Genomic DNA, 227366 nt, shown 5'->3' on the forward strand with positions numbered 1-227366 from the left:
GGGAGCCAGCGCCGCGTGCGAGGAACGAGCACGACGAGACGGCGGCTCCCACTCGGGGCAGCAGCCGACCAGTGCGCCAGCGAGGAGCCCCGCGCGGGATGACGGGAGCCAGCGCCGCGTGCGAGAACGAGCACGACGAGACGCCGGCTCCCACTCGGGGCGCGCGCTCCTGCCGACCCGCCGGTGACGCGCCCCGGAGCGAGGACGGCCCCCACGCGCGCACCAGGCCGCGCTCGCTAGCGGCGCGCCTCGTCCTCGACGGTCTCCGACGCCTCGTCGGCCGTGGTCTTCGTCACGTCACCGTCCGCCGCGTCCGCCGCGTCCGACCCGTCCGCCGCGTCGGTCGCGTCGCCGCTGGCCTCCGCCTCGGCCGGCTCGGTGGCCGCCGCGGGCTCCTGCACGAGCGCGCTGAGGGCGGCACCGGAGACCCCGCCGCCGATCGTCGCGAGCATCTGCCGCACGTTGGACAGCTGCGCGGTGATCGCCTCGCGCTGGCTGGCGGCGGCGGCGAGCTCGCGGTCGGACTCGCGCTTGATCTTCTCGGCCGTCTCGCGGGCCTCGCGGACGAGCCGCTCGGCCTCGGCGCGTGCGCCGTCGAGCAGCTGCTGCGCCTCGCGCTCGGAGTCGGCCTTGCGCTCCTCGGCCTCCTTCTCGATCGCGGCGAGCCGCTCCTCGGCCGCCGCGAGCTTCTGGTCGTGCTGAGCGAGCGCGCGGGCGAACTCGGCGGACGCCTGCTCGCGCCGCTCGGCGAGCGTGGTCTCGAACTCGGTCGCGGCGGCCGCGGCCTTGGCGCGCTGCCGCTCGAACACGGCCTCCGCCTCCTCGCGGCGCGCGGCGGCCTCGCGGTCGGCGACGTCGAGGATCTCGTCGGCGCGGCGCTGCGCGTCCGCGAGCCGCTTCGCGACCTCGGCGTCGGTGCGCGAGATCGACTCGTCGGCGTGCGCACGCGCCTGCGCGACCTGACGCTCGGCCTTCTCCTGCGCGTCGCGCAGCAGGGCGTCGGCGTCGGCCTGGGCGCTGCTGCGCAGCTCCTCGGCCTCCTCCTGCGCGAGGCTGAGGATCCGGCCGATCCGTTCCCCCAGGTCGGCGTAGGAGGGCGCGCTGGCCGTCTGCTCCTCGGCGGTCGCCTCGAGCTCGGCGACGCGGGCCTGCAGCCGCTCGAGCTCCTGGGCGGTCTGGCCGCGCTGGGCGCGCTCGCGCTCCAGCTCCACGGTCCGCTCGGCCACCGCCTGCCGGGCGGCCTCGGCCGCCTCCTTCAGAGAGGTGACGTACCGGTCCACCTCGGTCGGCTCGTAGCCGCGCAGAACGGTGCGGAACGTGGCGTCAGACATTCGTTGCTCCTCGGGAGGACGGGTCCGCCGTTTCGGGGACGGACAGGGCTTCGATCACGCCGGCGAGCTCTCCGAGCTCCTCGGCGATGGCTTCACGACGGCGGCGCAGCTCGGCGACCTCGGCACGGGCCTCCTCGAGGATGCGGGTGGCCTCCTCGCGCATCTGCTGGGCGTCTTGCCGTGCGGTGTCGAGCAGCTCGACGGCCTCGGCGCGCGCACGCGCGGTCTCGGCATAGGTCTGCTGCTGCAGCGCCTCCAGGTCGGCGGCGGCGCGCTCGCGCACCATGCGCGCGCCGTCGGCGGCGTCGGCGAGCCGCTGCTCGGCGCGGCGCACCTGGGCGTCGGCCTCGGCCTGCGCCCGGGCGAGCACCGCCTCGGCCTCCTGCTCGGCGCGCTCCCGGGTGGCGGCAGCGTCCTCATCGGCGACCCGCACCAGGGCGAGCGCCCGTGCCTCGGCGTCCTCGGCCGCGGCCCGCGTCTCGGTGAGCTGCTGCCGCATGCGGTGCGAGGAGCGCGCGAGGATGACCGACAGACGGGTGCGGACCCGGCGCGCGTGCGCGGCGAGGTCGGCGGCGGAGCGGCGCCGCATGGCATCGACCTCGGCGTGCGCACCGGCGAGCAGGCCGGCGACCGTGCTCTGCGCCCACGCGAGGTGCTGCTCGGCCTCCGCGATCGTCGTGCGGGCCTCCTCGCGCGCCTGCGCCAGCAGCTCGTCCCGCTCCTGGGTGGCGTCGGCGAGCAGCTGTTCCGCACGCTCCGTGTGCTCGGCCAGCACGGCCTCGGCGGCGGTGACGAGCTTCTCGCGGGTCGCCTCGGCCTCGCCCCGGATCAGGGCCGCCTCGGCCTCGGCCTCCTCGCGGCGGTGCTGCACGCTGCTGACGGTCGCCTGCGCCCAGGCCTCCACCTCGGCGCGGTAGCGCGCGATCTCCTCGTCGTTGTCCCGTACCTGCTGCGCGAGCCGCTGCTCGGTCTCGGCGCGCAGCCGGTCGCGCTCGCCCTCGGCCTGCGTGAGCAGCTGCTCCGCGCGCGCACGGGCGTCCTCGACCAGCCGCGCGGCCTCCTCGCGGGCGGCGGTCACCGCAGCCGCGGCGGTCCGCTCCGCCGTCGCGGTCACGACGGCTGCCTGGTCGGCGGCGTCGTTCAGCGCCTGCCCGGCGTCCTCGCGGGCGGCCGCGAGCTCGCGCGCCGCGGCCTGCCGGTCCTGCTCGGCCTCGCGCCGCGCGGTCTCGATCGCCTGTGTGGCCTCCTGCTGCGCCTGCCGCTCGGCGGCGAGCCGCTCGGCGTGCGCGCGCGCCTCCGCCTCCGCCTCGGCGCGCAGCCTGTCGGCGTGCTCCTGGGCCGTGCGGAGGATCTCGACGGTGTGACGGTGGACGTCACCGACGTCCCCCGAGCCCGCGGATGGCACCACCACGCCCGCCATCGTAGTCGCGGGCTCCTCCGGTGCCCACCGCCCGGTGGTCGTCGCTCATGGCTCAGATCTGACCGACGGGCTCGCGCTTCTCCGCCTGGAACTGGTCCTCCACGCGACCGCGGGCCCAGTAGGCCGAGATCGAGAGCCTGCCGCGGTCGATGCAGCGCTCGTCGGTCAGGTGGCGACGCAGCAGCTTGACCGCGCCGCGCTCCCCGTGGACGAACGCCTGGACGTCGCCGCCGCGCCAGGGCAGGGCCCGCACCGCCTCGACGAGCGCCTCCTCGTCCGCGCCGTGCACCCAGGTGACCTCGAGACCGTCGGGCCGGGCGAGGTCCACGACGTCGGACGGGCTCTCGACCTGCACCACCGCGTGCCCGACGGCGTCGGCCGGCAACGCCTCGAGGGCGGCCGCGATCGCCGGCAGCGCGGCGAGGTCGCCGACGAGCAGGTGCCAGTCCGCGGTGGGGTCGGGGGCGTACGCCCCGCCCGGGCCGCTGAGGACCAGCCGGTCGCCGGGCCGCGCACGGTCGGCCCACGGGCCCGCGAGACCGTCGTCGCCGTGCAGCACGAAGTCGATGGCGAGCTGCTGCGCGGCCTCGTCGACCCAGCGCACCGTGTAGGTGCGTGGCCGCGGCAGCGCCTCGGGACGGTCGCGGCGCAGCGCCTCCAGGTCGTACGGCGGCTCGAGCCCGGCGGCGGGATCGGCGAACAACAGCTTCACGTAGCGGTCGGTGAACGCGTTGTTCTGGAAGGACGCGAAGCCCGGGCCGCCCGCGACGACGCGCACGAGGTGCGGGCCGAGACGCTCGGTGCGGAGCACCTCGAGCACCGTCTGCGGACGGCGTCCCCGCCCGCGCGCTGGCTGCGTCATGTCCCCTCCGATCGGGTCAGCAGCCTAGCCGCCGTCGCGCGGCCGACCGAGCCGCGGCCAGAGTCCGGACGCTGGTCAGCCGACGGCGAGGCTCGCCACGAGGTCGTCGCAGCCGCGCTCGATCACCTCGCGGTCACCGTCCGGCGTCCACTGGCAGTACAGGTGCAGCAGCTGGTCGGAGCTGAACAGCCACCAGCCGGCATAGGAGTAGCGGTCGAGACCGATGTCCTGCCGGATGGCGGGGTGCCCGGCCAGCTCGGTCGTGCGCGCCTCCGACAGCGGTTCGGCGCCGATCTGCTCGCGGTAGCGCGCGAGCTTCTCCTCGACGGCGGCGATTGGCACCCGCCCGCACTCGTCGGCGAGGTCGCCCCAGTCGATGTCGACGTAGACGACGACCTGCACGACGTTGAGCGAGGGCAGCACCGGGTCGGTGGGCACCGCGTACCAGGTCGAGTGGATCCGCTCGACCGGGTTGTCCTCGACGTAGGACGTCGAGACCTCGAAGCCGGGCGGCGTCGCCCACGTCGCCGTCGTCAGGTCGAGGTCCGCGAGCTGCAGCTCCTGGTCCTTGCCGTCGTCGGCGCCGCACTCGAGCAGCCACGAGGGGATCTCGGTGGGTGTCGAGCCCGTGCCGGGGGCCGACGTCGACGCCGTCGGGTCGGATCCCGGTCCGGCGCCCGGGTCGGCGCCGGGCACGCAGCCGGCCAGCGCGGCCGCGAGCAGCAGCGCGCCGCTCGCGACGCGAGCGGCCTCACGCACCAGGCACCTGCACCGACGCCACGAGCTCGTCGCACCCGCTCGTGATCGTCGCCCGGTAGGAGTCGGAGGTCCACTGGCAGTACACGTGCAGCAGCTGGTCGGAGCTGAACAGCCAGTAGCCGACGTAGTCGTAGGAGGCGAGCCCCACCTCCTGGGTGACCGCAGGCAGGCCCGACACCTCGGTCATCGTCGCCTCGCCCATCGGGGTGGCGCCGATCTGGTCGCGGTAGCGCGCGAGCTTCTCCTCGACCGCCGCGAGCGGCACCCGGCCGCACCCGTCGGCCAGGTCGCCCCAGTCGACGTCGGTGTAGAGCACGACGTTGACGACGTTGAGGCTCGGCAGCGGCGGGTCGGCCGGCTCCGCCACCCAGATGCTGTGCAGCGTCTCGACCGGGTTGTCCTCGACGTAACCGCTCGCGCGCTGGAAGCCGGCGGGCATCGCCCAGGTCGCCTGCGTGAGGTCGAGGGTGCTCAGCTGCAGCTCGTCGCGCTCGTCGTCCGAGGAGCCGCACTCCAGCAGCCACGACGGGATCTCGCTCGGCATGGTCGCGGGCTCGCCGGGCGACGACGTCGCGACGTCGTCGGGCTCCTCGTCCCCGGTGCCCGGCAGCATCCCGCAGCCCGCGAGCAGCACAGCGAGCACCGCGCACGCGAGCAGCCGGGCGCTACGCACCCGGCGCCTCGAACGAGGCCAGCAGCTCCTCGCAGCCGGCGAGCACGCGCTCCTGCTCCGCCTCCGAGGTCCACTGGCAGTACAGGTGGACCATCTGGTCGCGCCCGAACACCCAGTAGCCGCGGTAGGAGTAGTCGGGCAGCTCCAGGTCCTGGCGCAGCGCCGGCAGGCCCGCGAGCTCGACCTGCTCCACCTCGGTGAGCGGCTGCGCACCGTTGACCTCGTGGTAGCCGGCGAGCCGCTCGTCGACCGCGCTGATCGGCACCCGGCCGCACTCGTCCGCGTCGCCGCTCCAGTCCATCCGCCCGTACACCACGACCGTGAGGACGTTCAGCGGCACCGGGTCCTCCTCGGGCTCGGCGGCCCAGAACGACTCGATGTGCTCGACCGGCAGGTCCTCGCTGTAGGCGAAGGTCTCGACGAACCCCGACGGCATCTCCCAGGTGACCTGGGTCAGGTCGACCTCGGAGAGCTGCAGCGTCGGGTCGGCGCCGGCGGGGTCGCCGCACTCCAGCAGCGCCGCGTCGATCGGCGTCGGCCGCTCCGCGGCGCTGCCGGAGCCGTCGGCCCCCTCACCGCCGCCGGTCGCGTCGCCGTCGCTGCTGCACCCGGCCAGCGCCAGGACCAGCCCGGCAGCGGCCAGCGCCGTCGCCCGTCGTCTCCCCATGCGCAGAGTTCTAACACAGCCCGGCGGGCGCCCCGCGGCGCGCCGATGGGCAGGAGGACCCGTCAGGAGTGGACGATCTGGTCCCCGATGGCGTGCAGCCGGATCGAGTTCGTGCTGCCCGCGACGCCCGGCGGCAGGCCCGCCACGACGACGACCGGGTCGCCGACGTCGGCCAGCCCGCTGGTCTGCAGCACCTGGTCCATCTGGGCGATCATGTCGTCGGTGTGCTTGACCTGCTCGACGATGAACGCCTGCACGCCCCACGTGAGCGCGAGCTGGTTGCGCACCGCCTCCAGGGGCGTGAACGCCAGCAGCGGGATCGCCGAGCGCAGCCGCGCCATGCGGCGCGCGCTGTCGCCCGACTGCGTGAAGCACGCGACGTAACGGACCTCGAGCGACTCCGCGATCTGCTTGGCCGCGCGGGTCATGACACCGCCACGGGTGTGCGGCGGCGCCGTCACGCGCGTCACCCGCTCCAGGCCGTGCTCCTCGGTGTTCTCGATGATCCGCGCCATCGTGCGGACGCACTCGACCGGGTAGTCGCCCACGCTGGTCTCGCCCGAGAGCATGACCGCGTCGGCGCCGTCGAGGACGGCGTTGGCGCAGTCGGACGCCTCGGCGCGCGTCGGGCGCGGCGCCGAGATCATCGACTCGAGCACCTGGGTGGCGACGATGACCGGCTTGGCGTTGCGCTGCGCGAGCTCGATCGCGGTCTTCTGGACCAGCGGCACCTCCTCGAGCGGCAGCTCGACGCCGAGGTCGCCGCGGGCGACCATGATGCCGTCGAAGGCGTCGATGATCTCCGAGAGGTTCTCGACGGCCTGCGGCTTCTCGATCTTGGCGATGACCGGGACGGTCACGCCCTCCTCGTCCATGATCGCCGCGACGTCGTCGTAGTCGCGCGCCGATCGCACGAACGACAGCGCGATGAAGTCGACCCCGAGCCGCAGCGCCCAGCGCAGGTCCTCGGCGTCCTTCTCGCTCAGCGCCGGCACGTTCACCGCGACACCGGGCAGGTTGAGGCCCTTGTTGTTCGACACCGGGCCGGGGACCTCGACGCGCGTGACCACGCGCGGGCCCTCGACCGAGACCACCCGCACCGCGACGCGACCGTCGTCGATGAGGATGACGTCGCCGGGGTTGACGTCGTCCGGCAGCCCCTTGAACGTCGTCGACACCAGCTCCTTGGTGCCAGGGACGTCCTCGGTGGTGATCGTGAAGGTGTCGCCCTCGGCGAGCTCGTGACGGCCCTCGACGAATCGACCGAGGCGGATCTTCGGGCCCTGGAGGTCGACGAGCACGGCGACCGCACGGCCGGAGGCGGCCGCCGCCGCCCGCACGCGCTCGATGACGACGGCGTGCTGGTCCGCGTCACCGTGGCTGCGGTTGATCCGCGCCACATCCATGCCGGCGTCCACGAGAGCCTGGATCATCTCCGTGCTCTCGGTCGCCGGGCCCAGCGTGCAGACGATCTTGGCTCTACGCATGCATCAACCCTAAGAGAAAGTAGGTAACGAGGAAGTCGGTGGAACTGGTGCCTCAGACGGCCATCTGGACCGTCGTCGGCTCGATCGGGGCCGGCAGCTCGGTGTAGCCCCGCAGGTAGGTGTCGACCGCGGCGGCCGCGGCCCTCCCCTCGGCGATGGCCCACACGATGAGGCTCTGGCCGCGACCGGCGTCGCCGGCGACGAACACGCCGGGCACGCTGGTGGCGAAGTGCTTGTCGCGCACGATGCGACCGCGCGGGTCGACCTCGAGGCCGAGCTGCGACACCACGCCGTCGGTCTCCACACCCGTGAAGCCCATCGCGAGCAGCACCAGCTGCGCCGGGATCGTCCGCTCGGTGCCCTCGACGGGGGTGGGCCGGCCGTCGACGAGCTGGACCTCGTGCACGCGCAGCGCCTGCACGTTGCCGTCCTCGTCGCCCACGAACTCGGCCGTCGAGGTCGCGTACACGCGCTCGCCGCCCTCCTCGTGGGCGCTGGCGACCCGGTAGATCATCGGGTAGGTCGGCCACGGCTGGTGCGGCGGCCGCTCCTCGGAGGGCCGCGGCATGATCTCGAGCTGGGTGACGCTGCGCGCCCCCTGCCGCAGCGCGGTGCCGAGGCAGTCGGCGCCGGTGTCGCCGCCGCCGATGATGATCACGTCCTTGCCCTCGGCGGTGATCTGGTTCTCGACGTGCTGGCCGAGCGCCGCCCGGTTGCCCTGCGGCAGGTACTCCATCGCCTGGTGGATGCCGCCGAGCTCGCGGCCCGGCACCGGCAGGTCCCGGCGCACGGTGGCGCCCGTCGCGAGGACGACCGCGTCGTAGCGCTCCAGCAGGTCCTGCCCGGTGGTGCCCTCGTCGAAGCCGACGCGGACACCCGGGCGGAACCGGGTGCCCTCCTCGGCCATCTGCTCCAGGCGCCGGTCGAGGACGGCCTTCTCCATCTTGAACTCGGGGATGCCGTAGCGCAGCAGCCCGCCGATGGCGTCGTCGCGCTCGTACACCGCCACCGTGTGACCGATCCGGGTCAGCTGCTGGGCCGCCGCGAGACCGGCCGGACCGGAGCCGATGACGGCGACCGTCGAGCCGGTGAGGCGACCGGGCACCTGGGGCGTGACCAGCCCGTCCTCGAACGCCTTGTCGATGATCGACTGCTCGATGAGCTTGATCGTCACCGGCTGCTGGTTGATGCCGAGCACGCAGGAGGTCTCGCACGGCGCGGGGCACAGCCGCCCGGTGAACTCCGGGAAGTTGTTGGTCGCGTGCAGCCGCTCGATCGCGTCCTCCCAGCGCCCCTGGCGGGTGAGGTCGTTCCACTCGGGGATGAGGTTCCCGAGCGGGCAGCCGTTGTGGCAGAACGGGATGCCGCAGTCCATGCAGCGACCGGCCTGCCGCGTCAGCGCCGGGCCGTCCTCGGGACGCTTCTCGTAGACCTCGCGCCAGTCCTGGAGCCGGATCGGCACCGGACGGCGAGCGGGCAGCTCACGCTCCCTCCACTTGAGGAAGCCCTTCGGGTCAGCCATGGGTCGCCTCCAGGACGCGGTTCCAGACGGTGGGCTCGCTGACGTCGACGCCGTCGGCGTCGGCGCGTGCCAGCACCTCGGTCACGCGTGCGTACGCAGGCGGCAGCACGCGCGTGAAGCGCTCGCGGATCGCGTCACGGTCACCCTGCAGCTCGGCCGCGATGCGGGAGTCGGTGTGACGGTGGTGCTCCGCGAGCAGGCGGGCGATGATCGAGACGTCCTCCTCGTCGGGCGCGGACAGGCTGAGCTCGCCGGAGGCGAGCGCCGGGCCGTTGACGAGGGCGGGGTCCAGGTCGAGCACGTAGGCGGTGCCCCCCGACATGCCGGCGCCGAAGTTGCGCCCGGTCGGGCCGAGCACGAGCACGGTGCCGCCGGTCATGTACTCGCAGCCGTGGTCGCCCACGCCCTCGACGACCAGCGTCGCGCCGGAGTTGCGCACCGAGAACCGCTCCCCCACGACGCCGCGCAGGTAGATCTCCCCGGAGGTGGCGCCGTAGGCGATGACGTTGCCGGCGATGACGTTCTCACCGGGCGCGAACACCGCGGACCGCTCCGGGCGCACGATGATCCGCCCGCCCGAGAGGCCCTTGCCGACGTAGTCGTTGGCGTCGCCGAACAGCCGCAGCGTGATCCCCGGCGGCAGGAACGCCCCCAGCGACTGCCCGGCGGAGCCGGTCAGCGTGATGTCGATCGTGCCGTCGGGCAGGCCGGCGGCCTGGTACCGCTTGGTCACCTCGGAGCCGAGCATCGTGCCGACGGTGCGGTTGACGTTGCGCACCCGCGCGCTGATCTGCACCGGCTGCCCGGTCTCGAGCGCGGGCCGGGCCTGCTCGAGCAGCTCGTTGTCGAGCGCGCGGTCGAGGCCGTGGTCCTGCGCCCGGGTCCGGTGCAGCGTCGAGCCGGCCGGCGGCTCGACCTTGGTGAGGATCGGCCGCAGGTCGAGACCGGAGGCCTTCCAGTGCTCGACGGCGGCGCTGGTGTCGAGCATCTCGACGGCGCCGACCGCCTCGTCGATCGAGCGGAACCCGAGCTGGGCGAGGTAGCCGCGGACCTCCTCGGCGATGTACTCGAAGAACGTCACGACGAACTCGGGCTTGCCCGAGAACCGCGCCCGCAGCTCCGGGTTCTGGGTCGCGATGCCCACCGGGCAGGTGTCGAGGTGGCAGACGCGCATCATGATGCAGCCGGACACCACGAGCGGCGCGGTCGCGAACCCGAACTCCTCGGCGCCGAGCAGCGCCGCGATGACGACGTCGCGCCCGGTCTTCAGCTGGCCGTCGGCCTGCACGACGATGCGGTCGCGCAGGTTGTTGAGGACCAGCGTCTGCTGGGTCTCGGCGAGGCCGATCTCCCAGGGCGCGCCCGCGTGCTTGAGCGACGTGAGCGGGCTCGCGCCGGTGCCGCCGTCGTGCCCGGAGATCAGCACGACGTCGGAGTGCGCCTTGGAGACGCCCGCCGCGACCGTGCCGACCCCGACCTCGGAGACCAGCTTGACGTGCACCCGCGCCTGCGGGTTCGCGTTCTTGAGGTCGTGGATCAGCTGGGCGATGTCCTCGATCGAGTAGATGTCGTGGTGCGGCGGCGGCGAGATCAGGCCGACACCAGGCGTGGCGTGCCGGGTCTTGGCGACCCAGGGGTACACCTTGCCGCCGGGCAGCTGGCCGCCCTCACCGGGCTTGGCGCCCTGCGCCATCTTGATCTGCAGGTCGTCGGCGTTGACCAGGTAGTCGGAGGTGACACCGAACCGGCCCGACGCGACCTGCTTGATCGCGCTGCGACGGCGCGGGTCGTGCAGCCGGTCGACGTCCTCACCGCCCTCGCCCGTGTTGGACTTCGCGCCGAGCTGGTTCATCGCGATCGCGAGCGTCTCGTGCGCCTCCTGCGAGATCGAGCCGTAGCTCATCGCACCGGTCGAGAAGCGCTTGACGATCTCCGAGACCGGCTCGACCTCCTCGATCGGCACCGGCTCGCGCACGCCCTCCTTGAACCGGAACAGGCCGCGCAGCGTCATCAGCCGCTCCGACTGCTCGTCGACGCGGCGGGTGTAGTCGCGGAACACGTCGAACCGGCGGTTGCGGGTCGAGTGCTGCAGCCGGAACACCGTCTCGGGGTCGAACAGGTGCGGGTCGCCCTCGCGGCGCCACTGGTACTCGCCGCCGACCTCCAGGCGCCGGTGCGGCGCCGGGTTGCCGCTGCGCGGGTAGGCGGTGGCGTGGCGCGCCGCGACCTCGGCCGCGATGACGTCCAGCCCGACGCCGCCGAGCGGGGTGGGGGTGGCGGTGAAGTACTTGTCGACGAGCTCCTGCGAGAGCCCGACGGCCTGGAACACCTGCGCGCCGCGGTAGGACGCGACGGTCGAGATGCCCATCTTGCTCATCACCTTGAGCACGCCCTTGCCGAGCGCCTTGATGAGGTGCTTGACCGCCTGCTCGGGGGTGACGCCCTCGACGACGCCGGAGTGCACGAGCTCCTCGACGCTCTCCATCGCGAGGTACGGGTTGACGCACGCCGCGCCGTAGCCGATCAGCAGCGCGACGTGGTGCACCTCGCGCACGTCGCCGGCCTCGACCAGCAGCGAGATCCGCGTGCGGGTCTGGCGCCGCAGCGTGTGGTGGTGCACCGCGGAGGTGAGCAGCAGCGACGGGATCGGGGCCCACTCGTGGTCGGACTCGCGGTCGGAGAGCACGATGAAGCTGACGCCGCGCTCCACGGCCTCGTCGACCTCGCGGAAGATCTCCTCGAGTCGCTCCTCGAGCGCCTGGGCACCGCCCGCGACCCGGTACAGACCGCGGATCGTGATCGCGCTGAAGTCCTTGCCCGGCCCGCGGGTGCGGTGGATGTGCTTGATCTTCGCGAGCTGGTCGTTGTCGATCGTCGGGAACGGGATCAGCAGCTTGCGCGCGTGCGCCTCGTCGTCGACGAGCAGGTTCGGCTCCGGGCCGATCGCCCCGCCCAGCGAGGTGACGAGCTCCTCACGGATCGCGTCCAGCGGCGGGTTCGTCACCTGCGCGAACAGCTGCGTGAAGTAGTCGAACAGCAGCCGCGGCCGCGACGACAGCACCGCGACCGGCGTGTCGGTGCCCATCGAGCCGAGCGCCTCGACGCCCTGCTGCGCCATCGGTCGCAGCAGGATCCGCAGCTCCTCCTCGGTGTAGCCGAAGGTCTGCTGGCGGCGCAGCACCGAGCTGCGCGAGTGCGCGACGTGCTCGCGCTCCGGCAGGTCCTCCAGCCGCACGAGGTTGTCCTCGAGCATGCGGGCGTAGGGCAGCCGTGCCGCGAGCTCGGACTTGATCGCGGCGTCCTCCAGGACCCGCCCGACGCCGGTGTCGACGAGGAACATCTTCCCGGGCGCCAGCCGACCCTTGCGGGCGATCTTGTCGGCGGGGATGTCGAGCACGCCGGACTCCGACGCGAGCACGACCAGGCCGTCCTCGGTGATCCAGAACCGGCCGGGGCGCAGCCCGTTGCGGTCGAGCACGGCGCCGATGTAGCGGCCGTCGGTGAAGCACATGGCCGCCGGGCCGTCCCAGGGCTCCATGATCGTGGAGTTGTACTCGTAGAACGCGCGCCGCTCGGGCGACATCGTCTCGTGGTTCTCCCACGCCTCCGGGATCATCATCAGCACCGCGTGCGGCAGCGACCGGCCGCCGAGGTGCAGCAGCTCGAGGACCTCGTCGAAGCTCGCCGAGTCCGACTCCTCCTCGCTGCAGATCGGCAGCAGGTCCTGCACGTCGCCCAGCAGCTCCGAGGCGAGCGTGCCCTGGCGGGCCGCCATCCAGTTGCGGTTGCCGCGCACGGTGTTGATCTCGCCGTTGTGGGCGATCAGCCGGAACGGGTGCGCCAGCGGCCACGACGGGAACGTGTTGGTCGAGAACCGCGAGTGCACGAGCGCGATCTCGGTCGCGAACCGCGGGTCGGACAGGTCCGGGAAGAACGGCTCGAGCTGCGACGTCGTCAGCATGCCCTTGTAGACGAGGGTGCGCGAGGACAGCGACGCGAAGTACACGCCCTGGTCGTGCTCGGCGCGCTTGCGCAGCCGGTAGGTCTTGCGGTCGAGCTCGACGCCGTGCAGCTGCCAGCCCTTGGCCGCGACCACGAGCTGCTTGAACGTCGGCATGCAGGCACGCGCCGTCGGGCCGACGAGCGAGGCGTCGACCGGGACGTCGCGCCACGCGAGGACCTCGAGGCCCTCCTCCGCGGCGATCTCGCCGATGCGGCGCATCGCGACCTCGAGCGCGTCCGCCTCCTGCGGCAGGAAGCACAGGCCGATCGCGTAGTGGCCGGGCGCCGGCAGCTCGGCGGCGACGACGTCGCGCACGAACGCGTCCGGCACCTGGGTGAGGATGCCGGCGCCGTCGCCCGAGTTCTCCTCGGCGCCGACGGCGCCGCGGTGGTCGAGGTTCGCCAGCGCGGTCAGGCCGGCGTCGACGATGTCGCGGCCGGGCGTGCCGCGCAGGGTGGCCACGAAGGCCACGCCGCACGAGTCCTTCTCGGCGGCGGGGTCGTACAGGCCCTGCTTGGGCGGCAGGGCGGAGAAGGCCTGAAAGGCGCTGGGGCTCGCGTGACCGGTAGCCGCACGGGTGCCACGCTGGTCGGAGCTGCGCCCACCGTGTCTGGTGCTCATCGGGTCGTCCTCTCGCCGCGGCGAGTCGCCGCGGCCGTAGTGCTGGCGAGGGACATCGTCGGCCCGGGTGCGGGTCAGGATAGCGACCCGTGCGTCCGAGCCTCGTGATCAGTCCGTGGAGCGGGACTCCTCGGTCGAGGAGCCCGCGGGGGAAGACGTCTCACGCTCGGTCGTTCCGTCGGGGTGAGCCGGGTGGTCGTCCGGCTCCGCATCCTCCAGCGACTCCTCGGCGGAACCGCCGTCCTCGTCCTGCTCGTCCTCACCGGCCGGTTCGCGGCCGGGCAGCCAGATCGGGTCGTCGCGGTGCTTGGTGCGGCGGCCGACGACGACGAACGCGGCGAGCGCGAGCAGCAGCACGATGATCGACGTCCAGACGTTCAGACGCAAGCCGAGCACCATCTCGGCCTCGTCGATGCGCAGCATCTCGATCCACACGCGACCCAGCGTGTAGAGCGCCACGTAGAGCCAGAACACGCGTCCGTGACGCAGCTTCAGGCGCCGGTCGAGGTAGACCAGCAGCGCGGCCATCGCGAGGTTCCACACGAGCTCGTAGAGGAAGGTCGGGTGGAACAGCGTGCCGTCGGGGTAGTCGAGCCCCTGGCTGCGCAGGTGGGCCTGGTCGATCTGCAGGCCCCACGGGAGGGTCGTCGGGGAGCCGAAGAGCTCCTGGTTGAAGTAGTTGCCGAGCCGCCCGATCGCCTGCGCGACCAGCAGCGCGGGCGCCAGCGCGTCGGCGAACGGGGCCATCCGGACACCCGCGCGACGCAACGCGATCCAGGCGCCGAGCGCGCCGGCGGGGATCGCGCCCCAGATGCCGAGGCCGCCCTCCCAGATCCGCAGCGCGTAGACGATGTTGCCGTCCGGGCCGAAGTAGCGGTCGGGAGAGGACAGCACGTGGTAGATCCGCGCACCGACGATGCCGAACGGGACCGCCCACATGACGGCGTCGAGCACGACGCCCTCAGGACCGCCGCGTGCGCGGTAGCGACGGATCGAGATCCAGGCGGCGACGACGATGCCGGCGAGGATCGCGAACGCGTACGCGCGGATGGGCAGCGGCCCCAGGTACCAGGTGCCGACCGGCGGGCTCGGGATCCCGCCCGCCGTGGTCATGCCGCACCCGCTCTCTCGACGCCGGCGCGCAGCCGGCCCACCAGCTCCCCGAGCGCCGCGAGGCCGTCGGGGCCGGGGGCGCTGCCCAGCGCGCGCACCGCGGCGGAGCCGACGATGACGCCGTCGGCGTAGCCGGCCACCTCGGTCGCGTGCTCGGCGGTCGAGACGCCGATGCCCACGCACACGCGCTCGGCTCCCGCGGCGCGCGTGCGCGCCACGAGCTCCGCGGCGCGCTCGCCGACCGTGGCGCGCTCCCCCGTGACGCCCATCGTCGAGGCGGCGTAGACGAACCCGCGGCTCGCGGCCGCGGTCAGCTCCAGCCGCTCGGGTGTCGAGCTCGGAGCGACGAGGAAGACCTTGTCGAGCCCGTGCGCGTCGGCGGCGGCGACCCACTCGCCGGCCTCGTCGGGGATGAGGTCCGGCGTGATCAGGCCCGCTCCCCCGGCAGCCGCGAGGTCGCGCGCGAAGGTCTCGACGCCGTAGCGCAGCACCGGGTTGTAGTAGGTCATGACGAGCGTCGCGGCACCGGTCGCGGCGACCTGCTCGACGGCGTGCAGCACGTCTGCGGTGCGGACGCCGCCGTCGAGCGCCGCCTGGGCGGCGGCCGCGACGACCGGCCCGTCCATGCCCGGGTCGGAGTACGGCAGGCCGAGCTCGACGACGTCGGCACCCGCGGCGACGGCGGTGCGGGCCGCCTCGATCGACGTAGCGACATCGGGGTAGCCGACCGGCAGGTAGACGACGAGAGCCGCGCGGCCCTGCGCGCGGGCGTCGTCGATCGCGGCACCCGAGGTGCGGGTCATCGGTCGGCCTCCTCGTCGGCGCCGCGCAGGCCGGGGCCGCCGCCCTCGGTGAGGCCGAACCACTCGATCGCGGTCTCCACGTCCTTGTCGCCACGCCCCGACAGGCTGACGAGCAGTGTCACGTCCTCCGGTCGGGCACCGCCCTCGACCAGCTCGCGACCGAGCGCGAGCGCGCCGGCCAGGGCGTGCGAGGACTCGATCGCCGGGATGATGCCCTCGGTGCGCGACAGCAGGGCGAACGCCTCCATCGCCTCCGCGTCGGAGATGCCGCGGTAGCTGGCGCGGCCGATGCTCGCGAGCCAGGAGTGCTCGGGCCCGACCCCCGGGTAGTCCAGACCGGCGGAGATCGAGTGCGACTCGATCGTCTGGCCGTCCTCGTCCTGCAGCAGATAGCTCTTCGCGCCGTGCAGCACGCCGGGGGTGCCCTTGCTGATCGTGGCGGCGTGCCGGTCGGTGTCGATGCCGTCGCCGGCCGCCTCGCAGCCCACCAGCGCGACGTCGGGGTCGTCGAGGAAGGCGTGGAAGATCCCGATGGCGTTCGAGCCGCCGCCGACGCACGCGACGACCGCCGTCGGCAGCGTGCCGTAGCGGTCGAGCACCTGCTGCCGCGCCTCCTCGCCGATGATCTTCTGCAGGTCGCGCACCAGCGTCGGGAACGGGTGCGGGCCCGCGACGGTCCCGAACACGTAGCTCGTGGTCTCGACGTTGGTGACCCAGTCCCTGAACGCCTCGTTGATCGCGTCCTTGAGCGTGCGGGAGCCGGCGGTCACCGGCACCACCTCGGCCCCGAGCAGACGCATCCGGGCGACGTTGAGCGCCTGCCGGCGGGTGTCCTCCTCGCCCATGTAGATCGTGCACTCCAGCCCCATGAGGGCGGCGGCGGTGGCGGTCGCGACACCGTGCTGGCCCGCGCCGGTCTCGGCGATGACGCGGGTCTTGCCGATACGGCGAGTGAGCAGCGCCTGGCCGAGCACGTTGTTGATCTTGTGCGAGCCGGTGTGGTTGAGGTCCTCGCGCTTGAGCAGCACCCGCACACCGCCCGCGCTGCGGGCGAACCGCGGCGCCTCGGTGATCGGCGAGGGCCGACCGGTGTAGTCGCGCAGCAGCCCGGACAGCTCCAGGCCGAACGTCGGGTCCTCGCGCGCCTTGTCCCATGCGATCGACAGGTCGTCGAGCGCCGCGATCAGCGCCTCCGGGACGAACCGGCCGCCGAAGTCGCCGAAGTAGGGGCCCTGGGCAGCGCGCAGCCCGGTCACCGGGCTCTCCTCGCTCACGGCCGCACGGCCCGCAGCGCCGGGTGCGCACCGGCGGCCACCATGTCGGCGGTCGCCGAGCGCGGGTCGCCGGTGGTCACCAGCGCCTCGCCGACCAGGACGGCGTGCGCGCCCCAGCGCGCGTAGTCGAGCACGTCGTGCGGACCTCGCACGCCGGACTCCGCGACGATCACGACGCCCGGCGGCACCCGCGGCGCGAGCACCGCGAACGTCTCGCGGTCGACCTCGAGGGTGTGCAGGTTGCGGGCGTTGATGCCGATGACGGTGGCGCCGGCGTCGACGGCGCGGTCCAGCTCCTCGTCGGTGTGCACCTCGACGAGCGGCGTCATGCCGAGCGACTGCACGCGGTCCAGCAGCCCGGTCAGCACCGGCTGCTCGAGCGCGGCGACGATGAGCAGCACGATGTCCGCGCCGTGCGCGCGCGCCTCCCACACCTGGTACGGCGTGACGACGAAGTCCTTGCGGAGCACCGGCACGTCGACGACGGCGCGCACCGCGTCGAGGTCGGCCAGCGAGCCGCCGAAGCGGCGCTCCTCGGTGAGGACGCTGACGGCGGAGGCCCCGCCGTCGGCGTAGGCGCGCGCGAGCGCGGCCGGGTCGTCGATGTCGGCGAGCGCCCCCTTCGACGGGCTCGAGCGCTTGACCTCCGCGATCACGGTCACCGCCTCGTCGCTGCGCAGCGCCGACACCGCGTCCTTCGCGGGCGGCCGGTCCGCCGCCATGGCCCGCAGATCGGCCAGCGGGAGCGCCGCCTCGCGAGCGGCGAGGTCCTCGCGCACTCCGACGAGGATGTCCTCGAGCACCGTCATCGAACAGCTTCCGTCAGGTCCGCCACGCCAGACATGCTAGACGGCCGGGCCGAGCACTCCGTACAGGGCCGGGATGTTGCGCAGCACGGTGAACACCACGACGACGACGGCGAGCGCGACCCACACCCCGACCGGCACCTGCCGCGCGGGTCGGCCGGTCGCGGCGCGCACCAGCCACACCACCCACAGCACGGCGGCGACCGGCATGGCGACGGTCAGCAGCGGGTTCATCGCCCAGGCGCCGGCGAGATCGCCGGTCGCGAGGTCGTGGGCGGCCCGCAGGCCGCCGCAGCCGGCGCACGGCATCCCGGTCAGCGCCAGCACGGGGCACAGCGGGTAGCCGCCCTCGTGCGGGTCGCGGAGGGCGACGAGGAGGGTCGCAGCGGCGACCACCGCACCCAGGACGACGGGCGTGCGCACGTCGCGGCGGGTCCGGGTCGCGGCGGTCATCCCGTGAGGATCGAGGAGAGGTAGCCCAGCGTGCTCAGCGAGCTGAGGGCTGCCCCGACCGCGCCGAGCACGATCCCCGCGGTCGCGACCCCGCGGTTGTCGGCGGTGCCGGCGTCGGCCGCCTTGCGGCCCTGCACGCCCATGAGGATCGCGCCGACGCCCAGGGCGAGCGACAGCAGCGAGCCCACGCAGAAGACGATGCTGAGGATGCCCATGACGAGAGCACCCGTGCCCTTGCCGTTGTCACGGCTGCTGTACCCCCAGCCCGCGTAGCCGGGGGCGCCCGGGTAGCCGCCGGTGGACGCGTAGGGGCCGTAGCCCGCGGGCGGTCCTGCCGTCCCGGCAGGCCCCGCGGGTCCGCCGTAGCTCGAGCCGGGCGGGCCGTAGACCGGTGACGCGGCCGGGCCCGTGGGGGCGGGCGGCGTGCCGTAGGCCGGGCGGTCCTGGGGCGGGGTGCCGTAGGACGGCGTCTGCCACGGCTGCCCGGCTGCGGGCGCCGGGGGCACCGGCGGGACCGCGGGCTGCTCCGGCTCCGGCTCGTCCCCGTAGGGGTTCACGCCGCTGCTGGGCGGCGGGGCGGGCGGGTAGGACACGGCTTCCTCAGGCGACGACGTCGCCGTTCTTCGTGACCCGGGGCTGGCCGTGGCCCATCGCGCGCAGGATCGCACCGAGCGCGAGGCCGAGCACGGTCACCACGACACCGGCGACGATCACGGGCGTGCTCGGGATGATCATGCCGATGGCGACGATCGTCGCGCCCAGCGCGCAGACGTACATGAGGGTCCAGCCGGCCACCGTCTTGCCCTCGTTCGCGTGCGGGGCCGCGTCCGGAAGCACGACCGGCTCCTCGACGGGCTCCGACCCCACCTGACGCACGATGATGCTCTGCTGCTCCACGGCCACAGCCTAGGGCACGCGCGGCGCCGGGCGCGTCATGACGCCGACGGGTCGTCGCCGCGCGACAGCGCGTCCCAGTCGTCCATCGCGCGGGTGCGCGGCGTCCCCGCGGTGGTGGCGTCGGGGCTGGTCGACGGCGCCGCGGCGGCGGTCTCGTACCGGCGCCCCACGCGCTGCCACGACCCCGCGAGCCACGGCAGCGCTGCGCCGACGAGCACGGCGAGGACCGCGACGGCGAGCGCGAGCGTGGGCCACGCCGTCACCTGTGGCTCACCGACCAGCTCGGTCGCGCCGCTCACGGCGCCCGCGGCCTGCCGCAGCGCGGGCTCGGGGTCGGCGAGGAACGCGGCCGCGGAGGCCGCCGCGAGCGCGCCGCCCAGCACGACCCCGAGCACCGCGAGCACGCGCGTGACACGCCCGGACAGCGCGAGCACGAGCCCCGCGACGAGCACGACGAGCGCCGCGCTCGCCACGCCCGGCGCGGCGTCGGCACCGTTGACGGCGACGGCGGCGCTCCCGACGGTCGTCGGCGTCTCGGCCCTCGCCCAGGCCGGCAGCGCGGTGCCGAACAGCGCCAGCCCGAGCACGGCCACGAGGGCGACGGCCGCGCCTCGACCCAGCCGACCCCGCCGACGGGCGCTCATCGTCGCGCTGCCGCGGGGTCGGTGAGGGTGGCGGCGACCTGGATCGCCCGGACGACCGCGGCCGCCTTGTTGCGGGTCTCGACGTACTCGGTCTCGGGGTCGGAGTCGGCGACGAGGCCCGCGCCGGCCTGCACGGTCGCGCGGCCGTCCGCGACGACCGCGGTGCGGATCGCGATCGCGGTGTCCATGTCGCCCGCCAGGTCGAAGTAGCCGACGACACCGCCGTAGACGCCGCGCCGGGCGGGCTCCAGCTCGTCGATCAGCGCGATCGCGCGCGGCTTGGGCGCGCCCGAGAGCGTGCCCGCGGGGAAGGTCGACGTCAGCACCTGCAACGCGGTCGCGTCGGGCCGCAGCTCGCCGGCGACGGTCGAGGACATGTGCATGATGTGGCTGAACCGCTTGATCTCCATGAACTCGACGACCGCCACGGTGCCGGGCACGCACACGCGGCCCAGGTCGTTGCGCGCGAGGTCGACGAGCATGAGGTGCTCGGCGCGCTCCTTGGGGTCGGCGAGCAGCTCCTCGGCGAGCTCCTTGTCGTGCGCCGGGGTGTCGCCTCGTGGGCGCGAGCCCGCGATCGGGAAGCTCGTCACCTGCCGGCCCGCGACCTTGACGAGGGTCTCCGGGCTGGAGCCGACGACGTGGAACTCACCGCGCTCCCCCGGCTCCCCCGGCCGCTCGTGCCGCTCGTGGCCGGGCAGGTGCAGCAGGTACATGTAGGGGCTGGGGTTGATCGTGCGGAGCACCCGGTAGACGTCCAGCGGGTCGGCCGGGCAGTCGAGGTCGAGCCGCTGGCTGAGCACGACCTGGAACACCTCGCCGTCGACGATCGCCTGCTTGGCGGCGCGCACCGCGTCGGTGAACTCCAGGTGCGCGGTGCGCTGCTTGACGTCGGGTGCGGGCGCGCCGCCGTCGAGCGCACCGAGCGTCGGCGGCTCGGGGCGGACGAGCCGCTCGACCATCGCGTCGAGGCGCGCGACGGCGTCCGCGTGCGCCTCGTCGACGCCGTCGTCGGTGTCGTTGCCGTTGATCGCGTTGGCGATCAGCCAGATCGACCCGTCGCGGTGGTCGACGGCGACCATGTCGCCGATCAGCACGAGGCTGACGTCGGGCTGGTCGTGCTCGGCAGGCGCCCGGCGCGGCAGCGTCGGCTCCCAGTGGTGGATGACGTCCCAGCCGAGCGAGCCGACGAAGCCGCTGGTCAGCGGGGGCAGCCCGGGGACCGGCTCGGTGTGCAGCGCCGCGAGCGAGGCACCCAGGACCTCGAGCACGTCGCCCTCGCGCGGCAGCGACACCGGCACGTCGCCCCACCAGGAGGCCGAGCCGTCGGGCGCCGACGTCAGCGCCGCCCGCGCCGAGACGCCGACGAAGGACCACTGGCCCCAGGTGCCGTCGGACTCGGCCGACTCCAGCACGAACGTGCCCAGCCGCCCCTGCGCGAGACGCCGGTACAGACCGACAGGGGTGACGTCGTCGGCCAGCAGCCGGCGCACGACCGGGACGACGCGCCGCTCGCGCGCCAGCGCGCGGAACGTGGGCAGGTCGGGCCAGGTCGCGCCCCACTCCGGGCGCACCGGGGCGGTCACGACGCCTGCCCGCTCACGACCGCGGGCAGCGGGCCGCCCGCGTCGAAGCACGAGCGGGTGCCGGTGTGGCACGCCGGCCCGACCTGCTCGACGCGCACGAGCAGCGCGTCGCCGTCGCAGTCGAGCTCGACGCCGCGCACCAGCTGGATGTGCCCGGAGGTGTCGCCCTTGCGCCAGTACTCCTGGCGCGAGCGCGACCAGAAGGTCACGCGGCCGGTCGTCAGCGTGCGGTGCAGGGCCTCGTCGTCCATCCAGCCCACCATGAGCACCCGGTCGTCGCGGTCGTCCTGGACGACGGCGCAGACCAGGCCGGCGGCGTCGCGGCGGAGGCGGTCGGCGATCGCGGGGTCGAGCGGCACGCGGACGATCCTGCCACGACCGGCGCACCCTCAGCCGCTCTGCACCACCCAGGAGGCGTGCAGCCGCGCGTACCGACCGCCGGCCGCCACCAGCTCGGCGTGCGACCCGACCTCGACCACCCGACCGGCGTCGACGACGACGACCATGTCGGCGGCCTCCGCCGTCGAGAGCCGGTGCGCGATGGCGATCGACGTCCGGCCCTCGGTGAGCCCGGTCAGGGCCCGGTTGATCCGCGACTCGGTCGCGGGGTCGACGGCGGAGGTGGCCTCGTCGAGGACGAGCACGTCGGCGTTCGCCAGGTAGGCGCGCACGATCGCGACCAGCTGCCGCTCCCCCGCCGACAGCGACTCGCCGCGCTGCCCGACGTCGGTGTCCATGCCCTCGGGCAGCGTCGCGAGCCAGTCGAGCAGGCCGAGCTCGGCGAACGCCTGCTCGACCCGCTCGCGCGGGTGGGGGTGGCGGCCGTAGGCGACGTTCGAGGCGATCGTCCCGGTGAACAGGAAGCCCTCCTGCGGGACGACGACGACGCGCTCGCGCAGGTCCTCCAGGGCGGCCTCGCGCACGTCGACGCCGTTGATGCGCACGGTGCCGCGGACGGGGTCGGCGAACCGCGTCACCAGGCGCGCGAGCGTCGTCTTGCCGGAGCCGGTCTCGCCGACGATCGCGACCCGGCAGCCGGCCGGCACGTCGAGCGTGACGTCGGTGAGCACGGGCGGGCCGCCCGGGTAGGCGAAGTGCACGTGCTCGAGCGCGATCGACGCCGGGCCGCGAGGGCCGAGGTCGCGCGGCTCGGCCGGGTCGGCGATGTCGACCGGCGTGTGCACGACCGAGATCACCCGCCGCCAGCCGGCGATCGCGTTCTGCATCTCGTTGAGCACCTCGGTCGCCGCCTGCACCGGTCCGGTGAACAGCTGCACGAGGAAGATGAACGCGAGGAGCCCGCCGACCGAGATCTGCCCGGCGAGCCCCAGGAAGGTGCCGACCGTGATGACCGCGGCGAGCGCGGTGCCGGCGAGCAGCACACCGGTCGCGAACGCGGCCGAGGCGAGCGTCTGGGCGCGCACGCCGGCGTCGCGGTGCTCACGGATCGCGGTGTGGATGCGCCGCAGCACGCGCTGCCCGGAGCCGTAGGCGCGGATGGTCTGCGCGCCGACGACCGCCTCGGAGATCGCCGCGAGCATCGCACCGACGCGGGCGCGCACCTCCCCGTAGGCGCCGTTGAGCATGCGCTGGATGCGCGGTGCCAGCACCATCATCGGCGCGAGCACGACCCAGACGACGAGCGTGAGCTGCCAGGAGTAGAACAGCATCGCGACCGTGGCGCCGAGGATCTGCAGCGTCGACAGGATCAGCATGATCCCGCCCCACTGCACGAACATCGAGATCGTGTCGACGTCGCTGGTCACGCGCGAGACGAGCGACCCGCGGCGCTCGGTGTTCTGGGTGAGCACCGACAGGTCGTGCACGTGCCGGAAGGCGCGGATGCGCAGCTGCGCGAGACCGGCCTCGGTCGCGCTGAACAGTCGCACGTTGACCCACGCGCTGGCGACCGACGTCACCAGCAGCACGCCGGCGGCGATGCCGCACATCCGGACGACGAGGTCGATGTCGACGCCGCCCACGAGCCCGCGGTCGGTCGCCTGCTGCACGGTGAACGGGACGACGAGCCGTCCGAGGGTCGCGACCACGGCCAGCGCGAGCGTGACGCCGAAGCCGCGCCGGATCGCCGGCGACAGCCGCAGCCCCTCCCGCAGCGTGCCGAGGACGCCGAGGTCGGAGGTGGACTCGATGCGCGCGCTCATCGGGCCACCCCGCCGCGGTCGGCGTCGCGCTCGTCCCGCTCGGCACGGTCGCGCGCGTAGGCGGTGACGATGCGGGCGTAGCCGGGGTCGCGCGCGAGCAGCTCCTCGTGGGCGCCGACGTCGACGACTCGGCCCGCCTCCAGGTGCAGCACGCGGTCGGCGAGCGCGATCGTCGCGGTCCGGTAGGCGACGACGACGACCGTGCACTCCTGCCGCCGCAGGTTGGCGAGGATCGCCTGCTCGACCTCGGGGTCGACGGCGGAGGTCGCGTCGTCGAGGACGAGCAGCCGCGGCCGCCGCACGAGCGCGCGGGCGATCGCGATGCGCTGGCGCTGCCCGCCGGACAGCGACGTGCCGCGCTCGCCGACGACGGTGTCCAGGCCGTCGGGCAGCGCGCGCACGAAGTCGTCGGCGCGCGCGAGCCGCAGCGCGTCCCACACCTGCTCGTCGGTGATCGGCGACTCGCTCGGCTCGGCGAGCGTGATGTTGGCGCGCACGGTGTCCTCGAAGACGAACGCCTGCTGGGCGACGAGTGCCGCCGCGCCGGTGCGGGCCTCGTCCGACAGCGCGCGGACGTCGACGCCGTCGTAGCGCACGACGCCGTCGTCGGGGTCGGTCAGCCGCATGAGGACGTCGACGAGGGTCGACTTGCCGGCACCTGTCGAGCCGACGACGGCGAGCGTGCGACCCGGCGCGACGACGAGGTTGACGTCGTCGAGCAGCCGCCGCCGGTCGCGGCCGCGGCCGACGCCGAGCTCGACGTGCTCGACCTCCAGGTGGAGGCCGCCGCCGCCCTGGAGCGGCAGCCGCCCGGGCTCGAGGTAGCCGCGCGCGTCGACGACGCGCGCGACCCGCTCGTGCCCGACGAGCGAGCGCGGCAGGTCGCCGAGCACGAACCCGATCGCGCGGACCGGGAACGTGAGGATCGTCAGCAGGTAGGAGGCGGTCACGACGTCGCCGGTCGCGATGTCGCCGGAGGCGACGCGGTGCGCGCCGACGACGAGCACGGCGAGCGTCGCGAGCGCGGGCAGCAGGTCGATGACGGGGTCGAAGACCGAGCGCACCTTGCCGACCGTGACGTTGGCGCGCCGCAGCCTGTGCGTCGCCTCGGCGAAGCGCTCCTCCTCGAGCGTCTCGGTGCCGAGCGACTTGACGACCGTCGCGGCCTCGAAGCTCTCGTGGGCGACGTCGGAGACCGCGGCGCGCTCCGCCTGCACACGGGTGACCGCGGGCGTCATCCAGCGCCGGTAGACGGCGTTGACGGCCAGCACGAGCGGCAGCACGGTGACGCCGATGAGGCCGAGCACGACGTCGGCCGCGAGCATCGCCGCGGCGGCGCCGATGATCATGACGACGACGCCGAGCGCGAACGGCAGCGGCACGAACACGTAGCCGGCGCTCTCGGCGTCGGAGTTGGCGTTGGAGAGCAGCTGCCCGGTCGGGTGCGCGCGGTGCCACGACATCGGCAGCCGCAGGTACTGCTCGGTGACGCGGCGCCGGTGGCCGGCCTGCACGTCGAGCGCGGCCATGCCGGCCCAGATGCGCCGGCCCGCGACCGAGACCGCCGTGAGCACCGCCAGCGCGAGCAGCAGCAGCCCGGCCCGCAGCACGTCACCGGTGCCGACGTCGGAGTCGGCGCCACCGGTGAGCGCGGGCACGACGACGGTGTCGGTCAGCCGGCCGAGCAGCCAGCCGACACCCACGAACGCGGCGCCCCAGACGGCGCTGGAGCCGATCGCCAGGGCGAACGTGCGCGGCTCCGACCTGATGCCCCGGCCGATGAGGAGCAGGGAGCGGCGCACAGCGCCGCCGGGCAGGGCGTACACGACGGTCGATCGTAGTCGGCGTCGGGAGCGGCTCGACATAGGCTGACGGTCATGGCGAGGTGGGACGAGGTCGAGCGGCAGGCACTGGTGGACGCGCTCCGGGCGGCGTCCCCCGACGCCCCGACGCTGTGCGAGGGCTGGCAGGCGAGGCACCTCGCGACGCACCTGTTCCTGCGTCGGCACGAGCCGTGGCGCGCGTTCCGCGAGCAGGAGGGCAGCCGCTTCGCCGAGCTGGCCGAGCAGGCGGCCGACCCCAGCGTCTACGCCGACGTCGTCGAGCGGTTCGCCGCACCCCCGGCACCGCTCAGCCCGCTCGCGCTGACCGACGGGCCGCTCGGGATGGTCACGAACTTCGCCGAGTACGTCATCCACCACGAGGACCTGCGCCGGGGCGCCGGCGCGGTGCCGCCACGGTCGCTGCCGGCCGAGGAGTCCGACGCGCTGTTCGACGCGCTCGGGCTGATGGCGCGCGCCGGGCTGCGCTCGGTCGCCGTGGGCGTGGTTCTCGTGGTGCCGGGCGGTCGGCGCCGGGTCGTGCGCAAGCGACCGGACTCCGTGGCGGTCGTCGGCGCGCCCGTGGAGCTGGCGCTCGCCGTCAGCGGTCGGCGCGGGGCCGCCGACGTCGAGGTGGTCGGCGAGCCCGAGGCGGTCGCGGCGTTCGAGGCCGCGCTCGCCTGACCCGGCGCGCCGGGCTAGCGGACCTCGAGACCGGCCGCGCGCAGCGCGTCCTTGACCTCGCCGATGCGCATCCACCCGTAGTGGAAGACGCTCGCGGCGAGCACGGCGTCGGCTCCTGCGCGGACCGCCTCGACGAAGTGCTCGGCGTTGCCCGCGCCGCCGCTGGCGATGAGCGGCACGTCGACGGCGGCCCGCACCGCCGCGATGAGGTCGAGGTCGAACCCGCTCTTCGTGCCGTCGGTGTCGATCGAGTTGAGCAGCACCTCGCCCGCGCCGGCCTCGGCCGCGTGCCGCACCCACGCGACGGCGTCGCGGCCGGTGCCGCGGCGACCGCCGTGCGTCGTGACCTCGAACCCCGACGGCGTCGGCGGGTCGCCCGGGCGCACGCGGCGCGCGTCGACCGACAGCACCAGCACCTGGGACCCGAACCGGCGGCTGATCTCCTCGATGAGCGCGGGCCGCTCGACCGCGGCGGTGTTGACGCCGACCTTGTCGGCGCCCGCGCGGAGCAGCCGGGCGACGTCGTCGGCCGAGCGCACGCCGCCGCCGACCGTCAGCGGCACGAACACCTCCTCGGCCGTGCGGCCCACGACCTCCAGCGTCGTGGCGCGGCCGTCGGCGGAGGCGCTGATGTCGAGGAACGTCAGCTCGTCGGCGCCCTCGGCGTCGTAGACGCGCGCCATCTCGACAGGGTCGCCGACGTCGGCGAGGTCGACGAAGTTGACGCCCTTGACCACGCGGCCGGCGTCGACGTCGAGGCACGGGATGACCCGGACCGCCACGCTCATGCTGCACCCATCCCGTCGCTCACCCGGTCCCTTCACCGCTGCCGTCGGCCAGCTGCGTCACCGCCAGCACGTCGACGACGAACACCATCGTGTCCGTGCCGTCGGCCTGCGCCGGCGGCACCACGAGCATCACCTGCGACCCGACCGTGGTGTCGACCAGGCCGTCCTGCAGCCCGGGGATCCGGTCGACCAGCGGGATCGTCATCGGCAGCGCCCCCTCGCCCCACGTGGTGTCGAGGACCTCGCCGGTGCTCCAGGCGACCTGCACGTAGCGCACGGTCACCGACTCCCCCGCCTGCACCTGCGGACCCTCGCCGCGGATGAGCGGCGCGATCGCCAGCGACGTGGGCGGGTCGGCCTCGGGCAGCGTGACGACCGGCGCGCCGTCCTCGTCGCGCTCGACCTGCGGCAGCGACGACGGCACCTCGAGCTCCTCGCCGTACGCCGCGGTGCGCAGGATGTCGTAGACGAGCACGACCGGGTCGGGCCGGGTCATGGAGCCAGGCTCCAGCCGCAGCAGCCGGCTGCCCTCGGTACGGCCGACCAGCTCGTCGTACAGCGGCCCCGCCTCGTCCTCGGTGAGCGGCAGGATCCGCGGCTGCCGACCGTAGGAGTCCTCGACGACCTCGCCGGTGGTCGCGTCGATCGCGAGGTAGGCCAGCATGACGGCGTCGCCGTCGGCCAGCTCGGTGCCGTCGCCGGTGACGAGCTGCTCGGTGACGACATCGGTCACCTGGACCGGCGTGCTCACCTGCACGACCGGTCGGCGACCGACCTCGCCCGCGACCTCGATCTGTGCGAGCGGGTCGTCGGGCTGCTCGGGACGGCAGGCTCCCAGCGCGACCACGAGGGCACCGCCGAGCAGCGTCAGCAGCACGCGGCGGATGATGAGACGGACCCCGGGCACGAGCGAGGAGTCTACGTCGCGCACATGACGGCCGGTCGCCCCGGCCACGGATCAGGGTCCCAGGACCGTGCTCGCACCGAGCGGCTCGGGGCCGTCGAGCGCGGCGATCAGCCGGTCCACGCGCGGGTCGGAGCTGCGGAACGGGTCCTTGCACAGGACCGTGCGGCCCGCCTGGTCGTTGATCTTCAGGTGCACCCAGTCCACCGTGAAGTCCCGACGGCGAGCGGTCGCCGCCCGCACGAAGTCGCCACGGAGCTTGGCGCGGGTGGTCTGCGGCGGGGAGTCGACCGCCTCGGCGATCGCGGCGTCGTCGACGACCGTGGCCGCGAGGCCCCGCGCGACGAGCCGGCTGAACAGCCCGTCGGTCTGTGAGATGTCGTGGTAGGCGAGGTCGAGCCGCCGCACCCGGGGGTCGGACAGCGGCACGTCGTGCGCCGCGCGATAGCGGTCGACCAGCCGCTTCTTGATCACCCAGTCCAGCTCGGTCTCGACACCGGAGAGGTCGCCGCTGGCCAGCGCCGCCAGACCGCGCTGCCACAGGTCGAGCACCCAGGCGTCGTGCGGGCCGCGCTCGTCGGAGCGGTCGACGAAGTCGCGCGCGCGCTCGAGGTAGCTCTCCTGCATCTGCAGCGCGGTCATGCGCCCGCCGCGCGCGAGCGGCACCTCCTTCGTCGCCGTGAGGTCGTGGCTGATCTCCCGGATCGCGCGCACCGGGTTCTCGAGCGTGAAGTCGCGGAACGACAGCCCGGCCTCCAGCATGCGCAGCAGCAGGTCGGTCATGCCGACCTTGAGCATCGTCGTGGCCTGCGACATCGACGAGTCCCCGGAGATCACGTGCAGCCGGCGGTACTCCTCGGCGTCGGCGTGCGGCTCGTCACGGGTGTTGATGATCGGCCGGGACCGTGTGGTCGCGGAGCTGGTGGCCTCCCAGAGGTGGTCGGCGCGCTGGGAGAACGTGTAGAGCGGTCCGCGCGAGGTCACGAGCACGTGTCCCGACCCGGTGAGGATCTGCCGGGTGATGAGGAACGGCACCAGCACCTCGGCGGTGCGCGCGAAGTCGGCCCGGCGTCGGATCAGGTAGTTCTCGTGGCAGCCGTAGGAGTTGCCCGCCGAGTCGAGGTTGTTCTTGAACAGGTGGATGCGCCCCTCGACGCCGTCGGCCTCCAGCCGCGCCTGCGCGTCCTCGGCGAGCCCGACGAGGATGCGCTCGCCCGCCTTGTCGTGCGCGACGAGCTGCGCGAGGTCGTCGCACTCCGCGGTCGCGTACTCCGGGTGCGACCCCACGTCGAGGTAGAGCCGGGACCCGTTGGCGAGGAAGACGTTGCTGGAGCGCCCCCAGGCGACGACCTTGCGGAACAGGTAGCGCGCCACCTCCTCCGCGGAGAGGCCGCGCCCCTCGGGCGCGGCGCAGGTGACCCCGAACTCGGTCTCGAGCCCGAAGATCCGCCGGATCACGACGCGGGGCCGCTGTCGTCGCCGGCGTCCGCGCCGGCGTCGGTCTCGGTGCCGGCGCTCCCGTCGTCGCCCTGGTCGTCGTCCTCGTCGTCGGTCGCGAGCAGCTCGGCGAGCGCCTCGGCGTCGAGACGGCGGAACGCGCGCCGGGTCCGCGTGCGATCGAGCACGGCGGCCTCCAGCGCGGCCGGGTCGATCGCCCGCACGGTGCCGTCCTCCGCGGTGCCGAGCACCGTGACGGCGAGCCGCACCGCCTCCGGCAGCGACAGCCCGGGCCGCCAGGCGTCGGCGGCCAGCCGGCCGAGCCGCTCGGCGTCGCCGCCCATGACGACGTGCCCCGGCTCGTCGGTGACCGAGCCGTCGTAGGCGAGCCGGTAGATCTGGTCGCCGTCCTGGCTGACGCCCACCTCGGTGACGGCGATCTCGACCTCCAGCGGCTTCGACTCGGTCGTGAACACCGCGCCGAGCGTCTGGGCGTAGGCGTTGGCGAGACCGCGCGCCGTCACGTCGGCGCGGTCGTAGGAGTACCCGCGCAGGTCGGCGTAGCGCACCCCCGCGACACGGAGGTTCTCGAACTCGTTGTACTTGCCGACGGCGGCGAAGGCGATCCGGTCGTAGATCTCGCTGATCTTGTGGAGCGCGCGCGAGGGGTTCTCGGTCGCGAACACCAGCCCGCCGTCGTAGCCGAGGACGACGACCGAGCGGCCGCGGGCGATGCCCTTGCGTGCGAAGTCCGCCCGGTCCTTCATCAGCTGCTCGGGCGAGACGTAGAACGGCTGGCTCACGAGGCTCCTCCGCGCTCGGGCCGCGCGGCGCGCTGCGCGGCGATCGCCTCGGTGTGACGGGCGAGCTCGGCCGTGGTGACCTGCTCGTACCCGGCGGCGCTCACCTTGGCGACGATCGGGTAGATGCCGCGGATCGCGTCCGGACCCGCGGTGGCGGCGTCCTCGTCGGCGGCGTCGACCAGCGCGTGCAGGGCGACCTCGATCGCGCGGTCGGCGTCGAGCCCGTGGCTCCACAGCTTCTTGAGCGAGCCGCGCGCGAACACCGAGCCGGAGCCGACGCTGTGGTGGTCCTGCTCCTCGTAGCGGCCGCCGACGACGTCGTAGGAGAAGATCCGGCCGATCCGCCGCTGCAGGTCGTAGCCGCCGAACAGCGGCACCGCTGCGAGCCCCTGGATGGCCAGCCCGAGGTTCGAGCGCACCATGGTGGCGAGCCGGTTGGCCTTGCCCTCCAGCGACAGCCGGGAGCCCTCGATCTTCTCGAAGTGCTCGAGCTCGAGCTGGAACAGCCGCACCAGCTCGACGGCGAGGCCGGCCGTGCCGGCGATCCCGATCGCGGAGAAGTCGTCGGCCGGGAACACCTTCTCGATCTGGCGGTGCGCGATCGTCGTGCCCATGGTGGCGCGCCGGTCGCCCGCCATGATCACGCCGTCGGCGTAGGTGAGCGCGACGATCGTGGTGGCGTGCGCGCCGGCGGTGCCGGCGTCGGGGGCGACGAGCCCCTCGTGGCGGCGCCCGGGCAGCAGCTCGGGCGCGTAGGAGGCGAGGAACTCGGTGAACGAGGCGCTGCCGGGCGTGGTGAAGGCCGGCGGCAGCCGGTCGCCGCGGTCGATGCTCACTGCCCGCCCTTCTGCACGAATCCGCGCACGAACGTCTCGGCGTTGGTCTCCAGCACGTCGTCGATCTCCGCGAGCAGGGAGTCGACCTCGGTGTCGCTGCCGGCAGCGGGCGCGGGGGGCGCGGGCGGGGCCTCGTCCTCCGGCGGCTCGGGCTCGCGACGGTTCTCGAACTGCTGCGACGACACGCTGCTCCTCCTGGTTTCGGACCCGGGTCGATCCTACGTGGCCGACCCCGCCAGCGCGCTCAGCAGCGACCCCGCGTCCGCGTGCGTGCGCAGCAGCTCGCCGACGTGCTCGGCGGTGCCGCGGTACGGGTCGGGCATCGGGACCCGCTGCAGGTTGCGCTCACCGGCGACGTCGAACACGACCGCGTCCCAGCTGGCCGAGCTCACCTCGTCGGGGAACCGTCGGATGCACTCGCCGCGGAAGTAGGCGCGGGTGTCGGTCGGCGCGTGCGCGATCGCGTGCTCGACCTCCTCCTCGGTCACCAGCAGCTCGACGGCGCCGGCCGCGGCGAGCCTGCGGTAGACGCTGCGCTCGGGCCGCAGGTCCGACCACTGCAGGTCGAGGGCCGCGAGCCGGGGGTGGTCCCAGTCGATGCCGTCGCGCCTGCGCATGCCCTCGAGCACCCGCAGCTTGGCCAGCCACTCGACCTCGCGCGCGCAGGAGGCGGGGTCGGTGGCGAGCCGGTCGAGGAGGTCGAGCCAGCGGCGCACGACGTCGGCGGTGATCTCGTCGGGCTGCCCCTGCTGCTCGAGCGCGGCGGCGACGGTCTCGGCGTACACGCGCTGGATCTGCAGGGCCGTCATCGTGCGCCCGTCGGCGAGGTCGAGCGGCTGGCTCAGGTCGAGGTCGTGGCTGACCTGGTGCGCCGCGCGCACCGGGTCGGCCAGGGCGAGCGAGGCGATGTCGACGGGGACGCCGACCTGCTCGAGCAGCCACAGCACCAGCGACGTGGTGCCGAGCTTGAGGTAGGCCGACACCTCCAGCAGGTTGGCGTCGCCGACGATGACGTGCAGCCGGCGGAACCGCTCGGAGTCGGCGTGCGGCTCGTCGCGGGTGTTGACGATCGGGCGTCGCAGCGTCGTCTCCAGCCCGACCTCGGCCTCGAGGAAGTCGGCGCGCTGGGTGAGCTGGAAGCCCGGCCGCTCGCCACGCTGCCCGAGCCCGACCCGCCCGGCGCCGGTGATCACCGGACGGGTGACGAGGAACGACGTCAGCATCGCGACGACGTCGCCGAACGGCACGTCGCGGCTCATGAGGTAGTTCTCGTGGGTGCCGTAGCTGGCGCCCTTGCCGTCGGTGTTGTTCTTGTAGAGCGCGACCTCCGGCATCCCGGGGATCTGCGCCAGCAGCCGCGAGGAGCGCAGCAGGATCTCGTCGCCGGCGCGGTCCCAGACGACGGCGTCGCGGGGGTTGGTGACCTCCGGGCCGGAGTACTCCGGGTGGGCGTGGTCGACGTAGAAGCGCGCCCCGTTGGGGAGGATGACGTTGGAGACCGTGCCCTGCTCGGGGGTGGGAGCGGGCCGCCGCCGCTGGGTGATGCCCCAGCCGTCGGCCTCGGCGAGCTCCTGCTCCCACTCGTCGGTGAGCTGGCTGGGGTGGGCGGCGCCGCGATCGAGCCGCCAGCCGCGCGCGTCGCACAGCGGGTCCTCGTCGGAGTAGTCCCACCGGGCGCGGGCGCCGCCCGCGAGACCCTCGGCGGCGTAGGCGGTGACCACCTGCGCGCTCAGCAGCATCGGGTTGGCGGCGGGGTCGTGCACGGCGAGGATGCCGTACTCGGTCTCGATCCCCATGATCCGTCGGACGCTCACGGATCCACCCTAGAGCGGGCCTCGCCGTCGGGTCCTCGGGGTCAGCGCCCCCGCATCAGCGAGATCCGCATCGGTCCCAGGTCGCCGGCGACCGTGCCGGTCGCCATCGCCGGGTCGGCCCCATGATCGCGTGCGCCGTCGGGCCGCCCGCTACAGGTACTGCCCGGTCGGGTTGAGGTTCTCGATCGTGCGACCGGCCTCGGGCGCGCCGCCCTTGTGCTGGACGATCGTGCGGATGAACACGATCCGCTCGCCCTTCTTGCCCGAGACGCGCGCCCAGTCGTCGGGGTTGGTCGTGTTGGGCAGGTCCTCGTTCTCGTGGAACTCCGCGAGGCAGGCGTCGAGCAGGTGCTCGACCCGGATGCCGCGCACCCCGGTGGCCAGCAGGTCCTTGATCGCGTTCTTCTTCGCGCGGTCCACGATGTTGGCGATCATCGCGCCGGAGGCGAAGTCCTTGAAGTACAGGACCTCCTTGTCGCCCGAGGCGTAGGTGACCTCGAGGAACTGGTTCTCGGCGTCCTCGGCGTACATGCGCCCGACGACCCGCTCGATCATCGCGTCGACGGCGGCCTGCGGGTCGCCGCCGTGCTCGGCGAGGTCGTCCGGGTGGATCGGCAGGTCGGCCGTGAGGTACTTCGCGAAGATGTCCCGCGCCGCCTCGGCGTCGGGCCGCTCGATCTTGATCTTCACGTCGAGGCGGCCGGGCCGCAGGATCGCCGGGTCGATCATGTCCTCGCGGTTCGAGGCGCCGATGACGATGACGTTCTCGAGGCGCTCGACGCCGTCGATCTCGCTGAGCAGCTGCGGCACGATCGTCGTCTCGACGTCGGAGCTGACGCCGGTGCCGCGGGTGCGGAACAGCGACTCCATCTCGTCGAAGAACACGACGACCGGGATCCCCTGCGACGCCTTCTCGCGGGCGCGCGCGAAGATCAGCCGGATGTGCCGCTCGGTCTCGCCGACGAACTTGTTGAGCAGCTCGGGGCCCTTGACGTTGAGGAAGTACGACCGCGGCTTGTGCGGCGTGGCCTCCTCGCCCGACGACGGCTGGGCCGCGCGGGCGGCGGTGGCGGCGAGCGAGGTCGCGACCGCCTTGGCGATCAGCGTCTTGCCGCACCCGGGCGGGCCGTAGAGCAGCAGCCCCTTGGGCGGCTTGAGCCCGTGCTCGCGGAACAGGTCGGGGTGCAGGAAGGGCAGCTCGACGGCGTCGCGGATCTGCTCGATCTGCGCGGCGAGGCCACCGATGTCGGAGTAGTCGACGTCGGGCACCTCCTCGAGCATGAGATCCTCGACGTCGGAGCGCGGGATCCGCTCGAACGTGAAACCGGTGCGGGTGTCGACCGTCAGCGCGTCACCGACGCGCACCGGGGTGTCGGCCAGCCGGCCGGACAGCCGCAGCACGCGCTCCTCGTCGGCGCGGCCGACGGCGAGCACGCGGTCGTCGTCGAGCACCTCCTTGACGGTGACGATCTCGCCGACGGGCTCGTAGCCGCCGACGTCGACGACGGTCATCGCCTCGTTGAGCTGGACCTCCTGCCCGGGGCGCAGCGCGCCGACGTCGACGCTCGGCGCCGTCGCGACCCGCAGCTTGCGCCCGGAGGACATGACGTCGATCGAGCCGTCCGGGTGCGCCTTGACGAACAGCGCGTACGACGCCGGCGGCTTCGACATCTCCTCCAGCTGCGCGCGCAGCTCGACCAGCTGGGTGCGCGCGGCGGTGAGCGCCTGCACGAGCCGCTCGTTCTTCGCCGCGAGGTCGATGAGGCGCTGCTCGGCGTCCCGGGCGCTGCCGCCCGTCGATCCGCCCAGCCTGCCCGGCACCTGCTCCGTCATGCCGTCAACGATAGGTCAGTCGGCCGACGACGGCGGAGGCGTCTCGCCGTCGGCGGCGAGGACGCCCGCACCGCCCTGCGGGTCGCCCTCACGGGCGGCGCGCCGCTCCCGCTCGGCCTCCTGCGAGCGGAGCACGCGGCGGATCTTCTTGGCGGAGACCTCCCGCTCCCCCACGTCGGCCGCCAGCTCGGCGACCTCGAAGTCGTTGACGGGCTCGCTGTAGGCGCCCGGTGCCGGGCGCCGGCGGCGGATCGGGGCGGTGACGCCCGGCGCCATCCGGCGGGTGGTGACGAGGAAGCCGGTGTGCGCGACCATCCGGTGGTCGGGGCGCACCGAGAGGCCCTCGAGGTGCCAGCTGCGCACGAGCGACTCCCACGCGCTGGGCTCGGTCCAGCAGCCCTGGTCCTTGGCGTCCTCGGCGAACCGCGACAGCTGCGTCGTCGTGGCGACGTAGGCCAGCAGCACGCCACCGGGCGCGAGGGCCTGCGCGGCGGCGTCGAGGCACTCCCAGGGCGCGAGCATGTCGAGCACGAGCCGGTCGAGCGTGCCGGGCTCGACGGCGGTGGGCAGCACCTCCTGGAGGTCGCCGACCTCGAGCCGCCAGGCGGGGTGCGGGCCGCCGAAGAAGGTCTCGACGTTGCCGCGGGCGATCGCGGCGAAGTCCTCGCGCCGCTCGATGCTCAGCAGCGAGCCGCTGTCGCCGACGGCGCGCAGCAGCGACAGCGTGAGCGCACCCGACCCCACGCCGGCCTCGGCGACGCGGGCACCCGGGTAGATGTCGGCCATCGTGACGATCTGGGCCGCGTCCTTGGGGTAGATGACGGCGGCGCCGCGCGGCATCGACAGCACGTGGTCGGACAGCAGCGGCCGCAGCGCGAGGTAGGGGACGCCCCCGGTGGTCTCGACGACCGTGCCCTCGGGAGCGCCGATGAGGGCGTCGTGGCCGAAGGAGCCCTTGTGCGTGTGGAACATCGCGCCGGCGCGCAGCGTCAGCGTGGTCGGCCGGCCCTTGGGGTCGGTCAGCTGCACGCGGTCGCCCTCGCGGAAGGGGCCGCGGCGCATCTCCGCTCCGGTGGCGGCGGGCCTGGCGTCCGTGGGCGGCTGGGCTGAGGTCACGGGAGGCCAGCGTAGTGGCGCGCCCCGTGGCCCCCGACCGCGTGGGCGGCGGTCCGCTAGCGCGGCAGCCGGCGGACGGCGTCGGCGACGTCGACCGCGCCCAGCAGGCGGCCGCCGGGCTCGACCAGCACGACGAAGCGGGCACCGGCGCGCGCTGCCCGCGCGAGCCGGGCGACGGCGTCGGGACCGCGGTGGCCGACGACGACCGCCTCGGGAGGCAGGTGCTGGCCGAGGGCCGACAGCGGCGTCGTGCCGCGCACCGCCTCGGGGACCGCCGCGACCGAGTCGGGCTGCACCCAGGCGACCGGGCGCCCGACCTGGTCGCCGAGCACGACGACGGCGCCGGGCGCCGTCCCGGCGAGCCTGCCGGGGAGGGCCGCCACCGGTGCCCGCTCGGGCACCAGCAGCACCGGCACGACCCACTGCGACAGGTCGACGTCGCGGGTGCCGCGGCGGGCGCGCGCGAGCCGCGCGGCCGCGCTCGCTCCCTGCCAGAGCATCGAGGCGATGAGGACGCCCCAGATCACGGTCACCCAGTCCGGCCGGCCGCGGCCGGCACCGAGGTAGAGCGACACGAGGCCGACGAGCACCGCGACCACCTGCCCGACGCGCGCCGCGACGAGCGTGCCGAGGTCGCGGTCGCCGCGTACCCGCCACACGAGCGCCTCGAGCAGCCGGCCGCCGTCCATCGGCAGCGCGGGCAGCGCGTTGAAGACCGCGACGAAGACGTTGGTGAAGGCGACGGCCGCGAGCACGAGCCGTGCGGCGGGCGAGGCGACCGCCTCGCTGGCCCACCAGAACACGGCGGCGAGCACACCGTTGGTCGCCGGGCCGACGACCGCGACCAGCGCGGACGCGCCGGGCCGGTCGATCGCGCTGTGGAACGCGGTGTGCCCGCCCCACAGCGACAGCACGTACTCGCGCACCGTGACGCCCAGCCGCTGCGCGGTGAGCCCGTGCGCGAGCTCGTGGAGCAGCACGCTGAGCGCGAGCAGCAGCGGCACGCCGGCGGCGACGACCGCGGCCGGCACGAGGCCGAGCCCGAGCACGCGCTGCACGGTCGGTGCGAACAGCACCACGAGCACGAGCGCGATGACCGCCCACCCCGAGGTGAGGTAGACGGGGACGCCCCGGATCGAGCCGAGGCGCAGGCCGTTGCTACGCACCGACCACGTCGACGACGGCGCCGCCAGCGATCGCGTCGAGGTCGGCGACACCGACGCCCGCGAGCGTCGTCAGGCGGCTGCGGCCGGGCGCTGCCGGCAGCGGCACGTGCGCCTCGACGGCGAGCACCCGGGCGCCGGAGGCCTCGGCGGAGGCGAGCCCGGGGAGCGAGTCCTCGATCGCCACCGCGCGGGCGATGTCGACGCCGAGCTCGTCGGCCGCGGTCAGGTACGGCTCCGGGTGGGGCTTGCCGCGCGCGACCCGGTCGCCGGTGACGACCGCGCCGAAGGCGCCCTCCGGCAGCTGCTCGAGCACGACGTCGACCATCCGCTGCCAGGACATCGTCACCAGCGCGCACGGCACACCGGCCTCGCCGAGCGCCAGCAGCAGCTCACGGGCGCCGGGCCGCCACGGCACGCCGTCGCGCGCCATCCGGTCGAGGACGCCGTCGATGAGGGTGTCGACGATGACCTGCGGCTCGAGGTCGAGCGCGAACCACTCCCGCAGCAGGTTCGCGCTGCGCATCAGCGCGCTGCCGATCATGTGCGGCAGGATCTCCGGGTTCCACGTGGCGCCCGCGGCCTCGACGAGATCGCGCTCCGCCGCGAGCCAGTAGGGCTCGGAGTCGACGAGGGTGCCGTCCATGTCCCACAGCACGGCCGTGAGCGTGTGGGCTGCTGCAGGCTTCTCACCTGCGGAAACGCTGTGATCGGAGAGGTTCAACGAGACTCCAGGTCTGGCGGACGGCAATGCAGTCGAGGCTAGTCGCATCGGGCGCCGTCCGGCTCGCACGGCTCAACAGGTGGCGATGTCGCACCTTCGTCGTCAGCCCTGACCGCCCAGAGCAGGTGCCAGCGTCGCCCCCACCACTCCCCTCCGCACGGGTCTGGATGATTGCTTCGCATCACGGCCTGCCCGCGCTGCCGGCACTCGCCGCTCTCGGCAGCGCGCTCGCCGAACCGAGCCGACGTCGGAGCCGCTGTGTGTCACTTCCCCCGGGCCGCGGTGGCGATCGCGCCCGAGACCTGGTGCAGCACGTCGTGCACCAGTGACGCAGCGGGGTCGAGGCGCCCGACGTGCGCGAGCAGCATCCCGCGGCCTCGCCACCGCGGGTCCTCCACCGCCACCGCCACCACGCCTGCCGGGAGCGCATCGACGGCCAGGCCGGGCACCGTCGTGATGCCCAGCCCAGCGGCGACATACCCGAAGCGCGACGACCACTCGGAGAGCTCGGCCCCGATGACCGGGCGGGGCAGCGTCGGCCACGCACCGAACTGCGGCTCCCCCCGCACGCCGCGCCCGGCGATCCACACCTCGTCCTCCAGCTCCGCGACCTCGACCCGCCCGGCGCGGGCGAACCGGTGCCCCGCCGCGACGGCGACCATCAGCGGGGCGGACGGCAGTTCCTCGGTCTCGACGCCGGTCAGGTCCCAGTCGGGCAGGCCCTCACCCGCCGCGACGACGGCGAGGTCGAGGCGGCCCGCACGCAGTCGCCGCAGCTGCACCGGCGTGGAGGACTCCACGTAGTCGACCTGCACCGACGGGTGCTCGGCGCGGAGCCGCGCCAACGCGCGCGGGACCAGGACCATCGCCGTCGTCGGGAAGCCGCCGAGAGCGACGCGTCCGCCGACGGGGGCCGGGACTGCGTCGAGCTCGCGGCGGGCGGCGTCGAGCTGATCGATCACCGCTGCTGCCCGACCCGCGAGTCGCAGTCCGGCCGCCGTGGGCTCGATGCCGCGCGAACCCCGGCGGAACAGCTGGACGCCGGCGGCCGACTCCAGCGCGGCGACCTGCTTCGACACCGCTGACTGCGTGAACCCGAGCCGCTCGGACGCGCCGGTGAACGAGCCGGTCTCGATCACCGCCCGCAGCGTGCGCAGGAGCTGGGGGTGGACGTCGAGGCTCATCGCTGACCCTCAGGAACACCTGGCGCGGACGGTGGACACCGATCCATCATGCCCGAGCGGAATGTCGGATGTGCTGAACAGTCGCTGGTGGCATGTGCGTTCCTCTCGGACGATGGAGCCGATCGAGAGGAGATCGACACATGAGCAAGGTGTGGTTCATCACCGGGACCTCGAGCGGCTTCGGCCGACTCTGGGCCGAGGCGGCCCTCGAGCGTGGCGACCGGGTGGTCGCGACGGCGCGCGACGCGGGTGCGCTGGACGACGTGGTCGCGCGGTTCGGCGACTCGGTGCTGCCGCTCGCGCTCGACGTCACGGACCGCGAGCGGGTGTTCGAGAGCATCGACCTGGCGGTGCGGCGGTTCGGCCGCATCGACGTCGTCGTGAACAATGCCGGCTACGGGCACTTCGGCATGGTCGAGGAGCTGACCGAGCGGGAGCTGCGCGACCAGCTGGAGACGAACTTCTTCGGCACCGTGTGGGTGACGCAGGCGGTGCTGCCGGTGCTGCGCGGTCAGGGTGGCGGCCACCTGCTGCAGGTCACCAGCGAGGGCGGCGTACGTGCCTATCCCGGTATCGGCGCCTACCACGCGTCGAAGTGGGCCGTGGAGGCCATCAGCGACTCGCTCGCGCAGGAGGTCGCCGGGTTCGGCATCCATGTCACGTGCGTGGAGCCCGGACCGTACGCCACCGACTGGCTCCCCCGCGGTGCGCGGCGCAGTGCGGAGCTGCCGGCCTACGCGGCCACCCGCGCGGTCGACGCCCCCGAGCTCGTGGTCGGCGACCCCGTCGCCACCACGCCCGCGATCCTCGCGGTCGTCGACGCCGAGCAGCCGCCGCGCCGCATCATCCTGGGACGGGTGCTCCCGGAGATCGAGGAGATCTACGCCGAGCGGCTGCGCGGCTGGAGGGAGTGGCAGCCCGTGTCGCTCGCCGCCTTCGGCACCTCGGCAGCCTGACGTCCCTGACGCACAGCGATCCGGCGGGATCCCTCGACCGGGGTCCGCTGGCTCTCGTGACAACCGCCAGGACCGGCAGCGCAGTCACTGAACCGAGCCGAGGTCGTCACCGCCTCGAGCGACGGCGGCGCGTGAGCGGGAGGCGCTCGCGATCGTGCTGCCGTGGTCGCGGCGCTGCTGGGCCCCGGGGTCACGGGCTCGACGTCGACACCTGGCTGAGCGTCGGCGTGCTGGCGAACCCTGGCGTCCTGTCCGTCGCGCAGCTGGGCTGGCCGGTCGGCCTGGTCCGAGCCGCGCGTCCCACGACGACCGCCGGTCAGTCCACCAGCACCCGCTCCTCGAGCCGTGGCACCACGGCGACGCACCCGATCTCGCCGCGGATGCGCTCGGCCAGCGACTCGGCGGCGCCAGGCTCCCCGTGCACGACGTAGACGGTCTCCGGCGGCTCGGGCATCTGGCGCAGCCACGCCACGAGCTCGCTCGCGTCGGCGTGGACGGAGAACTCCTCGTCCTCGACGACCTCGGCCCGGACCGGGACGTACCTGCCCATCATCTTCAGCTCGCGCGCGCCGTCGAGGAGCGCCCGTCCCCGCGTGCCCACCGCCTGGTAGCCGGTGAGGACCACGCAGTGGCGGCGGTCGGGCAGCAGGTGCCGCAGGTGGTGGACCACGCGCCCGCCCGACGCCATCCCCGAGGCCGAGACGATGATGCAGGGGCGCTCCGGGGAGTTGAGCGCCATCGACTCCTCCGGCGTCCTCGCGGCGTGCAGCGACGGCAGGTCCACCCGCAGCGGGGTGTCCGCACGCATCTCGCCGGCCGCGGCCGGTCCGCGGTAGACGTCGAGCGCAGCGAGCGCCATCGGGCTGTCCACGAAGACGGGCACGACCGGGATCTCACCCGCCCGCATCATCGTGGAGAGCGCGTGCAGCACCAGCTCGGTGCGGTCGACCGCGAACGCCGGCACCAGCACGGAGCCGCCGCGGTCGACGGTGCGCCGGACGGCGTCGGCGAAGGCCGCGTGCGGACGGGAGGTCACGGGGTGCTCGCGGTCGCCGTAGGTGGACTCGATCACGACCGTACGCGCGGCGGGCGGTGCAGGGCGCGGACGCAGCACCGGGTGGTGCGGGCGGCCGAGGTCGCCGGAGAACAGGACGCGGCTCGTGCCGGCGGTCACGAGCACGCTCGCCGACCCCAGGACGTGACCGGCCCGCACCAGCCTGATCGCGACGTCGTCCCCGAGGTCGACATCGGCGTCGAAGCCGACGGGCATGAACCGCTCGACGGCTCGCTCGGCGTCGGCCACGGTGTACAGCGGCAGCGGCGGGTCGTGGCGCGACCACCCCGCGGTCCGGGCGACCTCGGCGTCGCGCTCGTGCAGGTGGCCGCTGTCGCGCAGCACGATGCCGGCGAGCGCAGCGGTGCCCGCGCTCAGCCGCACCGGGCCGTCGAAGCCGTCCCGCACCAGCACCGGCAGGTACCCGCAGTGGTCGAGGTGGCAGTGGCTGAGGACGACGTCGTCGATCGTCTCCGGCGGCACCGGGAACGGAGCCCAGTTGCGTCGTCGCCACGCCCTCCCGCCCTGGTAGAGGCCGCAGTCGACCAGCAGCCGCCGGCTCGCCCTCTCGACGAGGAACCGGCTCCCGGTCACGGTGCCGGCGGCACCCAGGAAGGTGAGTGCGACCGGTATCTGCTCGCCCATCGTCGTCTCCTTCGGCTGCCGTCGGAGCGGACCTCCCCCACGAGTCTGCGCCGTGCGCGGGGCGCTCGACAGGCCCGAAGGACCTAGGACCACCGGCCCTGGTCGGGCTGCCGCGCTCACGACATGCTTGGTCGGTGGAGCTCCTCAGACGCACACGCGCCTACCCCGCGGTCCTCGTGACGCTGGCGGTCGGGACCGTCGCGGGTGTGCTGGAGCTCGCGGGTCATGCGGCACCCGCGCGGGTGCTGGTGTCGGCCTTCGCCGCCCTGGTCATGGTGCGGCAGGCCCGGCACATGGTGCAGACGCTGCGGAAGGGGTCCTACGGCGTCGACGTCCTCGCAGCCACCGCCATCGCGGCCACCGTCCTCGTCGGCGAGCACTGGGCGGCGCTCGTGGTGTGCCTGATGCTCGCCGGCGGCGAGGCCCTCGAGGACTACGCGACGAACCGTGCGGCCCGGGAGCTGGGCGCCCTGCTCGAGCGCGCGCCGCGTCTGGCCCACCTCGCACGGCCCGACGGCAGTGTCGTCGACGTCCCGGTCGACGAGATCCGCGCCGGGGACCGGTTCTGGGTCAAGCCCGGCGAGGTCGTGCCCGTCGACGGCGTCCTGCTCACCGACGACGCGGCGTTCGACGAGGCCTCCCTCACCGGTGAGCCGCTGCCCGTCGAGCGCCGTCGCGGCGACGCCGTGATGTCGGGATCGATCGACACCACGGTTCCCGCGCTCGTCCGCGCGACGACGACGGCCGCCGGGTCGCAGTACCAGGCGATCATCGCGCTGGTCGCGCAGGCGCGGACCTCGAAGGCGCCGTTCGTCCGGCTCGCCGACAGGGTCGCGCTGCCGTTCAGCGTGCTCGCGTACACGATCGGCGCCACGGCCTGGGCTCTCACCGGCGACCCCGTCCGGTTCGCCGAGGTGCTCGTCGTCGCGACCCCCTGCCCGCTCATCATCGCCGCCCCCGTCGCGTTCATGGCGGGCACGTCGCGCGCCGCGCGGTCGGGCATCATCTGCAAGTCGGCGTCGATCCTGGAGCGTCTCGCCCACGTCCGCACGGTCGCCCTCGACAAGACCGGCACGTTGACGCGCGGCCGACCGGAGGTCGTCGAGGTCCGCGCCACGGACCCGTTCGAGCCGAGCGAGGTCCTCCGGCTCGCCGCCGCGGTGGAGCGGTACTCCACCCACCCGCTCGCTGCGGCGATCGTCGCGGCCGCCGAGGGGTCGCCGGTCCCCGCCGCGCACGACGTCGAGGAGCGCACGGCGCACGGCGTCACAGCGACGGTGGACGGGCGTCGCGTCGTGGTGGGCAAGCGCAGCTTCGTGTCGGACGCCGTGGGCGGGGCGGAGCTGGCGCACCCGTCCCCCGGACGCACCGGTGTGCACGTCGCCGTCGACGGCCGCGACGCCGGGGTCATCGGTCTCGCGGACCCCGTGCGCGGCGAGGCCGCGGCGACCGTGGCCGCGCTGCGTGCGACCGGGGTGCGCTCCGTCCTCGTCGTCACCGGCGACACCGGCGACACGGCACGGCACGTCGCCGCCGAGGTCGGCATCGACGACGTCCGCGCCGAGCTGCTGCCGCGGGACAAGGTCGACATCGTCGGGTCGGTGCCCGACCGCCCGGTCATGATGATCGGGGACGGGATCAACGACGCCCCGGTCCTGGCCGTCGCCGACATCGGTGTGGCGATGGGCGCCAAGGGGTCGACGGCGGCCAGCGAGTCGGCCGACGTCGTCGTGATGCTCGACGACCTCTCGCGGACCGTGCAGGCGGTCCGGATCGGGCGACGCACGATGCGGGTGGCGTGGCAGGCCATCGTCATCGGCGTCGGGCTGTCGGTCGTGCTGATGCTGGTCGCCGCCGCCGGCGCGCTCCCGGCGATCGTCGGCGCGTGGCTGCAGGAGGCGGTCGACCTCACGTGCACGCTGTGGGCGCTGCTGGCAGCCCGGCCGGGCGCCGCGGAGCGTGGGGCGCCCACCGCCGGCGAGGGTCCCGGCGCCGCCGCCAGCGCAGCGTCGGCCGTCCTCCCGGCCCGTGTCGTTCACGACCGGACGGACGGCCCCTGACGCTCAAGGCGTCGCGGGGGCCGCCGCTGCGCGCACGAGGGCGGCACCCCAGGAGCGCGCGCGTGCCAGCTCGCCCTTCTGCAGGGGCCCGTCGATGTCCACGACCACGAACCCCTCGGGTTCGACGGCGAGCGCGAAGCCGTGGGCGCGCAGCGCCCTGGCGACGCCTCGGGCGGCACCGCCGGCCATCGCGAACGGCAGCCGGGTGTCGAACGCCGCCGCGCGCTGCCCCGCCCCGGACGCCGGCACGCCGTGCAGCCACTCGCGGACGCCGTCGCCGACGTCACCGTGCGTGCCCACCGTCTGCGGGTGCGCCCAGCCGCGTGTCCGCGGGCGGCTCATGCCCTCCGCGTGCGTCGGTGCCCCGACGACCAGGAGGTCGGCGCCGGCCACCAGGTCGGGCGAGGCGGCGTCGACGGTGACGACGCTCACCGCCGCACCGGCGCTGCGCGCCCCCTCCGCGACCTCGAGGGCGACAGCCCGCGTCTGCCCGAAATGCGTCTCGTACACGACGACGACGTCCATGGCGCTCTGCCTCCAGTCGGCCACGCGGCGGTGGTCAGGCCACCAGTCTGCGCGGCTCCTCGGCGGCGCGGCAGGGTCCTTGGTCCCCGTCGTGCCGCCGGGCAGGTCCGGCGCCGCCGACGACGGCGTCGCGACCCTCCGCCGAGGGCGAACCTCGCAGGGGGTGCCGGGCGCCGCGCGATTAGGCTGGCGTCGTGAGCACTCCCAGGCACGCAGCGGACCGGCCCGAGGTCCCCCCGGCGATCATGATCGCCGCGTTCGAGGGCTGGAACGACGCGGGCTCGGCGGCCTCGGCGGCGGTCGCGACCCTCGCGGAGGCGTGGCGCGCGCGCGAGGTGCGCACGCTCGACCCCGAGCCGTACCACGACTTCCAGGTCAACCGCCCGATGGTCAGCCGCGACGCGGACGGCACCCGCTCGATCCAGTGGCCGGTGACCACGGTCTCGATCGCGCTCAGCCCGGGCCTGGGCCGCAGCGTCGTGCTCGTACAGGGCACCGAGCCGTCGATGCGCTGGCGCACCTACTGCAACGAGCTCCTCGACGCCGCCGAGGAGCTGCGGGTCGGCACCGTCGTCACGGTCGGGGCGTTGCTCGCCGACGCGCCCCACACCCGACCGATCCCGGTGCAGACCTCCTCCGACGACCCGCAGGTGCAGGCGCTGCTGGGCGTCGAGGCCAGCGAGTACGAGGGCCCGACCGGCATCGTCGGCGTGCTCGGTCACATGGCGGCCGAGCGCGGCATGCACACGCTCTCGATCTGGGCCGCCGTGCCGCACTACGTGTCGCAGCCGCCCTCCCCCAAGGCGACGCTCGCACTGCTGTCCGCGCTCGAGGAGGTCCTCGCGGAGCCGATCCCCACCGGCGAGCTGAGCGAGGACGCAGCCGCCTGGCAGCGGGGCGTCGACGAGCTGGCCGCCGAGGACCCCGAGGTCGCCGAGTACGTGCGGCAGCTCGAGGAGGCCAAGGACACCGTCGACCTGCCCGAGGCCAGCGGCGAGGCGATCGCCCGCGAGTTCGAGCGCTACCTGCGCCGCCGCGGCGGCGGGGGCGACGCGGGCTGACCGACCGGCCGGACGGCGTCGGCCGGCTCAGCCGATCTCGACGCCGAGCAGCGCCGCGACCGCCGGCACGATGCCGCGTCCACGGCCCGGGCGGCGGGACCACTCGTCGACGACCGCCAGCGCGGTCGGGGTGTCCAGGTCGTCGGCGACCGCCTCGCGCAGCCGCGCGACCGCGGCCGACTCGTCGGCGTCGCCCGCGAGGTGGGCGGCGTCGCGCCACCGCTGCCAGCGCTGCGCCGCGTCGAACAGCAGGTCGGTCGTGTACTCCCAGTCCGTGCGGTAGTGCTGCCCGAGCAGCACGAGCCGTACGACGTCGGCCGGGACGCCGTCGCCGAGCAGCTCGCTCACGAACACGAGGTTGCCGAGCGACTTGCTCATCTTGTGGCCCTGGTAGCCGACCAGCCCCGTGTGCACGAAGGCGTCGGCCGGGTGGGTGACGCCGGTGCACTCGCGCAGGTGCGCCGTCGACATCTCGTGGTGCGGGTACACCAGGTCGTAGCCGCCGCCCTGCACCGTGAACGGGATCTCCAGCCCGTCACGCGCGATGACGGCGCACTCGATGTGCCAGCCGGGGCGCCCCTCGCCGAGGTCGCCGCCGGGCCAGGAGGGCTCCCCCGGTCGTGCGCCGCGCCACAGCAGCGGGTCGCGCGGGTGCCGCTTGCCCGGGGTGTCCGGGTCGCCGCCGCGCTCGGCGAACAGCGCGTCCATCTCGGCGTCGTCGAGGTGGCTGACCGACCCGACGAGCGGGTCGGAGGCCAGGTCGGCGTAGACGTCGTCGCCGACGACGTAGGCGCTGCCCTGGTGGAGCATGTCCGAGACCGCCGCGGCGACCTTGTCGACCGACTCGACGACGCCGACGTACCGGGTCGGCGGGATGACGCGCAGCGCCTCCATGTCGGAGCGGAAGCGCGCGATCTCGGTCTCGGCCAGCTCGCGCCAGTCCACACCGGTCTCCTCCGCACGCTCGAGCAGCGGGTCGTCGACGTCGGTGACGTTCTGCACGTACGTGACGTTGCGGCCGGCGTCGAGCCACGCCCGCACGAGGGTGTCGAACGCGACGTAGGTGGCCGCGTGGCCCAGGTGGGTGGAGTCGTACGGCGTGATGCCGCAGACGTAGAGGCCGACCCGCCCGCCGGCACCGCTCAGCTCACGGCGCTCGCCCGAGGCGGTGTCGTGGAGCCGTGGGACCGGCCCCTGTCCCTCGACGTCGGGGATCTCGGGGTCGCTCCAGCTCTGCACGGTGCCGAGCCTATCCGGCGGGCAGGGGGTCGACGACACCGGCGACGAGGAGCAGCACGACCACGGCCGCCAGCCCGATCCGGTAGTAGACGAAGCCCCGGTAGGAGTAGGTGGAGACGATCTTCAGGAAGGCGATGATCACGAGATAGCCGACGACGAAGGCCACCAGCGTCGCGACGATCGTCGCCACCGTGCCGGCGTCGCCGCCGGTCCCGCCGCTCTTGACCACCTGGTAGAGGCCGGACCCCATGACGGCGGGGATGGCGAGCAGGAACGAGTAGCGCGCGGCGGCCTCGCGCGTGTAGCCCAGCAGCAACCCGGCGGTGATCGTGCCGCCCGAGCGCGACACGCCCGGCACGAGCGCGAGCGCCTGCGCGAGACCGAAGAGGATGCCGTCGCGCAACGTCAGCTCGCGCAGCGTCTTGGTCTTGGCGCCCACGTGGTCGGCCCAGCCGAGGATGATCGCGAACCCCGCGAGCACCGCCGCGGTGATCCAGAGGTTGCGCAGGGCGTGCTCGATCGCGTCCTGGAACAGCAGCCCGAGCACGACGATCGGGATCGACCCCAGGATGACGTACCAGCCCATCCGCGCGTCCGGGTCGTCGGACGGCACCTGCCGCGCCCACGGACCGACGGGCAGCGACTTGACCCAGCGGCTGACGATGCGGGCGATGTCGCGCCGGAAGTAGAGCAGCACCGCCGCCTCGGTGCCGATCTGCGTGATCGCGCTGAACGCCGCCCCCGGGTCGGCGCCGAGCAGGTCCCCGACGATCCGCAGGTGCGCGCTCGAGGAGATCGGCAGGAACTCCGTCAGGCCCTGGACGAGACCGAGGATCACCGCTTCGAAGAAGGACACGAGGCGCAAGAGTAGTTGGGCGCTGCCGGACCACTAACCTGCCTGCATGGAGTGGCGGCGGTTGGGGCGCACGGGTCTGCGGACCTCGTCGGTGGGGCTCGGCACGATGACGTGGGGGCGCGACACCGACGAGCACGAGGCCGCCGAGCAGCTCAAGGTCTTCCTCGACGCCGGCGGCAGCCTGCTCGACACCGCGGCGACCTACTCCGACGGCGGGGCGCTCGACATCATCGGCGGGCTGCTCCGAGAGGAGGTCGACCGCGACGAGCTCGTGATCGCGGCGCGCTCCGGCGTCGCGCACGGACGGGTCGACGCCTCGCGGGGCGCGCTGCTGCGCTCGCTCGACGAGACGCTGCGGCGCCTCGGCACCGACCACGTCGACGTGTGGCTCGTGCAGGCGCCGGACCCCGGCACGCCCGCGCACGAGACCGCGAGCACGCTCGCCCACGCGGTGCGGTCCGGCCGCGCCCGGTACGTCGGGCTGGCGAACCACCCGGCCTGGCAGGTGGCGCGGCTGGCGACGCTGCTGGAGGGCGACCCGGGTCTGGCGTGCGTGCAGACCGAGATGTCGCTGCTCAACCGCTCTGCCGAGGCCGAGCTGCTGCCGGCCGCCGAGGCGCTGGGCGTCGGCCTGATCGCCTGGTCGCCCCTCGGCCGCGGTGTGCTGTCGGCGAAGTACCGGCACTCGGTGCCCGCCGACTCGCGCGCCGCGTCGCCGCACCTGCGCGGGTTCGTCGAGCCCTACCTGACGGCGGAGGCGCGCCGTGTCGTCGAGGCGGTCGCCACCGCCGCCGACGGGCTGGGGCGTGCGCCCGTGGAGGTCGCGCTCGCCTGGGCGCGCGACGCGCCCGGCGTGAGCAGCGTCGTCGTCGGTGCTCGGACTCCCGCACAGCTGCGCGGCTCGCTCGCCGCCGTCGACCTGGAGCTGCCGGACGAGATCCGCGACGTGCTCGACGAGATCACCACGCCCACGCCGCGCTGAGCCGCGCCGGGCGCTCAGCGCTCGTCGTCGTCCTCGTCCTCGTCGAGGTCGTCGTCCTCGTCGTCGGCGTCCTCGTCGTCGTCCGCGTCGTCGTCATCCTCGTCCGCGTCCTCGTCGTCGAGGTCGTCGAGGTCCTCCAGGTCGTCGTCCTCCTCGTCCGCGTCGTCGTCCTCGTCGTCGTCGTCGAGGTCGTCGTCGTCCAGGTAGAACGGGGTGTCGACGCCGGTGGCGTCGTAGAGCGCCTCGTCGTAGGCGTCGAAGGCGTCGGCCAGGGCCGACGCGGCGTCCAGGACCGCGTCCTCCTCGGGGTCCTGGGCGGTCGTCGCAGCCTCCAGGTGGGCGTGGAGCGCGGCGACGAGTCGGTCGAGAGCTGCACGCGGATCGGTGGCCATAGGCGCAAACGTAGCGGTCCGCGCCGTACCGCGCACAGCGCTATACAGTGATGCGCATGCCGCGTACGAGCGGGTCGCGACCCGCACCCTCCTACGAGGTCAAGGTGCTCACGCTCCCGCGCACCGCGTCACGAGGCGAGGTGCGCCGCATGCTCACCGAGGAGGCGGAGTACGGCAAGTGGGAGCTGGCCCGGCTGCGCCTCTACGTGGGCGGGCACCGCAAGGTGTGGCTGCGGCGTCGGATCATCCGCGTGAGCTCCACGCTCTGACGCGGCCGACCGCACCCACCGGCGGGCCTCAGCAGGTCTGCAGGAACCGCCGCAGCACCCGCACCCCGAACTCCACCGACTCCACGGGCACGCGCTCGTCGACGCCGTGGAACATGCCGGCGAAGTCGAGCTCGGGAGGCAGCCGCAGCGGCGCGAACCCGTAGCCGGTGATGCCGAGCCGCGCGAGCGACTTGTTGTCCGTGCCGCCCGAGAGCATGTAGGGCAGCACCTGGGCGCCCGGGTCCTCGGCGTCGAGCGAGGCGACCATGGCGTCGACGAGGTCGCCCGAGAACGGCACCTCGAGCGCGATGTCGCGGTGGATGTCCTCGACCCGCACACCCTCCCCCGCGAGCTCGCGCACGGTCGCGAGCACGTCCTCCTCGTGACCCGGCAGGAACCGGACGTCGACGGCGGCGCTCGCCTGCCCCGGGACGACGTTGGCCTTGTAGCCGGCGTCGAGCTGGGTCGGGTTGGCGTAGTCGGCCGTGGTGGAGCCGACGAACTTGCTCATCGGGCCGAGCGATGCGACCAGGTCCTCGATGCTCGCGGGGTCCTCGGCGTCGAACCGCTTGCCGAGCAGGTCGGCGACACCGCGCAGGAACGCCGTCACGGTCGGGCCGAGGGTCGTGTCGAACCGGTGCCGCCCGATGCGGGCGACGGCCTCGGCGAGGCGCGTCACCGCGTTGTCGACGTTGACCTGCGAGCCGTGCCCCGCGGTGCCGTCGGCGACCAGCCGCAACCACGCGATGCCCTTCTCCGCGGTCTGCAGCAGGTAGGTGCGGCGCCCGTCGAGCTCGATGCTGAAGCCGCCGACCTCGCTGATCGCCTCGGTGGCGCCCTCGAACCACTCCGGGTGGTTGTCGACGACCCAGCTGGCGCCGAGCTTGCCGCCCGCCTCCTCGTCGGCGAAGAACGCGACGACGAGGTCCCGGGCGGGCTGCCACCCGGTGCGGCGCATGTCGCGCAGGACGGCGAGGATCATCGCGTCCATGTCCTTCATGTCGACGGCGCCACGGCCCCAGATCATGCCGTCCATCTCGTCGCCGCCGAACGGGTCCATCTTCCAGTCCGACGCCTGCGCGGGCACGACGTCGGTGTGGCCGTGCACGACGAGCGCCGGGCGGGTGGGGTCCTGACCCGGGATGCGCAGCAGCACGGTGCCGCGGCGCGGGCGGGACTCCACGTAGGTGGGGTCGTAGCCCACCTCGGTCAGCAGCTCGACGACCTTCTCGGCGACCTCGCGCTCCCCGGGTCCGGAGTCGTCACCGTAGTTGGAGGAGTCGATCCGGATCAGCTCGCGGCAGATCCGGACGGCGTCGACGCCCGGGTCGATCGGGGCGGTGGTCATCGGGAGGTCTCCATCGTGGTCGGGTGCGTGAGGTGGCCGTGGCGCAGCATCGACTCGACGTACTTGGCGAGCACGTCGACCTCGACGTTGACCTCGTCGCCGGGGCGGCGCACGCCCAGCGTGGTCAGCTGCAGGGTGGTCGGGACGAGGCTGACCGCGAACGTGGTGTCGTCGCGCGCCGAGACGGTGAGCGAGACGCCGTCGAGCGCGATCGAGCCCTTGTGCACGACGTAGGGGCGCAGCTGCTCGGGCAGCGCGAGCGTGACGACCTCCCACGCCTCCCCGGGCTCGCGTGCGAGCACGGTCGTCGTGGCGTCGACGTGGCCCTGCACGACGTGGCCGCCGAAGCGGCCGTCGGCGCGCATCGCGCGCTCGAGGTTCACGGGGTCGCCGGTGCGCAGCCGACCGAGCGTCGAGCGTGCGAGCGTCTCGGCCATGACGTCGGCGGTGAAGCCGGAGCCGGTCGCCGAGGTGACCGTGAGGCAGACGCCGTCGACCGCGACCGAGTCGCCGTGCCGCAGGTCGGTCGCGACCGTCGAGGCGTGGACCTCGATCACGCTCGACTCGGCGCCGTCGGTGCGCGCCGCCAGGGTGCCGAGCTCCTCGATGATGCCGGTGAACACGCTCAGCCCTCCCCGGTGAGCCGACGACGGCGCAGCAGCGGCCCGATGTCGGCGTCGCGACCGCGCAGCTCGCGGTAGGAGGCGAGCGGGTCGCGCGAGTGGCCGCGCGCGAGCAGCGCGTCGCGGAAGCGGTCGCCGGCCTGCCGGTTGAGCCCGCCGTCGTCGCCCTGCGCGGCCTCGGTGCGGAACCACTCGACGGTGTCGGCGTCGAGCACCTCGCTCCAGATGTAGGAGTAGTAGCCGGCGTCGTAACCGCCACCGAAGGCGTGGTTGAAGTACGTGGTGCGGTAGCGCGGCGGCACGGTCTCCATCGCCACGCCGGCCTCGGCGAGGGCCCGGGCCTCGAACGCCTCGACGTCGGCGACGTCGGTGGGCACCTCGTCGGGGGCGAGGGTGTGCCAGGCCTGGTCGAGCAGCGCGGCCGCGAGGAACTCGGTGGTGCGGAACCCCTCGCCGCAGGCCTGCGACTCGCGCAGCGCGTCGAGGAGGTGCGCGGGCATGGGCTCGCCGGTCTCGTGGTGGCGCGCGTAGCTGGCGAGGATCTCGGGGTGCCACGCCCACATCTCGTTGACCTGCGAGGGGTACTCGACGAAGTCGCGCGGCACCGCGGTGCCGGACAGCGACGGGTAGTGGACGTCGCTGAGCAGCGCGTGCAGCGCGTGGCCGAACTCGTGGAACGCCGTCGTGACCTCGTCCCAGGTGAGCAGCGTGGGCTCGCCCGGCGCGGGCCGGGTGACGTTGAGGTTGTTGACGACGACGGGCAGCTCGCCGGTCAGCCGTGACGGCTCGGTGAGCTGGTGCATCCAGGCGCCGCCGCGCTTGCCCTCGCGGGCGTAGTAGTCGGCGACGAACAGACCGCCGCGGCTGCCGTCGGGGCGGGTGACCTCGAAGACGCGGACACCGTCGGCGTAGCCGGGCAGGTCGGGTCGCTCGGCGAAGGTGAGCCCGTAGAGCCGCTCGGCGGCGAGGAAGACGCCGCCGAGCAGCACGTTGTCGAGCTCGAGGTAGGGGCGCAGCGCGGCCTCGTCGACCTGGTAGGTCTCCGACCGGACGCGGTCGGCGTAGTAGCCCCAGTCCCAGGGCTGCAGCGTCGCGTCCGGATCGTCGCGTGTCAGCGCTTGCTGCAGCTCGTCGGCCTCGGCGTGCGCGTTGCGCACGGCGGGCCCCGCGAGCTGCGCGAGCATGCCGGCGACGGCGTCGGTCGAACGGGCCGTGCCGCCGGCGGCGACGTACGCCGCGTGGTGGGGGTGGCCGAGCATGACGGCACGTTCGGCGCGCAGACGCGCGAGGCGGAGCACGAGCTCGCGGGTGTCGCTCGCGGGGTCGACGCCGGAGCCGCGCGCCACCGAGGCGCGGTGCACGCGCTCGCGCAGCTCACGGCTCGGGCTCTGCGTGACGATCGGCTGCGCCGTCGGGAGGATGAAGGTGACGAGGGCGCCGTCGGTTCCGCGGTCGGCGGCGGAGCGCCGCAGCCCGGACACGGTCTCGGCGGGCAGCCCGGCGAGCAGGCGCTCGTCCTCGACGTGCACCGCGGCCGCCGCCATGCCCGCGGCTGCGCGCTGCGCGAACTCGGTCTGGGCGGCGCTGATGGCGGTGTTGAGCTCGCGCAGCCGGGCCGCCTCGGCGTCGTCGAGCGCGATGCCGGCGCGCTCGAAGTCCTCGAGGTAGCGGTGCAGCAGCCAGGCCACCTCGGGGTCCGGGTCGACGAGGCCGTCGCGCAGCGTGCGCAGCCGCTCGTAGAGACGCTTGTCGAGGTAGAACGCGTCGCGATGGGCGGCCATCACCGGGGCGAGCTCGCTCTCGGCGGCGCGGGTGGCGTCGTCGGCCGCCGAGCCGGCGAGCGTGTACAGCGCCCAGAAGGCGTGCCGCACGTCGGCGCGGGCCGCCTCGATCCTGTCGAGGGTGTTCGCGACCGTCGGCGGCTCCGGGTCGGTTGCCACCTCGTCCCAGACGGCCCGCTGCGCCGCGGTCGCGGCGAGCACGGCGTCGCGCAGCCGCTCGGGCGTGAGCGCGGGGAAGTCGGGGAGGCCGGCGTCCAGCAGCGGGATCGCCGCCGCTCCCGGGTCCGTCGTCGGGGTGGGCGAGCCGGCCGTCGAGGTCTCCATGCCAGGCATTGTCGCCGATGCCCGGTGCGCATGCGCCCGTGCACCCTGGGCCGGCGGAGGGCCCCGCGCTAGCATGACAGCGGCCGAGAACCCTTCCCGTCCCCCTCGGGAGCTTGAGCACTCGGCCTGCCGCGACCGGTCGTCGGCCCCCCTCCGCACGACCGTCGCGCAGTCGGCCCCGACGCTTCCCGGCGTCGGGGCCGACGTCGTTCGTGGGCACCGATTTTGTGATCGTGTTCACATGATCGTCACATCTCGCCTACATTCTTTTCTCGGAGCGCCTGTCGACGACGCGTGCGCCACCCCCGCGAGATGAGGAGACCCCTTCATGAGTCGACCACTGCAGCGCCGCAGGACGAGACGCGGCGCCATCACCGTCGGGAGCGCGGCCGCGCTGCTGGCAGCCACCATGGTGCCGATCTCCGGTGCCACCGCCGACCCGGCGGACGTCACCGACCTCGGCAGCGCCGACGAGCTGGGGGCCAGCGCGGTCACCGACGCGTTCATGCCGTCGGCCTCCTCCCCCACGGGCGCGTGGTTCGTCCAGCTCGAGGGCGAGCCGACGACGCAGGGCGGCAACGAGGCCGCGATCGCCAGCAGCCAGGAGCAGCTGGAGCAGGAGGCCGAGGAGCTCGACGTGGAGCTCGAGGTCCGGCAGGTGTTCACCGACCTGTGGAACGGCATCGCGATCGACGCGACCGACGAGGACGCAGCGGTGCTCGCGACGGCGAGCAACGTCGTCGCCGTCTACCCGGTGCTCGAGATCGAGGCGCCGACCACGCCGTCGCCGACGGTCCCGGAGATGGTCAGCGCGCTGACGATGACCGGCGCCGACATCGCCCAGAGCGAGCTCGGCTTCACCGGTGCCGGTGTGCGCGTCGGTGTCATCGACACCGGGGTCGACTACGACCACCCCGACCTGGGTGGCTCGGGCGTGGACGACCCGTCGAACTTCCCGAACGAGCGTGTCGTCGCCGGGTGGGACTTCGTGGGCGACGACTTCAACGCCGACGACAGCTCGCCGTCCTATCAGCCGGTGCCGCACCCCGACGCCGACCCGGACGACTGCGAGGGTCACGGCACCCACGTGGCCGGTATCGTCGGCGCCAGCGGCGACCCCGCCGAGGGCGGCGTGCGCGGTGTGGCCCCGGACGCCGAGATCGGCGCCTACCGGGTGTTCGGCTGCGACGGCTCGACGACGGCGGACATCATGCTCGCCGCGATGGAGCGGGCGCTCAACGACGGCATGGACGTCGTCAACCAGTCGATCGGCTCGGCGTTCGCGTCGTGGCCGCAGTACCCGACGGCGGTCGGCAGCGACAACCTGGTCGACGCGGGCGTCGTCATGGTCGCCTCGATCGGCAACTCGGGCGACCTCGGTCTGTTCGCCGCGGGCGCCCCGGGCGTCGGCGAGAAGGTCATCGGCGTCGCCTCGTTCGACAACCTCGAGATCACGGCGAACGCGATCGAGGTCGACGGCGAGCTGATCGTCTACATGCCCGCCAGCGCCTCCCCGGAGGCCCCGACGTCGGGGACGCTGCCGGTGAGCGTGGCGGGCGAGCCGGGCACCGACGCGGGTCGCTCCTGCGGCGGCATCGACGCCGACCTGACGGGCACGATCGCGCTGGTCCAGCGCGGCGCCTGCCCCGACGGCGTCGTGGGCACCAGCTTCTACGAGAAGGCGCTCAACGCCCAGGAGGCCGGCGCGGCCGCGGCGATCATCTACAACAACGCCCCTGGCCTGGTGAACCCCACCGTCGAGGGCGAGGTCGAGATCACGATCCCGGTGATCTTCGTCGGGCTCGACGACGGCCTGGCGATCTACGCCACGGCGACCGACGACGACGGTGCCGAGGTGACCTGGACGGACGAGACCGCGCAGGCGCCGAACCCGACCGGTGGTCTGGTGTCCGACTTCAGCTCGTTCGGCCTCGCCGCCGACCTGTCGCTGAAGCCGGACCTCGGTGCCCCGGGTGGCTCGATCTGGTCGACGCTCCCGCTCGAGGGTGGCGCGTACGGATCGAACTCGGGCACGTCCATGGCCTCGCCGCACGTGGCGGGCGCGGCGGCGCTGTATCTGCAGGCCCATCCGGACGCCGAGCCGCTGCAGGTGCGGGACGCGTTCCAGAACACGGCCGACCCGGCGGTGTGGTCGCTCAACCCGAGCCTCGGCATCCTGGAGCCGACCAACCACCAGGGTGCGGGCCTGCTCGACGTCGACGACGCGATCCTGTCGACGACGACCGTCTCCCCCGGCAAGCTGTCGCTCGGCGAGAGCGAGGGCGGCCCGGTCACGCGGGAGATCACGGTGCGCAACGGCGGCACCGCTCCGGTGACGTACGAGATCTCCTTCGAGGACACGCTGGCGCTGGGCCAGAACGCGGAGTGGGGCGACTCGGCCGACGTGCCGGGCTTCTACTTCGCACCCTCGACGGTGGACCACCCGGCGTCGGTGACGGTCAAGCCGGGCAAGTCGGTCACCTTCGAGGTGACGATCAGCCCGGAGCCGGAGTTCGACCAGGTCCAGTACGGCGGCTTCATCTACCTGATGAACGGCGACGAGCAGATCTCGGTCCCGTACGCGGGCTTCGCCGGTGACTACCAGTCGCTGCCGATGCTCACGCCGGGCGACTACGGGTTCCCGCTGCTCGCCGAGCTGACGGGCTGCGACCGCCTCATCGGTGTCGACTGCACGATGAACGGCGTCTGGGACCTCGTCGAGGGCTCGGGCCACGTGTACTCGATGGCCGACGGCGACGTGCCGACGATCCTCGCCCACCTGGACGCCCCGGTGGACAACCTGCGGATCGACGTCTACAAGGCGAACCCGGACGGCACCCGGGGCGACCCGGTGCACCCGCGGTTCTTCAACTACCTCGATGTCGACCACCTCGGTCGAACGGGTGGCGGGCCGAACGTGTTCATGCCCTACACCTGGGACGGCACCCGGTCGCACAACGACCGGGAGCGCGAGGTGCCGGACGGCGACTACGTGCTCGTGCTGTCGGTGGTGAACGCGCTGGGCGACCGCGCCAACCCCGACGACGTCGAGACCTACGAGACGCCGGCGTTCACGATCGACCGCGACGGCGACGGCAACCCGCCGCCCCCGTCTCCGGGCGACCTGCTCAAGGAGCTGATCAAGCAGCTGGGCAAGCTGCTCGCGAAGATCGTCTGCAAGCTCCTCGGGATCTGCTGACCCGATCCCCACGATGACGACGAGGGCTCGTCCGGCACCGCCGGGCGGGCCCTCGTCGCGTGCGGGAGGCCCCGCAGATCGTGATATCTTTTCCGGCGTTGCCCAGCGGGTCTTGGACCCGCACGGCGCATCCACTCGTCCGGGTGGCGGAATTGGCAGACGCGCTAGCTTGAGGTGCTAGTGCCCGTATAGGGCGTGGGGGTTCAAGTCCCCCCTCGGACACCAGACGACGATGACGTCGAGTCGCATCGAGTGACGTGGAATGGCACGATTTCGCGGTTTCTGGCCGGCAGTCATGACCTGAGGCCGGCATCCAGATGCACGCATCAGCGGCTCTGTTTGGAGCCACAGATGGAGCCACAGGCCCGTACCCGCTCGCGACCGCACATACCGACACCAGGAGCGCGCGTGGCCAGCAAGACCCTGATCGAGCTCATCGACGACCTCGACGGATCCCCCGCCACCCAGACCGTGACGTTCGCCACCGACGGCGTCACCTACGAGATCGACCTCAACGACCCCAACGCCGCACAGCTGCGCGAGGACATCAACCGCTGGACCGAGCACGGCCGCCGCGTCGGCGGGCGCCGCGCACGCCCCGCCAAGACCACCACCACCAGCGCCACGGCCACGACGAGCAGCCGCAAGCGCGACCTGGGCGCCGTGCGCGAGTGGGCCAACGCCAACGGCCACAAGGTCAGCGACCGCGGCCGCGTCCCCCAGCCGGTCCTCGACGCCTACGACGCCGCCCACTGACCGGCCCACCCCAGGGGCGCGACCCACAGAGACCCCCGGCAGGCACCCCAGCCCCGGACGGTCAGCGGCCCGACTGCACCTTCAGCGCATGCGCCGCCGCCGCCGCGCCCTTCAGCACCGGGCCCGGGGCGTCCCGGCCATCCCGCTCACCCCAGCCGCCCTCCGACTCCAGCCGCGACCGCGGCCGGTCACCGTCGGCGAACTCGTCCTCGCCCAGGCGCGGCACCACCCGCTCAACCTGCGCGGCTGTCGGCTCCGGCCGTGTCGTGCACCGCACCCCCAGATCCCGCAGGTGACGGTCGAAGTCGGCGTCCGGCGCGAAGTACGACTTGAACACCACCGGCGCCTGACCCTCGAACTCCGCCACCCCCACACCCCGGGACGCCTTCTCGTCCTCGGCGATGTACTCCGGCACCTCCGGCGCCTTCTCCGGGTTCGCGAACGCGTGCCCGCGCTGCTGCTTCGACGGATTCGCCCCCAGCAGCACACGATTCGGGATGTTCAGCTTGATCGCCGGCGGGATACCCGTGGGTCTGCTGCACGGATAGGTGACATCTGAACTGTGGCGCTGTGAGGCGTCGCTGGAGGATGTGCACCGTGCCCAAGCCGTTCTCCAAGGAGTTCCGCGACGACGTCGTCCGAGTGGCCCGCGACCGTGAGCCGGGACAGACGATCAAGCAGATCGCGGCCGACTTCGGCATCGCCGAGTCGTGTCTGCGCAACTGGCTGCGTCAGGCCGATGTCGAGGAGGGGGGTACGCCGAGCTGCGCGAGGCGAAGAAGCGGACAGGTACGCTGCCGCCCGGAGCAGCACCCTCGTTCTCCTCTTCCAGCAACCGGATCCGCAGGCCAATCTGCCGGGAAATGATGTCAAGCCCGGCACCACGGCGGCGCAGAACGACGGGGTCCCCGCTGATCGGTCACCTTCGGGCCCTGCTCGCGCACGACGTCGGAGATCGCGCTCTCCGCCTGCGTCACCTTGTCCTTGACGGCCGGGAGCTCGAGCGCCGACTTCGCGCTGGCCATGATCTTCTCGAACTGCTCCCGGCCTGCACGGGTGCCGAGCATGTATCCGACGGCGGCGCCGAGGATGAAAGGACGGCCTTGCCCTTCATGGTGAATCTCCCGGTTGTGGGTCCGGCTCCCAGTCGTGCACCCGCTCCGACCGCCGGCGGTGGCAGCGGTCCCCATCGGTTCTCAGCCGGCCTGGCGCACCGCCCGAGCAGCGCTCACCATGTTCTGCAGGCTCGCGATGGTCTCGGGGTAGCCGCGGGTCTTGAGGCCGCAGTCGGGGTTGACCCAGAGCTTGCGCCCGCCGATCGAGGCGCGGGCGGCGGTGAGCAGCTCGGCGATCTCCTGCTCGCTCGGCACGCGCGGGGAGTGGATGTCGTACACGCCCGGGCCGATGCCGCGCTCGAAGCCGGCCTCGGCCACCGCGGGCAGGATCTCCATCCGGGAGCGGGCCGCCTCGATCGAGGTGACGTCCGCGTCGAGGCCGTCGATCGCGCCGATCACCTCGCCGAACTCCGAGTAGCACAGGTGGGTGTGCACCTGGGTGGCGTCGGCCGCACCGCCGGTCGCGACCCTGAACGCGCGCACGGACCAGTCCAGGTACGCGGGCTGCTGGTCGCGGCGCAGCGGCAGCAGCTCGCGCAGCGCGGGCTCGTCGACCTGGATGATCCCGATGCCGGCGGCCTCCAGGTCGGTGATCTCGTCGCGCAGCGCGAGCGCCACCTGGTTCGCGGTCTCGGCGAGCGGGACGTCGTCGCGCACGAACGACCACGCAAGGATCGTCACCGGTCCGGTGAGCATGCCCTTGACCGGCTTGTCGGTCAGCGAGGCTGCGTACCTGGACCAGTCCACCGTGATCGGCGCCGGGCGGGACACGTCGCCCCACAGGATCGACGGTCGCGTGCACCGCGACCCGTAGGACTGCACCCACCCGTTCTGGGTGGTCGCGAACCCGTCGAGGTGCTCGGCGAAGTACTGCACCATGTCGTTGCGCTCCGGCTCGCCGTGCACGAGCACGTCCAGCCCGAGCCGCTCCTGCAGGCCGATCACCTCGCGGATCTCGGCGCGCATCGCCTCGGTGTAGGCGGCGTCGTCGATCTCGCCCTTGCGCAGCCGGGCGCGCGCCTGCCGCAGCTCGGTGGTCTGCGGGAACGACCCGATCGTGGTGGTCGGCAGCGCCGGCAGGTCGAGCACCGCGTCCTGCGCGGCCACCCGGGTGGCGTAGTCGCTGCGGGTCGCGTCGGCGTCGGTCAGTGCCGCCGTGCGCTCGCGCACGCTCGGCACGAGAACGCCGACGGCGTCCCTTCGGCTGGTCACGGCCGTCCGGTTGGTCTGGAACGCCTCGGGTGCCGCCGCCTCGCCGGCGGCGAGCGCCAGCACCTCGCCGACCTTCTCGTCGGCGAACGCGAGCCAGGAGCGCAGGTCGGCGGGCAGGTCGGGCTCGTCGGCGGTGGTGTGCGGCACGTGCAGCAGCGAGGTGGAGGTGGACACCGTGACGCGCGCGGCCCCGACGCTCGACAGCGCCGCCACCTTCGCGGCCGCCGCGTCCAGGTCGGTGCGCCAGATGTTGTGGCCGTCCACGACACCGGCGACCAGCGTCACGTTCTCGATTCCGGCGACGTCCTGCTCCGGTGCCTCGCCCTTGACCAGGTCGACGCCCACCGCCTCGACACCGCTCGCGGCCAGGTCCCGGATCGCACAGCCGAGCCGGTTGTACGGTGCGGCGACGAACAGAGCCGGCCGGCCGCCGTCGGGAATCGAGGCAGCGGTGAGCGCCGAGTAGGCGCGGCGCACGGCCGCCTTGACCTGCTCGCGCGGGGTGTCCCAGGTGTCGGAGACCAGGGCGGGCTCGTCGAGCTGCACCCAGGTGGCTCCGGCCTGCGCGAACGCGGCGAGGAGCTCGGCGTAGACGGCGACCACGTCGTCGAGGCGAGACAGCGGGTCGAAGCCGGCCGGGGCGCCGTCGGCGGCCTTGGACAGCAGCAGGAAGGTGACCGGACCCACGAGCACGGGTCGGGTCAGCACGCCCTCGGCCAGCGCCTCGGCGAAGTGGGTCACGCTCGCGGTCTCGACGAGTCGGAACTCGGTGTCCGGCCCGATCTCGGGCACGAGGTAGTGGTAGTTGGAGTCGAACCACTTGGTCATCTCCAGCGGCGCGAGGTCGCCCTCGCCGCGGGCGACCGTGAAGTGGCCGGCGAGGTCCAGGGCGCCGGTGGCGTCGCGCAGGTGGTCGAACCGGGTCGGGATCGCGCCGATCTGGGCGGCCACCGACCACACCTGGTCGTAGAACGCGAAGTCGGAGGGGATCGAGGCGTCGTCGGGGCGCAGCCCGAGCTCGGCGAGCCTGGTCCGGGTGCGGGCGCGCAGCTCGCGCGCCGTGCTCAGCAGCGTGTCGGCGTCGCTCCTGCCCGACCAGAACGACTCGACCGCGCGCTTGAGCTCGCGGCGCGGGCCGATGCGGGGGTAGCCGAGGATCGTGGCGGCAGGGAAGGGTGCAGGCATGGCTCACTCCAGGTAGGTGGGTACGGCGAACGAAGGCAGGGACCCCGAGGGGTCAGAACGTGGTCGGGACCGCTGCGGGTCAGGAAGTGGTGCGGGCCGGGCAGAGTCCGGCGGCGGCCAGGGTGTCCAGTGCGGGACCGGCAGCGTTGAACGTGTAGACGTGCAGCCCAGGGGCGCCCGCATCGAGGACGCCCCCGATCAGCTCGGCGCCGGCGGCCAGGCCGTGGCGGTACCGCTCCTGCGGGTTGTCGGCGGACTGAAGCAGCTCAAGCAGCGCTGGCGGCACCGGCACCCCGGTCAGCGTCTCCAGGCGGCGCAGCGGGGTGGAGTCGGTGAGCGGGATGATGCCGGGCACGATCGGCAGGTGGATGCCGGCCTCGCGGGCGGTGCGCACGAACGCGGCGTAGCTGTTCGGGTCGAAGAAGACCTGGGTGATCGCGTAGTCGGCGCCCGCATGCTGCTTGGCGCGCAGCGCGGCGATGGCGAGCTCGCGCTGCTCGACCCGACGCAGCAGCCGCACAAGCTCGCTCGCGGTCGTGTAGCCGCGGGGGTGCGGGCGCCAGTCGGGCTCGCCCTCGGGCGGGTCGCCGCGCAGGGCGAGCACGTCGCGCACACCGAGCCTGATCAGCCCGGTGACGATGTCGTCCAGCTCCTCCTCCGAGGCACCCACGCAGGTGAGATGGGCGATCGGGGCGACGTCGGTGTGCTCGACGATGTGGGCGAGCAGCGCGCCGGAGGTCTCGCGGGTGCGGCCGCTGGCGCCGTAGGTGACCGAGAAGAACTGCGGTCCGATCGAGGCGAGCTCTCGGCGACGGTCGCGGGCAGCTTCTCCGCACCCTTCGGGGTGCGCGGCGGGTACAGCTCGAACGAGATCGTCGGGCTCGTGGCGGGCACGGAAAACAGGCTAGCCGTGCTCATCGGGCACGCTCACGAGCAAGACAGAAGGTGGCCATGGAGGACTCCATCGATCCTGGCTTTAGCACCCTTCCCTCGGCAGGCCTGCCACTGGGGGTTGCTGCGGCGTCGACGAGCCAGGACTCTCGGCCGCTCTGGATGGGATGTGGCAACCATACGGGCTGCCCGCAGGCTGGTCACGCCCTCTCACCGTGTGGACCACATGCTGGGACGCGCGATCGGGCGGCGTGCTTGACTGCGGCGATGGAAGACCGTCTCGACGCGGCCTTCGCCGCCGCCCCGCGCGCATGGTTCCTGCCCCGGCGCGCCCGCTGCCGCGCGGCTTCGACGGGCCCATCCACATCGGTCACGAGCAGACCTGCTCCCAGCCGAGCACGGTGCGCGACATGCTCACCCTGCTCGACGTCCGCACCGGTCAGCACGTCCTCGACATCGGCTCCGGGTCGGGATGGGCGACGGCGTTGCTCGCCGCGCTCGTCGGCCCCACCGGGCGGGTGCGTGGGGTGGAGATCATGCCCGAGCCGGTCGAGCAGGGCGCGACCAACCTCGCCCAGGCACCCTGGACCTGGGCGAGCATCGAGCAGGCTCGACCGCACGCCGTCGGGCTCGGCAAGCACGCTCCCTACGACCGGTTCGGCCGCTGCGGTGACGATCTCGTAGAGGACGCGGTAGTCGCCGCGGCGTAGCGCGGTGGAATGCGCTCCACGGGTCACGAGCCGCGCTCGAACAGACCGATCCGCTTCCGGATCGCCTGTCCGTGTGCACGATGCAGCCGACCACGTCACCGCGCCTGGCGACGGCGTGTTGAGCGCCGCGTCTGCCAATCGGGACTTCATCCGCAAGTCGATGCAGTAGCCCACGATCCGGTTGGAGTAGACGTCCTTGAATGCGCCGACATAGAGCTTGCCTTCGCCGATGCGGTGCTCTGTGATGTCGCCGATCCACAGCTCTTTCGGCCTATCGGCTGTGAACTCGTTCCGGATGACGCCGTGCTTGTCGACCACGGCGCATAGGTCGTCGTGGACTGGCGGCCCGGGCTTCTTCGCCTTGCCGCGCTTCGGCTTGCCGAGCGCCGACCACCAGCGGTTGGACGAGCAGTTCCGTCACGCTGTCCGCTCCGCCATCGGCTTACCCGCGTCATGGGCCTCGTCGAGGAGGAAGCGGCAGCCGAACTCGGGGGCGTCGGTGTGGACATCGAACAGCGCGTTCGCGCGGCACGGCTCCTTGAGTTCGGCGTCGGTGACCGGCGCAGCCAGCCAGCGGTAGTAGGGCTGGCGGGCGAGTTTGAGAACCCGGCACGTCACCGTGACGGGGATCCAGTCAGCGGCGACCTCCTTCACGAGCGGGTAGAGCTGAATCGCACCGGGTTTCGTGGAGGCTCGGTTACTTGGTTCCGGCCTCGGTGAGGACCTGGTGCTTACGGTAGTGCTGGTCGGGGTGGGATGCCCAGTGCTGGGCCTCGAACTCGGCTGGTGGGACGAGCCCGATCTCGCCGTGAAGGCGCCTGTGGTTGAACCAGTCGACGTAGGTGGCGACAGCGATCTCGACGTCGCTGACGCTCTTCCAGCCGCCCTTGGGCCGCATGACCGGGTTGCGGATGCACTCAGCCTTGAACAGCGAATTGAGCGCCTCGGCCATGGCGTTGATACTCCTATAGCTGTCAAGCGGCGGCCTGCAGGGGTGGGCGGGCCTGGCGGATGGGTCGCATCGCGGCCCAGAGTTCGCGGGCGAGGAGTCGCTTCAAGCAGCGGATGATTTCAGCCTTGGTCTTGCCCTCGGCGGTGCGTCTGGCGACGTAGGCCTTGGTGGGCTCGTGGTGCTGCATGCGGACGATGACGACGCGGTAGAGCGCGGCGTTGGCTTGCCGGTGACCGCCTCGGTTGAGGCGATGTCGTGTCGTCATTCCCGAGGAAGCCGGGATCGGAGCGACCCCGCACAGCCTGGCGAACGCGGCCTCGGACCTGATGCGTTCGGGGTTGTCGCCGACGACAATGAGCATCTCGGCTGCGGTGTCCGGGCCGACCGCGAACGCAGTCGCCAGGTCTGGCGCGGCAGCGGCGGTTAACTCGGCGAGCAACTTCTCGTGGCCGTTGATCTCGGCGTTGAGTTGCTGCCACCGTCGGGCGATCGCGCAGCGTGTGCTTGGTCGAGGCCTCGATGGTCTTTACCGGTCCTGGACGCAACGAAGCACACCGGTTGATCAGGGCCATCTTCGACAGCGGCTGCAGCTGTTGACGCAGCTCATCGGGAGCGTTGACCAGCACTTGCTTCAGGCTGATCATCGCCGAGGTTCTGGCCTTGACCGCGACGTCCTTGGCGACCTTGATCTGGCGGATCATCTCCACCGAACCGTCCGCGCTCTTGGGGACTGCGGTCGCCAACCCGGCCAGCACGGCCCGGGCGGCGTTCTCGGCATCGAGGGTGTCGGACTTGCCACGTAGACGCCGATCGCGTCGGTCAGTGCGGATCACCTCGACCGCGCCGATGCCGCGGCGGCGGACCGCTGGTCAACCCCACACCGTAGGAGCCGGTGCCCTCGATCCCGAAACTCAGTCGGCCGCCGAAGCTGGTGGCCCAGTCGATTTGAATCGGCCTGACTTTCGTTCCGTTCTTCAAGCAAGGATGGAACACGATGAACAGGAAGTATTCGCCGGAGATGCGTGAGCGGGCGTTGCGGATGCTCGCGGAGACGCGGCCGTCGCACCCGACGATGATGAGCGCGGTCCGGTATGTGGCGGGGTTGCTCGGGATGAGTCCGGAGACGCTGCGGCTCTGGCAGCGTCGCTACGAGGTCGACGCGGGCGTGAAGCCGGGGCTGACGACCGATGCGGCGGCGGAGATCAAGCGGCTGCAGAAGGAGAACGCCGAGCTGCGGAAGGCGAATGAGATCCTCAAGGCTGCGAGCGTGTTTTTCGCGAAGGAGCTCGACCGCCCCTGACCGAGATGATCCGGTTCATCAACGAGCACCGGGATCGTTTCGGGGTCGAGCTCATCTGCCGGGTCCTCCGACCGGCAGTCCAGGGCTTCCTCACCGCGCGGGGCTACCGCGCCGCAGTCGGGCGTGCGCCATCGGCCAGGCAGCTGAAGGACGATCTCCTCGTCCCCGAGGTCGTGCGCCTGCATGCGGAGAACTACGGCGTCTACGGGCGTCGGAAGATGCACGCCCTGATGCGCCGGCAAGGCTGGGAGATCGGGCGGGACCAGACCGAGCGCCTGATGCGTCTGGCCGGGGTCCGCGGCGTGCGCAAGTCGAAGCGGGTCTTCCCACGCGTTCCGACAAGACCACGGCTTTACCCGCGGATCTCGTGAACCGTCGCTTCACCGCGCCGGCGCCGAGGAGACTCTGGGTCTGCGACGTGACCTACGTCGCGACGTGGACCGGGTTTGCCTACGTCGCGTTCGTCACCGACGTCTACTCGAGACGCATCGTGGGCTGGAACGTCGCTTCGACGCTGCGATCGGAGATCCTGCCGATGCAGGCGCTGGATATGGCCGCCTGGGGCGCCGGTGGGCGACTCGACGGGCTGATCCATCACGCCGACCACGGGTCGAACTACACCGCGATGGTCTACACCGAGCGGATCGTCGAACTCGGCGCCGTCCCCTCCACGGGAACGGTCGGCGACAGCTTCGATAATGCGATGGCCGAGGCCGTGAACAACCTTTACAAGACCGAGCTGATCCGCCAACGCGGCCCCTGGCGCACCGTCGAACAGGTCGAACTCGCGACCCTCGAATAGGTCTGGTGGTGGAACAACTCCCGCCTCCACGGCGAGCTCGACATGCGCACCCCCATCGAAGTCGAAAACGCGTACTACGCTGACCTCGAATCAGCCCAACCGGCGTCTGCCAGACAAGGCTCCCGATAGGAACGAAAGTCAGGCCGATTCAGATTCTTGCGGTAGCCGGCCTTGGTGGAGGCGGCGACGCGGTGCCCTTCGACCCACTCGGTCAGGTAGGCGGCGAGGCTGCCGGCGTGCTGGGGGTCGCGGGTGGGCAGGCCGGCCTTGAGCTGGGTGCGGATCTCGGCGGCGCGGTCGCGCGCGGACTGGCGGTCCGGGAAGCCGCGCTCGAGTCGGCGGACCTTCGGGCTGTCGGGATCGTCGGGGTCGCTCGGTTCGTACCAGGAGACCCGGTAGAGGGTCTTGCCGGTGCGGGTGGTGTATTCGTTGACCCCGCCGTCGCCGTGCTCACGGCGCTTGCTCATGCTGCGTTGGCGTCGTCGCCGTGGGTGGTGTCGTCGGCGTCGTCGAGGTGGAGCATCTTGACGATGACCGCCTTCGGGATGAGGCGGAGGCGGCCGACCTTGATCGCCTCGATCTGGCCGTCGTCGATGGCGCCGTAGACGGTGCGCAGGTCGACTCCGAGGACGGCTGCGACCTCCTTCGGCAGGAGGGTGCCCTTGGGTGAGGCGAGCAGGTCGGACACGGACTGGATGGTGGCCTTCATGGTCATGCCCCTGGTGTGTGCGGGTGCTGCGCTGGATGACATGGCATGCCGATAGATGCGGGGGTGCCTGCCCGTGGGGCGTTTGGAGCCACGAATGGAGCCACAGGCCGGTTTCGGCGCGCGTGGATCGCCCGAGATCGTTGGGTTTCTGCGGGTTCAGGGTGCTGTGGGGCGTGGGGGTTCAAGTCCCCCCTCGGACACCGGTGGCACGAGGCCGTCGAGCCGCGGAGACGCGCTCGGCGGCCTTTGTCCTTCGACGCGCACGCACCCGGACCCGGGCCGGCGCCCGCCGACCACCGGGAGCACACCGCACCGCTCCGCGTTGCCCGTCGAGGGACCAGGTGCCACGATGGCACCGACGTGACGACGCCACACGAAGGCAGGCATGCAGGTCAGAGCACGACGGGTCCACGTCGGGCTCCCCGCAGGACGGACCGCGTGAGCACCCAGCGGCCGCTGTCGGCGCACGAGCGGCGCAGGCTGATGCTCGTCAGCCGGCGCTACTACCTCGACGGCAGGTCGAAGGTGCAGATCGCCGCCGAGCTGGGGCTGTCGCGGTTCCAGGTCGCCCGCGCCCTCGCCAAGGCGCGCGAGGTCGGGATCGTCACGATCAGCCTGAGCAGCGGTGTCCCCATGGAGGAGCTGTCCGAGCGGCTCCGGCAGCACCTGCTGCTGCGCCGTGCCCACGTCGTCGAGGCGTACGGCGACGAGAACAGCCTGCGGACCGCCGTCGGGCAGGCCGCCGGGGCCGTGCTCGCCGACGGGCTGACCGACGGCGAGGTGCTCGGCCTCGGGTGGGGTCGCACCCTCAACGCGATGATGGACCGGCTCGACCACCTGCCCGCCGTCGAGGTGCTCCAGCTCTCCGGCCGGTTCGGGGCCGACATCCGCAACGCCGCCGCCGAGCTGACCCGCCGCACGATCGCCCTGACCGGCGGCGCCGCCCACGCGATCCCGGCACCGTTCTTCGTCGACGACGCACGCGCCGTCAACGCGCTGCGACGCCGGAAGGAGGTCGCGTCCGTCGTCGCGGGCTTCGCCCGGATCACGACGGCGGTCGTGGCCGTGGGGGCGGTCCGGCCCCGACCGATCTCGATCGCCTACTCGGGGATCCCGGAGAGGTTCACCGAGCAGGTGCTGCGGTCGGGAGGCGTCGGCGAGGTCTGCGGCAACCTCTTCGCCGAGGACGGCAGCGTCATCGACTCCTCGCTCTGGCGGCACACGCTCGCCATCACCGCCGAGCAGCTGCGCAGGGTGCCGCGCGTCGTGGCCGCGGCCGGTCACCCGGTCAAGGCCGACGCGGTCCGCGCCGTGTGCGCCGCCGGCCTGCCCACGGACCTGGTCGTCGACGTGGAGCTCGCCAACGCGCTGCTGCGGATGCCACCCGTCCTGGAGCACCCCCGCAGCACGCCGACGCCGTCGGCCTCCTGAGCGAGCTCGTGACCGTTTTGTGATCGCTCATATGAGCGATCCGGGCCCCTGGCGCCCGGTGACGTCGCCGGTTCGTGCCAGGGTGGTCACCGCTGCTGCTGAGCACCCAGACCCGAGGTGACCGACCAACGAGGGCGGTCGACGGGCCGTGCCGGCACGATCCCTCGCGCCGCGATGCGGCGTGCCCAGGAACCGACACGCACGAAGGACAACGTTGAGCGTCGCCATCACCGTCAAGGACGTCGTCAAGCGCTACGGCGAGACGACGGTCATCCCCGGTCTCACGACCCACATCGGGCGCGGTGAGTTCTTCACCCTGCTCGGGCCGTCGGGATGCGGGAAGACCACGCTGCTGCGCATGCTCGCTGGCTTCAACACCGTCGAGTCCGGCGACATCTTCTTCAACGACGTGCGCATCAACGACGTCGAGCCGTCGAAGCGGCGGATCGGCATGGTGTTCCAGAATTACGCGATCTTCCCCCACCTCAGCGTGCGCAAGAACGTCGAGTTCGGGCTGCGGAACATGGACGTGCCGCGCAAGGAGGTCCGCTCCCGCGCCGAGGAGTACATCGAGCTCGTCCAGATCGAGCGCTGGGCGGACCAGATGCCCGACCGGCTCTCCGGCGGCCAGCAGCAGCGCGTCGCGCTCGCGCGGGCGCTGGTCACCTCCCCCGAGGTGCTGCTCATGGACGAGCCGCTGTCCAACCTCGACGCCAAGCTCCGCGTCGAGATGCGTGAGGTGGTCCGCGAGATCCAGAAGCGCGTCGGCATCACCACGGTGTACGTCACGCACGACCAGGAGGAGGCGATGGCGGTCTCCGACCGGATCGCCGTCATGAAGGACGGCGTCATCCAGCAGCTGGGGACGCCGCGCGAGCTCTACCACCGACCGGCCAACTTGTTCGTCGGCGGGTTCATCGGACGCACGAACGTCCTCGACGGGCAGCTGCACGTCGAGAACGGCCAGACGCTGGTGACCGTCGCCGGTGCGACCCTGGTCGTGCCCGGCCTCCCCGGCGCCGCCGACGCGGTCGGCCCGGTCAAGGTCGCGGTCCGCCCCGAGGAGTTCGTGCTCGACTCGTCCGCGACCACGGGCATCCCCGCGGTCGTCGACCACGGCGTGTTCCTCGGCATCAACACGCACTACTTCCTGACCCTGCGCGACGGCACCGCGGTCGAGGTGATCCAGGAGTCGGAGTTCGACGAGGTCCTCGAGCCCGGGGCCGAGGTGTTCCTCGACGTCAAGCGGCACAAGATCAACGTCTTCGACCGCGACGGCGCGACCAACCTGCGCACGGGCTCGACGGCGGCACAGCAGCAGGTGCCCGCATGACGACGATCCTGACCACCCCGGAGACGAAGGCACGCCGGTCCCGCCCGCTCGGGCTCGACGTCTGGACCACGGTCTCGCTGGCGCTGCTGCTGCTGTTCGGGCTGTTCCTGCTGTACCCGATGTTCGGCGTCCTCAAGGAGTCGGTCGTCGACCCCGACGGCGGCCTGACCCTCTCCCACTTCGTCCGCTTCCTCGCCAACGACTACTACGTCGGCACGGTGCGGAACAGCTTCGTCGTCAGCATCGCCGTCACGGTCGTGTCGCTCGCCATCGGCGTGCCGTTCTCGTACTTCTACACGTACTACCGGCTGCGCGGCGCGAAGCTGCTGTTCGTCGGCGCCGTGCTGTCCTGCATGTCGGCGCCCTTCATCGGTGCCTACGCGTGGATCCTGCTGCTCGGCAGGAACGGGGTCGCGACCCAGCTGCTGGAGTCCGTGCTCCCGTTCAAGATCGGCAGCATCTACGGGTTCGGCGGCATCGTGCTGGTGCTGAGCCTCAAGCTCTTCCCGCTCGTGTCCGTCTACATGAACGCCGCGTTCCGGAGCATCGACGGCTCGCTGCTCGAGGCCGCCTCCCTCATGGGCAGCACCGGCCTGCGTCGGGTCTGGCAGGTGATGATCCGGCTGACCGTGCCCACCCTGCTTGCGGCGTCGCTGCTGGTCTTCATGCGCGCCTTCGCCGACTTCGGGACGCCGATGCTGATCGGCGAGGGCTACCGGACCTTCACCGTCGAGATCTACAACCAGTACCTCGGCGAGGTCGGCCAGAACCACAACTTCGCGGCTGCGATCGGGATCATCGGCGTCATCGTCACGGCCGCGGTGTTCCTGTTCCAGAAGTTCGCCGCCAACCGCTTCAGCTTCTCGCTCAAGGCCGGCAGCCCGGTCCAGAAGCGCCGCCCGCGCGGCATCGGCGGCGCGCTGATCTACGCCTACATGTACGTGCTGATCGCGCTGGCGATGCTGCCGCAGCTCTACATCGTCTACCTGTCGTTCCGGAACAACAACCAGGTGGTGTTCCTGCCCGGCTACTCCCTCGACAACTACCGGATGGCGATGGGCCGGCTGCTCGGCCGGTCGGTCTACAACACGATCATGTTCGCGGTGGTCGCGCTGGCGATCATCGTGCTGGTCTCGGTGCTGCTGGCCTACCTCGTGGTGCGGCGCGCCAACCCCGTCAACAACTTCGTCGACACGGTGTCGATGCTGCCCTACATCATGCCGGGCGCCGTCATCGGCATCGGGCTCGTCATCGCGTTCAACTCCCCGCCGCTCGCGCTGACCGGCACCGCCGTGGTCATGATCGTCATGCTCGTGATCAGACGGATGCCGTACACGATCCGGTCGGCCACGGCGACGCTCATGCACCTGCCGATGTCGATCGAGGAGGCCGCGCGCAGCCTCGGCGCCTCGAAGCTCAAGGCCTTCTGGCGGATCACGGTGCCGATGATGGGCGCGGGCGTCGCCTCCGGGGCCGTGCTGAGCTTCGTCGCGATCGTCACCGAGATGTCCGCCGGGATCATCCTCTACAACAACCGGACGATCACGCTGACGATGTCCGCCTACGTCGCGATCACCCGGGGCAGCTACGGCCTGGCGTGCGCGTTCTCCGCGATCCTCACCGTCCTCACCGCGGTGCTGCTCGCCATCTACCTCAGGTTCACCCGCGAGGAGGACGTGCGGATGTAGCTGCCGCCGTCCACCTCCACCTCTCCCCCACCCGATCCCCGATGTTGAGGAGCACCCCATGAACCGCAGAACGATCCTGGCCGCGGGTGGCGCCCTCGCCGCCTCCGCGCTGACGCTCGCCGCCTGCAGCGGCGGCGGTGGAGGCAGCGGCGACAGCAACCACCTCGTCCTCTACTCGAGCATGACCGACAACGACCTCAACGTGTTCACCGAGATCGTCACCGAGCAGTTCCCCGACATCGACATCGAGATCGTCAACGGCAGCGCGGGCGAGCTCACCACCCGGATCCAGTCCGAGTCCGGCAACCCGCAGGGCGACATGATGTGGGGCGGTCTGGACACCGCAGACGGCGACCGCTACGCCGACGTCTTCGAGCACTGGCTCTCCGAGCACGAGGAGGACCTGCTGCCCGAGTACCGCTCGCCCAACGGGTTCTACAACGTCGACCACCTGTCGACGGTCGCGTTCGCGGTGAACACCGACATCGAGGCCGAGCTCGGGATCGAGATCAACGGCTACGAGGACCTGCTCGACCCGCGCCTCGAGGGCCGGATCGCCATGGCCGACCCGACGTCGTCGTCCTCGGCCTGGAACAACATCAGCAACATCATGGCCGTCTACGGCTACGACAGCCCCGAGGCGTGGGACTACCTGGAGGCGCTGCTCGACAACGGGCTGGTGATCGTGTCCTCCTCGTCGATCCCGTTCGCCGGCACCGAGGACGGCGAGTACGCCGTCGGCCTCACCTACGAGGACGGCATCGCCGCGCTGCTCAAGAGCGGGGCGTCCCACATCCGGCTCGTCTACCCCGAGGAGGGGACGAGCGCGTCGGCGTTCGGCACCGCTGTCATCGCGGGGGCACCCAACGCCGACCTCGCCAAGGACGTCATCACCTACCTCATGAGCCCCGAGGGCCAGGCGGCCTACGCCGAGCGCAGCGGCACGGTGCGGATGACCACGAGCGCCGACTACACCCTCGAGTACCTGCCGCCCCGGGAGGAGATCACCTGGGTGGAGCGCGACGTCGAGTGGCTCACCGAGAACCGCGAGGCGATCGTCGAGAAGTGGACCGAGCTCTACACCAGCAGGAACGGCGGATGAGCTGATCAGACGTCCGTCCCGGGTCCTCGACCCGGGACGGACCGGCGGCGCCGGCCCTCCCTGGCCGGCACCGCCTCCGGCAAGTCACCAACCGAACGGCATGCGCGACCGACGCCACGCCGGTCGTCGGCGTGCCTGGACAGGAGGCAAAGATGCACACGGACACAGGCGGACGACGGCGGGTGACCGCGGTCGTCGCGGGGGTGGCGATGGCCGCAGCCGGACTGGCGTCGACGTTGCCGGCCGCCGCCGACCCGTCGGCGACCGACCAGGTGATCTTCGAGGAGGACTTCTCCGCGGGTGAGCTGCCGGACGGCTTCGACGCCGTGCTCGGCGACTGGCAGGTCCTCGACGGCCGGCTGGTCTCGACCAGCGGCGAGGAGGCCGCACGGCTCGGGTTCGGTCCGCAGGCGCCGGAGAACTTCCGGCTCGAGGTGACCGCGGAGTTCGTCGAGGTCGAGAACGCCGCGCGCTGGCTCAGCCTCGGGGTCGACTACCACGCCGATGAGCACTGGGGGGCGTGGGTGGGGCTGCGGAGCGAGACGACCGCCGCGAACGGTGTCGAGTTCGTGCAGCGGCCGCGATCCGGCTCCAACGCGCTGAGCGCCTACCCCGGCCCGCTGGACATGGGGGTCGGTGAGCCGCACCGGCTCGTCGTCGAGGTGCGTGGCACCTCGCTCACGCTCACGATCGACGACCAGCTCGCGCTCAGCACCGACGAGCTCACCCGGACCGACGGCGGCTTCGGGTTCCGCTACAGCCGCGCGACGGTCGCGTTCGACGACATCCGGATCACCGAGCTGGCGCCCGGGGCCACCGCGCCCAGCGCGCCGCAGAACGTGCACCTCCAGGAGTCCGGCGACACGGCCACGATCACATGGGACGCCCCGGCCGATCCTGGCCTGGACCACGCCGGCGAGGTCGCGACGATCACCGGTTACGAGGTCGCGGCCGCACCCGTGGGCACGCCCGCGGACCAGCTGGCCTGGGCACCGGCGGCCGACGACGGCGCACACACCTTCACCGGGCTGCCCGGCGACGCCGAGCAGCTCCTCCACGTGCGAGCGACGAACAGTGCCGGGCTGACCGGTCGGGCGGCATCGGTGATCACGCTGCGTGGCGCCGAGACGGTGGCGGGGCTCAAGCTCCGGCTCGAGAACGGGCCGTGGCCGACCTCGCACGTGCAGGGCATCGCCGTCGACACCGAGAAGGGTTTCGTCTACTACTCGTTCACCACGCTGCTGGTGAAGACCGACCTCGCCGGCAACATCGTCGGCACGGTCGGTGGGTTCACCGGGCACCTGGGAGACCTCGACCTCAACACCGAGGACGGTCGCGTCTACGGGTCGCTGGAGTACAAGGACGCCGAGGCCTTCTACATCGCGATCTTCGACGTCGACGAGATCGACGAGGTCGGCATGGACGCGCAGAACTCCGACGTCGTCTCGACCGTCTACCTCGAAGAGGTCGTCGAGGACTACACAGCGGACATGGACGGCGACGGCGTCTTCGACGGCAACACCGGCGACACCGCCGACCACCGCTACGGCTGCAGCGGGATCGACGGCGTGGCCTTCGGCCCGGCGTTCGGCGGGGTCGACGGTCCGCAGTACCTCACGGTCGCCTACGGGATCTACAGCAACACCGAGCGCACGGACAACGACCACCAGGTGCTGCTGCAGTACGACATCAGCGACTGGCCGGCCCTCGAGCGGCCGCTCACCGAGGAGGACCCGCACCACGTCGGTCCCGACGAGGTCGACGGCAAGTACTTCGTCTTCACGGGCAACACGACCTACGGGGTGCAGAACCTTGAGTTCGACCCATGGCTCGACCGGTGGTTCATGGGTGTCTACGTCGGCAAGAAGGCGCAGTTCCCGAACTTCCAGCTGTTCGCCGTCGACGCCGAGACCGCACCGGTGCAGCAGCCGCTCGTCGGTCTCGACGGCGAGGAGGGCCTGCTCATCGAGCTGGCCGAGGACGGTCTGGTCGACGAGACCACCGGGATCCGCGGCTGGTGGCGCGACGCCTCGGTCGGCATCCAGTCGCTCGGAGACGGGCTCTACTACCTGAGCACGCAGACGAGCGCCGGTGGCCAGGGCGCGGTTCTCACCCTGGAGACCTGGACGGGTCGCACGAGCGAGCCGTTCGTGCCCGTCACCGGTGACTTCCAGCCGGTGCCGCGGTGGAGCGCCGACGCGACGTACACCGCCGGGGACATGGTGATGGCCGACCGCACCTGGTGGCTGGCGACGTGGTGGACGCGCGACCAGGAGCCGGGCGACCCGTACGGGCCGTGGCAGGAGATCCGCACCACCGACGACGGCGCCGCCGTGTGGACGCCGTCGCGGATCTTCGAGGCCGGCGACGTCGTCGAGCACGACGGCGTCCGGTACGAGGCCCGCTGGTGGACCCGCAACCAGGAGCCCGGCACGGACGCCCACGGACCGTGGGAGGAGCTGGGCTGATCGGAGTGCCCGGGTCGCCGGCACGCCGTCGGCGACCCGGGCACCTGCCCCGCAGGAGATGAACCGCATGACCACGACCCCGCCGCCGCCCGAGCGGCTCTACGACGCGTACCTGTTCGACCTCGACGGGACGATCTACCTCGGCGAGGAGCTGCTGCCCGGCGCCCGCGAGGTGCTGACGGAGCTGCGGGAGCGCGACATCCCGGTGCGCTTCCTGTCCAACAACCCGACGAAGAGCGCGCACGAGTACTCGGACAAGCTCACCCGGCTCGGGATCCCCACGCCGGTCACGGAGATCACCAGCACGGTGGGCGCCACCACGCGCTGGCTGCTCACCCACCACCCGGGCGCCACCGTGTTCCCCATCGCGGAGCAGCCCCTGATCGACGCGTTCGCGGCGGCGGGCATCGCGACGAGCGAGGACCCCGAGCGGATCGACGTCGTCGTGGCCTCCTACGACCGTGGGTTCGACTACCGCAAGCTCCAGATCGCCTTCGACGCGATCTGGTACCACCGCAGGGCCGTGCTGGTGGCCACCAACCCGGACCGGTACTGCCCCTACCCCGGCGGCCGCGGCGAGCCCGACTGCGCGGCGGTCGTCGCCGCGATCGAGGCCAGCACCGGTGTGCGGTGCAGCCAGGTGATCGGCAAGCCGGACCCGGCGATCGCCGCGCTGGCGCTCGACGGTCTCGACGTCGACCCCGCGCGGTGCGCCATGGTGGGCGACCGGCTCGCCACCGACGTCGCGCTCGGTCGTCGTGCCGGGATGGTGTCGGTCCTCGTGCTCACGGGCGACTCCGACGCCGACGACGTCCGCGCGGCGGCGCCCGAGCAGCGCCCCACCCATGTGGTCGACGGACTCGGCCAGCTGATCCCATCCGGGGTCGGCCACGACCGCATCGGGGCGCTGTGACCCCCGACCCCGTGACGACAGACCGCCCCGCGAGCCGTATCGAGCGTGCGCTGCGCACCGCCGACGAGACCAGGGTCATCGAGTTGGGCAGCGGTGCCATCCGACGCACCGGTCGCGTGTTCGCCGACCTCTTCGACAGCAGCCCCGCCCTGGTGGTCGCCGACGAGAACACCTTCGCCCGCGCAGGCGAGGCGGTGCTCGCGTCGTTGCGTGAGGCGGGCGTCCCGCTGGCCGCCGACCCGCTGGTGCTCCCGGGCCGGCCCACCCTGTACGGCGACTACACCAACGTCACGATCGTGCGGGAACGACTCGCGGCGCTGCCCGGCGCCGTGGCGTGCTCGATCGCGGCCGGCACCCTCAACGACATCACGAAGCTGGCCTCGGGCGAGCTCGGCCGGCCCTACCTGAACGTGTGCACGGCTCCCTCGGTCGACGGCTACAGCGCCTTCGGCGCCGCGATCGCGATCGACGGCTTCAAGATCACCCGGTCCTGCCCGGCCCCCGAGGGTCTGGTCGCCGACCTCGACCTGCTGCGGACCGCGCCGCAGCGACTGACGGCGACCGGGTTCGGCGACCTGTCCGAGAAGATCCCGGCGGGCGCGGACTGGATCCTGGCCGACGAGCTCGGGGTCGAGCCGATCGACCCGGTGGCGTGGTCGCTGGTGCAGGACTCCGCACGCGAGGTACTGCTGCGACCGGAGGCGGTCGCCGCCGCCGACCCGGACGCGATCGAGGCTCTCTCGGAGGCGCTGCTGCTGTCCGGGCTCGCGATGCAGGCGACGAAGTCCTCGCGGCCTGCCTCGGGCGCGGGGCACCAGTTCTCCCACCTGTGGGAGATGGAGGGGCACGGGCTCGATCTCGAGCCGCCGCTGTCCCACGGGTTCAAGGTCGGCATCGGGTCGATCGCGTCCTGCGCCCTCTGGGAGGTGGCCCTGGCTCTCGACGTCGCGGCGATCGACGCCGACGAGGTGGTCTCGCGCGCTCCTGCGCCTGCCGAGCTCGAGCGCAGGGTCCGGCGGGCCGTCTCCCCCGCGTTCGCGGACGAGGCCGTCGTGGCCTCGGAGCGCAAGCAGCTGCGCGGGACGGCGTTGCGGGAGCGTCTCGAGAGGATCCGCCGGGCCTGGCCGACGATCGTCGCCCGGGCCCGCGAGCAGCTGGTCGGACCGGCGCGGATGATGGAGCTGCTGCGCGCCGCCGGCACCCCGCACCACCCGGTGCTGATCGGGATCGACATGGAGCGGTTCCGCGCCTCCCACCACGCCGCGCGCATGATCCGCACGCGCTACACGATCCTCGACGTGCTCGCCGACCTCGGGGCGCTGGACGACGCGATCGACCGCCTGTTCGCACCCGACGGCTTCTGGGGACGGCACCCGGAGCCGTAGCCCTGCCTCGAGCGCCCCGTCCGCGCCCGGGAGGAGGTCAGTCCTTGATCGCGCCGGCCGTCAGCCCGCGCTCGAAGTGGCGCTGGAACGCCACGTAGGTGACCACGATGGGTAGGCACATCAGCGTCAGCGCGGCGAAGATCTTCGGTACGTCGGAGCCGTAGGTGCTCGTGAAGTAGGTCGGGATCTGCGTGACGGCCTGCATGCCCGGATCGGTGAGGAACAGCAGCGGGAGGAAGAACTCGTTCCACGCGTTCAGGAAGGACCAGACGATCACGACCGCCACGATCGCCCTCGACAAGGGCACGACCACGCGGACGAGCGTCGTGAAGCTCGTGGCGCCGTCGATCTTGGCGGCGTCGAGGAGCTCGTCGGGCACGTTGCGCATGTAGTTCCGGGTCAGCAGCACCGTCATCGGGAGGATGATCGCCGACAGCGGCCCGATGACGGCGACGTAGTTGTTGAACAGGCCCAGCTCGCGGATGATGAGGAACATGGGCACCGTCAGCGCGATGCCTGGCAGCATGAGCCCCGCCACGACGGCCATGAACAGCAGCTGCTTGCCCGGCATCTCGAGCTTCGACAGGGCGAAGCCCGCGAGCAGGGTGCACAGCGTGACGGTCACCACCGTGCCGGCCGAGATGATCAGGCTGTTGGTGATGAACTGCAGGAACGGCGTCTGTGTGAAGACCGCTGCGTAGTTGGCGCGCGCACCCTGCCCCTGGAAGCTGACGAGCACGACCCAGAGCAGCGGGAAGGCGAACGGGAGCACGAGGACGGTCGCGAGGACCTGGTAGAGGATGCGTGCGCGGATGGTTGCTCGCCCGAACATCAGCTCTCCCGATCGAGTCGGTACAGGCGCATCTGGACCGCGGTGAGGAGCAGCGCCAGCGCGAGCACGATCATCGAGAGCGCTGCGCCGTAGCCGACGTTGAACTGCATGATCGCCTCCTTGTAGATGTACGTCGTGAGGAACTCGGTGCTCCGCGCCGGACCGCCACCGGTGATCAGGAAGACGATGTCGAAGGTCTTCAGCGACCCGATGACCCCGGTGAGTGCGAGCGTCACGTGCGTCATGCGCAGCTGCGGGACGACGATGCTGCGCACGGTGCGGACCGTTCCGGCGCCGTCGATCTGAGCGGCCTCCAGCTGCGAGGCCTCCACCTGCGAGAGCGCGGCCTGGTACAGCAGGAAGCTGAACCCCGTCCACGAGAAGACGTTGACCGCCATCAGAGCCAGCAGCGCCACCTGGGGGTCTGCGACCCACGCGCGCTGGAGCGCGTCGAGCCCGACAGCGTCCAGCAGCGCGTTGAGCTGCCCGTCCGGGCGGAAGAACTGGCGGAACGCAGCCGAGATCGCAGCCGGCGCGAGCACGACCGGGACGAAGACCACCGCACGGTAGACGCCGCGGCCGTACACCGGGCCGCTGAGCACCAGTGCGATGAGCAGCCCGAGCCCCATCTGGACAAGGATCGTGACGACCCCGAACAGTGCGACGTTCCTCAGGGCCGTCCAGAAGATCGGGTCGGCAAGGAGCCGAGCGTAGTTGCCGCCTCCTACCTGCGTCGGCTCGGGATCCAGGCCGTTCCAGTCGAGCGTGGAGACCCAGCTGTTGTAGACGACGCCGACGTAGATGATGCCGACGATGAGCATCAGGGCGGGGATGACGTAGAGATAGGCCGTCAGGCGAGCGCGTCGGCTGCGGAGCCTGGACCTGCCTGCCGCGGCCGTCGTGGCTGTCGTGGCGGTCATGGTTGTCCAATCCCGGGACGGTGCCGCTGCGGACGGCACCGTCCCAGCCGTCGGATCACTGGAGGGATGCGTCGATGGCCGCCTGCACGGCGGCGGCAGCGTCCTCGGGCGACTGCTGGCCCGAGGCGACCGCCGCCAGCGCGTCGCCGAGAGCCGTCCGCACGTCGGCGCTGTCGATCTCGCGCTGCCCGACCAGGTTCTCGAGCGCGGGGGCCTGCGCCTCCAGTGCCTCCTCCTGCTCCGGTGTCATCACGTCGGACAGGTCCAGCGGCACGCTCACCAGTGCCGGCTGCTGGACGGTCGTCGCCATCAGCTCCTGGCCCTCCTGGCTCGCGGTCAGCCAGAGGACGAGCTCTGCGGCCTCGTCCTTGTGGTTGCTCGACGAGGCGACGGCGAACCCCACGTCCGGGCCGCCGAACATCAGACCGGTCTGACCGCCGGGGACCACCTGCGGGAAGAAGTACGGCATGAACACCGTGCTGGTGTCGAAGGCGTCGCCGTAGGTCTCGGCATACGCCTCCATCGAGGTGGTTGTCGTGTCCGCGTTCTGCCACGAGCCGAAGGCGATCAGTACCGCCTCGCCTCTCCGGAACGCGTCGTTCGCGTCCGGGTACGCAGTGAGCCCCAGAGCGCCCTCGTCGACGATCCCCTCGGTGAAGAACGACTGCCACACCTCGAACGCCTGCACGAACGCCGGCGCGTCGAACGGGGTCTCGCCGGCGAGAGCCGCGTAGAGCTCGCCGGGAGCGATCTGGTTGACGATCGCCTGGTAGACGTCGATGTTGTGCCAGGCGTCCTTGCCGCCGTGCGCCATGCACGTCAGACCCTCCGCACGGACGGCAGCGCAGAACTGGGTCAGCTCCGCGAACGTCGTCGGCACGGTCAGCCCGAGCTCGTCCACGAGGGTCTGGTTTGCCCAGACCAGGCCTCCCCCGGTCACCATCCAGGGCAGTGCGACCTGCTTTTCGTCAGCGCGCAGCTGCGCAGATGACGGCAGCTGGTCAGGCCAGTCCGCGCCGAGAGCCTCCTCGGCGTAGAGCGTGAGGTCCTCCGCGAGCGGCGCGAACTGCGTCGTCAGCGCCCCGACCTGGAGCCCGAAGACGTCCGGCCCCGAGCCCGACTGCAGCGCCAGCTGCGTGGTGTTCACGTAGTCGGAGTACTGGATGAAGCGGTGCTCGACCGTGATGCCCTCGTGCTGCGCCTCGAAGGCGTCGATGTACGTCGCAGCGTTGTCCGCGCTCGGGTTCCACGACCAGAACGTGAGGGTGACGGGACCGTCGCCGCTGTCGGCCTGGTCGCCGTCACCTCCGCATGCTGCGAGAGTGACGGCCGCTGCGGCGGCCAGGGAGAGCAAGGCCGCAGCTCTGCGGCGTGCGTGGTCATTCATGGGTCGTACTCCTTCCGGACGGTGCATCGTGGGCGTGGGTGGTGTCAGCGCCGGCTGGAGGCCCACGGGAAGCCGGTGCGGGAGACGTCGTGCTGGTAATGGTGGAGCCGCCCAGGGCCGGACACGGCCAGGTGCAGCTCGGGAGCGGGGTGCGTGCCGTCGTGCGCCATCTTCACGAGGAGCTCGTTCCAGCCCTCGACGAGCGTGACGGCGGCACCGATGCCGTCGGCAGCCTTCTGGTTGGGGCGGATCCGACGGAACTGGTCGTTGCGCCCGGTCTCGACCCCGTTCAGCCAGTACCGGATCGGCATGCTGGGGTCGACGACCAGGAAGACGTCACGTGCTGTGGGCGAGTGCAGGAAGGCCTGGAGGTAGACGACGCCCCGGCCGCCGTCGAACGCGGACCCGATGTCCTGGCCGTGGCCGTCGGAGTAGATCTCGCGCCAGGCACCCGGCCGGGCGTCGGGAGTCCGACCGTCCCCGCGCTCCGGCTCCAGCTCGATGTCGAGCCACGCGCGCGCATCGCTCCCGTCCACCGCGTACACAGCGGTGAGCCGTGCGGCATGGGCGCCGACCAGGACGACGGGAACCGCGGGCGGAGCTGGGTAGCCGTCAGGCCGGAGCTCGAGAAGCAGCCGGTTCGACGGGAGCACCTGCGCCGTGTCGAGCACGGGCAGCTCCCAGACGAGCTCGACCTCGCGCCCCGGCTGCAGCGTGACCTGCTGGTCGGGCAGCGCAGCCCAGTCGCGAGGCACGTGGAGGGAGGCCGTCACCCTCATCGGGTCGCGTCTCCGGCTGCGCAGGGTGGCGCGCAACGTCCGCGAGCGTCCAGGCCTGACCACCGGGCTGTCTCCGTAGTCCACGGTGACGTCGATGTCGTCGCCGCGGAAGGGCACGTGCATCGGGTCGTGCGCGTGGAGAGCGCGGATGCCGTCGTCGGCGTAGAGGTCTGCGACCGTGCCCGTCACGCGCATGTCGTCGCCGAGCGCGCCGTAGTGACGCAGGACCGACGGGCTGACCCGTCGGATCCGAGCGACGAGGTCTCCCAGGTCGGTGGGGACCGGGTTCTGGCCGTCGGTCATGTGGCGCACCCCGCCCCAGCCCTCGTTGGTGGCGATCCCGTTGCCGAGCGGAGCCACCCAACGCTCGGGAAGCCGGTCGGAGCCGTGGAGGATGCCCAGGTAGCTCCCGATGGCCGCACCGGAGGAGTCGGTGTCGTAGCCGCAGTTCACGGTGATGCACAGCCCGGTCCCGAAGTCCTCGCCGTAGAGCAGGCCGATCACCTGGAAAGCCGTGTTGATCGGGGCGTACTGCGCGTTGTAGTGCGGTGTCGCGGCGAGCACGGCCTTGCGCGCCTCCTGCCACGTGAGGCCGCGTGCGTGGGCGTCGAGAGCCGTCGCGACCGCGACGCGGACCTTGCTCGTCGGGGACACGTACGACAGCGCGATGTCGATGAGCGGCAGCGGGTCCTGCACGACGAACGCCGCGGACTCCAGCGCTGCGTTGAAGAGCTCGCCGTCGACCCCCTCTCCCCCCGCGTGGTCGCAGATGGCGTCCTGGTAGGCGAGCCGTGCCGCGACACGCGGAGCCCCGGGCGCCACGCACGCCCAGATCTCCGACCGGATCGGAGACCCCATGCAGTCGATGAACCAGTTGCTGTGGTGGCCGCTGACCGGGGGCTCCAGACCGAGCCGCAGGTTGAGCTTCGACAGCCCGTACTCGTCGAAGTTGTAGCCGATGTGGTCGAGCCAGTAGCGGGACAGGTCACGCGCGGTCAGACCCGGGCCGATCTCTTCGAGCGCCTTGAGCCAGACGAGCTGCATCTCGAAGTCGTCGTTGGGCAGCCCGCCCTCCTGCAGCTCGGGATACCACCAGACGTCGAAGGGCTCCTCCTGTCCCCAGGCCGTCTCCAGCGGCGTCCCGAGCGTGCCTCCGGCGTTCTTGCCCTTCCAGCAGCCCAGTACCCGGTCGAGGTAGTCGTGGCTGTCGAGGTCGAGCGAGTAGGCCTGGTCGGTCGTGGTCATGCCTGTCCTTCGTCGTCGGTGGTGGGTGGGGATGCTCAGGCGGGTGACGCGCAGGACGCGCGCACGACCAGCTGGCTCTCGAGGCGAACCTCTGTCGGTTCGTCGGCTGCGGTACCGGCGAGCCGCTCGAAGAGCAGCCGGACGGCCTCGGCGCCGAGCTGGGCGATCGGCTGCTTCACCGTCGTCAGGGGGGGAGCCGAGTGCGCGGCGAGGTCGACGTCGTCGTAACCGATCACGGAGAGCTCGTCGGGCACACGCACGCCCTGCTGATGCGCCGCCTGGAGGACCCCGAGCGCGGTCGCGTCGTTGACGGCGAAGATCGCCGTGGGCCGGTCCCGTCGCGCGAGCAGCTCCGTCGTGGCGGTGAAGCCGAACTCCCTGGTGAGCGGGCCGTCCTCGACCAGCGACGTCTGCACCTCGACGCCGGACTCCCCGAGGGCGTCGCGGTAGCCGCGGTAACGGCCGCTGGCCATCGTCGGGCTGCCGAGGAACGCGATGTCGCGATGTCCGAGCCGCAGCAGGTAGTCGACCGCCGTCCTGGCACCCGTGTAGGTGTCGACGGTCACGAGGTCGATCACCATCGGGTCGGTACGCAGGCCGATGCTGACGACCGGGACGTGCTGAAGAGTGGCCCGGATCGCCCGCTCGAGGTCCGGGCTCTCGGGCGGTGTGACGATGATCCCGTCGACGTGGTGGCCACGGAGAAGCTCGATGGCCTCGACGGCGACCTCGGCATCGCCCATGGAGTCCGACAGCACGACGCCGTAGCCGCGCGCCCGCGCGTGCTCGCCGATCGCGGCGGCGACCTCGGCAGTGAAAGGGTTGCGGAGGTCGGAGAGGACGAAGCCGATCAGGCCCGTCTTCTTCGTCTTCAGGCTCGCGGCCGCCCGGTTGTGGACGTATCCCAGCTCGGCCACCGCCGCTGCGATGCGCCGCCTGCTCTCGGCACCGACGTAGCCGTTGCCGGTGAGATAGCGCGAGACGGTGCCGATCGACACCTGCGCCCGCGCTGCGACGTCCTTGGCGGTGACCACTGCTCTCCCTCGAGACTTGTGTTACCGGTTACATATGGAACCGGTTACACCGTAAGACGCACTCCGGGATCCGTCAACCGCACTCGACGGCGGACAGGGTTGACGCGCTCCCCTCGAGCCGGATGCGCGAGACCATGCACACGCTGCACCGGCGACGTCTGCATCAGGCGCCGGCGGTGCCGACACCGGCGCTCAGAGCGGGCCGAGCACCTCCGCGACGTCGGCGTCGAGGTCGAGCGTGGCGAGCACGTCGAGCAGCTGTCGCTCCTCGTAGCGGAAGTGGCTCGCCATGACGGCGCCGACGCCGTCGAGGTGCTGCAGCAGCTCGTCCGGGCCGGCGGCGCGCGCCACCGCCGCCTGCAGCTCGGTGAGGAGGTGCGCGATCATCGAGTGGTCCTGCCGCAGGTACGCCAGGGTCTCCCGGAGCTCGGGGTGCGCGGCGGCCAGCGCCGGGAACAGCGTGCGGTCCTCCCCCTCGTGGTGCCCGGCGAGCGCGGCGCAGAAGCCGTGGCAGAACAGCAGCAGATCGGCGCCGACGGCCCGTGTCGCGTCGCCCGCCACCGCCTGCTCCCGCGTTACCTCCAGGGCCTCTCGCAGCCGCTCGTGGACGGCGCGGAGCTCATCGGCCCAGGCCCGCACCCGGATCGTCTCGGCGTCGGTCACCCGGCGGGCTCCCGGACCTCCGCGATCTCGCCCTTCTCGTCGACGACGACCTCCTCGATGAGGTCGAGGAACGCCTGCACGCCCGGGGTGTCGCCGCCGCGGGCACGAGAGGCCGCGAGGTCGGCGCTGCTGCGCCACTCCACGAGGTCGAGCCAGTCGTCCGCGCCCATCCGGACCAGCCGTGCCCCGAGGAACCCGGGCCGGTGCGCGCGGAACTCCTCCACCATCGCAGCGCGTGCCGCCAGCAACGCCTCGGTGCGCTCGGCGGCCACGCGGAACCTCACGAGCTCGAGCGTCGCCACATCGGTACGATACTCGTCATCAATCTTGATCGTCAATGATCATGACTAGATGGAGCTCCCGTGCGACGCAGCGAGCGCAAGACGACGGACCCCGACCTCGGTGTGCTGACGAGCACGACGCTGTTCGCGCTCCAGAAGGAGCTCTTCCGCACGCTGGCCGAGCAGGGCCACCCCGAGCTGCGGCCGCGGCACGGTGCCGTGCTGGACTACCTCGACGAGGACGGCACGCGCGCGACCGAGCTCGCGGCGCTCTCCGGCCGGCACAAGCAGGTCATCGGCACGCTGGTCGACGAGCTGGTCGACCTGGGCTACGTCGAGCGGCGTCCGGACCCCACCGACCGGCGCGCGAAGCTCGTGGTGCCGACGGCGCGCGGGCGCGACCAGATGGCCCGGTCCGACGCGATCGTCGCCGCGATCGAGCGACGCTGCGCCGATCGGGTCGGCGAGGACGACTACGCGGTGTTCCGACGGGTGTTCCGCGCCGTCGCCGCCACGCTCGCGGCGACGACGTCCGAGCCGGTGGCGTCGTCGCCCGCCAGGCGCTCGGCCAGCCCGACGAGGATGCCCTCCGGCCCGCGGACGTAGCAGAGCCGGTAGACGTCCTCGTACTGCACGACCTCGTCGCTGACGAGCTCGGCGCCGTGCCGGACGATGCGCGCCAGGGTGTCGTCGATGTCGTCGACCTGGAACATCACCCGCAGGTAGCCGAGCGCGTTGACCGGCGCGCGCCGATGGTCGGCCACGACCTCGGGCTGCAGGAACCTCGACAGCTCGACCCGCGAGTGGCCGTCGCGCGTGCGCATCATCGCGACCTCCACGCGCTGCTCGCCGAGCCCCGTGACCTGCCCGGCCCACTCCCCCTCCACCATCGCTCGCCCCTCCAGCTCGAGCCCGAGCTCGGTGAAGAACTCGACGACCGGGGTCAGGTCCTCGACGACGATGCCGACGTTGTCCATCGTGGTGGCCATGGCTCAGCCCTCGCGCGACGTGCTCGACGGCGTCTCGCGGACGGGATACCGCAGGTGCAGCACGCCCCGCCCCTGCACGACGACGTCGGGGTCGCCCAGCAGCACCTGGTCGTCGGTGCAGGCACCGAAGTACCGCTTGCCGCGGCCGAGCACGACGGGGACGTCGTCGATCGCGACGTGGTCGACGAGGCCGAGCTGCAAGGCCTGGCCACCGACCCCGCCGGCGCCGATCCCGATGTCGCCGTCACCCGCGAGCCGGTGGGCCAGCTCGACGGCCTCCGAGACGGAGCCGACGAAGTGGAAGGGTGCCTCGGGGTGCCACCCCTCGGGCTTGGGGCGGTGGGAGACCACGACGACCTGGTCGCTGGCAGCAGGGTGCCCGTCCCAGCCGTTGGTGAGGTCGAACTGGTGATGCCCGATGATCAGCACCGACTGCCCCTCCCACATGCCGCGGACGTATGCCGCCGAGGCCGCAGACACCCGGAACGGGCTGCCGCCGTGGGAGTCGGCGTGGTCGTCGGGCACGATCGGGTGGTCGCCGTCGAAGTACCAGTCGTGCAGCGGGCCGACGTCGTCGTCCTCCCGGGCGATGAAGCCGTCCAGCGAGGCGACCGCGTGCAGGTAGGTGGTGGCCATGGTCCACACCACCACAGCGCGAGCGCCTGCGCGTCGCGCTCCGGGCGGAGATGTGGCTCGGACCGAGGGCAGACTCCGTCGCGCGTTCGCCACCTCGCACCGCCTCCGACACCTCAGCCCCGGTCGCGCCCACCCGGCGCCGGCTCTCGCCACATCGGCAGCAGCGTCGGGCCGCCGTCGGGCAGCGTCCACCCGGGCGCGGTCGGTACGAAGCCGTGACGCTCGTACAGGCGGGCGGTGCGCGGCGTGCTCGCCTCGAGGTGCACACCGAGCCCGGCGCGATCGGCGCGGCGCGTGCCGTGGGTGAGCAGCCGGGTGCCGATCCCCCCGCCCCGGGCGGCGGGGTGCACGGCCAGCAGCTCGAGAACCAGGTGGTCGCGGCCCGCAGGGCGCCGGTCCGCCAGCAACGTGGCATACGCCTGGACCCGTGACGGCGCTCCGCGATCGGGCGGCGCAGGCGTGCCGTCGCCCTCCACTCAGGACCAGACGGCGGCCCCGTGAGGCGTCACGTCGAGCAGACCGGCACGAGATGCCTCGAGCACGACCGGCCGGAACAGCTGCGCCGGCGACAGGGCGAGCCATCGGATCAGCGGGTCGTGCGCCATGCCGGCCACCAGCAGCGAGAGGGCATCGACCTGCGCCTCAGCGGGCATCCTCGGCCTCCGCGTACGCGGCGGCGACGCGCTGCGCCTCCGCGAGCATCCGGTCCAGCTCGGCGCGGTCGAGCAGCCGGCCCCGGCCGACGACGGCACGTACCCGTCGGGTGTGGCGGATGTCGAGGGTGGGGTCGGCGTCCAGGACGACGAGGTCGGCGTCGTACCCGGGCAGCACGGCTCCCACCCTGTGGTCGATGCCGAGGAAGCGCGCCGGCTCGCGCGTGGCCGCCAGCAGCGCCTCGGACGGCGTGAGGCCGGCGTCGACGAGGAGCGCCAGCTCCTCGTGGAGGCTGACGCCGGGTACCAGGCCTGGCGCCGGCGCGTCGGTCCCGGCGAGCAGCCGCACACCCGCGTCGTGCAGGGCACCGACGAGAGCGAGCCGCAGCCCGTACAGGTGACGGTGCCGCGCGGCCTGCGCAGCCGTCCTGCCACCACCGGCGAAGACCTCGTCGCGGACGAGCTCCCACACCGCGGGCGTGTCGGGCGTGAGGTAGTGCAGCCCGTCGCCGTCCAGCCTGATCGTTCCCGGCAGGTCCACCACCCGGTGCATCGCCAGCGTCGGCGTGACCGCCACGTCGTGCTCCACCATCGCCGCCACGACCTCGGCCCCGCCGTCGAGGTCGCGGACGGCCTCCCACTCGACGTCGGTCACCTCGCGGAACCACTGCGCGTACCGGAACCCCGCACCGTCCAGGCGCATCGCCGCCGGGGCCCGCTCATGACGGTCGGCCTCGCGCGCCAGCGCCGGCCACAGGCCGTAGAGGTGCTCGAACGACCGCTGCCCGGCACGGATCTGCTCGAGCAGCGGCACCGCGTCGCTGCGGTGCCCGACGACCTCCAGGCCGCGGTGGCCGGCCTCATCCAGCACCGCCAGGTACGGCTCGCGCTGCAGCCGCGAGTAGACCTTGACGAAGTCGGCGTCGGAGTCGGCGATCTCCGCCACGACCCGGCGCGCCTGCGCCGGTGTCGTGGCCGAGAGGATCGGGCCGTCGACCGGCAGGTCCGACCACAGCGCCGGCTCGCCGTCGACAAGTGGGCTGCCGACCGTGGACCGCGGCCCGAGCGCTGACCCCGACGCGACCCGCTCGCGTCGTTCGTACAGGGCCGCGCGGCCCCACATCTCGCGCACCCGCGTGATGCCGGCGGCCAGCAGGACGGCGGGGACGTGCCGCTCGTCCGTCGCGGAGTCGCTGTGCACGTGCATGTCGACGAGCCCGGGGATCACGAATCGTCCCGTGAGGTCGACGACGCGGATGCCGTCCGGCGGCCGCACGAGCGCCGCCGGTCCGACCATCGTGATCACACCGTCGTCGGCGAGGACCGTCTGGTCCGAGGCGGGCGGTGCACCGGTGCCGTCGACGACAGCACATCCGGAGAGAGCGAGCCGATCGTGGGAGAGAGACATGCGTACAACGTACGAACGGCGGCCATCACCACCAGGCTCGGGTCGTACAGCCGTGAACGTCGGAGCTAAAACCGTCTCACTGACGGGCGTCACGTCGTGGCCGTTCTAGTACGGCGCTCGCGTGGAGCAGCACGGGCAGGACGGGCGGCGTGGCGGGGCAGCACGCGTCGCAGCGATCCTGCGCGACGACATCGCCTACCGGCGGCTGCGCCCGGGCGACAGGCTGCCGTCGACGCGCCAGCTGGTCCACGCGCACGGTGTCGCGATGGCGACGGCGAGCCGGGCGGTCGCGATGCTGCGCGACGAGGGGCTGGTCGTCACGCGTCCCGGTTCGGGCACGACCGTGCGTCCGCTCCCGACCCGGCCCGCGACCGCGCGGCCCTCGCGCGGCAACGCTCGCGCGGAGGTCGTCGAGCGGGCGGTCGCGATCGCCGATCGCGAGGGCCTGCACGCGGTGACGATGCGCCGGCTCGCGGGCGAGCTCGGCATGGCCCCGATGTCGCTGTACCGCCACGTGGCCGGCCGCGAGGACCTCGAGCGGCTCATGCTGCGGGCGGTCTTCGTCGCCTCGCCGCTGCCCTCTCCCCCGCCGGAGTCGCCCCGCGAACGGCTGCTCGGCGTCTACCGCCTGCAGTGGCGGCTCTACCGTCGGCACCGCTGGCTCGCCACGCTCACGGGTGTCACGCGGCCGCCGCTGGTGCCCGAGGCGATGAGCCACACCGAGCGTGCGCTCGGTGCCCTCGCCGACCTCGGCCTGCCCCTCGCCGAGCGAGGCGGGGTCGCGATCGCGCTGACCGCGCTCGTCCGCGGGCTCGCGCTGAGCGTCGCCGAGGAGGTCGAGGCCGAGCACGAGTCGCGCCAGCGGAACGGGCAGTGGTGGAGCCTCGTCGACCCCGAGATCACCGCACTCCTGGCCACGGGCCGGTTCCCACAGCTCGCCGCCCTGGCCGGTGCGGTTCCCACGACCGACGCCGACTACCTCGACGACGTCGTCGAGTCCGCGCTCACGACGCTGGTCGACGGCCTGGCGGGTACGTACCCGCACCCCGAGCCGTCCGCCCCCTGAGGTCGGCGCTCAGGCGGGCGGCCCCGCCGTCTCCCCCGGCTCGAGCTCGACCGGCAGCACCGTCCGCGGCGGCACGTCCTCGCCCCGCAGCAGCGCGGTGACCAGCTCGCCCGCACGTCGGCCGCGCTCCTGCAGCGGCTGCCGGACCGTCGTGAGCCGGCGCCCGAGCCACGGGGCGTCGACGCCGTCGAACCCGGTCACGGTGAGGTCGCCCGGGACCCGCAGGCCAGTCTCGGCCGCCGCGGCCAGCGCGCCGGCGGCGAGCTGGTCGTTCTGCGCGAGCAGCGCCGTCGGTCGGTCCGGCAGCGCCAGCAGCACCCGGGCGGCGGCCGCGCCCGCCTCGGCGTCCCGGCCGCCGGCCTCGACGCGCACCGCGTCGGGGAACACGCCGCGCACGGCCTCGAGGCGGCCGCGGATCGTGCGGTTGGCGATCGTCTCGAGCCCTTCCCCGATCGGCTGGACCGGGCCAGGGGCGCGGGTCCGCCCCGGCCGCGTGGTGCGCATGAGCACACCGACGCGACGGTGCCCGAGCGCCGCGACGTGGCGCGCCATCGCCGCCATGCCGCCGACGTCGTCGACCTCGACCAGCGTCACGCCCTCGGCGTGCGGACCCTCGATCCCGACGACCGGCACCCCGCGGGTGCGCACCAGCGGCAGCAGCTCGTCGAACTCCTCGCCCCGGGTCGCGAACACGACGGCGTCGACCGGCAGCATCCGCAGCGCCTCGGGGCGCTCGTCGCGCGGCTCCGCCCGGCCGGGCAGCAGCAGCTGGCCGAAGCCCTCGCGGTCGAGCACGTCCGACAGGCCGTCCATCGTCGCGACCGCCACCGGGTTCTGGAACGCCTGCCGCACGCGCTCCGCGATCACGATGCCGACGATGCCGCTGCGGCCGCTGCGCAGCGAGCTGGCCACCGGGTGCGGGCCCTCGTAGCCCAGCTCGGCCGCCGCGGCGAGGATCCGGTCGCGGGTGCCGGGCGAGACCCGCTCGCGGCGACGGAACACCAGCGACGCCGTCGACGTGGAGACCCCGGCCGCCGCGGCCACGTCGGCGATCGTGGCGCGACCGTGCCGACCGCGACCCGTCATGGAGCCAGTCCCCTCTCGTCGCGCTCACCGTAGCGTCGATCGCAACGATGCGATACGGTCGACGCCGTCTTCGATCGCAACGTTGCGATGTTTCCTCGCGGCTCGAGGTCCCGTCGTCCGACGTTCACGCGATCGACACCCCGGCAGCCTTCCATGACGTCGGTGCGGCACGCCGTGCCGGACCCCGCGGATCGATCGAAGGGAACCCCCACCGTGGCCACGAAGCGACTCTCAGCGGGACTGGTCGGCGTCGCCGCCCTCGCGCTCGCGACGGCGTGCGGCCCCGTCGCCTCCGGCGGCTCCTCCGCCGACACCGGCGGCTCGGACGACGGCGCCGGCGGCTCCCGTCTCACCGTCTTCATCTCGGGCGACACGAACCTGCAGGACCTGTGGGAGCAAGGCCTCATCCCCGCCTACGAGGAGGCCAACCCCGGCGTGCAGGTCGACGTCGTGCTCGACCTGCACGGCGAGCACGACCAGCAGACCGTCGCCAAGCTCGTCACCTCCACCGAGGCGGGTGACGACCCGGGCTTCGACCTCGTCGACGCCGGCTTCGTCGTCGCCAGCGCGGCCGAGGCGGGTGTGCTGCACGAGGTCGGCCCGGACGTCGTCTCCGGGCTGGCGGACGTGCACGACACGATCCTCACCGCGGGCAAGGGCGTCGGCATCCCCTACCGCGCCTCCTCGGTGCTGCTCGCCTACGACAGCACCGTGGTGGCGGAACCGCCGCAGACGCTCGACGACCTGCTCACCTGGATCGAGGAGAACCCGGGCCAGTTCGCCTACAACTCCCCCGCCACCGGCGGCTCCGGCGGCGCGTTCGTCACGACGGTCCTCGACAGCTACCTCTCGCCCGAGGACCAGGAGGCGCTGCGCACGCGCTACGCCGAGGACGTGCAGGAGGGCTGGCAGCCAGGCTTCGAGCGGCTCGCCGAGCTCGGCCCGTCGATGTACCAGGGCGGCGTCTACCCGAACGGCAACTCGCAGGTCCTCGAGCTGCTGGGGTCGGGCTCGATCGCGATGGCGCCGGTGTGGAGCGACCAGTTCATCACCGCCGTCGAGAACGGGCTGATCTCCGAGGACGTGCACTACACGCAGATCACCGACCCGAGCTTCACCGGCAACGCCTCCTACCTGGGCATCCCGCGCACGAGCGACAACACCGAGGGCGCGATCGACCTCGCGAACTTCGTGCTCAGCCCCGAGGGGCAGACGATCATCGCCGAGCAGATCGCCGGCTACCCGGTGATCCCGCTGGAGATGCTGCCCGAGGGGATCGCGGAGACCTTCGCCGACGCCGACCCCACCGCGCTGCGGCCGTCGTACTTCAGCGAGAACACCGACGACATGAACAACATGTGGGACCAGCTCGTCCCGTGACCGCGCTCGACCACTCCGCCGAGACGGCCCGGCGCCCGCGTGAGGCCCGTCGTCCCGCCCGCCCCGGCGGCGCGGGTCGCCGGGCCGAGCGGCGCCGGGCGGCCGTCGGGTTCTCGATGGCGCTGCCGCCGGTGCTCGTGATCTCGCTGTTCGTGGGGCTGCCGGTGGTGCTGGCGGTCGCGTTCAGCCTCGGCGTGACCGGTGGCCTCAACCGCACCGCCGCCGTCATCGGGCAGGACGTGCACTCCACCGACGGCCTGCTCACCACGGCCGCCTACGAGCAGCTGTTCGCCGACCCCCGGTTCCCTCGCGACCTGGCCGCCACCGTGCTCGTCACGGTCGTCACCACGCTCGTCGTGCTCGGGCTCGCGATCGGCATCGCGGTGCTGCTGCGGCTGCGCGGCGGCTGGGCGGCCACGCTGCTGTCCGGGCTGGCGGTCGTGCCGCTGTTCATCCCGGTCGTCATCGCCTCCTGGGCGATCCTCACCTTCTACTCGGCCGACGGCTTCCTGCGCAGCCTGTTCGCGCAGGTCGGCCTGCAGGCCCCGGTGCTGGGGTTCACGGTGACCGGCGTCATCATCGCCTCGGTCTGGGTCAACCTGCCGTTCGCGCTGCTGATGGCGGCGTCGGGCATGCAGGCGATCCCCGACGCGCTCATCGACGCCGCCCGCGACGCCGGCGCCGGCACGCTGCGGATCGTCACCCGCGTCCTGGTGCCCCTCGCGGGGATCCCGCTGGTCATCGCCGGCACGTTCACCGCAATCGGCGTCCTCGGGCAGTTCACCGTGCCGTACTTCACCGGCCCGAACGCGCCGCAGCAGCTCGGCGTCGACATCAGCAAGTACTTCCAGTCGTTCAACCAGCCGCAGCAGGCGGCCGCGATCGCCGTCGTCGTGTTCGTCATCGCGTCGGGGGTCGCCGCCACCTACGTGTGGGCGAACTTCCGTTCCGCCAAGCAGGAGGGACGCGTCTGATGGCCGCCGGGACCACCCGCCGCAGCACGGGCGGCACGATCCTGCTCACGGTGCTCGTGCTGCTCGTCGCGGTCTTCATCCTGGGACCGCTGCTGTGGCTCGCCGTGCACGCCTTCGCGACCCGCTGGCGCTACCCCAACCTGCTGCCGGACGGCCTCACGCTCGACTGGTGGCGCGTGGTCTTCGCCGAGCCCGAGCTGTTCGGCGCGATGCAGAACACGCTGTTCTTCGCACCGGTGACCGTGCTGCTCTCGGCCGTCATCTGCCTGCCCGCGGCGTACGTTCTCCCGGTTCTCCTTCCCGGGACGGCGGCTCTTCCTCATCGGGCTGTTCGCCACCAACGCGTTCCCCAAGATGGGGCTGTTCGTCGCGATGGCGACCGTGTTCTACGGGCTGCGGCTCATGGAGACCGCGCTGGGCATCGTCATCGTGCACGTCATCGGCACCGTCGTGTTCATGACGTGGATCCCCGCCGCGGCGTTCTCCTCGGTGCCCCGCTCGCTGGAGGAGGCGGCGCGCGACGCCGGTGCCGGACGGCTGCGCGTGTTCCTCACCGTGACGCTGCCGCTCGCGCTCCCCGGCATCCTCGTCGCCGCGGTGATGTCGTTCCTCGCGTCGTTCGACGAGGCCCAGGGCACCTACCTGGTGGGGGCGCCGTCGTACATGACGATGCCGACCGAGATGTACTCGCTCGTCCTCAACTACCCCAAGCAGGTCGCGGCCGTGTTCGCGATCCTGCTGTCCATCCCGTCCGTCGTCCTCCTGCTGCTGACCCGCCGCTACATCATGGGCGGGCACCTGGCGGAGGGCTTCCAGATCCGTTAGGACAGACGTGGCACGCACCTCCACCACCCCGCCCGCGACGGCGGCGGAGCCGGGCACGACGCCCGGGCTGCGGCTCGCCGGGCTCACCAAGGTGCTCGGTGGCCGCACGATCGTCGACGACCTCACGCTCGACATCGCGCCCGGCGAGATGGTCTCCCTGCTCGGGCCCTCCGGCTGCGGCAAGACGACGACGCTGCGCCTCATCGCCGGCTTCCTGCACCCGGACGCCGGGCGGGTCGAGGTCGACGGCGCGGACATCACCGACCTCGGTCCCGAGCGGCGCCCCAGCGCGATGGTGTTCCAGAACTACGCGCTGTGGCCGCACATGACGATCTCCAAGAACGTCGCGTTCCCGCTCAAGGTGGCGAAGGTGCCGCGCGCCGAGATCGCCCGGCGGGTCGCCGAGGTGCTCGAGCTCGTGGGGCTCTCGCACCACGCCGGCTCCCGGCCCGCCCACATCTCCGGCGGCGAGCAGCAGCGCGCCGCGCTCGCACGGGCACTGGTGCAGCGGCCGAAGCTCCTGCTGCTCGACGAGCCGCTCTCCAACCTCGACGCGAAGCTGCGGGTGCGGGTGCGCGAGGAGATCCGCGACATCCAGCAGCGGCTCGGCATCACCACCGTGCTGGTGACGCACGACCAGGAGGAGGCGCTGTCGGTGTCGGACCGGGTCGCCGTCATGAACGAGGGCCGCATCGAGCAGGTCTCGACGCCGGCCGAGCTGTACCGGGCGCCCGCGACCTCGTTCGTGGCGGGCTTCATCGGCTCCAGCAACACCCTCGCCGCCCTCGACCTCGGCGAGGGCGAGCCGGGCGTCACCTGGGTGGTGCGGCCCGAGGACGTCCGGATCGACCCGAGCGGCATGCCCGGCGTGGTGCGCCGTGTGCTGCCGCACGGCCACTACGCCGAGGTGTCGATCACCGTCCGCGACACCGACCTGCGCGCGTTCGTCACCGGCGCCGCGCCCGAGCCCGGCGAGGAGGTGGGCGTGCGGATCGTCAGGGCGCTGCGCTACCGCGACGGCCGCCTCGAGGACGCCCACGTCGAGGTGCCGGCATGAGCGACGGGCTTCCCCGCGTCGTCGCCCACCGCGGTGTGCACGGCGAGCCGGACGGGCCGCGCGAGAACACGCTCGCCGCGGTCCGTGCCGCGCTGGACGCCGGGATCGAGTGGATCGAGATCGACGTCCGCGTGTGCCGCGACGGCGCCGTGGTGCTGCTGCACGACCCGACGCTGGCACGGCTGTGGGGCGACCCGCGAGCCGTCGTGGACGTCCCGTGGGAGGAGGTGCGCACGCTGGGCGGCGGCGACCGGCGCGTGCCGCTGCTGAGGGAGGCGCTCGACCTGGTCGCGGGCACCGGCGCGACGCTCCTCGTCGACGTCGACGACCCCGAGGTGGCGCTTCCTGCCGCCCACGTCGTCGCGCAGGGCCCGGCGGACGCGCGCACGGCCTGGTGCGGTCACCCGGAGTCGATGCGACGCGTCCGGGAGGTCGTCCCGGACGCCGCGATCTGGACGCCCTGGTACGCCGTCGAGCCGCCGACCCCCGAGGAGCTCGACGGCGTCGCGCTCGTCAACGCCCAGCACCTGCTGGTCGGTGAGGCGTTCGTGGCCGCCGTGCACGCGGCGGGCGCGGAGGTCGCGGTGTGGACTGTCGACGACGCCGCGCAGGCGGCACACCTGGCGCGGATCGGCGTCGACTCGATCACGACCAACGACGTGGTGACCGTGCGCCGGGCGCTGCAGGAGGGCACGGTCGACGAGCGCGCTCGGCAGGCGGCCGTCGCGTTCGAGCTCGCCCAGCACGCCGCGGAGGCCACCGCCGCGGCCCGCCGCGACGGCGTGCGCACGGTGGAGACGAAGAGCGGACCGGCCGACCACGTCACCGAGGTCGACCGCGACATCGAGCACTGGGTGCGCGCCGTGCTGACGGCGCAGTTCCCCGACCACGACGTCGTCGGCGAGGAGTTCGGCGGGACCGGCAGCGGCGAGCGGCCGTGCTGGTACCTCGACCCGATCGACGGCACCGCGAACCTGGCGAACGGGTTCCCGTGGACGAGCTTCTCGCTCGCGCTGGTCGAGGGCGGGCGCCCCGTCGTCGGTGTCGTGCTCGACCCGGTCGCCGACGGCGACGCCGGCCCGGTCCCGGTGCTCGCTGTGGCGGGGCGGGGCGTCACACGTGCCGGCCAACCGGTCAGCGCGCCGCCGTCCACCGGCCCGGACCCGCTCGCGGGTGCGATGGCCGTGACCGAGCTGGACGGTGCACGAGCGTGGCAGGGCCTGCACGAGCTGCTCGACGCGCTCGGCCGTCGGCACTGCACGCTGCGCATCCCGGGCTCGGGCACGGCGTCGCTGGCCGGTGTGGCGCTGGGCCGCGGGGTGGCGGCGATCGTGCACCGGTACAGCCCGCTCGACCACGGCGCGGCGGCGCTGGTCGTGGCGGAGGCCGGTGGCACCGTGCTCGACGGCACCGGCCGGCCGAGCCTGCACCCGGTCGGCGGCCCGATCGTCGTCGGTGCGGACGAGCGTGCGGCGCGCGCGCTCTGGCGGGAGTGGTACGAGGCCCGCGCCCTCACGCTCGGCCTGTGAGCCTCAGCGCTGCCCGGCAGGACGCACGACGACCTCGTTGACGTCGACGTCGGCCGGCTGGTCGATCGCGAAGGCGACCGCTCGCGCGACCGCGTCGGCCGGGATCGCGCGACGGCGGTACTCGACCATGAACGCGGCGGCGTCGGGGTCGGTGATGTGGTCGGCCAGCTCCGACTCGGTGACGCCCGGCGAGACGGTCGTGACCCGGATCGAGGGGTCGGACTCCTGTCGCAGCCCCTCCGCGACCGCCCAGGCGGCGAACTTGGTCGCGGAGTAGATCGCCGAGGTGGGCACGACCTCGTGCGCACCGACCGACGCGACGCTCACGAGGTGCCCGCCGCCCTGCGCGCGGAAGTGCGGCAGCGCGGCGGCGACCGCGTGGTAGAGCCCGCGCACGTTGACGTCGAGCATCCGGTCCCACTCCTCCAGCAGCAGCGCGTCCAGCCGGGACAGCAGCATCACGCCCGCGTTGGCGACGACGACGTCGAGCCGGCCGTGCTCGGCGACGACCGCGTCGACCACAGCACCCACGTCCTCCCGACGCGTCACGTCGAGCGTGCGTGCCTCCGCGCCGTGGCCCGCGGCCCGCAGCTCGGCGACGACGGCGTCGAGCCGGTCGGTGCGCCGGGCCGCGAGCACGACGTGGTGGCCCTGCGCGGCGAGCCGGCGCGCGGTGGCCTCGCCGATCCCGCTCGAGGCGCCGGTGACGAGAACGATCTTCCGGGTGGTGTCGGTGTCCATGCCTCGACGCTCCCCCGCACGACCGGCGCCAGGAAGGCCGCGCCGAGCCTGGGTGCGACACACCCTCCCTCGCCGAGGACGCCGTCGTTATCGTCGGTGCGATGACCGAGAACCTGCTCGGGGACTACCTGCGGGCCCGCCGTGCGCGGGTCTCCCCGCAGCAGGCCGGGCTGACGACGCTCGGTCACCGGCGGGTGCCCGGGCTCCGTCGCGAGGAGGTGGCCACGGTCGCCGGCGTCAGCGTCGACTACTACGTCCGCCTCGAGCAGGGCCGCGAGCGCCACCCGTCTCCGCAGGTGCTGGAGGCGCTCGCCCGCGCGCTGCGGCTCGACGCCGACGCCCGCGCGCACCTGTTCCGCCTCGCCGGGATCGGCCCCGCGCCCGCGACCGCCGGCGAGCACGCCGACCCCGAGCTGCTGCGGCTGCTCGAGCAGTGGCCCGAAACCCCGGCGCTCGTGCTGGGCCGTGCGTACGACGTGCTCGCGGCCAACCGCCTCGCCGACGCGCTGTTCGACGGTCTGGCACCGGGGAGCAACCTCATGCACCGGGTCTTCCTCGACCCGCGGGCCCGCTCCTTCTACCTCGACTGGGAGGCCGCCGCCGAGAACGCCGTCGCGGGGTTCCGGGTGCTCCACGGCTCGGCGCCGCGGGACCCGCGCGTGCTCGCCGTGCTGGAGGAGCTGCTCACGGGCAGCCCAGCGTTCGCCCGGCTGTGGGAGCGGCACGACGCGTGGGGCAAGCGCGCCGAGACCAAAGGCTTCCGGCACCCGCAGGTCGGCGAGATCGTGCTGCGCATGACCTCCTTCGACGTGCGGTCCGCGCCCGGTCAGGAGCTCGTCGTCTACCACGCGGAGCCGGGCTCGGAGAGCGCGGACGCGCTGCGTCTGCTCGGCTCCCTCGCGGCGACCCGCCGGGCGGAGCGCGCCGACGACGCGACCAGCGCGGGGAGCTGACCGCACCGGCCCGGCGCCGGCCGCACGGGGCGCGGGCCCCGGTACGGTGGCGCGCGTGCTCGTCACGGTCGTCCTCGTCGCGCTCGCGGCGGCCGTGCTCGCCCGCCGACCCGCGTGGGTGCGGGACCGGATGCCACCACCGGCGTCGACCTCGCTGCTGGCGTGCGGCGGCGTCGTCGCCCTGCTCGTGCTGGCCGACCAGCCGGAGGGGTGGCGACGCAACGTCCTCGCCGCGCTGCTGACCCTGGTGCTGGGCGCGGTCCTCGTGCTGCTGGCGGGGCTGGTCGTGACCCGTGTGCTGCGGCCGCTGCACGCGCGTGCGGTCGAGCGCTACGACCCGTCGCTGCGCGATCGCGTGGTGGCGCGCGCCGACGCGGCGACGCTGCGGGTGCGCGGGTGGAACCTCGCCGCGGTCGGTGTGCGGTCGGTGCTGCGCGCCTCCGACGTCCGCGTCACCGGCCTGGCGGCCGAGATGAGCTACTACGCGCTGATCTCGATCGTGCCGATCGCGACCGCGCTCGGGTCGAGCCTGGGGTTCCTGCGCCGGCTCCTGGGCGACGAGCAGGTCGAGCAGGTGCGGACCTCGATCGTCGAGGCGCTGACGACGATCTTCGCCCAGCAGGTCGCCAGCGACATCCTCGCGCCCCTGGTCGACGGCCTGCTCGACGAGGGGCGCGCCTCGGTCGCGATCGGTGCCGTGCTGGTCACCCTCTACCTCGCGAGCCGGCTGTTCCGCGCCGCGGTGCGCGCGCTCGACGACGCCTACCGCGTGACGGCGCGCCGGCACGTCGTCGCGCAGTACCTGCTCGGGCTGGCGTTCACGGTGGCCGCGCTCGTCACGGTCGTCACGGTCGCGATGCTGGTCGTCGTCGGCCCGCTGCTGGGCGGTGGCGAGGCGCTCGTGGAGTCGCTGGGCGTGAGCGAGGCGGTGCGGGTCGCGTGGGAGGTGCTGCGCTGGCCGGTGGCGTTCGGTCTGGGGCTGACCTTCCTCGTGCTGCTGTACCGCTACGCACCGAACGTGCGCACGCACTGGCGCCGCTGCGTGCCGGGCGCCGTCGTGGGGTCGCTCGGGGTGCTGCTCGTCTCGGGCGGCTTCGCGCTGTACGTGCGGGTGTTCGCGCCGCGCGCCCTCGAGGCCGATGCGAGCAACGCCGCGGTGGTGCAGGCGGCGGCGCAGATGCTGAGCCTGGTGCTCGCCGGGGTGCTGTGGCTGTGGCTCGCCAGCATCGCGGTGCTGCTGGGCGGGATCGTCAACGCCGAGCTGCACGACGAGCGCAGCCAGGGCGTCGGCGGCACCCCCTAGGTTGGCTCCGTGCTCACCACCCTGGCCGTCGCCGGCTACCGGTCGCTGCGCGACGTCGTCGTCGGGCTCGATCGCGTCACGGTCGTGACGGGCGCCAACGGCACCGGCAAGTCGAGCCTGTACCGGGCGCTGCGGCTGCTGGCGGAGTCCGCGCGCGGCGGCGTCGTCGCGGCGCTCGCACGCGAGGGCGGGCTGCCCTCGGCGACGTGGGCAGGGCCCGAGACGATCTCGGGGTCGATGCGCCGCGGCGAGCAGCCCGTGCAGGGCACGCGGCGCACCGGCCCGGTCCGGCTGCAGGTGGGGTTCGCCTCCGACGACCTCGGGTACGCGATGGACCTCGGGCTGCCCAAGCCCGACATGCCCACGGTGTTCGACCTCGACCCGGAGATCAAGGCCGAGCACGTCTGGTCCGGTCCGGCGCCCCGGCCGGCGGCGATGCTGACCCAGCGGCACGGCGCAGTCGCGACCTCGCGGGGCGACGCCGGGTGGCAGGAGCTCAGCCGCACGCTGCGGCCGTACGAGTCGATGCTCGCCGAGACCGGCGACGCCGTCCTCTCCCCCGAGCTCCTCGACCTGCGCGAGCGGATGCGGGGCTGGCGCTTCTACGACCACCTGCGCACCGACGCGCACGCACCCGCGCGCGCCGCCGCCGTCGGGACCCGGACCCCCGTGCTCGCGGGCGACGGCGCCGACCTGGCGGCCGCGATCGCCACCATCCAGGAGATCGGGCGCGCCGACGCGCTGGCCGCCGCGGTCGACGGCGCCTTCGAGGGCTCCACCGTCGGGGTCGACGTCGCCGCGGGCCGCTTCACCCTGTGGTTGCGGCAGCCGGGCATGCTGCGACCGCTGCGCGCCGAGGAGCTCTCCGACGGCACGCTGCGGTTCCTGCTGCTCGCCGCCGCGCTGCTGAGCCCACGACCGCCCGAGCTGTTCGTCCTCAACGAGCCCGAGACCTCGCTGCACCCCGACATGCTCGCGCCGCTGGCGGGCATGATCGCCGCCGCGGCCGAGCACACCCAGATCATCCTCGTCACGCACTCGGCGACCCTGGCCGGTGCCCTGGGCGACGACGTCGCTCGCGTCGAGCTCGTCAAGGAGCTCGGCGAGACCCGTGTCGCCGACCAGGGCGTGCTCGACCGTCCGTCGTGGTCGTGGCCGAAGCGCTGAGGAGCTGAGGAGCCCGCATGTTCCACGTCGTCTTCTACGAGCCGAGGATCCCGCCGAACACCGGCAACGCGATCCGGATGACCGCGACGACCGGGTGCACGCTGCACCTCGTCGAGCCGCTCGGCTTCGACCTCTCCGACGCCAAGCTGCGCCGGGCGGGGCTGGACTACCACGACCTGGCGAACGTCGTCGTGCACCCCGACTGGGAGGCGACCCTGCGGCACCTGCGCGAGCGCGGGACCGGCCGCGTGCACGCGTTCACCGGCCGCGCCACGACCCACTTCCACGAGGTGGCGTACCAGCCCGGTGACGCGTTGCTGTTCGGGCCCGAGCCGGACGGGCTGCCCCCGCACGTGCTCGACGACGAACGGCTCACGGGCCTCGTCCGCATCCCGATGCTGCCGGGCATCCGCTCGCTCAACCTGTCGAACTCGGCGGCCGTCGCGGTGTACGAGGCGTGGCGCCAGCACGGGTACGCCGGGTTAGCCTGACGCGCGTGCAGACGCCCGACGCAGCACCACCGCAGCCGCCGCTGACGTCGCCGTTCCCGGTCCCGCACGCGCTCACCGGGCCAGGTGGCGCCGGGTCGACACCGGCGGGAGCCGCCTGGGTCGCGACGCTCCCGCAGCTCGTCGACCGCGCCGTGCAGCGATGGGGGCTGCGGCTGGGCGCACCCTTCGGCGTGGGCACCGCGTCGTGGACGGCGCCGGGTGTGCTGCCCGACGGCACCCCGGTCGTGCTGAAGATCAGCTTCCCGCACGACGAGGCCCGCTTCGAGGCCGTGGCGCTGGCCGTGTGGCGCGGGTCGGCCGCCGTCGAGCTGCTCGACCACGACGCGCAGGACTGGGCGCTGCTGCTGCGCCGCGCCCACCCCGGCACCCCGCTGCTGGCCTCACCGCTCGGGCCGGAGGAGCGCATCGACGCCTGCACCGGGGTGCTCGCGAACCTGCACCTCGCACCCGAGGCCGACCTCGGCGTCCCGCTCCTGCGCGAGGTGTGCGCCCGCTGGGTGGCGACGGCGTCGGACCGCGCGGCGCGGTGGGCGCCGGTGCTCGGCGACGCCGGCCCGCTCGTCCGTCGCGGCATCGACCAGCTCGCGGCCTTCGCGGCGGACTCCGCGGCCCCGGCGGTGCTGCTGCACGGCGACCTCAACCCGGGCAACCTCATCCTCGACGACCCCGGCACGCCGCACTGGCTCGCGATCGACCCGAAGCCGATGGTCGGCGACCCCGCCTACGAGCTGTGGCCGGTGCTCAGCCAGGTGGACGACCCCTTCGCCCGCGCCGACCCGCTGCCTGTGCTGCTGCCGCGGCTGGAGCGCGCGTGCGCGACGTTGCGGCTGGAGCCGCGGCGGGTCGCGGCGTGGGCGCTCGCGCGGACGGTGGAGTCGGTGCTGTGGCGGCTGGACACCTGGCCGGGCGAGGACACCCGGCCGCAGGCGCTGGCCGGGCTGCGCGAGGCGGCGGTGTGGGCCGCCGTCGCCGAGGGCGGCTGAGGCGCGTCCCGACCCGTCACGGCCCTCACAGGGGGCAGACTGACAGCATGAAGCTGCCGACGATCCTGCGGCGAGCATCGCGCGCGACGCCCAGCACGACCGCGGCACCGCAGCCGCGGCCGCGCCCGGTGGAGCGACCGCGCGCCGCGCTGCGGTCGCCGTCGCGCGGCCCGGTCCACAAGGTGCAGCGGCTCCCGGAGAACCACCTCCGCAAGGACGACAGCGGCGACGACGCACCCCGCTGGATGCGTCGCGCCGCCGGCATCTCGTGGCGGCTGCTGGTCATCCTGGCGGTCGTCGTCGTGCTGGTCTACGCGACCGCGCGGATCCAGCTGGTGTTCGTCGCGGTGTTCCTCGCGCTGGTGTTCACCTCGGTGCTGCGCCCGCTCGTCAACCTGCTCGACCGCTGGATCCCGCGAGGGCTCGCCGTGCTGGCGTCGCTGCTCGCGGCCATCCTGGTCATGGGCGGCATCGTCACGTTCGTCGTGCAGTCGGTGCGCGGCCAGTGGGAGGACCTCTCCGAGGAGTTCAGCGCCGGCATCCAGGACCTGCTGAGCCAGCTCGAGCACCTGCCGTTCGGGCTGTCGGTCACGACCGAGCAGATCCAGGAGTGGATCGCGCAGGGCGAGGAGTGGATCCGCGAGAACCAGGACCGCATCATCGACCAGGCCGCCACCGGCGCCGCGGAGGGAGCCGGCTCCCTGTTCCAGGGGTTCGCCATCCTCGCGCTGGCGACCTTCTGCACGGTGTTCTTCCTGGCGCGCGGCTCCCAGATGTGGGAGTGGTTCGTCAACCAGCTGCCGGCACGGGTGCGCGAGAAGTGGGTCGTCGGCGGCGAGGTCGCCTGGTACACGTTCTCGGGCTTCGCCCGCGGCACCGTGCTGGTCGCGCTCGCCGACGGCATCCTCGCCGCGATCATCCTCACCGTGCTCGGAGTGCCGCTCGCGGCGCCGCTGGCCGTGCTGGTGTTCATCGGCGCCTTCATCCCGCTGGTCGGTGCGCCGGCCGCGATGGTGATCGCGATGATCGTCGCGCTCGCCACGCAGGGTCCGCTCATCGCGATCGTCGTCGGCATCGGGATCGCCCTGATCGGGCAGTTCGAGGGCCACGTGCTGACGCCGCTGATCATGGGCAAGCAGGTCTCGCTGCACCCTGTGGTCGTGGCGCTCTCGGTCACCTCGGGCACGCTGGTCGCGGGCATCCTGGGCGCAGTCATCATCATCCCGATCGTCGCGGTGATCTGGGCGGTCTACGCCAAGCTCCGCAACGTCGACCCCCCGATGAGCACCGACGAGATGTCGGCGATCAAGGCGAAGGTCATCGCCGCACGCGACCACGCGACCGGCAAGGACCGGCCCGCGTGACGACCGTCGCGCACGCGACCTCCCCGCGCGGCGAGGTCGCGCTCACGACCAGGGACGACGGCGCCGTGCTCGAGCTGCGCGTCAACGGCACCTTCGTCATGGACACACACGAGACCTCGAGCGAGCGTGCGCTCGCGCGCGCGGCGCTGGCCGCGGTCGCCGACCCGGCGCGCGTGCTGATCGGTGGTCTCGGGCTGGGCTTCACGACGGCCGAGGTGCTCGCCGACCCGCGCGTGCGCGCCGTCGACGTCGTCGAGATCGAGGAGGCGGTCGTCGGCTGGATGCGCGACGGCACGGTCCCGCACGGGCCCGAGCTGCTGGCCGACCCCCGGGTCACGGTCCACGTGGCCGACGTCCTCGCCCGCCTCGCCTCGGTCCCGCCGGCGGGCTACGACGTCGTGCTCCTCGACGTCGACAACGGCCCCGACCAGCTGGTGCACCTGCGCAACCGCTCGCTGTACGAGCGTGGCGGGCTCGCGCTCGCCCGCCGTGCGCTCGCGACAGGGGGCGCCCTGGTCGTGTGGAGCGCCCACCCGTCACCGGGGTTGGAGACCGAGCTGCGCACGACGGTGGGGTCGGTGCGGGTGCAGCGGGTGCCGGTCGTTCTCGCGGGGCGAGACACCGAGTACTGGGTCTACGCCGCCGTGCGGTAGCCTCGCCGCGTGATCATCCGTCGTTCGTGGCGCTATCGCGTGGTGGCTCTGGAGGGGCCCCTCGCGAGCTGAGCGTCGCGCACGACCCCATCGGAGCCACCGGGCAGGGACCACACGGTCTCTGCCCGTCGCCATGTCAGGCGGGCTCTGAGCGGTCCGCCGGGAAGGACCGTCATGACCGTCACCCCTCTCGTGGAGGGCCGCAGCCGCACCTCCGACGTGCACGTCGTCGAGGTCGAGCCGCTGCCCAGCCCGCGCGAGCTGCTCACCGAGCTGCCCGCCGGCGAGGCGGCGCTCGCCCACGTCGAGCGCTCGCGCGACGCGGTGCGCGCCGCGCTGCTCGGCGTCGACGACCGGCTCGTGGTCGTCGTCGGCCCCTGCTCGATCCACGACCCCGGGGCGGGCCTGGAGTACGCGCACCGGCTCGCCGGTGTCGCGGAGCGGCTGCAGGACCGGCTGCTGGTCGTCATGCGGACCTACTTCGAGAAGCCGCGCACGACCGTCGGCTGGAAGGGGCTCATCAACGACCCGCACCTCGACGGCAGCCACGACATCGCGACCGGGCTGCGGCGCGCGCGCCGGTTCCTGCTCGACGTCGTCGGTACCGGGCTGGCGACCGCGACCGAGTTCCTCGAGCCGGTCAGCCCGCAGTACCTCGCCGACCTCGTCGCCTGGGGCGCGATCGGGGCCCGGACGGCGGAGAGCCAGATCCACCGCCAGCTCGCCTCGGGGCTGTCGATGCCGATCGGGTTCAAGAACGGCACCGACGGCAGCCTCGACGTCGCGATCGACGGCACCGTGGCCGCGGCGTCGGCGCAGTCGTTCCTCGGGATCGACCCCGACGGCCGCGCGGCACTCGTGCGCACCTCGGGCAACCCGGACGCGCACGTCATCCTGCGTGGCAGCAGCAGCGGCCCGAACCACGGGCCGGAGCACGTGCGCCAGGCGGCGGACCGGCTGCGGGCCGCGGGTCTGCCGGCGCGGCTGATGATCGACGCCTCGCACGGCAACAGCGGCAAGGACCACGTGCGGCAGCGCTCGGTCGCGCTGGAGATCGCGGCGCAGGTGCGCGAGCAGCGCGCGCACGGCGAGCCGACGATCGCCGGTGTCATGCTGGAGAGCTTCCTCGTGGGCGGCGCGCAGAAGCTGGACCCGCGGCCCGGGCACCCGGAGCTCACCTACGGTCAGAGCGTCACCGACGCCTGCATGCCCTGGGAGACGACCGAGGAGGTGCTGGAGCACCTGGCGGAGGCCGTCGCGCTCACCTGAAGTCCCGGGACCGGCTGGGCACCCGCAGGCTGAGGGCGTCCAGCCGCTCGGCCATGAGGTTCGTGACGCCGTCGGCGTGCTCGACGGTGCCGCGGACGACGAGCGCCGCGCTCGTGCGCGCGACCTTGCGGTGCCGCGCCCACACCTCGGCGCTGCAGATGACGTTGAGCAGACCGGTCTCGTCCTCCAGCGACAGGAAGGTCACCCCGCGTGCCGTGGCGGGGCGCTGCCGGTGGGTGACGACACCGGCCACCCGCACCCGGCTGCCCGAGCCCGCCCCCGGCACCTGCGCGATCGTCAGCACGCCGTCGGCGGTCAGCTCCTCGCGGCGGAACTGGGTCGGGAAGGAGTCGGTCGACAGGCCGGTGGCCCACACGTCGGCGACCGCGCGCGTGACGTCGTCCATCTCCGGCAGGTCGGGGACGTCGAGCCCGGTCGCGGTGAACGGCAGCGGCTCCTGCACGTAGCCGCGGTGCCGCTGCCCGCTCTCCCCCGCGAGCGCCCCGGCGAGCCACAGCGACTCGCGACGCGACCGGTCGAAGCTCGCCAGCGCCCCCGCGGTGGCGAGCGCCTCGAGCTGGGCGGCCGACAGCCCCACCCGGCGCGAGAGGTCCGCGACGTCGGCGAACGGCGCCCGCTCGCGCGCGGCGACGATCCGCTCGGCGGCCTTCTCCCCGATCGTGCGCACGGGTGCCAGGCCCAGGCGGACCGCGAGGTCGCCGTCGGGCATCCGCTCCACGCACGCCTGCACCTGGGAGGAGGCGACGTCCGCGCGCTCGACGCGCACCCCGTGGCGGGTGGCGTCGGCGACGAGCGACGCGGGCGAGTAGAAGCCCATCGGCTGCGCCGCGAGCAGCCCGGCGTAGAACGCCTCCGGGTGGTGCACCTTGAGCCAGGAGCTGGCGTAGACGAGGTAGGCGAAGGAGAACGCGTGCGACTCGGGGAACCCGAAGTCGGCGAACGCCTTGAGCTTGTCGTAGATCTGCTCGCCGATCTCCGGGCCGATGCCGCGCTCGGCCATGCCGTCGAGCAGCCGCTGGTGCAGAGCCTCCATCCGCTCCGCCGACCGCTTGGAGCCCATCGCCCGGCGCAGCTGGTCGGCCTCGCCGGGGCTGAAGCCCGCGACGTCGATCGCGATCTGCATGAGCTGCTCCTGGAACAGCGGCACGCCGAGGGTCTTCTCCAGCGCGGGCTCGAGCAGCGGGTGCAGGTAGGTGACGGGCTCGCGGCCGTTCTTGCGGTTGATGAACGGGTGCACGCTCTGGCCCTGGATCGGCCCGGGCCGGATGAGCGCGACCTCGACGACGATGTCGTAGAAGCAGCGCGGCCGCAGCCGCGGCAGGGTCGCCATCTGGGCGCGCGACTCCACCTGGAACACGCCGACGGTGTCGGCGGCGCACAGCAGGTCGTAGACCGCCGGGTCCTCCTGCGGGATCGAGTGCAGCCCGACGTCGACGCCCTCGATCTCGTTGACCCACGTGAACGCGAGCCGCAGCGCGGTGAGCATGCCGAGCCCCAGCAGGTCGAACTTCACCAGGCCCGCGTCGGCGCAGTCGTCCTTGTCCCACTGCAGCACGGTGCGGCCGGGCATCGTGGCCCACTCGACGGGGCAGACGTCGATGACGGGACCCGCGCACAGCACCATGCCGCCGGAGTGGATGCCGAGGTGGCGCGGCAGCCGCAGCATCTGCTCGGCCATGTCGACGACGTGGGCGGGGATGTCGTCGGTGTCGCCGTCGGCGGCGGCGTCGACCTCGGCGCTGGGCGTCCAGGGCCCGTCGCGGCGCAGCCGCTCCTGCTCGCTGAGCCGCTCGGTGGCGGGTGGCCGCGGGGTCCGGGTGGGGCGCAGGCTCCCCCACCGCTCGATGCCCTTGGACCAGGCGTCCTGCTGGCCGGTGTCGTACCCGAAGGCCTTGGCGGCGTCCCGGACGGCGGAGCGGGGCCGGTAGGAGATGACGTTGGCGACCTGGGCGGCGTGGCTGCGGCCGTACCGGTCGTAGACGAACTGGATGACCTCCTCCCGACGGCGTGACTCGATGTCGATGTCGATGTCCGGGTAGCCGGCGCGCCCCTCGGAGAGGAACCGCTCGAACAGCAGCCGGTGCTGCACGGCGTCGACGGCGGTGATGCCGAGCGCGTAGCAGACCGCGGAGTTCGCGGCGCTGCCGCGGCCCTGGCAGAGGATGCCGCTGCGGCGGCAGAAGTCGACGATCTCGTGGACGATGAGGAAGTAACCGGGGAAGCCGAGCCGTTCGATGACGCCCAGCTCGTGCTCGATCATCGCGTAGGCGCCGGGGACCCGCTCGGCCTCGCGCGGCCCGTAGCGCTCGCGCGCGCCGACCTCGGTGAGGTGCCGCAGCCAGCTGGCCTCGGTGTGCCCCTCGGGGATCGGGTGCGGCGGCAGGTCGGGCGCGACGAGCTGCAGGTCGAAGGCGCACTCCTGGGCGATCTCCACGCTGGTGGTCAGCGCGTGCGGGTGGCGCCGGTGCACGTGCGCCATCTCCAGCGGCGAGCGGATGTGCGCGGCGACGGGTGGCAGCCAGCCGTCGAGCTCGTCGAGGCTGCTGCGGGCGCGGACCGCCGCGAGGGTGTCGGCGAGCGGCTGGTGACGCGGTGCCGCGCAGTGGACGTTGCCGGTGGCGACCACCCGCACCCGGGCCGCGTGGGCGAGGTCGACGAGCACCTCGCAGCGGGCGGCGTCGAGCGGGGCACCACGGTCGGTGATCTCGACCGCCACGTTGCGGCGACCGAACATCTCGACCAGTCGCTCCAGCTCGGCCCGCGCGGCGGGGACGTCCCACGCGCCCGGCGTCGGCTCCAGCGCGCGCCGGACGGCGCCCTTGCGACACCCGGTGAGGATCGTCCAGTGGTCGCCACCGGGTCCGCCGGCGTGCTCGGCGAGCTCCTCGAGCCGGTAGTCCGCCTCGCCCTTGCGCCCGGTCGCGAGGTGCGCGGTGGCGATCGCGCGCGAGAGGCGCTTGTACCCCTCGGCCCCGCGGGCGAGCACGAGCAGGTGCTCGCCCGCAGGGTCGGGCATCCCGGTGGGCCGCATCGGGGAGTCGAGGCTGAGCTCGGCGCCGAACACGCTCGGCAGCCCCAGGCCGCGTGCCGCCTCGGCGAAGCGCACGACGCCGTAGAGCCCGTCGTGGTCGGTGAGCGCGAGCCCGGACAGACCCCGGCCGACCGCCTCCACCACGAGCTCCTCGGGCTGGCTGGCGCCGTCGAGGAAGCTGAACGCCGAGTGCGCGTGCAGCTCGGCGTACCCGGGGGTGGTCATGCCGCCCGCCAGCGGGAGAGCACCTCGGCGAGCACGGCCTCCGACGGCGAGGGCTCGGGGTCGGGGGCGGCTCGCAGGTGCAGCCCCACCGCGGGTCTGTCCCCCGCACCCGGGCCCGGCGCCCCTCGCGCGAGCCGACCGCCCGGCAGAGCGGGCGCGTCGCCGACGTAGCGGTGACCGGTGGGGGTCCGGGTGACCACCCGGTGCGTCGCGCCCGGGCCCGTCTGCGCCGCGGCCGACCACCCGGGCGCCTGCTTGGCGTAGTTGTGCGCCTCGCACAGCGCCTGCAGGTTGTCGTGACGGGTGGCACCGCCCTCGGCGACCGCGGTGACGTGGTCGACGTGCCGTGCCGGGGCGTCGCACCACGGCATCCGGCACGAACCGCCGTCGCGCAGGCGGACCAGGTCGGCCAGCCCGGGCGGCACCGCTCGCGAGCGCGCGTCCATCCCGACCAGCGCCCCGCTGCGCGGAGCCCGGTACAGACGTCGTACGAACGCTCCCGCCGCGCCTCCGTCACCCTCTGCACCTGGCCCGCGTCGCCCGCCGGCCTCGCTGCCCGCACGTGCGGCGGCGTCGGCGACGATCCGTCGTGCGACATCGGCCGGGACCGGCCCGTACCCGGGCAGCCACCCGGGCTCGTCGCCGCCGTGGAACAGGGTCGTGTCGGTCATGACGAGATCGACGAGCACGCCGGGCGGGGCACCCTCCTCGGCGCCGGTGACACGCGCGACCAGCGCATCGGCCATCACCTGGCCGCGCGAGCGCTCGTCACCAGCCGCGCGTGCGGCGGCGGCCCGCTCGGTGAGCGCGCGGTAGGCGGCCACGCCCTCGGCGACCGGCAGCAGCGCCGTCAGGTAGGCCATCGCATCGGGCGCGGGCCGCAGCGTCACCCGACGCTCCTGCGCCGCGCGCCCCTGGCGCCGCACCACGGCGGCCGGGTCCTCGCGACTCGCCCACGCGCGGGCAGCCGCCCCCACGGCGCGGTCGCCGAGCCCGCTCAGCACCGCGGGGTCGCCGCAGAGGTCCGCATCGAGCCGGCGCCGGTCGGCACCCTCGAGGCAGTCGGACTCCTTGACCAGCAGCATCGCCCGCCACGGCGTCAGCCGGCCCGCGGCCAGCCCGGCGAGCGTGTGCGGCATCTGCGTGCACAGCGCACGTGCGAACCCCAGGAAGGCGCGACCGCGGTAGGCGGACTCCTGGCGCGCCAGGCCCACCTCGGCACCGACGCCGCGCCCGCGACGCTGCGCGGGCACCCCCGCAGCGGCCTCCTGCGCGCGCCGGACACGGTCCAGCTGCACGGCCGCACGCGCCGACACCGCCTCGGCGGCCGCCACCAGTGCGGCGGCCGCGCTCATCAGCTCGACGAGCGAGGTCCCGGGGTCGGCGTCGCCTGCCACCAGCGTGCTCGTGGCCGCGCGACCGAGCACGGACGCCTGCTGGCGCATCCCCGCCACCAGCTCCTCCGGCGTGGGCACGGACGCGCCGAGCACGGTTGCCGCCGCACCCCCACCAGACGCTCGTTCGAACATGTGTACGAGGATAAACCTCGCCACCGACATCCGTCACGGTGACAGGCACAGGGCAGGCACAGGGCAGCGCCGTCCGGCAGCGCCGTCCGCCGTGACGGCGAGAGGCCGCCGCGCGCGGCGGGGGCTCGATTGGGGGCGGGCACGACGGGCGGGTGGCCTCGACGGGGCTCAGCGGGCGCTGTGGGCGCTGCGGGCGCTGCGGGCGCTGCGGGCGCTGTGGGCGCTGCGGGCGCTGTGGGCGCTGTGGGCGCTGTGGGCGCGATACCACCGCCGGCTCAGGACGCCGCCCCGGACTCCGGCGCGCGGTGGGCGCGGCGGTAGGCCAGGGGCGACAGGCCGACCTTGGCGTAGAAGTGCTTGCGCAGCGCGACAGGGTCGCCGAAGCCGCAGGCGGTGGCGACGCGCGCGACGGGCAGCTCGGTGGTCTCCAGGAGCAGGCGCGCGTGCGCGAGCCGCTGCTGCGCCAACCACTTCTGCGGGCTGCTGCCGACCTCGCTGCGGAAGCGGCGCGTGAACGTGCGCACGCTCATGTGCGCGCGCCTCGCCATGTCCTCCAGCGTGATCGGCTGGGCCAGGTTGTCCAGCACCCACTGCCGCGTGGCCGACGTCGAGCGGTCGGTGTCCTGCGGCACCGGGTGCTCGATGAACTGTGCCTGCCCGCCCTCGCGCCACGGCGCGACGACGCACCGACGTGCTGCCGCCGCGGCGACGGCCGCCCCATGGTCCAGGCGAACCAGGTGCAGACACAGGTCGATGCCGGCCGCGCCGCCGGCGGAGGTGAGGATGCGGCCGTTGTCGACGAACAGCACGTTGGGGTCGACCTCGACCTGGGGGAAGAGCCGCGCCAGCCTGTCGCACAGCGCCCAGTGGGTGGTGGCCCGCCGGCCGTCCAGCAGTCCCGCGGCGGCGAGCAGGAAGGCTGAGGTGCACAGGCTGACGATGCGGGCCTGCGGACCGATGCGGTCGAGCGCGGCTGCGACGTCGTCGGGCAGGTCGCCGGTCGCGAGCAGCTGCTCGCTGGGCTCCTGGGTGGCGATCACGACCGTGTCGGCGCTCTCCAGCAGCGACTCGTCGTGGTCGACGACGATCGCGTAGTCCTCGTGGGTGCGCACCGGCCTCCCGCCGATCGAGCAGGTGGCGACCGAGTACAGACGGGTGCCGTCGGGCTCGCAGGCCTCGTTGAGCACGCGGGCCGGGATGCCCAGGTCCAGCGGCAGCACGCCGTCGAGCGCGAGGACGGCGACGCGATGCACCATGGCCGGAATTGTACGGTAGCTGACCCTCCGGCCACTCACTCCGCCACCCGGTTCTCGGCCACTCTCTCGTGCAGCCGGGGACGACGACCCCGGCACCGAACGTGAAGGAGGACATGATGCGAGCCGTCACGATCAGGGAGCTCGGCGGCCCCGAGGTGCTGACCGTGGAGGACGTGGACCGCCCGGAGCCGCTGCCGACCGAGGTCCTGGTGCGCGTGCACGCGGCCGGGGTCAACCCGGTGGACTGGAAGACCCGGGCGGGTCAGGGCATGGCCGCCCTGCAGACCCTCCCGCTGGTCCTCGGCTGGGACGTCTCGGGCGTCGTGGAGAAGGTCGGCTTCGGCGTGCACACGCTCGAGCCCGGCGACGAGGTCTACGGCATGCCGTGGTTCCCCCGCGCGGCCGGCGCGTACGCCGAGTACGTGACGGCGCCGAGCCGCCAGTGGGCCCGCAAGCCGGCCACGCTCGACCACGTGCACGCGGCCGCCGTGCCGCTGGCCGCGCTCACCGCCTGGCAGATCCTGACCGACACCGCCCACGTGCAGGAGGGTCAGCGCGTGCTGGTGCACGCCGCTGCCGGCGGGGTGGGCCACCTCGCCGTCCAGCTCGCCCGCCACCTCGGCGCCCACGTGATCGGCACGGCCCGCGCCGAGCGCCACACCTGGCTGAAGGAGCTCGGCGCCGAGGAGACGATCGACTACACGACCACCCGGTTCGAGGACGTCGTCGACGGCGTGGACGTCGTCGTCGACCTGGTCGGCGACGGTCGGGACCGGACGAGCACACGCTCGCTGCAGACGCTGCGCCCCGGCGGTCTCCTGGTGGCCGTGCCCGGCGGCGTCTCCCCCGAGCTCGCCGAGGCGGCCCGTGACGCCGGGGTGCGCACCAGCGCGTTCCTGGTCGAGCCGGACGGCCCGGCGCTCGCCACGATCGCCGGCCTCGTCGACGCAGGCCACGTCCGGGTCGAGGTGGAGGAGACGTTCCCGCTGGAGCAAGCCGCCGCGGCGCACGAGCGCGGCGAGACCGGCCGCACCCGCGGCAAGCTCGTCCTCACCGTGGACTGACGCGAGCGCGCGCCGCGCACGGGACCGAGCCTCGGTCCCGTGCCGGCCGTCTCACGAACGATCGGCCGCGCGCGGCCTCGTGAGCACTGTCGCCTGCTACTCCTCCACGCCCGCCGCGAGCCGCTCGGCGAGCGCGAGGTCGCCGCCCTCCGGGCTGACGCCGACGCGCCAGGAACCTCCGGCGTAGCGACCCGGCTTCCAGCTCAAACCCGCCCAGCTCATGACGAACTGTGACGTGATCGTGCCGACCTTGGCGTTGAACCAGCGGTTGTACTCGGCCCACATGCTCCCTGGCCGGTAGGCCGCCGCCACGGTCATGCTGCCGTCGGTGGCGACGATGTAGCGGCCGAGGCCCCCGGCGCTCGTCCCCGGTGCGCGGTCGGGGTCGACGTCGTCGCCGACCTGCGGCAGCGCTGTGCCGAGGCTCCACCCGCCCTCCATGACGACGCCGGAGAGCTCGTCGGCGACCTCCCACGCCATCGTCGTGTCGAACCAGTCGGCCGCGAGCGCGAACGTCCAGTCGGCCGTGACCGGTTCGCCCCCGAACGGGATGTCGTGCAGCGTGACCTCACCGCGACGCCGGTCGAGGGTGATGCGCCTGGCCGCACCCGCGCGCGGCGAGTCGCCGTAGCCGCCGACGGCGAGGTACGGGCGGGTGCCGCGGAAGCCGTCGTCGACGAGGTTGGGACCCCCCGGAGTACGCAGCGCGACGACACCGCACCACGGCGAGGCCTGCACGTCGAGCTCGTACGACGGCCCCGCGGCACGGACGCCGGTCCGGGTCTCGGTCGCGTCGAGGTCGAGCTCGGCGAGGTACAGGCCGTTCTGCCCGACGCCGCTGTGCGTCACCCACCAGCGTCCGTCGTGGCGGACGACCTCGGGCGCGTGCACCCGGATCCGCCCCACCCGGTCGTCGCGATCGAAGCGGAACGGGTCGTCGCTCCGGATGACATCGGTGCTGCTGTAGCTGTGGTACCCGCCCTCGTACCCGCCGGTCGGGCCGACGAACAGGTAGTAGGCGCCGTCGTGCTCGACGACGAACGGCGACTCCGTGTCGCCGGCGACGTCACCGTACTGCGGCGCCTCGTAGACGATCCGGCGCTCGCCCCAGCTGCGCAGGTCGGCGCTCGTCCGGCACGCCACGACACGTCGGCTGAACCGCTGGTTCTCGGTGGCGCAGTAGTACATCACCCACTCGTCGCCGACGCGCAGCACCATCGGGTCGCGCGCCTCCCAGCCGTCGGCGAACAACGCGCCGTCGGGATCGCGCTCCCAGTGCCACAGGTCGGTCGAGGTCGCCACGCACATGATCGCGTTGGCGTCGTCCGGTCCGCCGCCCGCGTAGAACATGTACCAGGTGCCCTCGTGCTCGACGACGTGCGGCGCCCACAGGTGGGTCTCGCCGTAGTCGGGGTCGGCGCTGAGGACCGGGGCCTCGGTGACGAACGGTCCGTGCAGCGACGGCGCGGTGGCGTGGCTGAGGAACTGCTCGCCCGTGTGGCCGCTCTCGGGGAAGGCGATGCCGAACATGTGCCAGGTGCCGTCCGGCCCCTCGACGAGAGCGTGGTCGTTGACGTGCCAGGCGACGTGCTGCCCCTGCGCCGCGTCGTAGACGCGCTCGAACCGCCCCGTCCTCACGGTCCGCACCCGCTCCCGGTACTGGGTGACCTCGACGTCGTCGTACTCGAAGCCCTGCCCGGTCGGTAGCCGGGTGGCGACCTCCTCGCGCGGGGCGGCCGCAGCCGTGGACGTCACCGAGGCCGCCGAGGCGGCACCGGCGATCGTGAGGACACGGCGCCGGGTGACGCCGGTCGGTGTCTGCTGCTCGGGCGTCGTCATCGATGCTCCTCGCCTCTCGGCTCGCGGGTCGTCGATCGGGCGCGGCGTCGGCGCCGTCGCCAGTAATCGTTTTCTCGACCCTACGGAGCGTGACGGCGCCGGTCACCACCCGGGCCGAGGCGTGAGCGCCGCTCCGGCGACCTGCACCACCCGCACGGTGTCGCACCGCACCGCACTCCGCGGCCAGGCAGGACCCGACCGCAGCGTTCAGCCGCGCACGGCCTCCGTCAGCACCGAGCCGTCGTCGGCGAGGAACGCCAGCCGGTCGCCGTCGACGACGAGCCAGGCGGCCTGGGCGAGCGCGGCGGCGAGGCTCTCGCCGTCGCACGCCATCAGCGTCTGCATCCCGGTCGTCGCGAGCACGCTGCCGTCGCCCGCGAGCGCCCAGCGGCCCGCGGTGCCGTTGCAGCCGTCGGAGCCGGTGTAGGTCCCGTCGTCGGCGAGCTCGAGGAACGGCTCGGTCTCGTAGGTGGTCGCCGGCACCCAGCGGCCGAGGACCCCGTCGTAGGAGGCGGGTGCGAGGTCGGCCGGCGGCGTCGGCACGGCGTCGAGCTGGGCCACCTGCTCGTCGTCGAGCGCGGGCTGCTGCCGGTAGGCGTCGTCGACGTCGTCCCGGGCAGCGGGCTCGCCGTCGACCGTGAGGGTCACGTGCTCGATCCCGTCGGCGTCGATCAGCGCGATCCCGTCGCCCGCGGGCCCGTAGGCGACCGAGGCCTCGAGCCAGGCGGCCGCGTCCGCGCCGTCGCACGAGCCGGACCACCCGTCCACGGTGGCGAGCAGCGCGCCCGCGCGCGCCGTCCAGGTGCCGTGCAGCACGCCGCAGCCGGCCCACACGGTGACCTCGCCGGGCGAGAACGGCGAGCCGATCTGGACCCAGGTGTCCTCGGTCGGCGCGCCGTCCCCGGTCACCCGCCACAGGCCGACCAGCTCCGACGGCGCGGGCACCTCGGCCGGCATGATGCCGCCCGCCGCCCCGCCGCCCGCTGCACCGCCGCCCGCGCCGTCGTCCGCCACGGCTCCGTCCGCACCGTCGCCCACGCCGTCGTCTCCCCCGCTGCCCGCCGGCGCACCCGCGCACGCAGCGAGCACCGCGACGCTCGCCACCGAGGCGAGGAGTCCGACCGTCCTGGTTCCACGTCTGCTCATGTCCCCTCCATGTGGCGTCCAGGCCCGTCGTTGCGCAGGTCCGCGAGCGCGGCGCAGCGTTCGCCCGCGACGAACACCCGTGCGCCGACGACGTCCGCCGCCTAGGTTGCCGACATGGCGGAGGTGATCCGGTTCCCCGGGACGCGCGAGGTCGTCGCGCCGCGGCGGCTGCTGTGGCGCGAGGCGATCGGTCACGAGCTGCGCCGCGAGAGGCACGCCCAGGAGCGCACGCAGGGCGACGTCGCGGACGCGGCCGGCATCTCGACGCAGTACCTGTCCGAGCTGGAGCGCGGACGCAAGGAACCGTCCTCGGAGATCCTCGAGGCCGCCGCCGGCGCGCTCGGGCTCGACGTCGGCGCGCTCGCCCGTCGTGCCGCCGACGTGATCGCCCCGGTCGTCGACCTCACCGAGGCCGCGGCGCACCGCGCCGCCGGCGACGACGCCGCGCCGGCGGCCCGGCCCGACGGCCCGGTGCTCCTCGCCGCCTGAGCCGGAGTCAGGCGGCGGGCAGCAGCTTGCGGCTCTCGATGACCTCGTCGACGACGCCGTAGGCCTGCGCGGCGTCCGCCGGCAGCACGAGGTCGCGCGCGGTGTCGGCCGCGACCTGCTCGACGTCGCGGCCCGTGTGCCGCGCGAGGATCGTGTCGAGCTGCTCGCGCGTGCGCGCTACCTCCCGCGCCGCCAGCATCAGGTCGGGCAGCGTGCCGCGGCCACCGGACTCCGGCGGGTGCAGCAGCACCCGCGCGTGCGGCAGCATCCCGCGCCGGCCCGGCGCGCCCGCGGCGAGCAGCAGCGCCGCGGTCGAGGCCGCCTGCCCGACGCATATCGTCGAGATCGGCGCGCGCACGAACTGCATGGTGTCGTAGATGGCGAGGCTCGCGGTCACCGAGCCGCCCGGGGAGTTGAGGTAGAGCGCGATCTCGCGGTCCGGGTCGGCGGACTCCAGGTGGATCAGCTGGGCGATGACCGTGTTGGCCACGCCGTCGTCGATCTCGGTGCCGAGGAACACGATGCGGTCGCTCAGCAGCCGCGAGTACACGTCCGCCGCACGCTGACCGGTCGGGGTCGTCTCGACGACGCTCGGGATCGTGTAGGAGCTCATGCGAGCACCCCCGCCCGGCGCCGTGCGCCCAGCCGCAGCACGTCCGGGCCGTCGACGATCGCGTCGACGAACCCGTAGGCGAGCGCCTCCTCGGCGGTGAACCAGCGGTCGCGGTCGGAGTCGCGGCGGATCCGCTCGACCTCCTGGCCGGTGTGCTGTGCCGTCAGCTCGGTCATCACCTTGTTGACGTGCTCGAGGTTCTCCGCCTGGATCGCGATGTCGATCGGCGACCCCTGCAGCCCCGCCGAGCCCTGGTGCATGAGGATCCGCGCGTGCGGCTGGGCGTAGCGCTTGCCCGGTGTGCCGGCCGAGAGCAGGAACTGCCCCATGCTCGCCGCCAGCCCGGTCGCGACCGTGACGACGTCGTTGCCGATCATCTGCATGGTGTCGAAGATGCCCAGCCCGGCCGAGACCGACCCGCCCGGGGAGTTGATGAGCAGCGTGATGTCGGCTCGCGGGTCCTCCGCCGCGAGCAGCAGCAGCTGGCTCGTCAGCCGCCGCCCGATCTCGTCGTCGACCTCCTGCGCCAGCACCAGGATCCGGTGCTGCATGAGGTTCTCGATCAGTCTGTCGTCCAGGTTCGGCACGGTGCCCTCCTCGTCGTCGGGTCACCACCGTGCCCCGCCCGACGGCGTCGGTCACCGGGTCTCTGCCGGGGGCAGATCTGCTGTGGGCAGCACGGCTGCCCCACGAGGGTCGACGAAACGCCGAAGGAGCTGGACGAGCCGAGTCAGCTCTCGGGTCGGCCGGCCCGCCAGTAACCCATGAAGGCGACCGAGCGGCGGTCGACGCCGTGCTCGCGCACGAGCGCGCGGCGCAGCCGCGTCACGACGCCGGCCTCACCGGCGAGCCAGGCGTAGAAGTCGCCCCGCACCGGCTCGGCCGGCACGTCCCACACGATCCCGTCGGGGTCGACGGAGTCGGCGTCGCCGGCCTGCTCCGCGGGCTGCGCCGGGTCGGCACCGAGCCACTGGTCGAGCAGGCCGCGCACGGCGGGCTCGACGAGGCTGCCGTGCGGGAGCCCGTCGCGGCCGAACCAGCGCACCTGCACGCCGGCGGGAGCGGCCACCTCGAGAGCGTCGGCGGCGTGGGGCACCTCGAGCAGCACCGCACCGGTCGCGGTCGCGGGCAGCCCTTCGAGGATCGCCAGCGCCGCGGGGACCGCGGTCTCGTCGGCCACCAGCAGGAACCGGTCGGTGCCCGGCGCGGGACGGAAGCCGGTGCCGCCGTAGGGGCCGCCGTGCACGAGGTTGGGCCCGCACAGCTTGACGCGGTCGCCGATCGAGGCCTGCGCGGCCCAGCGCGAGGCGGGCCCCTCGTCGCCGTGCAGCACGAAGTCGACGTCGAGCTCGCCCTCGTAGGCACGGACCCGCCGCGACGTGTAGGTGCGGACCGGGTTGCGGCGCGCCTCCTCGCGGGCCAGGAGGTCCTGGTACCAGCTGAGCCCGTCGGAGTCGCCGACGTCGAGCGAGCCGTCCGGGGCGGGCAGGATCAGCTTGACGCGCTGGTCGTCGCGGTCGTCGCCGAGGTCGGTGAGGTCCGGCCCGCCGAACGTGACGCGCAGGAAGCTCGGCGACAGCCGTTGCGTGCGGAGGACGGTCGCGTCGAAGAGCCGCCAGGCCTGCACGCTCGGACGCGTCGCTAGCTGAGTCATCGCCAATAAGGTTAGCCGTACCTCACCTAAAGGCGAAACCCGCTCCGCCTACGCTGTCGATGTGACGACGACCACGGGCGCCGTACCCCGATCGATGTGGCTGCTGTCCGACAACCGCCGCTCGACGCTTGCCCTGCTGGCGTGCCTGCCGCTGGCCGCGGGTGCGATCTGGTGGTTGCTCTCCTCGGACGTGCTGGGCGCGGCCGAGGCGAGCGTCGACGGCGTCACGCTGCTCACGGGCGTCACGGCCTGGACCGCGTTCGCGCTCGTGCACGCGCTGCTCACGATCGCGGCGTTCCGCGGTCTGCGCGGCGCCGCGCTGCACCGCGCCCTCACCGTCGACCCGCAGTGGCGGGCGCGCGGGCGAGGCGGGCGGCAGCGGCTGGTGCGGTGGCTGATGGGCACCGGGCCCTGGTCGTGGTCGGTGACGATGTCGCTGTTCGCCCTGGTCGTGGTCGTCGCGATGCTGCTCCAGCCGACGCTGCGCGCCACGACGGTCGCGCCGCTGCTCGCGGTCGCGATGGTCGCGCTGGCCTGGGTCGACGTGGCCCTCACCTACGCCGTCCACCACGCCCGGCTGAACACGACCGGCGAGGTGTACCGCTTCCCCGGCGAGCCGCCGGCCACGCTGCTCGACTACGTCTACATGGCGGTGGCGGTGCAGACGACGTTCGGCACCACCGACGTGCAGGTGATGCACCCGCGCGGCCGCCGGGCGGTCGTCAGCCAGGGCGTGCTCGCGTTCGGCTTCAACACCGTCATCATCGGCCTCGTCATCGCGCTGCTCGTGGGACTGACGTGACGGCACGGCCCTACACGCTCGACCAGCTGCGGCGGCTGACCCTGGCGCGACAGCTGCCGCGCGTGCGCGGTCGTGGCGTCGACGCCGTCGTCGAGACGTTCCGCGCCGTCGGGCCGATGCAGACGCAGACGGCGCGATCGACGTTCCTGGGGCTGGCGGCACGGCTGCCCGGGGTCACCCACGCCACGATCTCCGAGGCCTTCGAGCCGCACGCGCTCGTGCGCGGCAGCACCCTGCGCGGCACGGTGCACACCGCGACACCCGAGCAGCACGTGTGGTTGGACCGCACCACCCGGGTGGGCCAGCGCGCGCACTGGACGCGCGTCCTCGAGCTCGACGGCGTGCCCGTCGAGGACGTCTGGACGGGCATCGAGGCGTTCGCCACACCGTCCTGGCGCTCCGTCGACGAGCTCGCCGAGCACCTGCGCGGCTGGCTCCTCGAGCACGGCGTGCAGCCGACCGACCGGCTCGGGCAGCCGCTGGGCCGCTACCTCGCCTTCGGCCACGGCGGCCTCGTCCGACGGCCGCTCAGCGGCGGCTGGGAGGGTCAGGGCAAGGCTGCCTACCGCTCCGTCGCGGCGGCGCTCGACGACGTCGGTCACCCCGACGCCGCGCGGCTCGCCGCCCTGCGGGCGTCCAGCCACGAGGACGCGATGGACGCCGTCGTGCTGCTCCACCTGCGCAGCCACGGCCCCGCGACACGGCACGACGTGGCGTGGTGGTCCGGCCTGGGTCTGCGCGAGGTCGACGCCGCGCTGGCGCGGCTGGGCGAGAGAGTCACCGCTCGGGGCGGCCCGGACGACCTCACCTACTGGGACGTGGCCGACGGCGTGCCCCGCCCGGTCCGTGACGTCGGTACCCGCCTGCTGGCGGAGTTCGACGCTCTCATGTGCGGCTACGACCCGAAGGGGCGGGGGCGCTTCCTGACGCCGGAGCAGCACGCCACGCTGTGGAACCAGAAGAACGGGCTGGTCAGGCCACCGCTGCTGCACGCCGGTCGCATCGCTGGCTGGTGGCAGGCCGAGGGCAGCGGCCGGCGCCGTCGCCTCGTCGTCACGCCGTTCCCGGACGCACCGGCGCCGACCGAGGCCGACCTCGCCCCCGCCGTGGAGGCGGTCGCGGCGGCGATGGCGTGGGAGGTCACCGAGGTCGAGGTGGCCGACCCGACCCGCGATGTCGGCGCTCGGCCCTAGCCTCGGCGCACGCGAGCCGGAGGAGCAGGGGTGACGGGCACGGACACGAACGACGCGGCCGACGACGCGGCCGGGCCCTGGGTGTGGCCCGCGGAGCCGAAGCTCTCGAACGCCTCGGAGCGGCAGGTCTGGCAGGACCTGGTCGCACAGCTGCCGTCCGGCGCGTTCCTGCTCGGCAACCTGCGGCTGAGCGACCGCAACAAGAACCACGAGATCGACGCGCTCGTGCTGCTGCCGGGGCGCGGCGCCGTCGTGCTCGAGGTCAAAGGCAGCGGCGTCGCGTGGGGCCCGGACGGCTGGACCGTCATGCGTGCCCAGCACCAGGTGCGCGCCGACCCGGTCGACCAGGCCCGCACCGCGATGTACGCGCTGCGCAACCTCGTCGAGCACGACGCGCGGTGGGGCGGCCGGGAGCGGATCCGCTGGGCGCACGCCGTCGTCACGCCGTTCACACGGTTCGGGCCGGACTTCGCGCTGCCGGACCTGCCGCGCTGGATGCTGCACGACAAGGACGACCAGCGGTCCCTGGCGCAGCGGCTCGCCGAGCAGCTCGACCGCACCGAGCACGCCGACGCCCGGCGCCCGCACGAGGGCGACCTGGAGTTGGTCGTGGAGATCCTCACGCGACCCCGCGGGATGGCGGTCGACCGGCTCGCGGAGTCCGACGAGCGCGCTGCGGTCGCCGACCAGCTGACGATGGAGCAGGCCGTGCTGCTCGGCGCGACGCGGCTGCTGCGCCGGGTCGAGGTGCGCGGCGGGGCCGGCAGCGGCAAGACCGTGCTGGCGCTGCAGCAGGCCAAGGACCTCAGCCGCGGCGGCGCGGGCCGCTCGCGCGAGCGCGTGGCGCTGCTGTGCTACTCGATCGGGCTCGCCGAGCACCTCACGCGCGTGGTCTCGACGTGGGGGTGGAAGGAGCGGCCGGCGTTCGTCGGCACCTTCCACGACTTCGGCAGGCAGTGGGGTGCGCCGACCGGCTCCCGCACCGACAGCGCGTTCTGGGAGGAGCGGCTGCCCGCCGAGATGGCGCGGCTGGCCGCGCAGCTCCCGGACGCGCAGCGGTACGACTCGATCATCGTCGACGAGGCGCAGGACTTCGCCGACTCGTGGTGGCAGCCCGTGCTGAACGCGCTGCGCGACGAGCAGACCAGCGGGCTGTACGTCTACAGCGACGAGAACCAGCGACTGTTCGCCCGGTACGGCGAGCCCCCGGTGCCGCTGGTCCCGCTCGTCCTCGACCACAACCTGCGCAACACGCGGCAGATCCTCGACGCGTTCGCACCGCTGGCGCCGTCACGGATGCGACCCCGCGGCAGCGACGGCCCGGACGTGCGGTTCGTGCCCGCCGCGATCGACGACGCCCTCGAGGCCGCCGACGACGCCGTCGAGCGACTGCTCGACGAGGGCTGGCCGCAGCAGCACGTGTGCCTGCTGACGACGGGCAAGCGGCACCCGGTCCAGGTCGAGCGCGCGGCGGGCGACGACCAGGAGGCCTACTGGCGCACGTTCTGGGAGACCGATGACGTCTTCTACGGCCACGTGCTGGGCTGCAAGGGCCTGGAGCGCCGCGTCGTCGTGCTGTGCGTCAACGACGACGGCGCGCGCGAACGCGCCCGGGAGCGCCTCTACGTCGGGATGTCCCGAGCGACCGACGTGCTGGTCGTCGTCGGCGACCCGGAGGTGATCCGGGCGGTGGGCGGCCCGGAGGTCGCCCACCGCCTCGGGATCAGGGAGTCGTCGCGTCCGGACGCAGGTCCAGCCGACGCAGGAGCTGCGCGTTGAGCGCGACGACGATCGTCGACAACGACATGAGGACCGCGCCGGCCGACATCGGCATGACGAACCCGACCGGGGCGAGCACGCCGGCGGCGAGCGGGACCGCGGCGAGGTTGTACCCGGCGGCCCACCACAGGTTCTGCTTCATCTTCCGGTAGGACGCCCGCGAGAGGTCGACGACGGAGAGCACCGATCGCGGGTCGTCGCTGGCCAGGATGACGCCTGCGGAGCCGATCGCGACGTCGGTGCCCGCGCCGATCGCGATCCCGACGTCGGCCTGCGCGAGCGCCGGGGCGTCGTTGACGCCGTCACCGACCATCGCGACCCGGCGGCCCTCCCGCTGCAGCTCGGCGACGCTCGCGGCCTTGTCCTCGGGCCGGACGCCGGCGAAGTACCGATCGATGCCGAGCTCGCCCGCGACCGAGGCCGCCACCGACTCGGCGTCGCCGGTGATCATGACGACCTGGACGCCACGCCCGGCCAGCGCCGCGACGGCGGCCCGGGACTCGGGGCGGATCTCGTCGGCCAGTCGCAGCGCACCGACGACCGCGCCGTCGACGAGGACGTGCAGCACGGTCGCACCCTCGGCGCGCCAGGGCTCGGTCGCGGTGAGCGCGGCGACCCCCACCTGCTCCAGCAGGCGCGGCCCGCCGACCTGCACGGTGCGCTCCCCCACCCGTGCCCGGACGCCGAGGCCGGGCGCGGAGTCGAACCCCTGCGCGGGCTCGACCGTGAGACCGCGCTCACGGGCGGTGCGCACGATCGCCGCGGCGAGCGGGTGCTCGGAGTCGGCCTCCGCGGCCGCCGCGAGAGCGAGCACCGTGTCGGCGTCCTGGCCCTCGGCGGGCTCGACCGCGGTGACCGCCGGGGCGCCCTTGGTGAGCGTGCCGGTCTTGTCGAAGAGCACGGTGTCGACCGTGCGCATGCTCTCGAGCGCGAGCCGGTCCTTGACGAGGACGCCGCCGCGGGCCGCACGCTCGGTCGCGATCGACACGACGAGCGGGATCGCGAGGCCGAGGGCGTGGGGGCAGGCGATCACCAGGACGGTGACGGTCCGGACCACGGCCTGCTCCGGTGCACCCACCACCGACCACACGACGGCGGTGATCGCGGCCGCGCCCAGCGCGAACCAGAAGAGCAGCGCCGCCGCGCGGTCGGCCAGCCGCTGCGCGCGCGAGGACGACGCCTGCGCCTCGGCGACGAGCCGCTGGATCCCGGCCAGCGCGGTGTCACCACCCACCGCGGTCACCTCGACGCGCAGCCCCGAGTCGGTGGCGACGGTGCCGGCGACGACCTGGTCCCCGACCTGTCTGCGCACCGGCTTCGACTCGCCCGTGAGCATCGACTCGTCGACGTGCGCGCCGCCCTGCACGACCCGGCCGTCGGCGGGAACACGTCCACCCGGCCGCACCACGACGACGTCCCCCACGACGAGGTCGCCGGGCGCCACCGTGACGGTCTCCTCGCGCTCGACGCGCTCGGCCTCGTCGGGCAGCAGGGCCGCCAGCGAGTCGAGCGCCGAGGTCGTCTGCTCCAGCGACCGCATCTCCAGCCAGTGGCCGAGCAGCATGATGACGACGAGCAGCGCCAGCTCCCACCAGAACTCGAGCTGCTCGGCGAGCAGCCCGAGGCCGGCTCCCCACGACGCGACGAACGCGACCGTGATCGCGAGACCGATCAGCAGCATCATCCCGGGCTTGCGGGACCGCAGCTCGGACACCGCACCGGTGAGGAACGGGGCACCGCCCCAGGCGTACACGACCGTGCCGAGCACGCGCGGCACCCAGGTGGTGCCCTCGGGCACCGTGTAGCCGATCACCGCTGCGAACATCGGCGACAGCGCGACCACGGGCACCGCGAGCACGAGCATGATCCAGAACAGCCGCCGGAACCGCTCGACACCGCCGTGACCGGCGTGGTCGTGGCCCGCGTGGCCGCCGTGGTCCCCGTGGTCAGGATGATCCGCGTGGTCGTGGCCCGCGTGGCCGCCGTGGTCCGCGTGGTCCGGGTGCGACGAGTCGTCCGCGTGGCCGGTGTGCGCGTGGCTCTCCTCCGACCCGTGCCCGGGCTCGTGCGCACCCTGTGGCCCGTGGCCGGGGTGCCCACGGTGGTCTTGAGGCCCCTGCGACGCGTGCGCGGCGTGAGCATCGTGCTCGGGGTCGACCTGCGGCCCGTGGTCGCCATGAGCGGCGTGGTCGTCACCGGTCTGCGGCCCGTGGTGAGGCTCGTGGGCCCGGTCTGCCTGGTCTGCCCCGTCGGCCTGGGCGGCGTGCGCTGCGTGGGCTGCGTCAGCGCCTGCGCGCTGCCCGTCCTCCGCGACTTGGCCGGTGGCCTCGTGGTCGTGATCGTGGCCGTGTCGCGCGTGCTCGTCGTGCTCGTGGGTCGCGGGCTCGCTCACGTCGCCGCCTCTCTCGCCGCCTGTCGGTGTGGCACCCCGGGTCAACCGTATACCCCCTAGGGGTATTCCAGTGCGGAATCCTGGTCTCGCTGTAGCGTCGAGCCATGGAGCTGGTGGCCGGCGGGCGGGACGCGGACGTCTACCGGCACGGACCCGACCACGTGCTGCGGCGGTACCGCGACGGCCGCTCGGCCGAGGCGGAGGCCGCCCTCCAGCGCGATCTCGCCGGGCTCGGGTTCCCGGTGCCCGCGGTGGTCGCGGCGGACGGGGCCGATCTCGTCATGGAGCGGGTCGATGGGGAGCCGATGGCGACGGCGCTGCTCGGCGGCCGTCTCGACCCGGTGGCCGCGGGGTCCGTGCTGGCGGACCTGCACGCACGCCTGCACGGCCTGGTCTGGCCGGGCGGTCAGCCGTTGCTGCACCTCGACCTGCACCCGTTCAACGTCCTCATGGCCCCCCACGGACCCGTGGTCATCGACTGGTCCAACGCTCGCCCGGGCCCGGCCGGTCTCGACCTCGCGACCACGGCCGTGATCCTCGCCCAGGTCGCCGGCTCCCCCACGATCCTCCTCGAGCACCCCGACGTCGCCCGCTCACCTCTCGGCCACGACGCTGCCGACCTGGCCGCTCGGCTGCGGGCGCTGCTCGCCGCCTTCCTCGCCGCGACCGACGCCGCGTCGCTGGCCGACCACCTCGAGGAGGCGGTCGCCCGCCGTCGTGCGGACCGCTACCAGACGGCGGCCGAGCGCACCCGTCTCGACGGCGCGGCCGCGCTGGCGCGGGAGCTGCTCGCTCAGTCGTAGACGCCCTCCACCCACCACGAGTCCCCCTCGCCGGCGAGGAGCAGCGCGATCTCGCCGCACACGACCTGCACGTAGGTACGCGGACGGCCTCCCGCCCACCACCGCTCGTGCACCGGCCACGGCCCGGCCCACCCGGTGACCTCGTAGCGGCGTCGGTGCACCTCGACGCGGGCGGGCATGCCGTGCAGCACGCCGCGATCGGCGACCACGACCGGCGTGCCGTCGTCGTCGAGCACGCGGGCCGGCACCGGCGTCGCGGGCACGGTGGCCGGCAGCGGCGAGGGGATCTGACCGGGCCACGGGGCCCGGGGGTCGCGCAGCGCGACGGGCTCGTCACCCCAGGCCACCAGCCGCACCCGGTCGCGAGGCGAGCGGCCGCCCTGCAGCACGGGCGCGAGCACGGCGTCGGCGCCGATGAGTCCCTGCACCCGCAGCGCCGCACGACCCGCCTGCGCCTGACCCCGGCCGTGCCGGCCCCACAGCCCGTCGGAGACCGCTGCGGCCGGGCTGACCTCCTCGGCCGCCAGCTCGAGGAAGGTCAGCGGGGCGCTCGGCCGCTGCCCGTTGCGCCCGGACAGCCACCCCTCCAGCTGCCAGCGCACCCGGTCGGTGAGCTCGGCCGCGGTCAGCGCACCGCCGTCGAGGCGCCAGCTGCGCTCGAGCGAGCCGCCGTCCTCGGTGCGAGCGTGCACCCGCAGCCGGGCGCACACGACACCCCGACGCAGCATCGACGTCTGCAGCTCCTCCGCCAGCCGGCGGGCCGCGAACGCGGCCGCGTCGACGCGGTGGGCGGGCGGGTCGAGATCGGCCTGCACCGTGATGTCGGGCTCGGCACGCCGCACCTGCGGCGGCTGCGCGTCCAACCCCTGCGCCAGCCGGTGCGCCTGCAGCCCCAGCGCACCGAATCGCGGCCCCACGTGCGCCGGGCGCAGCCGGGCCACGTCGCCCAGGGTGGCGAGCCCGAGCCGGCGGAACAGGTCGACCAGCTCCACGAGCCGGGCGCGCGAGTCGCGCGTCGTCGTCACGTGCACGAGGTCGCGCACGTCGCGGCGCGCGAGAAACTCCGCCGAGCGCCCCGGTGGCACGTGCACCTGCTCGCGGGCCGCCAGCATCGCCGCCAGCACGCCGTCGGCGAGGCCGACCTGTGCCTCCGCGCCCACCTCGGCGGCCGCGCCCACCAGCGACTCCGCCAGCGCCGCCTCCGAGCCCAGGTAGCGCACCGGGCCCCGCGCCGGCAGCACGGCCACCCCGGGCCGCAGCAGCAGCACGTCCGGGGCGACCTCCTCCAGCGCCTGCATCACCGGCTCGAACGCCCGCACGTCGCGCCCCTCGTCGGCCGCGACCAGCACGAGCTCGGGGCACACGCCCTGCGCGGTGCGACGCCGCATGCCGCGGCGCACGCCCTCCGCCCGCGCCTGCGCCGAGACCGCGACCAGCCCGCGGCCGTCGTGGAGCGCGACCGGCAGGTGCGCCTCGGCGAGCCCCTCGGACACCGCGGCCACGACCGGCCAGTCCGGCACCCAGAGCACCGCCAGCCGGGTGGCCTGCTCCGCCGTCCGCCCCCGCTCCTGCGGCGCCACGGGCGGCATCGAGGTGACGGCGCTCATCAGCCCGCCCTCGCCCAGTCGACCTCGAGGCCCGCGTCCTCCGCGGGCTCGACGGCCCCGCCGGGCACAGCGGGCGCCGGCCGCTCGGCCGGGGCCGGCACCACACCGCCGCCCGCCACCATCCTGACCCGTGCGCTGCGCTGGGTCGCGAGCCCGCGCGCGTAGGAGGTGACGGTCATCTCGCGGCCGGTGAGCACGCCGTGCCCCGCCCCGACCCCGAACCACGACCGCTCGCCGACCTCCAGCACCACCTGCGCCCCCGGCCAGGTGTCGCAGGTGAGCAGCACGGCCTCGCGCGTGCGCAGCCGGGAGGTGGCGGTGCGGCGGTCGGCCACGCTCAGGGCGGCGCACCGGCCGAGCACCACGACATCGAACCCGTCGACGACGGCACCCAGCACCGCCGCCGCCCCGGGACCCGGGCTCGGCACCACCACGGTGCGCTCCAGGTCGAGCCCGGCCTCGGCCGCGGCGGCCAGCCCGACGTCCGGCATCGCCACCACCGCGCACCAGGTGTCCTGCTCACGGCCCCCCGCGGCCGCCGCGGCCAGCGCGAGCAGCAGCGAAGTGGAGCCCGAGACCTGCACCGCGGTGCCGCGGCGCAGCCCGCCCGCGGGGAACAGCCGCTCCAGCCCGGGCGGCACCGGCAGCAGCAGCTCTGCGGGGACGGCGGTCGACGGCGTCGCCTCCGCCCCCACCTCGCCCCCGTCGCCCTCGCCGGACGCCGCGACACGGCCAGAGCCCGAGGCGGTCAGCGTGGTGACCCCCGTGAGGCGCTGCCGCAGACCCGCGCTCGCCTCGGCGGTGGCCAGAGCGCGCTGGGCCGCCGCCAGTCGCGCTGCCCGGCTCTCCTCCCGCACGTCCACCACCTCCCTGCTCCGCTGCCGGTGACGCTAGGAGCGACCACCGACACGACGTCCCCTGTCGCTGTCCCCTGCCGCTCGGACCGTCCTCGAACGGATGTTCTATTGAACTCCGCGGCACCGACGCTGTCAACGCGGCCCGCCCTCACCGGCGCCGCTGCCCCGGTTCGCCTCGGGAGCCAGGGCGAAGGTCCCGACGACGCCGTCGGGGACGCCGTTACGGTGCGCTTCATGACCGTGCCGATCCTGTCGACCTTCCCCGCAGCGACCCCGGTCGCCACCGCGGCGACGTGGCTGTGGCTGGGCATGGTGCTGGCGATCTCGTTCCTCGAGGCACCGCTGAAGTTCCGCGCCCCTGGCATCACGCTGCCGCTCGGTCTCGGCATCGGGCGGCTGGTGTTCCGGGCGCTCAACGCCGTCGAGACGGTGCTCGCCGTCGCGCTGGTCGTCTGCGTGCTGCTCGGCCCCGCCCCGGGCGAGGTCGGCGCTGCCGTCGCGGTGCTGGCCCTGCTCGTGCAGCTGGTCGCGATCCGCCCCCGGCTGACCCGGCGCACCGATGCCGTCCTCGCCGGCGGCCCGACCGACCGGCGCTCCCACGCCCATGTGGCCTACGTCGTCGTCGAGGTCGTCAAGGTGGTCGGGCTCGTCGCGACCGGTGTCGTGCTGCTGCCCTGATATCCGGTGTATCCCGTGCCGCCGCGGGCGCACCGCGTGCGAGGGTGGTCGCATGCCGTTCCCGACCCAGGCCGCCCCGCCGCCCGCACGGCTGGTCGCCGACACCCTGCTGCTGCGCCCGATCGCCGACGCCGACGCCGAGATCGACCACGACGCGCTCATGGAGACCCGCGACTTCCTACGGGTCTGGGAGCAGACCGGCTGGCCCGCGGACGACTTCTCGGTCGAGGACAACCGCGCCGACCTGGCCACGCTCGAGCAGCGGCACGCCGACGGCGTCGCCTACACCTACACGGTGCTCGACCCCACCGGGACCCGCTGCCTGGGCTGCGTGTACGTGATGCCCCGCGACGCGCGGTTCCTCGCGCTCTCGACGATCACGCCGCTCGCCGAGCACCGCTGGGACGACGTCGAGGCGGCCGTCTACCTGTGGGTGCGCGCCTCGGAGCAGGAGCGCGGCACCGACCGGACGCTGCTCGAGCACCTGCGGACGTGGTTCGCGATGGCGTGGGGCCTGCGCCGCGTCGTCCACGTCACCCACGAGGACCTGGCCCAGCAGGTGGCGCTGCTCGCCGACGCCGGCCTGGCGCCGCAGTTCGCGATCGAGGAGCCCGGCAAGCAGGGTCGCTACCTGGCCTACGGCTGACGGCGCTGGGCACCCCTCGCGGGTGCCCTACCGTGGCGACCATGCGACTCGGAACCCTCGACTGGAGCCCCGCGCTCGACCACGTCGACCTGCTGGCCACGCCCGTCGTCGCCCGGCTGCGCGACGCCGTCGAGCAGGGTGGTGAGCACGCGCAGGCGGCCCACGCCGTCCTCGCGACGCCGATCGACCCCGACCTCGCCGACACCGCCGCGATGACCGAGGCCTACGAGCTGCCGCTGGAGATCTCCGGCAACTGCGTGCTCGTCGCGGGCAGCCGGGCCGGCGAGGAACGCGTGGCCGCGTGCGTCGTGCGGGCGACGACGCGCGCCGACGTCAACACGACGGTGCGCAAGCGGCTCGACGTCCGCAAGGCGTCGTTCCTGCCGATGGAGACCGCGGTCGCCGACTCCGGCATGGCCTACGGCGGCATCACGCCGATCGGGCTGCCGGCGCGGTACCGGGTGATGGTCGACGCGAGCCTGGTCGACGCCGAGCACGTGATCATCGGGTCCGGCACCCGCGGCTCGAAGCTCGTGCTGCCGGGGTCGGCCCTCGTGCTGCTCACCGACGCCGAGGTGGTCGAGGGCCTGGGGCGCTGAGCGCTAGACCCGCTCGACCGGCTGCCGCAGGATCGTGCGCAGCTTCTCGGGCGCGGTGCGACGCGCGTCGCTGAGGTAGATCTCGTGGTGCCGGCCGCGCAGGCGCAGCCCCTGCGACGGCACGAACCGCTCGTGGATCTCCGCCAGCACCGGACCCTCCTCGTCGTAGGGACCGATGTGCAGGGTCTGCACGCACAGCCCCTCGTCGAGCTCCTCGAGCCGCACCTGGTCGAGCAGCGGCGCGTCCTTCCCGGCGGCGGCCTCCCGGGCCGCCTCGACGTGCGCCGCGTCGAGCCAGTCGGGGACGACGAGCATGACGGTCCAGTCCCACTGCGTCTTGTCGCGCGCCGTGGTGAACGTCGCCAGGTCCTCGGCCCACCACAGCGCCTCGAGCGGCCCGACGACGTAGTCGCGGTCGAGCTCGCGCCTGCTCAGGAGCTTCAGCGTGTAGGCGAGGGGGTAGATCGAGGCCAGCGCGTCGGCGTAGGCCTGCGAGGTGTTGGGGTCGCCGTGGCCGTCGAGCGCGAGGTAGCGGCGCGGCGGGATGTCGACCAGCGCGAGCTCGCCGCGCCTCGCGGTGTACCCCGCGAGCTCCTTCTTGAGATCGACCTTCACCGCGTGAGCGCCTCCAGCACGCGCCGCACCGAGCTGTCCAGGCCCCAGCGGTCCACCAGCTCCACGAGCGACTCGGGGGCGCGCGGCAGCGGGTGCTCGTCGTCGCCACCGGGCACGACGAGGTCGGTCGTCGTGACGCCGAGGTCGAGGTCGCGGCGCACCGCGACCACCCGCGGCGCGACGTCGAGGTAGTCGGCGGCCGCCTTGATCTTGGCGCGCAGGCCGGCCGCCATCGGCACCGTGGGATCGGCCGCGGCCGCCCGGATCCCGGCCAGGTCGCCGTAGGAGGTCAGCAGCGACGCCGCGGTCTTCTCGCCCACGCCGGCGACGCCCGGCAGGCCGTCGGAGGCGTCGCCGCGCAGCGTCGCGAAGTCGGCGTACTGGCTGCCTGCGACCCCGTACTTGGTACGGACGACGGCGTCGGTCACCTGCTCGTGCTTGCCCACCCCGCGCGCGGTGTAGAGCACCCGGATCTCGAGGTCGTCGTCGACGAGCTGGAACAGGTCGCGGTCGCCGGTGACGACGTCGACCGGCATCCCGGCGTCGGTCGCGAGGGTCCCGATGACGTCGTCGGCCTCCGCGGCGGGCGCGCCGACGACCGCGATGCCGAGGGCCTCGAGGAGCGCGCGGATCACCGGGATCTGGACCTCGAGCGGGTCGGGCACCTCCTCGACGTCGGGCGCGCCCGGCACGACCTCCTCGACGCGGTGCGCCTTGTAGGAGGGCAGCAGGTCGACCCGCCACTGCGGGCGCCAGTCGTCGTCCCAGCAGCACACCAGGTGCGTCGGCCGGTACTCCCCGGTGAGCCGGGCGATGAAGTCGAGCAGCCCGCGCACCGCGTTCACGGGTGTGCCGTCGGGTGCCGTGATCGAGTCCGGGACGCCGAAGAACGCTCGGAAGTACAGGCTCGCGGTGTCGAGCAGCATCAACCGCTGCGGCGCAGGTGAGGTCACGCGCTCACGCTAGCGGGCGGCACCGACGGCTCAGGTGCCGAACGCCGTGATCAGCGCGTCGCCCAGAACGCGACCGCGGCCGCAGCGGCGACGTTGAGCGAGTCGACGCCGCCGGCCATCGGGATCCGCACCACGAGGTCGGCCGCCTCGACCGCGCCACGGGTGAGGCCGTCGCCCTCGGTGCCGAGGACCCAGGCGAGCCGCTCCGGCGGGTCGGCGGCGACGTCGTCGAGCGTGACGGCGTGGTCGGCGAGGGCGAGCGCCGCGACCGTGAAGCCGGCGTCCCGGAGCGTCTCGACGCCGCCGGGCCAGGGGTCGATGCGGGTCCAGGGCACCTGGAACACCGTGCCCATCGACACCCGCACGCTGCGCCGGTAGAGGGGGTCGGCGCAGCGCGGCGTCACCAGCACCGCGTCGACGCCGAGCGCGGCCGCGCTGCGGAAGGCGGCTCCCACGTTGGTGTGGTCGACGACGTCCTCGAGGATCGCGACCCGGCGCGCTCCCGCGACGAGGTCGGCCACCGGCGCCAGCGGCGGCCGGTGCATGGCCGCGAGCGCACCACGGTGCAGGTGGAAGCCCGTGAGGCGCTCGAGCACCTCCTCGTCGGCCACGTAGACCGGCACGTCGCCGTGCTCCCCCGCCCCGACCTCGAGCAGCACGTCGGCCATGCTCTCCAGCCACCGCGGCGCCATGAGGAACGACCGCGGGCGGTGCCCGGCCGCGACCGCCCGCCGGATCACGGTCGAGGACTCCGCGATGTAGAGGCCCTTGCTGGGCTCGTGCCGCGACCGCAGCGCGACGTCGGTCAGCCTCGTGTAGTCGGCGACGGCGGGGTCGTCGGGGTCGGTCAGCGTCACCAGGGGCACCGGGTCACGGTAGCCGCTGCGACGCACCGCCTCAGCGCGTCAGCAGCCGGCGTCGCGGCGCGAGGGTGCCCGCGACGACGTCGCCCGCCGCGAACTCGATCGCGTTGCGGTAGTGCATGGTGATCTGCTCGTTGACGGCGTCCCAGGTGCAGCCCTCGGTCGAGGCGCGCGCGGCGTCGCCCATCTGGCGGCGCAGCCCCGCGTCCTCGACGAGCTGCGCGACGTGACGGCGCATCGCCTGCAGGTCGCCCGGCGCGTAGAGGAAGCCGGTGACGCCGTGCTCCACGAGGTCGATCGGGCCGCCGCGCGCGGGGGCGACCACCGGCACGCCGCTGGCCTTGGCCTCCTGGATCGTCTGGGCGAACGTGTCCATCTCGCCGGTGTGGACGAACACGTCGAGGCTCGCGAGCAGCCGGGTGAGGTCGCTGCCGGCGAGGTGCCCGGTGAAGGTCGCCCTCGGCAGCGCCTTCGCGATGTGCTCGCGCCGGGGCCCGTCGCCCGCGACGATCAGCCGCACCCCCGGCAGCGACTGCAGCCCCGCCAGGTCCTCGACCTGCTTCTCGCGCGCCAGCCGGCCGACGTAGCCCACCAGCACCTCGTCGGGCCCGGCCACCGTCATGCGCAGCGCCTCGTCGCGGTGGCACGGCGAGAAGGCGTCCCGGTCGACGCCGTGCGGCCACACCGCCACCCGGTGCACGCCGCGGTCGATCAGCTGGCGACAGGCGTACGTGCTCGGCGCGAGCGACAGCGTGGCGCGGCGGTGGATGTCGGTCACGCGCTTCCACAGCAGCGGCTCGAGCTGCTTGACCTTGTACCGGCGCGCGTAGGTGGGCGCCTCGGTCTGGTAGACGGCGACGCTCGGCAGCCCCAGCGTCTGCGCGGCGCCGATGGCCTGCCAGCCGAGCACGAACGGGGCCGCCAGGTGCACGACGTCGGGCGAGAAGTAGCGCAGGTGCTCCTCGAGGGTGCGCACCCGCGGGGTCGACAGCCGCATCTCGGCGTACCCGGGCAGCGGCACCGCGCGGAAGCGCCGCACCTCGGCGCCGGCGTAGGAGTCGACCGCGCTCGTGCGGCGCCCCGGCGCCGGTGCGAGCACCAGCACCTCGTCGCCGCGCTCGGCGAGGAAGTCGAGCAGCCGCAGCAGGGTGACGGTGACACCGTTGGCCTGCGGCAGGAACGACTCGGCGACGACCGCGATCCGCACGGCCTCACTCTAGCCGCGCGGGCCCGCGACCACCTGTCGGTCCGCGGGCCCGGGCGGTACGGGCTCAGCCCTGCTGGGGGTCCTGCCAGGGCTGCTGCGCCGGCGGCGGCGGGGTCGGCTGGCCCTCGGGCCGCTGCCCGGCCTCGGCCGCACGCGAGAACGGCATGCCCGACGCGTCGCCCGCGCTGCCGGCCTCGGCCTGCGCCTCGTCGACCTGGCCCCGCGCCTCGCGCAGCGCCTCGGCCGGGTCCTGCAGCGCCGTCTCCGGCAGGTCGATGTCGAGCCCCTCGACCCGCTCCGCCGTCGACTCGCGCTCGCCGGTCGACGGCGAGAAGGCCGGCGAGGGCACCTCGCCGCCGAACGCTCCCGCGATCGACCCGAGCGCCGCGGTGAACTCGGTCGGGATGACCCACAGCTTCGAGGCCGAGCCGTTCGCGATCTGCGGCAGCATCTGCAGGTACTGGTAGGCCAGCAGCTTCGGGTCGGCGTCGCCACGGTGGATCGCGTCGAAGACCTGGAGGATGGCGCGCGACTCACCCTGCGCCTTGAGGATCGCGGCCTGCGCCTGGCCCTCGGCCCGCAGGATCGCCGACTGCTTCTCACCCTCGGCGGTGAGGATCTGCGACTGCTTGACACCCTCGGCCGTGAGGATCGCCGCACGGCGGTCCCGCTCGGCGCGCATCTGCTGCTCCATCGAGCCCTGCACGCTCGCGGGCGGGTCGATCGCCTTGAGCTCGACACGGTTGACGCGGATGCCCCAGCGCCCGGTCGCCTCGTCGAGGACGCCGCGCAGCTGGCCGTTGATCTGGTCGCGGCTGGTCAGCGTCTGCTCCAGGTCCATCGACCCGATGACGTTACGGAGCGTGGTGACCGTCAGCTGCTCGATACCGGTGATGTAGTTCGCGATCTCGTACGTCGCGGCCTTCGGGTCGGTCACCTGGAAGTAGATGACGGTGTCGATGCTCACCACGAGGTTGTCGGAGGTGATCACCGGCTGCGGCGCGAACGAGACGACCTGCTCACGGAGGTCGACGCCGGCCCGGACCCGGTCGATGAACGGGATGAGGAAGTGCAGACCCGCGTAGAGCGTGGTCTGGTAGCGCCCCAGCCGCTCGACGATGAGCGCCACCGCCTGCGGCACGATGCGGACCGCCCGCCGGATCGCGACGACCGCGAAGATGGCGATGAGGATGAGGACGAGAAGGCCGATGACCTGGCCTGGTTCCATGCGAGATCTCCTGAGCTGTGCGTCGTGCGGTCGGTCGGTCCGTCGGTGTGGTCAGGCGGTCGGCGGCACGCCGCCGGCTCGGGGCCGGCGGCCTGTCTCAGTAGCCGGGGCCGGGCTGGCCGTAAGGCTGCTGCGGGGTCTCCTGCGTCTGCGGCGCGACGACGGCGGTCGCGCCCTCGATCCTGGTGACGACGACGGTGGTCCCGGTCGCGAGCACCACGCCCGGGCTCTCGGTGCGCGCCGACCAGACCTCGCCGGCCAGCTTCACGCGGCCCGCGCGCTCGGTGACGTCGGCGACGACGGTCGCGGGGCGACCGACGTGCGCGCGGACGTTGGTCACGGCCTCGGGCGTGCTCCGCTTGAGCTTGTCGACCGCCATCGGGCGCACCAGCACCAGCAGCAGCACCGCCACGACCACCCCGATGACGATCTGCAGCCAGAAGGGCGCGCCGAGCGCACCCGCGAGGCCACCGGCGGCCGCGCCGCCCGCGAGCATGAGGAAGGTCAGGTCGACCGTCAGCAGCTCGATGACGCCGAGCACGAGCGCCAGCCCCAGCCACCACAACCAGCCCATGGGACCCTCCTTCACCTCGTCGTCGTCGACACCAGTGTAATGGTCGCAGGGCTGTAAAGACTCTCTAAAGTCTCCGGGCGTGCGCGCGAGCGGCGTATCGACCCTGCTGACGGGACACGATGAGGTCGAGCCCGAACGTCGCCGAGAGGTTCTGCGGGGTCATCACCCGCTCGAGCTCGCCGGCGGCCACCACCTGCCCCTCACGCAGCAGCAGCGCGTCCGTGAAGCCCGGCGGCACCTCCTCGACGTGATGCGTGATCAGCACCAGCACCGGGGCCTTGGGGTAGTTCGCGAGCTCCGACAGCGCGGCGACCAGCTCCTCGCGACCGCCGAGGTCGAGGCCGGCGGCCGGCTCGTCGAGGATCAGCAGCTCGGGGTCGGTCATGAGCGCCCGCGCGATCTGGACGCGCTTGCGCTCCCCCTCCGACAGGGTGCCGAACATCCGCTCGGCGAACCGCTCCACGCCGAACGCGGCGAGCAGGTCGCGTGCCCGGCTCTCGTCGACCGGGTCGTAGTCCTCGCGCCAGCGGCCGGTGACGCCGTAGGAGGCGGTCAGCACGACGTCGAGCACCCGCTCGCCCCCGGGGATGCGGTCGGCCAGCGCGGCGCTGGCGAGCCCGATCCGCGGGCGCAGCTCGAAGACGTCGACCTTGCCGAGCCGCTCGCCGAGCACGTCGACGGTGCCCGACGTCGGGTGCATGCGCGCCGCCGCCAGCTGCATGAGCGTCGTCTTGCCGGCCCCGTTGGGCCCCAGGACGACCCAGCGCTCGCCCTCCTCGACCGACCAGGACACCTTGTCCAGGATCACCGTCGACCCCCGACGGACGGTCACCTCGGTCATGTCCAGCACGTCGCCCATGAGGGTCAAAACTAGTCGCTCCGACGGCTAGCCTGAGACCCGGTGAGCGTGTCCCTGCCTCGGAGCGTCGTTGCGGCCCTGTGGGTCGGCTCCGCCGACGACGGCGAGAGCTGGCTCACCGATGCCGTCGCGGCGGTCACCGGTACCGACGAGCCGCACCGGACCGACGACGACGCCCCGCTCGCGCTGCTGCTCAGCCGGCTCGCCGAGCACCGCCGTCCGCGTGCGGCGACCTTCGCCGCGCTGCCGGTGCCGCACGAGCCCGTGGGGCTCGCGGGCGCCGCGGGGGTGGCCGCGATGGACGCCGGCGAGTGCGTGGTCGTCGACGGCGGCGTGCTCGGGCAGGCGCTGGTCGCGGTGCCCGACGTGGTGGCGTTCGGGTCGGCCCTGGAGCCCGGCGCGATGGTGCGCTGGCAGCTGCACAGCACGCAGGTGTCGGCGGTGCCGGTCAACCTGGGCGAGGCGCGCCGCATGCTGGCCGAGGCGCTGGTCGTCGCGGTCGACACGCTCGAGGCGATGGACGTCGCCCGGTGGCGGCCGGACGCGGCCGAGGAGATCGCGGAGCTGGCCTCGGCGGTCGTGCCCGAGCAGGTGGCGCGCACGCTGCCGCCCGACCTCGACCCGCGCCGCAGCGACCTGCTGGTGCGGGGCGCACGCCTGGAGGCGATCGCCGAGCTCGCGATGGCCGACGACGGCGCGGCCGTCACGATGTGGGCCGCCGACCAGCGGCACGCCGCGCTGCGGCACGTCGCCACGGCCGCGCGTCACGCGATGTCGGCCGCCAGCACGTTCGTGCGGCAGTGACCCGCCGCTACAACACCCCGCGGTAGACGTCGAGGGTCCGCTCGGCGATCGACTCCCAGGAGAAGTGCTCCTCGGCGCGACGGCGGCCGGCGGCCCCCATCTCCGCGGCGCGGGCCGGGTCGCCGGTCACCCGGGTGAGCGCGTCGGCGAGGTCGGCGACGAACCGCTCGGGGTGCACGGGCGTGCCGGTGCCGTCGTCGACCTGCTCGATCGGGACCAGCAGCCCCGTGACGCCGTCGTCGATCACCTCCGGGATGCCGCCGGTCGCCGAGCCCACCACCGGCACCCCGACCGCCATCGCCTCGAGGTTGACGATGCCCAGCGGCTCGTAGACGCTCGGGCACACGAACACCGTCGACGCCGCGAGCAGCGCGACCACCTGCTCGCGCGGCAGCATCTCCTCGATCCAGATCACCCCGGTGCGCTGCTCGCGCAGGCCGAGGAACGCCGTCGACACCTCGCGCGCGATCTCGGGCGTGTCGGGCGCCCCGGCGCACATGACGAGCTGGACGTCCGCGGGCAGCCGCTGCGCGGCCTGCAGCAGGTACGGAAGGCCCTTCTGCCGGGTGATGCGACCGACGAAGATCACCGTCGGGCGGCTGCGGTCGACGCCGAACCGCTCGGCGACGGCGTCGATCGCCTCCTCGCTCGGCCGCGTCCAGCCCGCGAGGTCGATGCCGTTGTGGACGACGACGACGTCGTCGGGGTCGAGCGAGGGATAGGCGCGCAGGATGTCGGTCCGCATGCCGGCGCTGACCGCGATGACGCGCGCCGCACCCTCGTAGGCGGTGCGCTCGGCCCACGACGAGAGCGCGTAGCCGCCGCCGAGCTGCTCGGCCTTCCAGGGCCGCAACGGCTCCAGGCTGTGCGCGGTGACCACGTGCGGCACGTCGTGCAGCAGGCCGCCGAGGTGGCCCGCCATGTTCGCGTACCAGGTGTGGGAGTGCACGACGTCGGCGCCCTCGACGTCGGCCGCCATCGCGAGGTCGACCCCGAGGGTGCGCAGCGCGGCGTTGGCGTGCGCCAGCCCGGCCGGCTCGTCGTAGCCCTGCACACCGGGCTCGGCGTCGGGACGAGGTCCCTCGAAGCACCGCACCCGGACGTCCGCGTGCGGCCGCAGCACCCGCGCCAGCTCGGCCACGTGCACCCCCGCGCCGCCGTAGACGTGCGGCGGGTACTCGCGGGTGAGCAGGTCGACACGCATCGGTGAACCTCCGTGGTCGTGGTGGCGTTTCCGTGGCTGTTCGCCGTCCAGGCAGCCTAGGGTTGCGCACATGGCCGCACCACGTGTTCTGGCGATCGTCCTGGCGGGCGGCGAGGGCAAGCGACTGATGCCGCTGACGACCGACCGCGCGAAGCCCGCCGTGCCCTTCGGCGGCATCTACCGGCTCGTGGACTTCGCGCTGTCCAACGTGGTCAACGCCGGCTACCTGCGGGTCGTGGTGCTCACGCAGTACAAGTCCCACTCGTTGGACCGGCACATCGCGAAGACGTGGCAGATGTCGCGGATGCTCGGCAACTACGTCGCCCCGGTGCCGGCGCAGCAGCGGGTCGGGAAGAACTGGTTCCTCGGCAGCGCCGACGCGATCTACCAGTCGCTCAACATCCTCCACGACGAGCGGCCCGACATCGTCGTCGTGGTCGGCGCCGACCACGTCTACCGGATGGACTTCTCCCAGATGGTCGAGGCGCACATCGCCTCCGGCGCGGAGATGACGGTCGCGGGCATCCGGCAGCCGATCTCGCTGGCGGACCAGTTCGGCGTCATCGCCGCCCACCCGGACGACCCGACGCGGATCGCGGACTTCCTCGAGAAGCCGAGCGACCCGCAGGGGCTGGCCGACTCCCCCGGCGAGGTGCTCGCCTCGATGGGCAACTACGTCATGAACGCCGACGCGATGATCGACGCCGTCACGCAGGACTCCAGGAACCCGGCGTCCAAGCACGACATGGGCGGCGACATCGTGCCGTTCTTCGTCGCCAAGGGGCAGGCCGGGCTGTACGACTTCATCCACAACGACGTGCCGGGGTCGACCGACCGGGACCGCGACTACTGGCGCGACGTCGGGACGCTGGACTCCTACTACGACGCCAACATGGACCTCATCGCGGTGGAGCCGGTCTTCAACCTCTACAACGACTCCTGGCCGGTGCACACCGGGTACACGGGGCTGCCGCCGGCGAAGTTCGTCCACTCGGTCGGCGACCGCGTGGGGCACGCGACCGACTCGATCATCTCGCCCGGCGTGGTCGTCTCCGGCGGCGAGGTGCGCACGTCGGTGCTCTCCCCCGGTGTGCGCGTGAACTCGTGGGCCGACGTCGAGGGCTCGGTGCTCATGGACGGCACCGAGGTGCACCGGCACGCCCAGGTGCGCAAGGCGATCCTCGACAAGCTGGTCGTCGTCGAGGAGGGTGCGACCGTCGGCGTCGACCGCGAGCTGGACCGCTCGCGCGGGTTCGTCGTCACCGACGGCGGCGTCACGGTCGTCCCCAAGGGCGCGAGGGTCACCAAGGCGTGAGCACGAACGATCGCCGGCGTCTGCTCGTCATGGACGTCGACTCCACCTTCATCACGGCCGAGCAGATCGAGCTGCTCGCCGCCCACGCCGGCACCGAGCAGCTCGTCGCCGCGGTCACCGAGCGCGCGATGCGCGGCGAGCTCGACTTCGCCGCCTCGCTGCACGAGCGGGTCGCGACGCTCGCCGGGCTGCCGGTCGAGACGCTCGACGCCGTCCGCGACGAGATCAGCCTGACCCCGGGCGCCCGCGAGCTCGTCGAGGCGTGCGCCGAGCGAGACTGGCCGGTCGGGCTGGTCTCGGGGGGCTTCCACGAGATCATCGACCCCCTCGTGGCCGAGCTGCCGATCGCGCGCGTGCAGGCCAACCGTCTCGAGGTGGTCGACGGCGAGCTCACCGGGCGGGTGAGCGGCGCCGTCGTCGACCGCGCGGCGAAGGCCGCGTTCCTGCGGTCCTTCGCCGACGAGGCCGGCGTGCCCCTCGCCGACTGCGTCGCGATCGGCGACGGCGCCAACGATCTCGACATGATCGCCGCCGCCGGCCTCGGGGTCGCGTTCGCGGCCTACCCGGTCGTGGCCGCGCAGGCCGACCTCGCGCTCCCCGGGCCGCGGCTCGACGAGGTGCTCGCGCACCTCTGAGGGGTCAGAGTGCGGCGCCGAGCCGCTCGGAGAACTCCACCAGCCGGTGGGAGAAGCCCCACTCGTTGTCGTACCAGCCGTGCACCTTGACGTGCCGGCCGACCGCCTGCGTGAGCGGTGCGTCGAAGATCGACGAGTGCGGGTTGCCGACGATGTCGGCCGAGACCAGCGGCGCCTCCGAGTACTGCAGGTAGCGCTGCAGGCGACCCGACGCGGCCTCGCGGAACGCGGCGTTGACCTCCTCGACGGTCACCTCGCGCGCGAGCACGGCGGTGAGGTCGGTGATCGAGCCCACGGGCACGGGGACCCGCATCGCGGCGCCCGTGAGACGCCCGTCGAGCTCGGGCAGCACCTTGCCGATCGCGCGCGCAGCGCCCGAGGACGCCGGGATGATCGACATCGCAGCGGCGCGGGCGCGCCGCATGTCCGAGTGCGGCGCGTCGTGCAGCCGCTGGTCGGCCGTGTAGGCGTGCACGGTCGTCATCAGCCCGGACTCGACGCCGAACGCCTCGTGCAGCACCGCGACGAGCGGAGCCAGCGAGTTCGTCGTGCACGAGCCGTTGGAGAAGACGTCGTGCGCGCCGGGATCGAGCCGGTCGTCGTTGACGCCGAGCACGAACGTCGGCACGTCGCCCTTCGCGGGTGCCGAGACGACGACCTTCCTGGCGCCGCCGCGCAGGTGCGCCGCCGCGGCCTCGCCGTCGGTGAACCGCCCGGTCGACTCGATGACGACGTCGGCCCCGACCTCGCCCCACGGGATGCTCCCGGGCTCGCGCTCGGCGAGCACGGCGATGCGGCGGTCGCCCACCTGGAGCGCGCCGTCGACCTCCGTGACGCCGTCGAGGTGACCGTTGATCGAGTCCCACTCCAGCAACGTGGCCAGCGTGTGCACGTCGGCGATGTCGTTGACCGCCACCACCTCGACGTCGGCCCCGCTCGCGAGCGCGGCACGCAGGTAGCTGCGCCCGATGCGGCCGAAGCCGTTGATGCCGATGCGAACCGTCATGGTCGTTCCCTCTCCTCGGTGTTCCTGCCAGGTCCGTGGGGCCGCGACGGTGCGGCGGCCCGCAGCAGCGCGAGCGCACCGCTGCAGGCGTCGTCGAAGGGGCGCTGGTCCTGCTGGGCGATCGCGAGCACGTAGCCGCCCTGCAGCACCGCCATCAGCGTCCGCGCAAGCTGCTCGGGGTCGAGGTCGTCACGGAGCTCGCCGGCGGCCACGGCCGCCCGCAGCGCGCGGGCCCAGGCGCCGTGCACCTGCTGGAACGCCCGCGCCACGGGCGCCAGCAGCACCGGGTCCTCGCGCACCTGCGGGTCCTGCGTCATCCGGCCGACCTTGCAGCCCTTGAGCGCGTCGCGCGGACGCATGAGGTAGGCCTCGATCCGGGCCATCGGGCTGCCGGGGCCGTCGAGCTCGGCCGCGGCCGGCAGCAGGTCCACGACGTTGCGCTCGAGCGCGGCCAGGGCGAGGTCCCGCTTGCTCGGGAAGTGGTGGTACATGCTGCCCTGCCCCACGCCCGCGCGCTCCCGCACCTCACGCGGGCTGGTGTCGGCGTAGCCGCGCTCCCACATCAGCTCCGACATCGTCGTGACGAGGCGTTCGCGGGAGTCCATGGCACGAGTGTACATACCTGTAGGTACAGAATGCGCCGACCTTCGCTGCCGCCCGCGGGCGGCGGGTCGCGGGCGGCCTCTCAGACCCCGGGGCTGAGCACCTCGACCAGGCGCGCGGAGCCCGGTGCGAGATCGGCCCAGCCGCCGTCGACCTCGAGCAGCGACAGGCCTGCGGTCGGCACCCCGACCCGCACCTGCGCGAGCGCCGCCGGGTCGGAGCCGGGGCCGGCGAGTCGTGCGGCGGTCTGCGACATCGTCGGCTCGTGCCCGACGACCAGCAGGTCGCCGACCTCGTCGTGGACCTCGGCGACCGCCGCGAGCACGTCGGAGACGTCGGCGAGGTACAGCGCGTCGAGGTAGACCACCTCGGGCTGTCCCTCCCCCAGCGCGTCGGCGACCAGCTGCCACGTCTGCCGGGTGCGGGCCGCGGTCGAGCACAGCACGAGCTGCGGCAGCCGCCCGTGGTCGCGCAGCTGCTCCGCGACGACGGGCGCCTGTCGGCGGCCGCGCGCCGCCAGCACGCGTTCGTGGTCGGGCGAGCCGTCCTGGTCGGACTTGGCGTGCCGCAGCAGCGTCAACCTGCGCGGCTCGGTCCCGGCCATGCCCGGGCCGCCTACTGCCCCATCGCGTGCACGCCGCCGTCGACGTGCACGACCTCACCGGTCGTGGCGGGGAACCAGTCGCTCAGCAGCGCCACGACCGCGCGGGCGCTGGGCTCGGGGTCGTTGACGTCCCAGCCCAGCGGTGCGCGCTCGCTCCACACGCTCTCCATCGTCTCGAAGCCGGGGATCGACTTCGCGGCGGTGCTGCGCACCGGTCCGGCGGAGACGAGGTTGCAGCGGATGCCCTCGGGCCCGAGGTCGCGCGCCAGGTAGCGGCTTGTCGCCTCGAACGCGGCCTTGGCCACGCCCATCCAGTCGTACACCGGCCACGCGTACCGGGCGTCGAAGGTCAGCCCGACGATCGAGGAGCCCTGGCCCATGAGCGGCTTGGCCGCGACCGCGAGCGCCTTGAGCGAGTAGGCGGAGGTCTGCAGCGCGACCGCGACGTCCTCCCACTGCCCGGCGAGGAAGTTGCCACCCATGACGCTCTGCGGTGCGAACCCGATCGAGTGGACGACGCCGTCGAGGCCGCCGACGTGCTCGGAGACCCGCTCGGCGAGCGCGTCCAGGTCCTCGGTCGAGTTGACGTCGAGGTGCACCACGGGCGCCTCGGCCGGCAGCCGGCGCGAGATCACCTGGGTGAGCCGGTACGCCTTGCCGAAGCTGGTGAGCACCACGGTGGCGCCCTCCTGCTGGGCCAGCCTGGCGACGTGGAACGCGAACGAGCTCTCCACGAGCACGCCGGTCACCAGGATGCGCTTGCCTTCGAGCAGCCCCACTCCGGGCTCCTTCCGTTGTTCGTCGGTTCGGTCAGTGCCCCATGCCGAGGCCGCCGTCGACCGGGATGACGGCGCCGCTGATGTAGGCGGCGTCGTCGGACGCGACGAACTCGACGGCTGCCGCGACCTCCTCCGGCTGCGCGAAGCGACCCGCGGGGATGGCGGCGCGGTACTTCTCCTGCGTGGCCTCGGGCAGCGCCTGCGTCATCGCGGTGTCGATGTAGCCGGGCGCGACGACGTTGCACGTGATGCCACGCCCGCCGAGCTCACGGGTGACCGAGCGGGCCATGCCGACCAGCGCCGCCTTCGACGAGGCGTAGTTGACCTGGCCGGGCGAGCCGTACAGCCCGACGACCGAGGAGATGAGCACGATGCGACCGTAGCGGCCGCGCACCATGTTCTTCGTCACCCGACGCACGCACCGGAACGTCCCGGTGAGGTTGACGTCGAGGACGTCGGCGAAGTCCTCGTCCGACATCCGCATGAGCAGCGTGTCCTTGGTGACACCGGCGTTGGCGACCAGCACCTGCACCGGGCCCAGCTCGGCCTCGATCGAGGCGAACGCCGTGTCGACCGCGGCGCTGTCGCGCATGTCGGCGACGGCGCCGAAGACGCCCTCGGGCAGGTCGCCGCTGCGGTAGATCGTCGCGACCTTCTCGCCGGCGGCCACGAAGCGCTCCGCGATCGCGCGCCCGATGCCCCGGTTGGCCCCCGTCACGACGACGACCCGCTGGTCCCGCCCGTTGTCTGCGGCACCGCTCACGTCGGCCCCTTCCCTCGTCGAGTCTCGGCCCGGGCACGCGGCGTCGTCCGCCCCTGCCCGCAGGCCAGGATAGGGGCCCGGACGAGGCGTAGTGTGGACCAGGTGACGGACGTCCACGCGATCACCTCGGCGGGCCGCAGCCAGAGCGACCAGCTGCACGATCGCACGCGCAACTACCTCATCTCGATGAGCATCCGCGCGGCGGCCTTCGTGGCGGCGTTCCTCACCGACGGCTGGGTGCGCTGGGCGTGCGTGCTGCTGGCGTTCGTGCTGCCGGTCGTCGCGGTCATCTTCGCGAACTCCGGGACCGAGCGTCGCAGCGTGCCGAGCAGCTACGTCGACGCGCGGGCGCTGCCGCCGGGCGAGGAGAAGCAGCGGTGAACGAGCTGGTCTGCAGCGCGAAGGGCTGCCGGGAGAACGCGGTCTGGGCGCTGCGGTGGAACAACCCGAAGCTGCACGACGCCGAGCGCCGCAAGACGTGGCTCGCGTGCCCCGACCACCGCCAGCACCTCGAGCACTTCCTCACCGCGCGCTCGTTCCTGCGCGAGACGATCCCGGTCGCGGAGCTGCCCACGGCATGACGGCGCGCTACGCCTTCCTCCGGTCACGACGCTGGGTGGGGATCGCCGTCCTCACGGTGCTCGTCGCGGCCGTGTGCGGCCTGCTCGGGTCCTGGCAGCTGGCCCGGCACGAGTACCGAGCCGAGGCGATCGCGCGGGTCGAGGCCAACCGCGACCAGCCGGCGGTGCCGCTCGCGCAGCTGCTCCCCGACCCAACGACCGAGGTCGGCGACGACCTCGAGTGGCGCACCGTGACCACCACCGGGCGCTACGTCGGCGACCCGGTGGCGCTGCCGCAGCGCGGCGTCGAGGGCGGGCCGGCCGACCACGCGCTGGCGGTGCTCGAGGTGCCCGGCCCGGACGGCGAGCGGTGGCTGCTGGCCGTCGACCGCGGCTGGTACCCGACGGACGCCTTCACCGACCCGACCGACCGCCTCGCGCTGCCCGACGGCGACCTGCAGCTGGTGCTGCGGCTGCGCCCCGCGGAGGAGCCCAGCGACCGCCAGCAGGTGCCCGGCCAGGTGCACCGGATCGCGCCCGAGCAGGTGCTCGCCGCGGCGGGCGCGACCGCCGGGCCCGGCACTCTCGTCACCACCGCCTACGCGTGGGTGGTCGAGGAGACGCCGACGACGGCGAACCCGCCGACGCCGATGACGGTGCCGTCCCCGAACTACCGCTCCAACCTGTCCTACGCGCTGCAGTGGTGGACGTTCGGGCTGCTGGCGTTCCTCGGCTACGCCGTGCTCGCACGCCGCGAGCGTGCGGCGATGGATCGCGACGAGGGCGTGGCACCCGCGCCGCCGCGGCCGCGGTCACGCCGTCGCACCGACGCCGAGATCGAGGACGCCGAGATCGAGGCTCAGGCGAGCGAGACCAGCTCGGCGTAGGAGTCGTTCCAGAGGTCCTCGTCGCCGTCCGGCAGCAGCAGCACGCGCTCCGGCTGCAGGGCCTCGACAGCACCCTCGTCGTGCGTGACGAGCACGACCGCGCCCGTGAACCCGCGCAGCGCGGCCAGGATCTCCTCGCGGCTCGCGGGGTCGAGGTTGTTGGTCGGCTCGTCGAGCAGCAGCACGTTCGCCGCCGAGACGACCAGCACCGCGAGCGCCAGCCGGGTCTTCTCGCCGCCGGAGAGCACCCGCGCGGGCTTCTCGGCGTCGTCGCCCGAGAACAGGAACGACCCGAGCACGCCACGCACCTGGGTGTCGGTGAGGTCGGGGGCGGCGCTGCGCAGGTTCTCCAGGACCGTACGCCCCATGTCGAGCGTCTCGTGCTCCTGGGCGTAGTAGCCGATCTTCAGCCCGTGGCCCGGCAGCACCTCGCCGGTGTCCGGCCGCTCGATGCCCGCGAGGATCCGCAGCAGCGTGGTCTTGCCGGCGCCGTTGAGCCCGAGCACCACGACCTTGCTGCCGCGGTCGATCGCGAGGTCGACGTCGGTGAACACCTCCTGCGAGCCGTAGGACTTGCTCAGCCCCTCGGCGCGCAGCGGCGTGCGCCCGCACGGCGCCGGGTCCGGGAACCGGAGCTTCGCGACGCGGTCGGCCACGCGCACCTCGTCGAGGTCGGTCAGCATCCGCTCGGCGCGCCGCAGCATGTTCTGGGCGGCGACGGCCTTGGTGGCCTTGGCGCGCATCTTCTCCGCCTGGGCCATCAGTGCGGACGCCTTCTTCTCGGCGTTCGCGCGCTCGCGCCGGCGCCGCCGCTCGTCGGTCTCGCGCTGCTGCAGGTAGGCGTCCCAGCCGAGGTTGTAGACGTCGAGCTCGGCGCGGGTCGCGTCCAGGTGGAAGACCGTGTTGACGGTCGCCCGCAGCAGCTCGGTGTCGTGGCTGATGACGACGAACCCGCCCGGGTAGGAGGCGAGGTAGTCGCGCAGCCACAGGATCGAGTCGGCGTCGAGGTGGTTGGTCGGCTCGTCGAGCAGCAGCGTCTCGGCGCCGCTGAAGAGGATGCGCGCGAGCTCGATCCGGCGGCGCTGACCGCCGGAGAGCGTGCGCAGCGGCTGGTCCAGGACCCGCGTGGGCAGCCCGAGGTTGGAGGTGATGCGCGCGGCCTCGCTCTCGGCGGCCCAGCCGCCCTGGGCGGTGAACTCGGCGTCGAGCCGGGCGTAGCGCTCCATCGCCCGGGTGCGCACGGCCTCGTCCTCGCTGGCCATCTGCTGCTCGGCGGTACGGATGCGGCGCATCACCTCGTCGAGCGAGCGGGCGGACAGCACGCGGTCGCGTGCCAGCACGTCGAGGTCGCCGGTGCGGGGGTCCTGCGGCAGGTACCCGACCGACCCGGTGCGGGTGATGGTGCCGCCAGTGGGCTGCGCCTCGCCGGCGAGCGCCTTGGTCAGCGTCGTCTTGCCCGCCCCGTTGCGCCCCACGAGCCCGATCCGCATGCCCGCGTCGATCCGGAACGTCGAGGGCTGCAGCAGCTGTCGGGCGCCGACGCGCAGCTCGACGTCACGGGCGGTGATCACGTGGCACGAGTCTAGGTAGCCACCGTCGCACCGACCCACGTGATAACGCTCGGGTGAGGCATCTCACGCGGCTATCGTGCCCGCATGACGTTCAACGACGACGCCAGGCTCGACGCCAGCCGGGTCCGGCGTGGTGGGCGCGGCGGCACCGGCATCGCCGTCGGCGGCGGCGCCGCGCTCGTGCTGTTCCTGCTGTCGCAGCTGCTCGGTGTCGACCTCACAGGGCTGGCCCCGACGACCGGCGAGCCCGTCGAGCAGGGCACCGACACCAGCCTCGCGGAGGAGTGCCGCACGGGCGCGGACGCGAACGAGAACGTCGACTGCCGGATGGTCGGCGCGTACAACTCGCTGGACGACTACTGGGCGACGGCGTTCCCGCGTCTGGGCGGGCAGTACGTCTCCCCCGGCATGTACCTGGAGAGCGGCCAGTGGCAGACCGGCTGCGGCACCGCGTCGAGCGCGATGGGGCCGTTCTACTGCCCGCCCGACCAGAGCATCTACCTGGACACGGCCTTCTTCGACGTGCTCACCAGCCAGCTCGGCGCCGAGGGCGGCCCGCTGGCCGAGATGTACGTCATCGCCCACGAGTGGGGCCACCACGTCCAGAACCTCTCCGGCACGATGGACAGGCTCGACCGCAGCGAGACCGGGCCGACGTCGGACGGCGTGCGGCTGGAGCTGCAGGCGGACTGCTTCGCCGGTGCGTGGGCGCAGAACGCGCAGGGCACCGAGGACGCCGCCGGCGTGACGCTGCTGGAGGAGTTCACGCAGGCGCAGCTCGCGAGCGCGATGGACGCCGCGGCGGCTGTCGGCGACGACCACATCCAGAGCTCGCAGGGCGGTCGCGTGAACCCCGAGCAGTGGACGCACGGCTCCTCCGAGCAGCGGCAGCGGTGGTTCTGGCAGGGCTACACCGACGGCCCGAGCGCGTGCGACACCTTCGGGGTCCCCGGTGGGGACCTCTGACATCCGCCCCACCTGACGCGCCCCAGGGGCTGCGTGACATGATCGACGCATGACGAACGTGCCGCAGGAGCCCGACGAGTTCCAGACCCGGATGCGCACCCCGCAGCCCGACGACACCCTGGACACCCACCGCGCAGCGGCGAACCGGGGCGCGGGCGAGCAGCCGACGGGCGGGCAGCCCTCGCCGTTCGCGCCGCCGCCGTTCGGCTCGGCCTCGCAGCCTCGTCCCGCTGCCCCGCCGCCGGGGTACGGCCCGTCGGCGCCGCCGCCGCAGCCCGGTCAGGCGCCTGGTCAGGCGCAGCAGCAGTCCTACGGGCAACCGCCGCAGGGCTTCGGCCAGCACAGCCAGCCCGCGTTCGGACAGGGCGCCCAGGGTTACGGCCAGCCCAATCAGCCCGGTCAGCAGCCGGGGTTCGACCAGCAGCCCGGCTTCGGGCAGCAGCCCGGCTACCCGCAGCAGGCGCCGCAGGGCTGGGGGCCGCCGCAGCAGCAGCCGCGCGACCCGAACCCGCTCAAGGCGGCCTTCGACCTCTCGTTCCGCGACTACGCCACGCCCGGCATCGTCAAGGTGCTGTACGTGCTGGGCATCGTGATGGCGGGCCTGTGGTACCTCGGCACGGTCATCGGGGCGTTCGCGGCGTTCGCACCGAGCCGCGACATCGGTTTCGGCGTCGAGGTCCCCGGCACCCCGGTCCCCGGCATCCTGGCGCTGCTGCTGGCCTGGATCCCCGCCGCGTTCTTCGTGCTGCTGCTGCGGATGGCGCTGGAGATGGTGCTCTCGAGCGTGCGCACCGCTGCCGACGTGCGGGTGCTGCGCGAGCGCAGCGACGCCGACGCCGCCGACGACTGACTGTCGGCGGGCGCGGCGCGCTCAGCGGCTCGGCTCAGACGTTGAAGCCGAGCGCGCGCAGCTGCTGGCGGCCGTCCTCGGTGATCTTGTCCGGGCCCCACGGCGGCATCCACACCCAGTTGATGCGCTGACCGTTCGTGATGCCGTCGAGCGCCTGCGCGGCCTGGTCCTCGATGACGTCGGTGAGCGGGCACGCGGCCGACGTGAGGGTCATGTCGATGACCGCCTCGCCGTCGGGCTCCATGTGCACGCCGTAGACGAGGCCGAGGTCGACGACGTTGATGCCCAGCTCTGGGTCGATGACGTCGCGCAACGCCTCCTCGACGTCGGCGACGTCGGCCACGGCGGTCGCGCCCTCCGGGGTGCCCGCAGCCTCGACCGGGGTCGGGGTGGGTTCGGTGCTCTCGGTCATGACCTCATTCTCCCTTGCTCGCCTTGATCAACGCATCCCGCAGCGCCATCCATCCCAGCAGCGCGCACTTGACGCGGGCCGGGTACTTCGACACCCCCGCGAAGGCGGCGGCGTCGCCGAGCCGCTCCTCGGTGGCGGGGTCGAGCGCGGCGCCGCGGCTGTGCATGAGGTCGTCGAACGCCGCGGCGAACGACTCGACGTCCGCGACCCCCGCACCGGTGACGACGTCGGAGAGCACCGACGTCGACGCCTGCGAGATCGAGCAGCCCACGCCCTCCCAGGACACGTCCGCGACCCGCGTGCCGTCGTCGCTCAGCCGCACCCGCAGCCGCACCTCGTCGCCGCACGTCGGGTTGACCTGGAACGACTCCCCCGCGCCCGGCCCGGACGCGTCGCCGCGCAGCCCGTGGCCGTGCCGCTCGCGCGCGTGGTCGAGGATGAGCTGCTGGTAGAGCTGCTCCATGCTCATCGGGCGCCCGCCCCGAAGAACGTCCGCACCCGGCCCAGCGCCTCGACGAAGGCGTCGACGTCGGCCTCGGAGGTGTACACGCCGGCCGACGCGCGCGCCGATGCGGCCACGCCCAGCCGGCGGTGCAGCGGCTGCGCGCAGTGGTGGCCCACCCGGACCGCGACCCCGGCGTCGTCGAGCAGCTGCCCGACGTCGTGCGGGTGCACGCCGTCGACGGCGAACGCGACCGTCGCCAGCCGGTCCTCGGCGGTGCTCGGCCCGAGCACCCGGACCCCCGGGACCTGGGCGACGCCGTCGAGCAGCCGCTGCGCGAGCGCCGCCTCGTGCGCGGCGACCGCGTCCATGCCCAGCTCGCCGAGGTACTCCACGGCGGCGCGCAGCCCGACGGTCTGCGCGACCATCTGGGTGCCGGCCTCGAAGCGCTGCGGCGGCGGCGCGTAGGTGGTCTCGGTCATCGTGACGACCTCGACCATCGAGCCGCCGGTGAGCACGGGGGGCATCGCCTCGAGCAGCTCGCGACGACCGTAGAGCGCCCCCACGCCGGTGGGGCCGAGCATCTTGTGGCCCGAGAAGGCGGCGAAGTCGACGTCGAGCGCGTGCAGGTCGACCGGCAGGTGCGGCACGCTCTGGCAGGCGTCGAGCACCACCAGCGCGCCGACCGCGTGCGCGGCGGCCACGACCTCGGCGACCGGGCTGATCGCGCCCGTGACGTTCGAGGCGTGCGTGAGCGCGACCACGCGCGTGCGCTCGCCGATGACGTCGAGCGTCCCGAGGTCCAGCCGGCCCTCGTCGGTCAGCCCCAGCCAGCGCAGCGTCGCCCCGGTGCGCGCGCACAGCTCCTGCCACGGCACGAGGTTCGCGTGGTGCTCGGCCTCGGTGACGACGACCTCGTCACCCGGGCCGAGCCGGAACCGGCGCGCGGCGTCGCCGCCACGCCCCGCGGTGGCGTTGGAGAACGCGTACGCGACGAGGTTGATCGCCTCGGTGGCGTTCTTCGTCCACACCAGCTCACCGGGTGCGACCCCGACGAAGCCGGCGACGGCGGCCCGGGCGGCCTCGTAGGCCTCGGTCGCCTCCTCCGCGAGCGCGTGCGCGCCGCGGTGCACCGCGGCGTTGCGCCGCTCGTAGAAGTCCTGCTCGGCGTCGAGGACGCACTGGGGCTTCTGCGACGTCGCCGCGGTGTCCAGGTAGACGAGCGGACGGCCGTCGCGCACGGTGCGCGCCAGCAGCGGGAAGTCCGCCCTGACGGCGCTCAGCTCGGCGGCCGTCAGCACGTCAGGCCTTCGCGAGGAACCGGTCGTAGCCCTCGGCCTCGAGCTGCTCGGCGAGCTCGGGACCGCCCTGCTCGGCGACCTTGCCGTCGACGAACACGTGCACGTGGTCGGGCTTGATGTACTGCAGGATCCGCGTGTAGTGCGTGATCAGGAGGACGCCGACATCGGTCGTGCTGCGGGCCTTGTTGACGCCCTCGGACACGATGCGCAGCGCGTCGACGTCGAGGCCGGAGTCGGTCTCGTCGAGGATCGCGAAGCGCGGCTTGAGCAGCTGCATCTGCAGGATCTCGTGGCGCTTCTTCTCACCGCCGGAGAAGCCCTCGTTGACGCTGCGCTCGGCGAACGCCGGGTCGATGCGCAGGTCGTCCATCGCCTCGCGGACCTCGCCGACCCACTGCCGCAGCGCGGGGGCCTTGCCGTCGATGGCGGTGCGCGCGGTGCGCAGGAAGTTCGAGACGCTCACACCCGGCACCTCGACCGGGTACTGCATCGCGAGGAACAGGCCCGCCCGAGCGCGCTCGTCGACGCTCATCTCGAGCACCTCCTCGCCGTCGAGCAGCACCGAGCCCTGGGTCACCTGGTACTTCGGGTGGCCGGCGATCGAGTACGCCAGCGTCGACTTGCCCGAGCCGTTGGGCCCCATGATCGCGTGGGTCTCGCCGCTGTTGATCGTCAGGTCGACACCGCGCAGGATCTGCTTGGGACCCTCCGGGGTCTCCACGGTGACGTGCAGGTCGGAAATCGTCAGGTTCGACATCTGTCGGTTCTTTTCTCTCAGTTCAGGGTCGCGTTGATCTGGACGTCGACGTCGACGAGCACGTCGTCGCCGTCGTACGTGACGGGGTAGGTCGGCACCGGCCGGGTCGCCGGCAGCCCGGTCGGCCGGCCGGTGCGCAGGTCGAAGGTCGAGCCGTGCAGCCAGCACTCGAGCGTGGTGCCCTCGACCTCCCCCTCCGACAGCGAGACCTGACCGTGGGAGCACACGTCGTTGATCGCGTAGTACTCGCCGTCCTCGGCGCGCACGAGCGCCACCTCCACGAGCGAGCCGTCGGGACCGTCGAGCTCCAGCCGCAGGGTCTCGCCGGGCTCGAGGTCCTCGCGCGAGGCGACGACCTGGGCCGTCATGCGTCGACCTCGGCCCCGGCCGTCTGCATGGCGATCTCGAGCTCGGCCTCGATCGCGGCGAGCATGCGCTCACCGACGACGTCGACGCCGATCCGCCCGATCATCTCGGCGAAGAAGCCGCGGAGCACCAGCCGGCGCGCGGCCTCCTCAGGGATGCCGCGAGCGCGCAGGTAGAACAGCTGCTCGTCGTCGAAGCGACCCGTCGCCGAGGCGTGCCCGGCGCCCTCGATCTCACCGGTCTCGATCTCGAGGTTCGGCACCGAGTCCGCGCGGGCGCCGTCGGTCAGCACCAGGTTGCGGTTGAGCTCGTAGGTGTCGATGCCCTCGGCCTCGGGCCGGATGAGGACGTTGCCGATCCACACGCTGTGCGCGCCGTCGCCCTGCAGCGCGCCCTTGTAGAGCACGTCGCTGCGGGTCTTGGGCTCGTTGTGGTCGACGAACAGGCGGTGCTCGATGTGCTGCCCGGCGTCGGCGAAGTAGAGGCCGAGCAGCTCGGCCGACCCGCCGGGGCCGTCGTAGACCGCGGTGGTGTCGTGGCGCACCAGGTCGCCGCCGAAGGACACCGAGACGTGCTTGAGCTCGGCGTCGCGACCGACGACGGCGTGCGCGTTGCTGTGGTGCACCGCGTCGGGCTGCCAGTCCTGGTACGAGACGAACGTCAGCGCCGCACCGTCGCCCAGCACGATCTCGACGTTCTCGGCGTAGGTGGCGCTGCCCTCGAAGAACACGACGACGCTCGCGCGGGCGTTCGCGCCGACGGTCACCAGCAGGTGACCCGCGACCGCCTCGCTGCCGCCGTCACCGGTGAGGGTGACGACCAGCGGCTCGGCGACCTCGGTGCCCGCGGGCACGTCGATCGTCATGACCTTCTCGGTCGCGGCCCAGGCGCGGGCGCTCACGCGGTCGATCGGCACGTAGCCCGACAGCCCGCGACGCGACTCGGCGACCGGCACGATCTGGACCGTCACGCCGTCGACGCCCCTGACGTCGGCGGTCACGCCCTCGCCGCGCAGCGGCGCGTCCTGCAGCAGGCCGCGCAGGCGGCGCAGCGGGGTGAACCGCCACTCCTCCTCGCGCCCGGTCGGCACCTCGAACGCCTCGGGGTCCGTCGAGGCGAACCGGTCGGCGTAGCTGGTGCCCGGCGACGTGCGCACGCCGTGGCTGTGGGCGGCGTCGGCGGACGCGCGCGAGTGATCGGTGGACAGTCCGGTGGTCTCGACCGGGCTGTCCGTGGTGTCGGTGGTCATCAGCCGACGGCCCCTTCCATCTGCAGCTCGATGAGGCGGTTGAGCTCGAGGGCGTACTCCATGGGCAGCTCGCGCGCGATGGGCTCGACGAACCCGCGCACGATCATGGCCATCGCCTCGGTCTCCTCCATGCCTCGGGACATGAGGTAGAACAGCTGGTCCTCGCTCACCTTCGAGACGGTCGCCTCGTGACCCATCTCGACGTCGTCCTCGCGGACGTCGACGTAGGGGTAGGTGTCGGACCGGGAGATCGTGTCCACGAGCAGCGCGTCGCAGAGCACGTTCGACTTGCTCGCCTCGGCGCCCTCGAGCACCTGCACGAGGCCGCGGTAGGAGGCGCGACCACCGCCGCGGGCCACCGACTTCGACACGATCGAGCTCGACGTGCGCGGCGCCATGTGCACCATCTTCGAGCCGGTGTCCTGGTGCTGCCCCTCGCCGGCGAAGGCGATCGAGAGCGTCTCGCCACGGGCGTGCTCGCCCATGAGGTAGACCGCCGGGTACTTCATCGTCACCTTGGAGCCGATGTTGCCGTCGATCCACTCCATGGTGCCGCCCTCGGCGACGGTGGAGCGCTTGGTCACCAGGTTGTAGACGTTGTTCGACCAGTTCTGGATGGTCGTGTAGCGCACGCGGGCGTTCTTCTTCACGACGATCTCGACGACGGCCGAGTGCAGCGAGTCGCTCGAGTAGATCGGCGCCGTGCAGCCCTCGACGTAGTGCACGTAGGAGCCCTCGTCGGCGATGATCAGCGTCCGCTCGAACTGGCCCATGTTCTCGGTGTTGATCCGGAAGTAGGCCTGGAGCGGGATCTCGACGTGCACGCCCGGCGGCACGTAGACGAACGAGCCGCCCGACCACACCGCGGTGTTGAGCGCAGCGAACTTATTGTCGCCCGCCGGGATCACCGAGCCGAAGTACTCCTCGAAGATCTCCGGGTGCTCGCGCAGGCCGGTGTCGGTGTCCATGAAGATGACACCCTGCCGCTCGAGCTCTTCGTTGATCTGGTGGTACACCACCTCGGACTCGTACTGGGCCGCGACGCCGGCCACGAGGCGCTGCTTCTCCGCCTCCGGGATGCCGAGCCTGTCGTAGGTGTTCTTGATGTCCTCCGGAAGCTCCTCCCAGCTGGTGGCCTGCTTCTCGGTGGTGCGGACGAAGTACTTGATCTGATCGAAGTCGATGCCGGAGAGGTCGGCGCCCCAGGTCGGCATCGGCTTGCGCTCGAACATCCGCAGACCCTTGAGGCGCTGGTTGAGCATCCACTCCGACTCGTTCTTGAGCGCGGAGATGTTGCGCACGACCTGCTCGGACAGACCGCGCTCGGCGCTGGCGCCGTAGACGTCGGGGTCGTGCCAGCCGAACGTGTAGTTGCCGATCGAGGCGATCGTCTCGTCCTGCGTCAGCGGCCGGTCGACCGGCTCCGCCGCGGTGGCGGCCTGTGGCTCGACAGTCATTCAGCTGTCCTTCCGGGTCGGGATCTTCAGAGGGATGTGGGTCGTGCAGACGTGCCCGCCGGTGGCCAGGGTGGCCAGCCGTTGGACGTGCACGCCGAGCAGGTCGGAGAAGGCGCGGGTCTCCGCCTCGCACAGCTCGTTGTAGGCCTCGGCGACGTCGAGCACCGGGCAGTGGCCCTGGCACACCTGCACCGCGATGCCACCCGGCATCGGACGCGCGGTGGCAGCGTAGCCGTCCTCGGCGAGCAGTCGCGCCAGCGTCTGGGCACGCGCGGCGAAGTCGTCCCCGGCGGCCTCGATCGCGGGGGCGTAGCGGGCGCGCATCTCCTCCGAGCGCGCCTGCGCGAAGGCGGTGATGCCCTCGGGCCCCAGCGCCTGCTTGATCTGCGCGAGCGCCGCCAGCGCGGCCTGCGCGTAGGCAGTGCCGAGGTGGGAGTGCGCGGAGGCGGCCGCGACGTACTTGCGCGCGGGGCGGCCGCGGCCACGCTTGGTGACCGGGACGTCGTCGCGCGCCTCGACCTGCCCCTCGGTCTCCAGCGTGATGAGGTGGCGACGGACGGCGGCGGAGGTCAGCGTGAGGCGGCGCGCCAGCTCGGCGGCGCTGATCGGGCCGAGCTCGACGATCAGCCGCAGCACCCGGTCGCGCGTGGTCGCCTCGTCGTGGCTCTCGACGCTCTCGGCCGGTGCACGGCCGGTGGCGAGCGCGTCCTCGGTGGCGGTCGGGTTCGGGGCAGCGGTTGGCATCGTCAAGCGCACTCCCTCCTCACGGCTCAGGGGTGGCGACCGACCGGCCGCGACGAGCCCCTGATTTAGACAACATTCTCCGTTGTCTAAATGGTTCCCGCAAGCAAGGCGACCCTAAGTGAGACGCGTCACGCGGCCGCTCGCGCGGCGGCTGCAGGCCGTCGCGCGGGCTACCGTAGGGGGGTGTCGGACGCCCTGCTCCGGCGCCTCACCGGCGCCGCCGTGATCGCCAACCTGGTCGGCCAGGTCCTCATCGTCGTCACAGGCGGTGCCGTGCGGCTGACCGGCTCGGGGCTGGGTTGCTCGACGTGGCCGCAGTGCGAGCCCGGCAGCTTCACGCCGGTGTTCCACGAGGCGATGGGGATGCACGTCTTCGTCGAGTTCGGCAACCGGATGATCGGCGTGCTGCTGGGCCTGGTGGGGATCGCGCTGGCGGTGCTCACGACGCTCGCCGTGCGTCGGCTGGGTCGCTCCGAGGACGTGAGCTGGCTCGCCTACGGCGTGCTGGTCGGTGTCGTGCTGCAGGGCGTCGTCGGCGGCGTCTCGGTGCGGCTGGACCTGCACCCCGGCATCGTCGGCTCGCACTTCCTGCTCTCGGGCGCGCTGCTGGTGCTGTCCACGCTGCTCGCCGTGCGGTGGTTCGAGGGCGACGGCGCCCGTCGGCTGCTCGGCGGTCGCACGCTGCGCTCGGTGGCCGCGGTCGTCGCCCTGCTGGCCGTCCTGGTCGTCGTGCTCGGCGTCGTCGTCACCGGCGCGGGGCCGCACTCGGGCGACGACGAGGTGGGCTACCGGTTCGCCGTCGACCCCTACCTGGTGGCGCGCATGCACGCCGCGGCGGTGTGGCTGCTCCTCGTGACGCAGGTGGCGCTGCTCGTGGCCGCCGCCCGCACCCGCCCGGTGCTGCCGGCGCTGCGCCGCTGGAGCCTGGTGCTGCTCGCGGTCACGCTCGCCCAGGGCCTGATCGGGTACGTGCAGTTCTTCACCGGGCTGCCGGAGCTGCTCGTCGGCGCCCACATGCTCGGCGCGGCCCTCCTCATCGTCGCCACCACCCGCACGGTGCTCACGCTGCGCACGCGCGAGCCGGAGGTCGTCGAGCAGCCGCGCCGGCCGGCGGCCGCGACGGCGGACTGAGCCGGGCGCCGTCGGGTCGGGCTAGCGCACCCAGGCGGCGTCGGCGGGCCGCAGCGGGGCCCAGCCCTGCGCCTGCGCCGCCTGCGCGGCGAGCAGCCCGGCGACCGCGCTCGGGTTGTGCACCGCGCCGCCCAGCACCAGCTGCACCGCGTCGCGCAGCGGCACCCACGCGGTCCGCATGCCCAGCTCCTCCTCCGACCTCGTGTGCCGCGCGTCCTCGGGGACATCGGCGAGGTCGCGCGCGAGGAACACGCGCAGCGCCTCGTCGGAGCCGCCCGGCGAGGTGTAGTAGTCGACGAGGGTGTCCCAGCGCCCCGCGGTGAGGTCGGCCTCCTCGGCGAGCTCGCGGCGAGCAGCGTCGACGAGCGGCTCACCCGGCACGTCGAGCAGCCCGGCGGGCACCTCCCACAGGTAGGCGCGCACGGGGTGGCGGTACTGCCGCAGCAGCAGCACGCGCCCCTGCTCGTCGAGCGCGACGACGGCGACCGCGCCGGGGTGCCGGACGAACTCGCGCGTCACGCGGCCGCCCTCGCCGAGGTCGACCGTCTCGCTCACGAGGTCGAGCACGCGCCCCTCGTGGAGCACGCGGGACTCCGAGACCGGCAGCGCGACCGGCTCGTCGGCGACCGGGGGCTCCCCCGCCGTCACTGCTCGACGGCGTGCGCCGCCGGCGGCACCTCGAGCAGCCGGGACTCGCGCTGGCGCGCGAGCGCCGCGGCGACCAGCCCGTCGAAGAGCGGGTGGGCCCGCGTCGGGCGCGACTTGAACTCCGGGTGCGCCTGCGTGGCGATGTAGTACGGGTGCTGCTCGCGGTCGAGCTCGACGAACTCCACGAGCGAGGAGTCGGGCGAGCGCCCGGAGATCAGCAGCCCGGCCTCGGCGAGCGAGTCGCGATAGGCGTTGTTCACCTCGTAGCGGTGACGGTGCCGCTCGCTGACCTTCTCGGTGCCGTACACCTCGGCCGCGAGCGAGCCCGGCTCGAGGACGGCCTCGTAGCGGCCCAGCCGCATGGTGCCGCCCAGGTCGCCGTCGCCGCCGACGATCGCGAGCTGCTCGGCCATCGTCGCGACCACTGGGTCCGGCGTGTCCGGGTCGAACTCGGTCGAGGACGCCTTCTCCATGCCGAGCACGTTCCGGGCGAACTCGATGACCATGCACTGCAGCCCGAGGCAGATGCCGAGCGTCGGCACCTGCTGCTCGCGCGCCCAGCGCAGCGCGCCCAGCTTGCCCTCGATGCCGCGGACGCCGAAGCCGCCGGGCACCAGCACGCCGTCGACGCCGGCGAGCGCCTTGCGCGCACCCGCCTCGGTGTCGCAGTCGTCGGAGGTCACCCACCGGATCCGCACCCGGGTGTTATTGGCGAAGCCGCCCGCACGCAGGGCCTCGGTCACCGACAGGTAGGCGTCCGGCAGGTCGATGTACTTGCCGACCAGGGCGATCTCCACCTCGTCGGCGGGGTGGTGCACGCGCTCGAGCAGCGTGTGCCAGGTGTCCCACTCGACGTCGCGGAACGGCAGGTCGAGCCGCCGGATCACGTAGGCGTCGAGCCCCTCGGCGTGCAGCACCTTGGGGATCTCGTAGATGCTCGGCGCGTCGACGCAGGTGATGACCGCCTCGCGGTCGACGTCGCACATCGCCGCGATCTTGCCCTTGACGGGCTCGGGGATGTCCCGGTCGGCGCGGCACACGATCGCGTCGGGCTGGATACCGATGCTGCGCAGCGCGGCCACCGAGTGCTGGGTGGGCTTGGTCTTCAGCTCACCGCTCGGGCCCAGGTACGGCACGAGCGAGACGTGCACGAAGAAGACGTTGTCGCGGCCGATGTCCTGGCGCACCTGGCGCGCCGCCTCGAGGAACGGCTGGCTCTCGATGTCGCCGACCGTGCCGCCGATCTCGGTGATGATGACGTCCGGCGCCGGCCCGTTCGCCGGGTTCGCCTGGGCGCGCATGCGCGCCTTGATCTCGTCCGTGATGTGCGGGATCACCTGGACCGTGTCGCCCAGGTACTCGCCGCGGCGCTCCTTGGCGATGACGGTCGAGTACACGACGCCGGTCGTCACGTTCGCGCTCGCGTCGAGGTCGACGTCGAGGAAACGCTCGTAGTGGCCGATGTCGAGGTCGGTCTCGGCGCCGTCCTCGGTGACGAACACCTCACCGTGCTGGAACGGGTTCATCGTCCCGGGGTCGACGTTGAGGTACGGGTCGAGCTTCTGCATCGTGACCCGAAGCCCTCGAGCACGCAGCAGGTGCCCGAGGCTGGAGGCGGTGAGGCCCTTCCCGAGAGACGAGGCGACACCACCCGTCACGAAGATGTGCCGAGGGGAGTGACGGCCGGAACGCCGCTCAGAGGAGGTCACCACGGATTTTCACCCTATCACCGAGCGGTAGACGTCAAGGACCTGGGCCAGTGCGTCGTGCGCGCGCGGCAGCTCGGCGGCGCGCGCCCGGGCCGCCGCCCGCAGCCCCTCGGCGACCGCGGGCTCCCGCAGCACCGAGACGATCTGGGAGCACAGGCGGTCGGGATCGCCGTAGGGCACCAGCCGCGCCGCCGGGCCCGTCACCTCGCGGGTCCCGCCCACGTCGGTGGCGACGACTGCCGCGCCCGCGTGCAGCGCCTCCTGCAGCCACAGCGGCTGGCCCTCCCACTCGGCGGTGCTGACGACGACGTCGGCGCCGGCGAGCAGGTCGGGCACGTCGTCGCGGCGTCCGAGCAGCCGCACCGGGAGCGCCTCGTCGGCCACGGCCCTCTCCAGCTCGGCGCGGCGAGGGCCGTCGCCCGCGACGAGCCACACCGCGTCCGGGACCCGGTCGGCGAGCAGCGCCGCGGTGTCCAGCAGCAGGTCGAGCCCCTTCTGGGGCGCGAGCCGGGCGAGCGTGAGCACCAGCGGCGCGGTGCCGACGTCGAGCGCGTCACGGTCCAGCGGCCCCGGTGCCCGCACCGGCGCGGGCACCAGCGCCCGTGCCACGTGCGCGGCACCCATCCCCCGCATCCGGTCGACGATGTCGCCCGAGACGCCGAGCACCGCGTCCGCACGCGCGGCGACCACCCGCTCCAGCCCGGCGGCCACCGCCTGCACCGCCGGGCCGCCGACCGGGAGGTTGTGCAGCGTCACGACCAGCGGGACCGGCAGCCCGGTGAGGGCGAGCGCGGCGAGCGCGCCGGCGCGCAGCCCGTGGGCGTGCACGACGTCCGCGCGGCGCGCCAGCCCGCGCAGCGCACCGATCACGGCGGCGTCCTGGGCGCGCGGGCGGTCGGTGATGTCGACCACGTGCGAGCGGGCGCCGTGGACCCCGGGGACCACGACCTGCTCGGGACCGGCGAGGATGACGCGGTGGTCGACGGCGAGGCCCGCCGCGAGCTCACGGACGTGCCCGCGCGTGCCGCCGGTCGCCGAGCCGGCGACCTGCAGGACACGCAGCTCGGACGCCGCGGCGGCGTCAGCCATGCGCGCTCCTCATGCTGGCCAGGATCGCACGGTCGAACGTGCGCACCGCAACGAACGTCGTCAGCAGCACGACGAGAGCGCCGAGCGCGGCGGCCATCACCGTCGCGAGCATCGAGCCCTCGCCGAGCGACAGGACCGCGTCGACGCCGAGCCGGCCCACGACGCCGCCGACCGCGGCGCTGCCGGCACCGACGACGAGCGTGCGGAGGAGGCCGCGCGTGAACCCGCTGGGCATGATGCTCCGCAGCACGAGCACGACGACGACGCCGCCGACGGTCATGCCGATCGTGTGCGCGGCGCCGAGGCCGACGAGGGTCGCGACGCCGTCGCCGCCGTCGGGCGCCAGCAGCGCGACCGCGACGACGGCCGCCACGGCGGTCACCAGCCAGGCACCCGCGGTGGCGGCGACCGCGGCGCGGCTGCGGTCGAGCGCGAGCAGCATCCGGCCCGCGTGCAGCAGCAGGCCGAGCCCGACGACGCCGGGCGCCATCCAGGTGAGCGCCTCGGTCATGCCCGGGACGGGGTCGCTGCCCCCGTCGCCGGTCGCGAGCGCCCCGAACGTGGCGTGCGCGGCCGGCGCGAGGGCCACCAGCAGGCCGGCCCCCAGCAGCCCCACCGCGATCACGGTCCGGCTGGAGCGCTCGGCGAGACGCGCGAGCGCGCCCCCGACGCCGTCGGCGGACAGCTCGGCCAGGCGCGGCTGGAAGACCGTGACGAGCGGCACGGCCAGCACCGCGTACGGCAGCAGGTAGACCGCCTGCGCGTACTGGAAGACGTTGAACGTGCCCGCGACACCGCCGGACCGGGCCTGCACCATGACGACGAGCACCGCGACCTGCTGCGCGAGCACGCCGCCGACGCCTGCGGCGGCGAGGTGCCCGAGCCGGCGCGCGACCCCGGGCGGGAACGACAGCCGCGGCCGCAGCCGCACGCCGCACCGCAGCACCGGCACCAGCAGCGGCAGGCTCAGCGCGACGACACCCGCGGTCGTGCCCCACGCCAGCACCGCGAGCGCGGGGTCGGACAGCCCCGCCGGGTCGTTCTGCAGACCCTGCGCCAGCCGGCCGAACACCAGGTAGCTCGCGACCACGACGAGCGTCGAGGCGATCGGGACGATCGCCGGCGCCATGAAGCGCCGGTGCGCCTGCAGCACCCCCGTGAGCACGATGCCGACGCCGTACAGCGGCACCTGCGGCGAGAACACGACGAGGAAGTACGTCGTCAGGTCCTCGACGGCCGCCTGGTCGGCACCGGTCGGGACCGGCAGCAGACCGGCGATCGGGCGCGCCAGCAGCGCGACGGCCAGGCCGAGGGGCACCAGGACCACGAGCACCCACGTGAGCAGCGCCGAGGCGACGTCGTCGACCTCCTCGCGCAGCCGCTTGGCGACGGGCGCCGCGAGCAGCGGCACGACGACGCCTGCGAGCGCACCGCCCGCGACGACCTCGTACAGCACGTTCGGCAGCAGGTTCGCCGCCGCGTAGGCGTCGCCCGTCGCCGTGGGTCCGACGGTCGCCGACTGCACCATCCAGCGCCCGAAGCCGAGCACCCGGGATGCCACCGTGAGCACCGCGATGGCACCCGCCGCCCCGGCGACGCCGCCGAGCAGGCGCCGCAGCCGCGACCCGCTCACCCGATCCGTGCCCAGGCGTCGAGCTCGCGCAGCCCCGGGGTGGTGGCGATGACGCGGGAGAAGCTCACCTTCTCGCTCAGCAGCACGAGACCGACCGCGGTGCCGGTCGCGACCGCACGCGCGCGTGCCGAGCCGAGCAGCGCGAGGGCGGTGCCGGTGAGCGCGCCGAGCGCGTTGGCGCCGGCGTCGCCGAGCATCGTCTCCTCGCCGAGGTCGCCCTCCCACGACGCGACGACGGCGCCCAGCGCGGCGCCCGCGACGCGGCCGCTCGGCCCGGGAGCGGCCGCCGCCAGCGGCGCGCAGACGAGCCCGACGAGCTTGAGCGCGCGACCCGGGCGCAGGTCGAAGAGGTTGACGAGGTTCGCGGTCGCGGCGATCAGCACGCCCGAGCCGGCGACGTCGACGGCTCGCTCGGCCCAGCCCGGCACCGCCTCGGCAGGGGCGCCGCGCCGGCCGAACCCGGTCGCGACCGCGCTCGCCACCAGCGCGGCCGAGGAGATGCCGACCAGCTTGACGAGCCCGGTCGTGACCCGACCCTGCTGCAGTGCGCTCAGGTGCCCGCGCAGGCCCTTGGACGTCGAGTCGACGTCGGCGTCGTCGATCGCACCGAGGAGCCCCGCGGTGGTCGTGACGACCGTCGCCCCCGCGCCCGCGGCGCCGCCGCACGCCAGCGCGCCGGTCGCAGCACCCGCGGCGGTCGCGACCCCGCCGAGCAGGTCGACCTCGCGACCGCGATAGTTCGTGCGCCGCCAGCGCCACGACCCGCCGGGCTGCCGCGCCCGCAGCACCGCAGCCGCACCCGCCGTGGTCGCGGCCGCCAGCAGCGCCGTCGCGAGGCGGTTCACGACGTCGCCCCGGCGCTCGCCTCGGCGTCGTCGGGCGCCTGCGTCCCGTCGGCGTCGTCCGTGCCGCTGCTCTCGTCGCCGTCGGTGCCGTCGGTGCCGGGCTCGTCGCTCTCCTCGCCCGACGGGTCCTCCGGCGGCGGCGGGAGCGCCGGCAGCACGGCCGCCGCGCCGGGCTCGAGCCCGTAGTGGTCGACGCCGACGCCGCGCGCCGTGGCGGCGAGCACCAGCGGAGCGATCACCTGGCCGGTGACGACCTCGATCGAGTCCACGGTCGAGACCGCCTCGGCGGCGTCGGCGTCCGCGCGGACGGCGTCGACCAGGTCGGACGGGAGCGCGTCGGTGCCGGCCAGCACGGCGTTGCGGCCGGCGAACCCGGTGATCGTGTCGACCTCGAGCGCCACGACCGCCGCGACGGCGTCCGCCTCCCCCTCGGCGGGCTCGCTGGAGGCGGGCGCGACGAGCAGCACGACGTCCGCGGGCACCGAGAGCGCCTCGACCTCCTCGACGAGCTGCTCCTCGAGCAGCGTCTCGTAGATCGTGCGGGCCGACGTCGTGAACGAGGAGGAGCTCAGCGGGTCGCGCTCGGTCAGCGAGATCGCGAGCCCCTGCCCGAGCACCTGGGAGGGCGGGGTGTCGTCGGCCGGCGGGATCAGCATCTGCTCGCCGACCGCGACGGCGACCTCGTCCCGCGGGGCGGACTCCGCGGCGTCGGTCCATCGCGGCATCATGCGCACGTGCCCGACCAGCGTGCCGCCGGCCTGCGAGACCCTCTCCAGCAGCGCCTCGACCTGGGAGCCCTGCGCGCCCGGCAGCTCGACGACCGCGACGCCGGTCTCGGCCAGGGCGTCCTGCAGCAGCGTGGGCGCCGCGGCGTCGACGAACTCCACCATGTCCTCGTTGGCGGCGGCCGCCGCCTCGAGCTCGACCCGCAGCGCCTCCTTCTCCTCGCGCAGGGTCTCGATCTGGGCGGTCAGCTGCTCGCCGAGCGAGCCGCGCAGCGGCCCGGCACCCAGCACGACGCCGACGGCGAGCGCCAGGAACACCGCGATGAGCGAGACGATGTGGTAGCGGAAGTCGATCATGGGTCCTCGTACGTGACGGGCGCGGGGGCCGCGCTAGAAGATCGCGTCGAACAGGATGCGGAACCAGGACAGGATGTCGTCGATGCGCGCCAGCACGACGGCGAAGAAGGCGCGTCCCACCGGGGTGACCGCGAGCGCCGCCATCAGGGCCGCCAGCCCCGCGAGGATCAGCAGCGCGACCTGCCGGTTGGAGACGCGGTGCCGGTACAGCCGGGAGACGCCCTTGGCGTCGATGAGCTTGCCGCCCACCCGCAGCCGGGTGAGGAAGGTCGAGGCCATGCCGCTGCGGCCCTTGTCGAGGAACTCCACCAGCGTCTCGTGGGTGCCGACCGCGACGATCAGCTCCGCGCCCTTGTCGTCGGCGAGGAGCATCGCGACGTCCTCGCTGGTACCGGTGGCCGGGAACACCACGTGCGGGACGCCCAGCCGCTCCACGCGGTCCCGCCCGGGCGCGCGCCCGTCGCGGTAGCCGTGCACGACGATCTCGGCGCCCGAGGTCAGCGCCTTGTCGGAGACGGAGTCCATGTCGCCGACGATCATGTCGAGCCGCAGCCCGGCCTCGAGGATCGCGTCGGCGCCGCCGTCGACACCGATGAGCAGCGGCCGGTACTCGCGGATGTACGGCCGCAGCATCGCCAGGTCCTCCTTGTAGGAGTACCCGCGCACGACGATGAGCACGTGCCGGCCGGACATGTCCGTCGTCACGTCCGGGACGCCGATGCCGTCGAGCAGCAGCTCGCGCTCGCGCCGGATGTAGTCCATCGTGTTGGTCGCGAACGCCTCGATCTGCTCCGACAACCCGGCGCGCGCGGCCTCCATCGCCTCGGCGACGGTCTCCGGCGTCTGCCGCGTGCCCTCGGCGATCACCTCGCCGTCGGGCCCCTGCACGACGCCGCCGTCGATGCGCACGCGCGCACCCTCGGTCAGCTCCATGATCGCCGGACCGAGGTCGTCGATGAGCGGGATGCCCGCCTCGACGAGGATCTGCGGACCCACGTTCGGGTAGCGCCCCGACGTCGAGCGGGCGGCGTTGAGCACGGCGGAGGGTCCGATCGAGGCGAGCGCCTCGGCGGAGACTCGGTCGATGTCGACGTGGTCGATCACCGCCACCTCGCCCGGCTGCAGACGCTTCGTCAGCGTCTTGGTCGAGGCGTCGACACGCACGCGCCCGAGCGGGGAGTCCTCCGGCTCGCGGACGCGCTGACGTCTGTTCAGCAGCGGGGCCATCGTCGCTATCGTCGCACGTCGGCGCGTTCCGGCCGCTCGAGCAGCTCGGCCGCGTGCCGGAGCGCGGTCTCGGAGTCCTCGCCCGAGAGCATGCGCGCGAGCTCCCGCTCGCGGTCCTCGCCGGTGACGGCGTGCACGGTGGTCGTGACGCCGTCGTCGTCCGACGAGCGGCTCACGACGAGGTGGGTGTCCGCGAACGCGGCGACCTGCGCGAGATGGGTGACGACGACGACCTGGGTGTGCCGGGCGAGCTCGGCGAGCCGCCGGCCGACCTCGGTCGCGGCGCGGCCACCGATGCCGGCGTCGACCTCGTCGAACACGAAGACGGGCAGCGCGCCGTCGGCGGCGCGCCGGTCGGCCAGCGCGACCTCGAGCGCGAGCATGATGCGCGACAGCTCGCCGCCGGAGGCACCACGGGCGATCGGGCGGGGCGGCACGTCCGGGTGCGGGCTCAGCTGCAGCTCGACGTCCTCGGCGCCGTGCGGGCCGATCTCGGCGCGCGGCGTGAGCTCGACGTGCAGGTGCGCGCCGCGCATCGACAGCCCCTCGAGCTCGGCGTCCACCTGCGCCGACAGCCCCTCCGCCGCGCGGCGGCGGTTCTCGGTGACCTCGGCCGCGGCGACCTGCTCGTCGGCGACCGCCTGCGCGAGCCGCTCCTCGATCGCCTCGCGGCCGCCGCCCGGGGCCGTGAGCTCCCCCACACGGGCCCGGGCACGCTCGGCGAACGCGAGCACACCCGCCAGCGGGTCGGGGTCGTCGGCGGCGGCCTCGGCCCCGAGACCGCGCACGAGGTCGGTCAGCGCGGCGCGGCGCTCGTGCAGCGCCTCGAGCCGCGCGGGGTCGGCCTCCAGCGACGCGGCGTACGAACCGGTCTCGGTGACGACGTCGTTGACGACGTGGATCGCCTCGGTCAGCCGCTCCGCCCACGCTCCCAGCCGGGAGTCGTGGACCGCGCCGCTCTCGAGCGCCCGCCGCGCGGCCTCGAGCGCGGTGAGCGCACCCGGCACGCCGCCCTCGTCGTCGCCGTCGAGCGCGGCGCGCGCGCTGGCCGCTGCGCCGAGCAGCAGCTCGACGTTGCCGAGCCGCTCCGTCTCCTCGCGCAGCGCGTCGATCTCCCCCAGCCGGGGCTCGAGGGCGTCGATGCGCTCCAGGGCGCGCTCCAGCCGGTCGAGCTCGTCGGCACGGGAGCTGGTCTCGGCGTCCCAGCGCTCGAGCTCGGCCGCGAGCTCCCGACGGCGAAGGTGGGCCGCGGCGAGCGCGGCGAGAGCCTCCTGCTGGGCCGGTCCGGCGTAGGCGTCGAGGGCCGCGCGCTGCTCCGCCGGCGCGCGCAGCCGGATCTGGTCGGACTGCCCGTGCACGGCGACGAGCTCCGACCCCATCTCGGCGAGCACGCCGACCGGCACCGAGCGCCCGCCCAGGTGCGCACGGGAGCGCCCCTCGGCGGCGACCGTCCGGACGACGACGAGCTCGCCGTCGTCGAGCATCGCACCGGCGTCCTCGGCGATCCGCAGCGCCTCGCCGTGCACGACCAGGCGGCCCTCGACGGCGGCCTGCCGCGCGCCGGCGCGCACGGCCGAGGAGTCCGCCCGGCCACCCAGCAGGAGGCCGAGCCCGGTGAGCAGCATCGTCTTGCCGGCCCCGGTCTCACCGGTGATCGCCGTCAGACCCTCGCCGAGCTCGATCGTCGCGTCCGCGATCACCCCGAGGTCGAGCAGCCGCAGCTCGCGGATCACGAGTCACCTCGCCAGCCGGAGACGGGCAGGTCGAACTTGCGCACCAGGCGGTCGGTGAACGGCGCGGTGTGCAGGCGGGCGAGCCGGACCGGCTCGGCGCCGCGCACGACCTCGATGTGCGAGCCGGGCGGGGCGTCGATCCGCCGGCGGCCGTCGCACCAGACCTGGGCACCCGAGAAGCTGCGCGCCAGCACCTCGACCGCCATGGTCGACGTCGGCGCGACCACGAGCGGGCGCGCGAACAGCGCGTGAGCGCTCGTCGGCACGAGCAGCATCGCCTCCACGTCGGGCCACACGACCGGCCCGCCCGCGGAGAACGCGTACGCCGTCGAGCCGGTCGGGGTGGCGAGCACGACGCCGTCGCAGCCGAACGTCGACAACCCGCGCCCGTCGATGCCGATCGCGACCTCGATCATGCGGGCGCGCTCGTCCTTCTCGACGCTGGCCTCGTTGATCGCCCAGCTGCGCTCGACCGTGCCGTCGGGGCGCGACACCGTCACGTCGAGGGTCATCCGCTCCTCGACGACGTAGTCCCGCTCGACCGCGCGCCGCACGACGTCGGCGACCTCCTCGACCTCGGACTCCGCCAGGAAGCCGATGTGGCCGAGGTTGACCCCGACGAGCGGTGTGCGGCGCTCGCGCGTCACCTCGGCGGCGCGCAGGATCGTGCCGTCGCCGCCGAGCACGATCGCCAGCTCGACGTCGTGATCGGCGAGGTCGTCCTCGTGGACGGGGGCGATGCCCTGGCGGCGCAGCTCGTTCGCGACGAGCTCGGCGGCCTGCTGGGCCTCGGGGCGGGTCGGGTGCACCTGCAGGAGGATGCTGCGGCTCACGACGCCACTCCTTCCTGGGCCGGTCCGGTCTCGACGGCGTGCCGGACCACCTGGGCGGGGTCCTCGACGCCGGGCCCGCGGCGCAGGTGCACGAAGTACTCGACGTTGCCGCTCGGCCCCGGCAGCGGGCTGGCGACGGCGGCCCGCAGGCCGAGCCCCAGCGCCGCGGCGGCCTCGACGACGCCGAGCACGGCGTCGACGTGCAGCGTGGGGTCGCGCACCACGCCGCCGGCGCCGAGCCGCTCCTTGCCGACCTCGAACTGCGGCTTCACCATGAGCAGCAGGTCGGCGTCGGGGGTCGTGACGGCGGACAGCGCCGGCAGCACCAGCGTGAGCGAGATGAAGGACAGGTCGCCGACGACCAGCTCGACCGGCGGGTCGATCGTCGCCGGGTCGAGGGTGCGGATGTTGGTGCGGTCCATGACGGTGACGCGCGGGTCGTTCTGCAGCGACCACACCAGCTGGCCGTACCCGACGTCGACCGCGACGACGTGGGCGGCGCCGCGGCGCAGCAGCACGTCGGTGAAGCCGCCGGTCGAGGCTCCGGCGTCCAGCGCCCGGCGGCCCGCCACCTGCGGCGCGGCGTCGCCGAGCGCGTCGAGGGCGCCGGCGAGCTTGTGCCCGCCGCGGCTGGCGTACTCCGGGCCCGCCGGGTCGGCCTGCACCTCGACGGGCTGCGCGGGGTCGACCTGGGTGGCGGGCTTGGTCGCCGTCGTCCCGGAGACGGTCACGCGACCGGCCGCGATGAGGTCGGCGGCGTGCTGGCGCGACCGAGCCATCCCGCGACGGACCAGCTCGGCGTCCAGGCGGATTCGTCGTGCCACGCGGCTGTCTCCCCCGCCCCTAGGTGGTCTCGCCCAGCCGTCGCTGCAGCAGCTCGTGCAGGTGCTCGAACGCCGCGACGTGCTCGGTCAGCGGGGCGCCCTCGAGGTTCTCGGCAGCCGTGAGCGCAGCCTCGAGCTCGTCGGGCCGCTCGGGCTGCCGGGTGTCGGTGCTGGTCTCGACGTCCACGTCGCTCACGCTATCGCGCCGACATCCTCCGGGCGGGTGCGCACGCTGATGTCCACACCCGCGTCCGCCAGGGTGGTGGGCAGGCCGGCCTCGTCGCTCGCGGCCCACGCGGCCGCGCACGCGGCGCGCAGCTCGTCGAGGTCGAGCACGACCTCACCCTGCACCCGCCGCTCGCCGTCGCCGGTGCGGAGCACGACGACCGCTTCCCCGGGGGCTCCCTCGACCCAGGCGACGGCGTCCGCGCAGACCCACCGGTCGCCGTCGCGACGCACGGGCGGGTGCGGCACCAGCAGGCCCCGGAGGTCGAGCGCGAGCAGGCTCGGACGCCGCGCCGGCGCGCAGCGGAGCAGCTCCGCGGGGCCGTCGACGCCCGTGAGGACGTGCAGCCCTGGGTACCCGGCCGCGCGGGCGCCCTCGAGGTCGGTGTCGAGCCGGTCGCCGACGACCAGCGGACGCCGGGCACCGGCACGCTGCGCGGCCTGGTGGAAGATCGCGGGCTGCGGCTTGCCGGTGCTGCGCGGGTGCCGCCCGGTGGCGTTGACGAGCGCGGCGACGAGCGAGCCGTTGCCGATGGCGATCCCACGCTCCAGCGGGATGGTGGCGTCGAGGTTGCTCGCGATGTGCTCGGCGCCGCGGTCGATCGCGAGCAGCGCCTCGGAGAGCTGCTGCCAGCCGACGTCGGGCGCGAAGCCCTGCACGACGACCGCCGGGTCGTCGTCGGCGGACTCGACGACCGTCATCCCGACCTCGGTCAGTGCCTCCCGCAGGCCGACGCCGCCGACGACCAGCACCCGGGTGCCTGCCGGGTGCTCGTCGGCGACGAGCCCGGCCGCCGCCTGGGCGGCCGTCGTCACCTCGTGCGGCTCGGTCGGGATGCCGAGCTCGGTGAGGTGGTCGGAGACGGTGGCCGGGGGCCTGCTGGCGTTGTTCGTGACGTACATGACGCCGACGCCGCGCTGCCGCAGCGCCGCGATCGCCTCGGGCGCGTGCGGCACGGCGTGGGCGCCGCGGTACACGACGCCGTCCAGGTCGAGCAGCACCGTGTCGTGCTGGTCGACCAGCGGTTCCGTGCTGCCGGGCTGCTCGGTCACTCCCCCTCCAGGGTGTCCTCGACGGCGACGATGTCGGCGTCGTCGGTGCCGTCGCTCTCGACGGAGGCGTCGGCGGCGGGCTCCTCGCGCGGGGCCGCGCGGCCGAGTCGCACCAGCACCTCGTGCCGCGCCTCCGCGAGCCGCGCGGCGGTGTCGGCGTCCAGGCGTGACTGCTCGGCTCGCTCGAGGACCGACAGGGCGGCCTCCGGCTCGTCGAGGTCCAGCCGCGCGCCGGAGGCGACGATGGCGAGCTCGGCGCGCTCGGAGGCGCTCAGCGTCGCCGGTGCCTCGGCGATGATCGCGAGGGCGCGGTCGGGACGCCCGAGACCGCGCTCGCAGTCGGCCTCGACGGCTCGGTGAGCGTCGACGCCCGAGAGCCGGCGGACGGTCCGCAGCTCGCGCAGCGCCTCGGCGTAGCGGCCGGTGGCGTAGGCGGTGAGCGCGGCGGCCTCGCGCACGACGTCGACACGCCCAGCGCGGCGCACGGCCGCCTGGGCGTGCTCGTAGGCCTGCTCCGGGTCGCCCTCGAGCAGCCGTCCCGCCATGACGAGGTGCTGCGCGACGCGCTCGGCGTTCGGCTTCGACAGGGTGCGCAGCCGGGACCGTGCTGCCCGGTCGAGCTCTGCGGGCTCCACGCCCTCGGGGATCTCCGGCTCCGGGGGCCGGTCGGGACGAGGCGGACGCGGGTGCGCGCCGTCGCGATCGTCCCGTCGCGGCCCGCGATCGCCGTGCCCGAGACCGCCGCCGGCGCGGACGTCACGCGTACGATCGCCACGGGAGCGGTCGTCACCGCGGGGTCCGCGGTCGCCGCCGGGACGCCCACCGCTCGGCCGGTCGTCACGACGGGGACCGCTACGGCGCCCGTCGCTGTCGCTCCCCCGCCGCTCGTCACGATCGCCGGCCCGCGCGGACCCACGGTCGAGTCCCCCGCGGCCCCGGCTGGCACGCTCCCGCTCGGCGCGGCCCTGACCGCGACCGCGCCCACCGGGCTCGTCGTCGCGTTGACGGGCGTCGCGGGAGCGGCCGGTGCCGGCGCCGCGCGAGCGCTCACCGCCACCTGGCGCGTCGCCGCCCTCCCGGTCGCGCCCGCCGCGGGACCGGTCCTCGCGGTCCGGGCTCGGCCGCTGTCCCGAGCGCTGCGACCGTCCACCGGCGGGGCGGCCACGCCCGGCCGCCGGGCGGGAGCTGGGTCCGGGCGCGTCGCCGTCACGGCGGCTCTGCTGCGAGCCGCTGCGGCCGCCGATCTCCTCGTGCGGGGCCGGCGCGCCCGATGCGTCGTGCTGCTCGGGTTCCGACGTCATGTGTGCACTCCTCGTTCGGCGGCGCGGTCGCGCCGGCAAGACAGCCTAGACATACAACAAGGGCCGCCCCGGAACGGGGCGGCCCTTGTCGAAAGGATGTCCGGCGGTGACCTACTCTCCCACGCAGTCTCCCACGCAGTACCATCGGCGCTGAGGGGCTTAGCTTCCGGGTTCGGAATGGATCCGGGCGTTTCCCCCTCGCTATGGCCGCCGTAACTCTATGGAGATGTCAATCGGTGTTCCCGACCGTATCTCGGGAACCGCACAGTGGACGCGTAGCATACATATGAAGTGTGTATGTGGTAAGTCATCGGCATATTAGTACCGGTCAGCTTCACGAGTCTTTCGTCCTCGCTTCCACATCCGGCCTATCAACCCAGTCGTCTACTGGGAGCCTCTCGGGGCAAGCCCCATGGAGATCTCATCTTGAAGCGAGCTTCCCGCTTAGATGCTTTCAGCGGTTATCCCTTCCCAACGTAGCCAACCAGCCGTGCTCTTGGCAGAACAACTGGCACACCAGAGGTTAGTCCGTCCCGGTCCTCTCGTACTAGGGACAGCCCTTCTCAAATCTCCAACGCGCGCAGCGGATAGGGACCGAACTGTCTCACGACGTTCTAAACCCAGCTCGCGTACCGCTTTAATGGGCGAACAGCCCAACCCTTGGGACCAACTCCAGCCCCAGGATGCGACGAGCCGACATCGAGGTGCCAAACCATGCCGTCGATATGGACTCTTGGGCAAGATCAGCCTGTTATCCCCGGGGTACCTTTTATCCGTTGAGCGACGGCGCTTCCACAAGCCACCGTCGGGTCACTAGTTCCGACTTTCGTCCCTGCTTGACTTGTCAGTCTCACAGTCAAGCTCCCTTGTGCACTTACACTCGAAATCTGATTGCCAACCAGATTGAGGGAACCTTTGAGCGCCTCCGTTACATTTTAGGAGGCAACCGCCCCAGTTAAACTACCCACCAGGCAATGTCCCTGATCCGGATTACGGACCGAGGTTAGATGTCCAGAACGACCAGAGTGGTATTTCAACGATGACTCCACAGACACTGGCGTGCCCGCTTCACAGTCTCCCACCTATCCTACACAAGCCGTACCGAACACCAATACCAAGCTATAGTAAAGGTCCCGGGGTCTTTCCGTCCTGCTGCGCGTAACGAGCATCTTTACTCGTAGTGCAATTTCGCCGAGTTCGCGGTTGAGACAGCGGAGAAGTCGTTACGCCATTCGTGCAGGTCGGAACTTACCCGACAAGGAATTTCGCTACCTTAGGATGGTTATAGTTACCACCGCCGTTTACTGGGGCTTAAATTCTGAGCTTCGCCTCTTACGAGGCTGACCCGTCCTCTTAACCTTCCAGCACTGGGCAGGCGTCAGTCCGTATACATCGTCTTGCGACTTCGCACGGACCTGTGTTTTTAGTAAACAGTCGCTTCTCCCTGGTCTCTGCGGCCCTCAAACGCTCCCACAGCAAGTGTGTTCACGCCTCAGGCCCCCCTTCTCCCGAAGTTACGGGGGCATTTTGCCGAGTTCCTTAACCACGATTCTCTCGATCGCCTTGGTATTCTCTACCTGACCACCTGAGTCGGTTTAGGGTACGGGCGGCTAGAACCTCGCGCCGAGGCTTTTCTTGGCAGCATAGGATCACCCAATCATCCAGCATTCGCTGTCACCATCAGTTCTCAGGCTTCATGAGGTGCGGATTTGCCTACACCTCGCCCTACGACCTTGGACGTGCCAAGCCATAAGACACGCTGGGCTACCTTCTTGCGTCACCCCTGTTAATACGCTTACCTACTACCGGTTCGGGTCGCGCGCTCCACTCTCGGTGGTCTCCGAAGAGACCGGTGAGAGCTTCGGGCGCTTAGCATCACCGGATTCGGTATGGGCGGTTCTTCGCCGGTACGGGAATATCAACCCGTTGTCCATCGACTACGCCTGTCGGCCTCGCCTTAGGTCCCGACTTACCCAGGGCGGATTAACCTGGCCCTGGAACCCTTGGTCATTCGGCGGACGGGTTTCTCACCCGTCATTCGCTACTCATGCCTGCATTCTCACTCGTGTGGCGTCCACGGCTGGATCACTCCGCCGCTTCACTCGCCACACGACGCTCCCCTACCCATCCACACGCCTGGATCGCTGGCTCGAGAGCCGGCGACCGAGCAACAGTGTGAATGCCACAACTTCGGCGGTATGCTTGAGCCCCGTTACATTGTCGGCGCAGAATCACTTGACCAGTGAGCTATTACGCACTCTTTCAAGGGTGGCTGCTTCTAAGCCAACCTCCTGGTTGTCTGTGCAACTCCACATCCTTTCCCACTTAGCATACGCTTTGGGGCCTTAGTTGGTGGTCTGGGCTGTTTCCCTCTCGACTACGAAGCTTATCCCCCGCAGTCTCACTGCCACGCTCTCACTTACCGGCATTCGGAGTTTGGTTGACGTCAGTAACCTTGTGGGGCCCATCGGCCATCCAGTAGCTCTACCTCCGGCAAGAAACGCGTGACGCTGCACCTAAATGCATTTCGGGGAGAACCAGCTATCACGGAGTTTGATTGGCCTTTCACCCCTATCCACAGCTCATCCGCCCAGTTTTCAACCTAGGTCGGTTCGGTCCTCCACGCGGTCTTACCCGCGCTTCAACCTGGCCATGGATAGATCACTCCGCTTCGGGTCTAGGGCACGCGACTGTGTCGCCCTGTTCGGACTCGCTTTCGCTACGGCTTCCCCACACGGGTTAACCTCGCCACGTACCGCTAACTCGCAGGCTCATTCTTCAAAAGGCACGCCGTCACCCCTGCTATGGAGGCTCCGACGGATTGTAAGCAATCGGTTTCAGGTACTATTTCACTCCCCTCCCGGGGTACTTTTCACCTTTCCCTCACGGTACTTGTCCGCTATCGGTCATCAGGTAGTATTTAGGCTTACCAAGTGGTCTTGGCAGATTCACACGGGATTTCTCGGGCCCCGTGCTACTTGGGATCCTCATCGAGAGGTCACGCGATTTCGTCTACGGGAGTGGCACCCTCTGTGCTTGGCCTTTCAATGCCATTCGACTATCACGAGACTTTGTAACTCTCTGCATCCGCGGCAGCAGATGCTGATGAGTCCCTCAACCCCACATGCGCAACGCCTGCCGGCTTTGGCACGCACATGGTTTGGCCTGTTCCGCTTTCGCTCGCCACTACTCACGGAATATCTCTTCCTGTGGGTACTGAGATGTTTCACTTCCCCACGTTCCCTCCGCTCGCCCTATGTGTTCAGGCGAGGGTGACTGGAAATGACTCCAGCCGGGTTTCCCCATTCGGAAATCCTCGGATCACGGTCCGCTTGCCGACTCCCCGAGGCTTATCGCAGGCTGCTACGTCCTTCTTCGGCTCCTGATGCCAAGGCATCCACCGATTGCTCTTAATAACTTGACCACAAAAATCAAAGATGCTCGCGTCCACTGTGCAGTTCTCAAGCTACGGGCGGTTCCGTGCGTACCAGCGCCTGCCCCGTCCGGAGCGGTTCGACTGGTCGTGACGGACCGACAGTCCGAGGTTGCCGAGCGTGTGCCCGTTCCCTCAGGACCCAACAGTGTGTCAGGCGATGCTCCCGGCTTCGGCTGTTCCAGACCCCGAAGGGTCGTACTGAGCCGGCGCCGTGGTGCGCCGCCAACTAATCGATGTTCCACCCATGAGCTCCACCGCAGGTCGTTCGCCTGCGTTGTGGGCCTGGACGCTCGAGCGAGCCCGAGCGCCAGATGCTCCTTAGAAAGGAGGTGATCCAGCCGCACCTTCCGGTACGGCTACCTTGTTACGACTTCGTCCCAATCGCCAGTCCCACCTTCGACAGCTCCCTCCCACAAGGGGTTGGGCCACTGGCTTCGGGTGTTACCGACTTTCATGACGTGACGGGCGGTGTGTACAAGGCCCGAGAACGTATTCACCGCAGCGTTGCTGATCTGCGATTACTAGCGACTCCGACTTCATGGGGTCGAGTTGCAGACCCCAATCCGAACTGAGACCGGCTTTTTGGGATTCGCTCCACCTTGCGGTATCGCAGCCCTTTGTACCGGCCATTGTAGCATGCTTGAAGCCCAAGACATAAGGGGCATGATGATTTGACCTCATCCCCACCTTCCTCCGAGTTGACCCCGGCAGTCTCCTATGAGTCCCCGCCATAACGCGCTGGCAACATAGGACGAGGGTTGCGCTCGTTGCGGGACTTAACCCAACATCTCACGACACGAGCTGACGACAACCATGCACCACCTGTATACCGCCCTTGCGGACCCCATGTCTCCATGAGTTTTCGGTATATGTCAAGCCTTGGTAAGGTTCTTCGCGTTGCATCGAATTAATCAGCATGCTCCGCCGCTTGTGCGGGCCCCCGTCAATTCCTTTGAGTTTTAGCCTTGCGGCCGTACTCCCCAGGCGGGGCACTTAATGCGTTTGCTGCGGCACGGAACTCGTGGAACGAGCCCCACACCTAGTGCCCAACGTTTACGGCATGGACTACCAGGGTATCTAATCCTGTTCGCTCCCCATGCTTTCGCTCCTCAGCGTCAGTAGTGGCCCAGAGACCTGCCTTCGCCATCGGTGTTCCTCCTGATATCTGCGCATTCCACCGCTACACCAGGAATTCCAGTCTCCCCTACCACACTCTAGTCTGCCCGTACCCACTGCAGGCCCGAGGTTGAGCCTCGGGATTTCACAGCAGACGCGACAAACCGCCTACGAGCTCTTTACGCCCAATAATTCCGGACAACGCTTGCACCCTACGTATTACCGCGGCTGCTGGCACGTAGTTAGCCGGTGCTTCTTCTGCAGGTACCGTCACTTTCGCTTCTTCCCTGCTGAAAGAGGTTTACAACCCGAAGGCCGTCATCCCTCACGCGGCGTCGCTGCATCAGGCTTGCGCCCATTGTGCAATATTCCCAACTGCTGCCTCCCGTAGGAGTCTGGGCCGTGTCTCAGTCCCAGTGTGGCCGGTCACCCTCTCAGGCCGGCTACCCGTCGTCGCCTTGGTAGGCCGTTACCCCACCAACAAGCTGATAGGCCGCGAGTCCATCCTGGACCGATAAATCTTTCCAGACGCTACAGATGCCTGTGCGTCTCGTATCCGGTATTAGCCTCGGTTTCCCGAGGTTATTCCAGAGTCCAGGGCAGGTTACTCACGTGTTACTCACCCGTTCGCCACTGATCCGCTCAGAGCAAGCTCCGAGCTTCACCGTTCGACTTGCATGTTTTAAGCACGCCGCCAGCGTTCGTCCTGAGCCAGGATCAAACTCTCCGTTGATGTCTTACGAGGCCACCGAGGCGGCTTCGACATTACGAAGCGGCTCCGAGGAGCCGTATCGATCTTGGCAGAACGGAAACTTGGCGTTTCCATTCGTCCAAAAGGAATCCTTCAGGGTCTGACACCGTTCAGCTGATGCTGCGCCGGATGCCATACCCATCGGGGTATTATTTGGCATCGATTTTTGACACACTGTTGAGTTCTCAAGGAGCGGACGCGCACCACCGCCGGCCGCTAGGCCGTTGTCTGGGGCAACCTCTCTACCTTAGATCTTGCTCGCCCGGCTCGTCAACTCGGCGGGATGCGGTCCCGGTCACACCGGGCGCTCCGCCTCGTCCGCTAGCCTGACGGTCAAGCTCTGAGGCTGGATCCTCTGATCCTGGTCGCGCCTCATCGGCGTGATCCTGGACCTTCTGGATCCGATCGCTGCTCCGCTTCGGGGACCGGCCGTGTCCTCGAGATCGAGGCCGTCCGTTCCTCCCCCGTGGGGCGCAACGAGAAGAACATTACGGGGGTCGGGCCGCAGGGTCAAATCGCCCTGCATCTCGGGCGTGTCGCGCCGGGCGCCGCAGTCCAGCCAGCAGCGCCGCAGGCCTCTGACCTGGGCAAATGCCCGATCGGGCCAGGTGGCGTCCTCTCCGGCTTCGGGGCCGTCGGTGCGGCATGGAGGCCGGTGAGCCGCGCAACCCCTGGTGAGACCTGGGTCACTCCCGCACGACGTCTGCCGGTCGTGCCGGTCCCCACCCGCAGCCGGCTCCGTGCCGCGACGGAACAGCACGACGCTCTCCGGTTCTGCGCGACACGCGTTCCGGCTCGGCGTCCATCCGATGCTGCAGTCCTGCGCACGGGTTCGACGAGCCGGCGCCCGCGCCCGCGCCACCGGCCGCAGCCCCGGCCGGCCTCGCTGCTCTCTCGGCGTCGAGCCCGTGCCCTGGCAGGTGCGGGCTGCAGCGGGCGACCTCGACGCCGCGGTGCGAGGCCGACGCTGGTGCAGCACGGGGGTCCGGCGGCACGTAGCGCGGCCGCTCCGGGGCAGGAGCCGTGATCGTCAGGGCGGCGATCGCTACGTACGGCGACGCAGGAGTGCCGGACGGGAGGAGCGAGCGACAGGCGAGCGCGCACCGGGCGGCCCCGCGTACGCGACCGCCGAGGGCAGGACCTGGTGCGCGGGCGCAGGACGACCGAGCGGCAGGGACGGTCTCGCGTACGCCACCAGCCGGGACCAGAGCCGGTGCCCACGAGGCGTCGAGCGACAGGGTGGCCCCACGTGCACCAGCGGTCGAGCGCGCGACGGGCGCGTGACGAACCGCCAGCGACCGAGCCCGAGCCCACACGCTGCCGTCGAGTTCGGACCGTGCCGTCGAGCTCGCACCGTGCACCGTCCGAACTCGGCGCGGCGGCACGAACTCGGCGGGAGGGGGCCCCACGCGCACAGGGACAACACCCACCGGCGACCGTCGTGGACGGCCACCGGCAGGCGCGCGACTCAGCCCTGCGTCGTCGCGACGGCGAGGTTGCGGCGGCCGCGGCGCACGAGGGCGACACCGCCGGCGAGGAGGTCCTCGGCACCGATCACGCGGTCGGGGTCGGTGATCTTCTCGTTGTTGAGGTAGGCGCCGCCGTCGCCGACGGTGCGGCGGGCCTCGCTGCGGCTGCTGGACAGACCGGTGGCGACCAGAGCGTCGACGATCGTCGTCTCGCCGGCGGTCACCCGCCCGCGCGGGACCTCGGCGACCGCGTCGGCCAGCGTGCCCTCGTCGAGCGTGCGGAGGTCACCCCGTCCGAACAGCGCGGCGGAGGCGGCCTCGACGCGCTCGCACGCGTCGGCGCCGTGCACGAGCGTCGTCACCTCGCGGGCGAGGACGCGCTGCGCCTCGCGCGCCTGCGGCCGCTCGGCGACCGCCGCCTCCAGCTCGCCGATCCGCTCGCGGTCGAGGAACGTGAACACCTTGAGGTAGCCCACGACGTCGGCGTCGGCCGTGTTCAGCCAGAACTGGAAGAACGCGTAGGGGCTCATCATGTCCGGCGCGAGCCAGACGGCGCCGCCCTCGGTCTTGCCGAACTTGGTGCCGTCGGCCTTGGTGATGAGCGGCGTCGTCATCGCGTGCACGCGCGCGCCCTCGGCCTTGTGGACGAGGTCGACGCCGGAGAGCAGGTTCCCCCACTGGTCGTTGCCGCCGGTCTGCAGCGTGCAGCCGTACCGCCGGAACAGCTCGCGGAAGTCGTTGCCCTGCAGGATCTGGTAGCTGAACTCGGTGAAAGAGATGCCCTCCTCGGACGCCAGCCGCCGTGCGACGGTCTCCTTGGCGAGCATCGTGCCGAGCCGGTAGTGCTTGCCGATGTCGCGGAGGAAGTCGATCGCCGACAGCTCGGCGGTCCAGTCGAGGTTGTTGACCATCCGGGCTGCGTTGTCGCCCGAGAAGTCGAGGAACCGCTCGATCTGGGCGCGCAGCCGGTCGGTCCAGGCGGCGACGGTCTCCTTGTCGTTGAGCACCCGCTCCCCCGACATGCGGGGGTCGCCGATCATGCCGGTCGCACCACCGACGAGCGCGAGCGGCCGGTGCCCGGCCCTCTGCAGGTGCCGCATGAGCACCAGCTGCACGAGGTGGCCGTGGTGCAGGCTCGGCGCGGTCGGGTCGAAGCCGCAGTAGTACGTGACCGGTCCCGCGGCCAGCGCCTCGGCGAGCGCCTCGGCGTCGGTGGTCTGCGCGATGAGCCCGCGCCAGCGGAGCTCGGACAGGATGTCGGTCACGAGTCGGTCTTCCCTTGCGTCACGGGCGGCAGGCCCGTCGGGCTCCTTGCCCTCGGCGAGCCTAACGAGTCGCGGACACGTGCCGGTCACCGGCGACCCAGAACCGCCACGGCCACGACGCCGCCTCCGCGCCTGCACCGGCGATGCCGACCCGCGGCCCGGTCGCGATCGCGGTGCCCGACGGCGCAGCCTCGATCGTCACGAGCCCGTCGCCACCGGTGCCGACCGCCAGCCCGTCGTGCTCGCGGGTCAGGCCCAGCACGACGGCGAGCCGGGCCGGGCCGCGCGCGAGGTCACGCTCGTGGCGGCACACGCCCGAGGCCAGCCGTCGGCGCCAGGCGACGTCGGCGCCGTCGACCACCTCCGCCGCCCGCAGCAGCACGGCGGACGCCGTGCCCTCGGTGCCGACGACGAGGTTCGCGCAGTGGTGCAGCCCCATGTGCCGGTACACGTACAGGTGCCCGGCCGGCCCGAACATCACCCGGTTGCGGGGCCGCTCGCCCCGGTAGGCGTGCGAGGCCGGGTCGTCGGTGCCCTCGTACGCCTCGACCTCGACGAGCCGGACCGTCACCTGCTCGCCGCCGACCCGCGAGGTCAGGTGCGCGCCGAGCAGCTCGGGTGCCACCTGCAGCGCGCGACGCGTCAGGTCGATCACGACGTCGCCACCAGCCGCCCGGCACCGTCGACGGCGACGTCGGCCCGCGCCCGCGTGCCGACCTCGGCGAACAGCTCGGCCTCCTCGACCATCCAGCGCCGCCAGTGCGGCTCGGCCGCCGCGCCGTCGCGCGCGAGCCCGCGCCGCACCCGCTCCTCGGCATCCGGCTCCTCGACCCAGACGAGCACGCTGACGCAGTCCAGGTGCTCGGTGCGGGCGCTGCCGACGCCCTCGACGACGAGCAGCGCGACCGGCGGCACCGGCACGGTCTCGGCGTAGCGGTCGGCGACCCAGTCGTAGCGGCGGTAGCCCGCCGGGGCGCCGGCGGCGAGGTCGCGCAGCAGCGCCGTCAGCGCCGCGCCGCCCTCGCGCAGCCCCTGCCAGCCCGCGTAGAGGTCGTCCATGTGCACGACCGTGCACCCGGTGCCGCGCTCCCCCGCCGCGTCCTCGAGCGCGGCCGCGAGCGTCGTCTTGCCCGACCCGGCCGGTCCGTCGACGAGCACGACCGTGACGTCGCCGCAGCGCGGGCCGCGCCGGGCGGCGAGGTCCAGCACGGCCTGCGCGGGCGTCATCGCGTCGCGGCGAGCCCCGCGCGCCGCGCCTCGGCCTGCGCGCGCGCCTCGGCCAGCTGCTCGGCCACGCGTGCGGGCGCGGTGCCGCCGACGGCGTCGCGGGAGGCGAGCGACCCGGCGACCGTGAGCACCTCGCGCACCGCGGGCGTCAGGGCCGGGTGGATGGCGGCGAGCTCGTCGTCGCTCAGCTCGTGGAGCTCGATCGGCGGGTCGTGCCGCTCGCACGCCTGCACGCACGCGCCGGCGGCCTCGTGCGCGACCCGGAACGGCACGCCCTGGCGCACCAGCCACTCGGCGACGTCGGTCGCGAGCGAGAACCCCTGCGGCGCCAGCTCGGCCAGCCGGTCGGTGTCGAACCGCAGCGTCGCGACCATGCCGGCCATCGCCGGCAGCACCAGCGAGAGGGTGTCGACGGCGTCGAACACCGGCTCCTTGTCCTCCTGCAGGTCGCGGTTGTAGGCCAGCGGCAGCCCCTTCAGCGTCGCGAGCAGGCCGGCGAGGTCGCCGATCAGGCGACCCGCCTTGCCGCGCGCGAGCTCGGCGACGTCGGGGTTCTTCTTCTGCGGCATGATGCTCGACCCTGTCGAGTAGGCGTCGTCGAGCGTGACGAACGAGAACTCCTTCGTCGCCCAGATCACGACGTCCTCCGCCAGCCGCGACAGGTCGACGCCGATCATCGCCGCCACGAACGCGAACTCGGCGACGACGTCGCGCGCCGCGGTCCCGTCCAGGGAGTTCTGCACCGGGCCGTCGAAGCCCAGCTCGTCCGCGACGGCGGCCGGGTCGAGACCGAGCGAGGAGCCGGCGAGCGCGCCCGACCCGTACGGCGAGCGCGCGGCGCGGACGTCCCAGTCCCGCAGCCGGTCGACGTCGCGCAGCAGCGGCCACGCGTGCGCGAGCAGGGTGTGCGCGAGCAGCACCGGCTGGGCGTGCTGCATGTGGGTGCGGCCCGGCATCGGCGCGTCCGGGTGCGCGGCGGCCTGCTCGCACAGGGCGTCGACGACGTCGAGCACGAGACCGGAGAGCCGGCGCGCCTCCTCGCGCAGGTACATCCGCACGAGGGTGGCGATCTGGTCGTTGCGCGAGCGGCCTGCACGGAGCTTGCCGCCGAGCTCGGGACCGGCGCGCTCGATGAGCCCGCGCTCGAGCGCGGTGTGCACGTCCTCGTCGTCGGGCGCGGGGCCGAAGGCGCCCGAGGCGACGTCGGCGTCGAGCCGGTCGAGCGCGGCGAGCATGCCGTCGAGCTCCTCGTCGCTCAGCAGCCCGGCGCGGTGCAGCACCCGGGCGTGCGCGCGGGATCCCGTGATGTCGTGGCGGGCGAGCCGCCAGTCGAAGTGCGTCGAGACGCTCAGCGCGGCCAGCGCGTCGGCGGGGCCGCCGGCGAACCGGCCGCCCCACAGGCTGACCCGCCCCTGCTCGTTCCCGCTCATGCCTGCTCCCCGTCCTGCCGTCCGTCCTGGTCGCGCTCGCCCTCGGCGAGCGCGAGGAATCGCGCCGCGGTCGCGGCTCCGCCGTCGGGATCGGTCGTGATCACGAGCACGGTGTCGTCGCCCGCGATCGAGCCGAGCACCTGCGGCATCACCGACTCGTCGATCGCCGAGGCGAGGAACTGCGCGGCACCCGGCGGCGTGCGCAGCACGACCATGTTGCCCGACGCCGCCGCGCTCACCAGCAGCTCGGCGCACAGCCGGCCGAGCCGGGCGGCGAGCTGCTCGGCGCCCGGGCTGCTCGCGGGCGCCGTCGTGCCCTCCGCGGGCAGCGCGTACTGGAGCGACCCGTCGGCGGTGCGGACCTTGTGGGCGCGCAGCTCCTCGAGGTCGCGCGACAGCGTCGCCTGCGTGACGGCGACGCCCTCCTGCGCGAGCGCGTCGAGCAGCTCGGCCTGGCTGTGCACCGCGCGGCTGCTGACGACGCGGCGGATGAGTGCGTGCCGCGCCGGCTTGGTCGCGGGCGCGCTCATCGGCGGGTGAGCAGCCACGTGAGGATCGCCTTCTGCGCGTGCAGCCGGTTCTCGGCCTCGTCCCACACGACCGACCGCGGCCCGTCGAGGACCTCGGCGGTGATCTCCTTGCCGCGGTAGGCCGGCAGGCAGTGCAGCACGACCGCCTCGGGTGCGGCGTGCGCGAGCAGGTCGGCGTCGAGCCGGTACGGCAGGAACGGGGTCTCGCGCTCGGCGGCCTGCTCCTCGTGCCCCATCGACACCCAGGTGTCGGTGACGACGGCGGTCACGCCCTGCACGGCCTCCTGGGCGGAACCGGTGATCGTCACACGGCCGCCGGTGCCGGCGGCGATCTCCTCGGCGCGCGCCACGATCCCCGGGGCGGGCCGGTAGCCGTCCGGCGCACCGACGCGGACGTCCATGCCCGCACGCGCGCCCGCGAGCAGGTAGGTGTGGGCCATGTTGTTGGCGCCGTCGCCCACGTAGGCCAGCGAGCGCCCGGCGAGCGCGGGGCCCGACGGCGCGAGCCCGCCGGTGTGCTCGGCGATCGTCAGCAGGTCGGCGAGCCCCTGGCACGGGTGGTAGTCGTCGGTGAGCGCGTTGACGACCGGCACGCCCGCGTGCTCGGCCATCTCCTCGATCCGGCTCTGCTCGTAGGTGCGCCACACGATCGCGGCGACCTGCCGGCCGAGGACGCGGGCGACGTCGGGCACCGACTCGCGCACGCCGATGCGGGCGAGCCCGCCGTCGACGAGCATCGGGTAGCCGCCGAGCTCGCTGATGCCCGCGGTGAAGGACACCTGGGTGCGCAGCGTCGGCTTGTCGAAGATGATCGCGACCGAGCGCGGCCCCGCGAGCGGGCGCTCGGCGAACCGGTCGGCCTTGAGCCGCAGCGCGAGCTCGAGCACCTCGCGCTGCTCGTCGGTGCTCAGGTCGTCGTCGGCGAGGAAGTGGCGGACGGTGCTCATGAGGACCTCACGGAGTCGAGGACGGCGGGCAGGTCGGCGAGGAAGTCCGCGGCCTGCGCCTGGCTGAGGACGTAGGGCGGTGCGAGCCGGATCGCGGTCGGCGCGACCGCGTTGACGACGTAGCCGGCGTCGAGCGCCGCCCGCGCCACGTCGGGGGCCACGGGTGCGGTGAGCTCGATCGCGAGCAGCAGGCCGACGCCCCGGGCGCCCGCCACCAGCGGGTGGTCGAGCGCCTCGACGCCGGTGCGCAGCTGCTCGCCGCGCTCGGTGACCGCGTCCAGCAGGCCGTCGCGCTCGATGACGTGGATCGTGGCCAGGCCCGCGGCGGCGGCCACCGGGTTGCCGCCGAACGTCGTCCCGTGCGTGCCGGGGGTCAGCACGCTCGCGGGCCCCTCGCCGAGGGCGACGAGCGCCCCGACGGGGAAGCCGCCGCCCAGCCCCTTGGCCAGCGCGACGACGTCGGGCACCGCACCGCCGCCGATCTCGGGGTGGTGGTGGGCCATCCAGGCGCCCGTGCGCCCCATGCCGGACTGCACCTCGTCGAGCACGAGCAGCGCACCGTGCTCGCGGGTGAGCTCGCGCGCCCGCACCAGGTAGCCGGGCGGCAGCGGCCGCACGCCGGCCTCGCCCTGCACCGGCTCGACGACCAGGGCCGCGATGCCGACGTCGCCCGCGAACGCCTCCTCGAGCGCGGCGACGTCGCCGAACGGCAGGTGCACGACGTCGACCGGCATCGCCCCGAAGGGCTCCTTGTAGGCGGCCTTGTGCGTGAGGGACAGCGCGCCCAGCGAGCGCCCGTGGAAGCCGCCCTCGAGCGCGAGCAGCCGGGGCCGCTCGGTGCCGCCGTGCTTGCGCGCGAGCTTGACGGCGGCCTCCATCGCCTCGGTGCCCGAGTTGGTGAAGAACACCCGCGACCCCTCGGGCGCGCCGCCGGGCACGACGAGCTGCAGCAGCCGCTCGGCGAGCGCGATCTGCGTCGGCGAGGCGAAGAAGTTCGAGATGTGGCCCAGCGTGTTCAGCTGCGCGCCGATCGCACCGGTGAGCGTCGGGTGGGCGTGGCCGAGCGCGTTGACGGCGATGCCCGCGAGCAGGTCGAGGTAGCGCGTGCCCTCGGAGTCCCACACGTAGCAGCCCTCGCCGCGGACCAGCACCCGCTGCGGCGGCCCGAAGGTGTTCATGAGCGCGCTGCCGTAGCGGCGCTGCCACTCGACCTCGCCGGCCTGCGCGGTGACGCCGAGCACCTCGCTCACGACTCGCTCCCTTCCGGCCCCTCGGGGCTGACCATCGTGCCGATGCCCTCGGCGGTGAAGATCTCCAGCAGCAGCGAGTGCGGACGACGCCCGTCGACGATGTGCGCGCGGTGCACGCCGCCGCGCACCGCGCGCAGGCACGCCTCGACCTTGGGCACCATGCCGGCCTGCAGCGACGGCAGCAGCGCCTCGAGGTCGGACGCGACGATCCGGCGCACGAGCGAGGAGGTGTCGGGCCAGTCGAGGTAGAGCCCCTCGACGTCGGTGAGCACGACGAGCTTGCGGGCGCGCAGCGCGACCGCGATCGCGGCGGCGGCGGTGTCGGCGTTGACGTTGAGGACGTCGCCGGGGTTGTCGACGTCGGGGGCGATCGTCGAGACCACCGGGATGCGGCCGGCGTCGAGGATGCCCTTGAGGATGTGGGCGTTGACGCGCACGACGTCGCCGACCAGGCCGACGTCGACCTCCTCGCCGTCGACGACGGCGGTGCGCCGCCGGGCGCCGAGCAGCCCGGCGTCCTCCCCCGACATCCCGACCGCGAGCGCCTCGTTGACGTTGAGCATGTTGACGAGCTTGCGCTGCACCTGCCCGGTGAGGACCATCCGGACGACGTCCATCGCCTCGGGCGTGGTCACGCGCAGCCCGCCGCGGAACTCGCTGGCGATCTCCAGCCGCTCCAGCATCGCGCTGATCTGCGGTCCGCCGCCGTGCACGACGACGGGCTGCAGGCCGACGTAGCGGAAGAACCGGATGTCCTCGGCGAACGCCCGCTCGAGGTCGGCGTCGACCATCGCGTTGCCGCCGAACTTGATGACGACGACCGCGCCGGCGAAGCGCTCCAGCCAGGGCAGCGCCTGGATGAGCACCTCGGCCTTCTGGTCCGGCAGAAGATCGGTGGCGGGGTCGAAGGTGGTCGCCGGGTCGCTGCCCGGGGGCTGGTCGCTCATGTGGAGTAGGCGCTGTTCTCGTGGACGTAGGCGTGCGTGAGGTCGTTGGTCCAGACGGTGGCGGCGTGGTCGCCGGCGTGCAGGTCGATCAGGATGTGCACCTCTCGTGCGCTCGCGAGGTCGACGGCGTCACGCGGCTCGTGCGCCCCGCCGGCCCGGCAGACCATCACGCCGTTGATCGACACGTCGATCGCGTCGGGCTCGAAGGCGGCGACCGTCTCCGGCACGGTACCGACCTGGGCGAGGATGCGCCCCCAGTTGGGGTCGTTGCCGAAGATCGCGGTCTTGACGAGGTTGGAGCGGGTGACCGCGCGCGCGACGGCGACGGCGGCCTCCTCGCTGTCGGCACCGACCACCTCCACGGCGACGTCGTGAGAGGCGCCCTCGGCGTCGGCGAGGAGCGCCCGGGCCAGCGTCGCGCACACCTCGGTGACGGCGGCGGTGAGCTCGTCGCGGTCGGGCGCGACACCGCTCGCACCGGAGGCGAGCAGCACGACGGTGTCCGACGTCGACATCGCGCCGTCGGAGTCGATCCGGTCGAACGTGGTGCGGGTCGCCGCGCGCAGCGCGGCCTCGGCGTCGGCGGCGTCCACGACGGCGTCGGTCGTCAGCACGACCAGCATCGTCGCGAGCGCGGGCGCGAGCATGCCTGCACCCTTGGCGATGCCGCCCACGGTCCAGCCCTCGCGCTCGGCCGCGGCCTGCTTCGGCACGGTGTCGGTGGTCATGATCGCCTCGGCGGCACGCGGGCCGCCGTCGTCGGAGAGGTCGGCGACCAGCGGGTCGATGCCGGCGAGGAGCCGGTCGATCGGCAGCCGCTCGCCGATGAGCCCGGTCGAGGCGACGAGCACGTCGGCGGCGGAGACGCCGAGCGCGGCCGCGACCGTCTCGGCGGTGCGGTGGGTGTCGAGGAACCCCTCGGGCCCGGTGCACACGTTCGCCCCGCCGGAGTTGAGCACGACGGCGTGCGCCACGCCGTCGGACACCGCCTGCCGCGACCACGTGACCGGGTGGCCGACCACCCGGTTGGACGTGAACACGGCCGCGGCGACGTGCTCGGGCCCGTCGTTGACGACGAGCGCCAGGTCGGGACGGCCCGACGCCTTGAGACCGGCGGTGACGCCGGCGGCGCGGAAGCCCTTCGGGCTGGTGACGGTCACGCGTCCTCCGATCAGGGGGCGACGGCGGTCGTCGGCAGACCGAGCGTCTCGGGCAGGCCCAGCGCCAGGTTCATCGACTGCACCGCGCCGCCCGCGGTGCCCTTGACGAGGTTGTCGATCGCGCAGACCGTGACGACGCGGCCCGCCTTGGCGTCGACGGCGACCTGCACGAGCGCGGTGTTCGCGCCCGTGGTCGCGCCGCTGGTCGGCCACTGCCCCTCCGGCAGCAGCCGCACGAACGGCTCGTCGGCGTAGTACGCCTCCCACGCGGCGCGCACCGAGGCGGCGGAGACGCCGGCGGCCAGCGGCGCCGTCGTCGTCGCGAGGATGCCGCGCGCCATCGGGACGAGCACGGGGGTGAAGGAGATCCGGACCTCGCCCGCGCCGGCGGCGCCGAGGTTCTGCACGATCTCGGGGATGTGCCGGTGGCTGCCGCCGACCGCGTACGGCACCGCGCTGCCCAGGCCCTCGGACGCGAGCAGGTGGGTCTTGGCAGCCTTGCCGGCCCCGGAGTACCCGACCGCGAGCACCGCGACGACGTCGGTGGTGTCGACGAGACCGGTCGCGACCCCGGGCTGCAGCCCGAGCGTGACCGCGGTGACGTTGCACCCGGGGACGGCGACCCGGGTCGTGCCGGGCAGCACCTCGCGCTGGCGGGTCAGCCGGGAGTCGCCCTCGGCCGCGAGGATCAGCTCCGGGAGCCCGTACGTCCAGGTGCCGGCGTGCTCGGAGCCGTAGTACTCGCGCCAGGCTGCGGCGTCGACGAGGCGGTGGTCGGCACCGCAGTCGAGGATCAGCGGGCCGGCACCGGGCGCGCTGAGCGCCTCGAGCTCGGCGGCGACCCTGCCGGAGGCGCCGTGCGGCAGCGCGAGCACGACGACGTCGTGCCCGGCGAGGTTCTGCGCCGTGGTCTCGGCGAACGTGCGGCCGGCGAGCGCCGGGTGCGCCGCGAGGTGCGGGTGCGCGGAGAGGACGGGCTCACCCGCGTTCGAGTGCGCCGTCAGGGCGCCGATCTCGATCTCGGGGTGGTCGAGGAGCAGTCGGAGCACCTCGCCGCCGGCGTAGCCGGAGGCCCCGGCGATCGCAAGACTTGCAGTCACTCGCATAAGTATACATCCGAGCCTCGTTCACCACGCTACGCCATGCGCTGGACTTAGCACTCGATGCACTCGAGTGCTAATCTTGAGATGCCCCTCGGGGCACTGCCTCGCAGGGGCGACGACGCCACGACACGCCGGGACGCCGCAGGGTGCGGCGCCCGCCGGATCTGCAAGGAGGTGGTGGTTGTGGCACTGACCTTCGACCCCTTCCGTGAGATGGACCGGCTGACGGCCCGGCTGCTCACCGGTGACGGCGTCACTCGCGCCGCCAGCTGGATGCCGATGGACCTGTACCGGGTGGACGACCACTACGTCGTCAACGTCGACCTGCCCGGCGTCGACCCGGGCTCGATCGACCTCGACGTGGACGGCAGCACCCTGACGATCGCGGCCGAGCGCACGATCGGCGCGGCGGAGGGTGCCCGCTGGCTGGCCCAGGAGCGCCCGGCCGGTCGCTTCACGCGTCAGCTCGCCCTGGGTCGTGACATCGACATGGACGCGATCCACGCGACCTACGAGAACGGCGTGCTGTCGCTGAGCATCCCGATCGCGGACCGCGCGAAGCCGCGCAAGATCGCCGTCGAGCACAGCGCCGGCCCGCGCGAGATCACGCACGAGGAGGCTCCCGCGACCGTCGAGTCGAGCAGCTGAGCCGACGCCGTCCTGCTGCCCCGGGTCCGCCCCGGCGCCGGTCGGGCCCGCGGGGCTCACCGGGGCAGCAGGCCCGCTCCCTCGCGGTGGTCGAACACCAGGTGGGTCTCGGTCTGACGTACGACGCGGTGCGTCGTGATGTGGTTGAGCACCAGGTCCCGCAGCGCGAGCGCGTCGGCCGCCGCGACGTGCAGGTAGAAGTCGTCGGCACCGGCGACGTGGAAGACCTGCAGCGCGCCCGGCACCGCCGCCAGCGCGTCGTAGAGGGTGTTGACGTGCTCGTGGCTGTGGCTGCCGAGGCGCACCTTGATCATCGCCTGCACGGGGCTGCCGAGGGCGGCCGGGTCCAGGCGCACCGTCGCGCCCCGGATCACGCCGCGGCGTCGCAGCGCGCGCACCCGGTAGGCGCACGTCGACTCGGCGACGCCGAGCCGGCGCGCGAGCGCCTTGTTGGTGGTGCTCGCGTCCTCGACCAGGGCCAGCAGGATGGCCCGGTCCAGCGGGTCGAGCCCGGTCTCCGCCTGCGTTCCGGCCAATGCCGCCGCCTCCCCCGCTCCATCGGTTGCGCGATCCACGCATCATCGCAGCCCGTGCTGCACGACGTGCAACCGAGGTGGCTGCGGGTTGCGCGCTCGCCCATGCTGGCGCCATGACGCTGCGCCCCGAGACCCTGGCCGTGCACGCGGGCCGCGACGACCTCGCAGCCCTGGGTGTGCACGCGCCGCCGATCGACCTGTCCTCGACCTATCCGCTGCTCGACGTCGAGCACGGCGGCGACTCGTACGAGTCGATGGCGCTCGGCGGCGAGCCGCTGGCGGCGGGCGGCATGGTCTACCAGCGCCTGTGGAACCCGACGGTCGCGCGCTTCGAGGGCGCGCTGGCGGCGCTCGAGGGTGCCGAGGCGGCGGTCGCCTTCGCCTCCGGCATGGCCGCGGTCACGGCGGCCGTGCTCGCCTCCACGACCGCCGTCGGGCGGCGCCACGTCGTCGCCGTCCGTCCGCTCTACGGCGGCACCGACCACCTGCTCGCGAGCGGCCTGCTCGGCACCGAGACGACGTTCTGCGCACCGGGGTCGGTGCGGTCCGCCCTCCGGCCCGACACCGGTCTGGTGGTGCTCGAGACGCCCGCGAACCCGACCCTGGACCTCGTCGACGTCGCGGCGGTCGCCGAGCAGGCGGGCGACGTGCCGGTGCTCGTCGACAACACGTTCGCGACGCCGGTGCTGCAGCAGCCGCTGCGCTGGGGCGCCCGGATGTCGCTGCACAGCGCGACCAAGTACCTCGGCGGCCACGGCGACGTGGTGGGCGGCGTCGTGGCGTGCGACCGCGAGACGGCGGCCGCGCTGCGCCGGGTCCGCGCGGTCACGGGCGGGCTGATGCACCCGCTCGCCGGCTACCTGCTGCACCGCGGCCTGGCGACGCTGCCGACGCGCGTCCGGGCCCAGGAGGCCTCGGCGCGGACGCTCGCGACGTGGCTGACCGAGCACCCCGCCGTCGAGCGCGTGCACCACCCCGCGCTCGCCGAGGACCCCGACGGCGTCGTCGGCCGGCAGCTGCTCGGCACCGGCGCGATGGTCACGATCGAGGTGCGCGGCGGCTACGAGGCCGCGCGCGCCACGATCGAGGCGCTGCGCGTGTTCACGCACGCGGTCTCGCTCGGCGGGGTGGACTCCCTCGCCCAGCACCCGGCGGCGCTGACGCACCGCCCGGTCGCGCCCGACGCCCGACCGGCCGCGAACGTCGTGCGGCTCTCGGTCGGGCTCGAGGCCGTCGAGGACCTGCAGGCCGACCTCGACCAGGCGCTGCGGGCGGCGGCACGGACGGTCGGGGTGAGCGCCCTGGCGGGCTGAGCACCCCGCGCGACCTGGAAGACTGCTCCCATGCGAACGTTCGTCCAGGGTGTCGAGGTCTCCGACTACCCCGAGGTGCCGCCGGAGACCCTGCGCGGCAAGGTGCTGCGCGTGACCGAGGTCGGCGAGGAGGTGCTGCACCGGCGCAACGCCGACGTCCCCGAGGAGATGTTCGGGACCGACGAGCTGCGCACGCTCGTCGACGACATGTTCACGACGATGGCGGTCGCCGAGGGCGTCGGGCTGGCGGCGAACCAGGTCGGTGTCGACCTGCGGCTGTTCGTCTACGACCTGCCCGACACCGACGACGACGCCCGGCACGTCGGCCACATCTGCAACCCGGTCGTCGAGGTGGACCCCTCGGCCGGCACCAACGAGCACGAGGAGGGCTGCCTGTCGGTGCCCGGGCCGGGCGCGGACCTGTTCCGGCCCAGCCGCGTCGTCGTCACCGGCACCGACATCGAGGGCGCGCCGCTGCGGATCGAGGGCACCGGCTACTTCGCCCGCTGCCTGCAGCACGAGACCGACCACACCAACGGGCGCCTCTACATCGACCTGCTCGCCAAGCGCGAGCGCAAGCGCGTGCTCGCCGACATGCTCGAGCTGCGCGACCGGGTCATCGAGCGGCGCACCCGGCTCGCGCGCGAGCTGGACCGCGAGCCCGCCGAGTACCCCGCGCAGCCGCCCAGCGCGGGCTGAGCCGCCCGCCCCTCAGCGGGGCGGCAGGGTCGGCAGGTCGAGCGCACGCAGCGCGGCGAACGTCGGGGCGAGCGCGTCGTAGAGGCCGTCGAGCACGGGCCGCAGCCGCGCGTAGGTCTCGACGTGCGCGGGCACCGGCTCGACCGTCCGCACCACGCGCACGGCGGCCGCGGTCGCCTCGAGGGAGTCGACGATCCCCAGCGCCCTCATGCCCAGGATCGCGGCGCCGTAGCCCGACCCCTGCTGGCCGTCCAGCAGGTCGAGCGGCATCGCGAAGGCGTCGGCGAGCAGCTGCTGCCACAGCGCGCTGCGCATGACGCCGCCCGTGCCGCGCACCGAGTCGACCGCGATCCCGGCGGCGCGCATCGAGTCCAGCACGAGCGCGAGCTGCAGCGCGACGCCCTCGATCGCGGCGCGCACCATGTGCGGGCGGCCGTGCTCGCGCGTGAGCCCGACGAAGGCGCCCCGCCCCAGCGAGGTCCACCGCGGGGCGCGCTCGCTCATGAGGTACGGCGCCATCAGCAGGCCGCCGCTGCCGGGCGGTGCCTGCGCCGCCAGGGCCAGCAGCGCCTCCTCGGCGCCCGGGCCCAGGTCCGGGGCGAGCGCCTCGAGCGCCCACCGCATGACGATCCCGCCGTTGGTGACCGCTCCCCCGACGACCCACAGCCCCGGCGCGAGCGCGTAGCAGAACACCCGGCCGGCGGGGTCGACGACCGGACGGTCGACGACGACGCGCAGCGCCCCGGACGTGCCGAGCGAGCACGCCGCCATGCCGGGGCGGACGGCACCGACGCCGAGGTTCGCGAGCGGCCCGTCGCCGCCGCCGACGACGACCGGCGTGCCCGTCGGCAGCCCGACCCGTGCGGCGGGGGCGGCGGCGAGCGGCAGCGCCTGGGTGGTCGGCACGAGCTCGGGCAGCTGCTCGGCCGTCACGCCGGCGAGCGCGAGCGCCTCGGCGTCCCAGCGCAGCGACGCGAGGTCGAGCAGCCCGGAGGCCGAGGCGAGCGAGTGGTCGACGACCAGCCGGCCGGTGAGGTGCAGCAGCAGGTACTCCTTGACGCCGCACCACCAGCGCGCCCGGTCGCACAGCTGCGGCGCGTGCCGCGCGAACCAGCGCAGCCGCACCAGCGGCGACATCGGGTGCACGGGGGTGCCGGTGCGACGGTGCAGCGCGAGACCCGGCCCCGCCCGGAGCTCGTCGGCCTCGGCCTGGGCGCGCGTGTCGGCCCACGAGGTCAGCGCGGTGAGCGGGCGCCCGTCGCCGTCGAGCGCCATCAGCGTGTGCATCGCCGAGCTCAGCGCGACGCCCGCGACCCGGCCGGGACCGACGGCCGCGACCACCTCGGCGAGCAGCGACTCCACGGTCGCGCGGATCTGCTCGGGGTCCTGCTCGGCGTGGCCGGGGTGCGGCGCGTGCAGCGGGTAGCCGCGCTCGGCCTCGGCGACCGCCCGGCCGCTGGGCTCGTAGGCGACGACCTTGGTGGCGGTGGTCCCGACGTCGACGGCGATGACGAGCGGTCCGGGCACGTGCCCGACCGTAGCGGACACGCGTCGGTAGGTTGGACACGTGCGAGCGATCGAGGCAGCGACGAGCGGTGGTCCCGAGGTTCTCGAGCAGGTGGAGGTCCCCGACCCCGTGCCCGGTCCCGGCCAGCTGCTGGTGCGGACCGAGGCGATCGGGCTGAACTTCATCGACACCTACCAGCGCAGCGGCACCTACCAGGTCGAGCACCCGTTCCGTCCAGGTGGCGAGGGCACCGGCACCGTCGTCGCGGTCGGCGACGGCGTGGACTCGCCGGCGGTGGGCGACGCCGTCGCGTGGGCGGTCTCGGTCACGGGCTCCTACGCCGAGCTCGTCGTGGTCGACGCCGACCACGCCCTCCCGGTGCCCGACGGCCTCGACCTGCGCACGGCCGCGGCGCTGCCGCTGCAGGGGCTCACCGTGAGCATGCTGGTCGACGGCGCCTTCCACCTGCGGGAGGGCCACGACGTGCTGCTGACCGCGGGCGCGGGCGGCGTCGGGCTGCTGCTCACCCAGGTCGCCGCGCACCTCGGCGCGCGCGTGCTCACGACGACCTCGACCGACGAGAAGGAACGCCTCTCGCGCGAGGCGGGCGCCGCCGAGGTGATCCGCTACGACCGGATGGACGACCTCGCCACCGAGCTCCCGGCCGCGGTGCGCGAGCTCACCGGCGGCGCGGGCGTGCACGTCGTCTACGACGGCGTCGGGCGCGCCACGTTCGACGGCTCTCTCGGCTCGCTGCGTCGCCGCGGCACGCTGGTGCTGTTCGGCGCCGCGAGCGGTCCGGTGCCGCCGTTCGACCCGCAACGCCTCAACCGTGCCGGCTCGCTGTTCCTCACGCGGCCGACGATGATGCACTACATCGCCGACGTCGACGAGCGGGCGCGTCGCTGGCAGCAGGTGTCGGGCTGGGTGACCGACGGCGTCGTCGACCTCCGGGTCGGCGCGACGTTCCCGCTGGTTGACGCCGCGGCGGCGCACACGGCGCTCGAGGGGCGTCAGACCACGGGCAAGGTGCTGCTGCTGCCCTGAGCCTGCACGGCGAGCCGGCACGCCACCGCCTGCGCCCAGGCGCGCACCATCTCCGGGTCGCGGCGGTCGCGGTCGGCGGCCCCCACGGCGCCGATGAGCGCACGCTCGGCCGCGCTGAGCCGCCGGGTGTCGACGACGCCGCCGAACACCGGGTAGCGGGCACCGCGGTAGCCGTCGCTCGCGGGTGCCGTGACGGCGGGGCGCAGCGGGTCGGCGGTCGGGCTCTTGATCCCGACGGCGAAGACCCACACCGGCCCGGCGAGCGTGCGCGTGAGCCGCTCGGCCACGGCCTTGCCCTGCGCCAGCACGCGCGCGCCGTACACGGGGCTGCCGACCACGGCGGCGTCGACGTCGGTCAGCTCGTCGACGACGTCGGCGAGCTCCAGGAGCACCGCGGCGTCGGCGGTGCGGACCTCGTGGCCGGCGAGCCGCAGCTCGTCGGCGACGAGCGCGCCGACCTCGTGGGTGCTGCCGTGCTTGGACGCTGTGGCGACGAGAACTCTCATGGGCTCAGCATCGGGCCGGCCCACGGACCGGGTCTGGGACCCAGGTCCCGGGTGGTGGCGCTACTGGATGCCCTGCGCCATCAGCCGGTCGATCGCCGCCAGCGCCGTCTCGGTGCCGGTGACGGCGACGCCGCCCTCCTCGGGCCGGCGCACCCACGCCCACCGGGCGAGCTGCTCGACCGGGCCGCTCACGCGCGCGGTGGGCTCGCCGTCGTGCAGCCGGACGGCGCGTGGCTCGTCGAACTCCTTGCCGGACTTCGGGCCTCGTAGGTCTGCATCCGGCGCGTGAAGCCGGCGGTCTGGTCGGCGTCCCACCAGGTCCAGCGCGGCACCTCGTCGTCGAGCGCACCCAGCTGCTCGAGCAGCGCCGCGGTGGCGGCCTCGCGCACCGGCAGCAGCTCGGCGACCGTCGCGGGGCGCGCGGGCTTGTCCTCCTCGATCGCCTCGACGGCCGCGTCGTCGCGAGGGTCGCGGGCGAGCACGGCGGACCAGAAGGTGTGCACCTCGGTGAGGTGGTAGAGCAGGTCGGCGAGGTCCCACCCCGGGCACGTCGGCACGGGGGCCTGCGGGTCGGCCTGCGCCACCACCTCGGCGAGCCGTCGCAACTCGGTCTCGATCACGGCGTGCCTGACGTGCTTGGCGAGCGTGTCCATCGATCGACGGTAGCCCGCAGGGCCGACAGCCGTCAGGTGTCCGGGTCGTCGAGCCAGGCGATGACGGCGAGCACGCGCCGGTGGTCGTCGGGCGACGGCGGCAGGTCGAGCTTGTCGAGGATCGACGACACGTGCTTCTCGACCGATTTCGGCGTGATGAACAGCATCCGCGCGATCGCGGTGTTGGTGCGGCCCTGGGCCATGAGCGAGAGCACCTCGCGCTCGCGCTCGGTCAGCCGCTGCAGCGGCCGGGCGCGGCGGCCGGCGAACAGCTGCGCGACCACGGTCGGGTCGAGCACGGTGCCGCCCTCGACGAGCCGGCGCAGCGCGTCGGTGAGCTCCTCGAGCGCCGCGACCCGGTCCTTGAGCAGGTAGCCGACCCCGGCGCCGGTCGCCAGCAGGTCGGCCGCGTAGGACTGCTCGACGTACTGCGAGAGCACGAGCACCGCCGTCCCGGGCACCTCGGACCGGATCCGCACCGCGGCGCGGAGCCCCTCGTCGGTGAACGACGGCGGCATCCGCACGTCGAGCACCGCGACGTCGGGGTGGTGCTCGACCACGGCGGCGACCGCGGCGTCGCCGTCGTCGACGGCGGCGACGACCTCGCAGCCCGCCTCGTCGAGCAGGCGGACGAGACCCTCCCGCAGCAGCAGGGAGTCCTCGGCGAGCACGGCACGCATCGAGACCCGAGCCTAGGTCACGGGGCGGGGATCGTCGCGAGCACCGTGGTGCCGCCGTCCTCGGGGCTGACGACCTCCAGCCGCCCGTCGACCCCGCCCAGCCGGTCGGCGAGCCCGGCGAGCCCGTGCCCCTTGGCGGGGTGCGCGCCGCCGCGCCCGTCGTCGGTCACGCGCACGCGCAGCGTGCCCGCGGCGGTCTCGTCGACCTGCACCTGGACGATCGTGGCGTCGCTGTGCTTGGCGGCGTTGGCGAGCGCCTCGGACACGACGAAGTAGGCGGCGGTCTGCTGCTGGAACCCGTGCCGGTGGTCCTCGGGCAGCCTGACCTCGACCTGCACCCGCAGCGGGCTCTGGCCCGCCAGCGAGGTGATCGCGGCCGCCAGCCCCCGGTCGGCCAGCACCGGCGGCGCGATCCCGCGCGACATCGTGCGCAGCTCGCCGAGGCCGGCCTGCACCTGCTCGAGGGCCGACGCGAGCGGCTCGCGCGCGGCCTCGGGGTCGCCGGCGTCGAGTCGCCGCAGCGCCGCCTGGACGTCCATCGTGGTCCGCACGAGCCGCTGCTGCGGGCCGTCGTGCAGGTCCCGCTCGATCCGACGCAGCGCCTGCGACTCTGCGTCGACGACGGCCGCCCGGCTGGCGGTGAGGTCGTCGATCCGGGCGCGCAGCCGCGCGGGGCGGCTGGCGAGCAGCGCGAACCGCTCCAGCCCGACGTGCGCCATCACCAACGCCCGCACGACCCACGGCGCGGTGAGCAGCAGCAGAGCGCCGGCAGCGAGCTGGACGAGCCACTCCGGCACGAGCCCGTCGAGGCCCAGCAGCCAGGCGAGCCCGCGGGAGTCCTCGTCGACGGGGAGGAACCGGCCCCAGAACCAGTAGAGCAGACCGGCCGCGCCCGCGACCCACCACGTGACCGTGACCACGAAGGTGGTGATCGAGAGCGGGAAGTCGAGCAGCGCGCGGAAGACGTCCATCCAGCTCTGCCCGTGCCGCATCCGCGCGAGCGATCGGCGCCACACGGTGCGCCGCTCCGGCCGCGGCGGGCGCGTGCCCTGCTCGAGCCGGTGCCCGTGCGCCCGCAGCCTGTCCCGGGTCAGCTCGCCGATGCCGTTGACCGCGGTGAGCAGGCCGCCGAGGACGACGACACCGATCCCCAGCACCAGCAGCGGCACCCCGAGCGAGGGCACGAGCACCATCAGCACGAAACCGGCGATCGCCAGCGGCAGCTGCGCGAGCAGGAACCCGGTGTCGTGCGCCGCGCGCGCGTACCGACCGGGACGGGGCGCGGTGGGGGCTGCCATCACGCCACCATGCCCGTTCGACGGCCCGGTGCGCCAGCCGGGTGCGCGCCGAGCAGCAGCGCTCCCGCGACCAGCGCCCAGGTCGCCACGAGCGGTCCGTGCAGGGCCGGCAGCCGCGCCGGGTCGAACCCCGAGACGGTCAGCGCCAGCACGCCGAGCACGACCAGCGCGGCACCACCGACCAGCCGGCGGCCCGTCACACCGGCGCCGCGCAGCGCGAACCGGCGCGTCGCGGCGACGCTCAGGGCCAGCACGGCACCCGAGCCGAGCAGCCACACCGGCACCATCAGCCACCAGCCGGCGCTGCCCACCGGGTGCCCCTCGACACCGAGCGCCACCATCCCGGTCGCGACCACCACCGCGGCGGGCGTGTGCCACAGGTACACCGCCATCGTGTGCGGCACCCAGCGGTCGACGGCGGCCGCGACCACGGGACGCTCGACCAGCCGGGTCAGCGGTCCCCGCAGGGCGTGCAGCAGCCCGACCTGCCCGACGGCGAGCGCGAGCAGCGCGGCCGAGGGCGGGTTCATGTTCGACACGGTCGTGCCCGGCAGCCCGATCATCGCGGCCGGGTAGGGGCCGAGCACGACGAGCAGCCCGAGGGCCGCGACGCCGGCGAGACCCACGAGCGCCGCAAACCGGCCGTGCAGCCGACCGAGCCTGCCGCGGGCCGCGTGCATGCCGAGAGCGTGCACGGCCGCCCAGACGAGCACGGCGTTGACGTAGCCGGCCTCCTCCCAGCCGAGCCCGAACCGCAGCACGTCGACGCCGACCGCCGCGGCCGCGAGGACGCCGATCTCGACGCCGCGGCACCGGTCGACCACCCGCAGCAGCACAGGCGTGAGCACGGTGAGGAGCACGAGCACGACGAGGAACCACAGCAGCCCGCCGATCATGCGGCCGCCGACGCTCACCAGCTCGGGGTCGAGCCCGGCGGCCAGCAGCACCGGGGGCAGCGGCAGCCAGACGGCGGCCAGCACGACGAGACCGCCGACGAGCCGCACGAGCCGGCGCGACACCCACGCGCCGTCGGGCACCGCTCGGCCGCGCAGGCTGAGCACGGTCGCGGCGCCGGAGGTGAAGAACACCAGCGGCATCACCTGCGTGACCCAGGTGGCGGGCCACAGGTGGGCGAGCACGTCGGCGCGCTCGGGCACGACGGCCGCGCCGTCGAGCACGAGCATCGGCAGCAACCAGTGCTGGGCGACGACGAGCACCATCGCAGCGAGCCGGACGAGGTCGAGGAACCGGTCGCGCGCGCCGGCGGATGGTGGCGTCACGGCGGGACGAGCGGGAGCAGCCGTGGTCATGCGACCAGCCTCGCGACCGCGACGGGCCGCTCCCAGGGTGCCCGCCGGTCGAGGCGGGGTGGGGCGCTCCCTACCCCGCGGCGGCGGCGGACCCCCGGCTCAGGCGCGCAGCGTCGCCCCGAACCGCTCCCCCGCGGCCCGCACGACGGCGTCCCGCACCGCGGCGGTCTCCTCGCCGGTGAGCGTGCGGTCGCCGCGCAGCCGAAGCGCGAACGCGAGCGACTTCGTTCCCTCCGGGAGGTTGGCACCGGTGTAGACGTCGAAGAGGCGGACCTCCTCGGCGACCTCGCCCGCGGCGGCGGTCACGACGTCGAGCACCTCGCCGGCCGGCACGTCGGCAGGCACCACGAGCGCGATGTCCTCCTTCGCGAGCGGGAAGGTCGACAGCCCGCGCACCTGGCGCGGCCGGTCCGGCGCGGCGTCGAGCAGCAGGCCGAGGTCGATCTCGAGCGCGACCGCGCGCGGCGGCAGCCCGAGCTCGGCGACCACGCGCGGGGCGAGCTCGCCCGCGTGCCCGACGAGGGCGCCGTCGGCGGTCGTCACGCGCGCGCACCGCCCGGGGTGCCACGGGGCGTGGTCGGGGTCGTTGGCGACGTGCACGGCCGCACCGAGCTCGCGGGCGACGTCGCGGACGAGCGCGACCGCGTCGGCGGCGTCGTAGGCACGGGCCTCGGTCCCCGGACCGGCGGGTACCGCCTCGCCGACGAGCACCGCGGCGAGACGCAGCGGCTGCGGCGGCACGGCGGCCCGCACGGCCTCGAGGTCGGCGGGCTCCGGGAGCCGGCCGGGAGGCGGCAGCGGCGAGGACGACAGCGGCCCGGTGGGCCGGGTGACCGAGCCGATCTCGTAGATCGCGAGGTCGGTGCTGCCCCGGCCGACGTTGCGGACCGCGGCCTCGAGCAGCGTGTCGAGCAGCGAGGTCCGCATGAGCGGCGCGTCCTGCGCGAGCGGGTTGCGCAGCCGCACCGCCCGGCGGCGGGGGTCGTCGGCCGGCAGCCCGAGGGCGTCGTGCCGCGACGCGCCGACGAACGGGTAGGTGAGCACCTGCACGAGACCGGCGTCGGCGAGCAGGTCCGCGACGCGACGACGCCGGCGTTGCCGCAGCGTCAGCCCCGTGCCGGCGGGGGCCTGCGGGAGCACCGAGGGCACCTGGTCGTAGCCGCGCAGCCGCACGACCTCCTCGACGAGGTCGGTGGGCTCCACGAGGTCGGGGCGCCAGGACGGCGGCGTCACCAGGACCCGCGAGACGCGCGCGGCGTGACGACCGCTCGGGGCGTCGTCGGTCGGCACGTCGGAGACCTCGGCGCCCACGCTGCGCAGGGTCTCCACGACCTGCTCGTCGGTGTAGTCGACGCCGACGAGCCGGCTCGCGAGCTGGGTGTCGAGCTCGATCGGCGCGGGCGGGGTGGTCCGGTCGACGTCGGTGACGGCCTCGTCGTCGGCGACCCCGCCGCCGAGCTCGACGAGCAGCTCGACGGCGCGCTGCGCGGCCGCGGCCTGCAGCCGCGGGTCGACGCCGCGCTCGAACCGCTTGGACGCCTCGCTCGGCAGCCGGTGCCGGCGCGCCGTGCGCGCGATCGACACCGGGTCGAAGTGCGCGGCCTCGATCAGCACGTCGGTGGTGCCGCTGCCGACCTCGGTCTCGGCGCCACCCATGACGCCGGCGACGCCGATCGGGCGGGAGCCCGGGCCGTCCGGGGAGTCGGTGATGAGGAGGTCCTCGGCGTCGAGCGCGCGGTCGACGTCGTCGAGCGTCGTCATGCGCTCGCCGGGGCGGGCGCGCCGGACGACGATCGGCGCGTGCAGCGTGGCGAGGTCGTAGGCGTGCAGCGGCTGCCCGAGGTCGAGCATGACGTAGTTCGTCACGTCGACGGCGAGCGAGATCGGCCGCATGCCGGCCTGCCGCAACCGGGTGCTCATCCAGGCGGGCGTGGGCGCGTTCGGGTCGACGCCGCGCACGACGCGAGCGACGAACCGGTCGCAGCCGGGCGCGCCGTGGATCGGCGCGTCGTCGGCGAGCTCGACGCCGAACCCGCCCGCGGTGGCGCCGGGTGCTCGCGCCGCGAGCTCGAGCGCGCGGTCGGTGAAGGCGGCCCCGGTCGAGTGGGAGTACTCGCGGGCGACGCCGCGCATCGAGAAGCAGTACCCGCGGTCGGGGGTGACGTTGATCTCGAGGACCTCCTCCCCCAGCCCCAGCAGCCCGATCGCGTCGGTGCCGGGGGCGGGCGGGTCCTCGAGCACCATGATCCCGCCGTGGTCCTCGCCGAGCCCCAGCTCGCGCTCGCTGCAGATCATGCCGTCGCTGATGTGGCCGTAGGTCTTGCGCGAGGCGATCGCGAAGTCGCCGGGCAGCACCGCGCCCGGCAGCGCCACCACCACCGCGTCGCCGACGCCGAAGTTGTGCGCGCCGCACACGATGCCGCGGCCCGGGCCCTCGCCGTCGACGTCGTCGGCGTTGTGCTCCGGCCCGACGTCGACGCGGCACCAGTTGATCGTCTTGCCGTTCTTCTGCTCCTCGGGCACGACCGAGAGCACGCGGCCGACCACCAGCGGGCCGGTGACCGCCGCGGGGACGATCGCCTCCTCCTCCAGGCCGACGCGCACGAGGTCGGCGGCCAGCCCGGCCGCGGTGGTGCCGGCGGGCACCTCGACGTGGTCACGGAGCCACTCGATCGGGACGTACGGCACTACAGCTGCCCTCCTGCCAGGCCGAGCGAGAACCGGACGTCGGCCTCGACCATGTCGTGCATGTCCTCGATGCCGTGCTGCAGCATCAGGGTGCGCTCGATCCCCATGCCGAACGCGAAGCCCGAGTAGACCTCGGGGTCGATGCCGCAGGCGCGCAGCACGTTGGGGTTGACCATGCCGCAGCCGCCCCACTCGATCCAGCCCGGGCCGCCCTTCTTCTGGGGGAACCACAGGTCCATCTCGGCGCTGGGCTCGGTGAAGGGGAAGAAGCTGGGGCGCAGCCGGGTGCGGGCCTCGGGACCGAACATCGCGCGCGCGAAGTGGTCGAGCGTGCCGGTGAGGTGCGCCATCGTCAGGCCCTTGTCGACCGCGAGCCCCTCGACCTGGTGGAACACCGGGGTGTGGGTCGCGTCGAGCTCGTCGGTGCGGAACACCTTCCCCGGGCAGGCGACGTAGACCGGCACGCCGCGGTCCAGCAGCGTGCGGGCCTGCACCGGCGAGGTGTGCGTGCGCAGCACCAGGTGCGGGTCCTCGCCCCCCTCGCCCTCGACGTAGAAGGTGTCCTGCATCTGCCGCGCCGGGTGGTCGGGCTTGAAGTTGAGCGCGTCGAAGTTGAACCACTCGTGCTCGACCTCGGGGCCCTCGGCGATCTCCCAGCCCATCGAGGTGAAGAAGTCGGCGACGCGGTCCATGAGGGTGTCGAGGGGGTGACGCGCGCCCGCGCGGGCACGCTGCACCGGCACGGTCAGGTCGACGGCCTCGGTGCGCAGCACCGCGGCGTCGCGCTCGGCCTCCAGCTCCTCCTGGCGCTGCTTCAGCGCCGCACCGAGCCGCCCGCGGGCCTGGCCCACGAGCTTGCCTGCCGCGGCCTTGTCGGCCGGGTCGAGCCCGCCGATCGCGCGGTTGGCGAGCGCCAGCGGGCTCTTCTCGCCGGAGTGCGCGATCCGCACCTGCTTGAGGGCGTCGAGGTCGGCGGCCGCGGCGACGGCCGCGAGGGCCTCGTCGAGGGCGCGGGCGACGCCGTCGGCGTCGAGCGGTGATGGCGCGTCGGACATGCACAACCTTCCTGGGGATCGAGCGGGACGACGGAGCCCGCCCGGGCCGGCACACGCAGCGACGGTGCCGTCAGATCAGCGCACGCGCCGGCCCGAAGCGGGCCCGGTAAATCGCGTCGCGTGCACGGGCCAAGTCTGCCAGACGCCCGCGACCGCCCGTCGACTCAGCCGAGGCGGTACCCGTACAGGTCGGTCATGGCGCCGTTGACCCAGATCGTGTCGCCGTCGGGGCAGCGCGTCAGCAGCGTGCGGTTGTAGGACTCGTCGACGACGTGGGCGTCGTCGAGCCCGGCGGCACGGAGGCGCTCGAGCAGCGCGTCGGCGTCGTCGTGCTCGAAGGTGAGCCCGACGCCGACCTCGCGCACCGAGCCCGGCGCTGCCGGAGGGTCGACGGGCGGCTCGGAGGCGAGGTCGTCGGCACCGTGCACCGCGACCAGGCCCCCGCCGTCGGGGACCTCGAGGTCGACCCAGCCGCCGCGCTCGCCGCTGATCCGGCGCGCGAGCCCCCAGGTGGCGAACCAGTCGCCCGCGGCGGGGACGTCGCGCGTGACGAGCATCGGCATCACGCGCAGCCCGGGGTCCGGCGTCGCACCGTCGGCCGGCGCGGGCGACAGCGCGCCGGCGGCCATCTCGCCGCCGAACGGCGTCGTGCCGAGCAGCAGCGGGATCGCGGCGTCCTCGACGCGCCTGGTCTCGATGCCGGCCGCACGCCAGCGGTCGGCGAGGGCGTCGAGGTCGTCGGTCTCGAACGCCAGCGTCGTGGTGCCTGCGAACGGGTCGCCCTCGGCGACCGCGTGCAGCGCCAGCCGGCCCGCGCCGGCGCCGAGGACCACCCAGTCGTCGGTGTCCAGCAGCACGACGAGCCCGAGCCTCGTGGCCCACGCGCGCATCTCGTGCAGGCGTGAGGTGTAGCGGATCGGTCGGACGACGAGCCTCATCGGTCGGCCTCCCCGGCCGCCAGGTAGGCGCGCAGCGCCTGCTCGACGAGCGTCGAGAGCGTCACGCCCTCGTCGATCGCCCGGTGCTTGACCTCCCGCACGAGGTCCGGCGGCAGGTAGACGTTGAACTGTGCTTTCGCTGTCATGCTAGCAACATAGCACTCGGGCGCACACGGGGGTTGGCCCGGCACGGCTGGCACCCGGCTCGGACCCCGGCCAGCCGCCTCGGCCGCGACGCGCTCGCCCCGTAGCGTGTGGCCTCATGCAGACGGCTGGTGCGAGCGTGTCCGGAGACTACGAGGGCTTCATCGGGTGGGTGCTGTCGCTCATCGACACGATGGGCGAGATCGGCGTCGGGCTCGCCGTCCTCATCGAGAACTTCTTCCCGCCGATCCCGTCCGAGGCGATCCTGCCCGGCGCGGGGTTCCTCGCCTACGACGGCCGGATGAGCTTCTGGTGGGCGCTGGTCGCCGCGACGCTGGGCAGCGTCGTCGGCGCCTGGGTCTGGTACGGGCTGGGCGCCGCTCTCGGCCGGCGCCGCACCCGGCGGATCTTCGAGAAGATGCCGCTCGTCGACGCCGAGGACTTCGACAAGGCCGAGGCGTTCTTCGACCGTTGGGGCGGCCTCGCCGTCCTCCTCGGCCGGTGCGTGCCGATCGTGCGCTCCTTCATCTCGGTGCCCGCGGGCATCGAGCGCATGTCGCTGGTCGTCTTCACCGCCTACACGACGCTCGGGTCGCTGGTCTGGAACGGCATCTGGATCGGCCTCGGCTTCGGCTTCGGCCCGGCGATCGAGCCGGTGCTCGAGCAGTGGAGCGGCGTGCTCTCCAAGATCGTCGTCGGCGTGATCCTCGCGCTGCTGGCGTGGTTCGTGGTCGCGCGGCTGCGTCGCAACGCCCGTCGCCGTCGCGAGGCGGACCCGCAGGGCGTCGCCTGAGCACTCCTCCCGTCGGCCCGGGTGCTGGACGTCACACACGTCGCGCTCCCCCGGTTCCCTAGGCTGAGGCCCATGGCCGCAGAACCCGCACCGATCTCGTTCGCCCGAGGCGCCCCGTCGCTGGACATCATCGACGTCGAGGGCCTCAAGGCCGCCGCCGAGCGCGCCTTCACCGAGGACCCCGCCGGGACGTTCGCCTACGGGACGTCGGTCGGGTACCTGCCGCTGCGCGCCTGGATCGCCGAGCGACACGGCGTCGCCGAGAACCAGGTGCTGGTGACGAACGGCTCGATGCAGGCCGACGCGTTCCTGTTCTCGACGCTGGTCTCCGCAGGTGACGCGGTCGTCGTCGAGCGCCCCTCCTACGACCGCACGCTCGGCTCGCTGCGCTCGCTCGGCGCCGACCTGCACGCCGTGGACATCGAGCCCGACGGCGTCTCGGTCGACGGCGTGCGGCAGCTGCTCGACTCCGGCGTCTCGCCCCGGCTGGCCCACCTCATCCCGAACTTCCACAACCCCGCGGGCTACACCCTGAGCGCCGACAAGCGCACCGCTCTGGTGGCGCTCGCGCGCGAGCACGGGTTCACGATCTTCGAGGACGACCCCTACGTCGAGCTGCGCTTCCGCGGCGAGCGGCTGCCGACGATGTTCGAGCAGTCCGACGGCGAGGTCGTGTACGCGAGCTCGTTCTCCAAGACGGTGTGCCCCGGCATCCGCGTCGGCTACCTGGTCGGCCCGGCCGACCTCATCGGCGACATCGCGAGGCTGGCGACCTCGACGTACATCTCGCCGAGCATGGTGAGCCAGTCGATCGTCAACGCGTTCGTGCGCGGCGGCTCCTACGAGGCCTCGATCGAGACCGTCAAGACCGCGCTCGCCGAGCGCGCCCGGGTGCTGTGCGAGGGCCTGCGCGCCGAGCTCCCCGAGGTCGAGTTCGTCGAGCCCGAGGGCGGCTACTTCCTGTGGCTGACGTTCCCCGAGGGCACCGACGGCGACGCGCTCTTCGACGCCTGCACCGCCCGCGGCCTGCAGGTCGTCAAGGGCTCGGACTTCCTGCTCGACGACGCCCGCCACCACCTGCGGCTGGCCTACTCCGGCGTCGGCACCGCGCAGATCGCCGAGGGCGTCACCAGGCTCGCCGAGGCCTACCGCTCGCTGGAGGCTGCTCACTAGCCTGGGGCCATGCCGAAGACCCCGCCGGCCGTCCTCGTCGTCGGCGAGCGCGAGGTGCGGGTCTCCAGCCCGGACCGCGTGATCTACGAGGCGACCGAGCGCACCCCGGAGATCACCAAGCTGCAGGTGTGCTCTTACGTCGCCGAGGTCGGCGAGGTGATGATGCGGTCGATCGGCGAGCGGCCGACTGCGATGGAGCGCTGGCCGAGCGGCTGGCGCGAGGGGATGCGGCTGGCGACCGGTCCGCAGGACCGTGACGCCGACGGCTTCTACCAGAAGCGGCTCCCCCGCGGCGCGCCCGACTACGTCGAGACCGCGACGATCACGTTCCCCAGCGGCCGCACGGCGGACGAGCTGTGCCCCACCGAGCCGGCCGTGCTCGTGTGGGCCGCGCACATGGGCACGCTCACCTTCCACCCGTGGCCGGTGCGCCGGCCCGACCTCGACCACCCCGACGAGCTGCGCCTGGACCTCGACCCGCAGCCCGGCACCGACTTCCGCGACGCCCAGCGGGTGGCGGAGGTCGCGCGCGAGCTGCTCGCCGAGCTCGGGATGCGTGGCTACCCCAAGACCAGCGGCAACCGCGGCATCCACGTCTACGTGCGGATCGAGCCGCGGTACTCCTTCGAGGACGTGCGCCACGCGGCGATCGGCTTCGGTCGCGAGCTCGAGCGCCGCGACGACGGCGTCACGGTCGCGTGGTGGAAGGAGGAGCGCGGCGAACGCATCTTCGTCGACTTCAACCAGAACAACCGCGACCGCACGATCGCGGGCGCATGGAGCCTGCGGGCACGGCCCGGAGCACCGGTGAGCACACCGCTGACGTGGGAGCAGCTCGCCGAGCTGCGCGACCCGCGCGACCTCAACATCCTCACCGTCCCGGAGCGGCTCGCCGACGGCGACCCGTGGGCCGACATGGACGACGTCGCCTACCCGCTCGAGCCGCTGCTGGAGCTGTGGGAGACGCTGCCTGGAGGCGAGCTGAGCTTCCCGCCGGACTACCCGAAGATGCCCGGCGAGCCGCCGCGCGTGCAGCCGAGCAAGAAGGTCGCGTCGCACTGGGACGCCGACGGCAACCGCGTCGAGGGCTGAGCGGGGCCGTGGACCGAGGCTGGGCGCTGGAATGCGCTGCCCCGTCGTCTCGTTGGTGCGGTCGCACCTGACCCACACCCGCTGACCGAGGAGCTGGCGTGCACGAGAACCGGCCCGACTGGCTGACCGCCGTCATCGACCGGCTGCGCACCGAGACGGGCGCGGCGCTGCTGCTCGCGACCTTCGCGGCTGTCGCGCTCGTGTGGGCGAACTCCCCCGCCTCCGGATCCTACGAGGCGCTGTGGCACACCACGCTCGGGATCCACCTCGGCGACGTCAGCATCGAGATGGACCTGCACGCGTGGGTCAACGACGGCCTGATGGTGCTGTTCTTCTTCCTCATCGGGCTCGAGGTGCGGCAGGAGCTGGCGGTGGGCTCGCTGCGGGACCGCCGGCGCGCGCTGGTGCCGCTGGTCGCCGGGCTCGTCGGCGTCGTGCTGCCTGCGCTCGTCTACCTGATGATCGCGGGCAGGGAGGCACCGGGCGGCTGGGGCGTCGTCATCGGCACCGACACCGCGTTCCTGCTCGGCGTGCTCGCGCTGGTGGGGCCGGCGATGTCCAACCAGCTGCGGGTGTTCCTGCTGACGCTCACGGTCGTCGACGACTTCCTGGCGGTCGCGGTGATCGGCGTCGTCTACACCGAGGACCTGCGGCCCTGGCCGCTGCTGGTGGCGCTCGCGATGCTGGGCCTGCTGTGGCTGCTCGGCCGCTCCAGCGTGTGGCGCAGCGCGCCCTACGTGGTCGTCGTCGCGGTGCTCTGGGGCGCGACGCTCGTCTCCGGCGTGCACCCCTCGCTCGCCGGCATGGCCGCGGGCCTGCTCGTGCCCGCGGCCACCACGCAGCGGCGGCACGTCGAGGCCGCCAAGAGGCTGTTCCGCGACTACTGGCAGTCACCCGAGGCGCGGGTGGCGCGCACGGTGCGCGCCGGGCTCGCGCGGTCGATCTCCGTGAACGACCGGCTCCACGACGTGCTGCGCAGCCCGGTGTCGCTCGTCGTCGTCCCGATCTTCGCGCTCGCCAACGCCGGTGTCGACCTGCGCGGCGGCGTCCTCGCGACCGCGCTCGCCTCGCCGATCACGTGGGGTGTCACGGCCGGCCTGGTCCTCGGCAAGCTCGTCGGCGTCTCGCTCGGCGCGTGGGCCGCCGTCCGCGCGGGTCTCGGGCGGCTGCCCGACGGCGTCGGCCCGGGCAGCGTCCTGGGCGGTGCCGCGCTGTCCGGCATCGGGTTCACGATGGCGCTGCTGATCATCAGCCTCTCGCTCGAGGGCGAGCAGGCCGACGACGCGACGATCGGGGTGCTGCTCTCGCTCGTGCTGGCGACCGCGCTCGGCGCGCTGGTGTTCCGGATCGCCCGCACCCGGTGGGGCGAGGAGACCGCCGACCTGCCGACCCGGCTGACGCCCGACGTCGACCCCGACCGCGACCACGTGCGGGGCGACCCCGAAGCCCCGCTCACGGTCGTGGAGTTCCTCGACTTCGAGTGCCCGTTCTGCGCGCGCACGACCGGCATGTGGAAGGACCTCCACGAGCACTTCGGCGACCGGGTCCGCTACGTCGCCCGGCACCTCCCGCTCGACGGGCCGCACCCGCACGCCCGCGCCGCAGCCGTCGCGGCAGAGGCGGCCGGGCGGCAGGGGAAGTTCTGGGAGATGCACGACGTGCTGTTCGCCCACCAGCAGCACCTCGAGCCCGACGACCTGCGCCGGTACGCGGCCGACCTCGGGCTCGACCTCGAACGGTTCGACGCCGACCTGCGCGACCCCGAGGTGATGGCCCTGGTCGAGCGCGACGAGCGCAGCGCGCACGACTCCGGCGCCCGCGGCACCCCGACCTTCTTCCTCAACGGCGAGCGCCACCGCGGCCCGCACGACGCGCGGACCCTGATCGCCGCGCTGGAGGCGCCCGAGAGCATGGCGGCCTCCCGGCGCCGCTCCTGACCCCGTGCCGCCGCATCGCGCGCGGGTGAACGATCCACGCAGCCTGCACGAGGAGCGGCCCCATGGACGTGACCACCTTCTACGCGCTGCTCTCGGCCACCTGCTTCACGCTGCTGGGCCTGTGGTGGGGCGTCGTGCAGCGGCAACGGCCCGCGTGGAGCAGGAGTAGCCGACCCCTCGTGGCCCTCGGCGGTGGTGATGTCGGCGAACAGGAACACTCACCTCGGTCATCGGCCGCTGCCGACCGGTGACCACCGTGACGTCGCTGACCGAGACCTGCAGGGGCGACCGGATCGATGACACAGCGTGATCGGTTCGATCCGGTCGGTGGTCGCCGCGCCCGCGAGGTCGCTCATCGAGCCTCCTGACTCAGCGGTCGAGCGTCGTGGGCACGATGCCGGGTGGCTGCGCCGGCGTAGGTTCGACCCGGCCCGGCCGGCGATCCGGCCGGTGACGAGGACGCGTCCCGGACAGGGGGAGGGCGGATGAGGCCGATCGTCGGCGGCACCGGCGTCGATCAGCAGACCCGCTGCGCTCACTGGAGCAGCGAGGTCGACGTGGTGGCGATCAGGTTCTGCTGCTGCGGAGCCTTCTACGCCTGCCACACCTGTCACCAGGAGGCCGCCGATCATCCGGCCGAGGTCTGGCCGCGAGACCGGTTCGACGAGCAGGCGATCCTGTGCGGCGTCTGCGGCAGCACACTCAGCATCGCCGACTACCTGACGGTGACCGCCTGTCCCTCCTGCGCCGCGCCCTTCAATCCGCGGTGCGCACTGCACGCTCACCTGTACTTCGAGGTGCCCACGTCCTGAGCAGGGCCGTTTCCTGCTGCACTGTCGGCTCGACGCTGTCAGGCTGTCCGGACCAACCCTGGGGACCGATCGTGGAGAGGACGAGCGTGGCCAGCACCTGGGCGTACCTGTTCGAGCATCCGGGGACCGATCCGGACGCGGACCGGACGGTGATCGATCGCGACGGGCAGCGGACGCTGCTGGTGCCGGTCCCGTCCGTCGACCAAGCCCCGGAGATCGCCCGTCGGCTGGCCGACGAGGACGGTGTCGGACTGATCGAGCTCTGTGGCGGTCTCGGTGCCACCGACGCCGGCCAGGTCCGAGCGGCGGTCCCGGACCGGGTGCCGGTCGGTCACGTCACCTTCGCCGTGGACTCGCTGCTGGCCGGGGCGGCGTACGCGCAGGCGGCCGCTGGCGAGTCGGAGCCGCAGGCTCGATCGGCGGGGGCGTGAGACCGTGACGATCCTGATGGTGCAGCAGAAGGCGCCGGACTTCGATCGGTGGCGGGAGCACTTCGACGGCCTGGCCGACCAACGCCGGGAACGCGGGCTGACCACGCTGCTGGTGGCCAGGGACGCCGGCGACGCCGAGGCGGTGGTGGTGCTGCTCGAGGTCGCCGACCCGGAGCGGATGCGTCAGCATCTCGGCTCCGCCGAGCTGTCAGGTGCGCACGAGGGTGCTGGTGTGATCCCCGGCTCGACCCGGCTGACGTTGCTGGAGCCGGACGGTCCGCTGCTCGGTACGGGCTGACCGGTCCCCGCGTGCTGAGCCTGTCGACGTAACCTCTTGCCGCCGCATCGCGCACGGGTGAACAATCCACGCAGCCTGCACGAGGAGCGGCCCCATGGACGTGACCACCTTCTACGCGCTGTTCTCGGCCACCTGCTTCACGCTGCTGGGCCTGTGGTGGGGCGTCGTGCAGCGCCACGAGGACTGGATGCGGGACGAGTCCCTGCGCGGCCTGGTCGGCGGCGTCTACGTCTCGTTCCTGCTGCCGGCCCTCATGGGCCTGTTCGCGCAGGTCGGCGGCACCGAGATGCCTGGGATCTGGCGGGTCAGCTTCGTCGTCGTCGCGGTGATCGGCGTCGTCTCGACGATCCGGCTGCTCCGTTCCCAACGGCACGCCGCCGTCGTGCAGGGTCCGCTGATGCGCCACCGGTGGCTGGTCGCGGTGATCTACCTCCTGGTCGCCGTCGTGGGCGCCGCCCCGGAGATCGCGACGCCGCTCGGCATCAGGCCGATCCAGGCCGAGGCGGTGCTGCTCATCCTGCTGATCGTGCTCGCGCACGGTCTCGTCTGGGAGTTCATGATCAGCGCCGCCAAGCGGCGCGAGGAGACGCCTGACGCCGTCGGCTCAGGACGGTCGGCCTGACCGGCGCTCGTCGATCATCGTCATCCCTCGAAGCGTCGATGCGACCATGGAGCCATGGACGCCGATCTCGTCGACGTGCTCAAGGCGCTGAGCAATCCCACCAGGTTGCAGATCATGGCGTGGTTGCGGACGCCGGAGGCGTCGTTCCAGGAGTACGAGCCGATCGCCGACCGCTCCGAGTTCGGCGTGTGCGTGACACACCTCGCGGCCAAGTCGGGGCTCGCCCAGTCGACGATCTCGACCTACATGACGACGCTCGAGCGCGCGGGGCTGGTGCGATCCACCCGCGTGGGCAAGTGGACCCACTACCGCAGGGACGACGCACGCATCGCCGCGCTCACCGAGCAGCTCAGGCTCCACATCTAGTTACATATCGCGAATTGTCGATATGATGGACGGATGTCCACTCCTCCCGACTCGCCTCCGCGCCGCGCTCTCGTCGTCCACGCCCACCCCGAGCCCGACTCGTTCAGCTCGGCCCAGGCTGCAGCCGTCACCGCCCGGCTGCGAGCCGACGGGCTGAGCGTCGACCGGATCGACCTGTACGCGGAGGCGTGGGACCCCGTCCTGACGCGGCAGCAGTTCGTCGATGTCGGCGACTACTTCAAGCCCCAGGCCGAGCAGGTCCGCGCGGTCGCAGCCGGGACGCTGACCGATCCGGTCAAGACGCATCTCGACCAGCTGCTGCGCGCCGACCTGCTCGTGCTGTCGTTCCCGCTGTGGTGGTTCTCGATGCCGGCCGTCATGAAGGGCTGGGTGGATCGGGTCTTCGCCATGGGCGCCACCTTCGGGGGCGAGCTCGGCATCTTCGCCGAGGGCGGCATGCGCGGCAAGAAGGCCGTGCTGCTCGTGACGACCGGCGGCGTCGAGAGCGCCTTCGAGGCCGGCGCCGCCGACGGCTACGGCGACATCGACACCTTCCTCTTCCACATCCACCGCGGCATGCTGGAGTTCGTCGGGTACGACGTGCTGCCCCCGATCATCACCTACGCCCCGGTGCGGCTCGACGACGGCGCACGTGCCGCCGCGCTGGCACGTGCCTGCACGCTGATCACGACCGCCGTGCAGCCGGAGCCCGCGAGTCCGCGATGACGTCGGCGTGCGGTGGCACGATGGCCGGCATGGACCTGCCCGTCATGCCGCCCGTGCTGCCGATGCTCGCGAAGACGGCGAAGACCATCCCCACCGGCGACTTCGCCTACGAGCCGAAGTGGGACGGGTTCCGCTCGATCATCTTCCGCGACGGCGACGAGGTCGAGATCGGCTCGCGCAACACCAAGCCGATGACGCGCTACTTCCCCGACGTCGTCGAGGCGGTCCTGGAGCACCTGCCGCCGCGGTGCGTCGTCGACGGCGAGATCGTCGTCGCGGTGGGCGACCGGCTGGAGTTCGAGGTGCTGCAGCAGCGCGTGCACCCGGCCGCGAGCCGGGTGCGCAAGCTCGCGGCCGAGACGCCGGCGAGCTTCGTCGCCTTCGACCTGCTGGCGCTGGGCGACGACGACGTCACCGGGCTTCCGTTCCGCGAGCGCCGCGCCCTGCTGGAGTCCGCGCTGGCCGACGTCCGGGCACCGGTGCACCTGACCCGGATCACCGACGACCCCGACCTCGCGCAGGAGTGGTTCGAGCAGTTCGAGGGTGCGGGGCTCGACGGCGTGATCGCCAAGCCGGTGGCCGGCACCTACCAGCCGGACAAGCGGACGATGGTGAAGATCAAGCACCAGCGCACCGCCGACTGCGTCGTCGCCGGTTACCGGGTGCACACCTCGGGACCGGACGCGATCGGCTCGCTGCTGCTCGGCCTCTACACCGACGAGGGCGAGCTCGCGTCGGTCGGAGTCATCGGGGCCTTCCCGGCCGCGCGCCGCAAGGAGCTGTTCGCCGAGCTGCAGCCGCTCGTGACGACGTTCGACGACCACCCGTGGGCGTGGGCGCAGCCGGAGTCCGGCACCCGCACCCCGCGCAGCAGCGAGTACAGCCGCTGGAACAGCGGCAAGGACCTGTCGTTCGTGCCGCTGCGGCCCGAGCGGGTCGTCGAGGTCCGCTACGAGCACATGCAGGGCAACCGGTTCCGCCACACCGCGCAGTTCAACCGCTGGCGCCCGGACCGGGACCCGCGCTCCTGCACCTTCGCCCAGCTCGAGGAGCCGGTGTCCTACGACCTGACCGACGTGCTCGGCTGATCCTGGTCGGCGGTCTCGACGACCGTGCAGGCGTCGAGGTCGTGCTCGGGCGCGGCCCGCGCGGCCTTGACGAGCAGCCGTCGCAGCACCGCGCGCTCGTCGGGCTCCAGCCCCGCGAGCGTCGCCTCCTCGGCGGCCGCGACCTCGGTGCACAGCGCGGCGAGCGCCTCCTCACCGCGCGGGGTCACCACGACCCTGCGCTGCCGCCGGTCGGCAGGGTCCTCCTGCCGCTGCACCAGCCCGGCGGCGACGAGGTCGTCGAGCAGGTACGTCATCACCGTGCGGTCGATGCCGAGGTGCTGGGCGAGCGCGGCCTGGCTGCGGTGCCGGCCGCTGCTCACCTCGACCAGCGTCTGGTAGCCGCGCGGCCCGTGCGGGAGGTCGGCGAGCACGGCGGCGACACGCTCGCGGTGCGCGCGCAGCAGCACCCCCAGCGTCCAGGTCAGATCGGTCTCGTCGCGCACGGGAACATTCTAGCCGCATTCCGTTGTTCAGCAGATCGTCTGTCACCTCTATGATCGAACTGACAACGGAAAGGTGAGCGATGGAACTCGGTCTCGTGCTCGACGGCTCCCGGCCGCCGTCGGAGCTGCTGGAGCTCGCGCAGGCCGCCGAGCGGCACCGGCTGGCGATGGTCGTCGTCGACCCCGACGACCTCGACGCTTGGACGCTCGCGGTCTGGATCGCGGGCAGCACCGACACGATCCCGGTGGTCGTGCCGGCGGAGCCCGACGTGGAGCCGGTCCCCACCGACCCCGCGACGCCGTACCCGCAGGTCGTCGCGCACGCCGCCCGCAGCGCCGACACGCTCGCGCCCGGTCGCCTCACGCGCACCGAGCCGTTCTGGGTGCGGGCCGAGGCCGGCGCCCCGGCCCCGGCCCTGCGCGACCTCGCGGGCGCCGACGGCACGGTCGTCGTCGAGGTGGCCGACCCCGAGGAGGTCGCGCGCCTCGCGCGCGAGCTCGGTCTCGACGAGCGGCCGGCGACCCACCGCTCCCCCGCCGTGCGGGCCCGCCGCCGTCCCGGCATCGACTACGACGGCGTCCCCGCCTCGCTCGCCGAGCGCGCCGTCGAGCCCGGCGACCCGGGCTACCAGGCCGTCTCCTCGACCTACCTGCGCGGCGGCGCCCCGGGCCTCGTGCTGCGCCCGCGCACCCCCGAGGAGGTGGCCGACGCGCTCGCGTTCGCCAGCCGTCACCGCCACCTGCCGCTGGGCGTGCGCAGCGCGGGCCACGGCATCAGCGGGCGCTCGACCAACCGGGGCGGGCTCGTCGTCGACGTGGGCGCGATGGACGAGGTCACCGTGATCGACCGGGCGTCGCGCCTCGTGCGCATCGGCCCGGGCGCAACCTGGAAGAAGGTCGCCAGGACGATCGGGCCCCGCGGCTGGGCCATCACGTCCGGCGACTACGGCGGCGTCGGCGTCGGCGGCCTCGCGACCGCCGGCGGGATCGGGCTGCTGTCGCGCGAGCAGGGCCTCACGATCGACCGCGTGCGCGCCGTCGAGCTCGTGCTCGCCGACGGGCAGCAGGTGCGGGCGAGCGCGACCGAGAACCCCGACCTGTTCTGGGCGGTGCGCGGTGCCGGTGCGAGCTTCGGCGTGGCGACCGCGTTCGAGATCGAGGCCGGGCCGGTGAGCCGCGCGGTCGGTTTCGCACAGCTCGTGCTGGTCGTCGACGACATCGCCGACGCGCTCGTGACGTTCGGCGAGGTCGCCTCGGCCGCCCCGCGCGACACCACCGTGTTCCTCGTGACGGGACGCCCGCAGGGCGGACGCTCGGTCGTCCAGCTGTTCGGCGTCGTCGACTCCGACGACGGCGAGGTCGTGGTCGAGCGGCTCAACCCGTTCGTCCGGCTGGGCCTGCTGGCCCAGCAGGACGTGCGCCTCGTGCCGTACGCCGACGCGATCGGGTGGGCGCCCGACGTCGGTCCCGAGGGCCACCACGGGTTCGGCGAGCCAGTCTCCCGCTCGGCCTTCGTCGACGCGGTCACGCCCGCGCTCGCGCGCGACGCCGCGGACCTGCTGCGCTCCGGCGCGGTGCACTTCTTCCAGCTGCGCACCATGGGCGGCGCGATCGCCGACGTCGACCCGCAGGCCACCGCCTTCGCGCACCGGCACGCGGCCTTCAACGTGGCCGCGATGGGCAGCAGCCACGACGCGCTGCGGCCCGGCTGGGAGCGCGTCCGGCAGCACGCCGACGGGCTCTACCTCAGCTTCGAGACCGACACCGACCCCGCCCGGCTGGCCGACGCGTTCCCGCCGGACACCCTCGCCCGGCTGCGCGAGCTCAAGCGTCGTTACGACCCCGAGCAGCTGCTGCGCGACAACTTCGCCATCGACCCCGCGACACCCGTCGCCGCCCAGGAGACCTTGTCATGACCCTTCCCGACTACGTCCTCGGCACCTTCGTCACCCCGTCCGCGCGCGATGCGCGGCAGGTCCTCGACCTCGTGCAGGCCGCCGACCGCGGCGGGCTCGACCTCGTGACGTTCCAGGACCACCCGTACCAGCCGGCGTTCCTCGACACCTCGACGCTGCTCGCGTTCGCCGCCGCCCGCACCGAGCGGGTGCACCTGGCCGCGAACGTCGCGAACCTGCCGCTGCGCCCGCCGGCGGTGCTGGCACGAGCCGCCGCGTCGCTAGACATCCTCAGCGGCGGCCGGTTCGAGCTCGGCATCGGCGCGGGCGGCTTCCCCGACGCGATCGCCGCGATGGGCGGGCGCCGGCTGACCCCCGGCCAGGGCGTCGAGGCGCTCCGCGAGGGCATCGGCATCATCCGGCAGGTGTGGGACACCGAGACCCGCGGCGGCATCCGCGTCGAGGGCACCTACTACCGCGCCGCCGGCATGAAGCGCGGCCCGCGCCCGGTCCACGACATCGGGATCTGGGTCGGTGCGTACAAGCCGCGCATGCTCGCGCTCACCGGTGAGCTCGGCGACGGCTGGCTGCCGTCGTGGAGCTACCTGCCGGACGGCTGGGCCAGCTACGCCGAGATGAACGCCCGTATCGACGACGCCGCCGCCGCGGCGGGTCGCCGCCCGGAGCAGGTGCGCCGCATGCTCAACGTCATGGGTGGCAGCTTTGGGCCGTCGTCCGACGAGCTGCTGAGCGGACCGCCGCGCGTGTGGGTCGAGCAGCTGCTCGAGGCGCGCCACGAGCACCGGGTCGACGGCGTGCTCCTCGCGACCGACGACCTCGCCACCACCGAGCGGTTCGCCGCCGAGGTGGCGCCGGCGGTGCGCGAGCAGCTCGCCGCCTGAGGGCGGCGCCGGCCCCGCTCAGCCGCCGAGCGGCACCTCGGCCTCGACCTCGTAGCGGGGCGCGCCGCCCCGGCCCTCCCCCAGGTGCGAGCTGAGGAGCGTGACGGTCTCGGCGCGCCAGTCCGGCCCGCGGTACACCGCGAGCGCGCGGACCACGCGCCCGAGGTCGAGCCCGCGCGACCGGCGGCCCGATCGGGCGATCGTCACGTGCGGGCGAGCGGGCCCGTCGTCGCGCTCGTCGGCGAGCACCGCCGCGGCGTCGGCCATGAGGTCCCGCAGCCGCGCGACCTCGCCGCCCACGCCGAGCCACAGCGTGCGACCGGAGAAGGCGCCCGCGCCGCTGAGGTGCAGCGTCGGCGGCGGCGTGGCCGCGACCCGGTCCGCGAGCGCGTCGACGACGTCGGGGAGCGCGCCGTCGGGCACCGGGCCGTAGAAGGCGAGCGTGATGTGCAGGTTCTCGCGCGGCACCCAGCGCAACCCCTGCAGGGCGCCGCCCCGCAGCTCGGCGGTGGCGTGCTCGACCCCGTCGAGGACCGGTGCCGGCGGCACCAGCGCGGCGAACAGCCTCAGGACCACGGCACCACGAGGTCGGCGCGGTCGCGGGTCCGGCGGATCAGCGCGGCGTTGGTCTCGTCGGAGCCGTCGGTGAACGCCCTCGCACGCTCGGGCGTCTTCCCGTTGGCGACGTGCCGCTCATAGAGCCGGCGACGACGGACCTCGGGGTCGACGTCGACGTACCAGGTCTCGTCGAGCAGCGCCGGCACGCGGTCCCAGGGTGGCGCGTCGACGAGGAGGTAGTTGCCCTCGGTGACGACCACGGGCACGTCGGGCGGCACGGGCAGCGCCGACCCCAGCGAGGACTCGAGCGCACCGCGCACGTAGACCGGCGCGTAGACGACGTCGTCGTCGGGGTCGCGCAGCCGGCGCAGCAGCGCGACGTAGCCGGCGCCGTCGAAGGTGTCGATCGCGCCCTTGCGGTCGGCGCGCCCGAGGCGCTCGAGCTCGCTGTTCGCGAGGTGGAAGCCGTCCATCGGGACGACGACGGCCCCGACGCCGGCCGCACGCAGCGCCTCGGCGAGCGCCGCCGTCAGCGTCGACTTGCCTGCTCCGGGCTCGCCGACGACGCCCACGAGCACGCGCGGCCGCCGCGCCGCCAGCGCGAGCACCCGTTCGCGCAGCGTCGCGATCGTCGCGGCCGGGACGGTCACGGCTGCGCGCGTCGGTGCGCGGACGCGGACGCATACAGGCACAAGGTGGCGGCCATCGCGAGGTTGAGGCTCTCCGCGCGACCGTGGATCGGGATGCGCACGACGGCGTCGGCAGCCTCCCGCGTGCGCCGGTCGAGGCCGTGCGCCTCGTTGCCGAACACCCACAGCGTGGGGCGGGCGAGGGGTGCGTCGTCGAGCACGACGTCGCCGGCGCCGTCGGCCGCGAGCACCTGCAGCCCGGCGGCCCGTGCCTGCTCCGCCACCTCGACGGGCTCGGGGCCGTCGACCACCGGCAGGTGGAACAGCGAGCCCGCGGTGGAGCGGACGACCTTCGGGTTGTGGACGTCGACGCTCGCCGCGGTCAGCACGACGGCGTCCGCCCCCGCGGCGTCCGCCGCCCGGATCACCGTGCCCGCGTTGCCCGGGTCACGGACCTCGGCGAGGCACGCGACGAGCCGCGCGCCGCCGAGCACGTCGACGAGAGGCGCGTCCTCGCGGTCGCGCAGCACCGCGAGCACGCCCTGCGCGTCGGGGCTCATCTCGGCGACGACCTCCGGCGCCGCGAGATGCACGTGCAGCTGCGCCGCCTCGGCGGTGTCGATGATCTCCGGGTGGCGCTGCGACGCCTCGACCGTGAGGTAGACGTCGCGCACCGCTGCCGCAGCGTGCGCGACCGCCTCCCGCACGCCCTGCGGACCCTCGACGAGGTACTGCCGCTGCCGCTGCCGCACCGACCGGCGGCCCAGCGCGCGCACCGCCCGGACCCGGTCGGCGCGGGGGTTCGTCATGATCTCCGGCACCGGGCCATTGTGCTGCACGAGCAGCCCTCCCCCACGCACGACGACGCCCCCGTCACCAGGTGACGGGGGCGTCGCAGCAGTGCGGGGCGACTCAGGCGGCCGGGGCGTTGACGTCCTCCGGGAGCGCCTTCTTCGCGACCTCGACGAGCGCCGTGAAGGCGGCCGCGTCGCTGACGGCGATCTCCGCCAGAGCGCGCCGGTCCACCTCGACACCCGCGGCCTTCAGGCCCTGGATGAGGCGGTTGTAGGTGAGGCCGTTCTGACGCGCCGCGGCGTTGATCCGCTGGATCCACAGCCGGCGGAAGTCGCCCTTGCGGGCGCGGCGGTCACGGTAGGCGTAGGTGAGCGAGTGCGTCACCTGCTCCTTGGCCTTGCGGTACAGACGCGAGCGCTGGCCGCGGTAACCGCTGGCGCGCTCGAGGGTCGTCCGGCGCTTCTTCTGGGCGTTTACTGCCCGCTTGACGCGTGCCACGTCTTACTCCTTGCTTCGTTTGGTCTCGAACCGGGCCCGGGGGCTCAGCGGCCGAGCAGCTTCTTCACGTTCTTGACGTCGGCAGGGCTGACCACGACGTCGTTCACGAGGCGGGCGGCCTGGCGGGCGCTGCGCTCCTGGAACTTGTGGACGTGGCGCGCGCGCTGGCGCATGATCTTGCCCGACCCGGTGACCCGGAAGCGCTTCTTGGCACCCGAGTTCGTCTTGTTCTTCGGCATCTCTCGTCTCTCCTGCTGTGCTGTACCGGGCTGAGGCTGTCAGCCGGCCTGCTCCGCCTGCTCGTCCGAGCGGGTCTCCTGCGCGCGCTTGCGCTGCTCTCGCTGTGCGTCGGCCTTCTTCTTGTTCGGCCCGAGCACCATGGTCATGTTGCGGCCGTCCAGCCGCGGGGTGGACTCGACGTGCCCCAGCTCGGCGACGTCCTCGGCCAGCCGCTGCAGCAGCCGCATGCCCATCTCGGGGCGGGACTGCTCGCGGCCGCGGAACATGATCATCACCTTGACCTTGTCGCCGGCCTTGAGGAAGCGCTCGACGTGGCCCTTCTTGGTGCCGTAGTCGTGCGGGTCGATCTTCAGCCGGAACCGGATCTCCTTGAGGACCGTGTTCGCCTGGTTGCGTCGCGCGTCGCGCGCCTTCATGTCGGACTCGTACTTGAACTTGCCGTAGTCCATGAGCTTGGCGACGGGCGGTCGCGCGTCGGGAGCGACCTCGACCAGGTCGAGATCTGCCTCCGCGGCCAACCTGAGCGCGTCCTCGACGCGGACGATGCCGACCTGCTCGCCGTTGGGGCCGACCAGGCGCACCTCGGCAACTCGGATGCGCTCGTTGATGCGTGGCTCGCTGATAGGTACTCCTCGTGTCGTCGTCTTCTGCCACCGCACACGAGGAAGGCCCTCGGTGCGGGTGCGCACGGAGGGCCTCGGTCACGGTCCGGAGGACGGGGCTCGCCTGCGCGCGCCACGTCTGCGGACCGGTCTACCCGGGCCCTGTCGTCTCGCTGAGCCGGAGCTCGCGAGCCTGTCGGGCCGAGGTGGGAGAGATCTCCGCTTGCACCCTGGTCCCAACACCGTGCGCACCCGAGGCATTCCTGCCGCGTGCTCGCACGCCGAACGAGACCAGTCGGTCGGGGTCCAGAGTAGCAGACGCCGGCTAGCGGCCGAGCACGGCCCGCACGGCGACGGAGTCGACGAGGTCGACCACCTCCTCGGCGGCGGCGAGCTGCTGCTGGCACGCCTGCAGGGTCGCCGTCACCGCACGCTCGTCCCACGGCTGCGGGCGTGGCTCCAGGTGCACGACCACCGTGACCTCGGTGTCCCTGCCCGGCTCGAGCGCGACGGCCTGCACCCCGGGCACCGGGGTCAGCGCGACGCGCAGCGCCTCGTGCACGACCGGGTTGCGCAGCGCCGGCAGCCAGGGCTCCCCCAGCGCGATCGCCCGCACCGCGGGCCGGGGCACGAGCACCGATGCCGTGCCCGGGTCGAGCACGAGCAGCCCGGCCGCCTCGGTGCCCGCCGCGAGCGCGGCCCGCCGGCCCTCGACCGGGACCGGCCGCGCGTCGGCGCGCCACGCGTGCATGGCGGCGACACCCGAGAACACCGGGATGACGGCGCGGCCGTCCGGGGCGGCGACCGTCACCATCGCGGTGTGGGCGCTCTTCTCCCCCGCGACCCCGTGCGCGCCGGGCTCGTCCATCTCGTCCAGCCGCGCGACCACCGGGATCAGCACCCGCTCGGTGCGCAGCGCCTCGACGACGGCCGCGAGCCGGCCGGCCGGGTCCGCCTGCGTCAGTGCCGCCGCGAGCGCGGCCGGGGCGCTGCCGTCGTCGCCCCCGAACGGCGAGGACGGCGGCAGCGCGCGACCGGTCACGGGCGGCCGGCGACGTCCAGCGCCTCGGGCAGCGTGAACGCGCCCGCGTAGAGCGCCTTGCCGACGATCGCGCCCTCGACGCCGATCTCGACCAGGCCGGTGAGCGCGCGGATGTCGTCGAGGCTCGAGATGCCGCCGGAGGCGACCACGGGCGCCGTCGTCGCCTCGCAGACCTGCCGCAGCAGGTCGAGGTTCGGGCCGCGCATGGTGCCGTCCTTGGTGACGTCGGTGACGACGTAGCGTGCGCAGCCGTCGCGGTCGAGACGCGCGAGCGTCTCCCACAGGTCGCCGCCCTCCGACGTCCAGCCGCGCGCGGCCAGCGTCGTGCCCCGCACGTCGAGCCCGACGGCGATCCGGTCGCCGTGCTCGGCGATCATCCGCGCGGTCCACGCCGGGTCCTCCAGCGCCGCGGTCCCGAGGTTGACGCGCCGGCAACCGGTCCGCAGCGCGCGGGCGAGCGACTCGTCGTCGCGGATGCCGCCCGACAGCTCGACGTCGACGTCCAGCATCCCGACGACCTCGGCGAGCAGCTCGGCGTTCGAGCCACGGCCGAAGGCGGCGTCGAGGTCGACGAGGTGGATCCACTCGGCGCCGTCGCGCTGCCACGCCAGCGCGGCCTCGACCGGCGACCCGTAGGAGGTCTCGGAGCCGGCCTCGCCCTGGACGAGTCGCACGGCCTGGCCGTCGGCGACGTCGACGGCGGGCAGCAGCTGGAGTCGTGTCACGAAGGTCCTCTCGGTCACAGGGTGGTCAGCCAGTTGCGCAGCAGCTCGGCGCCGGCGTCACCGGACTTCTCGGGATGGAACTGGGTCGCGCTGAGCGGCCCGTTCTCGACGGCGGCCGCGAACCGGGTGTCGCCGTGCGTCGCCCACGTGGTGCGCACGTACTCGGGCGTGGTCCGCGCGGCGTAGGAGTGCACGAAGTAGAACCGCTCCTCGCCGATGCCGTCGAAGAGCACGGTGTCGACCGGGGGCTCGACCCGCGCCCAGCCCATGTGCGGCACGATCGGCGCGTCGAGCCGCTCGACGGTGCCGGGCCACTGGTCCAGGCCCGCGGTGCGCTCGCCGTGCTCGACGCCCTCGGTGAACATCACCTGCATGCCGACGCAGATGCCCAGCACCGGGCGCCCGCCCGCGAGGCGTCGCTCGATCAGCCGCGGCGCGCCGACCGCCGTCAGGGCCTCCATGACATGGGCGAACGCGCCCACGCCGGGCACGACGAGGCCGTCGGCCTCGGCGACCGCGTCACGATCGGCCGTCAGCGTGACGCCGGCGCCGACGCGCTCGAGCGCGCGCACGGCGGAGCGGACGTTGCCCGAGCCGTAGTCGAGGACGACGACGGAGCGCTGCGCGGTCACGGTCGGGGCCTCCTCTGCGTCTTGCGGAACAGCCGGCGCGCCTGCCACGGCGGCAGCTTCCCGGGCGGGATCGCGCCGGGGGCGTCGTCGGGCGCGACCACGCCGAGCAGCAGCTGCTCGACGACGTCGTCCGACTGCGCGAGCACGAGCCCGGAGGCGACCTGCTCGTCGGTGCGCCGGCCGCCGTTCCACTGGCTGGCGACGATCGTGCCGACGAGCCCCTCGTCGCCCTCGCCCAGCCGGGACACGAGCAGGATCGCCCCGTACCGGCTCGTGCGCGAGAGCGCGGCGGCCATCGACGTCGCGATCTCGGGCGCCTCGCCGATCAGCTCGGCGAGGTCGTCGTCGCCGTCGCCGGCGCGCTCGATGACGCGCGCGGCGAGCGCGCCGCGCGAGGTCGGGACGACGGTCGCGTCGATGCCGGCCATCGCGCACAGCCCCGCGAGCGCAGGCGCCGAGCTCACGGGCGTGAGCACGACGGCGACGATCGCGCGCGGCCGGGTGCCGCCCGGGGTGGGCGAGCCGACCGGCGGCCGGGGCGTCTCGCCGTCGGGCGTCCGAGGTCCGAACGCCCGGGCGAACTCGGCGTCGAAGTCGAAGTCGTCGGGCAGCTCGGGCAGGCCGTCGGGCGGCTGCGTCACAACGCTCCCTTGGTCGAGGGCACGCCCGCGACCCGGGGGTCGCGCGCGACCGCGGCGCGCAGCGCACGCGCGAGCGCCTTGAACTGCGCCTCGACGATGTGGTGGGGGTCGCGGCCGGCGAGCACGCGCACGTGCAGGCAGATGCCCGCGTGGTGCGCGATCGACTCGAGCACGTGCCGGGTGAGGGAGCCGGTGAAGTGGCCGCCGATCAGGTGGTACTCCTGGCCCGCGGGCTCGCCGGAGTGCACGAGGTAGGGCCGCCCGGAGATGTCGACGACGGCCTGCGCGAGCGCCTCGTCCAGCGGCACCAGGGCGTCGCCGAAGCGGGCGATGCCGACCTTGTCCCCCAGCGCCTGCGCGAGCGCCTTGCCGAGGCAGATCGCGACGTCCTCGACCGTGTGGTGGGCGTCGACGTCGGTGTCGCCGGACGCGCGGACCGTCAGGTCGATCAGGGCGTGCTTGCCGAGCGCGGTGAGCATGTGGTCGTAGAACGGCACCGTGGTGCTGATCTCGGTCGCCCCCGTGCCGTCGAGGTCGAGCTCGACGAGCACGGTGGACTCGCTCGTGCTCCGCTCGACGCGCGCGGTGCGGTGCTGCGGGGCCTCGATCGTGCTCAGCTCCGACTCGGTCATGCGCCGGTCACCTCCGTCAACGCGTCGCGAAACGCTGCCATCTCCTCGGGCGTGCCGATGCTCACCCGCAGGTACTGCTCGGGTCCAGTCTCCCGTATCAGGACGCCCCTATCGAGCAGACCCTGCCAGACCGACCGCCGGTCGGCGAACGTGCCGAACAGCACGAAGTTGGCGTCGGAGTCGACGGCGACGAACCCGCGCTCGCGCAGCCACGCGACGCAGGCGTCGCGCTCGGTCCGGATCGCCGCGACCTGCTTCTGGAGGACGTCGGCGTGCGCGAGCGCGGCACGGGCGACCGCCTGCGTGACGGCGGAGAGGTGGTAGGGCAGCCGCACCACCCGCAGCGCGTCGACCAGCTCGGGCGCCGCGGCCAGGTAGCCGATGCGCGCGCCGGCGTAGGCGAAGGCCTTCGACATCGTGCGCGCGACCGCCAGGTGCGGGTGCTCCGGCAGCAGGGTCACCGCGCTGGGCGTGCCCTCGCGACGGAACTCCGCGTAGGCCTCGTCGACGACGAGGACGGTCGCGGCGCCGTCGGGCCCGGTGTCGCGGGTCGCCTCGGCGAGCCGGCGCGTTGTCTCGATCGGCAGCGCGGTGCCGGTCGGGTTGTTCGGGCTCGCGAGGAGGACGACGGCGGGGCGCACCCGCCGGATCTCGGCGATCGCGGCGTCGGGGTCGACTGAGAAGTCGGGCTCGCGCGGCACCACGTGCCAGCCGGTGAGGGTGTCGCGCGCGTACTCGGGGTACATCGAGTAGGTCGGGGCGAAGCTCATCGCCACGCGACCGGGACCGCCGAACGCCTGCAGCACGTGCAGCATGACCTCGTTGGACCCGTTGGCCGCCCACACGCGCGAGGCGTCCAGCCCGACGGCGCCCGACTCGGTCGCCAGGTAGCCGGCGAGCTCGGCCCGCAGGTCGAGGAAGTCCCGGTCGGGGTAGCGGTTGAGCCCGTGCGCGGCCTCCCGGACCGCCGCGACGACGGCCTCGACGACGACCTCCGGGGGCTGGTACGGGTTCTCGTTGACGTTGAGCAGCGTCGGCACGTCCAGCTGGGGCGCGCCGTAGGGCTCGAGGCCCACGAGGTCGGGGCGCAGCGGCAGGGTCACGGGCCGTGAGTCTAGTGAGCGGGCTGCGCGGAACGGGTCCGGCGTCCACGCAGGTCCGCCACGCCGGCGGCGAGCGCGAGCAGCACGAAGAACCCGACCGCGATCATGCCGCGGTCGTAGGCGGCCTGGTAGACCGTCACGGTGTCGCCGTCGGCTGGACCGGCGTAGACGGTCGAGTAGAACAGCGAGAGCCCGACGGCGGTGCCCACCGCGGTCCCGATGCGCTGCCCGAGCTGTCCCATCGAGCCGGCCAGACCGCCGTCCTGCACGGGGACCTCGGCGAGCGTCAGGGTCTGGTTCGGCGAGATGACGGCACCGCCGCCCAGGCCGCCGACGAGCAGCACGCCCGCCATGACGAACGGTGCCGCGGCGGCGTCGACCCAGTGCGCGACGGCCGCGAGGCCGAGCACGACGACCGCGACCACCGCGAGGCCGGCGACCACCAGCGGCCGGCCGAGCCGGTTGACGAGGTTGCCGCTGTACCAGGAGGTCAGCGCGCTGGCGAGCGCGAACCCGATCGAGACCATGCCGGCGTACACCGGCTGCAGGCCCAGGCCGTCCTGCAGGAACAGGGTGGTGAGCAGGAAGATCGCGGGCAGCGCGGCGAAGTATGCCGTCGCCAGCAGGGTGCCGTTGCGGAAGGAGGGGATCCGCAGCAGCCGGAACGGGATCAGCGGCACCCGTCCCGTCAGCGCGTAGTGGCGCTCCCACGCCACGAGCAGCGCGCCGAGCGCCGCGGCCGCCAGCAGCGACCACCAGCGGCGCGGGTCGTCGTCGGGGCTGCCGGTCGTGAGCAGGAACGGCGCGAGCAGCGCCAGCACCGTGAGGCCCAGCAGGACCACGCCGACCGGGTCCAGCTGCAGCGGCGCGCGCTCGCGGTCACGGCCGGCCGGGTCGCGCGGCAGCAGCCGCGCCGCCAGCAGCATCGCCAGCAGCGCGAGCGGCACGTTGAGCCAGAAGATCCACCGCCAGCCGTCCTGCTCGCCGCCGACCGCGATGAGGAACCCGCCCAGGGTGGGGCCGAACGCCGTCGACAGGCCGATGACGGCGCCGAAGATGCCGAACGCGCGACCACGCTCCGCACCGGTGAAGAGCTGCTGGACGAGGCCGAGCACCTGCGGCATCTGGATGCCCGCGGCGATACCCTGCACGAGCCGGCCGACCAGCAGCATCGTGCTGGTGGTGGCGAGCGCGCAGACGAGGCTGGTGAGCGTGAACAGCGCCAGGCCGACGAGGAACAGCGTGCGGCGCGAGCGCTGGTCGCCGAGCCGGCCCATCGGCACGAGCGTCAGCCCGAAGGTCAGCACGTAGCCGGAGACGACGAGCTGCAGCTCGGTGGACGCCGCACCGAGAGCCGTCTCGATCGAGGGCAGCGCGACGTTGACCTTCGTGAGGTCGAGGATCGTGATCGAGGCGACGGTGACGGCGACGGCGAACGCCCGCCACCGGCGCCGGTCCGGCGCCTCGGTGGCGGGCGTCCCCGTCTGCGCGGGTGTGCGAGCCGTCACTGGCCCGTGAGCCGCTCCACGCTCATCACGAGGATCACGCGGTCGGCGGCGTCCGGCGGCGGCTGGTCGCTCGGGTTGCCGTACCGGTTCTGCAGCTCGACGTAGAAGGAGCCGGTCGGGTCGTCGACGACGTCGACCAGCCTGCCCCGCACCTCCAGGTAGGAGAACGGGTTGTCGGGGTCGAGCAGCATGAACGCCATGGCCGGGTTGGCCTGCAGGTTCCGGAACTTGGCCCGGCTCTTCGTGTGCGTGAACCGGATGTTCTCGCCGTCGTAGGCGAACCACATCGGGTTCACCTGCGGCGTGCCGTCGGGGCGGACGGTCCCGAGCGATCCGTACAGGGGCATCTCGAGAAGCCGACGCTGCGCGTCGGTCGGTGTCGTGCTCATGCTCGCGGCAACCACGAGGAGCAGTGTCGCATTCCGCACCTAGGGTGGAGGCGTGACCGAGCCGGACCCGCTGGAGGTGCTGCAGCGCGTCTGGGGCTACGACGCCTTCCGCGGGCAGCAGGCCGAGGTCGTCGACACCGTGGTCGCCGGCGGGGACGCGATCGTGCTGATGCCCACCGGCGGCGGCAAGAGCCTGTGCTACCAGGTGCCCTCGCTCGTGCGGTCGGGCACCGGCGTCGTCGTCAGCCCGTTGATCGCGCTCATGCACGACCAGGTGGACGCGTTGCGCCAGCTCGGGGTGCGGGCGGGCTACCTCAACTCGACGCAGATGCCCGAGGAGCGCCGCGACGTCGAGCGCGCGCTGCTCGCGGGCGAGCTCGACCTGCTGTACCTGGCGCCGGAGCGGCTGCAGGCCGCGGCCGGGCTGCTGGACCGGGCCGAGCTCGCGCTGTTCGCGATCGACGAGGCGCACTGCGTGAGCCAGTGGGGGCACGACTTCCGGCCGGACTACCTGGCGCTGTCGGTGCTGCACGAGCGCTGGCCGCAGGTGCCGCGGGTGGCACTGACGGCGACCGCGACCGCCGACACGCGGCGCGAGATCGCCGAGCGGCTGGACCTCACCGAGGCCCGGATGTTCGTGTCGAGCTTCGACCGGCCGAACATCCAGTACCGCATCGTGCCGAAGCAGGACGCGCGGGCGGGCCTGCTGCGGCTGATCCGCGAGGAGCACCCGGGCGAGGCCGGGATCGTGTACTGCCTCAGCCGCGCGTCGGTGGAGAAGACGGCGGAGTGGCTGAGCGCCCAGGGCGTCACGGCGCTGCCCTACCACGCCGGTCTGGACGCGGGCACCCGGTCGAGGAACCAGGCGGAGTTCCTGCGGTCCGACGGCGTCGTCATGGTCGCGACGATCGCGTTCGGCATGGGGATCGACAAGCCGGACGTGCGGTTCGTCGCCCACCTGGACCTGCCGAAGTCGGTCGAGGGCTACTACCAGGAGACCGGTCGCGCGGGGCGGGACGGTCTTCCCTCGACGGCGTGGCTCGCCTACGGGCTGCAGGACGTGGTCCAGCAGCGGCGGATGATCGCCGACGGCGAGGGCGACCGGCAGCGCAAGCGCGTGCAGTCGCTGCACCTCGACGCGATGCTCGCGCTGTGCGAGACCGTGGCCTGCCGGCGCCAGCAGCTGCTCGCCTACTTCGACGAGCCCAGCGAGCCGTGCGGCAACTGCGACACCTGCCTGGCGCCTCCGGACTCCTTCGACGGCACGGTGCCGGCGCAGAAGCTGCTGTCGACGATCGTGCGGCTGCAGCGAGAGCGCAACCAGGCCTACGGCGCCGGGCACCTGATCGACATCCTGCTGGGGCGCGAGACCGAGCGGGTGCAGCGCTTCGGGCACGGCTCGCTGAGCACGTTCGGCATCGGCGAGGAGCTCTCGGAGGTGCAGTGGCGCGGCGTCGTGCGGCAGCTGCTCGCGCAGGGCTTCCTGCAGGTGCACGGCGAGTACGGGGTGCTCGCGATCACCGACGCCGCGGGCGAGGTGCTGGCCGGCCGCCGTCAGGTGATGCTGCGCGCCGAGCAGGAGCGGGTGCGCGTGCGCAGCGAGCGCCGCGCCCGCACCGCCCCCACCGAGCTCGACCCGGCGCAGCGGGACCTCTTCGAGCGGCTGCGCGCCTGGCGCGCCGAGACCGCCAAGGAGCAGGGCGTCCCCGCCTACGTGGTGTTCTCCGACGCCACCCTGGCCGGCATCGCCGCCGCCCAGCCCACGGATGCGACCGCGCTCCGCGGCGTCTCCGGCGTCGGCGACGCCAAGCTCGACCGCTACGGCGCCGCGGTCCTCGCGCTCGTGGCGCAGGGGGTCGGGTCGCAGCCGTAGGGGTGAAGGCGCGCCGGGGTGCCCCCGCTCGCGCCGAACGCTCGCCGACGGCCCGACGTCATCCGTCTCGGTTTCACCGCACCTCTTGCCGCGGGCGGGAGGGCGCTTCTCGAACACGTCTCGCCTCACGCCTCGCCTCCTGTCGCGACGACGCGTCCCCCGCAGTCGCGCCACCGTCTCGCTCAGCGCGCACGGCGGACGTCACCAGCGCCTCGGTGCGCGTGTCGAGATCTCGTGTCCGCGCACGCTTCCTTCCACCCCTGCGCTGGCCGGCGACCCACGAGCTCCGTGCGCCCCATCCCCGCTGCACGTGTCCACAGATGGCCGCTCGACCACGCTCGTCCACAGGCACGGAACGAGGGGTGGCGAGTGTCAGTGGTCGCACGTATGTTCGATGCATGACGACGGCAGCCGCTCCCCCAGCATCCGCCATGGATGCCCGGGCCGAGCTGTCTGCCGCGCGGGAGGCGCGCCGGGATGCCGATGCCGCGGAGGTGCGGGTGCTTCGGGCGGCGCTCGCATGGGCGGTCGCGAACCCGCCGATGCAGGCCGGTGACGCGGCTGTCGAGCGGGTCGCCGGCCCCACCGGGTCGCGTGCGGTCGAGGTGCCGCTGTCAGCCGCCGGTGTGCCGGAGGTGGACCGGGCCGCGGTGGCCGAGCTCGGGCTCGCGCTGGGGTGCTCGACGCAGGCGGCGCAGTGCCTCGTCGGCGACGTGCTGGAGCTCGCCCACAGGCTGCCCCTGCTGTGGGCGCGTGTGCTCGACCACGAGGTCGTGGCCTGGCGGGCCCGCCGCGTCGCGCAGGCCACCCGGCTGCTGCCCGTCGCGGGCACGGCCTACGTCGACCGCCAGGTGGCGCCCGTCGCGCACCGGCTGGGCGGCGCCCAGCTCGACCGACTGGTGGAGACCGCGCTGGCGCGGTTCGACCCGACGACGGCGCACCGGTTGGCCGAGGAACGCCGCGAGACCCGGCGCGTCGATGTCGACCTGGACAGCACCAGCCTCTCTGGGCTCACCCCGGTCACCGGCCGTATCGACCTCCCGGACGCCCTGGACCTGGAAGCCGCACTCGCCCACGCCGCCGAGCAGCTCGCCGCCTGGGGCTCCGAGGACAGCATCGACGTCCGCCGCGCCCGGGCGCTGGGTGACCTCGCCCGCGCACACCTGGCCTGGCACGGCGAGCAGACACCACCGATGCCCATCGGGACCACCACCCTCGCCCACCGTGGGGAGCCGACCCAGCCCGCTGGGTCGAGTGCTGATAGCGCCGACGCCGCAGGTGAGGGTGGTCCCCGGTGGCGGGTGCCACCGCGACGGCAGGTCGTGCTCTACGTGCACCTGGACCGGTCCGCGCTCGACCCGACCAACGCGTGCGACAGCGTGCTGCTGGGGCGGGTGGAGAACACCGGCACCCCGGTCACCGCCGACACCATCCGCGACTGGTGCGGCGAGGGCGCCACCCGCCTCTCGGTCCGCCCCGTGCTCGACCTCGACCAACCACAACGAGCCGACACCTACCACGTGCCCGACCGGATCCGCGAACAGGTCCGGCTACGCGACGGCACCTGCGTCTTCCCCGGCTGCCACGCACCAGGTCTGCGCTGCCAGCACGACCACATCGACCCCTACGACCACGACCACCCCGACACCGGCGGACAAACCCAGACCACCAACCTGGCCCTGCTCTGCCAACGCCACCACACCCTCAAGACCCACCACGGCTTCACCTACACCCTGCTCACCTCCGGCACCGTCCTGTGGCGCACACCCCACGGCCTACGCATCCACCGCCACCCCGACGGCACCACCCACATCGACGGCCTCCCCGACACCGACCCCACCCGGCTCCACGGCGCAGCCGCCGATAACCCGGGTGCCGCAACGCCCAGCACGCGCGCGAACGTCGACACGGACACGGCAGAGGTCTGCGACCCACCCGACCCCTGACCACCACGCCCCGCACCCCGGTCCCCCCCGCGACCCGGGGTCAGAGGCATGTACGGCACCAGCGCGAAGGGTCTGGGCATGGACGGTGCGCTGCGCTGCTGCTGGCGCGGTGCCCGACAGCGGCACACCGTGATGGAGCGCCTCCGACGCGCCCGCACCGCCACCAGCGAGCACACGCGGCAGCGAGCACACGCGGCAGCAGAGCTGCTGCATCGCATGGGCCGCGCCGGAAACGCATGCACGCACCGAGCACCAGCCATCGCTCACCACGCACGGCTCCCCGAGCACGAGTGGCGCGCCTACGGCCGCAGGCCTCCGCGCCAGGGTCCGGCTGCACTGCTCACCACGCACCACGCACCACTCACCGAGCACCACGCACCACGCACGACTCACCGAGCACCACGCACCACTCACCGAGCACCGCTCACCACGCACCACGCACATTCACCACGCACCACACCACCCCGGGCCCATCAGCCCGCCGCGACGGCCGGCACAGTGGTGCACTGTTCGCCCCCCTCGCCGACACCCCACCTCCGCGCGGGGGTGAGACGGTAGAGCATGGCCAACCGTCTGGCAGAGAGCCTCTCCCCCTACCTGCGGCAGCACGCCGACAACCCGGTCGACTGGTGGGAGTGGGGGCCCGAGGCGTTCGCGGAGGCGCGGCGCCGGGACGTGCCGGTCTTCCTGTCGATCGGCTACGCCGCCTGCCACTGGTGCCACGTGATGGCGCACGAGTCGTTCTCGGACCCGGAGGTCGCACGGGTCCTCAACGCCGGCTTCGTCCCCGTCAAGGTCGACCGCGAGGAGCGCCCCGACGTCGACGCCATCTACATGGACGTCACCATCGCCCTCACCGGGCAGGGCGGCTGGCCGATGTCGGTGTGGCTCACCCCGGACGGCCACGCCTTCCACGCCGGCACCTACTTCCCGCCCGCCCCGCACCCCAACCTGCCCTCCTTCACCCAGGTGCTCGACGCCGTCACCGAGGCCTGGCAGCAGCGCCGCCAGCAGGTCCTCGACGGCG

Annotated in this window: 218 protein-coding genes, 1 tRNA gene, 3 rRNA genes, 2 pseudogenes and 1 riboswitch (1 of these 225 only partly in view); of the genes and pseudogenes, 74 read left to right on the plus strand and 150 right to left on the minus strand. The window is 73.3% G+C overall.

Going from position 1 to position 227366, the window contains the following annotated elements; genetic code table 11:
- Positions 1-236: 236 nt before the first annotated feature.
- The 21 genes from GPA02_RS00510 to GPA02_RS18900 form a co-directional block, all read right to left on the minus strand.
- Positions 237-1331: a DivIVA domain-containing protein gene (locus GPA02_RS00510; protein ID WP_156197890.1), complete on the minus strand. Its 1095-nt coding sequence runs from the start codon at positions 1329-1331 to the stop codon at positions 237-239.
- Positions 1324-2742 carry a coiled-coil domain-containing protein gene (locus tag GPA02_RS00515; RefSeq protein ID WP_156197891.1) on the minus strand — a complete coding sequence of 473 codons (1419 nt, stop codon included), beginning with the start codon at positions 2740-2742 and terminating at the stop codon, positions 1324-1326. The genes GPA02_RS00510 and GPA02_RS00515 overlap by 8 nt, the downstream gene beginning before the upstream one ends.
- A gap of 61 nt (positions 2743-2803) precedes the next feature.
- A complete protein-coding gene (locus GPA02_RS00520) occupies positions 2804-3613 on the minus strand; it encodes a siderophore-interacting protein (RefSeq protein WP_156197892.1) in 810 nt (269 codons plus the stop codon).
- Positions 3614-3688: 75 nt separating this feature from the next.
- Positions 3689-4372 (minus strand): hypothetical protein, encoded by a 684-nt coding sequence (locus GPA02_RS00525; RefSeq protein ID WP_156197893.1) that lies wholly within the window; start codon positions 4370-4372, stop codon positions 3689-3691.
- Positions 4365-5045: a hypothetical protein gene (locus tag GPA02_RS00530; protein WP_156197894.1), complete on the minus strand. Its 681-nt coding sequence runs from the start codon at positions 5043-5045 to the stop codon at positions 4365-4367. Before GPA02_RS00530 ends, GPA02_RS00525 begins: the two co-directional genes overlap by 8 nt.
- A complete protein-coding gene (locus tag GPA02_RS00535; protein WP_156197895.1) occupies positions 5038-5712 on the minus strand; it encodes a hypothetical protein in 675 nt (224 codons plus the stop codon). Before GPA02_RS00535 ends, GPA02_RS00530 begins: the two co-directional genes overlap by 8 nt.
- Positions 5713-5774: 62 nt before the next feature.
- Entirely contained in the window at positions 5775-7199 is a 1425-nt protein-coding gene (gene pyk, locus GPA02_RS00540) for a pyruvate kinase (RefSeq protein ID WP_156197896.1), read from the minus strand.
- A gap of 52 nt (positions 7200-7251) precedes the next feature.
- The gene (locus GPA02_RS00545; protein WP_156197897.1) at positions 7252-8721 is read right to left on the minus strand and encodes a glutamate synthase subunit beta; all 1470 of its coding nucleotides are present in this window, start codon (positions 8719-8721) and stop codon (positions 7252-7254) included.
- Positions 8714-13345, minus strand: coding sequence for a glutamate synthase large subunit (gltB, locus tag GPA02_RS00550; RefSeq protein WP_156197898.1), 4632 nt, complete (start codon positions 13343-13345; stop codon positions 8714-8716). The genes GPA02_RS00545 and gltB overlap by 8 nt, the downstream gene beginning before the upstream one ends.
- Before the next feature lie 108 nt (positions 13346-13453).
- Complete coding sequence (gene lgt / locus GPA02_RS00555; protein ID WP_156197899.1) at positions 13454-14458, minus strand: prolipoprotein diacylglyceryl transferase; 1005 nt, start codon at positions 14456-14458, stop codon at positions 13454-13456.
- The gene (trpA, locus tag GPA02_RS00560; RefSeq protein WP_156197900.1) at positions 14455-15261 is read right to left on the minus strand and encodes a tryptophan synthase subunit alpha; all 807 of its coding nucleotides are present in this window, start codon (positions 15259-15261) and stop codon (positions 14455-14457) included. Before trpA ends, lgt begins: the two co-directional genes overlap by 4 nt.
- Entirely contained in the window at positions 15258-16517 is a 1260-nt protein-coding gene (gene trpB / locus GPA02_RS00565) for a tryptophan synthase subunit beta (protein ID WP_156197901.1), read from the minus strand. The genes trpA and trpB overlap by 4 nt, the downstream gene beginning before the upstream one ends.
- 14 nt (positions 16518-16531) lie before the next feature.
- Positions 16532-17344 carry an indole-3-glycerol phosphate synthase TrpC gene (gene trpC, locus GPA02_RS00570; RefSeq protein WP_156197902.1) on the minus strand — a complete coding sequence of 271 codons (813 nt, stop codon included), beginning with the start codon at positions 17342-17344 and terminating at the stop codon, positions 16532-16534.
- A 36-nt stretch (positions 17345-17380) separates the two neighbouring features.
- On the minus strand, positions 17381-17794 hold the full coding sequence (locus GPA02_RS00575) for a DUF2752 domain-containing protein (RefSeq protein WP_156197903.1): 414 nt from the start codon (positions 17792-17794) through the stop codon (positions 17381-17383).
- A complete protein-coding gene (locus GPA02_RS00580; RefSeq protein WP_156197904.1) occupies positions 17791-18387 on the minus strand; it encodes a DUF4190 domain-containing protein in 597 nt (198 codons plus the stop codon). The genes GPA02_RS00575 and GPA02_RS00580 overlap by 4 nt, the downstream gene beginning before the upstream one ends.
- A gap of 7 nt (positions 18388-18394) precedes the next feature.
- Entirely contained in the window at positions 18395-18691 is a 297-nt protein-coding gene (locus tag GPA02_RS00585) for an HGxxPAAW family protein (RefSeq protein ID WP_156197905.1), read from the minus strand.
- A 35-nt stretch (positions 18692-18726) separates the two neighbouring features.
- The gene (locus tag GPA02_RS00590; protein WP_156197906.1) at positions 18727-19335 is read right to left on the minus strand and encodes a Trp biosynthesis-associated membrane protein; all 609 of its coding nucleotides are present in this window, start codon (positions 19333-19335) and stop codon (positions 18727-18729) included.
- Positions 19332-20921, minus strand: a complete 1590-nt coding sequence (locus GPA02_RS00595; RefSeq protein WP_156197907.1) for an anthranilate synthase component I — start codon at positions 20919-20921, stop codon at positions 19332-19334. The genes GPA02_RS00590 and GPA02_RS00595 overlap by 4 nt, the downstream gene beginning before the upstream one ends.
- Positions 20918-21280, minus strand: a complete 363-nt coding sequence (gene hisI, locus GPA02_RS00600) for a phosphoribosyl-AMP cyclohydrolase (RefSeq protein ID WP_156197908.1) — start codon at positions 21278-21280, stop codon at positions 20918-20920. Before hisI ends, GPA02_RS00595 begins: the two co-directional genes overlap by 4 nt.
- Positions 21281-21310: 30 nt before the next feature.
- Positions 21311-23083: an ABC transporter ATP-binding protein gene (locus GPA02_RS18895; RefSeq protein ID WP_170296815.1), complete on the minus strand. Its 1773-nt coding sequence runs from the start codon at positions 23081-23083 to the stop codon at positions 21311-21313.
- Entirely contained in the window at positions 23080-24909 is a 1830-nt protein-coding gene (locus tag GPA02_RS18900; RefSeq protein WP_240133799.1) for an ABC transporter ATP-binding protein, read from the minus strand. Before GPA02_RS18900 ends, GPA02_RS18895 begins: the two co-directional genes overlap by 4 nt.
- A 51-nt stretch (positions 24910-24960) precedes the next feature.
- Here GPA02_RS18900 and GPA02_RS00610 point away from each other — a divergent pair, with 51 nt between their 5' ends.
- Positions 24961-25587, plus strand: coding sequence for a TIGR03085 family metal-binding protein (locus GPA02_RS00610; protein WP_156197909.1), 627 nt, complete (start codon positions 24961-24963; stop codon positions 25585-25587).
- A 14-nt stretch (positions 25588-25601) separates the two neighbouring features.
- On the opposite strand, the gene hisF is transcribed toward GPA02_RS00610, so the two are convergent.
- The 12 genes from hisF to GPA02_RS00670 all read right to left on the minus strand — a co-directional run bounded on the left by hisF (position 25602) and on the right by GPA02_RS00670 (position 38189).
- Positions 25602-26375 (minus strand): imidazole glycerol phosphate synthase subunit HisF, encoded by a 774-nt coding sequence (hisF, locus tag GPA02_RS00615; protein WP_156197910.1) that lies wholly within the window; start codon positions 26373-26375, stop codon positions 25602-25604.
- Positions 26376-26394: 19 nt separating this feature from the next.
- Complete coding sequence (locus GPA02_RS00620; RefSeq protein ID WP_156197911.1) at positions 26395-27282, minus strand: FKBP-type peptidyl-prolyl cis-trans isomerase; 888 nt, start codon at positions 27280-27282, stop codon at positions 26395-26397.
- 51 nt (positions 27283-27333) lie between these two features.
- A complete protein-coding gene (gene pafA, locus GPA02_RS00625) occupies positions 27334-28737 on the minus strand; it encodes a Pup--protein ligase (RefSeq protein ID WP_156197912.1) in 1404 nt (467 codons plus the stop codon).
- Positions 28734-29519: a proteasome subunit alpha gene (prcA, locus tag GPA02_RS00630; protein ID WP_156197913.1), complete on the minus strand. Its 786-nt coding sequence runs from the start codon at positions 29517-29519 to the stop codon at positions 28734-28736. Before prcA ends, pafA begins: the two co-directional genes overlap by 4 nt.
- The gene (gene prcB, locus GPA02_RS00635) at positions 29516-30355 is read right to left on the minus strand and encodes a proteasome subunit beta (RefSeq protein ID WP_156197914.1); all 840 of its coding nucleotides are present in this window, start codon (positions 30353-30355) and stop codon (positions 29516-29518) included. The genes prcA and prcB overlap by 4 nt, the downstream gene beginning before the upstream one ends.
- Positions 30352-30540, minus strand: a complete 189-nt coding sequence (locus GPA02_RS00640; RefSeq protein WP_156197915.1) for a ubiquitin-like protein Pup — start codon at positions 30538-30540, stop codon at positions 30352-30354. Before GPA02_RS00640 ends, prcB begins: the two co-directional genes overlap by 4 nt.
- Before the next feature lie 33 nt (positions 30541-30573).
- Positions 30574-32169, minus strand: coding sequence for a depupylase/deamidase Dop (gene dop / locus GPA02_RS00645; RefSeq protein ID WP_156197916.1), 1596 nt, complete (start codon positions 32167-32169; stop codon positions 30574-30576).
- Positions 32170-32319: 150 nt separating this feature from the next.
- Entirely contained in the window at positions 32320-34002 is a 1683-nt protein-coding gene (gene arc, locus GPA02_RS00650) for a proteasome ATPase (RefSeq protein ID WP_156197917.1), read from the minus strand.
- A 15-nt stretch (positions 34003-34017) separates the two neighbouring features.
- Positions 34018-35064: a tRNA (adenine-N1)-methyltransferase gene (locus GPA02_RS00655; RefSeq protein WP_156198134.1), complete on the minus strand. Its 1047-nt coding sequence runs from the start codon at positions 35062-35064 to the stop codon at positions 34018-34020.
- 110 nt (positions 35065-35174) lie between these two features.
- Positions 35175-36284: a site-2 protease family protein gene (locus GPA02_RS00660; RefSeq protein WP_162457663.1), complete on the minus strand. Its 1110-nt coding sequence runs from the start codon at positions 36282-36284 to the stop codon at positions 35175-35177.
- Positions 36277-36939 (minus strand): HAD family hydrolase, encoded by a 663-nt coding sequence (locus tag GPA02_RS00665; RefSeq protein WP_240133800.1) that lies wholly within the window; start codon positions 36937-36939, stop codon positions 36277-36279. The genes GPA02_RS00660 and GPA02_RS00665 overlap by 8 nt, the downstream gene beginning before the upstream one ends.
- 329 nt (positions 36940-37268) lie before the next feature.
- Positions 37269-38189 (minus strand): LysR family transcriptional regulator, encoded by a 921-nt coding sequence (locus GPA02_RS00670; protein ID WP_156197920.1) that lies wholly within the window; start codon positions 38187-38189, stop codon positions 37269-37271.
- A 140-nt stretch (positions 38190-38329) separates the two neighbouring features.
- On the opposite strand from GPA02_RS00670, the gene GPA02_RS00675 reads away from it, so the two are divergent.
- Positions 38330-39145, plus strand: coding sequence for an SDR family NAD(P)-dependent oxidoreductase (locus GPA02_RS00675; protein ID WP_156197921.1), 816 nt, complete (start codon positions 38330-38332; stop codon positions 39143-39145).
- Between the two features lie 316 nt (positions 39146-39461).
- On the opposite strand, the gene GPA02_RS00680 is transcribed toward GPA02_RS00675, so the two are convergent.
- Entirely contained in the window at positions 39462-40844 is a 1383-nt protein-coding gene (locus GPA02_RS00680; protein WP_156197922.1) for an MBL fold metallo-hydrolase RNA specificity domain-containing protein, read from the minus strand.
- Positions 40845-40978: 134 nt separating this feature from the next.
- Between GPA02_RS00680 and GPA02_RS00685 the strand changes: the two genes are divergently transcribed.
- The gene (locus GPA02_RS00685; RefSeq protein WP_156197923.1) at positions 40979-42904 is read left to right on the plus strand and encodes a heavy metal translocating P-type ATPase; all 1926 of its coding nucleotides are present in this window, start codon (positions 40979-40981) and stop codon (positions 42902-42904) included.
- A gap of 3 nt (positions 42905-42907) precedes the next feature.
- On the opposite strand, the gene GPA02_RS00690 is transcribed toward GPA02_RS00685, so the two are convergent.
- Positions 42908-43429: a flavodoxin family protein gene (locus GPA02_RS00690; protein ID WP_156198135.1), complete on the minus strand. Its 522-nt coding sequence runs from the start codon at positions 43427-43429 to the stop codon at positions 42908-42910.
- 245 nt (positions 43430-43674) lie between these two features.
- On the opposite strand from GPA02_RS00690, the gene GPA02_RS00695 reads away from it, so the two are divergent.
- The gene (locus tag GPA02_RS00695; protein ID WP_156198136.1) at positions 43675-44490 is read left to right on the plus strand and encodes a PAC2 family protein; all 816 of its coding nucleotides are present in this window, start codon (positions 43675-43677) and stop codon (positions 44488-44490) included.
- A gap of 27 nt (positions 44491-44517) precedes the next feature.
- Here the strand turns inward: GPA02_RS00695 and mshC are convergent, their stop codons facing one another.
- Positions 44518-45729: a cysteine--1-D-myo-inosityl 2-amino-2-deoxy-alpha-D-glucopyranoside ligase gene (mshC, locus tag GPA02_RS00700; RefSeq protein WP_156197924.1), complete on the minus strand. Its 1212-nt coding sequence runs from the start codon at positions 45727-45729 to the stop codon at positions 44518-44520.
- Between the two features lie 10 nt (positions 45730-45739).
- A complete protein-coding gene (locus GPA02_RS00705; protein WP_156197925.1) occupies positions 45740-46585 on the minus strand; it encodes an undecaprenyl-diphosphate phosphatase in 846 nt (281 codons plus the stop codon).
- A 46-nt stretch (positions 46586-46631) separates the two neighbouring features.
- On the opposite strand from GPA02_RS00705, the gene GPA02_RS00710 reads away from it, so the two are divergent.
- Positions 46632-47567 carry an aldo/keto reductase gene (locus GPA02_RS00710; RefSeq protein ID WP_156197926.1) on the plus strand — a complete coding sequence of 312 codons (936 nt, stop codon included), beginning with the start codon at positions 46632-46634 and terminating at the stop codon, positions 47565-47567.
- A gap of 14 nt (positions 47568-47581) precedes the next feature.
- Here the strand turns inward: GPA02_RS00710 and GPA02_RS18965 are convergent, their stop codons facing one another.
- Positions 47582-47995: a DNA primase gene (locus tag GPA02_RS18965; RefSeq protein WP_338027370.1), complete on the minus strand. Its 414-nt coding sequence runs from the start codon at positions 47993-47995 to the stop codon at positions 47582-47584.
- A 20-nt stretch (positions 47996-48015) separates the two neighbouring features.
- Here GPA02_RS18965 and GPA02_RS00720 point away from each other — a divergent pair, with 20 nt between their 5' ends.
- A complete protein-coding gene (locus GPA02_RS00720; protein ID WP_156197927.1) occupies positions 48016-48228 on the plus strand; it encodes a DUF5703 family protein in 213 nt (70 codons plus the stop codon).
- Positions 48229-48256: 28 nt separating this feature from the next.
- On the opposite strand, the gene GPA02_RS00725 is transcribed toward GPA02_RS00720, so the two are convergent.
- Genes GPA02_RS00725 through GPA02_RS00735 form a run of 3 tightly spaced genes read right to left on the minus strand, consistent with a single transcriptional unit; the run spans position 48257 to position 52304 of the window.
- A complete protein-coding gene (locus GPA02_RS00725; RefSeq protein WP_156197928.1) occupies positions 48257-49576 on the minus strand; it encodes a M20/M25/M40 family metallo-hydrolase in 1320 nt (439 codons plus the stop codon).
- Positions 49573-50199: a riboflavin synthase gene (locus GPA02_RS00730; protein ID WP_156197929.1), complete on the minus strand. Its 627-nt coding sequence runs from the start codon at positions 50197-50199 to the stop codon at positions 49573-49575. The genes GPA02_RS00725 and GPA02_RS00730 overlap by 4 nt, the downstream gene beginning before the upstream one ends.
- A 2-nt stretch (positions 50200-50201) precedes the next feature.
- Positions 50202-52304 carry a M3 family metallopeptidase gene (locus GPA02_RS00735; RefSeq protein WP_156197930.1) on the minus strand — a complete coding sequence of 701 codons (2103 nt, stop codon included), beginning with the start codon at positions 52302-52304 and terminating at the stop codon, positions 50202-50204.
- A 328-nt stretch (positions 52305-52632) separates the two neighbouring features.
- Between GPA02_RS00735 and GPA02_RS19395 the strand changes: the two genes are divergently transcribed.
- The 3 genes from GPA02_RS19395 to GPA02_RS00750 all read left to right on the plus strand — a co-directional run bounded on the left by GPA02_RS19395 (position 52633) and on the right by GPA02_RS00750 (position 56259).
- The gene (locus tag GPA02_RS19395) at positions 52633-55503 is read left to right on the plus strand and encodes a S8 family serine peptidase (protein ID WP_156197931.1); all 2871 of its coding nucleotides are present in this window, start codon (positions 52633-52635) and stop codon (positions 55501-55503) included.
- A 137-nt stretch (positions 55504-55640) separates the two neighbouring features.
- A tRNA-Leu gene (locus tag GPA02_RS00745) sits at positions 55641-55728 on the plus strand.
- 183 nt (positions 55729-55911) lie between these two features.
- Entirely contained in the window at positions 55912-56259 is a 348-nt protein-coding gene (locus GPA02_RS00750; protein WP_156197932.1) for a histone-like nucleoid-structuring protein Lsr2, read from the plus strand.
- Between the two features lie 61 nt (positions 56260-56320).
- Here the strand turns inward: GPA02_RS00750 and GPA02_RS00755 are convergent, their stop codons facing one another.
- Positions 56321-56746, minus strand: coding sequence for a hypothetical protein (locus tag GPA02_RS00755; RefSeq protein WP_156197933.1), 426 nt, complete (start codon positions 56744-56746; stop codon positions 56321-56323).
- A gap of 110 nt (positions 56747-56856) precedes the next feature.
- Here GPA02_RS00755 and GPA02_RS19045 point away from each other — a divergent pair, with 110 nt between their 5' ends.
- Complete coding sequence (locus tag GPA02_RS19045; RefSeq protein ID WP_204986452.1) at positions 56857-57126, plus strand: transposase; 270 nt, start codon at positions 56857-56859, stop codon at positions 57124-57126.
- A 2-nt stretch (positions 57127-57128) separates the two neighbouring features.
- On the opposite strand, the gene GPA02_RS00765 is transcribed toward GPA02_RS19045, so the two are convergent.
- The 3 genes from GPA02_RS00765 to GPA02_RS00775 form a co-directional block, all read right to left on the minus strand.
- Positions 57129-57326 carry a hypothetical protein gene (locus GPA02_RS00765; protein WP_156197934.1) on the minus strand — a complete coding sequence of 66 codons (198 nt, stop codon included), beginning with the start codon at positions 57324-57326 and terminating at the stop codon, positions 57129-57131.
- A gap of 129 nt (positions 57327-57455) precedes the next feature.
- Positions 57456-59771, minus strand: coding sequence for a 5-methyltetrahydropteroyltriglutamate--homocysteine S-methyltransferase (gene metE, locus GPA02_RS00770; protein WP_156197935.1), 2316 nt, complete (start codon positions 59769-59771; stop codon positions 57456-57458).
- Positions 59772-59850: 79 nt separating this feature from the next.
- The gene (locus GPA02_RS00775; RefSeq protein WP_170296820.1) at positions 59851-60564 is read right to left on the minus strand and encodes a methylenetetrahydrofolate reductase; all 714 of its coding nucleotides are present in this window, start codon (positions 60562-60564) and stop codon (positions 59851-59853) included.
- A 165-nt stretch (positions 60565-60729) separates the two neighbouring features.
- Positions 60730-60831, minus strand: a riboswitch (SAM riboswitch).
- 142 nt (positions 60832-60973) lie between these two features.
- On the opposite strand from GPA02_RS00775, the gene GPA02_RS00780 reads away from it, so the two are divergent.
- Entirely contained in the window at positions 60974-61372 is a 399-nt protein-coding gene (locus GPA02_RS00780) for a protein-L-isoaspartate O-methyltransferase family protein (protein WP_240133801.1), read from the plus strand.
- 417 nt (positions 61373-61789) lie between these two features.
- On the opposite strand, the gene GPA02_RS00785 is transcribed toward GPA02_RS00780, so the two are convergent.
- The 3 genes from GPA02_RS00785 to GPA02_RS19050 are packed head-to-tail and all read right to left on the minus strand — an operon-like array spanning position 61790 to position 62763.
- On the minus strand, positions 61790-62026 hold the full coding sequence (locus GPA02_RS00785; protein ID WP_156197936.1) for a hypothetical protein: 237 nt from the start codon (positions 62024-62026) through the stop codon (positions 61790-61792).
- Positions 62027-62069: 43 nt separating this feature from the next.
- The gene (locus tag GPA02_RS00790) at positions 62070-62324 is read right to left on the minus strand and encodes an IS3 family transposase (protein WP_156197937.1); all 255 of its coding nucleotides are present in this window, start codon (positions 62322-62324) and stop codon (positions 62070-62072) included.
- Between the two features lie 22 nt (positions 62325-62346).
- On the minus strand, positions 62347-62763 hold the full coding sequence (locus tag GPA02_RS19050; protein WP_204986453.1) for a transposase: 417 nt from the start codon (positions 62761-62763) through the stop codon (positions 62347-62349).
- A 555-nt stretch (positions 62764-63318) separates the two neighbouring features.
- On the opposite strand from GPA02_RS19050, the pseudogene GPA02_RS00800 reads away from it, so the two are divergent.
- Positions 63319-64555 (plus strand): annotated as a pseudogene (locus GPA02_RS00800) (IS3 family transposase).
- Here the strand turns inward: GPA02_RS00800 and GPA02_RS00805 are convergent.
- Entirely contained in the window at positions 64501-64893 is a 393-nt protein-coding gene (locus GPA02_RS00805; protein ID WP_156197938.1) for a hypothetical protein, read from the minus strand. The pseudogene GPA02_RS00800 and the gene GPA02_RS00805 sit on opposite strands and share 55 nt — an antisense overlap.
- Positions 64890-65141 (minus strand): helix-turn-helix domain-containing protein, encoded by a 252-nt coding sequence (locus tag GPA02_RS00810; protein WP_204986454.1) that lies wholly within the window; start codon positions 65139-65141, stop codon positions 64890-64892. The genes GPA02_RS00805 and GPA02_RS00810 overlap by 4 nt, the downstream gene beginning before the upstream one ends.
- A gap of 432 nt (positions 65142-65573) precedes the next feature.
- Here GPA02_RS00810 and GPA02_RS00815 point away from each other — a divergent pair, with 432 nt between their 5' ends.
- The 7 genes from GPA02_RS00815 to GPA02_RS00845 all read left to right on the plus strand — a co-directional run bounded on the left by GPA02_RS00815 (position 65574) and on the right by GPA02_RS00845 (position 75455).
- A complete protein-coding gene (locus tag GPA02_RS00815) occupies positions 65574-66566 on the plus strand; it encodes a sugar-binding transcriptional regulator (RefSeq protein ID WP_162457664.1) in 993 nt (330 codons plus the stop codon).
- A gap of 214 nt (positions 66567-66780) precedes the next feature.
- Complete coding sequence (locus tag GPA02_RS00820) at positions 66781-67899, plus strand: ABC transporter ATP-binding protein (protein ID WP_156197941.1); 1119 nt, start codon at positions 66781-66783, stop codon at positions 67897-67899.
- Positions 67896-69587 (plus strand): ABC transporter permease, encoded by a 1692-nt coding sequence (locus tag GPA02_RS00825; protein WP_156197942.1) that lies wholly within the window; start codon positions 67896-67898, stop codon positions 69585-69587. Before GPA02_RS00820 ends, GPA02_RS00825 begins: the two co-directional genes overlap by 4 nt.
- Positions 69588-69645: 58 nt before the next feature.
- Complete coding sequence (locus GPA02_RS00830) at positions 69646-70689, plus strand: extracellular solute-binding protein (RefSeq protein WP_156197943.1); 1044 nt, start codon at positions 69646-69648, stop codon at positions 70687-70689.
- Positions 70690-70841: 152 nt separating this feature from the next.
- Positions 70842-73157, plus strand: a complete 2316-nt coding sequence (locus tag GPA02_RS00835) for a carbohydrate-binding protein (protein ID WP_156197944.1) — start codon at positions 70842-70844, stop codon at positions 73155-73157.
- A 67-nt stretch (positions 73158-73224) separates the two neighbouring features.
- Positions 73225-74070: an HAD-IIA family hydrolase gene (locus GPA02_RS00840; RefSeq protein WP_156197945.1), complete on the plus strand. Its 846-nt coding sequence runs from the start codon at positions 73225-73227 to the stop codon at positions 74068-74070.
- Positions 74071-74081: 11 nt separating this feature from the next.
- Positions 74082-75455, plus strand: coding sequence for a sn-glycerol-1-phosphate dehydrogenase (locus GPA02_RS00845; RefSeq protein WP_193567823.1), 1374 nt, complete (start codon positions 74082-74084; stop codon positions 75453-75455).
- Between the two features lie 37 nt (positions 75456-75492).
- Here GPA02_RS00845 and GPA02_RS00850 read toward each other — a convergent pair whose 3' ends face one another.
- The 7 genes from GPA02_RS00850 to GPA02_RS00880 all read right to left on the minus strand — a co-directional run bounded on the left by GPA02_RS00850 (position 75493) and on the right by GPA02_RS00880 (position 82617).
- Positions 75493-76287: a carbohydrate ABC transporter permease gene (locus GPA02_RS00850; protein ID WP_156197947.1), complete on the minus strand. Its 795-nt coding sequence runs from the start codon at positions 76285-76287 to the stop codon at positions 75493-75495.
- Positions 76287-77207, minus strand: coding sequence for a carbohydrate ABC transporter permease (locus GPA02_RS00855; RefSeq protein WP_156197948.1), 921 nt, complete (start codon positions 77205-77207; stop codon positions 76287-76289). Before GPA02_RS00855 ends, GPA02_RS00850 begins: the two co-directional genes overlap by 1 nt.
- 55 nt (positions 77208-77262) lie before the next feature.
- Positions 77263-78594, minus strand: coding sequence for an ABC transporter substrate-binding protein (locus tag GPA02_RS00860; protein ID WP_162457665.1), 1332 nt, complete (start codon positions 78592-78594; stop codon positions 77263-77265).
- 44 nt (positions 78595-78638) lie between these two features.
- A complete protein-coding gene (locus GPA02_RS00865; RefSeq protein WP_156197950.1) occupies positions 78639-80618 on the minus strand; it encodes an ADP-ribosylglycohydrolase family protein in 1980 nt (659 codons plus the stop codon).
- Positions 80619-80653: 35 nt separating this feature from the next.
- Positions 80654-81652, minus strand: coding sequence for a LacI family DNA-binding transcriptional regulator (locus GPA02_RS00870; RefSeq protein ID WP_156197951.1), 999 nt, complete (start codon positions 81650-81652; stop codon positions 80654-80656).
- Positions 81653-81844: 192 nt separating this feature from the next.
- Entirely contained in the window at positions 81845-82315 is a 471-nt protein-coding gene (locus GPA02_RS00875; RefSeq protein WP_156197952.1) for a hemerythrin domain-containing protein, read from the minus strand.
- On the minus strand, positions 82312-82617 hold the full coding sequence (locus GPA02_RS00880) for an antibiotic biosynthesis monooxygenase (protein ID WP_156197953.1): 306 nt from the start codon (positions 82615-82617) through the stop codon (positions 82312-82314). Before GPA02_RS00880 ends, GPA02_RS00875 begins: the two co-directional genes overlap by 4 nt.
- 60 nt (positions 82618-82677) lie before the next feature.
- Here GPA02_RS00880 and GPA02_RS19500 point away from each other — a divergent pair, with 60 nt between their 5' ends.
- Positions 82678-83202 (plus strand): MarR family transcriptional regulator, encoded by a 525-nt coding sequence (locus tag GPA02_RS19500; RefSeq protein WP_156197954.1) that lies wholly within the window; start codon positions 82678-82680, stop codon positions 83200-83202.
- Between the two features lie 29 nt (positions 83203-83231).
- On the opposite strand, the pseudogene GPA02_RS19055 reads toward GPA02_RS19500, so the two are convergent.
- The 5 genes and pseudogenes from GPA02_RS19055 to GPA02_RS00910 form a co-directional block, all read right to left on the minus strand.
- Positions 83232-83585 (minus strand): annotated as a pseudogene (locus tag GPA02_RS19055) (VOC family protein); the annotation flags it as partial.
- Between the two features lie 3 nt (positions 83586-83588).
- The gene (locus GPA02_RS00895; protein ID WP_156197956.1) at positions 83589-84221 is read right to left on the minus strand and encodes a dihydrofolate reductase family protein; all 633 of its coding nucleotides are present in this window, start codon (positions 84219-84221) and stop codon (positions 83589-83591) included.
- Between the two features lie 113 nt (positions 84222-84334).
- The gene (locus tag GPA02_RS00900; RefSeq protein ID WP_156197957.1) at positions 84335-84697 is read right to left on the minus strand and encodes a GNAT family N-acetyltransferase; all 363 of its coding nucleotides are present in this window, start codon (positions 84695-84697) and stop codon (positions 84335-84337) included.
- The gene (locus GPA02_RS00905) at positions 84698-84874 is read right to left on the minus strand and encodes a hypothetical protein (protein WP_156197958.1); all 177 of its coding nucleotides are present in this window, start codon (positions 84872-84874) and stop codon (positions 84698-84700) included.
- A complete protein-coding gene (locus tag GPA02_RS00910; RefSeq protein ID WP_156197959.1) occupies positions 84864-86282 on the minus strand; it encodes an amidohydrolase family protein in 1419 nt (472 codons plus the stop codon). Before GPA02_RS00910 ends, GPA02_RS00905 begins: the two co-directional genes overlap by 11 nt.
- Before the next feature lie 121 nt (positions 86283-86403).
- On the opposite strand from GPA02_RS00910, the gene GPA02_RS00915 reads away from it, so the two are divergent.
- Complete coding sequence (locus GPA02_RS00915) at positions 86404-87348, plus strand: GntR family transcriptional regulator (RefSeq protein ID WP_156197960.1); 945 nt, start codon at positions 86404-86406, stop codon at positions 87346-87348.
- 9 nt (positions 87349-87357) lie between these two features.
- Here GPA02_RS00915 and GPA02_RS00920 read toward each other — a convergent pair whose 3' ends face one another.
- Complete coding sequence (locus GPA02_RS00920; RefSeq protein ID WP_156197961.1) at positions 87358-88434, minus strand: substrate-binding domain-containing protein; 1077 nt, start codon at positions 88432-88434, stop codon at positions 87358-87360.
- Between the two features lie 213 nt (positions 88435-88647).
- On the opposite strand from GPA02_RS00920, the gene GPA02_RS00925 reads away from it, so the two are divergent.
- The 5 genes from GPA02_RS00925 (at position 88648) to GPA02_RS00945 (ending at position 94199) form a co-directional block, all read left to right on the plus strand.
- Positions 88648-89814 carry an extracellular solute-binding protein gene (locus tag GPA02_RS00925; RefSeq protein ID WP_156197962.1) on the plus strand — a complete coding sequence of 389 codons (1167 nt, stop codon included), beginning with the start codon at positions 88648-88650 and terminating at the stop codon, positions 89812-89814.
- Complete coding sequence (locus GPA02_RS00930) at positions 89811-90788, plus strand: ABC transporter permease (RefSeq protein WP_240133802.1); 978 nt, start codon at positions 89811-89813, stop codon at positions 90786-90788. Before GPA02_RS00925 ends, GPA02_RS00930 begins: the two co-directional genes overlap by 4 nt.
- Positions 90789-91115: 327 nt before the next feature.
- Entirely contained in the window at positions 91116-91613 is a 498-nt protein-coding gene (locus tag GPA02_RS19180; protein ID WP_240133820.1) for an ABC transporter permease, read from the plus strand.
- Between the two features lie 7 nt (positions 91614-91620).
- Positions 91621-92670, plus strand: a complete 1050-nt coding sequence (locus tag GPA02_RS00940; protein ID WP_240133803.1) for an ABC transporter ATP-binding protein — start codon at positions 91621-91623, stop codon at positions 92668-92670.
- Positions 92667-94199: an inositol monophosphatase family protein gene (locus GPA02_RS00945; protein ID WP_156197963.1), complete on the plus strand. Its 1533-nt coding sequence runs from the start codon at positions 92667-92669 to the stop codon at positions 94197-94199. The genes GPA02_RS00940 and GPA02_RS00945 overlap by 4 nt, the downstream gene beginning before the upstream one ends.
- A gap of 3 nt (positions 94200-94202) precedes the next feature.
- Here GPA02_RS00945 and GPA02_RS00950 read toward each other — a convergent pair whose 3' ends face one another.
- Positions 94203-94940 (minus strand): SDR family oxidoreductase, encoded by a 738-nt coding sequence (locus GPA02_RS00950; protein ID WP_156197964.1) that lies wholly within the window; start codon positions 94938-94940, stop codon positions 94203-94205.
- 101 nt (positions 94941-95041) lie between these two features.
- Here GPA02_RS00950 and GPA02_RS00955 point away from each other — a divergent pair, with 101 nt between their 5' ends.
- From GPA02_RS00955 to GPA02_RS00990, 8 genes are all read left to right on the plus strand, one after another.
- Complete coding sequence (locus tag GPA02_RS00955) at positions 95042-95893, plus strand: helix-turn-helix transcriptional regulator (RefSeq protein ID WP_156197965.1); 852 nt, start codon at positions 95042-95044, stop codon at positions 95891-95893.
- 55 nt (positions 95894-95948) lie between these two features.
- On the plus strand, positions 95949-97196 hold the full coding sequence (locus tag GPA02_RS00960; protein ID WP_156197966.1) for a YihY/virulence factor BrkB family protein: 1248 nt from the start codon (positions 95949-95951) through the stop codon (positions 97194-97196).
- Positions 97197-97205: 9 nt separating this feature from the next.
- Positions 97206-98363: an AAA family ATPase gene (locus GPA02_RS00965; protein ID WP_156197967.1), complete on the plus strand. Its 1158-nt coding sequence runs from the start codon at positions 97206-97208 to the stop codon at positions 98361-98363.
- Positions 98364-98380: 17 nt separating this feature from the next.
- Positions 98381-98854: a tRNA (cytidine(34)-2'-O)-methyltransferase gene (locus tag GPA02_RS00970; RefSeq protein ID WP_156197968.1), complete on the plus strand. Its 474-nt coding sequence runs from the start codon at positions 98381-98383 to the stop codon at positions 98852-98854.
- 5 nt (positions 98855-98859) lie between these two features.
- Positions 98860-99858 (plus strand): aminoglycoside phosphotransferase family protein, encoded by a 999-nt coding sequence (locus tag GPA02_RS00975; RefSeq protein WP_162457667.1) that lies wholly within the window; start codon positions 98860-98862, stop codon positions 99856-99858.
- Positions 99859-99905: 47 nt separating this feature from the next.
- Entirely contained in the window at positions 99906-101222 is a 1317-nt protein-coding gene (locus GPA02_RS00980) for an AI-2E family transporter (RefSeq protein WP_156197970.1), read from the plus strand.
- On the plus strand, positions 101219-101875 hold the full coding sequence (locus GPA02_RS00985) for a spermine/spermidine synthase domain-containing protein (RefSeq protein WP_156197971.1): 657 nt from the start codon (positions 101219-101221) through the stop codon (positions 101873-101875). Before GPA02_RS00980 ends, GPA02_RS00985 begins: the two co-directional genes overlap by 4 nt.
- A gap of 174 nt (positions 101876-102049) precedes the next feature.
- A complete protein-coding gene (locus GPA02_RS00990; protein ID WP_156197972.1) occupies positions 102050-103144 on the plus strand; it encodes a 3-deoxy-7-phosphoheptulonate synthase in 1095 nt (364 codons plus the stop codon).
- Here the strand turns inward: GPA02_RS00990 and GPA02_RS00995 are convergent.
- The 3 genes from GPA02_RS00995 to GPA02_RS01005 all read right to left on the minus strand — a co-directional run bounded on the left by GPA02_RS00995 (position 103137) and on the right by GPA02_RS01005 (position 109206).
- Entirely contained in the window at positions 103137-106421 is a 3285-nt protein-coding gene (locus tag GPA02_RS00995; protein ID WP_156197973.1) for an error-prone DNA polymerase, read from the minus strand. The genes GPA02_RS00990 and GPA02_RS00995 overlap by 8 nt on opposite strands.
- The gene (locus GPA02_RS01000) at positions 106418-107950 is read right to left on the minus strand and encodes an HNH endonuclease (protein WP_204986456.1); all 1533 of its coding nucleotides are present in this window, start codon (positions 107948-107950) and stop codon (positions 106418-106420) included. The genes GPA02_RS00995 and GPA02_RS01000 overlap by 4 nt, the downstream gene beginning before the upstream one ends.
- Positions 107951-108225: 275 nt before the next feature.
- The gene (locus tag GPA02_RS01005; RefSeq protein WP_156197974.1) at positions 108226-109206 is read right to left on the minus strand and encodes a GlxA family transcriptional regulator; all 981 of its coding nucleotides are present in this window, start codon (positions 109204-109206) and stop codon (positions 108226-108228) included.
- Positions 109207-109322: 116 nt separating this feature from the next.
- On the opposite strand from GPA02_RS01005, the gene GPA02_RS01010 reads away from it, so the two are divergent.
- Positions 109323-110270 (plus strand): NADP-dependent oxidoreductase, encoded by a 948-nt coding sequence (locus tag GPA02_RS01010; protein WP_156197975.1) that lies wholly within the window; start codon positions 109323-109325, stop codon positions 110268-110270.
- Between the two features lie 96 nt (positions 110271-110366).
- On the opposite strand, the gene GPA02_RS19060 is transcribed toward GPA02_RS01010, so the two are convergent.
- Both GPA02_RS19060 and GPA02_RS01020 read right to left on the minus strand, forming a co-directional pair.
- On the minus strand, positions 110367-112109 hold the full coding sequence (locus GPA02_RS19060; RefSeq protein WP_204986457.1) for a family 43 glycosylhydrolase: 1743 nt from the start codon (positions 112107-112109) through the stop codon (positions 110367-110369).
- A 207-nt stretch (positions 112110-112316) separates the two neighbouring features.
- Positions 112317-113255, minus strand: a complete 939-nt coding sequence (locus tag GPA02_RS01020) for an META domain-containing protein (protein ID WP_156197976.1) — start codon at positions 113253-113255, stop codon at positions 112317-112319.
- 114 nt (positions 113256-113369) lie between these two features.
- Between GPA02_RS01020 and GPA02_RS01025 the strand changes: the two genes are divergently transcribed.
- Positions 113370-113744 carry a helix-turn-helix domain-containing protein gene (locus GPA02_RS01025; protein WP_156197977.1) on the plus strand — a complete coding sequence of 125 codons (375 nt, stop codon included), beginning with the start codon at positions 113370-113372 and terminating at the stop codon, positions 113742-113744.
- 7 nt (positions 113745-113751) lie between these two features.
- On the opposite strand, the gene GPA02_RS01030 is transcribed toward GPA02_RS01025, so the two are convergent.
- The 3 genes from GPA02_RS01030 to GPA02_RS01040 form a co-directional block, all read right to left on the minus strand.
- Complete coding sequence (locus GPA02_RS01030) at positions 113752-114357, minus strand: ClpP family protease (protein WP_156197978.1); 606 nt, start codon at positions 114355-114357, stop codon at positions 113752-113754.
- Positions 114354-114908 carry a ClpP family protease gene (locus GPA02_RS01035; RefSeq protein WP_156198140.1) on the minus strand — a complete coding sequence of 185 codons (555 nt, stop codon included), beginning with the start codon at positions 114906-114908 and terminating at the stop codon, positions 114354-114356. Before GPA02_RS01035 ends, GPA02_RS01030 begins: the two co-directional genes overlap by 4 nt.
- 179 nt (positions 114909-115087) lie before the next feature.
- Positions 115088-116011 carry a siderophore-interacting protein gene (locus GPA02_RS01040; protein ID WP_156197979.1) on the minus strand — a complete coding sequence of 308 codons (924 nt, stop codon included), beginning with the start codon at positions 116009-116011 and terminating at the stop codon, positions 115088-115090.
- 61 nt (positions 116012-116072) lie between these two features.
- Between GPA02_RS01040 and GPA02_RS01045 the strand changes: the two genes are divergently transcribed.
- Genes GPA02_RS01045 through GPA02_RS01055 form a run of 3 tightly spaced genes read left to right on the plus strand, consistent with a single transcriptional unit; the run spans position 116073 to position 119785 of the window.
- The gene (locus GPA02_RS01045) at positions 116073-116813 is read left to right on the plus strand and encodes a DUF1345 domain-containing protein (RefSeq protein ID WP_156197980.1); all 741 of its coding nucleotides are present in this window, start codon (positions 116073-116075) and stop codon (positions 116811-116813) included.
- On the plus strand, positions 116810-118006 hold the full coding sequence (locus GPA02_RS01050) for a winged helix DNA-binding domain-containing protein (protein ID WP_156197981.1): 1197 nt from the start codon (positions 116810-116812) through the stop codon (positions 118004-118006). The genes GPA02_RS01045 and GPA02_RS01050 overlap by 4 nt, the downstream gene beginning before the upstream one ends.
- Positions 118007-118036: 30 nt before the next feature.
- Entirely contained in the window at positions 118037-119785 is a 1749-nt protein-coding gene (locus tag GPA02_RS01055) for a nuclease-related domain-containing DEAD/DEAH box helicase (protein ID WP_240133804.1), read from the plus strand.
- On the opposite strand, the gene GPA02_RS01060 is transcribed toward GPA02_RS01055, so the two are convergent.
- Positions 119730-121649 carry a heavy metal translocating P-type ATPase gene (locus tag GPA02_RS01060; RefSeq protein ID WP_156197982.1) on the minus strand — a complete coding sequence of 640 codons (1920 nt, stop codon included), beginning with the start codon at positions 121647-121649 and terminating at the stop codon, positions 119730-119732. The genes GPA02_RS01055 and GPA02_RS01060 overlap by 56 nt on opposite strands.
- A gap of 36 nt (positions 121650-121685) precedes the next feature.
- Between GPA02_RS01060 and GPA02_RS19185 the strand changes: the two genes are divergently transcribed.
- Entirely contained in the window at positions 121686-122237 is a 552-nt protein-coding gene (locus GPA02_RS19185) for a hypothetical protein (protein ID WP_156197983.1), read from the plus strand.
- A gap of 44 nt (positions 122238-122281) precedes the next feature.
- Positions 122282-122980 carry a phosphotransferase gene (locus tag GPA02_RS01070; protein WP_156197984.1) on the plus strand — a complete coding sequence of 233 codons (699 nt, stop codon included), beginning with the start codon at positions 122282-122284 and terminating at the stop codon, positions 122978-122980.
- On the opposite strand, the gene GPA02_RS01075 is transcribed toward GPA02_RS01070, so the two are convergent.
- Complete coding sequence (locus tag GPA02_RS01075) at positions 122971-124587, minus strand: DNA polymerase Y family protein (RefSeq protein WP_240133805.1); 1617 nt, start codon at positions 124585-124587, stop codon at positions 122971-122973. The genes GPA02_RS01070 and GPA02_RS01075 overlap by 10 nt on opposite strands.
- Entirely contained in the window at positions 124587-125444 is an 858-nt protein-coding gene (locus GPA02_RS01080; RefSeq protein ID WP_156197985.1) for a hypothetical protein, read from the minus strand. The genes GPA02_RS01075 and GPA02_RS01080 overlap by 1 nt, the downstream gene beginning before the upstream one ends.
- A 234-nt stretch (positions 125445-125678) precedes the next feature.
- Between GPA02_RS01080 and GPA02_RS01085 the strand changes: the two genes are divergently transcribed.
- Genes GPA02_RS01085 through GPA02_RS01095 form a run of 3 tightly spaced genes read left to right on the plus strand, consistent with a single transcriptional unit; the run spans position 125679 to position 127367 of the window.
- On the plus strand, positions 125679-126122 hold the full coding sequence (locus GPA02_RS01085; protein ID WP_156197986.1) for a hypothetical protein: 444 nt from the start codon (positions 125679-125681) through the stop codon (positions 126120-126122).
- Positions 126123-126174: 52 nt separating this feature from the next.
- Positions 126175-126768, plus strand: a complete 594-nt coding sequence (locus tag GPA02_RS01090; protein WP_156197987.1) for a GNAT family protein — start codon at positions 126175-126177, stop codon at positions 126766-126768.
- A gap of 41 nt (positions 126769-126809) precedes the next feature.
- Positions 126810-127367, plus strand: a complete 558-nt coding sequence (locus tag GPA02_RS01095; RefSeq protein ID WP_156197988.1) for a YbaK/EbsC family protein — start codon at positions 126810-126812, stop codon at positions 127365-127367.
- 3 nt (positions 127368-127370) lie between these two features.
- On the opposite strand, the gene GPA02_RS01100 is transcribed toward GPA02_RS01095, so the two are convergent.
- From GPA02_RS01100 to GPA02_RS01130, 7 genes are all read right to left on the minus strand, one after another.
- Entirely contained in the window at positions 127371-127982 is a 612-nt protein-coding gene (locus tag GPA02_RS01100; RefSeq protein WP_156197989.1) for a GyrI-like domain-containing protein, read from the minus strand.
- On the minus strand, positions 127979-128908 hold the full coding sequence (locus GPA02_RS01105; protein WP_156198143.1) for a 5'-3' exonuclease: 930 nt from the start codon (positions 128906-128908) through the stop codon (positions 127979-127981). The genes GPA02_RS01100 and GPA02_RS01105 overlap by 4 nt, the downstream gene beginning before the upstream one ends.
- 77 nt (positions 128909-128985) lie before the next feature.
- A complete protein-coding gene (locus GPA02_RS01110; RefSeq protein ID WP_156197990.1) occupies positions 128986-129801 on the minus strand; it encodes a TrmH family RNA methyltransferase in 816 nt (271 codons plus the stop codon).
- 31 nt (positions 129802-129832) lie between these two features.
- Complete coding sequence (locus tag GPA02_RS01115; RefSeq protein ID WP_156197991.1) at positions 129833-131005, minus strand: glycosyltransferase family 4 protein; 1173 nt, start codon at positions 131003-131005, stop codon at positions 129833-129835.
- A gap of 64 nt (positions 131006-131069) precedes the next feature.
- Positions 131070-132233: an SPFH domain-containing protein gene (locus GPA02_RS01120; protein ID WP_156197992.1), complete on the minus strand. Its 1164-nt coding sequence runs from the start codon at positions 132231-132233 to the stop codon at positions 131070-131072.
- A 97-nt stretch (positions 132234-132330) separates the two neighbouring features.
- The gene (locus tag GPA02_RS01125) at positions 132331-132807 is read right to left on the minus strand and encodes an NfeD family protein (protein ID WP_156197993.1); all 477 of its coding nucleotides are present in this window, start codon (positions 132805-132807) and stop codon (positions 132331-132333) included.
- Positions 132808-132871: 64 nt separating this feature from the next.
- A complete protein-coding gene (locus GPA02_RS01130) occupies positions 132872-133666 on the minus strand; it encodes an ABC transporter ATP-binding protein (RefSeq protein WP_156197994.1) in 795 nt (264 codons plus the stop codon).
- 42 nt (positions 133667-133708) lie between these two features.
- On the opposite strand from GPA02_RS01130, the gene GPA02_RS01135 reads away from it, so the two are divergent.
- Positions 133709-134470, plus strand: a complete 762-nt coding sequence (locus GPA02_RS01135; RefSeq protein ID WP_156197995.1) for a hypothetical protein — start codon at positions 133709-133711, stop codon at positions 134468-134470.
- Between the two features lie 7 nt (positions 134471-134477).
- Here the strand turns inward: GPA02_RS01135 and glgA are convergent, their stop codons facing one another.
- On the minus strand, positions 134478-135674 hold the full coding sequence (gene glgA, locus GPA02_RS01140) for a glycogen synthase (protein ID WP_156197996.1): 1197 nt from the start codon (positions 135672-135674) through the stop codon (positions 134478-134480).
- A gap of 70 nt (positions 135675-135744) precedes the next feature.
- On the opposite strand from glgA, the gene glgC reads away from it, so the two are divergent.
- Both glgC and serB read left to right on the plus strand, forming a co-directional pair.
- Positions 135745-136989 (plus strand): glucose-1-phosphate adenylyltransferase, encoded by a 1245-nt coding sequence (gene glgC, locus GPA02_RS01145; RefSeq protein WP_156197997.1) that lies wholly within the window; start codon positions 135745-135747, stop codon positions 136987-136989.
- Positions 136986-137624 (plus strand): phosphoserine phosphatase SerB, encoded by a 639-nt coding sequence (serB, locus tag GPA02_RS01150; RefSeq protein ID WP_275689707.1) that lies wholly within the window; start codon positions 136986-136988, stop codon positions 137622-137624. Before glgC ends, serB begins: the two co-directional genes overlap by 4 nt.
- 4 nt (positions 137625-137628) lie before the next feature.
- Here serB and gap read toward each other — a convergent pair whose 3' ends face one another.
- From gap to fabG, 5 genes are all read right to left on the minus strand, one after another.
- Positions 137629-138630 (minus strand): type I glyceraldehyde-3-phosphate dehydrogenase, encoded by a 1002-nt coding sequence (gene gap, locus GPA02_RS01155; RefSeq protein ID WP_156197998.1) that lies wholly within the window; start codon positions 138628-138630, stop codon positions 137629-137631.
- A complete protein-coding gene (locus tag GPA02_RS01160) occupies positions 138627-139235 on the minus strand; it encodes a TetR/AcrR family transcriptional regulator (RefSeq protein WP_156197999.1) in 609 nt (202 codons plus the stop codon). Before GPA02_RS01160 ends, gap begins: the two co-directional genes overlap by 4 nt.
- 80 nt (positions 139236-139315) lie before the next feature.
- The gene (locus GPA02_RS01165; protein ID WP_156198000.1) at positions 139316-139837 is read right to left on the minus strand and encodes a SixA phosphatase family protein; all 522 of its coding nucleotides are present in this window, start codon (positions 139835-139837) and stop codon (positions 139316-139318) included.
- Positions 139838-139848: 11 nt separating this feature from the next.
- Positions 139849-140616, minus strand: a complete 768-nt coding sequence (fabI, locus tag GPA02_RS01170) for an enoyl-ACP reductase FabI (protein WP_156198001.1) — start codon at positions 140614-140616, stop codon at positions 139849-139851.
- A gap of 31 nt (positions 140617-140647) precedes the next feature.
- Positions 140648-141379: a 3-oxoacyl-ACP reductase FabG gene (gene fabG, locus GPA02_RS01175; protein WP_156198002.1), complete on the minus strand. Its 732-nt coding sequence runs from the start codon at positions 141377-141379 to the stop codon at positions 140648-140650.
- A 102-nt stretch (positions 141380-141481) separates the two neighbouring features.
- Between fabG and GPA02_RS01180 the strand changes: the two genes are divergently transcribed.
- The 3 genes from GPA02_RS01180 to GPA02_RS01190 are packed head-to-tail and all read left to right on the plus strand — an operon-like array spanning position 141482 to position 142826.
- Positions 141482-141760, plus strand: a complete 279-nt coding sequence (locus GPA02_RS01180; RefSeq protein WP_240133806.1) for a DUF3099 domain-containing protein — start codon at positions 141482-141484, stop codon at positions 141758-141760.
- On the plus strand, positions 141757-141960 hold the full coding sequence (locus GPA02_RS01185) for a hypothetical protein (protein ID WP_156198003.1): 204 nt from the start codon (positions 141757-141759) through the stop codon (positions 141958-141960). Before GPA02_RS01180 ends, GPA02_RS01185 begins: the two co-directional genes overlap by 4 nt.
- A complete protein-coding gene (locus tag GPA02_RS01190; protein WP_156198004.1) occupies positions 141957-142826 on the plus strand; it encodes an SURF1 family protein in 870 nt (289 codons plus the stop codon). The genes GPA02_RS01185 and GPA02_RS01190 overlap by 4 nt, the downstream gene beginning before the upstream one ends.
- Here GPA02_RS01190 and abc-f read toward each other — a convergent pair.
- Positions 142799-144397: a ribosomal protection-like ABC-F family protein gene (abc-f, locus tag GPA02_RS01195; protein ID WP_156198005.1), complete on the minus strand. Its 1599-nt coding sequence runs from the start codon at positions 144395-144397 to the stop codon at positions 142799-142801. The two genes, GPA02_RS01190 and abc-f, sit on opposite strands and share 28 nt — an antisense overlap.
- An 84-nt stretch (positions 144398-144481) precedes the next feature.
- Between abc-f and ypfJ the strand changes: the two genes are divergently transcribed.
- Both ypfJ and GPA02_RS01205 read left to right on the plus strand, forming a co-directional pair.
- Positions 144482-145363 carry a KPN_02809 family neutral zinc metallopeptidase gene (ypfJ, locus tag GPA02_RS01200; protein ID WP_156198006.1) on the plus strand — a complete coding sequence of 294 codons (882 nt, stop codon included), beginning with the start codon at positions 144482-144484 and terminating at the stop codon, positions 145361-145363.
- Between the two features lie 49 nt (positions 145364-145412).
- Positions 145413-146213 (plus strand): DUF4282 domain-containing protein, encoded by an 801-nt coding sequence (locus GPA02_RS01205; protein WP_156198007.1) that lies wholly within the window; start codon positions 145413-145415, stop codon positions 146211-146213.
- Positions 146214-146247: 34 nt separating this feature from the next.
- On the opposite strand, the gene GPA02_RS01210 is transcribed toward GPA02_RS01205, so the two are convergent.
- Genes GPA02_RS01210 through GPA02_RS01245 form a run of 8 tightly spaced genes read right to left on the minus strand, consistent with a single transcriptional unit; the run spans position 146248 to position 152941 of the window.
- The gene (locus GPA02_RS01210; protein ID WP_156198008.1) at positions 146248-146625 is read right to left on the minus strand and encodes a metal-sulfur cluster assembly factor; all 378 of its coding nucleotides are present in this window, start codon (positions 146623-146625) and stop codon (positions 146248-146250) included.
- 4 nt (positions 146626-146629) lie between these two features.
- Positions 146630-147094 (minus strand): Fe-S cluster assembly sulfur transfer protein SufU, encoded by a 465-nt coding sequence (gene sufU / locus GPA02_RS01215; RefSeq protein WP_170296817.1) that lies wholly within the window; start codon positions 147092-147094, stop codon positions 146630-146632.
- A complete protein-coding gene (locus tag GPA02_RS01220) occupies positions 147091-148368 on the minus strand; it encodes a SufS family cysteine desulfurase (protein WP_156198009.1) in 1278 nt (425 codons plus the stop codon). The genes sufU and GPA02_RS01220 overlap by 4 nt, the downstream gene beginning before the upstream one ends.
- Before the next feature lies 1 nt (position 148369).
- On the minus strand, positions 148370-149125 hold the full coding sequence (gene sufC, locus GPA02_RS01225; protein ID WP_156198010.1) for a Fe-S cluster assembly ATPase SufC: 756 nt from the start codon (positions 149123-149125) through the stop codon (positions 148370-148372).
- 17 nt (positions 149126-149142) lie between these two features.
- Complete coding sequence (locus GPA02_RS01230) at positions 149143-149493, minus strand: non-heme iron oxygenase ferredoxin subunit (RefSeq protein WP_156198011.1); 351 nt, start codon at positions 149491-149493, stop codon at positions 149143-149145.
- Positions 149490-150740 carry a Fe-S cluster assembly protein SufD gene (sufD, locus tag GPA02_RS01235; protein ID WP_156198012.1) on the minus strand — a complete coding sequence of 417 codons (1251 nt, stop codon included), beginning with the start codon at positions 150738-150740 and terminating at the stop codon, positions 149490-149492. The genes GPA02_RS01230 and sufD overlap by 4 nt, the downstream gene beginning before the upstream one ends.
- Entirely contained in the window at positions 150740-152197 is a 1458-nt protein-coding gene (gene sufB, locus GPA02_RS01240; protein ID WP_156198013.1) for a Fe-S cluster assembly protein SufB, read from the minus strand. The genes sufD and sufB overlap by 1 nt, the downstream gene beginning before the upstream one ends.
- The gene (locus tag GPA02_RS01245; RefSeq protein ID WP_156198147.1) at positions 152198-152941 is read right to left on the minus strand and encodes a helix-turn-helix transcriptional regulator; all 744 of its coding nucleotides are present in this window, start codon (positions 152939-152941) and stop codon (positions 152198-152200) included. It abuts the gene before it with no gap.
- A gap of 183 nt (positions 152942-153124) precedes the next feature.
- On the opposite strand from GPA02_RS01245, the gene GPA02_RS01250 reads away from it, so the two are divergent.
- On the plus strand, positions 153125-154072 hold the full coding sequence (locus GPA02_RS01250) for a COX15/CtaA family protein (RefSeq protein ID WP_240133807.1): 948 nt from the start codon (positions 153125-153127) through the stop codon (positions 154070-154072).
- 21 nt (positions 154073-154093) lie between these two features.
- Here the strand turns inward: GPA02_RS01250 and GPA02_RS01255 are convergent, their stop codons facing one another.
- The 26 genes from GPA02_RS01255 to argC all read right to left on the minus strand — a co-directional run bounded on the left by GPA02_RS01255 (position 154094) and on the right by argC (position 184902).
- Positions 154094-154720 (minus strand): NUDIX domain-containing protein, encoded by a 627-nt coding sequence (locus GPA02_RS01255; protein WP_156198015.1) that lies wholly within the window; start codon positions 154718-154720, stop codon positions 154094-154096.
- Positions 154717-156429 carry a CTP synthase gene (locus GPA02_RS01260; RefSeq protein ID WP_156198148.1) on the minus strand — a complete coding sequence of 571 codons (1713 nt, stop codon included), beginning with the start codon at positions 156427-156429 and terminating at the stop codon, positions 154717-154719. Before GPA02_RS01260 ends, GPA02_RS01255 begins: the two co-directional genes overlap by 4 nt.
- A 9-nt stretch (positions 156430-156438) precedes the next feature.
- Positions 156439-157518, minus strand: coding sequence for a glycosyltransferase family 4 protein (locus GPA02_RS01265; RefSeq protein ID WP_156198016.1), 1080 nt, complete (start codon positions 157516-157518; stop codon positions 156439-156441).
- Positions 157511-159151, minus strand: coding sequence for a murein biosynthesis integral membrane protein MurJ (gene murJ, locus GPA02_RS01270; RefSeq protein ID WP_156198017.1), 1641 nt, complete (start codon positions 159149-159151; stop codon positions 157511-157513). The genes GPA02_RS01265 and murJ overlap by 8 nt, the downstream gene beginning before the upstream one ends.
- Positions 159148-159996, minus strand: a complete 849-nt coding sequence (locus GPA02_RS01275; protein WP_156198018.1) for a hypothetical protein — start codon at positions 159994-159996, stop codon at positions 159148-159150. The genes murJ and GPA02_RS01275 overlap by 4 nt, the downstream gene beginning before the upstream one ends.
- Positions 159993-161078, minus strand: a complete 1086-nt coding sequence (locus GPA02_RS01280; RefSeq protein ID WP_156198019.1) for a copper transporter — start codon at positions 161076-161078, stop codon at positions 159993-159995. The genes GPA02_RS01275 and GPA02_RS01280 overlap by 4 nt, the downstream gene beginning before the upstream one ends.
- Before the next feature lie 33 nt (positions 161079-161111).
- Positions 161112-162305, minus strand: coding sequence for a putative cytokinetic ring protein SteA (gene steA / locus GPA02_RS01285; protein WP_156198020.1), 1194 nt, complete (start codon positions 162303-162305; stop codon positions 161112-161114).
- Between the two features lie 5 nt (positions 162306-162310).
- On the minus strand, positions 162311-164038 hold the full coding sequence (recN, locus tag GPA02_RS01290; RefSeq protein WP_156198021.1) for a DNA repair protein RecN: 1728 nt from the start codon (positions 164036-164038) through the stop codon (positions 162311-162313).
- On the minus strand, positions 164035-164871 hold the full coding sequence (locus GPA02_RS01295) for an NAD kinase (protein ID WP_156198022.1): 837 nt from the start codon (positions 164869-164871) through the stop codon (positions 164035-164037). The genes recN and GPA02_RS01295 overlap by 4 nt, the downstream gene beginning before the upstream one ends.
- On the minus strand, positions 164868-165695 hold the full coding sequence (locus tag GPA02_RS01300; RefSeq protein ID WP_156198023.1) for a TlyA family RNA methyltransferase: 828 nt from the start codon (positions 165693-165695) through the stop codon (positions 164868-164870). The genes GPA02_RS01295 and GPA02_RS01300 overlap by 4 nt, the downstream gene beginning before the upstream one ends.
- A 19-nt stretch (positions 165696-165714) precedes the next feature.
- Positions 165715-165882 carry a hypothetical protein gene (locus GPA02_RS01305; RefSeq protein ID WP_204986459.1) on the minus strand — a complete coding sequence of 56 codons (168 nt, stop codon included), beginning with the start codon at positions 165880-165882 and terminating at the stop codon, positions 165715-165717.
- A gap of 5 nt (positions 165883-165887) precedes the next feature.
- Positions 165888-166973, minus strand: coding sequence for an HAD-IIA family hydrolase (locus tag GPA02_RS01310; protein ID WP_204986460.1), 1086 nt, complete (start codon positions 166971-166973; stop codon positions 165888-165890).
- On the minus strand, positions 166970-167608 hold the full coding sequence (locus GPA02_RS01315) for a hypothetical protein (protein WP_156198025.1): 639 nt from the start codon (positions 167606-167608) through the stop codon (positions 166970-166972). The genes GPA02_RS01310 and GPA02_RS01315 overlap by 4 nt, the downstream gene beginning before the upstream one ends.
- A 764-nt stretch (positions 167609-168372) precedes the next feature.
- Positions 168373-168489 (minus strand): 5S ribosomal RNA (gene rrf, locus GPA02_RS01320).
- An 84-nt stretch (positions 168490-168573) separates the two neighbouring features.
- A 23S ribosomal RNA gene (locus tag GPA02_RS01325) occupies positions 168574-171698 on the minus strand.
- 334 nt (positions 171699-172032) lie between these two features.
- A 16S ribosomal RNA gene (locus GPA02_RS01330) occupies positions 172033-173559 on the minus strand.
- The 16S, 23S and 5S rRNA genes sit together here, the layout of an rRNA operon.
- A 1486-nt stretch (positions 173560-175045) precedes the next feature.
- Complete coding sequence (gene tyrS, locus GPA02_RS01335) at positions 175046-176311, minus strand: tyrosine--tRNA ligase (protein WP_156198026.1); 1266 nt, start codon at positions 176309-176311, stop codon at positions 175046-175048.
- Between the two features lie 61 nt (positions 176312-176372).
- Positions 176373-176966: a DNA-3-methyladenine glycosylase gene (locus GPA02_RS01340; protein WP_156198027.1), complete on the minus strand. Its 594-nt coding sequence runs from the start codon at positions 176964-176966 to the stop codon at positions 176373-176375.
- A complete protein-coding gene (locus GPA02_RS01345) occupies positions 176963-177538 on the minus strand; it encodes a uridine kinase family protein (protein WP_170296818.1) in 576 nt (191 codons plus the stop codon). Before GPA02_RS01345 ends, GPA02_RS01340 begins: the two co-directional genes overlap by 4 nt.
- Positions 177535-178968 (minus strand): argininosuccinate lyase, encoded by a 1434-nt coding sequence (gene argH / locus GPA02_RS01350; RefSeq protein ID WP_156198028.1) that lies wholly within the window; start codon positions 178966-178968, stop codon positions 177535-177537. The genes GPA02_RS01345 and argH overlap by 4 nt, the downstream gene beginning before the upstream one ends.
- Positions 178965-179498 (minus strand): arginine repressor, encoded by a 534-nt coding sequence (locus GPA02_RS01355; RefSeq protein ID WP_156198151.1) that lies wholly within the window; start codon positions 179496-179498, stop codon positions 178965-178967. The genes argH and GPA02_RS01355 overlap by 4 nt, the downstream gene beginning before the upstream one ends.
- Entirely contained in the window at positions 179495-180445 is a 951-nt protein-coding gene (gene argF / locus GPA02_RS01360) for an ornithine carbamoyltransferase (protein WP_156198029.1), read from the minus strand. Before argF ends, GPA02_RS01355 begins: the two co-directional genes overlap by 4 nt.
- Positions 180442-181695 (minus strand): acetylornithine transaminase, encoded by a 1254-nt coding sequence (locus tag GPA02_RS01365; RefSeq protein WP_420809345.1) that lies wholly within the window; start codon positions 181693-181695, stop codon positions 180442-180444. The genes argF and GPA02_RS01365 overlap by 4 nt, the downstream gene beginning before the upstream one ends.
- Positions 181692-182642 (minus strand): acetylglutamate kinase, encoded by a 951-nt coding sequence (argB, locus tag GPA02_RS01370; protein ID WP_156198030.1) that lies wholly within the window; start codon positions 182640-182642, stop codon positions 181692-181694. Before argB ends, GPA02_RS01365 begins: the two co-directional genes overlap by 4 nt.
- Positions 182639-183802, minus strand: a complete 1164-nt coding sequence (gene argJ, locus GPA02_RS01375) for a bifunctional glutamate N-acetyltransferase/amino-acid acetyltransferase ArgJ (RefSeq protein ID WP_156198031.1) — start codon at positions 183800-183802, stop codon at positions 182639-182641. The genes argB and argJ overlap by 4 nt, the downstream gene beginning before the upstream one ends.
- Positions 183803-183813: 11 nt before the next feature.
- The gene (gene argC, locus GPA02_RS01380; RefSeq protein WP_204986461.1) at positions 183814-184902 is read right to left on the minus strand and encodes an N-acetyl-gamma-glutamyl-phosphate reductase; all 1089 of its coding nucleotides are present in this window, start codon (positions 184900-184902) and stop codon (positions 183814-183816) included.
- 186 nt (positions 184903-185088) lie between these two features.
- On the opposite strand from argC, the gene GPA02_RS01385 reads away from it, so the two are divergent.
- The gene (locus tag GPA02_RS01385) at positions 185089-185553 is read left to right on the plus strand and encodes an Hsp20/alpha crystallin family protein (RefSeq protein ID WP_204986462.1); all 465 of its coding nucleotides are present in this window, start codon (positions 185089-185091) and stop codon (positions 185551-185553) included.
- 56 nt (positions 185554-185609) lie between these two features.
- On the opposite strand, the gene GPA02_RS01390 is transcribed toward GPA02_RS01385, so the two are convergent.
- Entirely contained in the window at positions 185610-186089 is a 480-nt protein-coding gene (locus GPA02_RS01390; RefSeq protein WP_156198034.1) for an Lrp/AsnC family transcriptional regulator, read from the minus strand.
- 113 nt (positions 186090-186202) lie between these two features.
- Here GPA02_RS01390 and GPA02_RS01395 point away from each other — a divergent pair, with 113 nt between their 5' ends.
- Positions 186203-187402, plus strand: coding sequence for a trans-sulfuration enzyme family protein (locus tag GPA02_RS01395; RefSeq protein ID WP_156198035.1), 1200 nt, complete (start codon positions 186203-186205; stop codon positions 187400-187402).
- Between the two features lie 30 nt (positions 187403-187432).
- A complete protein-coding gene (gene def, locus GPA02_RS01400) occupies positions 187433-188101 on the plus strand; it encodes a peptide deformylase (protein WP_156198036.1) in 669 nt (222 codons plus the stop codon).
- Positions 188102-188113: 12 nt separating this feature from the next.
- Here the strand turns inward: def and GPA02_RS01405 are convergent, their stop codons facing one another.
- Entirely contained in the window at positions 188114-189628 is a 1515-nt protein-coding gene (locus GPA02_RS01405) for a gluconokinase (protein WP_156198037.1), read from the minus strand.
- Between the two features lie 40 nt (positions 189629-189668).
- Between GPA02_RS01405 and GPA02_RS01410 the strand changes: the two genes are divergently transcribed.
- The gene (locus GPA02_RS01410) at positions 189669-190655 is read left to right on the plus strand and encodes a quinone oxidoreductase family protein (protein ID WP_156198038.1); all 987 of its coding nucleotides are present in this window, start codon (positions 189669-189671) and stop codon (positions 190653-190655) included.
- Here GPA02_RS01410 and GPA02_RS01415 read toward each other — a convergent pair.
- From GPA02_RS01415 to GPA02_RS01455, 10 genes are all read right to left on the minus strand, one after another.
- Positions 190622-191161, minus strand: coding sequence for a flavodoxin domain-containing protein (locus GPA02_RS01415; protein ID WP_156198039.1), 540 nt, complete (start codon positions 191159-191161; stop codon positions 190622-190624). The two genes, GPA02_RS01410 and GPA02_RS01415, sit on opposite strands and share 34 nt — an antisense overlap.
- A 60-nt stretch (positions 191162-191221) precedes the next feature.
- On the minus strand, positions 191222-191353 hold the full coding sequence (locus tag GPA02_RS19405; RefSeq protein ID WP_275689708.1) for a hypothetical protein: 132 nt from the start codon (positions 191351-191353) through the stop codon (positions 191222-191224).
- The gene (locus GPA02_RS01420; protein WP_156198040.1) at positions 191350-191814 is read right to left on the minus strand and encodes a maleylpyruvate isomerase N-terminal domain-containing protein; all 465 of its coding nucleotides are present in this window, start codon (positions 191812-191814) and stop codon (positions 191350-191352) included. Before GPA02_RS01420 ends, GPA02_RS19405 begins: the two co-directional genes overlap by 4 nt.
- 32 nt (positions 191815-191846) lie before the next feature.
- Positions 191847-192494, minus strand: a complete 648-nt coding sequence (locus GPA02_RS01425; protein ID WP_156198041.1) for a response regulator transcription factor — start codon at positions 192492-192494, stop codon at positions 191847-191849.
- Positions 192495-192511: 17 nt separating this feature from the next.
- Positions 192512-193792 (minus strand): sensor histidine kinase, encoded by a 1281-nt coding sequence (locus tag GPA02_RS01430; protein ID WP_156198042.1) that lies wholly within the window; start codon positions 193790-193792, stop codon positions 192512-192514.
- Entirely contained in the window at positions 193792-195102 is a 1311-nt protein-coding gene (locus GPA02_RS01435) for an acyltransferase family protein (protein WP_156198043.1), read from the minus strand. Before GPA02_RS01435 ends, GPA02_RS01430 begins: the two co-directional genes overlap by 1 nt.
- 99 nt (positions 195103-195201) lie before the next feature.
- Positions 195202-197790: a phenylalanine--tRNA ligase subunit beta gene (gene pheT, locus GPA02_RS01440; RefSeq protein ID WP_156198044.1), complete on the minus strand. Its 2589-nt coding sequence runs from the start codon at positions 197788-197790 to the stop codon at positions 195202-195204.
- Positions 197790-198845, minus strand: a complete 1056-nt coding sequence (pheS, locus tag GPA02_RS01445; protein WP_156198045.1) for a phenylalanine--tRNA ligase subunit alpha — start codon at positions 198843-198845, stop codon at positions 197790-197792. Before pheS ends, pheT begins: the two co-directional genes overlap by 1 nt.
- Positions 198846-199009: 164 nt before the next feature.
- Positions 199010-199783 carry a VOC family protein gene (locus GPA02_RS01450; RefSeq protein WP_156198046.1) on the minus strand — a complete coding sequence of 258 codons (774 nt, stop codon included), beginning with the start codon at positions 199781-199783 and terminating at the stop codon, positions 199010-199012.
- The gene (locus GPA02_RS01455; protein ID WP_156198047.1) at positions 199780-199929 is read right to left on the minus strand and encodes a ribbon-helix-helix domain-containing protein; all 150 of its coding nucleotides are present in this window, start codon (positions 199927-199929) and stop codon (positions 199780-199782) included. The genes GPA02_RS01450 and GPA02_RS01455 overlap by 4 nt, the downstream gene beginning before the upstream one ends.
- A gap of 116 nt (positions 199930-200045) precedes the next feature.
- Here GPA02_RS01455 and GPA02_RS01460 point away from each other — a divergent pair, with 116 nt between their 5' ends.
- The 12 genes from GPA02_RS01460 (at position 200046) to GPA02_RS01515 (ending at position 209265) form a co-directional block, all read left to right on the plus strand.
- Entirely contained in the window at positions 200046-200720 is a 675-nt protein-coding gene (locus GPA02_RS01460) for a DedA family protein (protein WP_156198048.1), read from the plus strand.
- A 72-nt stretch (positions 200721-200792) separates the two neighbouring features.
- On the plus strand, positions 200793-201893 hold the full coding sequence (locus GPA02_RS01465) for an aminotransferase-like domain-containing protein (RefSeq protein ID WP_156198049.1): 1101 nt from the start codon (positions 200793-200795) through the stop codon (positions 201891-201893).
- Positions 201894-201902: 9 nt separating this feature from the next.
- Positions 201903-202985: a DNA polymerase domain-containing protein gene (locus tag GPA02_RS01470; RefSeq protein WP_156198050.1), complete on the plus strand. Its 1083-nt coding sequence runs from the start codon at positions 201903-201905 to the stop codon at positions 202983-202985.
- Positions 202986-203083: 98 nt separating this feature from the next.
- Positions 203084-204922, plus strand: coding sequence for a Na+/H+ antiporter NhaA (gene nhaA / locus GPA02_RS01475; protein ID WP_156198051.1), 1839 nt, complete (start codon positions 203084-203086; stop codon positions 204920-204922).
- Positions 204923-204984: 62 nt separating this feature from the next.
- A complete protein-coding gene (locus tag GPA02_RS01480) occupies positions 204985-205173 on the plus strand; it encodes a hypothetical protein (protein ID WP_156198052.1) in 189 nt (62 codons plus the stop codon).
- A 234-nt stretch (positions 205174-205407) separates the two neighbouring features.
- Complete coding sequence (locus GPA02_RS01485) at positions 205408-205734, plus strand: CHY zinc finger protein (RefSeq protein ID WP_156198053.1); 327 nt, start codon at positions 205408-205410, stop codon at positions 205732-205734.
- A 71-nt stretch (positions 205735-205805) separates the two neighbouring features.
- Positions 205806-206165, plus strand: a complete 360-nt coding sequence (locus GPA02_RS01490) for a DUF6506 family protein (protein ID WP_204986463.1) — start codon at positions 205806-205808, stop codon at positions 206163-206165.
- Between the two features lie 4 nt (positions 206166-206169).
- Positions 206170-206463 (plus strand): hypothetical protein, encoded by a 294-nt coding sequence (locus GPA02_RS01495; RefSeq protein WP_156198055.1) that lies wholly within the window; start codon positions 206170-206172, stop codon positions 206461-206463.
- A 94-nt stretch (positions 206464-206557) separates the two neighbouring features.
- A complete protein-coding gene (locus tag GPA02_RS01500) occupies positions 206558-207085 on the plus strand; it encodes a hypothetical protein (RefSeq protein ID WP_156198056.1) in 528 nt (175 codons plus the stop codon).
- Positions 207086-207139: 54 nt separating this feature from the next.
- Entirely contained in the window at positions 207140-207451 is a 312-nt protein-coding gene (locus GPA02_RS01505; RefSeq protein WP_156198057.1) for an ArsR/SmtB family transcription factor, read from the plus strand.
- 33 nt (positions 207452-207484) lie between these two features.
- Complete coding sequence (locus tag GPA02_RS01510) at positions 207485-208177, plus strand: NAD(P)H-dependent oxidoreductase (RefSeq protein ID WP_156198058.1); 693 nt, start codon at positions 207485-207487, stop codon at positions 208175-208177.
- A 29-nt stretch (positions 208178-208206) separates the two neighbouring features.
- Positions 208207-209265, plus strand: coding sequence for an ATP-dependent DNA ligase (locus GPA02_RS01515; RefSeq protein WP_156198059.1), 1059 nt, complete (start codon positions 208207-208209; stop codon positions 209263-209265).
- Here GPA02_RS01515 and GPA02_RS01520 read toward each other — a convergent pair.
- Entirely contained in the window at positions 209238-209729 is a 492-nt protein-coding gene (locus GPA02_RS01520) for a MarR family winged helix-turn-helix transcriptional regulator (RefSeq protein WP_156198060.1), read from the minus strand. The genes GPA02_RS01515 and GPA02_RS01520 overlap by 28 nt on opposite strands.
- A gap of 80 nt (positions 209730-209809) precedes the next feature.
- Between GPA02_RS01520 and GPA02_RS01525 the strand changes: the two genes are divergently transcribed.
- Both GPA02_RS01525 and GPA02_RS01530 read left to right on the plus strand, forming a co-directional pair.
- Positions 209810-211645 (plus strand): FAD-binding oxidoreductase, encoded by a 1836-nt coding sequence (locus GPA02_RS01525; RefSeq protein WP_156198061.1) that lies wholly within the window; start codon positions 209810-209812, stop codon positions 211643-211645.
- Positions 211642-212526, plus strand: a complete 885-nt coding sequence (locus GPA02_RS01530) for an LLM class flavin-dependent oxidoreductase (protein WP_156198062.1) — start codon at positions 211642-211644, stop codon at positions 212524-212526. Before GPA02_RS01525 ends, GPA02_RS01530 begins: the two co-directional genes overlap by 4 nt.
- A gap of 18 nt (positions 212527-212544) precedes the next feature.
- Here GPA02_RS01530 and thpR read toward each other — a convergent pair whose 3' ends face one another.
- From thpR to GPA02_RS01600, 14 genes are all read right to left on the minus strand, one after another.
- The gene (gene thpR / locus GPA02_RS01535) at positions 212545-213102 is read right to left on the minus strand and encodes an RNA 2',3'-cyclic phosphodiesterase (RefSeq protein ID WP_240133809.1); all 558 of its coding nucleotides are present in this window, start codon (positions 213100-213102) and stop codon (positions 212545-212547) included.
- Entirely contained in the window at positions 213093-213734 is a 642-nt protein-coding gene (locus tag GPA02_RS01540) for a nucleoside/nucleotide kinase family protein (protein WP_156198063.1), read from the minus strand. The genes thpR and GPA02_RS01540 overlap by 10 nt, the downstream gene beginning before the upstream one ends.
- Entirely contained in the window at positions 213731-214522 is a 792-nt protein-coding gene (locus tag GPA02_RS01545) for a TrmH family RNA methyltransferase (protein ID WP_156198154.1), read from the minus strand. The genes GPA02_RS01540 and GPA02_RS01545 overlap by 4 nt, the downstream gene beginning before the upstream one ends.
- A 103-nt stretch (positions 214523-214625) precedes the next feature.
- Positions 214626-215006, minus strand: a complete 381-nt coding sequence (gene rplT, locus GPA02_RS01550; RefSeq protein ID WP_156198064.1) for a 50S ribosomal protein L20 — start codon at positions 215004-215006, stop codon at positions 214626-214628.
- A 44-nt stretch (positions 215007-215050) separates the two neighbouring features.
- Positions 215051-215245, minus strand: a complete 195-nt coding sequence (rpmI, locus tag GPA02_RS01555) for a 50S ribosomal protein L35 (RefSeq protein WP_156198065.1) — start codon at positions 215243-215245, stop codon at positions 215051-215053.
- Positions 215246-215284: 39 nt separating this feature from the next.
- Positions 215285-215935, minus strand: coding sequence for a translation initiation factor IF-3 (infC, locus tag GPA02_RS01560; protein ID WP_240133810.1), 651 nt, complete (start codon positions 215933-215935; stop codon positions 215285-215287).
- 238 nt (positions 215936-216173) lie between these two features.
- Positions 216174-216890, minus strand: coding sequence for an SseB family protein (locus tag GPA02_RS01565; protein ID WP_156198066.1), 717 nt, complete (start codon positions 216888-216890; stop codon positions 216174-216176).
- On the minus strand, positions 216887-217615 hold the full coding sequence (gene priA / locus GPA02_RS01570; protein ID WP_156198067.1) for a bifunctional 1-(5-phosphoribosyl)-5-((5-phosphoribosylamino)methylideneamino)imidazole-4-carboxamide isomerase/phosphoribosylanthranilate isomerase PriA: 729 nt from the start codon (positions 217613-217615) through the stop codon (positions 216887-216889). The genes GPA02_RS01565 and priA overlap by 4 nt, the downstream gene beginning before the upstream one ends.
- A 14-nt stretch (positions 217616-217629) precedes the next feature.
- Positions 217630-218247, minus strand: coding sequence for an imidazole glycerol phosphate synthase subunit HisH (gene hisH, locus GPA02_RS01575; protein WP_156198068.1), 618 nt, complete (start codon positions 218245-218247; stop codon positions 217630-217632).
- A complete protein-coding gene (locus GPA02_RS01580; RefSeq protein WP_156198069.1) occupies positions 218244-218888 on the minus strand; it encodes a hypothetical protein in 645 nt (214 codons plus the stop codon). Before GPA02_RS01580 ends, hisH begins: the two co-directional genes overlap by 4 nt.
- The gene (gene hisB, locus GPA02_RS01585; RefSeq protein ID WP_156198070.1) at positions 218885-219520 is read right to left on the minus strand and encodes an imidazoleglycerol-phosphate dehydratase HisB; all 636 of its coding nucleotides are present in this window, start codon (positions 219518-219520) and stop codon (positions 218885-218887) included. Before hisB ends, GPA02_RS01580 begins: the two co-directional genes overlap by 4 nt.
- The gene (locus tag GPA02_RS01590) at positions 219517-220623 is read right to left on the minus strand and encodes a histidinol-phosphate transaminase (protein ID WP_156198071.1); all 1107 of its coding nucleotides are present in this window, start codon (positions 220621-220623) and stop codon (positions 219517-219519) included. Before GPA02_RS01590 ends, hisB begins: the two co-directional genes overlap by 4 nt.
- Positions 220624-220634: 11 nt before the next feature.
- Entirely contained in the window at positions 220635-222131 is a 1497-nt protein-coding gene (locus GPA02_RS01595) for an MFS transporter (RefSeq protein WP_156198072.1), read from the minus strand.
- Positions 222128-222520 (minus strand): PPOX class F420-dependent oxidoreductase, encoded by a 393-nt coding sequence (locus GPA02_RS01600; protein WP_156198073.1) that lies wholly within the window; start codon positions 222518-222520, stop codon positions 222128-222130. Before GPA02_RS01600 ends, GPA02_RS01595 begins: the two co-directional genes overlap by 4 nt.
- 52 nt (positions 222521-222572) lie before the next feature.
- Between GPA02_RS01600 and recQ the strand changes: the two genes are divergently transcribed.
- The 3 genes from recQ to GPA02_RS01615 form a co-directional block, all read left to right on the plus strand.
- Positions 222573-224393, plus strand: a complete 1821-nt coding sequence (gene recQ / locus GPA02_RS01605) for a DNA helicase RecQ (RefSeq protein WP_156198074.1) — start codon at positions 222573-222575, stop codon at positions 224391-224393.
- A gap of 398 nt (positions 224394-224791) precedes the next feature.
- A complete protein-coding gene (locus GPA02_RS01610) occupies positions 224792-226339 on the plus strand; it encodes an HNH endonuclease signature motif containing protein (protein ID WP_156198075.1) in 1548 nt (515 codons plus the stop codon).
- Between the two features lie 561 nt (positions 226340-226900).
- Positions 226901-227366 carry the start of a thioredoxin domain-containing protein gene (locus GPA02_RS01615; protein WP_156198076.1) on the plus strand. Its footprint extends 1586 nt past the window's final position, so only the first 466 of its 2052 coding nucleotides appear in the window; its start codon is at positions 226901-226903; the stop codon falls past the right edge of the window.

Origin of the sequence: Actinotalea caeni, from assembly GCF_009733795.1 — a bacterium.
In the GTDB taxonomy this organism is placed as follows: Bacteria; Actinomycetota; Actinomycetes; order Actinomycetales; family Beutenbergiaceae; genus Pseudactinotalea; species Pseudactinotalea caeni.

Bases quoted from the DNA above. Each gene is read 5' to 3' on its own strand.
- GPA02_RS01020 (WP_156197976.1), bottom strand. From the start codon at position 113,255: ATGAGCAGACGTGGAACCAGGACGGTCGGACTCCTCGCCTCGGTGGCG.
- GPA02_RS01090 (WP_156197987.1), top strand. From the start codon at position 126,175: ATGCCGTTCCCGACCCAGGCCGCCCCGCCGCCCGCACGGCTGGTCGCC.
- argF (WP_156198029.1), bottom strand. From the start codon at position 180,445: ATGAGCACCGTCCGCCACTTCCTCGCCGACGACGACCTGAGCACCGAC.
- GPA02_RS00910 (WP_156197959.1), bottom strand. From the start codon at position 86,282: ATGTCTCTCTCCCACGATCGGCTCGCTCTCTCCGGATGTGCTGTCGTC.
- GPA02_RS00780 (WP_240133801.1), top strand. From the start codon at position 60,974: ATGGTTCCTGCCCCGGCGCGCCCGCTGCCGCGCGGCTTCGACGGGCCC.
- GPA02_RS00720 (WP_156197927.1), top strand. From the start codon at position 48,016: ATGCCGCGTACGAGCGGGTCGCGACCCGCACCCTCCTACGAGGTCAAG.
- lgt (WP_156197899.1), bottom strand. From the start codon at position 14,458: ATGACCACGGCGGGCGGGATCCCGAGCCCGCCGGTCGGCACCTGGTAC.
- GPA02_RS01600 (WP_156198073.1), bottom strand. From the start codon at position 222,520: ATGAGCACGACACCGACCGACGCGCAGCGTCGGCTTCTCGAGATGCCC.
- GPA02_RS01205 (WP_156198007.1), top strand. From the start codon at position 145,413: ATGACGAACGTGCCGCAGGAGCCCGACGAGTTCCAGACCCGGATGCGC.
- gltB (WP_156197898.1), bottom strand. From the start codon at position 13,345: ATGAGCACCAGACACGGTGGGCGCAGCTCCGACCAGCGTGGCACCCGT.
- GPA02_RS00520 (WP_156197892.1), bottom strand. From the start codon at position 3,613: ATGACGCAGCCAGCGCGCGGGCGGGGACGCCGTCCGCAGACGGTGCTC.
- GPA02_RS00675 (WP_156197921.1), top strand. From the start codon at position 38,330: ATGAGCAAGGTGTGGTTCATCACCGGGACCTCGAGCGGCTTCGGCCGA.
- GPA02_RS01470 (WP_156198050.1), top strand. From the start codon at position 201,903: ATGCCGAAGACCCCGCCGGCCGTCCTCGTCGTCGGCGAGCGCGAGGTG.
- steA (WP_156198020.1), bottom strand. From the start codon at position 162,305: ATGGCCCCGCTGCTGAACAGACGTCAGCGCGTCCGCGAGCCGGAGGAC.
- GPA02_RS00835 (WP_156197944.1), top strand. From the start codon at position 70,842: ATGCACACGGACACAGGCGGACGACGGCGGGTGACCGCGGTCGTCGCG.
- GPA02_RS00990 (WP_156197972.1), top strand. From the start codon at position 102,050: ATGACCGTCACCCCTCTCGTGGAGGGCCGCAGCCGCACCTCCGACGTG.
- GPA02_RS00710 (WP_156197926.1), top strand. From the start codon at position 46,632: ATGGAGTGGCGGCGGTTGGGGCGCACGGGTCTGCGGACCTCGTCGGTG.
- GPA02_RS01545 (WP_156198154.1), bottom strand. From the start codon at position 214,522: ATGACGAACCCCCGCGCCGACCGGGTCCGGGCGGTGCGCGCGCTGGGC.
- GPA02_RS01485 (WP_156198053.1), top strand. From the start codon at position 205,408: ATGAGGCCGATCGTCGGCGGCACCGGCGTCGATCAGCAGACCCGCTGC.
- GPA02_RS01070 (WP_156197984.1), top strand. From the start codon at position 122,282: ATGGAGCTGGTGGCCGGCGGGCGGGACGCGGACGTCTACCGGCACGGA.
- GPA02_RS00510 (WP_156197890.1), bottom strand. From the start codon at position 1,331: ATGTCTGACGCCACGTTCCGCACCGTTCTGCGCGGCTACGAGCCGACC.
- GPA02_RS01060 (WP_156197982.1), bottom strand. From the start codon at position 121,649: ATGCTCGTGCTCGCGGTGCCCGTGGTCGCGCTGTCGCCGATGTTCGCA.
- argB (WP_156198030.1), bottom strand. From the start codon at position 182,642: ATGAGCGACCAGCCCCCGGGCAGCGACCCGGCGACCACCTTCGACCCC.
- GPA02_RS01120 (WP_156197992.1), bottom strand. From the start codon at position 132,233: ATGGAACCAGGCCAGGTCATCGGCCTTCTCGTCCTCATCCTCATCGCC.
- GPA02_RS01130 (WP_156197994.1), bottom strand. From the start codon at position 133,666: ATGGGCGACGTGCTGGACATGACCGAGGTGACCGTCCGTCGGGGGTCG.
- GPA02_RS01425 (WP_156198041.1), bottom strand. From the start codon at position 192,494: ATGCGTGCCGTGCTCGCCGAGGACTCCCTGCTGCTGCGGGAGGGTCTC.
- GPA02_RS00825 (WP_156197942.1), top strand. From the start codon at position 67,896: ATGACGACGATCCTGACCACCCCGGAGACGAAGGCACGCCGGTCCCGC.
- GPA02_RS00865 (WP_156197950.1), bottom strand. From the start codon at position 80,618: ATGACCACGACCGACCAGGCCTACTCGCTCGACCTCGACAGCCACGAC.
- GPA02_RS01030 (WP_156197978.1), bottom strand. From the start codon at position 114,357: ATGAGCTCCTACACGATCCCGAGCGTCGTCGAGACGACCCCGACCGGT.
- GPA02_RS00950 (WP_156197964.1), bottom strand. From the start codon at position 94,940: ATGGACACCGACACCACCCGGAAGATCGTTCTCGTCACCGGCGCCTCG.
- GPA02_RS01510 (WP_156198058.1), top strand. From the start codon at position 207,485: ATGTCCACTCCTCCCGACTCGCCTCCGCGCCGCGCTCTCGTCGTCCAC.
- GPA02_RS00850 (WP_156197947.1), bottom strand. From the start codon at position 76,287: ATGTTCGGGCGAGCAACCATCCGCGCACGCATCCTCTACCAGGTCCTC.
- GPA02_RS01095 (WP_156197988.1), top strand. From the start codon at position 126,810: ATGCGACTCGGAACCCTCGACTGGAGCCCCGCGCTCGACCACGTCGAC.
- trpA (WP_156197900.1), bottom strand. From the start codon at position 15,261: ATGACCCGCACCTCGGGTGCCGCGATCGACGACGCCCGCGCGCAGGGC.
- GPA02_RS01165 (WP_156198000.1), bottom strand. From the start codon at position 139,837: ATGGCCGGGACCGAGCCGCGCAGGTTGACGCTGCTGCGGCACGCCAAG.
- GPA02_RS00805 (WP_156197938.1), bottom strand. From the start codon at position 64,893: ATGAGCAAGCGCCGTGAGCACGGCGACGGCGGGGTCAACGAATACACC.
- GPA02_RS01000 (WP_204986456.1), bottom strand. From the start codon at position 107,950: ATGTTCGAACGAGCGTCTGGTGGGGGTGCGGCGGCAACCGTGCTCGGC.
- GPA02_RS00905 (WP_156197958.1), bottom strand. From the start codon at position 84,874: ATGCCCGCTGAGGCGCAGGTCGATGCCCTCTCGCTGCTGGTGGCCGGC.
- GPA02_RS01610 (WP_156198075.1), top strand. From the start codon at position 224,792: ATGACGACGGCAGCCGCTCCCCCAGCATCCGCCATGGATGCCCGGGCC.
- glgC (WP_156197997.1), top strand. From the start codon at position 135,745: ATGGCCGCACCACGTGTTCTGGCGATCGTCCTGGCGGGCGGCGAGGGC.
- GPA02_RS01010 (WP_156197975.1), top strand. From the start codon at position 109,323: ATGCGAGCCGTCACGATCAGGGAGCTCGGCGGCCCCGAGGTGCTGACC.
- GPA02_RS01435 (WP_156198043.1), bottom strand. From the start codon at position 195,102: ATGACCACGGCTGCTCCCGCTCGTCCCGCCGTGACGCCACCATCCGCC.
- GPA02_RS01280 (WP_156198019.1), bottom strand. From the start codon at position 161,078: ATGATCGACTTCCGCTACCACATCGTCTCGCTCATCGCGGTGTTCCTG.
- GPA02_RS01530 (WP_156198062.1), top strand. From the start codon at position 211,642: ATGACCCTTCCCGACTACGTCCTCGGCACCTTCGTCACCCCGTCCGCG.
- GPA02_RS00545 (WP_156197897.1), bottom strand. From the start codon at position 8,721: ATGGCTGACCCGAAGGGCTTCCTCAAGTGGAGGGAGCGTGAGCTGCCC.
- GPA02_RS01005 (WP_156197974.1), bottom strand. From the start codon at position 109,206: ATGGTGCATCGCGTCGCCGTCCTCGCGCTCGACGGCGTGCTGCCGCTG.
- GPA02_RS01415 (WP_156198039.1), bottom strand. From the start codon at position 191,161: ATGAGAGTTCTCGTCGCCACAGCGTCCAAGCACGGCAGCACCCACGAG.
- sufC (WP_156198010.1), bottom strand. From the start codon at position 149,125: ATGTCGAACCTGACGATTTCCGACCTGCACGTCACCGTGGAGACCCCG.
- GPA02_RS00855 (WP_156197948.1), bottom strand. From the start codon at position 77,207: ATGACCGCCACGACAGCCACGACGGCCGCGGCAGGCAGGTCCAGGCTC.
- GPA02_RS01345 (WP_170296818.1), bottom strand. From the start codon at position 177,538: ATGACGCCCGCGCAGGCCGTGCTGGACCTCGCCGCCCGGCGCGGCCCG.
- GPA02_RS00920 (WP_156197961.1), bottom strand. From the start codon at position 88,434: ATGACGGGTCGCGGTCGGCACGGTCGCGCCACGATCGCCGACGTGGCC.
- GPA02_RS01105 (WP_156198143.1), bottom strand. From the start codon at position 128,908: ATGCTGCTCGACACCGCGAGCCTGTACTTCCGAGCGTTCTTCGGCGTC.
- GPA02_RS00995 (WP_156197973.1), bottom strand. From the start codon at position 106,421: ATGACCACCCCCGGGTACGCCGAGCTGCACGCGCACTCGGCGTTCAGC.
- def (WP_156198036.1), top strand. From the start codon at position 187,433: ATGCGAACGTTCGTCCAGGGTGTCGAGGTCTCCGACTACCCCGAGGTG.
- GPA02_RS00655 (WP_156198134.1), bottom strand. From the start codon at position 35,064: ATGCGCCGCGGCCCCTTCCGCGAGGGCGACCGCGTGCAGCTGACCGAC.
- GPA02_RS19060 (WP_204986457.1), bottom strand. From the start codon at position 112,109: ATGACGACGCCCGAGCAGCAGACACCGACCGGCGTCACCCGGCGCCGT.
- hisF (WP_156197910.1), bottom strand. From the start codon at position 26,375: ATGAGCGTGGCGGTCCGGGTCATCCCGTGCCTCGACGTCGACGCCGGC.
- GPA02_RS01245 (WP_156198147.1), bottom strand. From the start codon at position 152,941: ATGCCAACCGCTGCCCCGAACCCGACCGCCACCGAGGACGCGCTCGCC.
- GPA02_RS01480 (WP_156198052.1), top strand. From the start codon at position 204,985: ATGGACGTGACCACCTTCTACGCGCTGCTCTCGGCCACCTGCTTCACG.
- GPA02_RS01460 (WP_156198048.1), top strand. From the start codon at position 200,046: ATGCAGACGGCTGGTGCGAGCGTGTCCGGAGACTACGAGGGCTTCATC.
- GPA02_RS01420 (WP_156198040.1), bottom strand. From the start codon at position 191,814: ATGGACACGCTCGCCAAGCACGTCAGGCACGCCGTGATCGAGACCGAG.
- GPA02_RS01455 (WP_156198047.1), bottom strand. From the start codon at position 199,929: ATGACAGCGAAAGCACAGTTCAACGTCTACCTGCCGCCGGACCTCGTG.
- GPA02_RS00670 (WP_156197920.1), bottom strand. From the start codon at position 38,189: ATGAGCCTCGACGTCCACCCCCAGCTCCTGCGCACGCTGCGGGCGGTG.
- GPA02_RS01230 (WP_156198011.1), bottom strand. From the start codon at position 149,493: ATGACGGCCCAGGTCGTCGCCTCGCGCGAGGACCTCGAGCCCGGCGAG.
- trpC (WP_156197902.1), bottom strand. From the start codon at position 17,344: ATGACGGTGCTCGAGGACATCCTCGTCGGAGTGCGCGAGGACCTCGCC.
- GPA02_RS01355 (WP_156198151.1), bottom strand. From the start codon at position 179,498: ATGAGCGCGCCCGCGACCAAGCCGGCGCGGCACGCACTCATCCGCCGC.
- GPA02_RS00690 (WP_156198135.1), bottom strand. From the start codon at position 43,429: ATGGACGTCGTCGTCGTGTACGAGACGCATTTCGGGCAGACGCGGGCT.
- hisB (WP_156198070.1), bottom strand. From the start codon at position 219,520: ATGACCGAGTCGGAGCTGAGCACGATCGAGGCCCCGCAGCACCGCACC.
- GPA02_RS01500 (WP_156198056.1), top strand. From the start codon at position 206,558: ATGGACGTGACCACCTTCTACGCGCTGTTCTCGGCCACCTGCTTCACG.
- sufD (WP_156198012.1), bottom strand. From the start codon at position 150,740: ATGACCACCGACACCACGGACAGCCCGGTCGAGACCACCGGACTGTCC.
- GPA02_RS00765 (WP_156197934.1), bottom strand. From the start codon at position 57,326: ATGCTCGGCACCCGTGCAGGCCGGGAGCAGTTCGAGAAGATCATGGCC.
- rpmI (WP_156198065.1), bottom strand. From the start codon at position 215,245: ATGCCGAAGAACAAGACGAACTCGGGTGCCAAGAAGCGCTTCCGGGTC.
- GPA02_RS01465 (WP_156198049.1), top strand. From the start codon at position 200,793: ATGGCCGCAGAACCCGCACCGATCTCGTTCGCCCGAGGCGCCCCGTCG.
- GPA02_RS00535 (WP_156197895.1), bottom strand. From the start codon at position 5,712: ATGGGGAGACGACGGGCGACGGCGCTGGCCGCTGCCGGGCTGGTCCTG.
- GPA02_RS01025 (WP_156197977.1), top strand. From the start codon at position 113,370: ATGGCGGAGGTGATCCGGTTCCCCGGGACGCGCGAGGTCGTCGCGCCG.
- GPA02_RS01125 (WP_156197993.1), bottom strand. From the start codon at position 132,807: ATGGGCTGGTTGTGGTGGCTGGGGCTGGCGCTCGTGCTCGGCGTCATC.
- GPA02_RS00945 (WP_156197963.1), top strand. From the start codon at position 92,667: ATGAGCGACGGGCTTCCCCGCGTCGTCGCCCACCGCGGTGTGCACGGC.
- GPA02_RS01395 (WP_156198035.1), top strand. From the start codon at position 186,203: ATGACGCTGCGCCCCGAGACCCTGGCCGTGCACGCGGGCCGCGACGAC.
- GPA02_RS00725 (WP_156197928.1), bottom strand. From the start codon at position 49,576: ATGACCACCGCCCCGATCGACCCGGGCGTCGACGCCGTCCGGATCTGC.
- GPA02_RS00955 (WP_156197965.1), top strand. From the start codon at position 95,042: ATGACCGAGAACCTGCTCGGGGACTACCTGCGGGCCCGCCGTGCGCGG.
- GPA02_RS01430 (WP_156198042.1), bottom strand. From the start codon at position 193,792: ATGGCAGCCCCCACCGCGCCCCGTCCCGGTCGGTACGCGCGCGCGGCG.
- GPA02_RS01085 (WP_156197986.1), top strand. From the start codon at position 125,679: ATGACCGTGCCGATCCTGTCGACCTTCCCCGCAGCGACCCCGGTCGCC.
- GPA02_RS01210 (WP_156198008.1), bottom strand. From the start codon at position 146,625: ATGACCGAGAGCACCGAACCCACCCCGACCCCGGTCGAGGCTGCGGGC.
- ypfJ (WP_156198006.1), top strand. From the start codon at position 144,482: ATGACGTTCAACGACGACGCCAGGCTCGACGCCAGCCGGGTCCGGCGT.
- GPA02_RS01035 (WP_156198140.1), bottom strand. From the start codon at position 114,908: ATGCAGCACCGGATCCTGGTGCTGGCGCAGGAGGTCGACGACGAGATC.
- GPA02_RS01450 (WP_156198046.1), bottom strand. From the start codon at position 199,783: ATGAGGCTCGTCGTCCGACCGATCCGCTACACCTCACGCCTGCACGAG.
- arc (WP_156197917.1), bottom strand. From the start codon at position 34,002: ATGACGGAGCAGGTGCCGGGCAGGCTGGGCGGATCGACGGGCGGCAGC.
- GPA02_RS01190 (WP_156198004.1), top strand. From the start codon at position 141,957: ATGACGGCGCGCTACGCCTTCCTCCGGTCACGACGCTGGGTGGGGATC.
- pheS (WP_156198045.1), bottom strand. From the start codon at position 198,845: ATGTCCGACGCGCCATCACCGCTCGACGCCGACGGCGTCGCCCGCGCC.
- GPA02_RS01075 (WP_240133805.1), bottom strand. From the start codon at position 124,587: ATGAGCGCCGTCACCTCGATGCCGCCCGTGGCGCCGCAGGAGCGGGGG.
- sufB (WP_156198013.1), bottom strand. From the start codon at position 152,197: ATGACTGTCGAGCCACAGGCCGCCACCGCGGCGGAGCCGGTCGACCGG.
- GPA02_RS18895 (WP_170296815.1), bottom strand. From the start codon at position 23,083: ATGAGCGCGCGCATCGAGTCCACCTCCGACCTCGGCGTCCTCGGCACG.
- GPA02_RS00575 (WP_156197903.1), bottom strand. From the start codon at position 17,794: ATGACCGCCGCGACCCGGACCCGCCGCGACGTGCGCACGCCCGTCGTC.
- sufU (WP_170296817.1), bottom strand. From the start codon at position 147,094: ATGAGCATGGAGCAGCTCTACCAGCAGCTCATCCTCGACCACGCGCGC.
- GPA02_RS00830 (WP_156197943.1), top strand. From the start codon at position 69,646: ATGAACCGCAGAACGATCCTGGCCGCGGGTGGCGCCCTCGCCGCCTCC.
- GPA02_RS00610 (WP_156197909.1), top strand. From the start codon at position 24,961: ATGGCGAGGTGGGACGAGGTCGAGCGGCAGGCACTGGTGGACGCGCTC.
- pyk (WP_156197896.1), bottom strand. From the start codon at position 7,199: ATGCGTAGAGCCAAGATCGTCTGCACGCTGGGCCCGGCGACCGAGAGC.
- GPA02_RS00790 (WP_156197937.1), bottom strand. From the start codon at position 62,324: ATGGCCGAGGCGCTCAATTCGCTGTTCAAGGCTGAGTGCATCCGCAAC.
- GPA02_RS00980 (WP_156197970.1), top strand. From the start codon at position 99,906: ATGAAGCTGCCGACGATCCTGCGGCGAGCATCGCGCGCGACGCCCAGC.
- argH (WP_156198028.1), bottom strand. From the start codon at position 178,968: ATGAGCGGGAACGAGCAGGGGCGGGTCAGCCTGTGGGGCGGCCGGTTC.
- metE (WP_156197935.1), bottom strand. From the start codon at position 59,771: ATGCCTGCACCCTTCCCTGCCGCCACGATCCTCGGCTACCCCCGCATC.
- GPA02_RS00895 (WP_156197956.1), bottom strand. From the start codon at position 84,221: ATGGCCACCACCTACCTGCACGCGGTCGCCTCGCTGGACGGCTTCATC.
- GPA02_RS00695 (WP_156198136.1), top strand. From the start codon at position 43,675: ATGATCGCCGCGTTCGAGGGCTGGAACGACGCGGGCTCGGCGGCCTCG.
- GPA02_RS00735 (WP_156197930.1), bottom strand. From the start codon at position 52,304: ATGGAGACCTCGACGGCCGGCTCGCCCACCCCGACGACGGACCCGGGA.
- GPA02_RS00810 (WP_204986454.1), bottom strand. From the start codon at position 65,141: ATGACCATGAAGGCCACCATCCAGTCCGTGTCCGACCTGCTCGCCTCA.
- GPA02_RS00840 (WP_156197945.1), top strand. From the start codon at position 73,225: ATGACCACGACCCCGCCGCCGCCCGAGCGGCTCTACGACGCGTACCTG.
- GPA02_RS01160 (WP_156197999.1), bottom strand. From the start codon at position 139,235: ATGGACTCCCGCGAACGCCTCGTCACGACGATGTCGGAGCTGATGTGG.
- GPA02_RS19395 (WP_156197931.1), top strand. From the start codon at position 52,633: ATGAGTCGACCACTGCAGCGCCGCAGGACGAGACGCGGCGCCATCACC.
- GPA02_RS01525 (WP_156198061.1), top strand. From the start codon at position 209,810: ATGGAACTCGGTCTCGTGCTCGACGGCTCCCGGCCGCCGTCGGAGCTG.
- GPA02_RS00970 (WP_156197968.1), top strand. From the start codon at position 98,381: ATGTTCCACGTCGTCTTCTACGAGCCGAGGATCCCGCCGAACACCGGC.
- GPA02_RS01505 (WP_156198057.1), top strand. From the start codon at position 207,140: ATGGACGCCGATCTCGTCGACGTGCTCAAGGCGCTGAGCAATCCCACC.
- gap (WP_156197998.1), bottom strand. From the start codon at position 138,630: ATGACGGTTCGCATCGGCATCAACGGCTTCGGCCGCATCGGGCGCAGC.
- GPA02_RS01265 (WP_156198016.1), bottom strand. From the start codon at position 157,518: ATGGCTGACGCCGCCGCGGCGTCCGAGCTGCGTGTCCTGCAGGTCGCC.
- glgA (WP_156197996.1), bottom strand. From the start codon at position 135,674: ATGCGTGTCGACCTGCTCACCCGCGAGTACCCGCCGCACGTCTACGGC.
- GPA02_RS00860 (WP_162457665.1), bottom strand. From the start codon at position 78,594: ATGAATGACCACGCACGCCGCAGAGCTGCGGCCTTGCTCTCCCTGGCC.
- GPA02_RS01040 (WP_156197979.1), bottom strand. From the start codon at position 116,011: ATGACTCAGCTAGCGACGCGTCCGAGCGTGCAGGCCTGGCGGCTCTTC.
- GPA02_RS01515 (WP_156198059.1), top strand. From the start codon at position 208,207: ATGGACCTGCCCGTCATGCCGCCCGTGCTGCCGATGCTCGCGAAGACG.
- GPA02_RS00590 (WP_156197906.1), bottom strand. From the start codon at position 19,335: ATGAGCGCCCGTCGGCGGGGTCGGCTGGGTCGAGGCGCGGCCGTCGCC.
- GPA02_RS00680 (WP_156197922.1), bottom strand. From the start codon at position 40,844: ATGGGCGAGCAGATACCGGTCGCACTCACCTTCCTGGGTGCCGCCGGC.